This is a genomic window from Arthrobacter oryzae (assembly GCF_031454875.1).
In the GTDB taxonomy this organism is placed as follows: Bacteria; Actinomycetota; Actinomycetes; order Actinomycetales; family Micrococcaceae; genus Arthrobacter; species Arthrobacter oryzae_D.
This window is the reverse complement of record NZ_JAVDRQ010000001.1, coordinates 512368-685232: the sequence shown is the minus strand read 5'-3', so window position 1 is coordinate 685232 and position 172865 is coordinate 512368. Positions and strand designations below refer to the sequence as shown.

At 66.9% G+C, this 172865-nt stretch carries 158 protein-coding genes and 1 pseudogene (1 of these 159 running past the window's edge); 69 read left to right on the top strand and 90 right to left on the bottom strand.

Going from position 1 to position 172865, the window contains the following annotated elements; all coding sequences use genetic code 11:
- Nucleotides 1-635 (bottom strand): annotated as a pseudogene (locus J2805_RS03215) (urocanate hydratase); the annotation flags it as partial.
- A 220-nt stretch (nucleotides 636-855) separates the two neighbouring features.
- A complete protein-coding gene (locus J2805_RS03210) occupies nucleotides 856-1683 on the bottom strand; it encodes an IclR family transcriptional regulator (RefSeq protein ID WP_309969022.1) in 828 nt (275 codons plus the stop codon).
- A 228-nt stretch (nucleotides 1684-1911) separates the two neighbouring features.
- On the opposite strand from J2805_RS03210, the gene J2805_RS03205 reads away from it, so the two are divergent.
- The gene (locus J2805_RS03205; protein ID WP_309969019.1) at nucleotides 1912-2829 is read left to right on the top strand and encodes an SDR family oxidoreductase; all 918 of its coding nucleotides are present in this window, start codon (nucleotides 1912-1914) and stop codon (nucleotides 2827-2829) included.
- A 55-nt stretch (nucleotides 2830-2884) separates the two neighbouring features.
- On the opposite strand, the gene J2805_RS03200 is transcribed toward J2805_RS03205, so the two are convergent.
- A complete protein-coding gene (locus J2805_RS03200) occupies nucleotides 2885-4540 on the bottom strand; it encodes an HNH endonuclease signature motif containing protein (protein WP_309969016.1) in 1656 nt (551 codons plus the stop codon).
- A 217-nt stretch (nucleotides 4541-4757) separates the two neighbouring features.
- Here J2805_RS03200 and J2805_RS03195 point away from each other — a divergent pair, with 217 nt between their 5' ends.
- On the top strand, nucleotides 4758-6263 hold the full coding sequence (locus J2805_RS03195) for an amino acid permease (RefSeq protein WP_309969013.1): 1506 nt from the start codon (nucleotides 4758-4760) through the stop codon (nucleotides 6261-6263).
- Between the two features lie 28 nt (nucleotides 6264-6291).
- Here the strand turns inward: J2805_RS03195 and J2805_RS03190 are convergent, their stop codons facing one another.
- Nucleotides 6292-7017, bottom strand: a complete 726-nt coding sequence (locus tag J2805_RS03190) for a hypothetical protein (RefSeq protein WP_309969010.1) — start codon at nucleotides 7015-7017, stop codon at nucleotides 6292-6294.
- Between the two features lie 331 nt (nucleotides 7018-7348).
- On the opposite strand from J2805_RS03190, the gene J2805_RS03185 reads away from it, so the two are divergent.
- Together J2805_RS03185 and J2805_RS03180 are read left to right on the top strand one after the other, a co-directional pair.
- Complete coding sequence (locus tag J2805_RS03185; RefSeq protein WP_309969008.1) at nucleotides 7349-7627, top strand: hypothetical protein; 279 nt, start codon at nucleotides 7349-7351, stop codon at nucleotides 7625-7627.
- A gap of 38 nt (nucleotides 7628-7665) precedes the next feature.
- Nucleotides 7666-8301: a LysE family translocator gene (locus J2805_RS03180; RefSeq protein WP_309969006.1), complete on the top strand. Its 636-nt coding sequence runs from the start codon at nucleotides 7666-7668 to the stop codon at nucleotides 8299-8301.
- Between the two features lie 13 nt (nucleotides 8302-8314).
- On the opposite strand, the gene J2805_RS03175 is transcribed toward J2805_RS03180, so the two are convergent.
- Both J2805_RS03175 and J2805_RS03170 read right to left on the bottom strand, forming a co-directional pair.
- Complete coding sequence (locus tag J2805_RS03175; protein WP_309969003.1) at nucleotides 8315-8800, bottom strand: hypothetical protein; 486 nt, start codon at nucleotides 8798-8800, stop codon at nucleotides 8315-8317.
- A gap of 76 nt (nucleotides 8801-8876) precedes the next feature.
- A complete protein-coding gene (locus J2805_RS03170) occupies nucleotides 8877-9626 on the bottom strand; it encodes a 3-hydroxybutyrate dehydrogenase (RefSeq protein WP_309969000.1) in 750 nt (249 codons plus the stop codon).
- A 245-nt stretch (nucleotides 9627-9871) separates the two neighbouring features.
- On the opposite strand from J2805_RS03170, the gene J2805_RS03165 reads away from it, so the two are divergent.
- Nucleotides 9872-10768, top strand: coding sequence for a LysR family transcriptional regulator (locus J2805_RS03165; protein WP_309968996.1), 897 nt, complete (start codon nucleotides 9872-9874; stop codon nucleotides 10766-10768).
- 247 nt (nucleotides 10769-11015) lie between these two features.
- Nucleotides 11016-11738: a GAF and ANTAR domain-containing protein gene (locus J2805_RS03160; protein WP_309968993.1), complete on the top strand. Its 723-nt coding sequence runs from the start codon at nucleotides 11016-11018 to the stop codon at nucleotides 11736-11738.
- A gap of 220 nt (nucleotides 11739-11958) precedes the next feature.
- On the opposite strand, the gene J2805_RS03155 is transcribed toward J2805_RS03160, so the two are convergent.
- Genes J2805_RS03155 through J2805_RS03145 form a run of 3 tightly spaced genes read right to left on the bottom strand, consistent with a single transcriptional unit; the run spans nucleotide 11959 to nucleotide 15989 of the window.
- Nucleotides 11959-12924, bottom strand: coding sequence for a spermidine synthase (locus J2805_RS03155; protein WP_309968989.1), 966 nt, complete (start codon nucleotides 12922-12924; stop codon nucleotides 11959-11961).
- 33 nt (nucleotides 12925-12957) lie between these two features.
- The gene (gene rfaE2, locus J2805_RS03150) at nucleotides 12958-14526 is read right to left on the bottom strand and encodes a D-glycero-beta-D-manno-heptose 1-phosphate adenylyltransferase (RefSeq protein ID WP_309968986.1); all 1569 of its coding nucleotides are present in this window, start codon (nucleotides 14524-14526) and stop codon (nucleotides 12958-12960) included.
- Nucleotides 14523-15989, bottom strand: coding sequence for an aldehyde dehydrogenase family protein (locus J2805_RS03145; RefSeq protein WP_309968983.1), 1467 nt, complete (start codon nucleotides 15987-15989; stop codon nucleotides 14523-14525). The genes rfaE2 and J2805_RS03145 overlap by 4 nt, the downstream gene beginning before the upstream one ends.
- 269 nt (nucleotides 15990-16258) lie before the next feature.
- Here J2805_RS03145 and J2805_RS03140 point away from each other — a divergent pair, with 269 nt between their 5' ends.
- Nucleotides 16259-17473 carry a glycosyltransferase family 9 protein gene (locus J2805_RS03140; protein WP_309968980.1) on the top strand — a complete coding sequence of 405 codons (1215 nt, stop codon included), beginning with the start codon at nucleotides 16259-16261 and terminating at the stop codon, nucleotides 17471-17473.
- Here J2805_RS03140 and J2805_RS03135 read toward each other — a convergent pair.
- The 7 genes from J2805_RS03135 to J2805_RS03105 form a co-directional block, all read right to left on the bottom strand.
- Nucleotides 17427-18164 carry an SDR family oxidoreductase gene (locus J2805_RS03135; protein ID WP_309968977.1) on the bottom strand — a complete coding sequence of 246 codons (738 nt, stop codon included), beginning with the start codon at nucleotides 18162-18164 and terminating at the stop codon, nucleotides 17427-17429. The two genes, J2805_RS03140 and J2805_RS03135, sit on opposite strands and share 47 nt — an antisense overlap.
- Before the next feature lie 32 nt (nucleotides 18165-18196).
- A complete protein-coding gene (locus J2805_RS03130; protein WP_309968974.1) occupies nucleotides 18197-19585 on the bottom strand; it encodes a PfkB family carbohydrate kinase in 1389 nt (462 codons plus the stop codon).
- Nucleotides 19582-20205 carry a D-sedoheptulose-7-phosphate isomerase gene (locus J2805_RS03125; RefSeq protein ID WP_309968970.1) on the bottom strand — a complete coding sequence of 208 codons (624 nt, stop codon included), beginning with the start codon at nucleotides 20203-20205 and terminating at the stop codon, nucleotides 19582-19584. The genes J2805_RS03130 and J2805_RS03125 overlap by 4 nt, the downstream gene beginning before the upstream one ends.
- Before the next feature lie 116 nt (nucleotides 20206-20321).
- A complete protein-coding gene (locus J2805_RS03120; RefSeq protein ID WP_309968967.1) occupies nucleotides 20322-21578 on the bottom strand; it encodes a glycosyltransferase in 1257 nt (418 codons plus the stop codon).
- Nucleotides 21575-22591 (bottom strand): glycosyltransferase, encoded by a 1017-nt coding sequence (locus J2805_RS03115; RefSeq protein ID WP_309968963.1) that lies wholly within the window; start codon nucleotides 22589-22591, stop codon nucleotides 21575-21577. Before J2805_RS03115 ends, J2805_RS03120 begins: the two co-directional genes overlap by 4 nt.
- On the bottom strand, nucleotides 22591-23664 hold the full coding sequence (locus tag J2805_RS03110) for a glycosyltransferase family 9 protein (RefSeq protein ID WP_309968960.1): 1074 nt from the start codon (nucleotides 23662-23664) through the stop codon (nucleotides 22591-22593). Before J2805_RS03110 ends, J2805_RS03115 begins: the two co-directional genes overlap by 1 nt.
- Nucleotides 23661-24215: a D-glycero-alpha-D-manno-heptose-1,7-bisphosphate 7-phosphatase gene (locus J2805_RS03105; RefSeq protein ID WP_309968958.1), complete on the bottom strand. Its 555-nt coding sequence runs from the start codon at nucleotides 24213-24215 to the stop codon at nucleotides 23661-23663. The genes J2805_RS03110 and J2805_RS03105 overlap by 4 nt, the downstream gene beginning before the upstream one ends.
- Before the next feature lie 115 nt (nucleotides 24216-24330).
- Here J2805_RS03105 and J2805_RS03100 point away from each other — a divergent pair, with 115 nt between their 5' ends.
- Nucleotides 24331-25272 (top strand): glycosyltransferase family 9 protein, encoded by a 942-nt coding sequence (locus J2805_RS03100; protein WP_309968956.1) that lies wholly within the window; start codon nucleotides 24331-24333, stop codon nucleotides 25270-25272.
- On the opposite strand, the gene J2805_RS03095 is transcribed toward J2805_RS03100, so the two are convergent.
- The gene (locus J2805_RS03095; protein WP_309968953.1) at nucleotides 25230-26030 is read right to left on the bottom strand and encodes a sigma-70 family RNA polymerase sigma factor; all 801 of its coding nucleotides are present in this window, start codon (nucleotides 26028-26030) and stop codon (nucleotides 25230-25232) included. The genes J2805_RS03100 and J2805_RS03095 overlap by 43 nt on opposite strands.
- Nucleotides 26031-26224: 194 nt before the next feature.
- On the opposite strand from J2805_RS03095, the gene J2805_RS03090 reads away from it, so the two are divergent.
- From J2805_RS03090 to J2805_RS03060, 7 genes are all read left to right on the top strand, one after another.
- Nucleotides 26225-27274, top strand: coding sequence for an NAD-dependent epimerase/dehydratase family protein (locus J2805_RS03090; protein ID WP_309968950.1), 1050 nt, complete (start codon nucleotides 26225-26227; stop codon nucleotides 27272-27274).
- A gap of 130 nt (nucleotides 27275-27404) precedes the next feature.
- The gene (locus tag J2805_RS03085) at nucleotides 27405-28355 is read left to right on the top strand and encodes a hypothetical protein (protein ID WP_309968947.1); all 951 of its coding nucleotides are present in this window, start codon (nucleotides 27405-27407) and stop codon (nucleotides 28353-28355) included.
- Nucleotides 28352-28774, top strand: a complete 423-nt coding sequence (locus J2805_RS03080; RefSeq protein WP_309968944.1) for a phage holin family protein — start codon at nucleotides 28352-28354, stop codon at nucleotides 28772-28774. Before J2805_RS03085 ends, J2805_RS03080 begins: the two co-directional genes overlap by 4 nt.
- Before the next feature lie 15 nt (nucleotides 28775-28789).
- Nucleotides 28790-29422: a DUF3618 domain-containing protein gene (locus J2805_RS03075; RefSeq protein WP_309968941.1), complete on the top strand. Its 633-nt coding sequence runs from the start codon at nucleotides 28790-28792 to the stop codon at nucleotides 29420-29422.
- A gap of 76 nt (nucleotides 29423-29498) precedes the next feature.
- Entirely contained in the window at nucleotides 29499-30638 is a 1140-nt protein-coding gene (locus J2805_RS03070) for a YihY/virulence factor BrkB family protein (RefSeq protein ID WP_309968938.1), read from the top strand.
- 110 nt (nucleotides 30639-30748) lie between these two features.
- Complete coding sequence (locus J2805_RS03065) at nucleotides 30749-31603, top strand: universal stress protein (RefSeq protein ID WP_309968935.1); 855 nt, start codon at nucleotides 30749-30751, stop codon at nucleotides 31601-31603.
- 73 nt (nucleotides 31604-31676) lie between these two features.
- Nucleotides 31677-32678, top strand: a complete 1002-nt coding sequence (locus J2805_RS03060; RefSeq protein WP_309968932.1) for a zinc-dependent alcohol dehydrogenase family protein — start codon at nucleotides 31677-31679, stop codon at nucleotides 32676-32678.
- Between the two features lie 21 nt (nucleotides 32679-32699).
- On the opposite strand, the gene J2805_RS03055 is transcribed toward J2805_RS03060, so the two are convergent.
- From J2805_RS03055 to J2805_RS03030, 6 genes are all read right to left on the bottom strand, one after another.
- Complete coding sequence (locus J2805_RS03055; RefSeq protein ID WP_309968929.1) at nucleotides 32700-33491, bottom strand: glycosyltransferase family 2 protein; 792 nt, start codon at nucleotides 33489-33491, stop codon at nucleotides 32700-32702.
- Nucleotides 33488-34897, bottom strand: coding sequence for a bifunctional PIG-L family deacetylase/class I SAM-dependent methyltransferase (locus J2805_RS03050; protein ID WP_309968926.1), 1410 nt, complete (start codon nucleotides 34895-34897; stop codon nucleotides 33488-33490). The genes J2805_RS03055 and J2805_RS03050 overlap by 4 nt, the downstream gene beginning before the upstream one ends.
- Entirely contained in the window at nucleotides 34891-35934 is a 1044-nt protein-coding gene (locus tag J2805_RS03045) for an acyl-CoA dehydrogenase family protein (RefSeq protein WP_309969126.1), read from the bottom strand. The genes J2805_RS03050 and J2805_RS03045 overlap by 7 nt, the downstream gene beginning before the upstream one ends.
- Before the next feature lie 131 nt (nucleotides 35935-36065).
- On the bottom strand, nucleotides 36066-36545 hold the full coding sequence (locus J2805_RS03040; RefSeq protein WP_309968923.1) for a Dps family protein: 480 nt from the start codon (nucleotides 36543-36545) through the stop codon (nucleotides 36066-36068).
- A 147-nt stretch (nucleotides 36546-36692) separates the two neighbouring features.
- Entirely contained in the window at nucleotides 36693-37370 is a 678-nt protein-coding gene (locus tag J2805_RS03035) for an O-methyltransferase (RefSeq protein WP_309968920.1), read from the bottom strand.
- An 87-nt stretch (nucleotides 37371-37457) separates the two neighbouring features.
- Nucleotides 37458-37811 carry a thiamine-binding protein gene (locus J2805_RS03030; RefSeq protein WP_309968917.1) on the bottom strand — a complete coding sequence of 118 codons (354 nt, stop codon included), beginning with the start codon at nucleotides 37809-37811 and terminating at the stop codon, nucleotides 37458-37460.
- Between the two features lie 112 nt (nucleotides 37812-37923).
- Between J2805_RS03030 and J2805_RS03025 the strand changes: the two genes are divergently transcribed.
- Nucleotides 37924-38559: a TetR/AcrR family transcriptional regulator gene (locus J2805_RS03025; RefSeq protein WP_309968914.1), complete on the top strand. Its 636-nt coding sequence runs from the start codon at nucleotides 37924-37926 to the stop codon at nucleotides 38557-38559.
- Here the strand turns inward: J2805_RS03025 and J2805_RS03020 are convergent.
- From J2805_RS03020 to J2805_RS02990, 7 genes are all read right to left on the bottom strand, one after another.
- Nucleotides 38542-38880, bottom strand: coding sequence for a hypothetical protein (locus tag J2805_RS03020; RefSeq protein WP_309968912.1), 339 nt, complete (start codon nucleotides 38878-38880; stop codon nucleotides 38542-38544). The genes J2805_RS03025 and J2805_RS03020 overlap by 18 nt on opposite strands.
- 13 nt (nucleotides 38881-38893) lie before the next feature.
- A complete protein-coding gene (locus J2805_RS03015; protein WP_309968909.1) occupies nucleotides 38894-39649 on the bottom strand; it encodes a GAF and ANTAR domain-containing protein in 756 nt (251 codons plus the stop codon).
- Between the two features lie 133 nt (nucleotides 39650-39782).
- Complete coding sequence (locus J2805_RS03010; RefSeq protein ID WP_309968907.1) at nucleotides 39783-40097, bottom strand: hypothetical protein; 315 nt, start codon at nucleotides 40095-40097, stop codon at nucleotides 39783-39785.
- Between the two features lie 67 nt (nucleotides 40098-40164).
- Entirely contained in the window at nucleotides 40165-40476 is a 312-nt protein-coding gene (locus J2805_RS03005; protein WP_309968903.1) for an AzlD domain-containing protein, read from the bottom strand.
- Complete coding sequence (locus tag J2805_RS03000) at nucleotides 40473-41237, bottom strand: AzlC family ABC transporter permease (protein WP_309968901.1); 765 nt, start codon at nucleotides 41235-41237, stop codon at nucleotides 40473-40475. The genes J2805_RS03005 and J2805_RS03000 overlap by 4 nt, the downstream gene beginning before the upstream one ends.
- The gene (locus tag J2805_RS02995) at nucleotides 41234-41713 is read right to left on the bottom strand and encodes a DoxX family protein (protein WP_309968898.1); all 480 of its coding nucleotides are present in this window, start codon (nucleotides 41711-41713) and stop codon (nucleotides 41234-41236) included. The genes J2805_RS03000 and J2805_RS02995 overlap by 4 nt, the downstream gene beginning before the upstream one ends.
- Before the next feature lie 45 nt (nucleotides 41714-41758).
- The gene (locus J2805_RS02990; RefSeq protein WP_309968895.1) at nucleotides 41759-42658 is read right to left on the bottom strand and encodes a glycerophosphodiester phosphodiesterase; all 900 of its coding nucleotides are present in this window, start codon (nucleotides 42656-42658) and stop codon (nucleotides 41759-41761) included.
- A gap of 50 nt (nucleotides 42659-42708) precedes the next feature.
- On the opposite strand from J2805_RS02990, the gene J2805_RS02985 reads away from it, so the two are divergent.
- A complete protein-coding gene (locus J2805_RS02985; protein ID WP_309968892.1) occupies nucleotides 42709-44049 on the top strand; it encodes a DUF445 domain-containing protein in 1341 nt (446 codons plus the stop codon).
- A 101-nt stretch (nucleotides 44050-44150) separates the two neighbouring features.
- Here J2805_RS02985 and J2805_RS02980 read toward each other — a convergent pair whose 3' ends face one another.
- The 3 genes from J2805_RS02980 to J2805_RS02970 all read right to left on the bottom strand — a co-directional run bounded on the left by J2805_RS02980 (nucleotide 44151) and on the right by J2805_RS02970 (nucleotide 46529).
- Nucleotides 44151-44900 carry a LamB/YcsF family protein gene (locus J2805_RS02980; RefSeq protein WP_309968889.1) on the bottom strand — a complete coding sequence of 250 codons (750 nt, stop codon included), beginning with the start codon at nucleotides 44898-44900 and terminating at the stop codon, nucleotides 44151-44153.
- Nucleotides 44884-45756 (bottom strand): hypothetical protein, encoded by an 873-nt coding sequence (locus J2805_RS02975; protein ID WP_309968886.1) that lies wholly within the window; start codon nucleotides 45754-45756, stop codon nucleotides 44884-44886. Before J2805_RS02975 ends, J2805_RS02980 begins: the two co-directional genes overlap by 17 nt.
- A gap of 182 nt (nucleotides 45757-45938) precedes the next feature.
- A complete protein-coding gene (locus tag J2805_RS02970) occupies nucleotides 45939-46529 on the bottom strand; it encodes a hypothetical protein (protein WP_309968883.1) in 591 nt (196 codons plus the stop codon).
- 75 nt (nucleotides 46530-46604) lie between these two features.
- Between J2805_RS02970 and J2805_RS02965 the strand changes: the two genes are divergently transcribed.
- On the top strand, nucleotides 46605-47921 hold the full coding sequence (locus tag J2805_RS02965) for an MFS transporter (protein ID WP_309968881.1): 1317 nt from the start codon (nucleotides 46605-46607) through the stop codon (nucleotides 47919-47921).
- Nucleotides 47922-47980: 59 nt separating this feature from the next.
- Here the strand turns inward: J2805_RS02965 and J2805_RS02960 are convergent, their stop codons facing one another.
- The 5 genes from J2805_RS02960 to J2805_RS02940 all read right to left on the bottom strand — a co-directional run bounded on the left by J2805_RS02960 (nucleotide 47981) and on the right by J2805_RS02940 (nucleotide 54472).
- On the bottom strand, nucleotides 47981-50341 hold the full coding sequence (locus J2805_RS02960) for a glycoside hydrolase family 65 protein (RefSeq protein WP_309968878.1): 2361 nt from the start codon (nucleotides 50339-50341) through the stop codon (nucleotides 47981-47983).
- A 53-nt stretch (nucleotides 50342-50394) separates the two neighbouring features.
- Nucleotides 50395-51174 carry an HAD family hydrolase gene (locus J2805_RS02955; RefSeq protein ID WP_309968876.1) on the bottom strand — a complete coding sequence of 260 codons (780 nt, stop codon included), beginning with the start codon at nucleotides 51172-51174 and terminating at the stop codon, nucleotides 50395-50397.
- A gap of 181 nt (nucleotides 51175-51355) precedes the next feature.
- Complete coding sequence (locus J2805_RS02950) at nucleotides 51356-52366, bottom strand: LacI family DNA-binding transcriptional regulator (RefSeq protein ID WP_309968873.1); 1011 nt, start codon at nucleotides 52364-52366, stop codon at nucleotides 51356-51358.
- A gap of 199 nt (nucleotides 52367-52565) precedes the next feature.
- Nucleotides 52566-53183, bottom strand: a complete 618-nt coding sequence (locus tag J2805_RS02945) for an alpha/beta hydrolase (RefSeq protein WP_309968871.1) — start codon at nucleotides 53181-53183, stop codon at nucleotides 52566-52568.
- A gap of 68 nt (nucleotides 53184-53251) precedes the next feature.
- Nucleotides 53252-54472: a beta-ketoacyl-[acyl-carrier-protein] synthase family protein gene (locus tag J2805_RS02940; RefSeq protein WP_309968868.1), complete on the bottom strand. Its 1221-nt coding sequence runs from the start codon at nucleotides 54470-54472 to the stop codon at nucleotides 53252-53254.
- Between the two features lie 388 nt (nucleotides 54473-54860).
- Here J2805_RS02940 and J2805_RS02935 point away from each other — a divergent pair, with 388 nt between their 5' ends.
- The 7 genes from J2805_RS02935 to J2805_RS02905 all read left to right on the top strand — a co-directional run bounded on the left by J2805_RS02935 (nucleotide 54861) and on the right by J2805_RS02905 (nucleotide 60758).
- Entirely contained in the window at nucleotides 54861-55118 is a 258-nt protein-coding gene (locus J2805_RS02935) for a DUF6458 family protein (protein WP_214956179.1), read from the top strand.
- A gap of 280 nt (nucleotides 55119-55398) precedes the next feature.
- The gene (locus tag J2805_RS02930; protein WP_309968865.1) at nucleotides 55399-56208 is read left to right on the top strand and encodes a DeoR/GlpR family DNA-binding transcription regulator; all 810 of its coding nucleotides are present in this window, start codon (nucleotides 55399-55401) and stop codon (nucleotides 56206-56208) included.
- Nucleotides 56205-57203 carry a 1-phosphofructokinase family hexose kinase gene (locus J2805_RS02925; protein WP_309968862.1) on the top strand — a complete coding sequence of 333 codons (999 nt, stop codon included), beginning with the start codon at nucleotides 56205-56207 and terminating at the stop codon, nucleotides 57201-57203. Before J2805_RS02930 ends, J2805_RS02925 begins: the two co-directional genes overlap by 4 nt.
- A gap of 2 nt (nucleotides 57204-57205) precedes the next feature.
- On the top strand, nucleotides 57206-59263 hold the full coding sequence (locus J2805_RS02920; RefSeq protein WP_309968858.1) for a PTS fructose transporter subunit IIABC: 2058 nt from the start codon (nucleotides 57206-57208) through the stop codon (nucleotides 59261-59263).
- A 54-nt stretch (nucleotides 59264-59317) separates the two neighbouring features.
- Nucleotides 59318-59596 carry an HPr family phosphocarrier protein gene (locus J2805_RS02915; RefSeq protein WP_028270626.1) on the top strand — a complete coding sequence of 93 codons (279 nt, stop codon included), beginning with the start codon at nucleotides 59318-59320 and terminating at the stop codon, nucleotides 59594-59596.
- Between the two features lie 260 nt (nucleotides 59597-59856).
- Nucleotides 59857-60489 carry an SRPBCC family protein gene (locus J2805_RS02910; protein ID WP_309968855.1) on the top strand — a complete coding sequence of 211 codons (633 nt, stop codon included), beginning with the start codon at nucleotides 59857-59859 and terminating at the stop codon, nucleotides 60487-60489.
- Nucleotides 60490-60491: 2 nt separating this feature from the next.
- A complete protein-coding gene (locus J2805_RS02905) occupies nucleotides 60492-60758 on the top strand; it encodes a DUF7218 family protein (RefSeq protein ID WP_309968852.1) in 267 nt (88 codons plus the stop codon).
- Between the two features lie 206 nt (nucleotides 60759-60964).
- Here the strand turns inward: J2805_RS02905 and ku are convergent, their stop codons facing one another.
- Entirely contained in the window at nucleotides 60965-61972 is a 1008-nt protein-coding gene (gene ku, locus J2805_RS02900) for a non-homologous end joining protein Ku (protein ID WP_309968849.1), read from the bottom strand.
- A 40-nt stretch (nucleotides 61973-62012) separates the two neighbouring features.
- Between ku and J2805_RS02895 the strand changes: the two genes are divergently transcribed.
- Nucleotides 62013-64586, top strand: coding sequence for an ATP-dependent DNA ligase (locus J2805_RS02895; protein WP_309968845.1), 2574 nt, complete (start codon nucleotides 62013-62015; stop codon nucleotides 64584-64586).
- 129 nt (nucleotides 64587-64715) lie between these two features.
- Here J2805_RS02895 and J2805_RS02890 read toward each other — a convergent pair whose 3' ends face one another.
- Both J2805_RS02890 and J2805_RS02885 read right to left on the bottom strand, forming a co-directional pair.
- On the bottom strand, nucleotides 64716-64970 hold the full coding sequence (locus J2805_RS02890) for a hypothetical protein (protein ID WP_309968842.1): 255 nt from the start codon (nucleotides 64968-64970) through the stop codon (nucleotides 64716-64718).
- A gap of 74 nt (nucleotides 64971-65044) precedes the next feature.
- Nucleotides 65045-65266, bottom strand: a complete 222-nt coding sequence (locus J2805_RS02885; RefSeq protein ID WP_309968840.1) for a hypothetical protein — start codon at nucleotides 65264-65266, stop codon at nucleotides 65045-65047.
- Between the two features lie 593 nt (nucleotides 65267-65859).
- On the opposite strand from J2805_RS02885, the gene J2805_RS02880 reads away from it, so the two are divergent.
- Both J2805_RS02880 and J2805_RS02875 read left to right on the top strand, forming a co-directional pair.
- A complete protein-coding gene (locus tag J2805_RS02880) occupies nucleotides 65860-67437 on the top strand; it encodes an MFS transporter (RefSeq protein WP_309968836.1) in 1578 nt (525 codons plus the stop codon).
- A 166-nt stretch (nucleotides 67438-67603) separates the two neighbouring features.
- Nucleotides 67604-68704, top strand: a complete 1101-nt coding sequence (locus J2805_RS02875) for an FUSC family protein (RefSeq protein ID WP_309968834.1) — start codon at nucleotides 67604-67606, stop codon at nucleotides 68702-68704.
- Here J2805_RS02875 and J2805_RS02870 read toward each other — a convergent pair.
- The 16 genes from J2805_RS02870 to J2805_RS02795 all read right to left on the bottom strand — a co-directional run bounded on the left by J2805_RS02870 (nucleotide 68670) and on the right by J2805_RS02795 (nucleotide 86470).
- Complete coding sequence (locus J2805_RS02870; RefSeq protein WP_309968831.1) at nucleotides 68670-69446, bottom strand: SDR family NAD(P)-dependent oxidoreductase; 777 nt, start codon at nucleotides 69444-69446, stop codon at nucleotides 68670-68672. The genes J2805_RS02875 and J2805_RS02870 overlap by 35 nt on opposite strands.
- A 61-nt stretch (nucleotides 69447-69507) precedes the next feature.
- Entirely contained in the window at nucleotides 69508-71367 is a 1860-nt protein-coding gene (locus J2805_RS02865) for an IucA/IucC family protein (RefSeq protein ID WP_309968828.1), read from the bottom strand.
- Complete coding sequence (locus J2805_RS02860) at nucleotides 71364-71927, bottom strand: GNAT family N-acetyltransferase (protein ID WP_309968825.1); 564 nt, start codon at nucleotides 71925-71927, stop codon at nucleotides 71364-71366. The genes J2805_RS02865 and J2805_RS02860 overlap by 4 nt, the downstream gene beginning before the upstream one ends.
- Nucleotides 71924-73366 carry a lysine N(6)-hydroxylase/L-ornithine N(5)-oxygenase family protein gene (locus J2805_RS02855; RefSeq protein ID WP_309968822.1) on the bottom strand — a complete coding sequence of 481 codons (1443 nt, stop codon included), beginning with the start codon at nucleotides 73364-73366 and terminating at the stop codon, nucleotides 71924-71926. The genes J2805_RS02860 and J2805_RS02855 overlap by 4 nt, the downstream gene beginning before the upstream one ends.
- A complete protein-coding gene (locus J2805_RS02850) occupies nucleotides 73363-74946 on the bottom strand; it encodes a pyridoxal phosphate-dependent decarboxylase family protein (protein WP_309969122.1) in 1584 nt (527 codons plus the stop codon). The genes J2805_RS02855 and J2805_RS02850 overlap by 4 nt, the downstream gene beginning before the upstream one ends.
- Nucleotides 74947-75133: 187 nt before the next feature.
- A complete protein-coding gene (locus tag J2805_RS02845; protein ID WP_309968819.1) occupies nucleotides 75134-75565 on the bottom strand; it encodes an ATP-binding protein in 432 nt (143 codons plus the stop codon).
- Complete coding sequence (locus J2805_RS02840; RefSeq protein WP_309968817.1) at nucleotides 75565-75894, bottom strand: STAS domain-containing protein; 330 nt, start codon at nucleotides 75892-75894, stop codon at nucleotides 75565-75567. The genes J2805_RS02845 and J2805_RS02840 overlap by 1 nt, the downstream gene beginning before the upstream one ends.
- Nucleotides 75891-77861: a glycosyltransferase gene (locus J2805_RS02835; protein WP_309968814.1), complete on the bottom strand. Its 1971-nt coding sequence runs from the start codon at nucleotides 77859-77861 to the stop codon at nucleotides 75891-75893. Before J2805_RS02835 ends, J2805_RS02840 begins: the two co-directional genes overlap by 4 nt.
- 173 nt (nucleotides 77862-78034) lie before the next feature.
- Complete coding sequence (locus tag J2805_RS02830; RefSeq protein WP_309968811.1) at nucleotides 78035-78718, bottom strand: hypothetical protein; 684 nt, start codon at nucleotides 78716-78718, stop codon at nucleotides 78035-78037.
- Between the two features lie 391 nt (nucleotides 78719-79109).
- Nucleotides 79110-79466 (bottom strand): GNAT family N-acetyltransferase, encoded by a 357-nt coding sequence (locus J2805_RS02825; protein WP_309968809.1) that lies wholly within the window; start codon nucleotides 79464-79466, stop codon nucleotides 79110-79112.
- Complete coding sequence (locus J2805_RS02820; protein WP_309968806.1) at nucleotides 79463-80818, bottom strand: acyltransferase family protein; 1356 nt, start codon at nucleotides 80816-80818, stop codon at nucleotides 79463-79465. The genes J2805_RS02825 and J2805_RS02820 overlap by 4 nt, the downstream gene beginning before the upstream one ends.
- 94 nt (nucleotides 80819-80912) lie before the next feature.
- A complete protein-coding gene (locus J2805_RS02815) occupies nucleotides 80913-81305 on the bottom strand; it encodes a DUF1304 domain-containing protein (protein WP_309968803.1) in 393 nt (130 codons plus the stop codon).
- Between the two features lie 89 nt (nucleotides 81306-81394).
- On the bottom strand, nucleotides 81395-82279 hold the full coding sequence (locus J2805_RS02810; RefSeq protein WP_309968800.1) for a class II fructose-bisphosphate aldolase: 885 nt from the start codon (nucleotides 82277-82279) through the stop codon (nucleotides 81395-81397).
- Nucleotides 82279-83745, bottom strand: coding sequence for a GntP family transporter (locus J2805_RS02805; protein WP_309968797.1), 1467 nt, complete (start codon nucleotides 83743-83745; stop codon nucleotides 82279-82281). Before J2805_RS02805 ends, J2805_RS02810 begins: the two co-directional genes overlap by 1 nt.
- Nucleotides 83746-83970: 225 nt before the next feature.
- The gene (locus J2805_RS02800) at nucleotides 83971-84873 is read right to left on the bottom strand and encodes an NAD(P)-dependent oxidoreductase (RefSeq protein ID WP_309968794.1); all 903 of its coding nucleotides are present in this window, start codon (nucleotides 84871-84873) and stop codon (nucleotides 83971-83973) included.
- Between the two features lie 64 nt (nucleotides 84874-84937).
- Nucleotides 84938-86470, bottom strand: a complete 1533-nt coding sequence (locus J2805_RS02795) for a four-carbon acid sugar kinase family protein (RefSeq protein WP_309968792.1) — start codon at nucleotides 86468-86470, stop codon at nucleotides 84938-84940.
- 151 nt (nucleotides 86471-86621) lie between these two features.
- Here J2805_RS02795 and J2805_RS02790 point away from each other — a divergent pair, with 151 nt between their 5' ends.
- Nucleotides 86622-87332 (top strand): FadR/GntR family transcriptional regulator, encoded by a 711-nt coding sequence (locus J2805_RS02790; protein WP_309968789.1) that lies wholly within the window; start codon nucleotides 86622-86624, stop codon nucleotides 87330-87332.
- A 67-nt stretch (nucleotides 87333-87399) separates the two neighbouring features.
- Here J2805_RS02790 and J2805_RS02785 read toward each other — a convergent pair whose 3' ends face one another.
- Complete coding sequence (locus tag J2805_RS02785; RefSeq protein WP_309968786.1) at nucleotides 87400-87657, bottom strand: metal-sensitive transcriptional regulator; 258 nt, start codon at nucleotides 87655-87657, stop codon at nucleotides 87400-87402.
- Between the two features lie 178 nt (nucleotides 87658-87835).
- On the opposite strand from J2805_RS02785, the gene J2805_RS02780 reads away from it, so the two are divergent.
- Both J2805_RS02780 and J2805_RS02775 read left to right on the top strand, forming a co-directional pair.
- Nucleotides 87836-88690 (top strand): SGNH/GDSL hydrolase family protein, encoded by an 855-nt coding sequence (locus tag J2805_RS02780; RefSeq protein WP_309969119.1) that lies wholly within the window; start codon nucleotides 87836-87838, stop codon nucleotides 88688-88690.
- Between the two features lie 158 nt (nucleotides 88691-88848).
- Nucleotides 88849-89058 carry a dodecin gene (locus J2805_RS02775; protein WP_309968783.1) on the top strand — a complete coding sequence of 70 codons (210 nt, stop codon included), beginning with the start codon at nucleotides 88849-88851 and terminating at the stop codon, nucleotides 89056-89058.
- Nucleotides 89059-89137: 79 nt separating this feature from the next.
- On the opposite strand, the gene J2805_RS02770 is transcribed toward J2805_RS02775, so the two are convergent.
- The 6 genes from J2805_RS02770 to J2805_RS02745 form a co-directional block, all read right to left on the bottom strand.
- Entirely contained in the window at nucleotides 89138-89335 is a 198-nt protein-coding gene (locus J2805_RS02770) for a hypothetical protein (protein ID WP_309968780.1), read from the bottom strand.
- Nucleotides 89336-89490: 155 nt separating this feature from the next.
- Nucleotides 89491-91212 carry a serine/threonine-protein kinase gene (locus J2805_RS02765; RefSeq protein WP_309968777.1) on the bottom strand — a complete coding sequence of 574 codons (1722 nt, stop codon included), beginning with the start codon at nucleotides 91210-91212 and terminating at the stop codon, nucleotides 89491-89493.
- Nucleotides 91209-93686, bottom strand: a complete 2478-nt coding sequence (locus tag J2805_RS02760) for a transglutaminase-like domain-containing protein (protein WP_309968774.1) — start codon at nucleotides 93684-93686, stop codon at nucleotides 91209-91211. The genes J2805_RS02765 and J2805_RS02760 overlap by 4 nt, the downstream gene beginning before the upstream one ends.
- Nucleotides 93683-94885 (bottom strand): DUF58 domain-containing protein, encoded by a 1203-nt coding sequence (locus tag J2805_RS02755; RefSeq protein WP_309968771.1) that lies wholly within the window; start codon nucleotides 94883-94885, stop codon nucleotides 93683-93685. Before J2805_RS02755 ends, J2805_RS02760 begins: the two co-directional genes overlap by 4 nt.
- The gene (locus J2805_RS02750) at nucleotides 94879-100938 is read right to left on the bottom strand and encodes an Ig-like domain-containing protein (RefSeq protein WP_309968768.1); all 6060 of its coding nucleotides are present in this window, start codon (nucleotides 100936-100938) and stop codon (nucleotides 94879-94881) included. The genes J2805_RS02755 and J2805_RS02750 overlap by 7 nt, the downstream gene beginning before the upstream one ends.
- A 53-nt stretch (nucleotides 100939-100991) precedes the next feature.
- Entirely contained in the window at nucleotides 100992-101897 is a 906-nt protein-coding gene (locus J2805_RS02745; RefSeq protein WP_309968765.1) for a helix-turn-helix transcriptional regulator, read from the bottom strand.
- 176 nt (nucleotides 101898-102073) lie between these two features.
- On the opposite strand from J2805_RS02745, the gene J2805_RS02740 reads away from it, so the two are divergent.
- The 8 genes from J2805_RS02740 (at nucleotide 102074) to J2805_RS02705 (ending at nucleotide 109539) form a co-directional block, all read left to right on the top strand.
- Nucleotides 102074-102919, top strand: a complete 846-nt coding sequence (locus tag J2805_RS02740) for an aldo/keto reductase (RefSeq protein ID WP_309968760.1) — start codon at nucleotides 102074-102076, stop codon at nucleotides 102917-102919.
- 84 nt (nucleotides 102920-103003) lie between these two features.
- The gene (locus J2805_RS02735) at nucleotides 103004-103975 is read left to right on the top strand and encodes an aldo/keto reductase (RefSeq protein WP_309968757.1); all 972 of its coding nucleotides are present in this window, start codon (nucleotides 103004-103006) and stop codon (nucleotides 103973-103975) included.
- Nucleotides 103972-104097: a hypothetical protein gene (locus J2805_RS02730; RefSeq protein ID WP_309968752.1), complete on the top strand. Its 126-nt coding sequence runs from the start codon at nucleotides 103972-103974 to the stop codon at nucleotides 104095-104097. Before J2805_RS02735 ends, J2805_RS02730 begins: the two co-directional genes overlap by 4 nt.
- 54 nt (nucleotides 104098-104151) lie before the next feature.
- Nucleotides 104152-104982, top strand: coding sequence for an aldo/keto reductase (locus J2805_RS02725; protein WP_309968751.1), 831 nt, complete (start codon nucleotides 104152-104154; stop codon nucleotides 104980-104982).
- A 134-nt stretch (nucleotides 104983-105116) separates the two neighbouring features.
- The gene (locus J2805_RS02720; protein ID WP_309968746.1) at nucleotides 105117-105380 is read left to right on the top strand and encodes a GlsB/YeaQ/YmgE family stress response membrane protein; all 264 of its coding nucleotides are present in this window, start codon (nucleotides 105117-105119) and stop codon (nucleotides 105378-105380) included.
- A 150-nt stretch (nucleotides 105381-105530) separates the two neighbouring features.
- Nucleotides 105531-106049: a hypothetical protein gene (locus J2805_RS02715; RefSeq protein WP_309968744.1), complete on the top strand. Its 519-nt coding sequence runs from the start codon at nucleotides 105531-105533 to the stop codon at nucleotides 106047-106049.
- 261 nt (nucleotides 106050-106310) lie between these two features.
- On the top strand, nucleotides 106311-108470 hold the full coding sequence (locus J2805_RS02710) for an amylo-alpha-1,6-glucosidase (protein ID WP_309968741.1): 2160 nt from the start codon (nucleotides 106311-106313) through the stop codon (nucleotides 108468-108470).
- 13 nt (nucleotides 108471-108483) lie between these two features.
- The gene (locus J2805_RS02705) at nucleotides 108484-109539 is read left to right on the top strand and encodes a glycosyltransferase family 4 protein (RefSeq protein ID WP_309968738.1); all 1056 of its coding nucleotides are present in this window, start codon (nucleotides 108484-108486) and stop codon (nucleotides 109537-109539) included.
- Here the strand turns inward: J2805_RS02705 and J2805_RS02700 are convergent.
- Nucleotides 109536-110423 (bottom strand): putative protein N(5)-glutamine methyltransferase, encoded by an 888-nt coding sequence (locus J2805_RS02700; protein ID WP_309969117.1) that lies wholly within the window; start codon nucleotides 110421-110423, stop codon nucleotides 109536-109538. The two genes, J2805_RS02705 and J2805_RS02700, sit on opposite strands and share 4 nt — an antisense overlap.
- A 437-nt stretch (nucleotides 110424-110860) precedes the next feature.
- On the opposite strand from J2805_RS02700, the gene J2805_RS02695 reads away from it, so the two are divergent.
- Nucleotides 110861-113761 (top strand): alpha-amylase family glycosyl hydrolase, encoded by a 2901-nt coding sequence (locus J2805_RS02695; RefSeq protein WP_309969114.1) that lies wholly within the window; start codon nucleotides 110861-110863, stop codon nucleotides 113759-113761.
- A gap of 71 nt (nucleotides 113762-113832) precedes the next feature.
- On the opposite strand, the gene pdxA is transcribed toward J2805_RS02695, so the two are convergent.
- Nucleotides 113833-116298, bottom strand: a complete 2466-nt coding sequence (gene pdxA / locus J2805_RS02690; RefSeq protein WP_309968735.1) for a 4-hydroxythreonine-4-phosphate dehydrogenase PdxA — start codon at nucleotides 116296-116298, stop codon at nucleotides 113833-113835.
- A gap of 204 nt (nucleotides 116299-116502) precedes the next feature.
- On the opposite strand from pdxA, the gene J2805_RS02685 reads away from it, so the two are divergent.
- The 10 genes from J2805_RS02685 to J2805_RS02640 all read left to right on the top strand — a co-directional run bounded on the left by J2805_RS02685 (nucleotide 116503) and on the right by J2805_RS02640 (nucleotide 126527).
- A complete protein-coding gene (locus J2805_RS02685) occupies nucleotides 116503-118077 on the top strand; it encodes an ABC transporter substrate-binding protein (protein WP_309968732.1) in 1575 nt (524 codons plus the stop codon).
- Between the two features lie 3 nt (nucleotides 118078-118080).
- Complete coding sequence (locus tag J2805_RS02680) at nucleotides 118081-119016, top strand: ABC transporter permease (protein WP_309968729.1); 936 nt, start codon at nucleotides 118081-118083, stop codon at nucleotides 119014-119016.
- Nucleotides 119013-119954 (top strand): ABC transporter permease, encoded by a 942-nt coding sequence (locus tag J2805_RS02675; protein ID WP_309968726.1) that lies wholly within the window; start codon nucleotides 119013-119015, stop codon nucleotides 119952-119954. The genes J2805_RS02680 and J2805_RS02675 overlap by 4 nt, the downstream gene beginning before the upstream one ends.
- A gap of 1 nt (nucleotide 119955) precedes the next feature.
- Entirely contained in the window at nucleotides 119956-120888 is a 933-nt protein-coding gene (locus tag J2805_RS02670) for an ABC transporter ATP-binding protein (protein ID WP_309968721.1), read from the top strand.
- Nucleotides 120881-121714 carry an ATP-binding cassette domain-containing protein gene (locus J2805_RS02665; protein WP_309968718.1) on the top strand — a complete coding sequence of 278 codons (834 nt, stop codon included), beginning with the start codon at nucleotides 120881-120883 and terminating at the stop codon, nucleotides 121712-121714. Before J2805_RS02670 ends, J2805_RS02665 begins: the two co-directional genes overlap by 8 nt.
- Nucleotides 121715-121772: 58 nt before the next feature.
- Nucleotides 121773-122762: an aldo/keto reductase gene (locus J2805_RS02660; RefSeq protein ID WP_309968715.1), complete on the top strand. Its 990-nt coding sequence runs from the start codon at nucleotides 121773-121775 to the stop codon at nucleotides 122760-122762.
- Between the two features lie 64 nt (nucleotides 122763-122826).
- Nucleotides 122827-123603: an HpcH/HpaI aldolase family protein gene (locus J2805_RS02655; protein WP_309968712.1), complete on the top strand. Its 777-nt coding sequence runs from the start codon at nucleotides 122827-122829 to the stop codon at nucleotides 123601-123603.
- A 3-nt stretch (nucleotides 123604-123606) separates the two neighbouring features.
- Nucleotides 123607-124896, top strand: coding sequence for a sialidase family protein (locus J2805_RS02650; protein WP_309968709.1), 1290 nt, complete (start codon nucleotides 123607-123609; stop codon nucleotides 124894-124896).
- Nucleotides 124893-125603 carry an SDR family NAD(P)-dependent oxidoreductase gene (locus J2805_RS02645; protein WP_309968706.1) on the top strand — a complete coding sequence of 237 codons (711 nt, stop codon included), beginning with the start codon at nucleotides 124893-124895 and terminating at the stop codon, nucleotides 125601-125603. The genes J2805_RS02650 and J2805_RS02645 overlap by 4 nt, the downstream gene beginning before the upstream one ends.
- Nucleotides 125604-125714: 111 nt before the next feature.
- Nucleotides 125715-126527: a DeoR/GlpR family DNA-binding transcription regulator gene (locus J2805_RS02640; protein ID WP_309968703.1), complete on the top strand. Its 813-nt coding sequence runs from the start codon at nucleotides 125715-125717 to the stop codon at nucleotides 126525-126527.
- Between the two features lie 65 nt (nucleotides 126528-126592).
- On the opposite strand, the gene J2805_RS02635 is transcribed toward J2805_RS02640, so the two are convergent.
- Together J2805_RS02635 and J2805_RS02630 are read right to left on the bottom strand one after the other, a co-directional pair.
- Nucleotides 126593-127636: an NAD(P)-dependent alcohol dehydrogenase gene (locus tag J2805_RS02635; protein ID WP_309968700.1), complete on the bottom strand. Its 1044-nt coding sequence runs from the start codon at nucleotides 127634-127636 to the stop codon at nucleotides 126593-126595.
- Between the two features lie 132 nt (nucleotides 127637-127768).
- A complete protein-coding gene (locus J2805_RS02630; RefSeq protein ID WP_309968697.1) occupies nucleotides 127769-128275 on the bottom strand; it encodes a carboxymuconolactone decarboxylase family protein in 507 nt (168 codons plus the stop codon).
- Between the two features lie 233 nt (nucleotides 128276-128508).
- On the opposite strand from J2805_RS02630, the gene J2805_RS02625 reads away from it, so the two are divergent.
- Both J2805_RS02625 and J2805_RS02620 read left to right on the top strand, forming a co-directional pair.
- Nucleotides 128509-128901 (top strand): (R)-mandelonitrile lyase, encoded by a 393-nt coding sequence (locus tag J2805_RS02625; RefSeq protein WP_309968694.1) that lies wholly within the window; start codon nucleotides 128509-128511, stop codon nucleotides 128899-128901.
- A 118-nt stretch (nucleotides 128902-129019) separates the two neighbouring features.
- Nucleotides 129020-130837 (top strand): HNH endonuclease signature motif containing protein, encoded by a 1818-nt coding sequence (locus J2805_RS02620; protein ID WP_309968690.1) that lies wholly within the window; start codon nucleotides 129020-129022, stop codon nucleotides 130835-130837.
- Between the two features lie 94 nt (nucleotides 130838-130931).
- On the opposite strand, the gene J2805_RS02615 is transcribed toward J2805_RS02620, so the two are convergent.
- The 6 genes from J2805_RS02615 to J2805_RS02590 all read right to left on the bottom strand — a co-directional run bounded on the left by J2805_RS02615 (nucleotide 130932) and on the right by J2805_RS02590 (nucleotide 138779).
- Entirely contained in the window at nucleotides 130932-132266 is a 1335-nt protein-coding gene (locus J2805_RS02615; RefSeq protein WP_309969112.1) for an aspartate aminotransferase family protein, read from the bottom strand.
- 180 nt (nucleotides 132267-132446) lie between these two features.
- Nucleotides 132447-132806, bottom strand: coding sequence for a VOC family protein (locus tag J2805_RS02610; RefSeq protein ID WP_309968686.1), 360 nt, complete (start codon nucleotides 132804-132806; stop codon nucleotides 132447-132449).
- A 157-nt stretch (nucleotides 132807-132963) separates the two neighbouring features.
- Nucleotides 132964-134607, bottom strand: a complete 1644-nt coding sequence (locus J2805_RS02605; RefSeq protein ID WP_309968684.1) for an amidohydrolase — start codon at nucleotides 134605-134607, stop codon at nucleotides 132964-132966.
- Entirely contained in the window at nucleotides 134597-136054 is a 1458-nt protein-coding gene (locus tag J2805_RS02600) for an APC family permease (RefSeq protein WP_309968681.1), read from the bottom strand. The genes J2805_RS02605 and J2805_RS02600 overlap by 11 nt, the downstream gene beginning before the upstream one ends.
- Before the next feature lie 194 nt (nucleotides 136055-136248).
- Nucleotides 136249-137682 (bottom strand): amino acid permease, encoded by a 1434-nt coding sequence (locus tag J2805_RS02595; RefSeq protein WP_309968679.1) that lies wholly within the window; start codon nucleotides 137680-137682, stop codon nucleotides 136249-136251.
- A gap of 179 nt (nucleotides 137683-137861) precedes the next feature.
- Nucleotides 137862-138779 carry a LysR family transcriptional regulator gene (locus tag J2805_RS02590; RefSeq protein WP_309968677.1) on the bottom strand — a complete coding sequence of 306 codons (918 nt, stop codon included), beginning with the start codon at nucleotides 138777-138779 and terminating at the stop codon, nucleotides 137862-137864.
- A gap of 95 nt (nucleotides 138780-138874) precedes the next feature.
- Here J2805_RS02590 and J2805_RS02585 point away from each other — a divergent pair, with 95 nt between their 5' ends.
- From J2805_RS02585 to J2805_RS02555, 7 genes are all read left to right on the top strand, one after another.
- The gene (locus J2805_RS02585; RefSeq protein WP_309968674.1) at nucleotides 138875-140080 is read left to right on the top strand and encodes an NAD(P)/FAD-dependent oxidoreductase; all 1206 of its coding nucleotides are present in this window, start codon (nucleotides 138875-138877) and stop codon (nucleotides 140078-140080) included.
- Nucleotides 140081-140148: 68 nt separating this feature from the next.
- A complete protein-coding gene (hglS, locus tag J2805_RS02580; protein WP_309968671.1) occupies nucleotides 140149-141567 on the top strand; it encodes a 2-oxoadipate dioxygenase/decarboxylase in 1419 nt (472 codons plus the stop codon).
- Between the two features lie 22 nt (nucleotides 141568-141589).
- On the top strand, nucleotides 141590-143128 hold the full coding sequence (gene amaB / locus J2805_RS02575; protein ID WP_309968668.1) for an L-piperidine-6-carboxylate dehydrogenase: 1539 nt from the start codon (nucleotides 141590-141592) through the stop codon (nucleotides 143126-143128).
- Between the two features lie 85 nt (nucleotides 143129-143213).
- Nucleotides 143214-144563: an FAD-binding oxidoreductase gene (locus J2805_RS02570; protein WP_309968665.1), complete on the top strand. Its 1350-nt coding sequence runs from the start codon at nucleotides 143214-143216 to the stop codon at nucleotides 144561-144563.
- A gap of 33 nt (nucleotides 144564-144596) precedes the next feature.
- Nucleotides 144597-145517: a LysR family transcriptional regulator gene (locus J2805_RS02565; RefSeq protein WP_309968662.1), complete on the top strand. Its 921-nt coding sequence runs from the start codon at nucleotides 144597-144599 to the stop codon at nucleotides 145515-145517.
- Between the two features lie 77 nt (nucleotides 145518-145594).
- Complete coding sequence (locus J2805_RS02560) at nucleotides 145595-146767, top strand: Glu/Leu/Phe/Val family dehydrogenase (protein WP_309968659.1); 1173 nt, start codon at nucleotides 145595-145597, stop codon at nucleotides 146765-146767.
- 55 nt (nucleotides 146768-146822) lie between these two features.
- On the top strand, nucleotides 146823-147431 hold the full coding sequence (locus J2805_RS02555; protein ID WP_309968657.1) for a TetR/AcrR family transcriptional regulator: 609 nt from the start codon (nucleotides 146823-146825) through the stop codon (nucleotides 147429-147431).
- Nucleotides 147432-147502: 71 nt separating this feature from the next.
- Here J2805_RS02555 and J2805_RS02550 read toward each other — a convergent pair whose 3' ends face one another.
- The 12 genes from J2805_RS02550 to J2805_RS02495 form a co-directional block, all read right to left on the bottom strand.
- Nucleotides 147503-149038: an FAD-dependent oxidoreductase gene (locus J2805_RS02550; RefSeq protein WP_309968654.1), complete on the bottom strand. Its 1536-nt coding sequence runs from the start codon at nucleotides 149036-149038 to the stop codon at nucleotides 147503-147505.
- A gap of 42 nt (nucleotides 149039-149080) precedes the next feature.
- The gene (locus J2805_RS02545; RefSeq protein ID WP_309968652.1) at nucleotides 149081-149665 is read right to left on the bottom strand and encodes an HhH-GPD-type base excision DNA repair protein; all 585 of its coding nucleotides are present in this window, start codon (nucleotides 149663-149665) and stop codon (nucleotides 149081-149083) included.
- Nucleotides 149666-149720: 55 nt separating this feature from the next.
- Complete coding sequence (locus J2805_RS02540; protein WP_309968648.1) at nucleotides 149721-150800, bottom strand: HoxN/HupN/NixA family nickel/cobalt transporter; 1080 nt, start codon at nucleotides 150798-150800, stop codon at nucleotides 149721-149723.
- Nucleotides 150800-151702: an urease accessory protein UreD gene (locus J2805_RS02535; RefSeq protein ID WP_396134190.1), complete on the bottom strand. Its 903-nt coding sequence runs from the start codon at nucleotides 151700-151702 to the stop codon at nucleotides 150800-150802. Before J2805_RS02535 ends, J2805_RS02540 begins: the two co-directional genes overlap by 1 nt.
- Nucleotides 151699-152316, bottom strand: a complete 618-nt coding sequence (gene ureG, locus J2805_RS02530) for an urease accessory protein UreG (RefSeq protein ID WP_309968642.1) — start codon at nucleotides 152314-152316, stop codon at nucleotides 151699-151701. The genes J2805_RS02535 and ureG overlap by 4 nt, the downstream gene beginning before the upstream one ends.
- Before the next feature lie 12 nt (nucleotides 152317-152328).
- Nucleotides 152329-153000: an urease accessory protein UreF gene (locus tag J2805_RS02525; protein ID WP_309969109.1), complete on the bottom strand. Its 672-nt coding sequence runs from the start codon at nucleotides 152998-153000 to the stop codon at nucleotides 152329-152331.
- Between the two features lie 91 nt (nucleotides 153001-153091).
- Nucleotides 153092-153577 (bottom strand): urease accessory protein UreE, encoded by a 486-nt coding sequence (gene ureE, locus J2805_RS02520; RefSeq protein ID WP_309968639.1) that lies wholly within the window; start codon nucleotides 153575-153577, stop codon nucleotides 153092-153094.
- A gap of 24 nt (nucleotides 153578-153601) precedes the next feature.
- Nucleotides 153602-155359: an urease subunit alpha gene (gene ureC, locus J2805_RS02515; RefSeq protein WP_309968636.1), complete on the bottom strand. Its 1758-nt coding sequence runs from the start codon at nucleotides 155357-155359 to the stop codon at nucleotides 153602-153604.
- Complete coding sequence (locus tag J2805_RS02510; protein WP_309968633.1) at nucleotides 155356-155703, bottom strand: urease subunit beta; 348 nt, start codon at nucleotides 155701-155703, stop codon at nucleotides 155356-155358. Before J2805_RS02510 ends, ureC begins: the two co-directional genes overlap by 4 nt.
- Before the next feature lie 9 nt (nucleotides 155704-155712).
- Nucleotides 155713-156015 (bottom strand): urease subunit gamma, encoded by a 303-nt coding sequence (locus J2805_RS02505; RefSeq protein WP_307048333.1) that lies wholly within the window; start codon nucleotides 156013-156015, stop codon nucleotides 155713-155715.
- Between the two features lie 197 nt (nucleotides 156016-156212).
- Entirely contained in the window at nucleotides 156213-156515 is a 303-nt protein-coding gene (locus J2805_RS02500; protein ID WP_309968627.1) for a DUF4193 domain-containing protein, read from the bottom strand.
- A gap of 203 nt (nucleotides 156516-156718) precedes the next feature.
- Complete coding sequence (locus J2805_RS02495; protein WP_309968625.1) at nucleotides 156719-157756, bottom strand: LacI family DNA-binding transcriptional regulator; 1038 nt, start codon at nucleotides 157754-157756, stop codon at nucleotides 156719-156721.
- 229 nt (nucleotides 157757-157985) lie between these two features.
- Between J2805_RS02495 and J2805_RS02490 the strand changes: the two genes are divergently transcribed.
- The 7 genes from J2805_RS02490 to J2805_RS02460 all read left to right on the top strand — a co-directional run bounded on the left by J2805_RS02490 (nucleotide 157986) and on the right by J2805_RS02460 (nucleotide 166062).
- Nucleotides 157986-159311, top strand: coding sequence for an extracellular solute-binding protein (locus J2805_RS02490; RefSeq protein ID WP_309968622.1), 1326 nt, complete (start codon nucleotides 157986-157988; stop codon nucleotides 159309-159311).
- Nucleotides 159308-160273: a carbohydrate ABC transporter permease gene (locus J2805_RS02485; protein WP_396134189.1), complete on the top strand. Its 966-nt coding sequence runs from the start codon at nucleotides 159308-159310 to the stop codon at nucleotides 160271-160273. The genes J2805_RS02490 and J2805_RS02485 overlap by 4 nt, the downstream gene beginning before the upstream one ends.
- Nucleotides 160274-160275: 2 nt before the next feature.
- On the top strand, nucleotides 160276-161172 hold the full coding sequence (locus J2805_RS02480) for a carbohydrate ABC transporter permease (protein WP_309968619.1): 897 nt from the start codon (nucleotides 160276-160278) through the stop codon (nucleotides 161170-161172).
- A gap of 22 nt (nucleotides 161173-161194) precedes the next feature.
- A complete protein-coding gene (locus J2805_RS02475; protein ID WP_309968616.1) occupies nucleotides 161195-162433 on the top strand; it encodes a Gfo/Idh/MocA family protein in 1239 nt (412 codons plus the stop codon).
- Nucleotides 162430-163128 carry a ThuA domain-containing protein gene (locus J2805_RS02470; RefSeq protein WP_309968614.1) on the top strand — a complete coding sequence of 233 codons (699 nt, stop codon included), beginning with the start codon at nucleotides 162430-162432 and terminating at the stop codon, nucleotides 163126-163128. Before J2805_RS02475 ends, J2805_RS02470 begins: the two co-directional genes overlap by 4 nt.
- A 143-nt stretch (nucleotides 163129-163271) precedes the next feature.
- On the top strand, nucleotides 163272-164363 hold the full coding sequence (locus J2805_RS02465; RefSeq protein WP_309969103.1) for a Gfo/Idh/MocA family protein: 1092 nt from the start codon (nucleotides 163272-163274) through the stop codon (nucleotides 164361-164363).
- Nucleotides 164364-164619: 256 nt separating this feature from the next.
- Nucleotides 164620-166062: an HNH endonuclease signature motif containing protein gene (locus tag J2805_RS02460; protein ID WP_396134188.1), complete on the top strand. Its 1443-nt coding sequence runs from the start codon at nucleotides 164620-164622 to the stop codon at nucleotides 166060-166062.
- Nucleotides 166063-166118: 56 nt separating this feature from the next.
- Here the strand turns inward: J2805_RS02460 and J2805_RS02455 are convergent, their stop codons facing one another.
- Nucleotides 166119-166754 carry a DedA family protein gene (locus J2805_RS02455; RefSeq protein ID WP_309968608.1) on the bottom strand — a complete coding sequence of 212 codons (636 nt, stop codon included), beginning with the start codon at nucleotides 166752-166754 and terminating at the stop codon, nucleotides 166119-166121.
- Between the two features lie 105 nt (nucleotides 166755-166859).
- Here J2805_RS02455 and J2805_RS02450 point away from each other — a divergent pair, with 105 nt between their 5' ends.
- Nucleotides 166860-167003 carry a hypothetical protein gene (locus J2805_RS02450; RefSeq protein ID WP_309968605.1) on the top strand — a complete coding sequence of 48 codons (144 nt, stop codon included), beginning with the start codon at nucleotides 166860-166862 and terminating at the stop codon, nucleotides 167001-167003.
- A gap of 234 nt (nucleotides 167004-167237) precedes the next feature.
- Here the strand turns inward: J2805_RS02450 and J2805_RS02445 are convergent, their stop codons facing one another.
- The gene (locus tag J2805_RS02445) at nucleotides 167238-168242 is read right to left on the bottom strand and encodes a LacI family DNA-binding transcriptional regulator (RefSeq protein ID WP_309968602.1); all 1005 of its coding nucleotides are present in this window, start codon (nucleotides 168240-168242) and stop codon (nucleotides 167238-167240) included.
- Between the two features lie 190 nt (nucleotides 168243-168432).
- Between J2805_RS02445 and J2805_RS02440 the strand changes: the two genes are divergently transcribed.
- Entirely contained in the window at nucleotides 168433-169434 is a 1002-nt protein-coding gene (locus J2805_RS02440) for a family 43 glycosylhydrolase (protein ID WP_309968599.1), read from the top strand.
- Nucleotides 169435-169476: 42 nt separating this feature from the next.
- Here J2805_RS02440 and arfA read toward each other — a convergent pair whose 3' ends face one another.
- Nucleotides 169477-171012, bottom strand: a complete 1536-nt coding sequence (gene arfA / locus J2805_RS02435) for an arabinosylfuranosidase ArfA (RefSeq protein ID WP_309968596.1) — start codon at nucleotides 171010-171012, stop codon at nucleotides 169477-169479.
- A gap of 143 nt (nucleotides 171013-171155) precedes the next feature.
- On the opposite strand from arfA, the gene J2805_RS02430 reads away from it, so the two are divergent.
- A complete protein-coding gene (locus J2805_RS02430; RefSeq protein WP_309968593.1) occupies nucleotides 171156-172283 on the top strand; it encodes a S1C family serine protease in 1128 nt (375 codons plus the stop codon).
- A gap of 73 nt (nucleotides 172284-172356) precedes the next feature.
- Here J2805_RS02430 and araA read toward each other — a convergent pair whose 3' ends face one another.
- Nucleotides 172357-172865: the 3' portion of an L-arabinose isomerase gene (araA, locus tag J2805_RS02425; protein WP_309968590.1), read on the bottom strand. 1012 nt of this gene lie beyond the right edge of the window; the window shows 509 of its 1521 coding nt (coding positions 1013-1521); the start codon falls outside the window, past its right edge — the gene reads right to left on this strand; it ends in the stop codon at nucleotides 172357-172359.

Below are 172865 nucleotides of genomic sequence, written 5' to 3'. Positions count from 1 at the left end.
CCGGCGCGGCGGCGCAGGCGGGTCTCGTCGACGTCGACAATCAGGCAGGCGCCGTCGTTCAGGGTGACGGCGAGCGGCTGGGCGCCGCCCATGCCGCCGCAGCCGCCAGTGAGGGTCAGGGTGCCGGCGAGGGTGCCGTTTTCGTCCCCGGTGAGCTTGCGGGCGATCGCGGCAAAGGTCTCGAAGGTGCCCTGCAGGATGCCCTGGGTGCCGATGTAGATCCAGGAGCCGGCGGTCATCTGGCCGTACATCATCAGGCCCTCGGCCTCGAGGCGGCGGAATTCGGGCCAGTTGGCCCAGTCGCCGACGAGGTTGGAGTTGGCCAGCAGCACCCGCGGCGCCCATTCGTTGGTGCGGAAGACACCGACAGGCTTGCCGGACTGGACCAGCAGGGTCTCGTCCTTTTCCATGGTCTCCAGCGTGCGGGTGATGGCGTCGAACGCTGCCCAGGACCGGACGGCGCGGCCGGTGCCGCCGTAGACCACCAGGTCATCGGGGCGCTCGGCCACCTCCGGGTCCAGGTTGTTCATCAGCATGCGCAGCGGGGCTTCAGTCTGCCAGGACTTGGCAGTGAGCTCGGTGCCGCGGGCTGCTTTGACCGGGCGGGCACCGGTGGTGAAATCGGCGGGTGCCATGAGGGGCTCCTTCGTGTGCTTGACGGTTCGTCCGGCGTTTGCCGGTTAATGGAAGTTCTGTATCCACTAAAGCCTGTCCGCGGGGCAGGAAACAGGCCTTTCGGAAGGGTGCTGTCCGGGATTCCAGACGCGCTCCCACTCCCCCAACTGGCTCGCAGATAACGTCGTGAAACGCCGTTTGGCGACGTTAACTGTCAGTCAGTTGGGAGGACTGAGGGGCTTACTGGGTGGGGCGGCCGTGGATCCGCACGGAGAGTTCGTCCGCCGCTTTCCGGACGCGGGCGGCGAGGGCGGGCCACTGGTCCGCCGGGAGTTTGTCTTCGAGGAAGGTCACGGCGACGGCCGCCGTCGGCCATCCCACGTGGTCCGTCACTGCGGCGGCAATCGAGCCGAAGCCCGGGGTCACTTCGCCGTGTTCGGTGGCGTAACCGCGCTGCCGGACCTGGTCCAGGTGCGAGGACAGCGCCGAGTACTTCATGATGGCGCCTTCCACCTCGTGCCGGGCCGTGAAAGCGGCGGCATTCGGGTACAGCGCCCGGACCTGCGACTTCGGCAAGGCTGCCAGAATGGCCCTGCCACTGGCGGTGAGATGACTGGGCAGCCGGACGCCGACGTCGGTCACCAGGGAGGGCCGGTTTTTGGCGCGCTCCTCCACGATATACAGCACGTCGCGGCCATGGAGCACAGCCAGGTGCGCACTTTCACCGATGACGTCCACGAGCGAGGCGAGCATCGGCCGGCCAAGCCTGGACAGCGGCTCCTGCCGCGAATATGCGGAGCTGAGCTCGAAGGCGCTGATGCCGAGCCCGTACCGCTGCTCCTCATGCAGGTGCATGACGAAACCGTTCGCCTCCATGACCCCCAGCAAGTGGTAGACGCTTGAGCGCGGCAGTCCCAGCGCAGTGGCAATGTTCGACGCCGCCATGGGACCGCGCTTGGAGGCCAGCAGTTTGAGGATTCGCAGTGTGTTCTCGGCCGCCGGGACTTTCGACGTCGCCTTTACTGCCGTCTTTGACGCCGCCCGTGCGGGCGTCTCGCCGTCCGCCATATTTCCTCCATCGTTCGCGGCCGGACCCTTCGACTGATGATGGGCAGGTGTCCGGTATCCCGTACTTAAGCGTGCGCCCTGCCGAGTCCCCCGGCGAGGCCATCGAACCACACCGATGTCCGGGATACCAGACATTGCCGCACGGAGGGCGCGGCCGATGCTTCGATGGAGGTCACGAGCCGTTGCCGCCGCTGTGGCGGCTAAAGCACCAGGGCGGAGAACGCAGCTATGACCAAACCACTGTCAGGAAAGGTCGCCCTGGTGGCCGGGGCCACCCGCGGAGCAGGTCGCGGTACCGCCGTCGCACTCGGCGAAGCCGGTGCCACCGTGTATTGCACGGGCCGGAGCACGCGGGGACTACGGTCCGACTACGGCGGGCCGGAGACCATCGAGGACACCGCCGCGCAGGTCGATGCGGCCGGCGGGACGGGTATTGCCGTGGCCGTGGACCACCTGGAACCGGAGGCGGTGGAGTCGCTCGTGCAGCGGATCGACGACGAGCAAGGACGCTTGGACATTCTGGTGAACGACATTTGGGGCGGGGAAAGCCTCATCGAATGGGAAACCCCGATATGGACGCACAACCTGGCTTCCGGCCTGCGGATGCTGCACACCGCCGTCGATACGCACCTCATCACCAGCCATTTCGCCTTGCCGCTGCTAATCCGGAACCCCGGCGGCATGGTGGTGGAAATGACTGACGGCACCCGGGATTACAACGCCGGGCACTACCGGGTCTCTGCGTTCTACGACCTGGTGAAAAACTCAGTCCTGCGGCTCGCCTTCAGCCAGGCCGAGGAGCTGAAGCCGTTCGGCTGCACCGCAGTGGCGCTGACCCCTGGCTGGATGCGCTCTGAAATGATGCTTGAGCATTTCGGCGTCAACGAAGCGACTTGGCGGGAAGCTGAGCCGACGCAGCCCCATTTCGCTGCCATCTCGGAGAGCCCGCGCTTTGTGGGCCGCGCCGTTGCCGCGCTGGCCGCTGACCGGGACGTGCACCGCCGCACCGGCGGCTCCTTCTCCTCCGGCGGCCTGGCGCAGGAGTACGGTTTCACGGACACCGACGGCTCGCGGCCCGACTGCTGGCGCTACCTGGTGGAGGTCATGGATGCCGGGCATCCAGCGGACGCCACCGGCTACCGCTGAGGCTCCGGGGTTGGGGCTGTCCGGGCGGGGCGCTGCGGGCGGGCGCTGCGCAATCCTAGACGTCTGCGCAGGCCTCGGAGCTCAGCCAGAGCCACAAGTCCGCAAATGGGTCTTCGGGCAGGGCGTCGTCGTGAACTTGGCGTGGCAACTCCCAGTCCGGCAACGGATCTTCGGGCAGCAGGTTGTCGAGCTGTTCGGGCCTGCCGGTGCCGCCGTTGTCCGTCGTGGCCATGGCCGAGAGCTGGCTTGGCCAGTGTGGTGGTTCCCAGTCGGGTTGTTCGCTGGGATATTGGCGTCCGGTGGGTGAGGTCCAGCCGGGCGGGTCGTTAACGCTGGCACCGGCGGGTGTCCAGGCGGTGGAGTGTTTGAGCCGGTGGTGTTTGGGGCATGGTTGTCCGAGGTTGCTGATCCCGGTGGTCCCGCCGTGCGCCCAGGCAAGGAGGTGATCGGCGTCGTTGTCCAGGGAATGGTTGCTGCAGCCAGGGAAGGGGCACTTCCCGTCCCTGAGTCGCAACCATTGCCGCAGCGGCCGGGATATCCGGTAGCTGGTCCGGCCGATCTCCAGCGGCGCACCATCGCGCGGGTCAATCAGCACCCGCAGGAACGATGACGCCCCGTCCGCGACGAGGGCACGCGCCACGGACGGCGGTACCGGGCCGTACCCGTCCAGCATGGCCGGTTCCTCGGTCAGGCCCAGCAGCGAGAACACCGGAACCGTGACCAGGACCTGCGCCACGGGCGAGGGAACATCACCCAACGGCACCCGACCGCCTTGGGCGCCCCCGGCCCGGTGCAAGTCCATGGCGTTGCCGTCCGGCGCGCGGTCGACGTTGTTGCCGCCGCAAACACCGCCGGCAGCACTGTTCGGTGGGCCCGCGGGGGTTCGTTCACGGCCGGCGGTGAGGAGCCAGGTCGCGGTGACGTCGGCGCGGAGTTGGGTCAGGGTCCTGGCCTCATCCGGGCCCTGAAGGGACCGCGCGGCACTGGTGCTACGGTCCCAGATCCCCGCGGCGGTAGCGGCCGGGAGGTAGGCAGAGAGCCAGGCCATGCCGTCACGGTCCGGGATGTACTCCACCCGCCGGTCCGCGACACCGCGGGCATGGCGTGTTTCGATGCTGACCGGGTGGTGCCGTTCCCGCCAGGTACGGGCTTTGGCCCGGAACCGGGCCGGGGCAAGGTCCCCGGCAGGGCAGCCGCGTGCCGGGGCGGGCGCGGCCGGGTCCAGGAAATGCGCCTCCAAAGCCGCAGCGCCGGCCCGGTCGAGGTTAGCGGTTTCGTCCACCATGACCCGGGCGTGCTGCCACGAAATGGTCCCGGCCCCCAGCGCGGACAACGTCAGCGGAAGCGTGCGGGTGAGCGCGTGCGCTTCGGCGAGGAAGGCACTGGCGGTGCGTTCGCTGACCGTCAGGACACACGCGACCTCGGCCGTTATGGCCATCTCCTGGGCAGTCCGTTCCTGCGCAGACACAGCCGGCGCCGCCATCGCCCTAGCCGCATCGGCGTATCCGGCGGCAAGGTGCACCTTCAGGGCAGCCATCTCCGCTTCAACACGGGACGCTTCGGCCAGCCCGTCCAGGCACGCATCCGCAAGGTCCCGCAGAACATCAGCACCCTCCGGACCATCATCAGAATCACGCCGGAGCACACCACCCAGCACAGCAACGGAAGCCTCGACAGCCCCCAACGCCCCCACCACGGCTCTGCTTTCCATACCCACAGCATCCCAGCAGGCACTGACATTAATGATCCCCCGCAGAGTCACCCCCCAGGGCCACAACTGCCCGCTCGCGCCCACACCCCAGGGGCCACAACTGCGAGCCACACATTCTGAAATCGAAGACACCAAGAGCCGGTGAGTCTGATCACAGCTGCCCCGAACATGGTCTGCTGGATAGCGATCCCCCTCCCAATGACGAGAAGGTATTCGCATGCAACAAGCCCAGACAGATGCCAAAACGGGGGCGCCCGAAAACAGCACCAGCACCGGCGGCACGGTCCGCGCCGCCGCGGGCGCCGCCGTCGACACCGTTCTGAACCGCGGGCTCAACGTCCGCCACATCCGCTTCATGGCCTTGGGGTCGGCCATCGGCACGGGGCTTTTCTACGGTTCGGCCTCGGCCATCCAAAAGGCCGGCCCGGCGGTTCTCCTCGCGTACATGATCGGCGGCGCCGCCGTGTTCATGGTGATGCGGGCACTGGGCGAAATGGCCGTCCGTCACCCGGTTTCCGGTTCCTTCGGCCAGTACGCGAGCCGCTACCTCGGCCCGCTGGCCGGGTTCGTGACCGGCTGGACGTACGTGTTCGAGATGGCAATCGTGGCCATCGCAGACGTCACGGCCTTCAGTATCTATATGGGATTCTGGTTTCCGGAAGTGGAACGTTGGATCTGGGTCCTGGCCATCATCTTCTTCCTGGCGGCCCTGAACCTGCTCAGCGTCAAGGTTTTCGGCGAGCTGGAGTTCTGGTTCTCGCTGATCAAAGTCGTGGCAATCATCGCCATGATCGCCGGCGGTGCCGCCATCATCATCTTCGGTTTCCAGGCGGGCGGGGCAACAGTTGCGCCGGGTATCGGCAACCTGGTGGAGCATGGGGGCATGTTCCCCAACGGCTTCGAGGGGCTCCTGGCATCGTTCGCCGTCGTGATGTTCGCCTTCGGCGGGATCGAGACCATCGGCGTCACGGCAGGTGAAGCGGCCGATCCCAAGAAGGTCATTCCCAAGGCAGTCAACACCGTGCCCGTGCGCGTGCTCCTGTTCTACGTCCTGACCCTGGCCGTGCTGATGAGCCTCTTCCCCTGGAACGAGGTGGGCACCAACGGCAGCCCGTTCGTCCAGATCTTCAGCGGCCTGGGCATCCCCGCGGCACCGCACATCCTCAACGCCGTGGTGATTACGGCCGCCCTGTCCGCCATCAACAGCGACATCTTCGGCGCCGGCCGCATCCTCTTTGGCCTCGCGAGGCAGGGCCACGCCCCCGCCAGCTTTGGCAAGGTCTCCCGCCATGGTGTGCCGTGGATGACCGTGGTGATGATGGCCGTCGTCCTGTTGGTGGGCGTGGTCCTGAACGCTGTCATGCCGAAGGACGTGTTCCTGCTGATCGCCTCGATCGCGACCTTCGCCACCGTCTGGGTGTGGGTAATGATCCTGGCGTCCCATGTGGCAATGAAGCGGGAGATTGCCCGCAAGGGCCTGCCGGCGTCGGAGTTCCCGTCCCCCTGGTGGCCGGCGGCCTCCATCCTGACCATCGCATTCATGGCCATGGTGATCGTCATCCTGGGCGCGTTTGAGGACTCCCGGGTCGCCCTCTACGTGGGCGCCGTCTGGCTGGGCGTGCTGGTGGTGGCGTACCGGGTGTGGGTCCGTGGCCACGGCCGTTCCCGCGCCGAACTGGTGGATGAGACAGCGTCGATCCCCGTGGTGGAAGCCCGCCGCTGACAGGTCCCTGCCGCGAATATCTGAGGTGTCACCCGGTCGGGAGCCAATCGACGTGCGAATCGTAGTCATAAACGCGGCACACCCGCCGGTCGGTCTGGGCGGGCCCGTCCGGGGGCTGCGTGGTGACAGTGAGTTCGACGTCGTACGACTCCAGGCCAGGACCCGCCGTTGACCGCTGCGGGAGTCCGCCGTACTCCACGGCAACGAGCGAGTAGGGGCGCGGCACCACAGTTCCGCTGACGATCCCGGAGTTGGACGCGTCCCTCTGCAGGCGGCGGCTGCAGCTGTCCGTCACGCGCTGTACGGTCTGCGCATCCGGGACGGCACCGGCCGGTTCGCTCGCCGCCGGCGGCCCGGACGACGGCGGCGAGGAGGGTACCGGAGCAGACAGCGCCGGAGTGGACGGCGCCGGAGCGGATGACGGCGCAGCGGCCGACGGCGGCCGGCCCGCCGGCGATTGGTCCCCGGCCGGCGGGGCGACCGCCCCGGAGGTGGTCCCGGCAGAGTCCCCCGTGGCGGGCGCCGTAGACGGCGCCAGGGCCGTGGGCGCCTCAGCAGTTGGCTCAGGGTCAGCGGGCACCGGGTCAGCGGGCGCCTGCGCAGCCGGCGGCGTCAGCCGGGCTGAACCTCCCGCCGTCGTCCACGCCCCGCTGGGGATCTGGGCAAGGCCAACCACGATGGCGACCATGGCGATGGTGGTCGCGGCAACTCCCACCTGCCCGGGCGCCTGCCTGCCGGTTGAATTTTTGAGCACAGCCGCCCCTAACGACGTCGCGGGCCGTAGTCCCCGAGCCTAGGACCGCGGCGGCGTGCCCGCACGGGTGCGCGGTACCTGTCTTTGCAGCCAGTCACTCAGGCCGACGTGGGGATTTCACCTGCTCCCGCTTTACAAAAACGGGCCAAGTAGTCCGCCAAAAATTTCGAGTGTCGGACGGTACAGAAGGGGTAGTAGTTACGCATGTGACGCGTGGGGTTTAGCTCCTAGGGTGGTCAGCAGGCGCACCGGAGTATTTTGAACCGTTTGTCGCAGCCCCCGGGCCGCCTGCGAGTCCTGCTGGTCCAGGTACTGCAAAGGAGTGGTTTTGATGAAGGATCTTCGAGCCTCCCGGCCCGCTCACCCCCGCGACAGGCGCCGCCTGATCTGCTGGCTCAACGAGGCGGCCGAGAAAATGCGCACCGCCACAGTGCCCTACAAGATCGGGGACGTTGTCCTCGGCGATGACCCCTTCAATGGCCGCCGGCTTGGCGTGGTGGCGGTCATTCGCGGCTCGTCGCTTGGCCTGCGGACAGCAGCCGACGCCCACCCCGATCTCGTCCCCGAGTTCGTCTTTTACGACTACCGCCAGGTGAGGCGGCCGGACTAGCACCCGGTTTTGCCGGCCCGGCGGGGCTAGAATCAGGCATGGTTCCACTGAGCAACCTTCTGACCTTTGCGCTGGCAGCCGCTGTCCTGATTGCCGTACCCGGACCGAGCGTCCTCTTCGTGATCGGGCGCAGCCTGGCCCTGGGCCGCAAGGGCGGCCTGCTGAGCGTCCTGGGTAACGCGCTCGGAATGATTCCCCAGATCGTTGCGGTGGCGCTCGGTGTCGGGGTTGCCCTGGCACAATCCGTCCTGCTCTTCACCATCGTGAAGTTCGCCGGTGCCACCTACCTCGTGTTCCTCGGCGTCCAGGCCATCAGGCACCGAGGACGGAGTACGACGGCGGCCGATCCGTCGCGTTCCGCCTCGACTTTCCGGGTTCTCCGGGAAGGCTTCATTGTGGGTGCCACCAACCCGAAATCGCTGGTCTTTTTCGTAGCGGTGCTGCCGCAGTTCGTGGAATACACTGCCGGCGCCATCCCGCTGCAGCTGGCTGTCCTGGGCGCGGTGTTCCTTCTGATCGCCCTGGTCTCGGACAGCATCTGGGCCATAGCAGCAGGCACCGCCCGCCAGTGGTTCGCCCGCTCTCCCAGGCGCATCTCCACGCTCAGCACCACCGGCGGAGCCATGATGATTGCCCTGGGCGGCTCCCTCGCTTTGACCGGCACCAGGAACTAGGCGGAGGGGCGGCTCAGCCGTCGGTTTTCAGCAGGTCGTCCATGTCGAACAGCCCTTCAATGGCGGCCGCCGTGTCCGTCAACGGCGCGTCGGTTCTGCCGCCGCAGTTCTCGGCCGACTTGGAGTACCGCTCTTTGCCGCCGTCCCGGATGATGATCCTCGAGGCGGAGCCTCCGGCGCAGCCGGGCTTCGGTGCGGCAATATCCTGGGTACGCTGAGGCAGGGTGCCCGCCATCCCAATAACCTTGGCCCAGGTTTCGGCCGGCATCGCGGCTGTTTCCTGGCGCAGCACGTCACCATAGGAATCCACCGTGATGCTGGCTTCCGTCTCTGAAGCCTGGATGATGTAGCTGCGATGGTACCGAGGCGGGACGGAATTGTCCCGGAAGCTGTACTCCACAGTGGTCTCCGCAGGGTCCAGTTCGAGAGTGGGTGTACAGGCAGCGACCAGTCCAATACAGACTGCGGCCATGACAGTGAACGCGATGCGGCGACGCATGAATCCCCCTTTGGCGGCCGAACGTGCCACTAGCTTAGCGGGAGTGCACCCATGGCCCCGACCGTCCCAAAACGGGTTAGCGCGCCGACCAGCCACCGTCCATGGTGTAGCTGGCGCCGGTGACCATGCCGGCGTCGTTCGAGGCGAGCCAGGTGACCAGCGAGGCGACTTCCTCCGGCTCCACTAGGCGCTTGATGGCGGATTCCGTGAGCATGATCCTGGCCAGGACCTCGGACTCGGGGATGCCGTGGACTTTGGCCTGGTCAGCGATTTGCGCCTCCACCAGCGGCGTGCGGACGTAGCCGGGGTTGATGCAGTTGGACGTAACCCCGTGTTCCCCGCCCTCAAGTGCCGTCACCTTGCTCAGCCCTTCCAGGCCGTGCTTGGCGGATACGTACGCGCTCTTGAACGGGGACGCACGGATTCCGTGCACTGAGGAGAGGTTGATGATGCGGCCGAACCCGTTGGCATACATGTGGGGCAGGGCCGCCCGGACCAGCAGGAACGGCGCCTCCAGCATCAGGGTGAGGATGCGGCGGAAATCCGCGGGGTCGAAGTCCTGGATGGGGCTGATGCGCTGGATCCCGGCGTTATTGACCAGGATGTCGCAGTCCAGGCTGAGGGTTCCCAGGGCGTCGACATCCAGCAGGTCCACGGCCCAGGCGGTGCCGCCGACTTCATCGGCAAGGGCGGTGGCGCCGGCTTCGTCAACATCCGCCACCACCACCTTGGCGCCCCTTGCCGCCAAGGCACGGACGCTCGCTGCGCCAATTCCGCTGGCGCCGCCGGTTACGAGGGCCTTGCGGCCGTTCAGAGTGTTTTCCATAATTCCAGCCCTACATTCCAGAAATTCGAAGTCCGGCAACAAGTCCAGCGAAAATCAGTCCAGCAACATCAGAGGCTCAACACTGCCACCACGGTGACGGCGCACCCACGCTCATCTTGGTTCTCCTTAGTGTCCTCGTCGACACGTGCTGTGATCCACAGCACTATGGGTTCAGATGAGTATTGCTGCACAAACTCTGCGATTCAATGGCTAAAACGGCACCCCTTGTGTGCAGAATTGCAGATATGGATACCAATCCCGATGACCTGCTGGTCCTGCTGGCCGTCTCCCGGTCAGCCAAATTCACGACGGCGGCGCAGGCGCTCGGCCTGAACCACACCACGGTTTCGCGCCGGATAGCAGCGCTGGAGAAAACCCTGGGCGGGCGGGTCCTCTCCCGGGCGGCCGGCGGCTGGGAACTCACGGAACTCGGTGCGGAGGCCGTGCAGGTGGCCGAACAGGTGGAAAGCGCGGTGCGCAGCCTGGGCCAGCCGGGCAAGGCACCGGACCCCATCACGGGCGTCGTCCGCATGACGGCGACTGACGGCTTCAGCGCCTATGTCGCTGCGCCCGCCGTCGCCCGGCTGCGGCGCAAGCACCCCGGGCTCAGCGTGGAGATCGTGACCGTGACCCGGCGGGCCCTGCAGCAGCGCTCCGGCCTGGACATCGAGGTAGTTGTGGGCGAGCCCCAAGTGCACCGCGCGGAGGCATTCAAACTGGGCGAGTACGTGCTGGGCATGTACGCCTCACGGACCTATCTGGCGGAAAACGGGACACCGGCAACGGTGGAGGAACTGACGGAACATCCGCTGGTGTATTTCGTGGACTCCATGCTCCAGGTGGACGACCTTGACGCTCCCCGCCGTCTGGTCCCCGCCATGAAGGACGGCCTGACTTCCACCAACGTGTTTGTCCATGTGGAGGCGACACGGGCCGGTGCGGGAGTCGGCTTCCTGCCCTGTTTCATGGGCGACCAGCACGGCGATCTGGTCCGACTGCTTCCCGAGGCCTTCTCCGAGCGGCTCCCCTACTGGATGGTGCTGCGGCCGGACTCGATGCGGCGGCCGGCGGTGGCCGCCGTCGTACAGGCCCTGCGGGACCAGGCGGTGGAATACCGGGAGGCGCTCCTGGGCCGGCGCTGAACCGTGCGCGGGCCGGTGCTGACCCTGCGGGGGCCGGTGCTGACCCTGCGGGGGCCGGGTGGTATAGCCGGGGGGTATATATTCGGCAGGCCATACGGCGTAGTGTCAGAGGTAGGAGATGTCGGAGAGCCTTCGCGGTGTGAGTGCGTCGAATCTGTGTGCGTCCACCATCTTGGCTGCGGGCGATCGAGAGTCCACGGCCCCCGCCCGGTCCCTAGGACCCGGCTTTTGAAGGATCGAGACCGTCATGGTTCCCGGCACCGGCCAGGCTCCAAACTCGGAGCAGCTGCAGGACCTTCTGCTTGAAAGCCCTGGTTTCACGGAGTTCCTGTTGGGACTGACCACCATATCCGCCTCCCGCCTTGGCGGCCAGGAACCGATGCTGTGCGCCATCACAGTGGAACGGAACGGCAGCCCGGCCACTGTGGCGAGCAGCGAGCCGGAGGCCCTGCGGATGGATGAGAAGCAGTACGACGTCGACGACGGCCCGTGCCTGACAGCCCTCCGGCTGCAGCACACTGTCGTGGTCCCGGACCTCGGAAGGGACAGCCGCTGGCATCGTTATGCCGCCGCAGTTTCCGGGGAGGGGATCCGTTCCGTCCTGGCAGTTCCCATTGGGACCGACCCGGGGGCGGCCGCGGCACTGAACTGCTACGCACGCGGGCTCGATGCGTTCGACGCGGGCACCATCGCGGCTATCGAAGAGCACGCAGATTCCATTTCGCGCATCCTGCGGCTGGCATTACGTGTGCATCCGCCGGAAATCTACCCCGAAGACCTCCGCTCAGCCCTCAAATCGAGGGCGGTCATCGACGCTGCCGTTGCGCTGATCATGGTCCAGAACCGCTGCAGCCACGATCAGGCGATGGAGCTCCTGCACCTGGCGGCTCGCGCCACCGACTCGAAGCTGCACACCATAGCCACGGATATCCTGTCCGGTGCCGAGCTTCCCGGCAAGGGTGTCCGGTAAGAGTGAAGAAGCCCCTGCGCGAGTCCTGGGGACTCAAGCGCGGGGGCTCCTTTGCCCTCCGGTCTTGGGGGAAAGCGGAGAGCTTCCACAAACTTACAGCCAGTGCGGGGCGCGAACGGACAAATGCGGCCCTGAGCGCACATTCTTGAGGCAACTTTGTTCTGCCGGGACTTTTGTTGCGGTGGCCTTGAGCCATTATTGCGGGAACGGCCGCGATGCCCTAGTCCGTTGAACTGTGTTCCGGGGCCGGGGCCGGAGCGTGGGCATGGTCCTGGGCCGGGGCATGGGCATGGTCCTCCGCCGGATCGTGGCGGACGGGCGCGCCCGCCGCAAAAGCCCGTACCTTGGCGTCATCCCAGATGTGGGCGGGAACGCCTCCGCCCAGGAGCCTGCGAGCCAGCCGGGGGTCGTCATCGAACGGCTGGTCGCTACCGGCCATCACCATGTTCCCGTAGCGCCGGCCCTTGAGCATGGCGGGGTCGGCGATGATGATTGTGTGTTCGAACGTGGCCGCGATGCCGGCCGCGTCCTCGCGGGCATTTTTCAGGTCCGGGGCATCACCGGAATTCACCACGTAGATGCCGCCCGGCACCAGCACTCGCTTGGCATGCTCATTGAATTCAGCGGTGGTCAGCGGCCGGGGCGTCAGCGCACCGGCAAACACATCGCGGATGATCAGGTCGCGGGTCTGCGGGGTCAGCGACTCCGTTACCTCACGCGCTTCCCCCACGCGCAGCCGCAGCAGCGGGGCCTTGGGCAGGTCGAACCAGCCGCGGACGTACTCGGCGAGCTTGCCGTCAAGTTCCACCACCACCTGGCGCGCCTCCGGGTAGGCGGTGTGGAAGTAGCGGGCCAGCGAGCATGCTCCGCCGCCAAGATGCAGGGCGCGGAGCTTGGGCCTGGTCTGTGGGGGCCACCGCGATTCCACCAGCGCAGCGATCCACCGCATGTACTCGAAGTCGAGGAAGAGCGGGTCCGCCAAATCGATGTGCGAGCTCATCACGCCGTTGATGCGCAGGAGCCAGCCGTTGGAATTGTCCTGGTCCGCGATCAGCTCGCAGTCCCCGGTATCGATGTAATAGACGCCCTCAACCGGCCCGTCAGGGCGGGTTCCCTTCGGCACTTCCACCACTCCCGGCGTCGAACGTTCGGCGTTCCTGCCGGCTGCCCGGCCTTTGCGTCCCACTTAGCCAGCCACCGCATTGCTCATGCCTCAACCCTAGTTGACCGGCGCCTCGCCGACTTCTGCGCCTTCACCGTTCCGGATCCGTTGGACGACGGCGGTGGTGGACAGGTCCGGCACATAGTCCAGGATGGTCACCGTGCCGCCGAAGCGTTCCACCGCCTCCGTTTCGGCCAGCATTTCCGGGGTATAGTCCCCGCCCTTCGCATAGATCTCCGGCCGGAGCTTCTCGATCAGCGGGATCGGCGTGGGCGTATCGAACACGGTCACGTAGTCCACGCAGCTCAGCGCTGCGATCACGCCGGCGCGGTCGGCCACCGAGTTGATGGGCCGGTCCGGGCCTTTCAGCCGGCGCACTGACGCATCACTGTTCAGCGCCACCACCAGGATGTCCCCGAGTTGCTTGGCCTGGTTGAGGTACCGGGTGTGGCCGCGGTGCAGCACGTCAAAGCAGCCGTTGGTGAGCACAATCCGGCGTCCCTCGGCGCGGTCGGCCTGGATGTGGCGGGCGAGTTCGTCGGCGCTGAGGGCGGTATCGGCGAAACTTGCCAGGTGCCGGGTGAGGTCGGCGGTGCTGCAGACGGATGTTCCGGGGTGGTGGACCACGACGTCGGCCGCTGCCTGGGCCAGGTCCACGCTGGTGCTGAGCGGCAGCGTGGCGGCGCGGGCCAGCGTCAGGGCCGCCACGAACGTATCTCCGGCGCCGGAGGCCTGTTTCTCCGTGGCCGGCCTGGCCCAGGTCCGGTGCGAATCGCCCGTCCCGGGCAACAGCAGCGTGCCGTCCCGGTCCAGGGTAACCACCACGGCGCGTGCCCCGGTGGCGTCGATGAGCTCGTCCCGGCGGGCGGCCATGACGGCCGGGCGGTCGCTTCCGGACGTGAGCTGAATGCCGAGGAGCCTGGCCGCTTCCGCCGCGTTCGGCGTGGCCAGGTCCGGCCGCATCCCGGCCCAGGGGCGGGGATCGTGGGCGTCCACCACGGCAAGCTGCGAGGCGTCCCTCGAGCTGAGCATCTCAAGGAGGGCGCTCCGGACCGGACCTTGCAGGGCGCCCGTTCCGTAGTCGCACACCACCACGGCGTCCTGGCCCCGGACTGCTGCCGGTAAGGACAAGGCGAGCGCCGCGAGCGCGTCGGACGGGACCTTGCCGGTCACGTCGTCGAACCTCAGCAGGACCTGGCCCGCGCTGCTGATGCGGATCTTTGAAGTGGTGACCATGTCGGGATGCTCATGCAGGTGGCTGGTGTTCACGCCGGCGGCGCGGAGCTGCCGCCGCAGCTCCATCCCGGCGTCGTCGCAGCCCACCAGGCCTGCGACGCGCACCTTTGCCCCCAATGCCGCCAGGTTCATGGCGGTGTTGGCCGCCCCGCCCGGCGCGAACATGCGCCGGGTGATGTCAACCACCGGGGCGGGAGCCTCGCGGCACAGACGGTCGATGGATCCGCTCCACCAGCCGTCCAGCATGACATCCCCAATGACCGTCACAGAAGGGGCGACGGCGGCAAGTCGGGCAGGCAGCCAGTCCGCCAGTCCGCGCTGTTCGGTGAGTCGGCGCTGTTCGGTGAGTCCGCGCTGATCAGCGGGTCCGCGCTCTTCATCCCCGCTCACCACGCCTCCCGCCGCTCCACAGCGTCCGCCTCCACAACATCAGCCGCCGCAGCGGCCACCGCGGTACTGGCCGGCGGCGGGGCCGCCAGGTGCACCACCTTGACCCGGGTGAATTCATCCAGCAGCTCGGGCCCGTAGCCGAAGCCGTGCCCGCTATCCCCGCGCGGCTGCGCGGCCCCACCGGGGGCGCCGCCGAACACCTCGTTAATTTTCACTGTGCCCACGGGCAGCGCGGCGATGGCCTGCTGTGCGTGGGCGATCCGGCCGGTCAGCACGGTTGCGGCCAGGCCGTAGCGGCCACCCGCCGCCAGCCTGAGCCCTTCATCGAAGCTGTCCACCACCTGAACCGGCGCCACGGGGCCGAACGTCTCCTCAGTCATGATGTCCATGTCCGCCGTGCAATCGAGCAGGACGGTGGCCGGGTAATACGCCCCCGGCCCGGCCGGCACCGATCCGCCTTCGACGGCACGCGCCCCGGATTCCAGGGCGTCGGCAACCTGCCGGTGGACCATCTCGCGCATGCGGACATCCACCAGCGGTGCCAGGTTTCCGTCAAGGTTGCGGCGCCGAGCCTGGCTTTCCAGCGCCGCGCAGAACGGCCCGGCGATGGCCCGGTGCACATAAATGCGCTCCACGGCGGTGCAGATCTGGCCGCTGTTGCTGAACGCTCCCACAGCCGCCTGCTCCGCCGCCCACACGGGGTCGACGTCGTCGTCCACCACCAGCGGATCGTTGCCGCCGTTCTCACGGATGACGTGCGCCCCCGTCAGGTTGGAGGCCCTGGCAATCCTGGCCCCTGCCGCACTGGAGCCGACGTGTGCCACGACATCCACCCCGGTCTGTTCGGTCAGCAGGGCGCCAACGCCGGAACCGCCGGTCAGCGAAATCAGCACATCAGGCGGGAAAGCAGCGCCCAAGATTTCCCCGAGCATCGCACCCAGGTGCGGACACCGCTCGCTGGGCTTGTGGACCACCGTGTTTCCGGTGACCAGGGCGGCGCCGATGAGGCCGCAGGCCACGGCCACGGGATCGTTCCACGGCGTCAGCACCACCGCAACCCCGCGGGGCTCGGCAATGGTGTAGTCAGACGCCAGCGGGTTGCCCCTCAGGCTGTGCCCCCGGTGCACCGGACCGAGCTCGGCATACTGCTCGAGGGTGGAAACTCCCGCGGCGATCCCGGCAAGGGCCTCGTCCACGGGGCGTCCGGTCTCACGGTTGTTCATCCGGGCAAGCTCCGGTGCCGCTTCTGCAAGGGCTCGGGCGGCAACGCGGAGGCTGGCCCCCCGCTCCGCCGGCAGCGTTGCGGCCCACCCCTGAAGGGCTGCACGAGCGGCATTGACCGCCTTCCGGACGTGGAGGGGCACAGCTTCCGGCAAGGCGCCTACGTCCTCCCCTGTTTGGGGATCACGTATGACTATCATTTCCCGCGCGTGGTTGTGGATGCGCTGGACGATCGCGGACATGGGACTCCTTCCGAAAGACGGCCGCGCCCCTTCCGGCGATTGCCGGGTTCCGGCGATTGCCGGGTATCAGCGGTTGCCGGGTGATCAGGGGCGTGGACGCTGAGGCCTCCTGTGACCAGTTCCGTACCCCGGTTCACGTCCAGTTACACCTGCCCTCGCCTCCTGATTTTTCGCCGTCCACATCCCGGCACCGGCCGTAGCCACGAACCGCCGATCCGAACTATGGTGGCGGCACGGCAGGGACGGATACACCGGCAGAAAGTGGCGGAATGAGACCGGAAACTGGAACGGACAGGCATCCCGTGGCGCACCAGGCCGAGTTCGGCGGCGTGGAAGTGGTGGGCACGGGAGTGGGCCCGGTCCTGGAAAAATTCCGGGACGTGGCCCGAATCGCTGTGCTCCGCGGCGGAGGCCTGGGTGACCTGCTGTTTGCCCTTCCCGCTGTTGCCGCGTTGAAGGCCGCCTACCCGGGGTCCACTGTCACGGTGCTCGGGACGCCGATCCATGCTGCGTTGGGGGAGGGCGTCGCAGGCCCGGTGGACAGCGTCTTCGTGCTGCCATTTGCCGAAGGAGTCCGTCCCGGCCCGGAGGACCGGGACGCGACAAACAACTTCTTCGCCGCGATGAAGCGGGAGAAGTTCGACCTGGCGCTCCAGCTGCACGGCGGAGGACGATACTCGAATCCGTTCCTCCTCCGGTTGGGCGCCCGCCACTCGGTGGGAACACGGACGCCGGACGCCGCTCCGTTGGAACGCACGCTGCCCTACGCCTACTACCAGCACGAGCCGCTGCGGGCCCTGGAAGTGGCCGGGCTCGCAGGGGCGCCCCCGGTTGGGCTGGAGGCACAGCTGCGGCCCCTGGACAAGTTCAGCGCAGGGGCCGACGCGCTGCTCCGGGACGGAACCGGGGCGACCGGATCCGCTGGCGCCCCGGCCGGCGTCATGGTGGTCCATCCCGGGGCAACGGATCCGCGCCGGCGCTGGCCGGCCGCCCGTTTCGCCGAGGTGGCCGCGGCCTGCGCCGCAGCTGGCTGCACGGTGCTCGTGGTGGGCGACGCCAGCGAGCGCCAACTTGCAGCGGACGTGGTGCAGGCCTCGGGCTCGGACAATGTCAGGTCCATCGCCGGCGAAGCCGATCTCGGCACCTTGGCCGCGCTGCTCGCGCGGTGTGACGTCATGGTGGCCAACGACAGCGGTCCCCGGCACCTGGCCCAGGCCCTGGGAACGCCCACAGTGGGGATTTACTGGGCAGGGAACGTCCTCAACGCAGGACCCCTGGGCCGCAGCCTGCACCGGCTGCACATCTCCTGGCTGACCCGCTGCCCGGAGTGCGGGGCGGATATCACCCAGGTGGGCTGGACCGCCCCGCGATGCGGCCATGACAGCTCGCTGGTGTCCGGGATCCGCCCGGAGGACGTTTATGCGGACGTTCAGCTGCTCAGGGCCATGAACCCTCGTCCTCGTGGCAGATCAGCATCTCCCTGATCTCACAGCCCCGTGGCTGGGACAGGGCGAACAGGATTGCCTGGGCGACGTTGGCGGGGTCGTTCAGCCTGGAGTCGTCCTGCGGCTTGTACTGCTCCGCCCGGTCGTCGAAGAACCTGGTCTTCATGCCGCCCGGGATCATGGTGGTTACCCCGATTTCCCCTCCCGTTTCAGCGGCAAGAGCATGGCTGAAGCCCACCACACCAAACTTTGAGGCGCAGTATGCTGTCGCCTCGGGCAGGGCTCGTTTACCCAGGGTTGATGCCACGGTGACCACCCTTCCCCGGGATGACTTGAGGTACGGCAGTGCCGCGCGCACCACGGCCACAGTGCCGAACAGGTTCACGAAGACCACCTTCTCCCAGTCCTCGGCCGGAACGTCCTCCAGCTTGCCGCAGCGGTCGATCCCGGCGGCCGTCACCACGGCGTCCAGGCCGCCCAGCGTTTCGGCGGCTTCCTGCACCGCCGCGGTGACGGCTCGCCGGTCCGCGACGTCCACTTCGATGGCTTTTGCCGCCGAGACGTTCCGGATGTCCCGGTCCAGGACCACGGGCGTGCCGCCCGCCTGCAGCACTGCGTCGACGACGGCGGCGCCGAGGCCGGAGGCTCCCCCGGTCACCAGCACCCGCCCGGGACCAATCGCTTCACGGGAGGTCGTGCGGGAGGTTTCGCGGAAGGTCTCTTCAGTCATGGTGTTCCTCTCATTGGGGATTCGGTTGGAGCTCAGCTCACGCGGGACAGTGCGTCCGCGAGTCCGGTGGTGGAGCGCGACGGGTGGTAGGGAACCGTGGTGCAGCGTCCGCCCCAGCTCTCCACCAGCGCCGTTTCAGGCAGTTCGGTGACGTCGTAGTCGCCGCCCTTCACCCAGAGGTCCGGCCGCAAGGTAGCCAGGCAGGCCTCAGGTGTGTCCTCGTCGAACACGAGCACGGCATCCACGAACTCGAGTGCCAGCAGCAGTTCGGCCCTGTCCTCCTGGTTGAGGATGGGCCGGTCCGGGCCCTTCACCCGCCGTACGGATGCGTCCGAGTTCAGGCAGACGATCAGGCAGTCGCCGAGGCTGCGCGCTGCGGCCAGGGCACGGGTGTGGCCGGCATGCAGGAGGTCGAAGCAGCCTCCCGTGGCCACGACGATCCCGCCCGCCTCATGCACGTTGCGGGCCAGGGCCAGCGCGTCGGTGTTGCGCCCGTGCACCCTGACCGGTTTCGGCTCCCCCGCCAGCGCGGCAACGCCGCCGTGACGCAGGAAGGAGGCTGCCTCCCGTACCGCCAGCACCGCCGCGACGTCCAGGGTATGGCCTTCCAGGAGGTGCACGGCAAGGCTGGCGGCCAACCTGTCTCCGGCCCCGCAGGGATCCGTCACCGTGGTTTTCGGCGCCGGTACGGGCAGGGCCGGCTGACCGCCGTCGTAGACGAGCAATGCGCCCTGGCCGCCCATGGTGACCATCACCGCTTTGCTCCGCCAGCGGAGCCGGAGCGCCTCGGCCACCGCCCCAACGTCATCGGCATCGCTGCCGGCCCCGCTTCCGGCTGGCCTAAGGCCTGCACCCGCCAGGCTTCGGGCTTCCGCCAGGTTGGGCGTCACCACAGCGACGCCGGGAACAGGTTCGGCCCCCGCCCGGTGGGGGTCCCAGATGATCGGAATGCGTTCGGCCAGGCCGGCCAGTACCGTCCTGAGCTCCTGGTTTGCGGTGAGGCCCCTGCCGTAGTCGGCCACCACGATCACCGCTGCCCGCTCCAGCGCGTGCAGCATTGCCGGTGTGACGGGAGGTACGGGCGGACGGGCGCACGATTCGTCGAACCGGACCACCGGGTGGCCCTCCGCCCGTACGCGGGTCTTGACGGGCGTCGGAGCCCCGGAGGAGCCGGCAACAACAGTGATGCCTTCGAGCGCGCGCTCGAGGTGCAACGCCGCTTCGTCGTCGGCGAGTACGGTCACAAGGGTCACGTTGTGCCCGTCGCCGGCGAGCATCCTCGCCACCAGTCCGGCGCCTCCGGCCCGCCGCTGCACCTTGGACACGTCCACCACCGGCACCGGGGCATCCGGGCAGAGCCGGGTGGCCTCGCCGTCGACGTCGACGTCCAGCAGTACATCTCCCACTACAACGATCCTCACGGCCTGCTCCCTGGAAACGGTCCGCCCTGGCCCCGGCGGCCCACCTCCGCGTCGAAGGCCCGGCACACGGCGTGGAGCGCAATGAGGTGGCCCTCCTGGGCGTTGGCGGAAAGGGCTTGGATGGTCACGGCCTCGTCGCAGCGGGAGGCGAGGGGATTTGGCGCGGGACCGGTGAGCGCCCACGTGGTGATGTTGAGCCGGGCTGCCGCCTCCACGGCGCGGAGAAGGTTAGGACTCTTTCCGCTCGTGGACAGCAGCATCAGCACGTCCCCGGAGCGCCCGTGGGCGCGAACCTGCCGGGCAAAGAGCTCCTCGAACCCGTAGTCGTTCGCTATCGCCGTTACTGCGGAGGTCTCGGCGTGCAGGGAGATGGCCGAGAACGGCACCCGTTCGCCGTCGAACCGGCCCACAAGTTCGGCCGTCAGGTGCTGGGCTTCGGCGGCGGAACCGCCGTTGCCGGCGGCGAGCAGCCGCTGCCCCCGCAGGAGCCGGCTTGCCAGCTCCTCACCCCAGGCGGCCAGGTGATACGCCTGGCTGCGCAGCGATTCCAGCGCTGGAATCACGTTGTCCAGGTGCCGCTGGACAACGTGGACCGAATCCGGGCTCGTGGATCCTTCCACAGCATTTGCGGGCCCCCTGCCTGCTGTTTGTCCCCGGTCTGCCGTTTGTCCCGGCGGTCGGGGTATGGGCGGCAATACGGGTGGGAGCTCCTGCTCGCGGAGCGGCCATTCGGTAGTCACAGCGCTGCTCCTTCCGCTGGCTGCATCCGACCGGACGTGGCACGGTCCGCCAGTGCCTGCCGGTAGGCCTTCTCCGTTTCGGCGGCCACCCGGTCCCACGAGTAGCGCGAGGACGCCCGGCGCTGCCCTGCCCGCCCGAGTTCGGAACGGAGCTCCGGATTGGCGAGGAGTTCGGCAAGGGCCCCGGCGATGGCGGCCGGATCCCGGGGCGGCACATGCAGGCCGGTTGCCCGGTCCACCACGGTGTCCGTGAGTCCGCCGACGGCGGCCGCAACCACCGGAACGCCGCAGGCCATCGCTTCCAGGGGCACTATGCCGAACGGCTCATACCAGGGCGTACACACCACGGCGTCCGCGCTCCGCAGGATGCCGGGCATGTCCTCCCGCGGCACCTGCCCCCGGAGGGTCACCTGGTGCTCCACCCCGAGTTCCCTGGCCAGCTCCGTGAGCCGGCGGGCCTCGGGATCCGCTTCCAGCGCGGCTGCCCCGCCCCCGCCGCCCACAATCAGGAGTTCGACGTCGTCGAACCCCGCCTCACGGAGCAGCGGCAGCGCCCTGATCACGAGGTCCACGCCCTTCCGGGGAACCAGCCGGCCCACGGAGAGGATGCGGTGGGCCCGCCCCCGCGGCTCTGCGGCGCCGGTACCCCCGAAGAGCTCCAGGTCCACCCCGCACGGGGCGATGGAAATCTTGGCCGTGTCGATTCCCATCGCCTTGAGCTCGAACACCTCATCCGAACAGGTGGCAATGATGCGGTCAGCAGCGCGGCCCACGGAGGGCTCCAGCCAGCGCCGCTGCGGCGGGCTGGTGTCGTCGCTGCCCTGGTGGCGGCGCTTGACGGTGCCCAGCGCATGGAAGGTCTGCACCACGGGCACGGCTTCGCCGCCGCTGCGGCGGGCCGCGTCCAGCGCGGCCAGGCCGGACATCCAAAAATGGGCGTGCACGAGGTCCGGAGGCCTGGCACCCCAGTCCTCCGCGATGCCCTCGGCGAGCCGGTCCATGTAGGGCAGCAGCTCGTCCTTGGGGACGTGGCGTGCCGGGCCCGCTTCAACGTGCACCACGTCCAACAGGGGCTGGATGGCCACGCGCGGAGGAAGCGCTGCGTCATCCTTCCGGGTATAGACGGTGACGTGGTGTCCCCTTCGGGCCAGGGCTATGGACAGGGCGGCGACGTGCACGTTCTGTCCGCCCGCGTCCACGCCGCCCAACGCCGCCAAGGGGCTGGCATGTTCCGAAACCATGGATATTCTCACTGGAGCTTCCTTTCGTGCGCGGGGATAAGCACCCGGGATTTCCTGAACCGCCGCGAGGCGATCTCGTCGAGAAGGGCGTCCCAGGCGCCGAGGAACGGGCCCAGGCTGTAGCGTTCCAGGGCCGCCTGACGGGCCGCCCGCCCCCGTTCCCTGGCCTCGTCCGGCTCCTGGACCAGGAGCTCGGCCTGGCGGACCAGTTCCCCGACGTCCGTCGAGATCGCACCGGCCTCCGGCGGCACCGCGCGGGCGGCCTCGGTGGTGGCAAGCGCCACCACCGGCATGCCAAGGTGCATGGCCTCGAGCAGCGCCAGCCCCAGGGAAGTCCACCGGAGGGGATGGACATACACGCGGCAGCGGGCCAGTTCCCGGTGCAGCGCATCCGTGGCAAGGTCGCCGCGGACGGTCAGGTGCGACGCCTGCAACCCGGTGTACCGGGGCAGGTCCTCTCCGCCCATGCCAAACACCTGCAGCGGCGCGGCGGCGGCGAACCGCGCAAGCAGGTCCGTGCCGGTGACCCTCCCCCGCCGGACGGGCTCATTGACCACCACGGCCAGCTTCGGAAGTTCGCCGGTATAGAGATGCCCCGGGTCCGGCACGCCGTGCTCAATGACTACAGTGGGGGTTGAGCCGGTGTCCCAGAAGAGGGCGTTGAAGTGCGTTACATGGACCACGGGTATGGCGTGCTGGTCCGCGAGCGGATGCAGGGTGAAGGGAACGTCGCCTTTGGGCGTGTTGTGTTCGAGGTAGACCGCCGGGAGCCCCGCCCCCGGCTGCCGGCCGAGCGCCCGGGCAACCTCCGCGAGCTCCTCCGGCCGCTGCAGGACGACGGCGTCGATGCTGTCCGCAGCGAGCCGGCTGAGGTCAACCTCGCGCACGGACTCGGGCCAGTTCCTGCCCCCGCGGCCCAGCCCCCAGGGCCCGCGGCCCGGAAGGACCGGCAGGAGATACTCGTGGGGTCCGCGGACGAACGAGTCCGTCCACGAACCATGGACATGCCACAGCAGGATCCTCATTAGTGCCTCACTTTCCGCCGGGTGGACAGCGAGGACACTCCGCTGAGGAGCCGTTCCACGGCGTCCACCACCTGTTCGGGCGAAACCGACGCGAGGCACGGATGGCCAGGCACCGGACACTCGCGCGCCCGGCTCAGCTTGCAGGGCGCGTTCTGGTCGCCCAGCAGTTCAAGCCGCACGCCGTAGGGAGCCCATCTGACCGCCGGAACCACGGGGGAAAACAGGCAGGCAACCGGCGTGCCGACAGCGGCGGCCAGGTGGGCCGGACCGGTGTTTCCTGTCACCAGGGCGCTTGCCCCGGCAATGACGCCCGCCAGGGTCCGCAGGTCCGTCCGTCCGCCAAGGTCCAATCCTGACGGGCCTGCCACCGTGGCTGTCAGGGTGGTCTCCGATGGACCGCCCGTCACCACCACACGGTGTCCGGCGCCCTCGAGGAGTTCCACAGCCGCAGCGTGGTGCAGCGGCGGCCACGCCCGGGACGGCGCCGAGGATCCCGGGTGCACCACCACGTACGGTCCCTCCCCCACGAGATCACGGGCATCGGGGTAGTCCCGGATCCGGAGCCTGCCGTCGTCGCCAGGCGGGAGGGTGAATCCGGCGGCCCGGGCGATCCCCAGCGCGCGCTCAGCCTCCGGCTGGTCCTCGGAAAAGTCCTCTCCCGGCCGGAGCCGGACATCCAGCAAGGCGCCGGCGTAGTCCACGGAGGCCCCGGTGATGCGCTGCACCCCGGCCAGCCGCAGCAGCAGCGCCAGCGGCAGGGGCGATTGGTGGAAAGACGTCAGGATGACCGCCTCGGTAATCCTGGAATTGCGGATGAAGGTGACCAGCCGGTCCACCGTCTCGGACGTGACCGCCGGAGCAGGGTTGACGATCCACGGGCAGGCCCAGGTGTAGACCTCGGACACGCCCGGCAGGAGGGAGCCCGCTGCGGCGCCCTGCGGGCCGCACAGCAGCACGACGTCGTTCGGCGCACCGCCGTTGGTCCGCCGCCCGTTGGCGATGGCCCGTAAGGCAGGCCCGGCCAGCAGGACGTCCCCCACGCTGTCCAGCCTGGCCGCAAGCACCCGTGTCATTGACGGCTCCCCACCGGTGCCAGGCCGAGCAGGAGCGACACCGCGCCGGAGAGGTCCACCGCCACCTCCCGGGCAGCCGCCACCTCTTCGGGCCGGGTCAGCGGCGTGGGTACGAGTATCCCCCGCGCCCCGGCGGCCTCGGCGGCTTCCATGTCGCTGCCGATGTCACCGATGTAGGCGGCTTCGGCGGCCGCGATCCCGAGCCGGCGGCAGGCGCTGAGGATCATACCGGGCGCAGGCTTACGGCAACCGCAGCCGTCCTCCGTGCCGTGGGGGCAGACTTCCCAGATATCAAAGGGACCCAGGAGGTCATCGACGCGGTCATTGACCCGGTCCACCTGGCCGCGTGACAGCAAACCGCGGGCCACTCCCGACTGGTTGCTCACCACGCCGGTGGCGATGCCCCGCCCGCGCAGCTCCGCCAGGACCCGCCGGGCGTCGGGCATCGGTGCCACCAGCCCCGGGTCGCCGTTGTAGGGCACATCCCGGATAAGGGTGCCGTCCCGGTCGAAGAGCACGGCTTTGGGTAATGGAACGCTGGAACTTCCCATACCCACCCTGTTCCCCCCGAACGGGCCGCTCAAACAGCTTTGTTGGCCGCTTCCCGGATTAGACTCCGGAACCAGGAGGTCCACAAGGGGCCGGAACGACAGAAGGGTTTCACCTATGGGGTCCACTGGGCTGTCCGTCCAGCAGCCAACGCTGCTGGTCCTGCGGGCCCTCAAACTCGGCGACCTGCTGGTGGCGGTCCCGGCCCTCCACGCGCTCCGCAGGGCCTTTCCCGGCCACCGCCTGGTCTACGCCGGACCGGCGTGGCTGGCGGACGTCCTGTCGCTGGTGGGAGGCTTTGAGCTGCTCCCTGCCAACGGGCTCGATGCGCCGCTGGCCGTAGCGCCGGGCACCGTGGATATTGCGGTCAACTTCCACGGCCGCGGGCCTGAAAGCACGTCACTGCTGGAAGCCGTTGCTGCGCAGCGGCTGATCACGCACGGCACCGCCGGCGGAGGGCCGCCGTGGGTGGAGCAGATGCACGAACGGGAACGGTGGACGCGGCTCCTCCACTGGCATGGCATCGAGGCGGACCCTCTCGAGGTGCAGCTGGCCCGGCCCCAGTCATCCAGCCTCCTGCCGGCGGCGGCTGTGGTGCATGTCGGGGCAGCTTACGGCAGCCGGCTGTGGCCGGAAACGCGATTCGCAGCCGTCGCGGCAGCCCTGGACGAGGCCGGCCATGAGGTGGTGTTCACCGGTAGTGCCGACGAACGCGAACGGGCCCTCCGCGTGGCCCGCCGGGCAGGCCTGCCCGACACAGCTGTGCTGGCAGGCTCGCAGCCCCTGGCAGAGTTCGCTGCGCTGGTTGCCGAAGCCGCTGTGGTGGTTTCGGCGGACACCGGGGCAGCGCACCTTGCCGCCGCCTACGCCCGGCCGTCCGTTGTCCTTTTCGGTCCCGCGCCGCCCGAGCAGTGGGGGCCGCCGCCGGGACCGCACATGGTCCTGACCCGGCCGAAACTGCGCCGCGGGGACGTGTTCGCTGCAGAGCCGGATCCGGCGTTGCTGGGGGTTGGCGTTCAGGATGTGCTCGCAGCCCTCCGCGAGCTCGGAGTGCTCTGATCGTTGCCTTCCTGCAGGAGGCGTTGGAGCCGCACCAGGACACGTGAGAGACGCCGTGAAACCTGCATCTGCGAAACACCGAACCGGCGGCCAAGCTCAGCCTGGCTTTCCTCGCAGAAATAGCGCCGGTACAACAGCTCCTGGTCCTCCGAGCTGAGCTCCCGGATGGCCTGGTTAAGGCAGATCAGTTCCTCGAGCCTGTCCAGCGGATCGTCATCCCTGGCGACGAGGGTATCGGCAAGCGGCGGGCTGTCAGGCCGGGCATCAACGGCGTCCAGGGAGGCGGGATGCATGCTGGCAGCGGCGGCCATCGCCTCGCGAACCGCGTCCGGCGAGACGTCCAGTTCCACAGCCAGCTCAGCGGCAGTCGGCGGATGGCCCAAGGCCTGGGCGAGCACCGGTTCAGACCGCAGAACCTCCGAACGCAGATCCTGCAGATGGCGCGGCGGCCGGACCATCCAGCACCTGTCCCGCAGGTACCTCTTGAGTTCTCCGGTGATGGTGGGCGCCGCGTAGGCCGGGAAGCTGGATCCGCGGCCGGCGTCGAAGCCTCTCGCGGCCTTGACCAGGCCCAGGTAGGCGACCTGGTTCAGGTCCGCCCTATCCCGCCCGAGCGCCTGAAACCGCGCCGCCAGCGCCTCGGCCAGATCGAGGTAATCAAGTACCAGTTGGTTTTCAAAGGCTTGCCGGATCTGGCCCGGATGCCTGTTCTGTTGTGCCAGTTGCAGAGTCTGTGGCAATTGCTGGGATTCCGACATTGTGGCTCGTTCCTCTGACGTTGGAGCGACCGGAAAGCCTGTGGCAAGACTTGTAGCAGTAGGAAACCATAAGCTTGCTTATTAAACAATGACCGGTAGCGTTAAAGCCCAAAGCGGACGCGCCGGCCGCCCAAATGCCAACCCTGAACCGCGGGGCCGGCCGCGCTTCCGGCCTCGCGGAAGGATGGTCCGGCATGCGGATAGCAATCGTCGGCGCAAGTGGAAATGCGGGCGCTGCCCTCCTCCGGCGCCTCCAACAACAGCGGGAGCGGCACCCGGATTCGCTAGAACTCGTGGGAATCTCCAGGCGCCTGCCGGACCGGTCCGCGGCGCCTTACGGCGGCGTCGAATGGCACGCACTGGACATTACCGACGACGACGGCGGCCCGCTGCGCGCTGCGCTTGCCGGCGTGGATGCCGTGGTGCACCTGGCCTGGATTCTGCAGCCAAACCACGACCTGGCGGCACTTCACCGGACCAACGTCACGGGAACCGCCAATGTCCTTCGGGCCGCCAGGGAAGCAGGCGTGGGCCAGGTGGTGTGCGCCTCGTCAGTGGGTGCCTACAGCAGCTCAGCCAAGGAACCCCGGAGGACCGAGGAATGGCCGGCCACCGGCATCCCTGCGTCGCACTACAGCAGGCACAAGGCTGAACAGGAAGACCTCCTGGACCGGTTCGAAGCGGAGAACCCGGCCATCGCCGTCGCGCGGTTGCGGCCTGCACTCATTTTCCAAAGCTCTGCCGGGAGCGAGATCGGCCGGTACTTCCTGGGGCGGCTGATCCCCAGGCTGCTCCCGGGGCAGATCAGGCTCCCCCTCCTGCCGATCCCCGCGGAGCTGGTCTTCCAGGCCGTGCATGCGGACGACGCAGCCGACGCCTACTGGAGGATCCTTGACCGCCGGGCCGCCGGCCCGTTCAACGTAGCCGCCGAACCGGTGGTCACACCGATGGAGCTGGCCAGGCTAATCCACGCGAGGCGCTGGCTCCCCATTCCGCTGCGGTTTCTCCGCGCGGCTGTCGACCTGAGCTGGAGGCTCCGCCTGCAACCCACGGATGCGGGCTGGATTGCCATGGCCGAAGGTGCACCCATCATGGACACCGGACGTGCCCGCGAAGTGCTCGGCTGGGAGCCACGCGTTTCGTCTCTCGATGCCATCAGGCAAGTGCTGGAGGGGCTGGGAAGCGGAAGGGGCAACACCGGATCCCCTCCGCTCAAGCCGCGCAGCAGGCGCCAAAAAAGGTGAAAAAACGGCCCGGGCCAAACTAATACAGCAAGGGTACTTACTATCTGATAGTAATCATGCTTACTATTTTAAGGCCAGTAATTGCTGGTTCTTGATCAGCAGCCGACCTTCTTGGAAAGAGAGCGCGAAGATGACAGAGAACCAATGGCCGCAGGACGGGAGCTACGGCACCGCTGGGGTCACACAGCACACTGCCGTCCCGACTGACGCCGCTTACCCGACAACCACAGGCACAACCTCGAAGTCGGAGACGGCCAAACAAGAGGCCGGCGACGTCGCCCACCAGGCTGCCGGGTCCGCGCAGCACGTGGCCGAAACCGCCAAGGCGGAGGCCGCCAACGTCGCCGGTGAAGTCAAGGCCAATGCCAAGGATCTGCTCTACCAGGCGAAGACGGACCTCACGGACCAGGCCGGGGCACAGCAGCAAAAGGTAGCCCACGGGCTTCATTCCATTTCCGGCGAACTGCGCACCATGGCCGACGCGTCCGACCAGCAGGGTGTGGCCAGTGACCTGATCCGCCAGGCAGCCGAGCGGTCCGCGTCCGTGGCATCGTGGCTGGAAGGCAGGGATCCGGGCTCACTGCTCAACGAGGTGAAGTCATTCGCACGGCAACGCCCGGGGACGTTCCTGCTGCTGGCTGCCGGCGCAGGCGTCCTGGCCGGCCGGCTGACACGCAGCCTGGCCGCCGGGGTGCCGGAAAGCCAGGCCGGTACAGGTTCCGTTGGCCGTTATGCCGCACCTGCCCCGATTTCCAGCGTGCCCGGTACCTACGTGCCCGACACGGGTACGGCGGTTCCGCCGCCGCCGGTGCAGATGCCGGCCCCGAATGTCAGCACGGCGGGCATGGCCGGTGCCGGCACTGGCGCAGCCGCCTACGCCGGTACGGGAACAGGTACGGACGCCTACACGGGCGTGGCGGACACCTATCCGCCCAACCCGCTGGCGGACGAAGGAACGCCGCAGGACCAGTGGGCTGACGATCCCCTGGCCGGTGACCGCGTTGCGGAATCCCCGCTCTCCGCAGACCGCGCGGAAGACGACCCGTACCGTGACGATCCCCTCCGTGGCGGTCAGCGATGAGCAGCCAGTTTCCGGATACACCCCCCACGGAGGCGCACGCGAAGGCGGACACGACCTCCCTCGGTGACCTGCTCGGGGACGTCACCCGTGACCTCTCCACGCTGATGCGCCAGGAAGTGGAACTGGCCAAGGCCGAACTGAAGCAGTCGGCCAGCCGGGCCGGAAAGGGCAGCGGCATGCTCGCCGGCGCCGGCGTGGCCGGCCACTTCGTGCTCCTGTTCCTGTCCCTGGCGCTCTGGTGGGCGCTGGGAACAGTGATGGGACTGGGCTGGTCCGCCGTCGTCCTCGCCGTGATCTGGGGCATCGTCGCCGCCGTGCTGGCCGCCCTGGGCCGCAAGCAGCTCAACGCGATCAAGGGCATGCCACAGACCACCGAGACGCTCCAGGAAATCCCGCCCACCCTCAAACCCAGCCACTAGAGCAAGGCAGACACGATGACTGAAAACCCGGACGCCATCCGCGCCGACATCGAAGCAACCCGTGCACGGCTCGGCACCAACGTCGACGCCGTGGCAGACAAAGTCACCCCGTCCAACATCGTTCACCGGCAAAGTGACAAGGTCAAAGAATCCGTCAAGGACGCCGTGTTCGGCGTAAAGGAGAAAGTCATGGGAGCAGCTGAACACACCACCGACCGGGTCCACTCAGCGGCCCACGCCGGCCCTGCCGGAGCAGACACAGGCGTCGGCACGCGTCTCTCCGACGCCGGCGCCGCCATCGGTGAGGCACCGCACCAGGTCAAGGCCAAAACCCAGGGCAACCCGCTCGCCGCCGGACTGATCGCGTTCGGCGCCGGCATGCTGCTCTCCTCGCTGATCCCCGCCAGTGAAAAGGAACGCGAAGCCGCCGAAGCCCTGAAGGTCAAGGCCGAACCGCTCACCACCGAGCTGACCGAAGCCGCCAAGGACATGGCCGAAGGCCTGAAGGCACCCGCGCAGGACGCCATGGAAAACGTCAAGGCCACCGCCGCGGAAGCCACCGACCACGTCAAGGCCGAAGGCCAGACCGCCGTCGACGACGTGAAATACCGCGCCGCGGACGCCAAGGACAACGTCCAGCAGGCGTAACTACGCCGATATCCATCAGGCCTGCCCCGCCCCTGCGGCGGGGCAGGCCTGACCGGCAGAAGTGAGGAAATTTCCCATGGCCAAGAACCCCGCCAACGCAGCCAACGCCAACGCCGACGCTGAAACCGATGAAAGCAGCACCGCAAAGGCGCGGACTGCACCGGCCCCGGACGATTCCCGCAAACCGGACAGCCCCACCGACGTCTCCAAGCCGTCCTGGAAGTACATCACCAAGAAGACCTTCCGGGAATTCACCAAGGACCAATGCGCCGACCTCGCGGCGGCCCTGACCTACTACGGCGTCCTGTCCATGTTCCCGGCGCTCCTGGCCCTCGTTTCGTTGCTCGGTATCTTCGGGCAGGCGGAGAAGACCACGGAGGCAATGCTGGAAATCGCCCAAGGCGTTGCTCCCGGCGCAGCGCTGGACGTGATCAAGCAGCCCATCCAGGAGCTGACCAGCTCATCTGCCGCCGGCTTCACCCTGATCCTCGGTATCCTGACCGCCCTCTGGTCCGCCTCCGGCTACGTCGGAGCTTTCGGCCGGGCCATGAACCGTATTTACGAAGTCGATGAGGGCCGCCCCTTCATCAAGCTGCGCGGTGCCATGCTGGCGGTAACCGTGACCACCGTGATCATCGTGGCGCTGACGGCGGCCATGCTGGTGCTCAGCGGCCCTGTGGCCGAGGCGGTCGGGAATGCCATGGGCCTGGGCGGGGTCTTCCTGACGGCGTGGAACATCCTCAAATGGCCCGTGGTGGTGCTGCTGGTCATCGCGGTGATCGCCATCCTCTACTACGCCACGCCCAATGTTAAGCAGCCTAAATTCCGGTGGATGAGCCTTGGCTCCTTCATCGCCCTGATGATCTTCGTACTTGCCTCCCTGGGCTTCGGTTTCTACGTGGCCAACTTCGGCAACTACAACAAGACCTACGGCGCGATCGGCGGCGTCATTGTGATGCTGCTGTGGCTCTGGATCCTGAACATGTCGCTGCTCTTCGGCGCCGAATTCGACGCCGAAATGGAGCGCGGCCGCCAGCTCCAGGCCGGCATCGAGGCGGAGGAAACCATCCAGCTGCCCCCGCGCGACACCAAACAGAGCGACAAACTGCAGGTCCGCGAGGAAGAGGACATCCGCCGGGGCCGCGACCTGCGTGAACGCCACGACCGCGAGCGCCGCGACCGGGAGAGCTCGGAACAGGAGCGCCGGGAACGGTAGCCCAGGAACCAAGGACCGCCGGGCTAGGGACCAAAGCCCCTAGCGCAAACCACCTTCCCGGTCTCTACTGAGGGGACATTGCTCCGGCAGCGCCTAGGAGGGGAGGTTCCATGCCGGCTACAGCAGGGAAACCGGACGGCCCGGTAGCGGTGGGCTACGACGGGTCCGAGCCGTCCGAACTGGCAGTCCGCTGGGCCGCCGGATACGCCGCCGCCACGAAACGGAAGCTCAAGGTCATCCACGCCTGGGTATGGCCTGTCTTCACCAAGAACCTTGGCCCTGTCAAAGGGGTTTCAGGCAGCGGCCTGCGCCACGCCGCCGAAGCCACCCTGGCGGAAGGCCTGGACCTCGCCCGGTCGGTCGCGGCCGAACTCCGCGCCGAGCTGGACGTCGAAGGCGTCATCGAACCTGGTCTTCCCAGCCAGGTCCTCCGTCCCGCGGCAGAAGGAGCGAGTATCCTCGCCGTCGGCCACCGCGGCGTGGGCCGGCTGCTGGGCCAGCTGGTGGGTTCGGCCTGCCTTGACCTGGCCGTCCACGCGCCCTGCCCGCTGATGGTGGTCCGCTACCCGAGCCGTCCGGGCCAGCCCATAGCTGCCGGAATCGACGAAAAGCCCCGGAACCGGATAGTGGTGGCGGACGCGGCCCGCATGGCAGCAGAGTTGAACGTCCCGCTGCAGCTGATCCACGTGGCCTGGGAGCACGGCCACGGAGCGCACGGCCGCCACGGACCCCTCCGCGGCAAGGAGCTGCTGGACCAGGCAGTGGAACAGGCTCAGGAGCTTGCCCCCGATGTCCCGGTGGAGGGCATCCTGCTGGAGAGCCACCCGGTCCCGAAGGAACTCCTCGCAGCAGCCGCCCAAGCCGACGTCCTGGTGCTCGGGGCGCACCACCGGGAGGGCCACCCGGGAAGCACGGTGTCGTCTGCTTTGGAGCGGGCACTGTGCAATGTGCTGATCACGCGGTGATGAGCGTTCAGGGATAACGGCTTGTTTCCCGGGCCCGCCAGCCAGGCCGGGGAAGCAGAACAGGAAGTGTGCCGTGCGTGCTTGGTGGGTGGGCAAACCGGGCCCCGTGGCGGGGCATCCGCTGATGTTCGGTGAACGCCCAGATCCCGCCCCCGGACCGGGCGAGGTACTGATTTCCGTGCGTGTCTGCGGTGTGTGCCGCACGGACCTCCATCTGGCCGAAGGCGACCTCCCGCCCCGCCGGCCCGGGATCATCCCGGGCCATGAAGTGGTGGGGGAAGTACTGGAGCTTGGCGACGGTGCCGCCAGGTTCCGGACCGGGGAACGTGTGGGCGTGGCCTGGCTGGGCGGCACCTGCGGGCGCTGCCGCTTCTGCCGGCGGTCGGCGGAAAACCTGTGCCTGTCCCCCACCTTCACCGGCTGGGACCGGGACGGCGGCTACGCGGACAGGGTTACGGTGCATGAGGACTATGCCTACCGGATACCGGAGGCCTTTTCGGACGAGCAGGCCGCGCCGCTGCTTTGCGCGGGCATCATCGGCTACCGGGCGCTGAGCCGGGCCGAGGTTCCGGAGGGTGGCCGCCTCGGCATCTACGGCTTCGGCGGCTCCGCGCACCTGGCCGCCCAGGTGGCTGTGCACCGCGGGGCCAGCGTGTACGTCATGACCCGCTCGAAGCAGGCCCGTCGCCTGGCACTGGAACTCGGGGCGGTTTTCGCCGGGGATGCCGACGACGAACCTCCCGTGCCGCTGGATTCGGCCATCCTGTTCGCGCCGGCGGGCTGGCTGGTGCCGCAGGCGCTGCGCGCCCTGGACCGCGGGGGCACGCTGGCCGTGGCGGGAATCCATCTGAGCGACATTCCACCCTTGCATTACGGGTCCGAACTGTTCCAGGAACGCCAGCTGCGCAGCGTCACCGCAAATACCAGGGCCGACGGCGAAGAGTTCCTTCGCGTCGCAGCTGACATTCCGCTCCGCCCCACCACCGCGTCCTATCGGCTGGAGGCAGCGGGCCAGGCCCTGCAGGACCTCGCGGAGGACCGCATCACCGGAGCGGCGGTTTTGCACGTCTCCTGATATGGCTAGCCCGTGACATGACTAGCCCGGCGGCTGGAGCCGGGCCGGCGCGGGAAGTTCACGTCCAAGTGCCCGAAGGTACGCCGCGAAGCCCTGCGGCGCGCGGGCATGCGTTCGCCCGGACGTAAGGACCCGGATGGTGTCCGTAGCCACCACGGCGAAGGCGCGACGACGCAGCCGTTCCACCAGGGCACGGTCTTCGTGCACATGCAGTCGGGGAAATCCGCCGGCGGCGAGGTAGGCGGACCCGCGGACGCCGAAGTTGGCCCCGTAGATGTGCGGGTGGTCCTCCAGGAAGGGGTGCCGCTCCAGCCAGCGGCGCAGAATCACCGGGTCCATGCCGGCGGGATCCGGTTCCACGGAACCCAGGACGGCGTCGGCGCCGGCGTCGGCCAGCTCCACCTGGCGCAGCAGCCAGTTCTCCGGAACGGCAGAGTCGGCGTCGGTATTGGCCAGCCAGGTGCGGGCCGCCTCGGAATCCGCAGAGGCCAGCGCGGCCCTGACCCCGGCCGCCCGGCTCGACCCGGTGCTGCGCAGCCGGACGTCCACAGCCACAAAACGCGCGTCGGCCGCGACGTACGCCGCAGTGATGTCCGCAGAACGGTCTGTGCAGCTGTCCAGGACCACGGTGATTGTGGCCCGGACTTCCGGACGTTCTCCCTGCAGTGCGTCGGCCGCGGCCCGCAGCGACGCCAACGCCCGGCCGATGTGCTGGTCCTCGTTGTGCGCCGGCATCACCACCGCCACCCGGCTGATGTCCTGACTGGCGGAAAGAGGGTCCGCCGCCGGGCACTCCTGTGCTGGCTCGGTCATCCCGGGGCGCCTCCGGATTCACGGCCGGGATTCCTGGCCGCAGCGGAGCCCTCTTCCGGGGCCACGAGCACTTCCAGGACGAAGTCCTTCTCCCGGTAGATACCTTTGGTGTGCCAGCCAAGCTGCCGGCGTGCCAGGGCATGGACAGTGTCGCCGTCGAGCTCCCAGCCTGCAATGGGATGCCGCCAGTGGCAAAGGACCAGCGTTCCCCCGGGATTCATGGCGGCCTGCACGCGGGTGAACAGTTCGGCCAGTTCGGCCGGCGTCAGGTAGTACCCAACCTCCGAAACGGCGACCAGGTCAAAGGTCCCGCCGGGCCACTGCTGCGGAACCGTGAGGTGCAGTGTCCGCGCGGACGCATGGCCGGACAACCGTTCCGCGGCCTGGGCCAGGGCGGCGCTGCTCGCGTCAACCGCCACGAATTCGCGGCAGCGGGCTGCGAGTTCCACGCTGAGCGTTCCGATGGAACAGCCGATTTCGAGGCCGGCGCCGTAGTCACCCTCCGGCAGGACGGCGAGGGTGAGCGCCCGTTTGCGGCGTTCATACCAGCTGCCGGTGTAGTTCCAGGGGTCGGTACTCCTGCCGTGCACGGCGTCGAAGATCCGCTCGGCGTCACCCGCGCTGTTGGTCCCGCCGGCTGGTCCGTGCCAGGCGAACGTTTCCCAAGGCCGGGAAAAGTGCTCCAGGAAGGCCGCGGAAAGGAGCGCCCCGTCACCGGGCTGCCGGGACAGCGGCTGTGTCTGCGAGGTGTGGGCATCCATGGCCGCTGCCTTGGCCCGCTGCTCGTCGGGCGTCAGCGGCACCCGCACCCAGGACTGCCAGGCGGAGTCGGCGGGCGATGCCCACAGCCAGTACCAGATGGGGTATTCCAGCAGCCCGTGGCCGCCTTCCGCCGCCACTTCTGCCGCCACTGAACCCAGGGCGTCGTGGTCCGCGTGGCCGTCGGCGCGGTAGGGCGCCACGATGGCCACCCGGTCCGCGGGACGGCCCGACGCTGCGATCGCTTCCCGCAGGGCAGCGGTGATGCGGTGACGGTCGGCTGCAACCTTCCCGTCCGTAAGGTGCAGGAACCGCCAGGAAGCGGCCGGGACCAATTCGGACACGGCAGCGCCGAACTCACCGAGCCGGACGGCGGCGAGCTGTTCCGGCGTCGTGGTCCGCGACCCCGGGTGCGATGCCTCCCCTGCCGTGCAGAGCAGCACGTCGACTGCCGCGCCGGCGGCGTGCAGCCGGGACAGGAAGCCGCCGGCGCCCAGGGTTTCATCGTCCGGATGCGCCGCCAGCATGATGAAAGTCATGGCTGCGAGCTCGCCCGCATCGAGGGCAAGCTCGGGGAGCACCGCAAGGCCGCTGGCCTCCCACTCAGACTCGGCGGTGCCGGCGTCCGTATGCGAGAAGGTCACCATGAGCGGTCCCCTTTCAGTGTGAGGGCACCGAGCTGTGCGTCGTCCCGCATGGCGTGGTGCTGGCGGATGTACAGCGACAGGTCCGCCATGCGCTTTCCATACGCCTCGTTGAAGGCCAGCGGGCCCGGCCCCAGATTCTGCGCCGCCAGCGACTGGACGCGTTCGACGGCGGCGGCAACAGTTCCGCGGACGCGCAGGGCTTCGCTCCATGCGCCGGAGCCGGACAGTTCGCCGGCGTCGATCCGCTCCGCAGTGCGCGCCAGGTACGCGGACAGGGAGGTGATGATCCGGTCCGTTTCGCCCAGGTGGGCCAGCGCGATCTGGTCAGGCTCACGTCCCTTGTCCGCTGCGGCGGCCAGGGCGGCGGTGAAGTCGCGTGCCACGGCAACGGCTCCGCCGAACCAGCACGCCGCTACGCCCATGCCGCCCCAGGCGAAACCCGGACGCTGGAAGTACCAGCCCGTTCCGCCGACCGGAAGGGCGCTGACACCGTCAAAGTGCACGGTGCCGCTGGGGATTTCGCGCAGGCCCCGGCTGGTCCATTGCGGGGTCTCGCAGGAGACCCCGGAGGCGTGCAGGTTGACGGCGAAGGCCGCCCTGCCGTCGGCGAGATGGGCGGTGAGGACGGCACCGTCCAGTTGGGCAGCCAGCGAGCACCATGGTTTGGAACCGTTCAGGACATAGGTCCCGCTGCCGTTCGCCGCTGCCTCTAGCCGCAGCCCAGGGCCCTCGGCGGCAAACACACCCCAGGCACCGCCGGCAGCTCCCGGTATGGCTTCAGGCGCCTCGCTGGATATCTTGCTGCCTTCGCGGTTTAGGGCACCGGCCTGGGCCAGGATGGCGACGGCGTCAAGGTGCGGTTCCAGCACCCTGCCGGCCGCCACGTCCACAGCGGTCACGGATGCCAGCAGTTCCCACAGCCGGGCCGTGCTTCCCTCGCCCGGCCGGGGTGCCGTCCGCCCTGCGTCGCGCGCCAGCGCCAGCAGGGCCGGAACATCTCCTACGGCTTCGCGTACCGAACCAAGCAGCGGTGCCATGGCGTCGAGCTGCTCCGGTGCGGAACTGATGCGCACCGCGCGCGGACCCGCATCAACTCCGCCCGGGCCCGTCAAGGCGCCGTCCGAACCACCGTTCCTGCCGGAATCCATTCCCCGGGCCGCGACGGGTTTCAGTCTTCGTCCGGGGTGGTGACGGAGGCCGCCGGGGTCATCGTTTCGGCGTTCACCATCCAGGCCAACTGCTCCAGGCGGGCAATTCCGGCGTGCAGGAGGTCGGCGCTGGTGGGGTCTTCCTCGTCAACCTCGTCATGGACGTCACGCATGGTCTTCACGGTGCGCTCCAGCCGGGCCGTTATCAGCTTGACTGCGTCCTTGGTGGAGGTAAGCCCCTCGGGGAACTGTTCCAGCCGGGTGTCCGAGGAAACCGTGGCGCTGCGCCCGTCGGGCAGCGCGTGCAGGGCACGCATGCGCTCGGCCGTCTCGTCCGCGAAGAGCCGGACGCTGGTGACGATTTCGTCGAGCTGGAGGTGGAGGTCCCGGAAGTTGGTTCCCACGATGTTCCAGTGCGCCTGTTTGCCCTGGACGTGAAGTTCGATCAGGTCGGTGAGGACCATCTGGAGATTGGTGGCAAGGGTCGGTGATGCCTTCATTTCTTCCTCCACTGCAGGCGTTACGGGACGGGGTCGTCCAGCATTAGCTCATTCTAAGCATACTTAGCATCTCTGCGGAGCCGGCTTCTCCTACGGCGAAAACTGCCGGCGTTCCTGCCTGTGGTTTGCCTGCGCTTTGCTTGCGCGTCAGCGCACCACGGCCAACGCGAAGCCGTCCCAGCCCTTCGATCCCACCGTCTGCATGACCGTGGCGTCAAGGCGCGGATCCTCCCCCATCATTTCCAGGGCACTGATGATTCCCGGGGCATTGATCTCGTCCATGGACGGATCGAGCAACGCGCCCTCCCACACCACGTTGTCCATCACGATGGCGGTGCCCGGCCGGCCCAGCCTTACGGCCCAGTCGAGGTATTGGGGGTCGTTTTCCTTGTCCGCATCGATGAACACAAAATCGAAGGGTCCCCGGCCGTCATCCAGCAGCTGCGGGAGGGTGTCCAGCGCGGCACCCACCCGGATGTCCACTTTGTTGCCAACGCCCGCGGCGTCCACGTTGGCGCGAGCCACCCGGGCATGTTTGGGGAGGTATTCGCACGTGACGAGCTCGCCGTCGTCGGGCAGTCCCTCGGCCATCCAGATGGTGCTGAAACCGGCCAGCGTGCCGATCTCCAACACCCGCCGGGCGCCCGAGAGCTGCACCAGCAGCTTGAGCAGCTTCCCGGCGTTGGGCGCCACTTCGATGGGCGGCATGCCGGCCTCGACGGCGGACGCTACGGCCCGCTTGAGCGGGCTGCCGGGGCGGACCACGACGTCGGACAGGTACTCCTCGACAGCTACCCACTGCGGTTCTGGCTTGTGCTCAATCATGGGGCCAGTCTGGCAGTTGCCGCTCCACCCTGGGAAGGGTCACGGACGTGTCCGGCGGTTGCTCCCGCGGCGCGGCAGCGGGCTGCGCTAGCCGGGAACGTTGGTGATGGCGTTTTCCAGCCGCTCCACCTTGCCGGTGAGTTCACCGGTATACCCCGGGCGGATGTCAGCCTTGATGACCAGCGAAACGCGGCTGCCGAAGCGGCCCACAGCCTCGGCGGCCTGTTTGACCACGGCGAAAACCTCATCCCACTCACCCTCGATGGTGGTGAACATGGAATCCGTGTGATTGGGCAGGCCGGAGTCCCGGACGATTTTGACGGCGGCAGCGACGGCGTCGTGAACCGAAGCGTCAGCGGACGCACTGCCTGCCGTGGCGGCAGAATCGGCTGCCAGGTGAGCGGGCTGGCCGGAGGGTGCAACTGAGAATGCGAGCAACATGGACCCAGTCTGCCACAGCGGAATTCCTCGAGACGTTCGTCATATACGGGTACATTCGCCGCTACCAAGGAGTAACCCGAGAGCTCAGCCGCTGCGTTGCTAACCTTGAAAAATGAACCTCGCAGTGGAACGCAAGCCCCTCCGTGCGGATGCTGCGCGCAACGTGGACAAGATCATCACCGCTGCCCGCAAGTGCTTCCGTGAGTACGGCCCGGAAGTGCCGCTGCAGACCATCGCGGTCACGGCCGGCGTCGGGCCCGCCACCCTCTTCCGGAACTTCGCGGACAAGGAGCAGCTGGTCCTCGCCGCGCTCAACCGCCAGCTGCGCCTGCGCGTGGACCCGGTGATCGACGATGCCCTGGCCGGTGCCGATGCGGCCGCCGGACTGTTCCGCGTTATCGACGCCCTGATGGCGGCCGCGAGCGAGGATGCCAACCTGCTCGGCGCAGTAGCGGGCCGCCGCGGCCTGCTGACCGGAATCACCGGCAGCCTCTTTGAGTCCGTGGCCGTCCTGCTGGGCCGCGGCCAGGGCCAGGGGACCCTGCGCACCGACATCTCCATGACGGACGTGATCCGCCTGCTGGCCATGCTCATTGGCGTGGTGGACACCATGGAACCCGGGTCGGACGCGTGGCGGCGGCCCGTGGCGCTGGTGGAGGACGCCATCCGCGCCGAGCGGCCGCACCGGCCTTTGCCTGCCCAGTCGCCGCTGCCCGGGACGGCGTTCGATTCAGTCGTCCTGCCCTGATTCCTCCTCCGGCCGGTCGGTGTCTTCATGCGGCCGGTCGTCGTGCAGCCGGCCGGCGTCCTCTGAGCCCCGGCTGTAAGGCGCCCTGCCGTCCGGCGCGTTGATCTCGTCCAGCCGCTCATTCAGGGCGTGGGCCAGGATGTCCCGCTGGAGTGCCGGCAGCGCAATGGCACCGTGGATATACGCCTCGACTTCAAACTGTCCTGCGATGCCGCCGATGCTGAAATACCTCAGCCACAGCTTTTCAATGCCCAGATCGGCATTCCGGAGCATTTCTTCGAAGCGAAGCCGCTGCTCATCCTCGTCTTTGCCCAGGGCCAAAACGCACCCCCGCTCACCGGGGTAGCTGGGTGGAAGACACCAGCTCGGCAGAGACGTCGCGCAACGACTTCCTTGCACGCCGTGACTCCATCAGGAGGTCCTGCATGGCTGTGTCCTCATCCAAGCCGTACCGGGCCATCAGGATTCCCTTCGCCACCGCGATGATTTCGCGGTGCGCCAAAGCATCCCGAAGGTCCTCGCTAAGGGTCCGGGCACTCCCGCGGGCCTGCACATTGATCAGGAATATGGTGGCCTGGGCCGCAAAAAGCTCCAGCAGGCGGACTGTGGTGTGGTCGAAGCTGTTCTCAGCGCGGGCATACAGCTTCACCGCGCCCAGGGCGGACTCTCCGGCGAGCAACGGTGCGCTGACTGAGGAGCGCAGCCCCAGCTCGGCCGCAGCGCGGGCCCACTCCGGCCAGCGCGGATCTTGCGTCGCATCAGTGACCAGCACCGGTTCGCCGCTGGCCCAGGCCTGGAGGCAGGGCCCCTGGCCAAGGTCGTACTGGCGGGCATCGGCAAGCTCCACCAGGGGGTTCGAGGCATTTGCCGTGTGCTTGCGGCCGTCAGCGTCGATCAGCGTGACTCCGGCCCCCGCTGCGCCCGGCACCGCCATTCCGGCCGCCGCGGTAATCAGTTCCAGGGCCTTGGACACTGTTTCGTCCGTTAGCAGAAGCTCGGATGCGCGGGCAAAGATGGCCGCCAGCTCATCGGCCAGGGGAAGTTTCACCGCCATGGCTGCACCGGTTCCACTGCTATTGCCGCCCTTCACGCGTCGACTGGACCTGCACTCAGCATATCCGCAGGGGACTCAGGTCACCCGTCGAAGTGGGTGTTCCGGGCATCGTTTCGAAGTTGACGCACAGCAACTCCTCGGCTGCTTCCCTCAGTGCTAACTGGCCCGGCTATCCTGCCGGCTTCTCGCGGGAATTCCGTGCAGCGCCTCCGGCCGGAGGAGCCTCATCAGGATCCCCGCCCTGCCGGGCCGCACTGTCCGACTCATCCTTGGCGGCTGATTCCTTCAGGTGGGCCTGCACATGGGCCTCGTGCAGCTGATCCGCTTCCTGCAGGTGCTGTTGAAGTTTTTCCTCGGCGTCCCTACGGCGACGGGACACCTCCCGCATCTCACGGGTGGACTCGGATCCGGCCGAGGGCAGATAGGTCCTGGTTTGGGGTTCATTGGTGGCAGCAGAAACCGCGGGCGCTTGTTCTTCGCTCATAGTCGAATCCTCCCACAGCAGGATGAACGCCACTAGGGCCTAACGGCCGCCGTCGCCATCTGCCCGCTCAGCTCCAGCCCAGCAGCCGCAGCCCGGCCGCCGCTCCCGCCCCGGCCAGGACCACCACCAGGAAGGGCGCCCGGAGCCATAGGGCGATTCCTGCCGCGGCGAGGGCCCCCATCCGCGCGTCAAATGCAAGGGCCTGACCGGACGCCACCGCATTCACGATGGTGAGCGAGGCCAGCAGGCCGATGGTCATGGTGCCGGCGATCCGGGACATCCGGGGGTTCCGGAGCAGGCTCGCCGGGACCAGGTAGCCCAGGAGCTTCCAGCCGTAGCCAAGGAGGCAGGCGAGCAACAGCCACATCCAAAGGTTCATTTTGCGTCACCCCCCGAACGGGGATAGCTGCGACGGGGATGGCGCGCGTGATGGTGTTCGGCGTACGGATCCACATCGGGCTCCAGGCCTTCGTCGCTGCGGCCGTGGCTGAGCCAGCCGATCGCGGCCGCCACCACCGCGGCGATCAGGATGGGAACGCCGCCGGGCACGAACGGCACGGCCAGGACGGTGGCCAGGGCACACACCACGGCGATGGCCACCGGTTCGCGGCCTTTGAGCCGTGGCCACAGCAGGCCGAGGAAGGCCGCCACCGCGGCGCCGTCGAGCCCCCACTGCTTGGGGTCTCCCAAGGCGCTGCCGGCAAGCGCCCCGACGGCGGTGAACACGTTCCAGAGCACGAAGATGCCGATTCCGGCGGTCCAGAATCCCCGTTTCTGCTCGTCGGGATCCGTCTGCCCGGTGCTGGTGGCGATTGATTCGTCGATGGTGACGTGGGCCGCGGCAAACTTGCGCCACCCGCGCGGCTGCAGCAGTGCGTTAAGCTGCATGCCGTAGATGCCGTTGCGCATGCCCAGAAGCGTGGCCGCGCCCATCGCAGCGACCCCGGACCCGCCGCCGGCCACCACGCCGATGAAAGCGAACTGCGAGCCGCCGCTGAAAAGAAGCAGGCTCAGGGCCATGGTCTGCCAGAAATCAAGCCCGGATGTGACCCCGAGCGCCCCGAACGAGATCCCGTACAGCCCGGTGGCGATGCTGATCGAAACGCCTACACGTACGGCCGGGGACTGCAGCAGTTTCATGGCCACAGGCCGGCAACACGTCGGCCGGCAGGCCATGTCAGGGCCGGTTTCCGCAGGCTCCAGGCCCACAGGATCAGCGGGACCTGCAGCGGGAGCCGTGCGGTGTGCACCTTCCGCTGCCCGGGCGTTCCGGCCGGGCCGTAGGCGCGGCGCAGGGCGTCGGCATGGCCGGCAAGGAACACCATGAACATTGCGGTGACGCCGGCCGCGGCGGCTTTGCGGGTGGCCGGGAACAGGAGCCCGAAGGCGGCGCCCGCCTCGAGCAGGCCGCTGAGCGCCACCCATTCATCGCGTGTCATCACGGCGAACGGCCCGTTGGGCCGGTCGCCGGAGTCGTCACGGCACAGGAAATCGGGAACCACCTGGTGGAAGAACGCGGGCTCGCGGAAGTGCTTCATGGCGCTCGTCAGCAGGAGGGCGCTCAGGGCAGCTGCCGAGAGGGTCTGGGTGGCCCGGCCGGACCAGGTGAAAGGCATGGATCCATGCAACCACAGCCCCGGACTCCCCCGGTAACCGCCGGTTCAGCTGACGGGGTGGCTGCTTTCCGAGAACTGGGCCAGAACCTGCGCCGGCCGGTTGGTGGTGATTTCGTGGATCCCCAGTTCCTGGCATAACTGCACATCCTGTTCCGAATCCACGGTCCACACCCTGAACCTGCGGCCGGAGTCCATCCATCGTTGGACAGCCCGGGCGTGCCGGCGAACATAGTCGATGCCGGGTCCGGCCAGCCTGACTTCGCAATCATTCAGGATCCGTTCGCCTTCCACCTGTGCCGCCCGCATAACGTTTGCCACGGCCCCGCCCGTAATGACCCCCAGTCCCAGTTCCTCGCGGACTTCGTCCACGGTGATGTCGTCCACCAACTGGCAGACGAACTCGGCGGGAACGGCCCTGAGCAGGTGCTTCACGGCGTCCGGGCTGAAGCTCATGAAGGACACACTGACGTTGTCCACCTTCGAGGTCCGCGGATCCCAGCCTTCAGCGGCCAGCACCTCAAGCACCCGGTCCTCGAGCTGCAGCAGGTAGGGGCTGGGGTGCTTGAGTTCAATGGCGAGCCCGATGTCCCTGCCCGCTTCACGAAGGATGTCCAACAGGTCCGGCAACGTCAACAGCTGGTCGAACCTCCCGCCGTACTCCAGCGGAATCCGGGCGCCCTTCCACGAGGAAAAGTCCAGCAGCCGCAGCTCATCCAGGGTCCGGTCAGCCACCGGGCCGGTGCCGTCAGAGGTGCGGTCCAGGTTCGCGTCATGGAGCAGGACTACGTGCTGGTCCCGGCTGAGGTGGACGTCGCATTCCACGCCGTCTGCGCCCTCCGCGATGGCCTGAAGGTAAGCGGCCCGGGTGTGCTCGGCGAACGCGGCACTGGAACCGCGGTGGGCGTAGACCAGCGGCCGGACGGAGGCGGACTCGTCGGTAGTCATGGTGACACGTTAGCGGACACCCGCCACTGATGCGGGGCTAGGCTGGGCACATGCAGGTGAACAGTGAACAAACCACCCGTCCCGCGGCAACGCGCCCGCCGCATGGCGGCTCGCGCGCCACCGGAGCCGCCGTCGTCGATCCTGGCCTTGGCGGGGACGCCGAAAAGGCTGCTGCGCTGCGCAAAATGAAACGCCTGGCGCTGGGACTGCTGATCATTATGGCGGTTATTTTCGTCTTCGCCTTCGCCTGGCAGAAACAGTACCCGTGGCTGGAATACGTCCGTGCGGCGGCGGAAGGCGGCATGGTGGGTGCCTTGGCGGACTGGTTCGCCGTAACGGCCCTCTTCAAATACCCAATGGGCATCAAGATCCCGCACACGGCCATCATCCCGCGCCGCAAGGACCAGATCGGCGCGTCGCTGGGCGAGTTCGTGGAGACCAATTTCCTGTCGGAACAGGTGGTAAAGGAAAAGCTGGCGTCCGTGGACATCGCACGGAAAGTGGGCGCCTGGCTGTCCGGTCCCGGCGGCCCCGAGCGCGTAGCCAAGGAAGGTGCCGCCGTGATCCGCGGCGCGTTCAAGGTACTGAACGACGACGACGTCCAGGCGGTGATCGAGAGCATGGTCCGCAAGCACCTCCTCACTCCGCCGTGGGGGCCGCCGGTGGGCAGGCTCGCCGAGCGGATCTTCGCCGACGGGCATCACCACACGCTGGTGGACCTGCTGGTGGACAGGACCGTCGATTGGGTCAGGGACAACCACGAGACAGTCAGCAGGCTGGTTTCGGACCGGTCCCCGCAGTGGGTCCCGCAATTCGTGGACGGGCTGGTGGGAGACAAGGTCTACGTGGAGATCCTCAAGTTCACCAAGGCCGTACAGGCTGATCCGCAGCACCAGGTCCGGCAGTCCATCGACAAGTACCTGACCGACCTGGCCCAGGACCTGCAGCACGATCCGGTGATGATCGCCCGGGCCGAGGGCATCAAGGCACAGGTGTTGGGCGACCCCGAGGTCCGCGAACTGGCATCCCGCACCTGGGGAACCATCAAGGCGGCGCTGCTCGGCGCCGTCGACGATCCGCACAGCGAGCTGACCGTCAAGTTCAAGGCGGCCGTGCATGACTTCGGGACCCGGCTGGTTGTGGACGCCGAGCTGGCGGGCAAGGTCAATGCGTGGATCGGTGACGCTGCCGGCTACCTCGTGAAGACGTACCGCTCGGACATCGCCGGCGTCATCACGGACACCGTGGCCCGCTGGGATGCCGAGGAGACGTCACAGAAAATTGAGCTGCAGGTGGGCAAGGACCTGCAGTTCATCCGGATCAACGGCACGGTGGTGGGCGCCCTGGCCGGCCTGGCCATTTTTGCCGTGGCGCATCTGGTCTTCGGCTGACCCCCGAGCGCGAACGGGCACTTGAGCACCCTCACCCCCAGCGCGAACGGACACTTGAGCACCTTCAAAGAGGGCCTCAAGTGTCCGTTCGCGCTTAAGGGCTAGGCGAAGGATTCCAGTTCCACGCCTGCTGCGTCCAGCGCCTTGCGGACGGCCGTTGCCGTCTCCACGGCGTCGGGGGTGCCGCCGTTGAGACACAGCGAATGCGGCTGGAGCCTGATCACGGTGCCGTTCACCGCTTCTACTTCACCGTGGATGGCGAGCCGGACAGCGCGTTCGGCAACCTCCCTGGCGTCCCGCAGCAGCGCACCGTCCTCGGAGCGGGGTACCAGTGTTCCGTCCGGCAGGTACGCGCGGTCCGCGAACGCCTCGTGGAACACGGGGTGGCCGGCCTCCGCGGCGAGGGCCAGCAGCGCGGACCCCTCCTGGCCCAGGATGGGCAATCCCGGATCGTAGGCCTGGACGGCGGCGATCACGGCGGAGGCCTGTTCGGCGTCGTGCACCGTGCGGTCGTACAACGCGCCGTGCGCCTTGACGAAGTCCACGGATGCTCCGACGGCATGCGCCACGCCGTCGAGCGCGCCGAGCTGGTACAGCACGGCCCCGAAGAGGTCGTCGAAGGTCATGTCGATGTACCGCAGGCCAAAGCCCGGGAGGTCCGGGTACCCCACGTGGGCACCCACCCGGACGTCCAGTTCGAAGGCCGCCCGGCAGGTGTCCAGCATTGTGACGGGGTCCCCGGCGTGCAGGCCGCAGGCCACGCTCGCGCTGGTGATGAGCGGGAACATGGCGGCATCGTCCCCCATGGTCCAGGAGCCGAAGGACTCCCCCAGGTCAGCGTTCAGATCCAAGGAATCCGCCTTTCATGGTTGAGTCTCCACCGGGGGTGGTGTTGCCGGAGGCATTGGTGCCGGAGGTGCCGGTGCCGAGGGTGTTGTCGGCGGTTTTGGGGCCGGGGGTCAGTTCGCCTGGAATGGTGTCCGGCATGGGGCCAAAGGCCTCCTTGGCGCTGGCCACGACGGCACGCCCCATCACGCGGTTGCCCACGCCGCCCACAACTGCTCCGACGCCGAACGGCAGCGCGCGGCCCAGGAGTGCGGTTCCCTGCCGCTGCAGCAGGTTGCGGAGGAACGCCCGCTGGATGCGGTCCCGCACCGACCCGAATCCCGGGAATGACGTCTTGCGGGCGAACGCGGAACCCCAGGCGTCTGCGGGGCCCTTGCTCCTGCCCGCCGCCTGTCCGCTGAGGCTTCCGAGCAGGGCAGTTCCTTCCTCGCCCAGCATGATGGCCATGACCAGCGTGCTCGCCTTTTCGGGATCAACCATGCGGATGCCGTGCAGCTCGGCCAGGGACGTGGCGTAGAGCGCAGTGGCTTCGAGGAAGCCGACGGTGGCTGCCGCGGAAAGGCCCAGCGCGGCCACCGTGCCAACGCCCGGGATGACGGCCGTGCCGCCCACGAGTGCGCCGCCGCCGGTGACGGCCAGCAGGTAGTCGCGCTCCAGCTTTTCCGCCAACTGCGCTGCCGTTGCCCGCGGGTGCCTTCGCTGGAGCCGCCGGATGTTGGCGAGAACCAGCGGGCGCTGGACTTCGACGGCGCGCAGCAGCATGCTGTGCAGTCCTGGCTTTGGCTTGCCTTGGGAGTCGAACACCGCCTTGTGGGCGGTTTTTTGGGCAATCTTCATTGCCGGGTTCTTCCTCATGGCCATCGTCACCTTTCTTGGAACGGGAACAAGCCGCCGGTGTAATCATGGCTGGCAATCATGGTCAGCAACCATGGTTACAGCCGGACAGGGACAGCTCGCGGCTGCCTCTCACCCTTAACACTAGGCCACGCCGCCTTGGCGGCCCGGCAGGGCCAGTTGGCGGATCTCCGGCCGGGCTTGTACCGCTACATCACCCAGGATTCGGCTAGGGCAATATACGCGGACGACGACGGGCCCCGGGGCCCGGGGTACACCGTCGGCGAACCGGGCCATTCGACGCCGAACTCCGACAGGCGGCCGCCGCTGCAGGGAAGGTACACGTTGTTCAGGGCGGCGCTGCCGTCGCCGAGTTGGAAATCCGGCGCCGAGAACTGGCGGCGGTCCAGGACGCCGCTGATCTCCAGCTCCGCCTTGCGCCCCACGGCACGGAAGCCTCGCTCGATGTCCAGTTCGACGTCGAACTCGTCCTGGGTGTGGGTGATTTCGGTCAGGGGAAACCGTGCGGCCTCCGGAAAGTAACGGGTCAGTTCATTGGCCAGGGTCTCGGCGAAGTAGCCGTTGGTGCCGTAGCTTCGCCAGCCCTGCCGGGTGGCGACCAGCAGGGCGTTTCCGGTGCCCCACTTGGACCACTCGGCCATCCAGAAGGAGGCGAAGCAGCTGGCGGGCTCGCCGGGGATGTGGGCGCCGTCGCGGTTTACCGGATGCAGCGCCAGCCCAGGGTTGTTCCCGATGAATGCCATGCTGCGGCGCCAGGTGCCCGCCGGACTGTTCCCCATAAAGCAGAGCCTAGCCCGGCGGCGGCCAACCTCCGCGGCGGCGCGGCCGGGGCGAAGCGGGCCTAGACTGGCCCTATGCCCGCCCCCAGAGCCCTCCGGCCCTTCGTGCACCGTGAGTACCGCGTGCTGATCGCGGCACTGGCCGTTTCCATTTTCGGCTCCGGCATGTGGGCCGTTGCCATGGTCTACCAGGTGATCCATTTGGGCGGCGGCCCGTTGGAGCTGTCCCTGGTGGCCACCGCCGGCAGCGTGGGACTGGTGGCGTTCGTCCTGGCAGGCGGGATCGCCGCCGACCGCGTGCCCCAGCGGCTGCTGATCATCGCGGTGGAAGGCACAAACCTCGCCGTGATCGCCGCCGTCAGCGGGCTGGCAATGGCCGGCGTGCTGCAGCTATGGCACCTGGTGGTTGGCGCTTTTGTCCTCGGCGTTGGCGCGGCGTTCTTCTTCCCGGCTTATTCGGCCATCCTGCCCAGGATCCTGCCGCCGGAGGACCTGCTGGCGGCCAACGGCATGGAGGGGACCATGCGGCCCATCCTGCAGCAGGCCGCCGGTCCAGCCGTGGCCGGAGTCCTGGTGGCAGCCCTGTCCCCCTCGCACGCCGTCACGGGGGTTGCAGGGTGCCACCTTCTCGCCTTCATCATCCTCAATTTCCTGGGACGGCACGCCTTGGACGCCCCCGGCGCCGACGGCGGACCCGCAGCGGAACGGGCCAGGACGTCCTTCTTCCACGACCTCCGGGAAGGCGTCAGCTACACCGTGCGGACGCCGTGGCTGCTGTGGACGCTCCTTTGGGCCTGCATCTCGGTGCTGTTCCTGATCGGGCCCATCGAGGTGCTGTTGCCGTTCGTTGTCCGCGACCAGCTGGACGGCGATTCCCGCATGTTCGGTTTCCTGCTGGCTGTGATGGGCGTGGGCGGAGCGGGTGCTTCCCTGGCGACGGCGTCGTTCCCGCTGCCACGCCGCTACCTCACCGTGATGATGGTTTCGTGGGGTGCAGGAAGCCTGCCGCTCGCGGCCATCGGGATCATGGACAGCTTCTGGCTGGTTGCGGCAGCCCTGTTCATCTTTGGTGCCACCGGAGGCACCGGAATGGTCATCTGGGGAACCCTCCTGCAGCGCCGTGTCCCCCCGCACCTGCTGGGCCGCGTCTCCAGCCTGGACTTCTTCGTGTCCCTGGCGCTGATGCCCATCTCCATGGCCCTGGCGGGACCCGCGGCGGCTGTGGTGCCCACCTGGGTCATCTTCCTGGTGGCCGGCGGCGTCTGCCCGATCATGGCCGTGGTCGCCATGATCGTTGCCCGAATGCCGTCCGATGAGCTCGCGCATCCGCTGGACAGCAGCTTGAAGACGCCGGCGCCGGAAGACAGCCAGAGGTCCGTGGACAGCCCCTAGCCGGGGCCGTCCACGGATCTGCCCGCCGTCGGCATTGAGCCCGCAAGGGCTGTCCACTCTTAGTGTTGGGCGCGGACCACCGGGATGGACGCCGTCGGAAGGCCGCTCGGGAAAACGGTGGGTTCCGGAACGTCGACGGCGGCCAGCGGCACCCGGGCCACGTCGCTGCCCACGGTGAGCAGCTCGCCGCGGACGTTGACGTCCAGGGGTGCGCCTTCCCGGACGCTGAGTCCGATGAACCCGGGCTCCAGTTCAACGGACAGCAGGCGGCCCTGCACCTTGAGGTGGAAGGACAGGCCCTCCCATTCAGCCGGCAGCCTCGGGTCGAAATACGGAACGTCGCCCTGGTCGCGGAGGCCGGCGAAGCCGCTGACCAGCGAACTCCAAACACCGCCGGTGGAGGCGATGTGCACGCCGTCGATGGTGTTGCCGTGGGTGTCGTCCAGGTCAATGAAGAGCGCGTGCGTGAAGTGGTCCAGCGCGGCGTTTTCATAACCCACCTCGGCGGCCATGATTCCCTGGACGCAGGCGGACAGGGTGGAGTCGCCGGTGGTGATCGGGTCGTAGAAGTCGAAAGCGCGCCGCTTTTCCTCGGCCGTGAAGTCCTGCCACTGCAGGAACATCGCGAGCACGCTGTCGGCCTGCTTCAGCACCTGGTGCCGGTAGATCACCAGCGGGTGGAAGTTCAGCAGCAGCGGGTACTTGGACCGGGGCGTGCTCCAGTCCCACGGCTCCAGGGTCATGAAGTCGTTGTCCTGCGAGTACACCTGGAGGTCTTCGTCGTAGGGCAGCTGCATCCGGTTGGCGGCCTGTTCCCAGAGCTGGCGTTCGGCGTCGTCGATTTCCGGGTGGTCAAGCGCCGCCGCCGCGCGCAGGTTAAAGCGCGCCATGACGTTGGTGTACAGGTTGTCGTTGACCACTGCCGTGTACTCGTCCGGACCCGTGACGCCGTGGATGTGGAACAGGCCGTCCTTGCCGAAGAAACCGAGGGACACCCACATCCGGGCGGTTTCGATCAGCAGCTCCGAACCCATGCCGTGCTTGAAGTCCGCATCCCCGCTGGCCCAGATGTACCTGTTGGTAGCGAAGGCGATCGCGGCAGCGATATGGAATTGCGCGGTGCCGGCGGCGTAATAGGCGCTGGCCTCAAGCCCGTTGATGGTCCGCCACGGGAACAAGGCGCCGTCCACGCTGAGCTCCTTGGCCCGGACTTTGGCGTCCGGCAGCATCTCGTGCCGGAACTCCAGGACCTGGCGCGCGTTGTCCGGGTTGGTGTAGGTCATGTACGGCAGCAGGTACACCTCCTGGTCCCAGAAGTAGTGCCCCTCGTAGCCGGAGCCGCTAACGCCCTTGGCCGGAATGCCGGCAACGTCAGCCCGGGCCGTGGCTTGGGCCAGCTGGAAGAGGTTCCAGCGGATGGCCTGCTGCAGTTCGGGCTGTCCGCCCACCACGATGTCCGAAGTGGCCCAGTAGTCCCGGTAGTGCGCCTCGCTTTCGGCGAAGATCGCGCTCACGGGCTGCAGGGCGTTCTCCGCTGCTTCGGACGGGTCCTGGGCGGTTCCGCCGTCCACGGCTCCCTCCCGGAAAGCCCGCGCCACGGCGTAGCTGGCGCTCTTCTCGAGGCGGAACGGCTGGTCTGCGCTGACGGCCAGCACGTACCGCACGGTGCTGTCGTCCTGGTCCACCTGGGTCTCGAACGGCTGGACCTCCGCCGAGGTCCAGTGGTCCACGGCCAGGCCAACGCGCTGCCGGGACTCCGCAGCTTCCCAGGACAGGCGCAGTGAGCCGTCGCCGCCGTCGAGCCTGACCGGCAGCAGGACGCGGCCGGCGTGCCGTCCGGCGCGGCGCGGATCATGGGTGGAGTGGTCCTCCACCGGCTGGTCCTGGCGGTTGATCACCGAGGACGTGACATCCGCGTAGACGTCCCGGTCCGACGCGACTTCGAGGCTGATCCCCAGGGTTCCGCGGGACTGGTAGCCCACGGCCCGGCGCTCCGTGGTGGTCACGGTGGCGCCGGAACGGCACTGCCAAGTGATCCGGCATTCGTAGATCCCGGTGGCGAAGTCCACGGACCGGCGGTAGTCCAGCACCGTTGATTCACTGAGGCTCAGCGTTTCGCCGTCGATGATCACCGTGAAGTTGTTGACGTCCGGGATGTAGAGGATCCGCTGGCCCGTGCGGGCGAAGCCGAAGGCATTCTCTGCGTGCTTGATGTCCCAGGTTTCGTGGAAGCCGTTGATGAAACTGCCGGGCAGGTCTGCGTCCGCGGCGGCCCAGTGGGCGCCGCGGATGCCGAGATGGCCGTTGCCCAGGCTGAAGAGCGTCTCCAGCGTCCCGGCGTTTCCGGGAAGGTGGACGGTCTCCACGAGCTGCCAGGGATCGTTGGGAAAACGGGCGCGGTCAGAGGTGATGAGTGCCATGGCTGTTGGGGTTCCTTTTGGCGTTGTGCAGGTTCGGGGGGTGGTTGGCCGGGTTAGAGGAGTTCGTTCAGGTCGTCGACCACCAGCGTGGCGCCGGCGTCCAGCAGCGTCTGGCGGCCGGCTCCCCTGTCCACGCCGATCACCGAATGGAAGCTTCCGGCACTTCCGGCCTGGACGCCGGATACAGCGTCCTCAACCACCACGCACTCTTCGCTGGGCAGGTCCAGCAGTTGCGCCGCATACTCGTACGTCGCGGGGCTGGGCTTGCCGGGCAGGCCCGCGGCAGCGGCCACTACGCCGTCCACAACCACCGGGAAGTGCTCGGCCAGTCCCGCTGCCAGCAGAACTGCCGGGGCGTTGCGGGAGGAGGAGACGACGGCGACCTTGAGCCCCAGCGCCTGCGCGGCTGCCAGGAAGCGCACCGAGCCTTCGTAGGGTGCCACGCCGCCGGATTCGACGATGTCGTTGAAGACCTTGTTCTTGCGGTTGCCCAGCCCATGGACTGTGTCGTTCGCGGGGTCGTCATCCGCGGGGCCCTCGGGCAGCACGATGCTGCGAGAGGCAAGGAAGTCCCGGACGCCGTCGAACCGCGGCTTGCCGTCGATGTGGTCGAAGTAGTCGCTTTCGCGGTAGCCGTCCGCCCCGGGAACATCCTGCAGGTAGCCGTCGAAGAGCTCCTGCCAGGCGCGCTCGTGCACAATCGCCGTGGGCGTGAGCACGCCGTCGAGGTCGAAAAGGATGGCGGAAGCGCCGGTCCAGCCGCGGCTGCTGCTGGCGGCGCTGTCGGCGGGGGTGCCGTTGCTGTTGGCGGTGCTGTTGGAAAGCTCAGTCATGCGGTACTCGATGTCCTTTCAGACGGCGTGCAGGGGACGTGCATGGATACTGCGGGGTTTGGTGCAGGGTTTGGTGCGGGGCGAACGGCCCGGCATCGGCCCGAGCGTGCAGTCGGGCATCGGCGCCCGGGACCAGCATCTGCTTTGCGCTTGCGCTCAGCGTTTCGCTTCGCGTCGTCGGTTAGCGTTTTCGTCGCGTGGTCTTGCGTTCAATCAGCTTGGTATCCAGCACGTGGCTGGCGGGGGCGGACAGCGGCCCGGAACGTTGAAGTCCCTCAATCAGGAGGTTGGCTGCAAAGGCGCCCTGATCGGCTACCGGCTGGGCCATTGTGCTCAGGCCCAGGAACCAGCTCATCTGATGATCGTCTATTCCTATGATGGACACGTTTTTTGGCGCTGACAAACCGAGGTCGCGCAAAGCCATCAGCGCGCCGAAGGCGGTTTCGTCGCAGCCGGCGAAGATCGCGGAGGGAATTCGGCGGTTTTCGATGAGCTCGGTCATGGCCCGGCGGCCGCCTTCGATGCTCGAGCCGGCGTCCATCACCAGGTCCGGGTCCACGGTCAGGTGGTGCTCGGCAAGTGCCCGCCGGAACCCGGACAGGCGTTCCGTGGCCGTGACCACTGAGCGTGCCCCCGGTTCGCGCCCGGACAGGATGGCCAGGTCCCAGTGGCCGAGCCCCAACAGGTGGTTGGTGGCTTTCCAGGCGGCGTCCTCGTTGTCGATGCCAACGTTGTCCCAAGGGACGTTGTGCATGCCGACGCTGGCAACGGCGAGTCCGGACGAGGCCAGGGCGTCGATTTCGTCGTCGCTGAGGGCGATATTGAGCAGCAGCACTCCGTCCACCCGCTGGGATAGGGCATCCAGGTCACCGAAGACCTTGCGGTGGACGCTGGGGGTGTTCCGCAGGCTGATCAGCACGGTGTCGAAACCGCTGTCCGCGAAGACCTCCTCGGCGGCCTCCACAGCCTGGGTGAAAAACCATGACGTGGCTGTGGGCGCGATGATGGCCACGGATCCGGTGGTTCCGCCGGCAAGCCGCGATGCAGCTGAGGATGCTTTGTAGCCGAGCTTCGTGGCGGCATCCGCCACTTTCAGCTGGGCCGTTTCAGAGACATTGGGGAGCCCGCGAAGCGCACGGGAAACGGTACAGATGGACAGTCCTGACAATGCGGCAACGTCCTGAATGGTCACGCGCGGCGCTTTAGCCATGCAACACGGGCTCAGCCCTTTCTTCTTCTGAAGTCCTGGGCCCGGGAACATGGCCGAAGAAGAGTGTAAGCGCTTACAAATTTAGCGCGCAACTGGTTTTTCTCTGCAGTGCGGATTCTTACGGAATTACTGCACGGGTGGCGCAGTTCGGGCTCAGTGCAGGACGCTCAGTTCAGCAGGCTCAGCGCAGCACGTAATGGCGCAGGAACGCGCCCACATCCACCATTTCGGCCTTGGAAATGGTGTGGCCCATTCCCGGGTAGGTCCGGGCCGTCAGTTGCGTGTTCCGCTCCAGCCATTCCTGGGTGTGCTCAACGGCGTCGTCATTGATGACAAGGTCGGCTTTGTCCCGGCCCCAGAAGAACGGCGGCTTGGTGTCGAACGATTCGCTCATGGCCAGCAGTTCGTTGTCCAGGACGAACCCGGAAAGGCCCACAACGGCCCTGAACTCATGCGGCCGCAGCCGCAGCAGCGTGCTGGCCATGGCCATGCCCTGGGAGAAGCCCAGCAGGCTGACGCTGCTGTGCCGCGCCTTGACCGAGTTAACCCAGTCGAACACCTTGTTGCTGACCGTGATGACGTCGGCGAAGTCGTGGGTCAGGAAGTAGTCCAGCAGGAACCAGCCGTAGTCGTCGCCGATCACCTTGGGCGCCCGCAGTGCCGCGCAAGTGAATTCAGGCGGCACCTGGCCGAACAAATCCGACATGCGGACCTCGTCCGTGCCGTAGCCGTGCATCATCACCAGTAGCGGCGTTCCGGCGCGCTGATTCTCCGGCTTTGACCATACGACTGTCTCCATCGCAACAGCCTAACTTTCCGCGACGCAACTCACGCGACGGGCCCCCGGCCGGCATGGTCAGTGCGGGCTCAGCCCGCCGTGATCACCAGCGAGGCGCTGTGTCCGCCGAACCCGAATGCGTTGGAAATGCCGGCCTTCGCCGCCAGTCCCCCGGTTGTCTCCGAAACGATGTTGAGATGGATGTCCGGGGCCGGGTTTTCAAGGTTGAGGGTCCCGGGGATCGAACCTGTGCGCAGCGCCTGGATGGTGACGATGGCGCCCAGTGCTCCCGCGCCGCCCAGCAGGTGTCCGGTGAGGGACTTGGTGGACGTCACAGGAACGGAATGCCCGACGACGGCGCCGATAGCCTCCGCTTCGAGCCGGTCCCCCACCGGGGTGGATGTGGCGTGCGCGTGGACAAAGCCGATGTCATCTCCGGTGAGGCCGGCTGCGGCAATTGCCTTTTCCAGGACGCGGCGCTGCATGGCGGGGTCCGCCGCCACGATGTCCACGGCGTCGGACGTTACCGCGCTCCCGGCAATAACCCCGAGGATTTCGGCCCCGCGGGAATGTGCATGGTCTTCGCGTTCCAGCACCACGATTCCGGCTCCCTCGGCCATGACAAAGCCGTCGCGGTCCCGGTCGAACGGGCGGGATGCGGCCTGCGGGCTCTCGTTGCGGGTGGAGAGGGCCCTGATCTGCGCAAACCCGCTGATGGTCAGGCCGTTGATGCAGGAGTCCACCCCGCCCGCGATCACCACATCGGCGGCACCGCTGCGGATCATGTCTGCCGCCTGGGAAATGGCTTCAGCCCCGGAGGCGCAGGCGCTGACCGGGGTCCGTGCGCCGCCGCGCGCGCCAACATCAATGGAGACCCAGGCCGAGGGGCCGTTGGTCATGATCCGTGTGAGGGTGTGTGGGGAAACCCGGCGGGGTCCCTTCCCGTCCAGGGTCCTGGTCTGCTCCAGCGTGGTATCGAGCCCTCCGTAGCCGGAACCGATCACCACGGCGAGCCGCTCCGGGTCAGTTTCCGGCCGGCCGGCATGTGCCCACGCTTCCCGGGCGGCAATGAGGGCAAGGTGGCCGCAACGGTCCATCCTCTTGTACTCCAGTGTGGACAGCAGCGACGGCACATCGGCGGTGACGCGTCCCGCCATCCGGACCGGCAGCCCGCCGGCCCAGTCGTCTTCGAGGGCAGAAATTCCGGAGCGACCCGCCAGCAGTGCCGCCCAGGTGTCGCCGGCAGTCGGGCCGACGGGTGTCACTGCTCCCAGGCCGGTGACAACAACCGTGGGGAATACTTCAGACATGGGTAACACCGCTCCTGGGATCCATTGACACTGCGCGCTGATTGCCGCGGACGCATCCCCGGCCGGCCGGGAATGCGTGCGCATTCCAGAGTACGCGGGGCAACCCGGTAGCCGCCGGGTGTGACGTCCGGAGCCGCAATGCGGGCACCGCCCGACGGCGGTCCATTAACAGCAGTTCGAAACCGCCGCCGTGACGGATGGGCAAACAGGTGTGCAATCAGGTGGGCATTTCCTGTTGGAATAACGACTGGGATACGACCCCGCCGCGCCCTGTCCGCTTCATTGAAACAGCGGGGGGCGGGCTGTAGCCTGTCGCTAGACAGCATGCTGATCAAGTTTGTGCCGCACGTCATTGCCCGCAAGTCCCCCGGACAGCTAGGAGCAAGTCATGAGAATCGGTTCCTCCATTTTCCTTATCGCCATCGGCGCCATCCTGGCGTGGGCCATCACCCCCGGCCTGATCCCCTATGTGGACCAGACCCTGATCGGTTACATCCTGATGGCCGTCGGCGTCATAGGCCTGATCGCCTCACTGGTCCTGGCCTCGCCCGGGCGCAGCCGCCGGGTGAGCGAAACCCGGTCGGTGGTGGACCCGAACACGGGAGAACGCATCGTCCGAAACGAGAGCCGGGACGGCGGCATCTAGCCGTGAGCCTCCGGCCGCCGCTCCCTACGGACACCGGCGAACCGCAACTGAACACCCGGAAGCCGGGCCAGACCATCACGGTCGGGCCCGGCTTCCGCCGTCCCACCCTAAACCCAGACAAAAACCCCACGCCCGCATCTGCGTTCATGTTGTTTTCATTGACAAACCAACACGAACAAAGATAAAGTCAAACAATTCAACATCATGTGATAACAGTCACGGAAGCTGGCGCCCAGCCAGCTTCAGAAATACCAGCAGTCTTTTACGCAACGGAGGGTAAGTGTTCGCCGAGGAGCGCCAACAGCTGATCGCTGGCCTAGTGGCCGAAAGCGGCCGCGCCAGCGTCACTGCCCTTGCGGAGCGCTTCAGCATCACTACGGAAACCGTCCGGCGCGACCTCGCTGCACTGGAGTCAGCCGGCACTGTGCGCCGGGTCCATGGCGGCGCGGTCGCCCCGGACCGGATCAGCACCACCGAGGAAAGCATCCTGGAACGGACCGTGCAGCGGCAGCCGGAAAAACTGCGCATTGCCGAGGCCGCCCTGGCTTTCATCCCGCAAAGCCCTGCCGGCAGCATCCTGGTGGATGCCGGTTCAACCACCGAAGCCCTGGCGGACCTGATCGCACTGCGCCTCTCCGACCCCTCCGCGGCCCCCGACTCCGGCTCGGAAAACGAACTCGTCGTCATTACGCACGCGATCCCCATCGCCGCGAAACTCGCCGGCGAGCCGGGCATCGCCCTCCATCTCCTGGGCGGCAGGGTCCGCGGACTCACCCAGGCCGCCGTTGGGCAGTCCACCGTGGAGGCGGCTCGCCGGATCCGTCCGGACATCGCCTTCATCGGCGCCAACGGAATCCACTCAGCCTTCGGGCTGAGCACGCCCGATCCTGAAGAAGCCGCCGTCAAGGCTGCCTTCGTCCAATCGGCACGCCGCATTGTGGTGCTGGCCGACTCGTCCAAACTGGATGCCGAAACGCTGGTCCAGTTCGCCTCGTTGAAAGATCTGGACACCTTGATAACAGACAGTGAACCCAGCCCGGAACTCGCAGCGGCGCTTGCTGACGCCGGCGTGGACGTGGTGATCGCGTGATCGTCACCCTCACCGCAAACCCGAGTCTCGACCGCACCGTTGCCCTGCCCTCCCCTTTGCTGCGCGGCGAAGTGCAGCGCGCAACCTCCGTCAGCCAGGAGTCGGGCGGGAAGGGCGTCAACGTCTCCCGCGCACTCGTGGCCTCCGGCCTGGAAACGGTGGCCGTCCTCCCGGGCGGCGACTCGGACCCCGTGCTGGCGGGACTCCGTGACAGCGGCGTCCCCTTCGCCGCCCTCGCCATCCACGAACCGCTGCGAACCAATGTGGCGCTGACAGAGCCGGACGGCGTAACCACCAAGATCAACGAACCCGGCCCGGTATTGAGCGAAGACCAGCAGGAGGCCCTGATCGGGCTGCTGCTGGAACGCTCCCGCGGTGCCAGCTGGGTTGTCCTCGCCGGCTCGCTCCCACCCGGGGTCCCGGCCGACTTCTATGCCACCGTCACCCGGCGGCTCCGCTCCAACAACGACGGCAACGGCGCACACCAGGCAGCTCCGCGCATCGCCGTCGACTCGTCCGGCGCGCCGCTGGCCGCCGCCCTCTCGGGCGACGCAGCAGGCATGCCGGACCTCCTCAAGCCCAACGCCGAAGAACTGGCTGAACTGGCTGCCGCAGCCGGTTTCGCTGCGGCGTCCACCGCTGACGAACTGGAAGCGGATCCGGAGGCTGCCGCGGCAGCCGCCGCCGCCGTCGTGCGTTCCGGTGTAGGTGCCGTGCTGGCAACGCTCGGTTCCAAGGGTGCGGTACTTGTGACGTCCGACGGCGCGTGGCTGGCCACGCATCCGCCGGTCAAGGCGGTCAGCACAGTCGGCGCGGGAGATTCGTCCCTCGCCGGCTACCTGCTCGCCTCCAGCCAGGGCGCCGCCCCGGCCGACTGCCTCCGTCAGGCCGTGGCACACGGTGCCGCCGCCGCTTCCCTGCCGGGCTCCACAGTTCCGGCGGTCCACCAAACCACCCCCGATGCCGTAACCATCACGGCCCTCCGGAAGGACTGACAGTGACTCAGCTCATTACTACTGATCTGGTCGAGCTAGACCAGAACCTGGGCAACTCGCCCGAGGACGTGATCCGCCATCTGGCCGGCAGGGTTGCCGCCACCGGCCGCGCCACCGAAGTGGAAGGCCTCTTCACGGACGCCTTTGCCCGCGAGCAGAAGACGGCCACCGGCGTTCCCGGCGGCATCGCCATTCCGCACTGCCGCTCCACAGCGGTAACGGTACCCACCCTGGCCATGGCCCGCCTCTCGCAGTCCGTGGACTTCGGCGCCAAGGACGGCCCGGCGGACCTGATCTTCTTTATCGCGGCACCCGAAGGCGCGGACCAGGAGCACCTGAAGCTCCTGTCCAAGCTGGCCCGCTCCCTGATCAAAAAGGACTTCACGGCCGCCCTCCGGGCAGCCACGTCCGAAGCCGAAATCGTTGAGCTCGTGGACGGCGCCCTCGCCGACAAGCCCGCGGCCGCACCGCAGCCCGCAGGAGCAGCCGCAGCAGCAGCAGCACCGTCCGCCGGTGCCGCCACCGGCGCCCGCTCCGGCGGACCCAAGCGGCTCGTCGCCGTCACGGCGTGCCCCACGGGCATCGCCCACACCTACATGGCCGCCGACTCGCTGGTGGCAGCCGCCAAGGAGGTCGGGGTGGACCTCCAAGTGGAAACCCAGGGTTCCTCCGGCGCCAAGCCGCTGGACCCGGCCGTGATCGCAGCCGCTGATGCCGTGATTTTCGCGGTTGACGTGGACGTCCGCGGCAAGGAGCGCTTTGCCGGCAAGCCGGTCATCAATGCACCGGTCAAACGCGGCATCGACGAGCCGGACAAGATGGTCCAGGAAGCCCTGGCCGCAGCCGACAACCCCCACGCCCGCCGCGTGCCGCACTTCGGCGCCGAAGAGCAGGCCGAGACCGAAGCCACCGAAAAGGGTGAGCACATCGGCCAGAAGCTCAAGAAAGCACTCCTCACGGGCGTCAGCTACATGATCCCGTTCGTGGCCGGCGGCGGCCTGCTGATCGCCCTGGGCTTCCTCATGGGCGGCTACCTGATCACCCAGTACGCGGACGCCATCGTGGTGGACAACAGCATCTTCAACCTGCCCACCGAATACCCTGAGAACGCGTGGGGCCCCTTCGGCGCGTACCTCGGCGCCGTCCTGTTCAAGATCGGCGCACTGTCGCTCGGCTTCCTGGTCCCGGCCCTCGCAGGCTACATCGCCTACGCCATCGCTGACCGGCCGGGCATCGCGCCGGGCTTCGTTGCCGGCGCCGTTGCCGGGTTCATGGGTGCAGGCTTCCTGGGCGGCATCGTCGGCGGTCTCCTCGCCGGCTACATCGCCCACGTCATCGGCAAGATCAGCGTTCCCCGCTGGCTGCGCGGCCTGATGCCCGTGGTGATCATCCCGCTGGTGGCCTCGCTGGTCGCCTCCGGCCTCATGTTCCTGATCCTGGGCGCCCCGATCGTCGCCATCACCGTGGGCCTGAACGGCTGGCTCTCCGGCCTCACCGGCGCCAGCGCCATCGCCCTCGGCATCATCCTTGGCCTCATGATGTGCTTCGACCTCGGCGGTCCGGTCAACAAGGTGGCCTACGCCTTCGCCGTCGCCGGCCTGGGAGCAGCAACGCTGGACAACCAGGCACCCTGGCAGATCATGGCAGCAGTCATGGCCTCCGGCATGGTTCCGCCGCTGGCCATGGCCCTCGCGTCCACGGTCCTCGACAAGAAGCGCTTCAGCCTGGCTGAGCGCGAGAACGGCAAGGCCGCGTGGCTGCTGGGGGCATCCTTCATCTCCGAAGGCGCCATCCCGTTCGCGGCTGCTGATCCGCTCCGCGTCATCCCGGCCAGCATGCTGGGCGGCGCAGTCACCGGCGCCATCTCGATGGCCGCTGGTGTCGGTTCGAAGGCGCCGCACGGCGGCATCTTCGTCTTCTTCGCCATCGACAACTTCCTGATGTTCGTTGTCTCGATCCTCGTCGGTACGGTCATCACTGCCCTGGCAGTCATCGCCCTCAAGCGCTGGGCCGTCCGCAAGTCCGTTGATACCGTGGAGCCGGTTCCAGTTACTGTCTGACCCGGTTCGGTATTTCCCAACCATCTGTCTCGACCTGATATTCAAGGAGCACAAATGTTCGAACGCACCGCCACCATCGCCAGCCGCGTCGGCCTGCATGCCCGCCCGGCCGCCATCTTTGCCGAGGCCGCCGGCGAGTACCCGCACGAAATCACCATTGCCCGCCAGGGCGAACCGGCCGACGAGGCCATGGACGCCGCCAGCATCCTGTCCCTCATGAGCCTGGGCGCATCACACGGCGACGTTGTGGTCCTGCGTGCCGAGGGCGACGGCGCCGACACCGCCCTGGACCACCTGGTCCAGATCCTGGAAACCGATCACGACGCCGAGTAGAGGCAGGACGGGCTAGTACAGTCCGCTTAGGTCAGCGTCCGGCGGCCGGCCCGCTGCGCCACGGTAAGTCCCGCTTTGCGGGCACGTGGCGCACGGGCCGGCTGCTGTATTTAAGCACCTGTTCACCTCCGGGAGTCACTAAGCAAACTTAGTAAGTTCCTTGTTTTTGCCGGGTGGCCCTACTAGCGTGGAAAACGAGGCGACACACCGTTCAACAGACCGCATTCGGAGCAGTTCCAGCACTGGAAGAGGATGAGACAGTGGCTACCCTGCAGGAAACCATCGAGGTGGATGTTCCCGTGTCCACCGCCTACAACCAATGGACGCAGTTCGAATCCTTCCCGGAGTTCATGCATGGTGTGGAGTCCGTTGAGCAGATCGACGAGACATCTCTTCATTTCCGCACGGATATTGCCGGAGTCCGGCGCGAGTACAACGCCCAGATCACCGACCAGCTGCCGGACCGCCGCATCGCCTGGGTCAGCACGGACAAGCCGCGGAACTCCGGCGAGGTTTCCTTCGAACCCCTCGGCCCGGACCAGACGCGTGTCACGGTGGCCCTGGAATGGGAACCCGAGGGATTGGTGGAGAAGGCCGGCTCCGCCGTTCACGCGGACAGCCACCAGATCAGTGCCGACCTGAAGCGGTTCAAGCAGTTCATCGAAGCGCGCGGCATCGAAACCGGTGCGTGGCGTTCCGCCGTGGACCACGGCGAAGTTGAAGAAACCGATGAAGAGGCCGGCTTCGCGGCCGGCGCACCGTCGCCGCACGCCCAGCAGTCCCCCGCCCAGGCATCCCACGCGCAGCCGCCGCATGCGCCCACACCTTCGCCGCAGCGTCCGGCAGGGGTGGACCCTTTTATTGACGACGCTGAACCATCGGATCCGAGCTGATCATGCCTGAGAAGAAGAATCCCAGCGTCAAGGACCCCAAACTGTACGAGGAACTACGGGAGGACGGCGCCTCAAAGGAGAAGGCAGCGCGCGTTTCCAACGCCGCGGCCAAGAAGGGCCGCTCTGCCGTGGGCCGCAAAGGCGGCAAGGCAGGCGATTACGAGGATTGGACCGTGGCGCAGCTCAAGTCCCGCGCCAAGGAAATCGGCCTCACCGGATACTCCTCCAAAAAGAAAAGTGAGCTGATTTCGGCTCTGAGAAACCACTGACCGCGGACGCAATGGGTTCCTGTACCGGCCGGTGCCGCGCCCCCCGCACAATTCCACGCCACTCCCGTGAAATGCCCGAGGGTGCGCGCGGCCGCCGTTGGGGTGCTGCTGCCACGACGGGCGCCGCGGCGGGGACAGCAGCCGTGGCAGCAGCGGGTCCCCTGGCAGCGACAGGCCCCGTTGCCGGGTCAGGAGCCGTTGCCGGGTCAGGCCCCTTTGCGCCGGCTCTTGGCCGGTTCCTTGGCGGCAGGCTCCTTTGCGGCGGCCTTTGGTGCCGCCTTGCTGGCCGTCTTGGCCGCAGTTGCCTTGCTGCCCGTCCCTTTCGCGGCAGTGGACCGGGCCGGGGCGGCCTTGGCCCGCGATGCCTTCGCGGGCGCCTCGCTGCCCGCGGCGTCCTCGGAGTCGTCCGCGTCCTTGGCCGCGCCGCCACCCCGCTTCTTTTCAAGGCTTCGTTTGAGGGCTTCCATCAGGTCGATCACTTCGCCGCTTCCGGCCTCGGCGGCCTCGGCGCCAAACGTCTGTTCCGTGTCCAGGGACTCGCCCTGCTCGATCTTTGCGTCGATGAGTTTGCGGAGCTGCACCTGGTAATCGTCAGTGAACTGGCCCGGATCGAAGTCGCCGGCCATGGAATCCACCAGCGCCGCGGACATCTCGCGCTCCTGGGCGGAAATGCGGACCGACGTCTCGAGGGCGGGAAAGGCCGCTTCCCGGACTTCGTCCGACCACAGCAGGGACTGCAGCACCAGAACGTCGTCCCGGATCCGCAGTGCCCCGAGCCGGGTCTTCTCCCGGAGGGCGAACTGGACCACGGCCACGCGGTCCGTATCCTCCAGTGCCCGGCGGAGGAGGACGTACGCCTTGGGCGACTTGGAGTCGGGTTCGAGGTAGTAGCTCTTCTCGAACATCATTGGATCAAGCTGCTCGGACGGGACGAACTGCACCACTTCGATCTCGTGGCTGTTCTCCGCAGGGATGGACTTGAGCTCATCCTTGGTGAGGACCACCGTGCGGCCGTCTTCTTCGTAGGCTTTCTCGATGTCCGAGTAGTCCACTATTTCGCCGCACACCTCGCAGCGGCGCTGGTAGCGGATGCGCCCGCCGTCGGCATTGTGGACCTGGTGCAGTCCGATGTCGTGGTCCTCGGTGGCGCTGTAGACCTTCACTGGCACGTTGACCAGCCCAAATGCGATAGCGCCTTTCCAGATGGCTCTCATGGATCAAGTGAACATCAGAGTTGCCCGGAGGTGAAGACCTTTGGCCGGCAGTAGGGAACGTGTCCGGGTCCAGGGCCGCGAACTGGTGGTCACCAACCTGGACAAGGTTATGTATCCGGAGACGGGCACCACCAAGGCGGACGTCCTTGCGTACTACGCCGCCGTGGCTCCGGTCCTGATCCCCGCCGCGGTCAACAGGCCGGCCACCCGCAAGCGCTGGGTGAACGGCGTGGGCACGGCGGAGGCGCCAGGCCAGATGTTTTTCCAGAAGAACCTGGACGAGTCCACGCCGGGCTGGATTCCGCGTGCCTCCATCCGCCATAAGGAGCGCAGCAACCAGTACCCGCTGGTCAATGATGCGGCAACCCTCACCTGGCTGGCCCAGATGGGTTCGCTGGAAATCCACGTCCCGCAGTGGCGCGTCGACCCGCACGGAAATCCCATGTTCCCGGACCGGCTGGTGCTGGACCTGGATCCCGGGGAGGGTGCCGGCCTGGCGGAATGTGTGGAGGTGGCCAAGCTGGCCCGGAGCATCCTCCAGGACGTGGGCCTGGATCCCGTTCCCGTGACCAGCGGGAGCAAGGGCATCCACCTCTACGCCGGCCTTGACGGCACGCAGAGCTCGGACCGGATCTCCGACTTCGCGCACGAACTTGCCCGCGCCCTGGAAGCGGACCACCCGGACCTGGCCGTCAGCGATATGAAGAAGACGCTGCGCACGGGCAAGGTGCTGGTGGACTGGAGCCAGAACAATTCCGCCAAGACCACCATCGTGCCCTACTCGCTCCGGGGCCGGCTGAAGCCCACGGTGGCTGCCCCGCGGACCTGGCGCGAGCTGGCCTCTCCTGCCCTGAAGCAACTGGACTACCGGGAGGTCATGCGGCGGGTGAAGGACGGCAAGGATCCCTTCGCTGCGGTGTCCGCCCACGGCGGCCACGTCCAAGGACCATCCGACGACGGCGGAGGAGCCGGCAGCGGCAAGTCCGGGTCGGGCAGCAGAACGCCCGGCGGCGGGGCGGCCGACGGCGGCCGCACGGATCCCCGGCTGGAGAAGTACCGGTCCATGCGGGACCCGGAAGGGACCCCCGAACCGTTCAGCGCGGACCGGCACCGGGCCGACCCCAACGCCGGCACCATCAGGGAGCGGTTCGTGATCCAGGAGCACCACGCCAGCCGGCTGCACTACGACTTCCGGCTGGAGCGCGACGGCGTGCTGGTGTCCTGGGCGCTTCCGAAGGGTGTGCCCACGAGCGGGGCGCAGAACCACCTGGCCGTCCAGACGGAGGACCACCCCATGGACTACCTCGACTTCGAGGGCACCATCCCCAAGGGCCAATACGGCGCCGGATCCGTCACCGTCTGGGACCACGGCTACTACGAATGCGACAAGTGGATTGCAGGCAAGGAAGTCATCGCCACGCTGACCGGGGCGGAGGGCGGCGGCCTGGGCGGAACCAGGAGGTTTGCGCTGATCAGGACCAGCCGGGACAGCGACCCCGCAAAGGGGCCCGAACAGGCCCAATGGCTTATTCACCTGATGGACCGCAAAGGGCACGGAGCTCCGGCAGCCAAGGAGCAGGACCGGCCGCAGCAGGCTTCCGCTGCGGCAGCGCCTCCGTCCCGGGATTCCGCCCGGGATTCCGCGCATGAGGTTTCACGTGATTTCACCCCCATGCTCGCCGGCGCCGGAACCACGGCAGACCTTCGGGGCCTGGACTGGCAGTTCGAACTGAAATGGGATGGTATCCGGGCGATCATCATCGGCGACGGGGACAGGATCCGGCTGATCAGCCGCAACGGAAACGACGTGTCCGCAAGCTACCCGGAACTGACGGGCCGGAAGTGCTGGCCGGAGCAGGATTTCATCGCCGATGGCGAGATCGTCGCCGTCGGGCCTTCCGGCCGGCCCGATTTCGGGCTGCTGCAAACGCGGATGAAGCTGACCAAGCCAGCCGAAATCGCCAAGGCGCGGGCCGCCACGCCGGTCCGGCTGATGGTGTTCGACCTGCTGTCCGACGCCGGCGAGGACCTCCGGAGGATGCAGCTGCGGAAGCGTCGGGCGCGCCTGGAGGCACTGCGCTGGCCGGCAGGCTGTCCGGTGCACCTGTCCGAGGTGCTCGACCACGAGGTGGAGGACCTGCTGGCGAGTGCCAAGGAACTGGGACTTGAAGGGATCATGGCCAAGCGCATTGACGGCCGGTATGTCAGCGGCGAGCGCACCAAGTCCTGGTTGAAGCTGAAGTTTGAACGCACGCAGGAAGTGGTGGTGGGCGGCTGGCGCCCCGGAAAGGGGTCAAGGGGCAGCTCCGTGGGGTCGTTGCTGGTGGGCATTCCCGAAGGCGACGAGCTGCGGTACGTGGGACGCGTGGGTAGCGGCTTCAGTGACCGTGAGCTGGCGGAACTGCGGCTGCAGATGGATTCCCTGTCCAGGAAAACCTCCCCCTTCACCGACGTACCTGCCGCCGATGCCTCCGACGCGCACTGGGTGACGCCCGGGCTGGTGGGCGAGGTGACGTTCGGGGACTGGACCGGGGCCGGGAAACTCCGGCATCCGGTGTGGCGGGGCTGGCGCCTGGACAAGAATGCGGACGAGGTTGTGGCGGAGCCCGGCTGACACCACCGCCACGAAAAGCACCACGGCCACGAAAAAGCCGGGCGGCACCCTGTGGGTGCCACCCGGCGACGGATTCGTTGTACGACGCAGATTCGTCCTGTGACGGATTCGTCCTGTGACGGATTCGTCCTAGGAGGAGTGCGGCATTTGCGGCCTGCCGGTCCGGTGGACCGCGGTCACTGCTGCCTCATGGCCCATCCGTCCGTGGGCGGTGCCGCGTTCTTTGGGATGGCGGCGTTTGCCGTTGCCGTCCGGCCACTGCCTGCCGCCGTTGGCCAGGCCAGCGGGTGCTGTCAGCTCAGGCGCTGGCACCTCGTCCATGGACTCCGCCAGATGCGTGGCCAGTTCCGGCTCGAGCCGTCCCCCAGGATTTTTCTCAGCCATTGTGCTCTTCCTTTCCGCGTTGAAATGAAGTGTCCACCAATACTAGGTCTGCAGGAACTGCTTGTCTGCAGAGGCTACCAGCGGACTTTCTTCTGGGCAGGGCCTTGCTTGCCGCTTGCCTGTGTGGGTTTGTGGCCGTGTGAAACGCTCTGCGATCCGGCGCCACCGCGGGACTTGCTGGCCAGCATTTCCCGCTGGGCGTCGGTCAGCCGGGACTTGATGCCCTGGCCATCCGGCGCTTCTGCCTGAGTGCCTGATTCGCCGGCGGTGTTTTTACTGTTGTCTTTGGTGGTCATGGAAGGTCTCCTTGTGGTGCGGATTCGGTGGTGGCGATAAGTCGCGGACGCACACGCTGGAAGATCGCGACGGAGAAATCACGACGACGGGAGCCGTCTGAGGGGATCAACGCGGAGGTACGCCTCGACTAGCCGGAGTTTGTGGTGAGTGCGGCGGGCAGGACCGACAAGCAGGTGCCGCTGATGGCCGCCGAGCAGTCCAAGGACGGCCTATCCAAAGATCAGTGTTCCCATGGCTCAACCTTAGACAGTGATCCGGCCCGTTGGAAACCCCCGTTTCGGATGGATTGCCGAGCTCCGCGGACGCGGCCCGCGGCGGTCCGGTGACTGCCGGATCCCGGCGGTTTTGGGCGGTTTTGCCACCTGTCAGCCGAAAAGCTTTAGTGACGATGCCGGGCGTCGCCGGATTCCCAGTGCTGGCGCGGTGAAACGGCGCAAAACAAATTCCGGTTTTACCTCAAATACGGGCCTTAAATGCGTGATCATACGCCACTGAACTCGGAAACTCCATGGAAATCGCGTAAAATCGAAAGCCTGCCCGGAGCGGGGCAGCTACAAGTCGCAAGCAAATGACCTCCACAGGAGCAGCCCAAATGCCCAAAGACCGAAGCATGACCGACTCTTCAGCAGGCGTGGATAACGCCCGCGGGACCGACAGTATTGCGCACTCCAGCGCCAAGAAGCCGAGGCTTTTGCCTCGCCGCAGGCTCAAAGTCTCCGATATCAACGTCGTCAACAAGCCGATGCTCAAGAAGGCACTCGGCGGAACCATCGTGGGTAACACCATGGAGTGGTACGACGTCGGCGTGTTCGGCTACCTGATCACCACCATGGGACCGGTGTTCCTGCCTGAGGCCGATAAGTCCGTGCAGACCCTGTTCCTGCTGGGAACCTTTGCCGCCACCTTTATCGCCCGTCCCCTGGGCGGAGTCATCTTCGGCTGGCTCGGCGACAAGGTCGGCCGCCAGAAGGTCCTTGCCGCGACGCTGATGCTGATGGCCGCGAGCACTTTCGCCGTCGGCCTGCTGCCCGGCTATGCGCAGATCGGAATGTGGGCAGCGGCCCTGCTGGTGCTGCTCAAGCTGGTCCAGGGTTTCTCCACCGGTGGCGAGTACGCCGGTGCCACCACCTTTGTGAGCGAATACGCCCCGGACAAGCGCCGCGGCTTCTTCGCCAGCTTCCTGGACATGGGCAGCTACCTCGGCTTCGCGCTCGGTGCCGCCCTCGTCTCCGTGTTGCAGCTGACCCTTGGCCAGGGCGCCATGGAGGAGTGGGGCTGGAGGATCCCGTTCCTGGTGGCCGGACCGCTCGGCCTGATCGCGGTCTACTTCCGTAGCAAGATCGAGGAATCCCCGCAGTTCCAGGCCACCCTGGATGCCCAGGAAGAGCTCGCCAAGGACTCCACTGCCTCAGACGCCGCCGCGGCCAAGGGCCCGGTCGGCATCGTGAAGGCGTACTGGCGTTCACTCATCGTCGCCATCATCCTGGTTGCCGCCGCGAACACCGCCGGCTACGCGCTGACCTCCTACATGCCGACGTACCTCACGGAGTCCAAGGGCTACGACGAAGTGCACGGCACTCTGCTGACCATCCCCGTGCTGGTCGTCATGAGCCTCTGCATCCCGCTGACCGGCAAGCTCTCGGACCGGATCGGCCGACGCCCTGTGCTGTGGATCGGCGCCATCAGCACAGTCGTGCTGGCTACGCCTGCGTTCCTCCTGATCGGGATCGGCAGCGTCTGGTCGACGCTGGCTGGCTTGGCCCTCGTTGCCTTCCCCGTCACGTTCTACGTGGCAAACCTGGCCTCGGCGCTCCCGGCACAGTTCCCGACTGCCAGCCGTTACGGTGCCATGGGCATCGCCTACAACTTCTCGGTGGCAATCTTCGGCGGAACCACGCCGTTCATCGTGGCAGCACTGATCACGGCCACGGGCAACGACATGATGCCCGCGTACTACCTGATGGCCACCTCAGCCGTCGGCGCCGTCGCGATCTACTTCCTGAAGGAATCGGCCAACCGTCCCCTGCCGGGCTCCATGCCCAGCGTGGACACCAAGGCTGAAGCCCAGGAGCTTGTGGCCACCCAGGACGAGAACCCGCTGATCGACCTGAATGACATGCCTTTCGAGGATCAGGCCCCGGAGCCCGAAAAGGTTCCGGCCAAGGTCTGACCGGCCTTGTAGTCCAGAGTCCCGCCCGGTGAGGCCTGCTTTGCACGATGTTCCTCTGTGACAGCGTGCAAAGCAGGCCTCTCGCGCGTCTGGCAGACTTTTTGACGGCAGTTCACGCAAAAGGGTCCACGTCGGAAGAGTCCCCGCAAAGGAAACGGAGGTACGCATGAGTAGCGCTCTCTTGCGGCATCTCCGCGCCCTGCACAGGCTGGGGCCGGCAAACAACGATCACTTATCAGCGCTTCGCGTCGCCGTGAGCGTCGCCGTCCCGTCTCTGGCCCTCCTTTTCCTGGGCCGCCCGGAGCTGATCATTTACGCCGTCTTCGGCGCCCTGACCGGGATGTACGGTCGGTCCGAGCCCCACCAGCTACGCCTCGTCCACCAGGCACAGGCCGCGCTGGTCCTGCTCAGCGGGGTGGGCGTGGGCATCTTCCTGTCCGTCAACCACCTCCATTCGTGGTGGCTGGTGGGCGTGGAAGCCGCGCTGGCCGGCGTCGGGTCGGTGTTCTCGGACAAGGTGAACCTAAAGCCCAACGGCCCGTTCTTCGGCATCCTGGCCCTGGGAGCGTGCGCATCCGTCCCCACCACTGTTCCCTGGTTCGCTGCGCTGCTGATCGCCGCTGCTTCCGCCGCGTTTTCACTGGTGATAGGGTTTGGCGGCTGGATCCGCGGCCGCGCGTGGCAGCCTGGTGCGGTTCGTTCCGCGACGCCCCTGCGCGGACCCCGCAGGCAGGCTGCCATCATCCATGCGGCACGATACGTCATGGCTGTTGGAGCCGCCGGCGCCATCGGCGTGCTGAGCGGCAGCGGCCACCCGCACTGGGCCATGGCGGCGGCCGCCGTTCCCCTCGCCGGGGCCGACTTGCCCAGCAGCGTGCACCGCGGGCTCCACCGCATCATGGGGACTTTCCTCGGGCTGGTGCTGGTCGCCGTCGTGCTTCTTCCGGTCCCGTGGGCTCCGATGCAGGCTTTCCCGGGGGCGGAAGCCGCCGTGCTGGCGTTGCTGGTGATCGTCTTCCAGTTCACCACCGAACTGTTCATGACCCGGCATTATGGCCTGGCCATGGTGTCCTTCACTCCCGTGATCCTGCTGATGACCCAGCTTGCCGCTCCGGCGGATCCGTACGTCCTCATCACGGAACGTGCCGTGGAAACGGTCGTCGGAGCGGTTATCGGGATTTTGGTTATTGTGCTGGTCAGGCCGCGGAGCCAGGCTCACCGAGCACGCAAGGCTATTTGGCGGGCCGCTTCGCGGGACCCGAGGTAAACCGCGCGGGCAGCATGCGGGAAACGCCGGCTACTATCTTGTACCGCTTCGTGGGGACGGACACCGCCCGGCCGCGGTCATTGTCCTCCAGGCCCTCCCGGACCACCCGGTCGGCGTGCAGCCAGAGCCAGCGCGGGGCCACGGTTTTGTCCATGCCCATGCGGTCGTGGAATTCGGTGTGGGTGAAGCCCGGGCATACTGCCGTTACTTTGATACCGCTCCCGGCGTAGGCCAGATTGGCCCAGCGGCTGAAGGTCACCTGCCAGGCCTTCGCCGCCGAGTAGGTCCCCCGGTTGGCGAAGGCGGCGACGCTTGCCACATTGATGATCCTGCCTGAACGGCGCGCCAGCATGCCTTCCAGCGCTGCATGGCACAGTTCCATGGGAGTCTGGACATGGAGCCGGAGGTGCCGTTTTTCCTCCTCCAGGCTGTTTTTGTCGAAGGGCTGGAGCAGCCCGATACCGGCGTTGTTGACCAGGATTTCCACCGGCCGGGCGGCATCGGAGAGGCGTTCGACGACGGCGGCCACCCCGGCATCGTCCGTCAGGTCCGCGGAAAGCACCTCAGCTGTGATGCTGTAGTTGTTCTCCAGTTCATGAGCGGCTGCCCGCAGCCGCTCCTTGTCACGGGCGACCAGCACCACGTGGTGGCCCTGCTCAGCGAGCTGGCGGGCGAACTCGGCGCCAAGGCCTGCGGTGGCGCCGGTTATGAGGGCCGTGGGTCCGGGAACTTGTTCCGTCATGGCAAGATCCTAGCCCTGCGGGCCCGTCCGCGCTGCTGGCGGGCCCGCAGGAGGAACTACCTTAGGCGAACTTCGCCAGCGGATTCTCCAGCCGCCCGGCCATCTGCAGGCCTCCGGACGGGTCGGTGAGGTCCAGCATCTGCTGGTTGTTGCGCAGCTGCAGCCTGTTCAGGCAGGAGAACTGGAAATCCGGCGCGAACAGGTCGTGGCGGGCAAACTGGTCAGCGAGTTCCGGATGTTCCGCGTGGTAGCCGTGAATGGCTGCGGCTGCGATGCGCCAGAACTCGTCGCCGGTGAGCACACCGTCCTCTTCGAGGAGGGCGCCGAGGAACCGGAAGATGCAGTCGAACACATCGGTGAAGATGGCCAGGACCTTCTCGCCGTCGGGAATGTCGGCCTTGATCCGGGACACTTCTTCGGGCAGGTCGAGCCTGTCCCCCATCACCACGATTTCCTCGGCGATGTCCTTCATGACCGCCCGGACCGGCACGCCGTTTTCCAGGACCAGGATGACGTTCTCGCCGTGCGGCATGAACGCGAGCTCGTAGCGGTACAGGCAGTGCACCAGCGGGACGAGGTACGCCTCGAAATACCGGCGCAACCACTCCCCCGCTTGCAGCCCGGAGTGTTCGATCAGAGCCGACACCATGGGTTTGCCTGCCGCGTCGACGTGCAGGAGCGAGGCCATGGTGGCCAGTTGCTGTCCGTCCTCGAGCAGCGGCAGTGGGCTTTCCCTCCACAGGGCGGACAGCATCTTGCGGTACGGCGAGCCCTTCGCGGAGGCCTCCTCGTAGTACCCGTTGTGGTAGCCGATGGCAGCCACTTCGCGGATCATGGCCATCCCCCGGCTTTGCAGCGCCTCGTCACCGACGATCAGCTCCTGCAGCCAGTCATTGATAGCCGGCGTGGCCTTCATGTATTGCGGCGACAGCCCGCGCATGAAGCCCATGTTCAGGACGGACATGGCGGTCTTGACGTAGGCCTTTTCCGGTGCGGCCGTGTTGAAGAAGGTCCGGATGGACTGCTGGGCCTGGTAGCTGTCCGCCCCGATGCCGAGGTGGACAATGTGCTGCTGGGCGATTTCCGCGGCAAAAGTCACCGTCAGCTTGTTCTCCCACTGCCACGGGTGCACCGGCATCAGGAAATACCGGGCCGGGTCCAGGCCAAGCGCGCCGAGTTCGGCGTCGAAGTAGGCCAGGGTCCCGGCCCCCAGTTCGGTGTCAAGGTGGGCGGCGTAGTCCAGCCCGTCACTGGAGGTGAACACAGCCTTAGTCCGGTGGACCGCGATCCATTCCAGCTGCACCGGGGCACCGGTTTCCGGCGCAAAGGCACGGTAGTCGGTGATGCCGAAGCCCAGCCGGCCGTTATTGGCCACGAAGCAGGGGTGGCCCTCGGTCATGCTGCGTTCAATGGTCTGGAAGTCCGTGGCGACATCGGCCCCGCCGGTTACGCCGGCAGCCAGTTCAGCGGACGACGGCTGGCCCATCCACTGCTTGTACGCGTGGCTGGAGAGCGTACTGCTGATCTCCTCGAGGTAGACCGGGAGCATCTCCTCCCGGATTCCCAGGGCGTCACGGAATTCGGTGATGAAACGGAGCGCGTCCAGGGGCGCGTCCTGGCCATCGCGGCTGCATCTGATCGAAGCAGCATCGACGGACCAGTGGTCAAGCTGCAGGACCTTGGCGGAGAACCGGTATTCAACCGACGCGTCGTCGCTCAGGACCCGGTAATCATCGGAATGGCCCGCGCTCCCGGCCGGCTCCCCGGCACTGATCCGTTCAGGGCTGAGGATCCGTTCGTGGGAGAACTCGGCGAGCGCCTTCCGGACGAGGTGTCGGTTGGCAACAGACCAGCGTTCCGGAGTCAGGTGGGTTGCGGCGTTGCCTGCGGTCAGGACGGATTCAAGTTCAGCAGTGGTCATAGCGTTGCTCCCTGGTGGATCGGGGATGAATGTAGGGCGGCGCGGGCCGAGTGGAAGGACTCACGGGTGCAGAAGCTCAGGAGCGCCTGCTTGTCCGAAAGGGTTACTTCGCCGGCGGGCTGGAAGCCGAGCCGCGCGTTCAGGACATGGATTTTGTGGTTCCGGGCGTCGGGCTCAACCACGACGCGCTCCACCTTGTCCTTGGCGAAGAGCCTGTCCAGGACGGCTTCCATCGCGGCGGCGGTGTAGCCGGTGCGCGGCGGACCGGCCGGCGGGGCGACGAGCAGGTGCATCCCGATATCCCCCGGCTGGACGGCGTAGACGCCCGCCAGCGGCGAGAGGACCGGAAGGTATTCCTCCATGAGGAAGGCGGGGACGCCGTCGTCGAGCCCCAGCAGGGCATGGTGATGCCCCGTTGCCTGGATCTTGGAGTATTCCTCCACAACGTCCTCCACCGTGGCAGACTGCATCCCCCAGAAGGCGGCGTATGGCTGGGACACCCAGCCGTGGAGGAGCTGCGCGTCAGCCTCCGGGTCGAAGCAACGGAAGGTGAACCTCATGCGTGCACCCCCGCTGATTCAGCGATGTCAGTTTGGCGGACGCCGGTTTCGCGGACGTCCCTTTCGCGGACGCCGGCCGGGAACTCCGGCTGCGCCTGCACGCCGAACTGCTGGAACGCGATGCTGCGTTCCACGGGATAGACCTCACGGCCGGTGATCTCGCGCAGGATGCAGGAGTTGCGGTAGGCCGCCATCCCAAGGTCCGGCGTAACGAAGCCGTGCGTGTGGAGCTCTGCGTTCTGGACGAAGATCTCGCCGGGTTCGACGCCGGTGCTGTAGTTGCGTTCGACGGCGAACCTGCCGGTACTGTCCCGTGCGATCCGGTCCTGCACGCCGGCGAGGAATTCCGGTTCGCGGTAGCCGTAGCCGGTGGCAAGCACCACGGCTTCGGTGTCCAGCGAGTAGTCAGCGCCCTGTTCCTCGTGCCGCAGCTGCAAGGTGTGCGAACCGGCTGCCGGGTCCCATGAGGCATCAGTGAGCGCTGAGTGCGTCAGCAGCCGGGTATCCACGATTCCGGAGAGGCTCTTGGTGTACAGGAGGTCGTAGATGGCATCGATGAGCTCGGAGTTGATGCCCTTGTACAGGTTCTTCTGGCTCTTGATGAGGCCGTCGCGCTGTTCCTGCGGAAGCCCGTGGAAGTAGTCCACGTACTCCGGCGAGGTCATTTCCAGGGTGAGCTTGGTGTATTCCAGCGGGAAGAACCGGCCGGACCGGGTGACCCAGTTGAGCTGGTACCCGTGGACGTCGATCTCCTGCAGCAGCTCGTAATAGATCTCTGCCGCGCTCTGGCCGCTGCCCACGATGGTGACGCTCCGCTGCTTCTGCAGCTCACTCTTCCTCGACAGGTAGTCGGCGTTGTGGAGGACAAGTCCCCCTCTGCCGTTGGCCGCCGAGTCGAATATTCCGTCACAGGCCGCCGGAACATACGGTGACGTTCCGGTGCCCAGCACCAGCCGCCGCGCGCGCAGCACCTCGGGCCCCGCGGGACCCTCCACGGACAGTGTGTACACGCCGTCGTCGTACGTGATCTCCCGGACGTCCGTGCCGAACCGCACCGAATCGAGCTGGCCTGCCACCCACTGGCAGTACTGGTTGTACTCAGCGCGCAGCGGGTAGAAGTTTTCCCGGATGTAGAAGCGGTAGAGCCGGCCGGTTTGCTTGAGGAAGTTCAGGAATGAATACGGGGAGGTAGGATCCGCCAGCGTCACAAGGTCGGCCATAAAGGGGACCTGCAGGTGGGCGGGCTCCAGCATCATTCCGGGGTGCCAGTCGAACGACTCGCGGCGTTCCAGGAACACCGCGTCCACTCCCTCCACGGGCGCGGTCAGCGCGGCGAGCCCCAGGTTGAAGGGCCCGACGCCGATTCCGGCAAGGTCGTAGATCCGGCCTTTGGCCGTGCCGGTTGCGGCGGAGTTCGCTGAAGTCGACCCGGCGCTCATGCTGCGGCCTCCTGTCCGGCGAGCAGGGCTGCGCCGGTGGTGCGGAGCAGGCTGATGATCGCGTTGATGTCTTCGGGTGTGGCCTCGGCATTCAGCAGGGTGAACTTCAGGTAGTGCCGTCCGGCCACCTTGGTGCCGGCCACCACAGCCTCTCCCGAGGCGAAGACTGCTGCCCTGATGGCGGGGTTGAGGGTGTCCGCCGCATCCTCGTCCAGGCGGGTCCCGTCGGCCAGGACCGGGCGGTAGCGGAACACCAGCGTGCTGAGCTGCGGTTCGGCAGCCAGCTCAAAGTCGGGGTCGGCGTTCAGCGCCTGCCCGGTGCGAGCTGCAAGGTCGATCGCTTCGTCGAGCAGGGCCCCCACCGCGTCCGCTCCCATAATCCGCAGGGTGAGCCAGAGCTTGAGCGCGTCAAAGCGGCGTGTGGTCTGAATGCTCTTGTCCACCTGGTTGGGGATGTCCGCCAGCGCAGCGCTCTCCGGGTTCAGGTAGTCCGCGTAGTAGGTCACATGCCGCAGCATGGACCTGTCCCGCACCAGCAGGGCGCTGGAGCTGACGGGCTGGAAGAACGTCTTGTGGTAGTCCACCGTGACCGAGTCGGCCAGCCGGATGCCCTCCAGGCGGTGCCCATAGCGGTTGGAGACCATCAGTCCGCCTCCGTAGGCGGCGTCCACGTGGAACCATGCGCCGTAGGCCTTGGCGAGCGCGGCCAGCTCGGCAAGCGGATCCACGGCGCCGAAGTCGGTTGTCCCGGCGGTTCCCACCACGGCCATCGGGACCAGCCCGGAACTGGCGGTCTCCGCGAGCGCCGCGGCCAGGGCGGCGGGGTCCATGCGGTGGTCAGGCCCGTACGCAACCGGCACGACGGCGTCGTATCCCAGCCCCAGCATCGACGCGGACTTGCGGATGCTGAAGTGGCTGTCCTCGGAAGCGAAAATCCGCAGTTTGTCCAACAGGCCGGGCAGCCGCAGGGTCTCATTGCCGGGAAGCTTCCGCAGCCCGGCGACGGCGTGGTTGCGAGCAATGAGCAGCGCCTGGAAGTTGGACTGGCTGCCGCCGGAGGTGAAGACGCCGTCCGCCGCGTCACCGAGGGACAGCCGCTCCGCTGTCCAATCGATGAGCCGGCGCTCGATCATGGTGGCGCCGGCACTCTGGTCCCAGGTATCCATGGACGAATTCACGGCGGAGAGGATGCTCTCCCCCACCAGCGCCGGGATGACCACGGGGCAGTTCAGGTGGGCGGCGTACTTCGCGTCGTGGAAGTAGACGGCGTCCTGCAGGTAGACCTCTTCGAGTTCCGCCAGTGCCGCTGCGGTGTCCGGCAGCGGCCGGTCCAGGTCGACGGCGCCTACGCGTGCTTTGAGTTCCTCGGGCCCGACGCCGGTAAACGGCCTGGTTGTCCGCTCCAGCTTGGTGGCCACGGCATTGACGCCCTGGAGCACCTGCGCCACATAGCGGGGCGCGTTGCGGGAGTTGAACAGATGGTTTGTGGCAGCGAGGGCGAGCTCCACCCGGGAGCCGAAATCATGCCCGGCAGTCGGGGCAGGCAGGTCCAGGATCTCATCATCCACACGGGGCAACAGCGTCACAGGTTTTCCTTAGGTAGGCGGTTGGGGGCGCGCTAAAGTAGCAAGGCAAGCCTTACTTAGGGGAACCTTTTAGTCAAACTTTTGTGAGCTAATTGATAAATCCGCGGAATTCCAATGTTTTTGCTGCTTAAGGGAACGTCATTGACTGTCGCGTGGGCCTTGGTTGAGGCAGAATATGCGGCTACTGGGGGGCGGCGGCCGCCGACTTGCGCCGGCAGAGCAGGGTCCACCGGTTCCCGTCGTCCTCCTTGGCGTAGGAAAACTGGTCCAGGGCCACTTTGGCAAGGGCCAGCCCGCGTCCGCTCGCGGACAGGTCATCCGGCAGTTCGGCGGCGGACAGGTCTATGCCGGCCGGCCTGGCGTTGTCCGTGAATTCTGCATAGAGCCGCTCCGGCGCACACTCCACGGCCAGGACCAGGCGCACCGGGTCGGTGCCCGCCGGGCGCGAATGCTCAATAATGTTGGAGGCCACTTCTATCAGGGCGGTTTCGAACCGGATTCGGTCCATGAGGTCGATGCCGGGTTCACCTTCCCACAGCTCCTGGAGCAGGTCATGGATGAGCTCCAGGCTCTCCGGAACTGCTGCTGCGCGCAGGCTGAACTCGCGGCCCATCAATAGGCCCCGTCCACGGAGGCGACCGGCTGCAGCACCTTGTTCAGGTTGGTCATTTCCAGGACCGCGGTGATCTGGGCCGTGGGGTTGGCGAGGCGAAGGTCGCCGCCGGCCTGCCGCGTCTTTTTCAGGCCCGTAATCAGGGCACCCAGGCCGGACGAGTCAATGAAGTCGGTACCGGCCAGGTCGACCACCAGCCGGACCGTGCCATCGCTGATCAGCGCGTCGATGTTGGCACCGAGGTGCGGCGCCGAGACCATGTTGAGCCGCCCGACAGGACGGATCACGCCCACTCCATTGGCCAGGGTCTCATTGTTGAATTCGATCACAGACTTCCTTCTTTCTTTTTGTTGCTGTCCAGCCAGGCATCGTAGCCGGGGTAGCGAACGGCCTGAATGAGCACGCTGAAGATCAGCAGGTCAAAGGTAATCCACGCAAAGTTGACGGAGCTGCCCAGGATGTCGCCCTGGCCCAGCAGCAGCCGGACGACACCCACCAGGGCGGCCAGGACCAGGAGGGCCATGGCGATCAGCTGGGGCCGGACCAGGTGCCAGGGCAGCCGTTTGCGTGCCTGGAGCGTCTTGGGCGTGACCCGGAAATCAAGATCCCGGCCCAGGAACACGTTCCCGAACGCGGAGGTGACGGACTTGATCCACGTGGGGAACAGGGCCAGCGAATACTGCTGGCCGCGCCACGTCTTCACCCCCCTGCCCACCACGAGGAAGAGGACCTGGTTGATCAGCAGGAAGGGGATGAGCCGGAGGAAGAACTCATTGCTCAGCGACTGAACGGGCAGGATTCCCAGCGTGAGGTAGATGACCGGGGCGGCGATATAGGCCACTGCGGCGAAACCGGCGAGATAGCTCCACATGGTGGCCAGGTACATCAGCCGCTGGGCCAGGCTCAGCCCTTTTTGCAGCAGCGGGTTCTCCCGGAACATGACCTGCATGGTGCCCTGCGCCCACCGGAGCCGCTGGGTCAGCATCGAATCCAGGTCCTCCGGGGCCAGTCCGTCAGCCAGCTTCTCGTGATGGTAGGCCGATTCCCAGCCGAGCGAATGCAGCCGCATGCAGGTGGCCATGTCCTCGGTGACAGAGATGGTGGCCAGGGGCATGACGGCCTGCGCCTCGCCGGCTTTCTCGGCGTTGACGGAATCGATCAGCACCCGGACGGTTTCCACCGCTCCCAGCGGGGACCAGTCCCGTTGCGACAGCCTGTCCAGGGCGACGTCGTCCACGACGGCGAGTGAACCGTCCACGTCGATGGTCCGGGACAGCCCCTCGATGGAGTTCAGCTCCGCGTGCAGTGCCGCGAAATCCTCCGCCACCAGGTTCCGCGCGACGGTATCCACCCGCGCCTGGAAGCGGTAGGTCACATCGGCAATGGCCTGCCCCTCGCTGAGCTCACGCCGGACCTGCCGGAGGTCCGCCGCTACCGTGGACAGCGCCGCGGCGAGCCGTTCCTGCCCGGGGCCAAGCTGGCGCCTCGCTTTGGCCACCACCTTGTCCGCCGTCCGCAGTGCCTTGTTCAGCGCAAGCTCGGTTTCCGAGACGTAGCGCATGACGCCCAGCTGCATCAGGGCTTCCCGGCGGATGATCGCATTCGAACCGCAGAAGAAGGCAGCGTTCCAGCCGTCCTTGCCCTGCTGGATGGGTCCGTAGAACAGCGGCGCCTGGCTGCCCAGCGGATCGTGGGGCGGGACATTAACGAACACCTGGGGCGTTTGCACCAGTGCCATCCTGCGGTCGTTGAAATAGCCCAGCGTGTGGTCGAGGATCCTGGGATCCGGTATCTGGTCGGCGTCCAGGATCAGCATGAATTCGCCGTCGGTGGCGAGCAGCGCGTTGTTGAGGTTGCCGGCCTTGGCGTGGCGCGGCCGGTTGGCCCAGTCCTCCGAGCGGGTGATCCAGCCGATGCCTTCCGCTTCGGCGATGGCCCGCAGTTCGGCCCGGTTACCGTCGTCGAGGATCCAGGTCCGGTGCGGGTACTCGATATTTTTGGCGGCCCGCGCCGTTCCCATCACGAGGTCCAGCGGCTCGTTGTAGGTGGTGATGAACACGTCCACAGTCAGGCCGGCAGGCGGTGGCGGCGGAGTGTCCCGTTGCCGGTACCGCCACATGGTGACGCCGAACAGCAGGGAATCCAGCAGGGAGTACGTCTCGGCAAGGACGAGCGGTAGGGCGATCCACCAGGCTTCCCAGTTGATGGACACCATCCAGCGCCAAATGATGTAGTTCAGGCCCAGGATTGCCGTGGCCAGGACAATCAGCCGGATGGCAAGCTGCCGCGATGTCATAACCCGGCTGCCCCCTGGATCCTCGTCGGTTCGGCCAGCCGCCCGATAGGGATCCGGCTCCGGGTTGAGACCAATGGAGCGGACCAGACGGACTGTCCTGAATCAGTCCAACCTTATCCGCCCGCCGTGAAAACGGCTAAGGCGAAATTGGTCCGACGAAACGGGTCCAATCCTCAGCTCGCGGCGACTTCCTCCTGCGACGGGCCTTCAGGTTCGGTGAGGTGCCGCTGGTGGAGCTCCTCCGCTGCCAGTTCGTACCAGGTGTGGGCACCAAACGACGGGTTGCGGGTATCCAAATGCCGGTACAGGGCATCGGCCAACCTGCTGAGGGCACTGTCTGACATGGCCCGGACTGTTGCGGCGGGGTCCATGTTCCCTTCAAGGTATTCGGACAGCTCCAGGCCGTTGATGGTGCGCTGCTCCCCCGCGGCGGCCAGGACTCCGTCGGGGTCGGGCACGGAAGCGGCTTCACCGTCCAGGAGGGCGTTGATCTCCCCGTCCAGGGCAGCCTCTTCGCCTCCTGCCAGTCCCGCGTGCTGAAGGCAAATGGGCAATTCCGCGGGCTCTGCAAGGCTGAGGCGGAATGCCTCGGAGTCGCCGGCCCCGGCCTCGGAATTGCCGTTGGTTTCAGCCGCCCGAGCGGCAATGTGGCGCAGGTACATCAGGACTTCCGGGTCCAGGTGTGATGCATTGTGGAGGTCTACAGTGATGTCCTGTTCCGGCGAGAGCCGGCGCCCCCGGCGCATGATGTGCAGCAGAACAGGGTAGTTGGCCTGCGTCAGGCAGCCGCTGACTTCGAGGATTACCCGTCCGGGATCAATGTCCACACGGACCAGCACACGCAGTTTATGGTTCAAGGCTTCTCCTATAGAGACTTCCAAGAGCCAGCTTCATAACTCACCTAAACCTTACGAAATTGTTGCTCACGCCACAAGCCGATAGTTGGGCCCGGGTGAGTCGGCCCGGATTCATCGGCGCAGGTTCATCGGCGCAGGCCAGGCTTGGGCGTGCAGAATGAACGAAGTCACGCCGGCGCGTCCGCGGCCCCTTACCCAAGTGACTCGCAGTTAACGTCGTCAAAACCCGTTTTAGGAGCGTTATCTGCGAGTCAGTTGGGCCAGAGGCCCAAGGACATGGCGGAAAACCTGGTGGGATCATTCGCTGCCGACGGATCGGCAACGCACTTCGACGACTGGTTCGACGAGAGGGCCTGTTCGGCGGCCAACGCATGACCGCCAAGCCCGGCGCCTAGGAAGCGGTAATTTCGTCCGTGGGCGGCTGGTCCGGCCAGTCGATGAACTGCTCGTAGGCGTCGTGCTTCTTCAGGTAGGCGTAAATGAAGGGGCAATGCGGGATGATCCGCTTCCCTGAAGACACCACATCGTCCAGGGCGAAATGCGCCAGCACCTTTGCCAGCCCCTGTCCCTTGAAATCCTCTGCGGTGTCCGTGTGGATGAAGTCCACGTGCCCCGGTCTGTCCATGAAGCGAGACTGAACCGCCAGCTTGTCGCCCACGTGCAGTTCGTAGCGGTGGAGGGCATCGTTGCGGATGGTGGTGACGTCCGGGCTGAACGTGTCTTCAGTGGATACCGTGTTCTCCGTCATGGTTCGACATTGGCACTTAAAGGCGGCGGTGGCAATGGTCCTTTGGTCCCGCCCGCCGCGGCCACCGGGATGCGGCCCAGAAGGAGTACAGCCAAGGCAAAGCATGCCGCGCCTCCTCCCAGCAGCCCAAGCGTCAGCCCGTTGAACGCGGCGTCAGCCACCGGGATGAAGACAACGACGACGGCGGTCACCACAGCGGCGGCGGGCCGGCGGCGGGAGTGGGCTGACGCCGTCGGCCGTTCCTCCAGTCGCCCGAAGACGGCCAGCACGGGCACCAGGAGCACCACGATGCCGAACAGGACCAGCGGCCGTGACCACCACCATCCGGCGGTCCCCGCCGCCGGTTTGGGGAAGCCGGTGAGCAGGAGGAGCCCGGACATGGCGGCCAGCAGCGGCAGGTGCCACAGATAGACGGTCATGGCCCGCCGTCCGGCCAGCCCCACCACCGCCCGGACCCACTTGGCCGCGGCCACACCGGTGAGGACAGGGCGGGCGAGCTGCAGCGCCGCGCCCTGGGCCACACCGAGAATCAGCAGGCACAAATTGGGCGGGTTCAGGTTTACCAGCATGTTGCCCCGGTACAGCCCGAGGCCCGTGACGAGCGCCAGCAGGAGGTTGCTTGCGATGATGATGCCCACCAGCGTGGAGGCACTGGGTTTGTGTGCCGGGGCGTCGGCGAGGATGAAGCCCAGCTGCTGGACGGCGCACCACAGGAAGATGATGTTGGCATAGGCCAGGATGGGCAGGCCTCCGCGGAGGCAGTCCACCGCCACCACCATCGCAGTGAGTCCGGCCAGTGCAAGCCATGGGGAACGGTCATGGAGCGATGCCAGCAATGGGATGTTCAGCTGGGCTGCCAGATACGCGGCGAGGAACCAGAGGGGCATCCCGGCACCGGTGACGATCAGCTCCACTACCTGGGGTTCCACGCCGAACAGCCGTGCCGCCCAGAGCCCGGCGAACATCACAGCCAGTAAGGCGGCGGCCGGGCGGATGAGGCGCAGGAGCCTGGCCTGGGCGAACTCGAAGCCCGTGCCGCCCCGCGCCCTGAGCCGCCGCCAGGATTGCAGCCCGGTGATGCCGCCGGCCACGAAGAAGAGCGGCATCACCATGAAGATCCAGATGATCGGCTCGAACCACTCCTGCCGGGCGAGCGTATTTTCGGTGCTCACCGTCCCGTCTGCGTGGAGCACGGGGCTGACCATCATGGTGTGTCCCACCACCACCAGGGCAAGGCAGAAGAAGCGGGCGAGGTCGATCACCAGGTCGCGTTCCGGGGCGGGCGGGTCCTGCACTTCGCCTGCCTGCCCTGACCATGCCGGATGCGGCGGCTGCTGCTGCGGAACACCCATTGCGCTCCCTACGGACGCGGATCGATTCTCTGCGTACCTTCCATTGTCCGCCGGGTGTCCGCCAAGGGCCAGAACGGCGCGGCACCGCCGGCGATCAGCTGAGCAAGAGCCCCAGGAGGCCGAGCACGACGGCGAGCAGCGGCGTCGTGCCTTGCGTGGCGGCCGCACGGAGGTACTTCCGTCCGGTCAGTGCCAGGACGGCGGCAGCGAGCAGCATGGAACCGCAACACGTGAAGATGAGGGTCCAGCCGACCATCGGCTGGCCGAGGAGGACCGCGCCGGCACCGATCAGCGCGCCGAGGGCCAGGAAGAGATTGTAGAAGCCCTGGTTGTAGGCAAGCGGTCGGGTGGTCTCGGCGTCGGCCTGCGAGGCGACGCCGAAGCGCTTCCAGGTGGCCGGCCGGGTCCAGGTGAGGGACTCCATCGTGAAGATGTAGACATGCAGCAGGGCAGCGATGAACGCGAAAACGAGGGAGGCCGGGATCATGGCTCGATCCTAGCCTCCCCCGCCCGGAGTCTTTGTCCATTCATCGCGGGATTATGCCCCTCGAAGTCGCGTTATGTGGGCAAAAACTCCTACTTCGTGAGGGTGGACAGGGCTCCGGCGGCGAAGCCCTTGGCCGAGGCGTTCCACGTCGCGAGCAGTCCCTGGAGGTTCTCACCGTCGGCACGGTACGAAGGCGTCTGGTCCTCCAAGGTGGCCAGCACGCCGGTGCGGAGTTCGGTGTTGAAGTTCACCTTGCCCACGTTCATGGCGGCGGCCTTGACCAGTTCCTCGGCCGGAATGCCGGAGGCGCCGTGAAGGACCAGCGGGATGTGGGTGCGCACTGCGATGTCCTGCAGCACGTCCCAGCGCAGCTGCGGCTCCCCCTTGTACTTGCCGTGCACGTTGCCCACGGCCACGGCCAGGAGCTGCGCACCGGTGCGGGAGACGAAGTCCTCCACCTGGGCGGAGTCGGTCAGCCCGGCGGCGCCTGCGCCCGCTTCGACGACGGCGGACCCGGGCGCGTCCACGCCGAACGCACGGTCCTCGTCGCCGGCCAGGCCGCCCAGTTCCGCTTCAATCACGACGTCGGCGTGGCCTTGCGCTGCCAGCACGGCGCGCCCTTCGCGGACCAGCGCGATGTTTTCCTCGTACGGCAGCGACGATCCGTCCACCAGGACCGAATCCGCTCCCGCCGCGACGGCGTCGGCTATCACCCGGAGGTCCGAGGCGTGGTCCAGCTGCACGGCGATGGAAACACCGGCAGAGTCCGCCAGCCCGCGGAGCGCCGAAATGAGCCGCAGGCCGTTAGGGGTGGCGGCCGTCTTGGGAGCCACCAGCAGGATGGCGCCGCGGCCCGCCTCCTCCGCCGCCTCCACCACGGCCAGGGCGGTGGTGAAGTCGTAGCAGGTGAAGGCCGGGACGGCTGCACCCTGCTGGAGGGCGGAAACTACCAGGTGGTCGAGTCGGGCACGCATCAGGCGCTCAGGCCTCCCACCAGGATCCAGGCGACGAAGGTCAGGGCGAAACCCGCCAGGCCCAGGATGGTGGTGAGGACGGTCCAGGTTCGGAGGCCGTCGGACACCGTGAGCCCGTAGTACCGGACCACGGTCCAGAAGCCGGCATCGGTCACATGCGACAGGCCGAGCGAGCCGAAGCCGATGGCGATGACCAGCACGGCGATCTGGGCGGGTGTGTAGCCGCCTTCAGCCACGGCCGAGGTCAGGAGGCCGGTGGTGGTGACGATGGCGACGGTGGCCGAACCCTGCGCTGCACGCAGGGCGAGGGAGATGACAAAGCCGAGCACGATGACCGGCAGCCCAAGGTGGTCCAGGGTCTGGGACAGTGCGGCACCGATTCCGGAGGTCCGCAGGACCTCGCCGAAGACACCACCGGCGGCCACAACCATCAGGATCGAGGCGATGGGAGGCAGGGCGCCCTCAAAGATCTCGCCGGTCTCGCGCAGGGACCAGTTGCGGCGGACGGCCAACAGGAAGAAGGACAGGCCAACTGCCACCAGCAGGGCGAAGAACGGGTTGCCGATGAAGGCGGCGAGGCCGTACCAGGAGTTGTCCTTGGGAATGGTGAGCGTGCCGAGGGTACCGATGAGGATCTGGACGATGGGCGCGGCGATCAGGAAGATGATCAGCGCAGGGCGCGGCGGGGCGATGGCGGCGGCGCCGGGGCCGTCGTGGCCGACCTTCACGAGGGAGTCGGATCCGAACTCTTCCACCTGGGCCTTGACGGACGGGAGAAGCTCATAATCCTTGCGGTTCATGATGCTGGCAACCCAGTAGGACAGGAAACCGAGCGGGATGCAGATCAGCAGCGAGATGAGCGTGATGAGGCCGATGTCTGCGCCGAACACACCGGCGCCTGCGACGATGCCCGGGTGGGGCGGCACGGCGACGTGGATGGAGAGCATGATGCCCGCCATGGGCAGGCCGAACTTGACCGGGTGGACGTTGGCGATCTTTGCGAAGGCGTAGACGATGGGGACCAGCACGATGATGCCCACCTCGAAGAAGACCGGGATGGCCACCAGGAAGCCGACGGCGGTGAGGGCTACCGCCACCCGCTTGGCGCCGAGCTTTTCGGTGAAGTGGGAGGCCAGTGACTGGACGCCGCCGGAGACTTCGATCATCCGGCCGAGCACTGCGCCCAGCGCAATCAGCAGGGCCACCTTGCCCATGGTGCCGCCCACACCGTTGGCCACAACGGTGAAAACATCCTTGAGCGGGATCTGCGAGGCCACGGCCACCAGGATGCTCACTGTCAGCAGGGCCACGAAGGCCTGGATCTTGAAGCGGATGATCATCACCAGCAGGATGGCGATGCCAATGGCAGCAATGGTGAGGAGCAGTGGGGTGCCAAGTTCTACTGCCGGTTTGATGGCGGGGGTGTCAGCCGCCCGCACTATCAGGGGGTTCATCAGGTGGTTCATGACGGTGTCTCCTTTGACGAGCCAGTCTTCCAGAAGACGGGCAATCAGGCGCTAACTATTTCTGTTGGGGACGCTCTTGAAGGGGAACGCTGGGGAGGTACGACGACGGCGGAGGGGGGACCGCCGTCGTCGGGCTTTAGTTGTCCTGAGTTTTTGTCCGGATAAAGGCGCCAAAAGGCGTCCGAAGTCGCGTTATCCGGACAAGAACTCCTGAGGGGCGGGTGGTTAGGCGGTCCGCTTGGTGGGGGCGACAACCTTGATGACGGCGGAGTCGTCGGCTGCGGCGAGGCCCTGTGCCTGGCCCAGGAGGTACAGCTGCTCGGCCGCGGCGGCAACGGGAGCCGCGAGCCCGGCTGCGCGGGTGGCCTTGCCCACGATGCCCATGTCCTTGACGAAGATGTCCAGCCGGGACAGGACCTCGGCGCCTTCCTCTGTGTAGGCCTCGAGGATACGGGGGCCGCGGTTGGAGAGCATGAACGATCCGGCCGCGCCGGCTTCGAGGGCCTTGAGGGTCTTTTCCTGGTCCAGGCCGAGGGCGTCGGCCAGGGCCAGGGCCTCGGCGGCGGCGGCGATGTGGACGCCGCACAGGAGCTGGTTGACGGTCTTGAGGGCCTGGCCGTCGCCGGGCTTGTCGCCCACCACGGTGAGGGTGGAGGCGAGGAGCTCCAGCGCCGGAGCCGCCTTTTCGCGGGCTTCCGGCGAAGCGCCAACGACGATCAGCAGGTCGCCTTCGCCGGCGCGCTTGGGGCCGCCGGACAGCGGTGCGTCCACGAGCTCGACGCCGTATTCGGCGAGCTTGGCCACGGTGGCCGGGATGGCTTCGGTGCCGACTGTGCTGCCCAGGATCACGACGGCGCCCGGCTCCAGCACGGAGGCCACGCCGTTCTCGCCGAAGAGGACGTCGTTGAGCTGTTCACCGTTGCGGACTGCCAGGAGCACGGCGTCGGCTCCCTTGGCAGCTTCGCGGGCGGTGGCGAAGGTTCGGATGCCGGCCTCTTCAGCGAGCTTCAGGCGCGGCTCGGCGATGTCGAAGCCGTGGACGGTGAGCTGGCTGGCCAGGCGGGTGGCCATGGGCAGTCCCATGGCGCCGAGGCCCAGGACGGTGACGGTGTAGGTGCTGGTGGTCATGATGTTCTCCTGTGAAATTTGGGCCCACGCCGGCGAGGGCCCCGGCCCGGGGAGCCGGTGCGGACTAGAAGGTGTTGCTGAGCTTGCGGGTGACCTCGGCGAGGGACTGGTCATCGCCCACGTTGCCGGCGAACACGATGTACGGGATGCCCTTGGCGGGGCCGTCCACCGGCTCCCACAGCGAGACGATGCCCGGGAGCATGGGGCCGCGGACAATCGCGTGCCGGATTTCCAGGCCGTGCGCGGCGACGTCAGAGGACGTAATGCCGCCCTTGGCGATCACGAAGCGCGGCGGGAAGGTCTTGAGCGTGCGGTTCACGACGGCGACGACGGCAGCGGATACGGTACGGGCTATCCGCAGGCTTTCGGCGGCGTCGTCGGTCCTGATCAGGAGGCGGCTGGTGTGCAGGATGACGTCGCCTTCGCGAAGGGCGCTGACGACGTCGGCCACTACCGTGCCGATGTAGCCATCCGCTGCGTTTTCAGCAGCTGTGTCGGTCTCGGCCAGGAGACGTTCGACGTCGATCTCGATGATGCGTGCGGCGCTGTGCTGTTCGGTGAGGGCCTTGAGTTGGCGGGTGGTCACACCGACGTGCGAGCCGACCACGATCAGGCCCCCGGCGGTGGAGGGAGTGTTGCCGGCGTAGGCCTCGTCCGAGGTAAGCGCTGTGCGGATTTCCTGGCCGATGCGGCCGCGAACGAAGGGCGGGCCCACGCGGTAGAGGAGCTTCTTGCCGCGGTGTTCTGCTTCTTCCAAGCCAAGCGCCAAGGCGCGGAAGTCGTTTTCGGTGACGATGTCCGCCACGATCGGGGTGGAGTCGGTGGCGGATTCGATGGCATCCGCGATGGCCTTGGCAGAGATGGCGGGGTCTCCTGCGGCGGCGCCGGCACGGATGGTGTTGAGGTCCAGGACAATCACGGAGCCAGCGGCGAACCGGCCCTGTGACTTTTCCTCCACATACTTGGCCATCTCGGAGTTGGCGAAGCCGAAGCTTGCGTCCTTGGCGAATTCAGTCTCGGCCACGGGAGTGAGTTTGCCGGTGTCCGCTCCGGTGCCGCGCATGTAGTGCACTCCGCCGATGGTGACGCGGCCGGCGTCGGGGAATGCCGGAACGATCACGACGCCGTCGGTGACCTCGCCGGTCGCCGCGGCAATGGTGGCGGCAATAACGTCAGGTTCCAGCGGGTAGTGGCCGCGAAGGGTGGAATCGCTCCGGCTGACGAACCCCAGGCGGAGCATGGAATCGGCGCCTTCTCCCCCGGTTGCCCCGGCGGCGGCCAGGGCGTTGCGGACGATTTCCTCGTTGCGGGCGGCGGCCTCTGCCGGGTCCAGGCTGCGGGTGTTGGTCAGCACGTAGACGGCGGGCTTGGTCTTGTTTTCCCGGATGTGGGCGAAGGCCCAGGTGAAGTCGGCGACGTCCCAGCGGGTGAGAACCGGCAGGTCCGCAACGGACTGCGTGCCGGTGGGGTCGTCGTCGAGCACTACGAGCACTCGGGGCGAGGCTGCCGACGACGCCGCGACAGCGTTGGCAACCAGCTCAGCGGGAATCTCGACCTCTGCCGGGAAGGCGGCCAGTACATCTGCTTCAAAGGGCACTTTGCACTCCGTTGTGTATGAAATCTCTACTGCGGTTAGGTATTTGTAAGATGTCTGACATCTAACATTTGAATGCTAGTGTGGCACAAGGCACAGGGACGCGCAAGTAGACTTGTCGGACAAATCGTCGCTCAGCGCGGAACGGGGAAAATTGGCACGGAAATCACTGGTCGGCGTGGTGGCCGATGAACTTCTGGACCGGATCATTGCCGGCGAGTTCCCGCCCGGAGCCAGCGTCCCCGGCGAGCTTGAACTCAGCGCGAAACACGAAGTCAGCCGCATGACCGTGCGTGAGGCGATGAAGACCCTGGAAGCGCAGCGCATCCTGAGCGTGGAGCGGGGACGGGGCACCTTCGTCAATCCGCTCAACCGCTGGGCCTCGCTGGAGGCAGTCCTCCGCGCCGCTTCGGAGGGCAAGAATGACGCGTCCGCGGCCATCCAGCTCATTGAGCTCCGCCGGATGCTGGAGACCGGGGCCTGTGAACTGGCGGCCGGACGCATCAGCGACGCCGAGATTCAGACCCTCTACGGCTATGTGGCGGCCATGCGCAGGGCTCACCAGTCGGACGATCTGCCCGCATTCGTGGAAGCGGACCTCGCCTTCCATGACGTAATCCTGCGAGCCTCCGAGAACGTCTTTGTGGCCGTCCTGTTCGAACCGCTGCACCGGGTACTGGAGAAGCGCCGGACGCAGACGTCCAAGTTCCCGGACATCCAGGAGCACGCCATCGGACACCACCAGGCAATTGCAGAGGCTCTTGAATCACGCGACGCCGTGCGCTCCCGCGGGGCCATGGACGCCCACATGCAGCAGACCCTGGACGACCTGAAGACGTACGTCCTGGAGGCGAAGAGCGCCTGACCCGTGCGGGCCGGGCTCACGCCGGCCCGCCCGGGTCAGGCTCACGCCGGCCTGCTGCCGGTGCCTGCTAGGCGAGGGAGAGGAAGAGCTTCTCCAGTTCAGCCTTGTCCAGGCTGGGGTCCTCCTGCTGCATGCACTGCTGCAGGCCGGTGGCAATGATGGAGAATCCGGCCCGGTCCAGGGCACTGGAAACTGCGGCCAGCTGCGTGACCACGCTCTTGCAGTCGCGGCCCTCCTCGAGCATCCGCGTCACAGCCGCGAGCTGCCCCTGCGCACGGCGCAGCCGGTTGATGACAGGCTTCATCTCGGCGGGATCGAGTTCCATTGCTTCCTCCGTGGCTTCAGGACTCCCTTCATCATATACCCCCCTTGGTATTTCCTTAGGCCTCCCGGGAGGCAATGCAGCATCACGAACAGCGGCAGCTGGGTCCGCCGAATTGCGCCCTTCGGCCCTGTTTTCCGCCGAAACAGCGGGCCACCATGGGAAGGTGAGCACGTTCAGCATTCCCGGACCTGCGCGGACTCCGTCCGTGGCACACACCCCTGTGCCTCATCCGTGGAACCGCTTCGTGGCACTGGGGGATTCATTCACCGAGGGCTACGGTGATCCGGAGCCGCGGAGCCCCGGCGGTGTCCGGGGCTGGGCTGACCGGGTCGCGGAAGAGCTGAGCGTGGGCCACCGGGGTTTCGCCTACGCCAACCTGGCGGTCAGGGGCCGGCTGCTCCAGCAGATTCTTGATGACCAGGTGGGTCCGGCACTTGAGCTCAGGCCGGACCTGGTCACCCTCTCCGCGGGCGGCAACGACCTCGTGTTCCGGGGCGGCGATCCGGACAAGCTGGCCGAGAAACTGGACCCGGCAATAGCACTGCTCAGTGCAACCGGCGCAACGGTGGTGCTCTTTGCCGGACCGGACTGGGGGACCATCCCGGTGTTCAACCACATCCGCGGCAAGGTGGCCATTTTCAACGAAAATCTCCGCACCATCGCAGCCAGGCACGACGGCGTGGTGGCCGACCTGTGGAGCCTGCGCCAGCTGACCGGTCCGGAAATGTGGGATCCGGACCGCCTGCACTTCTCCCCTTTGGGCCACCACACCATCGCGGCCATGGTGCTGGAGACACTGAACGTCCCACACACCCTGCAGCCCCTGCAACCCAAGGTCCTGCCGACCGGCAGCTGGAGGCAGGCCAGAAGCAGTGACCTGGTGTGGGCCAGGGATTACCTGTTCCCGTGGGTGCTGCGCCGGGTGCGGCAGCGCCCCGCCGGCCCCGGCCTGACGGCAAAACGCCCGGAACCGGGCCCGGTGTTCGGGCCGGGGATGCCGCACGGACCGCTTCCGACCGGTCCCGACCGCTGAGTGCTGAGACGTCCCGACCGCTGAGCGCTGACGCACGGTTCCCCGCGACCCGGATGTCCGATGGCCGCGGCGAAACCCTAGGCGTTCCGCCCACCGTCCGCTAATCTGCAGGGACGGCCCGCAGTTCCGGGTGTCAATGGAGATTATGAGGAGCGAAGTTGTCGAATCACACCTACAGCATTTCTGAAATTGTCGGAACTTCCAATGAGGGCGTGGACGACGCCGTCCGCAACGGGATCGCCGAGGCCGCGAAGACCCTCCGCAACCTGGATTGGTTCGAGGTCAAGGAAATCCGCGGGCACCTGGAAGACGGCAAGGTGGCCGACTGGCAGGTGACCATCAAACTGGGCTTCCGCCTGGAGCGCTGATTTGGGCAGCGCTGCACTGCAACACACCGCTGATTACAGCGCGGCAGCGCGGCAGCGCCAATCACGGCACGGCAGCGCCTCAGCGGGAGGTAACGCCCGCTGTCTCGCGGCGCCATACGGTGGGCGAGCCGTTGTAGGACGGGAAAATGTGTCCTTCAAAGAACGTCTGTCCGTCATGCGGTGCGTCGTCAGGAGCCCACAGCCCGGACACCGGGCAGTGGGTTCCTGTGGCGCCGGCGGTGGCCACGCGCTCTCGGAGCAGTGCGATGCGCTTCATCGTTGAATCCCATCCTTGGTAGTGAAAAAGGTCTATCCCAAGGCTAGGAAACCGCGCGCACTCCCCCAATGGGCGTTCATCCAGAATCAGTGCCGCACATCAGGCAAGTGCACAGTTACGGCGGTGAGCGGTCGCCGCGGTGATGGGCCGACGGGTCAGGGAACGCAGGCCTTAGCCGGTTCAGGGGTGGCTTGGCCGTTGCTGCGGCGGATCACCACTTCGAGGCAGGTCTGCTCGTCCGGGCTGGCGGCCAGCACCGCCCGGGCTTCGCTTGAACTGCTGTACTCGCCCGTCTTCAGCACGGACACCGCCCGCCACATGTACACGTCGCCCTCGGCTGGGGCGGGGTTTTCCCAGGTGAAGGTCACGCTTGCGCCTGCCTTCGTTCCCGCCAGCTTGGCCGGCGCCGGAACTGCGCTACCCGGGGCGACCGGGTCCAGCGGTCCGTCAAGAACAGCCGCGGTCTCCGGCGCACTGGGAGGCGTGGGGACGCCATTGACAACCACCACCCCGATCACGGCGGCCGCAACCAGGACCCCTCCGGCGGCCGGCAGCAGCCACCTGGGCAGGCGTGCAGGCCCGGACTCTTCATCGGAGTCGGGCACCGGCTCGGACTCCGGTTCAGCGGGCCGAAGTTGCGTATCCTCCACCGGCAAAGGGGTGAAGGGCGCCGGCCGGTCCCATCCCGTCCCGGCGGCGGTCACCGGACCGGCAGCAGGAACAGCCGACGGCGGCGGCGCCGCGGGCAGGGCCATCGGCGCAGCGGGAAGGACCGGCGCCGGCGAAGCGGGCGGGGCGGTAGCAGTACTTGCGTCGTTCCGGCGGGCAACCGTGGTGTCCCCGCCCGTTCCCGGAAGACCGGGTCGTTTCGGCCAGGAGCCTGGTGTGGCCCGGGGCGCCGTGGCGGAGCCGGTGGGTGCGGCCAGCGGCTCGATCGAGACCACACCGCGAATACGGGTTGCGTCCTCGGCGGAGTCGTCGCCCGGGTGTTCGGCGTCCTGGCCGTCGTCGAGCACTTCAAACCGTGTCACGGCCAGGCTGAGTTCCGCCTGGACGCGCTGCAGCGCGAGGGCAAAAGAGTGGGCGGACGGGTACCTGGAGCCGGGCTGCTTGGCCATGGCAGTGGCCAAAATCTGCTGCAGCGACTGCGGAACGTCGATCCGGCCGAGGTCCGGCAAGGGCATGGATGCGATCCGGGACATCAGTTCCCGCGGCGACTTGTTGCCTCCCGGAACCGCGAACGGAGAACGGCCGGCCAGCAGGGTGTACACCGTGGCCCCCAGTGCCCACACGTCCACCTTCACGCCGTCGGAGTCGGAGCGCTGGAAGGCCTCCGGAGGGGACCAAGGGATGGACATCCCGCCGTCGTCGTCTGCCGCTGCATCGGTGGTGCCGGAGATCCCGAAGTCGGTCAGCGCGGGACGGTTATAGTCCGTCACCAGGATGTTGGCAGGCTTGATGTCGCGGTGGGCGATGCCGGCCCGGTGGGCGGTTTCGACGGCGGAGGCAACCTGGATGCCCACGGCGAGGGCGTCGTCCACGCTGAAGCGCTGGCGCCGAAGCCGGACGTCCAGGTTGGGTTTGGAGCAGTACTCCATGGCCAGGTAGGAGTGCCCGGAAGCCGTGACGTTCGCTTCGTAGATCGTGACGATGAACGGGTGCGTGGAAAGCTGCGCCATCAGGTTTGCCTCGGACTCGAACCGGCGCCGCGCGCCGTCGGTCTTCAGGTCGGAGAGCAGGACTTTGACGGCCACCTTGCGGCGCGGCCTGTCCTGTTCATAGAGGTACACATCGGCGAAACCGCCGGATCCCAGGTGCTGCACATACTGGTAGCCCTCGATGGCCGGCGGCGCGGCGGGCCCGCGTCTGCTGCTCATGTCAGTTCCTCCCGAGTTGATCCTGCGTCAGGCACTTCCGTTGGCGGCGATTTCCGCGGCCGAGGCACGGCTGCCGCCAGTCGGATCCACACTGGGCTTGCCAGTATCCGAAGCTGCGAGCCCAAGCCGGCTTCCGCCAGGGAACGGAGGGAGAACCTGGCCCGCTGCCGCCGCCAGAAGCCCACCGAGCCCGTTATCTGTTTCAGTGAAGAGTCCACATCCGCCCAGAATGCGCGGATGTCCTCGTCGGTGGGATCCCCCGCCGCGAACACGGCCTGGTCCGCGCGGCGGGCCAGGAGCACGGTGGCGGAGCCGCTGTCGGGGAACGCATCCGCAAGGTTTGCGGCGTTTTCCCGCCTGGTGGCACCGGGGGCCACGCGAGTGCCCAGGTCTGTTGCCGTACTCATGACCTCGCTCCAGCCGCCGCTGATGCGGTCGGCTGCAGTGCCCGCGGAGGCGCGGCGCTTGCGGCGCCGCAGCTTTAGCCAGGCAATGAGCGCCAGCGGAAGGAGGAGGACGGCCACAGGAATCAGCCCGACGCCGACCGCCATGAGGATAGGTCCGAGGAAGGCCCAGAAGCCCTGCTGCTTTTGTTCGGCGTCCTGCGCGTCGGGGGCGGAGTCCGGGGGCAGTTCGGCCGGCGGCTGCGGCGGCGGGGGCGGCTGCAGGACCTGGGGCTGGGGCTTGGACTTGGGTTGCGGGTCAGGAGGGATGGGCACATTGTCCTCGGAGGGCGTCGGGTTGAAGGGCACCCAGCCCGCTCCTTCGAATGCCACTTCAACCCATGCATGGACGTCGTCGCCGGTAATATCCACCGTGCCGGATTCCTGTGGTTCCTTCGGGTCCGGGTAGAAGCCCATCACCACACGCGCGGGGATGCCCAGTTCGCGGGCCATGAGGGCCATAGCCACCGCATACTGCTCATCGTCGCCAACCATCTGCTTGGCGCTGAGCATGGCGGAAATGCGTTGGGCACCGTGCCCGGACAGGCTCCGTGCCTCACCGTCCAGTCCATGGCTGAATGCGCCCTGCTTGGACAGCGCTGCTTCCAGCTTGCGGACCCGCTCAATGGGCAGCGATGAATCGCCCACGAATTCATTGGCCTTTGCCGCCACGATCTGCGGCACGCTTTCGGCCGGAGGAAGGGGAACCGCGGCAAAGTCTGCCTGTTCCAGCTCGGACTCAGCGGGGAGCACGGGGTAGGCAACGTCCATGCTGTAGCTGTCCCCGGCCTGGAGCCTGGCGGTGGTAATGGCAGTTTCCGTGGCGGCGCTGAAGAAGAGCGAGTCTTCAAGTTGCCTGGACCTGGCGCCGCCGAAGCTGACGCCCAGCAGGTTCCCGCTCGAAGGCAGCCAGACCCCCTTGTAGGCTTCCACGGTGACTCCCACCGCTGTGCCTGCTTCCTGTCCGGCACCGTTGCGGGCCTGCGTGCCGGCAGCACCGATGGCGTCCGCGTTACTGATGGGAGAGAAGTTACTGGAGCCGCTCCCGTACACGTCGAACACCACGCCATCGTAGGAGTCCAGCGTTGCCACCCGGATCCGGGCGCCCTCGGGAAGGCCGGTAACGGCGAGCAGCTTGCTGTCCTTCTGGTTCTTTACATAATCCCGAAAACTGGCCAGCGGACTGGAATAGTCCCGAAGGTCCAGTGGGGGAACCACTACGTCACGCAGGATCTGGCGGGTGGTGGCAGCCGCCAGTGTCGGGGAAGCGGCCAGCGCCACGGCACCCGCTATGGCAAGGAGCCCCACCTGGAAGAGCACCCGGCGCAGCCTGGCCGCGCCAGTCAGCACCGACGGTGACGCCTGGCCGCGGACGACGGCTGCCGGTGCGGCCGCTGCACGACGGCGGTATGCCAGCCACGCCACCGAGACGGCCACGAACAGCATGCCTCGGACTGAAGCCAGGGTGGAGTCGTGCGTGCCCATCGCCGTTGCCAGCAGGATCAGTCCTGCCGCCGGAAGTACCGACCATGCAGGCCTGCGCAGCCGCCAGGCCATGGTTCCGGCAAGGAGGGCGGCCACGTAGGTGCCGAGGAACGGGACCACCAGCAGGCCGTTCCCCACACCCACCGGCGGGGCGCTGGTGAGGAGCTGCTTCCAGGCGAGGACCACGCCGGCAATGATGGTCCGCAGCGATTCAGGTGACGGCAGCACGCCGGCGATGGCCTGGCCCGGGGCGGCGAGGCTGCTTCCGAACAGCAGGTAGGCCAGGACAGCCAATGCCAGGGTTAGCAGTATCCCCAATCTGTGCCGTGCCGAAAGCTGGGCGATTGCCAGGCCCAGGACAATCCCGCCGAAGCCCGCGAGCAGGAAGCGCCAATCGCCGGCAAAGGTGGAGTAAAAGCCGAGCATCCCGGCCGCCAGCAGTGCGCCGAGCGCGGCCGTGTCCAGCCACACAGTGCGTGATCGGAAGGCTGGACGTGTGCGCGGAGCGCGGCCCGTGGAGCGGTCCGCGCCGGCACCCGGCCTCATGCCACGGCTTTCACGAGCAGGCGGGGAAGTTCGGTGAGCTCGCCGAGCGTCAGGACCGTCAGGTCGCCGATGGCCCGGCGGTCCAGCGCCGCACCCGCCTGGCACCTGATGGCAAAGCAGCGCACGCCGGGAGGAGCGGACGCCGCCGCTGTCCTGAGCTGCCCTGAAGTAACGGACGTGCCCACTACCAGGAACATGACGGAGGCGTTGGGGACGGCATCGCCGGTCAGCCGGGCCACATCGGTGGCCGTGATGCGTGACTCCGCGCCCACCAGGCGGGTCATGCCATCCAGCAGCACGCGGGCAGTGTCGGTGCGGAGCCGTCCGTCCTGGGTCAGGACGCTGACCTCGCGCTGCTCACGAATGGCCTGCTTTCCGATGGACGCCGCAGCGGAAATGGCCAGTTCCAGGTCTTCGCCGGCAGCATATTCGTCAAGGTTGGTGGAGAGGGCCATCGCCAGGTGGGACCGCCGCGTCTCCTCGAACTGGCGCACCATGAGCTTCCCGGTGCGGGCGGTGGTTTTCCAGTGGATATGGCGCCGGTCATCGCCCGGAACGTAGTCGCGCAGGGCGTGGAAAGACACATCGGCGTTGGTGAGGTTGATGGTGGGCAGGCCTTCGAGGTCGCGGATGAGCCCGTCGGCGGAACCGGCCAGGGACACCGTGCGCGGGTGGACGAAGAGATCCACGGCGTCGGTGAGGGTGACCTGGCGGCTCAGCAGCCGGAGCGGGTCCGCGCGGACGGACCGGACCGGACCCACCTGGATCACCGAGCGGACGGCTGTGGGGATGGTGAAGAGGTCCTCATGGATGTCCTCCGGCTTGAGCCGCGGGACGGCGAAGGAGGCAGTGCCGGCGCCCACCGGAAGTTCGATGGCAGCCGGGAGCAACGGGCGTGCCGAGGTGTTGGACACCGTGATGCTGCCAACTGCCATTTCCCCCACTTCCACCCGGGTCTTGGCGAGGTCCATGGCCACTCCGTAGGACGTTCGGCCCACCACGAAGACGGCAGCCAGGAGGACCAGCGCCAGCGCAGCTGCGGCGGCGGCGATGGTTTCCTCCCAGCCCAGGACGGCACCGGTGATCCCGAAGCCCAGTCCGGCGGCCAATACCTGCCAGCCCAGTACAGTGACCAGTTCAAGGGCTGCGGGCCGGGCGGCCAGAAGCGTACGGCCAAGGCCTGCGGCGGCGGTCAGCACGGCGGAACTCCCGAGTCGACAGGACCGTCGCTGGGACGAATCCAAAGATTGTTGATGGCCTTGTACCAAATGGTGCTGGTAGTGCCCGTGTCCTGGCCGGTGTTTCCGTCATAGATCCTGTACGGGGCACCGTTCGTCACGCATTGGAGCTGCACCCTGGTTCCCTCCGCCACGAACTGGCCGCCGCCCGCGGCGCAGTTCGCGGGCGTGTCGGACGCCGTGGTCTGGTTCGTTGGCCATTCGCAGGTCCCGGGGCTCTTGGTACCGTTCTGCACGGTCATGTACTTCGCGGGGGCGGTCGAGCCGGAGGCGCTGGCGGAGGTCCGCTGCCCCAGGTCGTCCACAGTGGTCACAGTGATGCTGACAGACTGGTCATAGCCGTTACCTGCCGTGACTGAACCCCCGCCTGCGCCCAGGCTCGCTGATTGTCCGTCCGAAGTCTGGTACTCCAGCCGGACGATGGCGCGACCGTTGTTGGCCACCGCTCCGACGTCGAAGCGGACTGTCGTGGTGACGGTGACGGGGTTGATGCTGGCCGCGAAGGGCTTGCCGTACGGTGCCACCTGGTTGGAGTTGGTGACCGGGCCTTCGAAGGTGGCACCGTCCATGCTGTTCACTGCGCGCACGCCAATGGTGTAGTTGCCGTTGTTCGGCACCCCGCTCCGCACCACCTTGTCAGCCGGGAGGGCCAGGAACCCGCCGCCGTTGACCTGATATTGGTATGTGGGCGTGGCCCCGTTTCCGGCGGCCGGCTGGAAGGCCAGCTGCACGGCGTTGTCCAGCGGGCTTGCCTGCACTGCGGGAACGGCTCCCGGGGCGCCGAAGGCGCGCTTGGGATCCGACGGCGGGCTGGCCGCAGAGCTGCCGGCTTTGTTCTTGGCCACCACCGTGAACGTATAGTCCGTAGCGGAGTTGCCCACTGTCATGGCAACGCTTAGCTGGCTGCCCGAGACGGTGCTGCTGGTGACGGCGGCGCCGCCCTGCAATGCAGTCACCGTGTAGGTGTCGATGGGGGCGCCGTTCTCCGCCGCAGCCGGCCAGCTGACGGCCATGATGGATTGCGATCCGCCGGAGCTGGACCGCGTGGTGCCGGGCTTTCCCGGGGCCCCAGGCAGGCCAGCAGGGATTTCGCTGGCCGAATACGCGCTCCAGTCAGACGGTTCCGGTGCCTTGTTGGAAGCCTGGACCCGGACCTGGTAGGGAGTGCCGTTTTCGAGTCCTGTCCACCGGTACGAGGTGCCGGCGATGTTGCTGGTCCGGACGTTGCCGCCCGGAGGCGCAGGCGAGATCTCCAGGTTGTAGTTTTCAACCGGCGAGCCGGGGCTGTTGGGCGCGGCCCAGTTGACGGTGAGTTCCTTGTCCCCGAACACCAACGTGGGTTCGGCCGGCGCGTCCGGTTTGGCGTCAGGGCGGGCAGGCGCGGAAGCCGGCGACGCCGGGGAGTCCCCTACCTCGTTGGTGGCGATCACCGTAAAGGTGTATTCAACGTTGTTGGTCAGGCCGTTGAGCGTGCAGGTGGTTGCCGGGCACTGCTGGGAGAAACCGCTGCTTCCGGAGACCTTGTAGCCGGTGATGGGCGAACCGTTGCTGGCCGGCGGGGACCAGTTCAGGACTACGGTCCGGTCCCGCACTTCGCTCACCGTGGGCGTGGCCGGCGCGTCGGGCCTGTCCTTGACGGTGAGCCGCACGCGGCCGTCCACTTCCCGTTCAGCGTCCTGGGTTTTGTCCTGGACCCGGTAACGAACCACCAGTGTCCCCACGAAATTATCGGCAGGGGTCACGTTTATGGCCTCCCCGTCCACACTGGCCGTGCCGGTGCCCGTTTCGACGACGGCACTGAGGATTTTCAGGGGCGTTTCCGGGAACGGGTTGCTGTCGTTGTCCAGGACGTTCACGCGCTCAGGCTCGCCGGCCCGTGCATTGGCCACCACGTCGTCGTTCACGCCGGCAAGGGGACGCTTGGACGCCACAACCTGGACGTTGACGGTGCCGCTGACCGGCGTGCTGCGGCCGTCAGTGACGCTGACGGCCACGGGAAGGCTGGCGCCCTGGGGGGCGCCGTCGGCTGTCGCCTTGAGTGTGCTTCCGTCAAGGGAAACCTTGAGGCCTGCCGGAGCGGAGCCGGACAGGGCAAAGGCCAGCTTGTCTTTGTCCGCCTCGTCCACGTCGCTCGCCACCTGGCGGAGGTCAAGGACCGCTTCCTCACCGGCCGCTGTTTCCAGGCTCCCGCCGGCGAACACGGGCGGGTGGTTGCGGGCAGGATCCGGGAGGACACGGATGCCGATAGTCAGCACGGCCATCCTGCCGTCGGGATCGTCAATGCTTGCGCCGTCCGTGACTTCGAAAGTGACGGCTGCCGGTCCGGAATAGTCGTCCGCGGAGGTGAACAGCAGTGTTGTCCCGTCCTTGACCAGCGGCGCACCGTTGGAGGCAACTGCCTGGACCTTCGCATCCTGCGTGAGCCGGGGAGTTTTGCCCGCACGCACCACTACCAGTTGTTGCAGGTCCATGGTGAGCTGCTGCCCGCTGACGACTTCCAGCGGGGCGCTGCTCTTCAGGGCCGGGCGCTGGTCCTTCATCCCGGGGAGCATGATGAAAGCCGTGGAGGACAGGTTGTCCACGTCCGTGACGGTGTACGGGATGATCTGGGATTCGTCGGTGAGCGTTACGGAGACAGTTCCGGCGTCCGTAACGCGGGCCGAAGGAGCGGGCTGCGGAAAACTGATGGCGAGTTCGCTGGCCACCCCGTCGGCATCCTCGTCGTTTTTGAGGACGGGCACGTCCACGGCCGTCTTGCCCAGGGTCTCGGCAAAGGTCACGCGGTCATCCCGGGCGACCGGTGGCAGTTGCGGCGCGTCGTTGCTAACCACCACTTTCAGCGTTCCGACGGCGGAGCCTCCGCGTCCGTCACTGATGCCGTAGTGGACATTCACGGTCCCCGGAACGGCCGGTGCGGTGAGCTGGACCCGGCCGTCCTTGACTCCTGCCGCCAGTTCCGGCGCGGCTTCCAGACCGTTGCCGACGAGGACGACGGTATCGCCGTCGGGGTCGGCGTCGTTGGAGAGAACGTCCGCTGCGATATGGCGTCCGGGAAGCACGGTGATGGTGTCCTCAGCCGCAACCGGGTTCTGGTTGGCTCCGGGTGCCGGGGCGATGCCCACCACCACGGACGCGGTGGAACGTGCCCCGAAACGGTCCTCCACCACATAGGAGAAGATGTCCTGGCCGGAGGCATTCTGCGAGGCGGTGTACTCGATCCAGCTGGCGCCCACCGCGGCCGTGCCCTTGCCCGGGGCCTGCTCCAGCCCGATCAGGGTGACGGAGTCCCCGTCCGGATCGATTCCGTCCAGCGGAATACTGATTCGGGAGGTTTTGCCGGCTATGACGCGGGCGGTGACCTTCTGCGGCAGCGGGCGGGAGTTCTGCTCGGCGCCGCCGCCCCTGATGTGGATGGTGACCTGGGCGGAGTCCTCCTGACCGTCCGGCCCCGCCACGGCATAGATCGCGTGGACGGTAGTGGCTTTGGGGCCGGCCTTGAACCGCAAGAGGTCACCGGAAACTGCCAGCAGGCCGTCAGCGGGATCCACGCTTTGGATCAGGACCGGGTTCAGCCGGAGCTTTGAGCCGTTGGGGTGGCTGTCGTTGGCCAGCACGCTGATGGTGGCTACGTCGTTGGCGCGTACGGTGACCTCATCCGGCGTGGCTTCCGGGGGCTGCAGCTTGCTCGGTGCGGGGACGGGCACCACAGTCACTTCGCCGGTGGCGCTGGCCGCTCCGTTGGAGGCCGTGTACGTGAAGCTCGTGGGGGCGGTAAGGCCCCGGACGTCCGTGATCCGCAGGATGTGGTGGTCCAGCACGGCCACGTTGATTGCGGTGTTCTTCGGCTGGCTGACGGACTGAATGACCAGGACGCCACCGGCGGGATCCGAGTCGTTCGCCAGGGCGTCAATGAACACTTCGCCGCCAACAGGCAGCAGGGCAAGGTCCGCAACGGCCACCGGGGGCTCGGCGCTTGCGCCGGCCGGGCTGATCTCAATCCGGATGAGTCCGGCGGAGCTGGCGGGACCGTTGGTGACAAGGTACGTCAGGTAATAGGTGCCGGGGTTGGCGGCCCGGAAGCCGAACGTTCCGGACTGGTAGTCGGGGGTGACGGTGAGGTCCGGCGGGCTGTCCACCCGGGTCAGGCGCAGGCCGCTGCCGGTAGGGTCCAGGTCATTTGCCAGCGGGGACACCACCAGGTCCTGCCCTGCGATGCCGGCCGCGTGGTCGGCGTTGGCCTTGGGCGGGAGACTGCCCTTGGCGCGGACGTCAACGATCAGTTTGCCCTCGGTCTGGGCCCGGCCGTCGGACACCACCAGGGCCACTTCCTTCTTTCCCAGGCTGGTGCCCACGTCCTGGAAGGTGAGTTGGCCGTCCGGGCGGATCCGGACCTGGTCCCCTTCGCTGGATGTGGTGGCTGCCATGAGGAGGAGGTCGTCGCCGTCTGGGTCTATCCAGTCGGTGAGCATGTTCTGGCTGATGCTCTTTCCCTGCTCCAGCAGGATGGTGGGCACGCGCTTCTGGGTGGGGCCTTCATTGCCGGCCCTGTCCTTGACGGTCAGGGTGACCCTTGCGGTTGCCGTCCCGCCCCGGCCGTCATTGGCCTGGTACTGGAACGACGCCGTTCCGCTGGCGTCCGCGGGGACGGTCACCTGCATGCCGGTGCCGTTGTAGACGTTCTGCAGGGTTCCGACGGCGGGCGCCTCGCCTTGCAGCCGGGCGGTGAGGACGTCGCCGTCGGGGTCGGAGTCGTTGTCCAGCAGCGGCAGCAGGGTGGTGCGGCCGGGGCGGACGCCGAACTGATCGTCCACCGCCGCGGGCGGACGGTTTTCCTTGGTGCGGTCCGGCAGGGTGTCCACCGGGTTGCTTTCTGCAGCGTCCTCGTCCTGGTCGTCCGATTTGTCCGGCGGTGGGATGACGTCGTCCCAGTTGGAGACGAGGCGCATATTTTCGGTCACAAGCCACACGTCCCCGGAGTAAACGTCGTTGAGGACCACCACGTTGCGGTTGACCCGGAAGACAAAATCGGCACGGGCGCCGGTAGAGGGGATGTCCTGGCGGGTGTTGTCACTGGCGTTGTCGCAGTCCCGCAGGTATTTTCCTGAACCGGCCCACGCCGCGTAGAGGCAGGAGCCCAGGCGCACCGGCGCAGCCGGCGTTCCCGCGGCCCCAAGGTCCGTGACTGTGGCTGGGGAGCCGTCCAGCGGCTGTTTGACCAGGGCCTCGGCGGTGGCCACGGCCACGAAGGAAGCGCCGGGACCGCTCTGCTGGAGTTTGGCACCGGCGGGATCTGCCAGTTGCACCCTCTTCCCGCCGGGCAGGTGGAGGGAACCGGTGGCGGGATCCAGCACGACGGGTTTGTCCCCCACTGCGGCGATCTGGGCGTTTTCGATGTTCCGGAGGTCTGCGTTCTGCTCGACTTCCTGGGATGCGACGGCACCGTTGGCGTCCGGCTTCAGTGTGATGATCTCGCCCTTGGCGGGGTTGGCGGCATAAACCGTGTCATCAGGGCCCACGGTGGCCGCCAGGCCCTTGGCGTCCGTGAGGACCGGCTCGGCGGAGGCGGCGTCGAAGGATCCCAGCGCGCTGCTGTTTGTCAGCCAGAGTGCGCCCTTGTCCGGACTGGCCAGGGCGATGGATTTCTGTCCGAAGCTCACGTCCACGGGTGATGGCAGGGCTTGCGGCTGCCCGAGGGCAACGTCAGTGACGCTGACCGGGCTGAGCGAGGATTTGCTCCGGTCCGAGAGGAGTACGGTGCCGGCGTTCTGCAGCACGTCGAAATCAGGGCTCGCGGCAAGCAGGCCGCCGTCGAGGAGCTTGGACTGGTAGTTGAGGTGGCCCACCAGGTTCTTGCTGGCGTTGGTCACCCAGACGCCGCCGTCGTTCAGGTCAACCTGCGTGACCGTAAATCCCGGATAGATGACCGCCGCTGCGGCAACCGCAGCCAGTGTCGAAAATGTGGTTGCCGAGGCCAGGACACGCCTCTTCCGTTCCACCCATGAACGAACGCCCATAGCTCCCCCATTCCATAGGTAGCTGCATCCTATCGGAGGGCTGGCTGCAGGGCCTATTCGTCAGGAGTGAGTGCTTCGCTGCCGGTCACAAACACAGGCGCGGTCCCCGGCGCCCCTTCGGTTTCCCCGGCGCCGAAGCTGCCCAGCAGCGTCAGGGAATCGGCCGACGCCGAACCGGGCTTTGCGGAGAACACCCGGAGGACCTGGTCCGGGTCGTCAGGCAGCACCAGGTTTTCAAAGTTCAGTTCCAGGTCCCCGACCACCGGGTGATGGAGCCGGAGGCTGCCGGCTGACGGCGCTGCCACCCTGTGCCCGGCCCACCATTGGCGGAAGTGTTCGCTGTGCACGGCGAGTTCTCCCACCAGTTGATTGGCCTGGGCATCATTGGGGTGCCGGCCCACGTCCACGCGCAGGGCACCGACGGCTTCGGCCGCTACTGTCTTCCAGTCCCGGAACAGGTCCCGGGCGCGCGGCTCGAGCATCAGCCAGCGCGTCAGGTTCCGCTCCCCCGCCGGCATGGCAGGGAAATCGGCAAACAACAGGAAGGCCAGGCGGTTGCCGGCCAGGACATCGCTCCTGCGGCCCAGGACCAGCGCGGGGACATCCCCTACGGCACCCAGCAGCTGGCGCAGCGCCGGACGGACACCCTGGGCCGGGATGGGCGGCCGCTGTGATTCGGCGCAGTGCTCCAGGAGGTCCATCATGTGCGCCTGCTCGCTGGAGTCCAGGCGCAGCGCCCGCGCCACGGAATCGAGCACGGCCCTGGACGGATGGATGTTGCGGCCCTGTTCCAGGCGCGTGTAGTAGTCCGTGCTCACGTCAGCCAGCCGGGCGATCTCCTCGCGGCGCAGCCCGGGAACCCGCCGCGCGCCGGCTGTGCCGGGCAGCCCGGCATCCTCCGGCTTCAGCCGTGACCTCATGGCTTTGAGGAATTTCCCAAACTCGGCGCTCTGACCCATGCCTTCCATTGTGCACGGCGGGGAAGCCCGCTTTCTACAACGAAGGTAGGACTGTCAGTCCTAGGAAAAAGACGAACAGGCATCCCTGCTGACAGGGCATCGCAAAGTGCATAGGCTCGATGCATAGCCTCCATGAAAGCGGTTTCCCGCGAGCCCTACGACCGGAAGAACTGACGATGTCCCAGACGAACCAGACCACCATCCCGCAACTGACCCTCAACAACGGCGTCCAGATCCCGCAACTCGGCTTTGGAGTCTTCCAGGTGCCGCCGGAAGAAACGCAGCGCATCGTCGAGGACGCGCTGGAGGCCGGTTACCGCCACATCGACACCGCTGCTGCCTACCGCAACGAGGCCGGCGTGGGCGCTGCCATCGCCGCCTCCGGCATTCCGCGCGAGGAAATCTTCATCACCACCAAGCTCCGAAACGGCGAACAGGGCGGCGCCCACGAGGCGTTCCAGAACAGCCGCAAAGCACTCGGCGTCGAGTTCGTGGACCTTTACCTGATCCACTGGCCGGTGCCGTCCCAAGGGCTCTACACCGAAGCATGGAAAGCGATGGAGAAGCTGTACGCCAACAGCCAGATCCGCGCCATCGGCGTCTCCAACTTCCTTCCGGAGCATCTGGACACGCTCCTCCCGGCAGCGGATGTGGTCCCTGCCGTAAACCAGTTCGAAATCCACCCCACGTTCCAGCAGCAGGAACTGGCGGCCAAATGCCGGGACCTCGGCATCGCCGTTGAGGCCTACAGCCCGCTGGGCCAAGGCGCTGACCTGAACGCCGCCGCCGTCAAAGCGCTGGCCGGCAAATACGGCGCCACGCCGGCCCAGGTGGTACTGGCCTGGCACCTGGCCCAAGGCACCATCGTCATCCCCAAGTCCGCCGATTCGAACCGCATGCGGGAGAACCTGGGTGCCGTCGGCGTCGGACTTTCGCCCGCAGAACTGACCGAAATCACCGCGCTGGAGTCCGGTGCGCGGGCGGGTGCCGACCCCGCCGTCGCCGCCTTCAGCCAGATGTAACCGGCCCCTGGTGGTTGGGCCTGTCGAAACCGATCTCGACAGGCTCGATCACCGGACAGGCCCGATCACCGAAAGGATCACAGCATGCAGTACACCCACCTTGGCCGTTCCGGGCTGAAAGTATCCCGCCTGTGCCTGGGCACCATGAACTTCGGACCCCAGACCGAAGAAGCGGCCGCGCACTCCATCATGGACTCCGCCCTTGGGGCCGGCATCAACTTCTTTGACACCGCCAATGTCTACGGCGGCACCGGGCACCGCGGCTGGACCGAAGAGATCATCGGCCGCTGGTTCGCCCAGGGCGGCGAGCGCCGAGAACGGACCGTCCTTGCCACCAAGCTCTACGGCACCATGACGGACCGCCCCAACGAGTCCAAGCTCTCGGCATTGAACATCCGCCGCGCTTTGGACGCCAGCCTCAAGCGCCTGCAGACGGACTACATCGACGTCTACCAGTTCCACCACATCGACCGCGACACTCCATGGGACGAGATCTGGCAGGCCGTCGAGGTTGCAGTCCAGCAGGGCAAGATCCTGTACTCCGGCAGCAGCAACTTTGCCGGCTGGCACATCGCCCAGGCCCAGGAAGCTGCCCGCCGCCGGAACTACACCGGGCTGGTCAGCGAGCAGTCCATCTACAACCTTTTCCGCCGCGAGGTGGAACTGGAAGTCATCCCGGCCGCGCAGCAGTACGGCCTGGGCCTCATCCCGTGGTCGCCGCTGCAGGGCGGACTCCTGGGCGGCGTGCTGAAAAAACAGGAACAGGGCGTTCGCCGCGCCGAGGGCCGCGCACTGGAAACCCTGAAGAAGCACCGGGACCAGATCCGGCAGTACGAGGACTTCGCGGACGACCTGGGCCACGAACCCGGCGACGTTGCCCTCGCCTGGCTGCTGCACCGGCCGGCCGTCACGGCACCCATCGTGGGGCCGCGCACGCAGGAACAGCTCGACGCCGCCATCCGGGCCCTGGATGTGACGCTCGACGACGATGCGCTCAAGCGCCTGGACGACATCTTTCCCGGCCACCGCACAGCCCCGGAAGACTACGCCTGGTGACTCCCGGCGGAACTGCTGCGGCGCCGTCGGACATCCTGTTCACCGGCGGAACCGGCGTGATCAGCGCGGCGGTGGCGGAACACGCCGTCGCGCCGGGGCACGGGCCAAAACGAACCGTTTGAAGACTGTTGCGGCGGCATCTGTGCAAACCGGCGCCGATAGGAAAGACTCTGTAAATGGCACTTTCACCAGTGATTGAGCTCAATGACGGACACCGGATTCCCCAGATCGGGCTGGGGACCTGGCCGTTGGACGACCAACAGGTGGCTGCCGCCGTCGTTCAGGCCGTGGAAGCCGGTTACCGCCACATCGACACTGCGGTGAAGTACGGCAACGAAGCGGGTGTGGGTAACGGCGTCCGCTCCAGCGGCCTGGACAGGTCCGAGCTGTTCATCACCACAAAACTGGACGGCGAGTACCAAGGGCAGGACAGGGCGGTTGCCGGGCTGGACGGCTCGCTTGAACGCCTCGGGCTGGACTACGTGGACCTGCTTCTGATCCACTGGCCGCTCCCCCGGCGGGACGAATTCATTTCAACGTGGAAAACCTTTGAACGGCTGCAGGCGGATGGCAAAGTGCGGTCAATCGGCGTTTCCAACTTCAAGCCGGCGCACCTGGAAAGACTGATGGACGCCTGCGATATTGTGCCCGCCGTCAACCAGATCCAAGTCAGCCCCACCATCACCCGGATTGTGGATATCGCCTACAACCGGCGGCACGGAATCGTCACCGAGTCATACAGTCCGCTGGGCGCGGGCAGCGACCTCCTGAACGCCCCGGTACTGGGAAGGATCGCCCAAAAACACGGCAAGACCCCTGGCCAGATCGTGCTCCGGTGGCACGTTGAACAGGGCCTCGTGGCCATCCCAAAGTCCGCCAATCCACAACGCATGAAAGAGAACCTGGGCATCTTCGGCTTTGCCTTGGACACGGACGACATCAATGCGATCGCCACGCTGGATGGAGGTGACGAGTCCGGAGTTAATTCTGACGTCCAAGGCCACTGAAAGTTGGGGTTCCCCCGAAGTTCTTAGGTGCTCCGACTGGAAGATTAATACTAAGCATGATTAGTATTGGGTAGAAGGATGAAGCGTGTCCGGGATCCGGGCACCTCCTCAATGAAAGAAGAAGGAACGATAAAATGGGTTTTTTCGCATTTCTGATTCTGGGCCTCATCGCCGGAGCAATCGCTAAGGCAATCCTCCCCGGCCGGCAGGGCGGCGGCATCATCATGACGCTCATCCTGGGCGTCGTCGGCGCCCTCCTGGGCGGATGGATTGGCAGCCTGCTCTTCAACGTAAACATCAACGAGTTCTTCTCGCTGTCCACATGGCTCCTGGCCATTGGCGGTGCGATCATCGTCCTGCTCGTTTACGGCATGGTCACTAAGCGCACAGCCCGCTAAAGCGGAGTCTGGCCTGGAAAACGGCCCCGGGATTCTTTTCCTGGGGCCGTTTTTTCATCCAGGGCCCACTATTCTGTGGCCATTTGTTGGTGGGCAACCCCTAAACGGTCCGCCCGAGTACGGAACCTTCTCACAGAGCAGGAGTACAACATGAAAGCAAAACTTCTTTTTGGCACCGGGATGGCTGCGGGGTTCGTCCTGGGGTCCAGGTCCGGCCGCGCCGCCTACGAGAAAATCAAGGCAAGGGCTGCCGCCCTCTGGGACAGCAAGCCAGTCCAGGACAAAGTGGCTGCAGCAACCGAAGCAGTCAAGGAAAAGGCACCTGAAGTCACGGACCAGCTGTCTGAGGCGGCCCGCCGCGCAGGGACAGTCATCAGCTCTGCCGTGCATCGGGACCACGCCGCCGGCACGGGCAAGAACAGCGCCAAGGACAGCCCGGCGAAACCCGGTGATCCGGGCAGCGAGAGCGCGCTTCCGGCGGGCGATTACGTCCCCTCGCACAGCACGCACCCGGAGACCGTCAATCTTGGCACCACGGACGCCGGCACCCCGGATGTCACCAGCGACCCGGCGCTGAACGATACGACCGGCCAGGACTGGTCCGACGAAGGCGGAGCCACGCCCGCCGGGGCGGCCACGAACACGAACCCAGAGCGGACTTCGAGCTAGCTCACGGGTCCTTCCTTAACAGCACGGGCTTAACAGCACGGGGTCCTCCCGGTCCGGACGCATTGTTGTCCGGCCCGGGAGGACCCCGTTTTTCTGTGCCCGGGCCCGCGGATCCTTGCCCGAAGTCGGGCGGAATTTTAGAATGTGGGTGGCTAAGCAGTCAGCCATTGAATCCTCGGTCCGGAGTGAATTCATGAGTTTTCGACGCCTGGCCCCACTTGCTGCAGTGATGCCGGCTCGGCCCCTTGGTCGGCGGCTGCCATGAACGGCTGGAATCTGGAAACCACGGGCTCGATCGGCCACAACGCCGTGACCATCGTTGAAGGATCCTCGTTCTTTATTTCGGCCGGCAATGGCGACCTGGACCCCGCCCTGGCGCACGGCGCCTACTACCAGGACACCCGGATCCTCTCGCGCTGGAACCTGATGGTCAACAACCACGTGGTGGAAGAACTCATGGCGGTGAACCCGGAACCCTACCGGGCAGTGTTCACCGGCCGTGCGCCCCAGCCGGACGGAGCGGCCGACCGTCCCATGGTGATTGAGCGTGACCGGCAGGTGGGCGACGGAGTCCGCGAGACGCTGACCGTGCGCAACTACTCCAGCGCTCCCGCGTCCTGCAGCATCAAACTGGCGGTGGAGGCAGACTTTGCGGACCTGTTCGAGGTCAAGGCCGGCCGGAAGACCCGGCAGTTGCGTCCCTCGCACCGGCCGGAAGGCCACCGGCTGATCATCAGCGGCCGCCATAATGGCAGGTTGCTTGGCGTGACGGTCAGCGCGCCGGGAGGGGACGTGAACCGGCACGGCGTGATGTTCAAGGTCACGGTGCCGGCGAAAGGATCCTGGACCGCCACCATTGTGGTCACACCCAGCTCCGACGGCAGCGAACCGCCGGGCAAGTTCTCCGCCAGCGTCCCGCACCACGAGTCGGTTCCCGCCCTGCGCCACCGGCGCTGGGGGGCCGCTGCGCCCCGGATCAGCATGGACAATCCGGCTCTCGAAAGGATCCTGCGCCTGAGCCAGCAGGATCTGGGTTCGCTGCGGATCCCGGACCCGGCGCATCCGGACCGCACCGTGATTGCCGCAGGAGCACCGTGGTTCATGGCCCTGTTCGGACGCGACTCCCTTCTGACCTCCCTGATGGCGCTTCCCGTGGATCCCACCATCGCGCTGGGCACTCTGCAGACGCTCGCCGAACATCAGGGCCAAACAATCAACAAGCTCACAGAGGAGCAGCCCGGGCGGATTCTCCATGAGGTGCGCCTTGGCGCAGGCGGCGCCCTGTCGCTTGGAGGGGACGGGATCTATTACGGGACGGCGGATGCTACTCCGCTGTTCGTCAGGCTCCTTGGGGAAGTCAGCCGCTGGGGACTGGAGCCGCGGGCCGTGCAGGAACTCCTGCCCAGCGCGGACCGTGCGCTCGACTGGATCACCACCTACGGGGACCGTGACGGAGACTGCTTTGTGGAGTACGAGCGTGCCACCCGGCACGGCCTCCTCAACCAGGGCTGGAAAGACTCCTACGACGGCATCAACTTCGCGGACGGCACCCTCGCAGAACCGCCCATCGCCCTGTGCGAGGTCCAGGGTTATGTCTACAGCGCCTACGTGGCCCGGGCGCTGCTGGCCCTGGACTCGGGAGACGCCACCCTTGCCCGAACCTGGGGCGACCGGGCTGCCGCACTCAAGGAGGAGTTCAACCGGCGGTTCTGGCTGCCTCAGCGCGGCTACTTCGCAGTGGCCCTGGACAAGGACAAACGGCCCGTGGATGCCTGCGCTTCGAACATGGGGCACTGCCTGTGGTCGGGCATCGTGGATGATGACAAGGCGCACCTCGTGGCGCGGCGCCTGATGGAGCCGGACATGTTCACCGGCTGGGGCGTCCGTACGCTGGCTTCAACCATGGGCGCTTATAACCCGGTGAGTTATCACAACGGCTCGGTCTGGCCGCATGATAACGCCCTGATTGCGGCCGGCCTGATGCGCTACGGTTTCGTCGAAGAGTCCCAGCGCGTGGCCATGGCCATCTTCGACGCCGCGGAGGCTTTCGGCGGCAGGCTTCCGGAGCTTTTCTGCGGTTTCCCGCGCGAGCCGGCCCGGGCCCCGGTTGCCTACCCGTCATCGTGCTCACCGCAGGCCTGGGCCTCGGCGACGCCCATCCACCTCATCCGGGTCCTGCTGGGCTTTGATCCCTCCGCTTCCACCGGCCGGCTCTGGCTGAGCCCGGCCTTCCCGGATGGATTCGGCTACCTGCGGACGGAACAGGTGCCGTTTGCCGGTTCCCGGCTGACCATCGAGGTCTCGGGAAACAACGCACACGTGACGGGATTGCCGCCGTCGATTGAGCTGCATCTGGGGACGCAGGAACCCCTGGCGGACCTCATCCGGGTCCACCATGACCCCGGCCGGAAGGCTGGCTGATGTAGGAGGCACAATGCGCATCGGTATCCTGGCACCACCCTGGATTCCTGTACCCCCGCCCTGCTACGGCGGGACGGAATCGGTGGTCCACACGCTTGCCGTGGGGCTCGCGGAGGCGGGGCACGATGTTGTGCTCGCCGCTTCGGGCGACAGCACCTGTCCCGTTCCGAGGGTTCCGCGCCTCTCGAATTCGTCCGAAGTCTGCATGGACTCGGGAAGACAGGAGATCCTGCATGTCCTCCGTGCCTACGAAGCCATGCAGGATGTGGACATCGTCCATGACCACACGCTGCTGGGCCCGCTGTGCCAGGGGATGGTGCCGAATGTTCCCCGCGTCACCACCCTGCACGGGCCTTTCGACAACGAGCTCACCCGGATTTACCGCGCCATGACCCGGGAAGCCTCCCTGGTGGCCATTTCGCACCACCAGGCCTCAACCGCCCGGGGCGTGAAGATCGACGCCGTCATCCACCACGGGATCGATGTCCGGTCCGTCCGGTACAGCCCGGCGCACAACGGCGGTGCCTGCTTCCTGGGCCGTATGCACCCGAACAAGGGCGTCCTCCAGGCCGTCATGGTGGCACGCCAGGCGGGGATTCCGCTGCGGATCGCTGCGAAGATGCGCGAGCCATTTGAAATGGACTACTTCCACGACGTCATCGAACCGCTGCTGGGCACGGATATCGAGTACCTCGGCGAGCTGGGCACGGCGGAAAAATACCAACTGCTGGGCGAATCCGTCGCGCTGCTGAATCCGATCCAGTGGCCGGAACCGTTCGGGATGGTGATGATCGAGGCACTGGCCGCCGGAACTCCGGTAGTGGCCACGCGGCGGGGTTCGGCTCCGGAAATCATCAGCGACGGCGAAACAGGGTTCCTCGCGGATAGCCTCCAAGGCCTCGCCGAGGCACTCAAGGGCTGCATGTGGCTGCGGCGCAGTGACTGCAGGCGGGCGGCGGAGCAGCACTTCAGTTCAGGGCGTATGGTCCGGGAGTACATCCGGTTCTACTCGGGTTTGCTGGCGGGATCCCCGCGGGCAGCGGAAGAGGGGGCAGCAGCCGGGTTCTAACGTGCAGTGCCGATCGCAACAGTGGCGTCCAGTTGCGGGTCGCTGGCCAGCCGGACCGCCAGTCCGGCCTGCCGCATCAGCCCGATAGTCTGCCGGGCCTGCCCCCGGCTCGTCTCGATCAGCACGCGCCCGCCGGGAGCAAGCCAGTGCGGCGCCCCGGCAATAACCCTTCTCTGGATGTCCAGACCGTCCGTACCGCCGTCCAGGGACATCCGCGGCTCGTGCGTGCGGGCCTCGGGGGGCATGGTCCCGATCGCCGCCGTGGGAACGTAAGGCGCATTGGCCACCAGAATTCCGATGCGGCCGCGCAGACCGTCCGGCAGCGGATCGAAGAGGTCGCCCCCATGGACCCTGCCGCCGGCCGGCTCAAGGTTCCGCCTGGCACAACGTACGGCCGCGGGGTCCAAATCCGAAGCATGCAGTTCAATGCCGGGCACGCGTGCTGCCAAGGCAGCCCCCACGGCCCCGGACCCGCAGCACAGGTCCACGACGACGGGTCGGCCGGCGGGTACGCCGGTGGCACGCCCGCCGTGGGAAGCCCCGCGGTCGGAACCGCCGTGGGAAGCCCCGCGGTCGGAACCGCCGTCGGAAGCCGCGCGGAGCAGCAGTTCCGCCTGCCGGACCAGGAACTCGGTCCGGCGCCGGGGCACGAACACACCCGTTGCTACGCCGATGCGAAGCCCGCAGAATTCAGCCCAGCCAAGGATGTGTTCGAGGGGAAGCCCGGTGATGCGCCGTCCGATCATCGCTTCAAGCTCCGCGGCCGAGGCTGCCGCATCGGCGAGCAGGCGGGCCTCGTCTTCGGCAAACACGCAGCCGGCAGCCCGAAGACGGCGGACGGCGTGGTCCGGACCGTCCGCCGATGCCGTGCGGCCGGTCCGCAACGAGCTTTCTGATGGCAAGAGCAGGCTCCCTCAGCAGCGGGCGGTGGAATTCATGCTACCCAACCGGGGACGGTACCAAGCAACCTTGGGATTTGCTGGAAAATGTCGGTGCAAGCGCTTACAGTGTGAGTTGGCTCTCAGTAGCCGGTCTCCCGCATCGTCCTTCACAGCAGCAGTGTCGCTTACCGGAAGGTTTCCTTATCGTGTTTTCCCGCAGTGCAATCCACCAGAATCCACCTTGCAACCGTCCATCCTGCAAGCCTCCGGCCAGACGTGCCGCCGCGGCGGTCGCGGCGGTCGCGGCGGTCACGGCACTAGTTGCCGCAGCCGCCCTGGCTTCACCGGCCCACGCGACGCCGGAGCCGAAAGGCCACGGCGCGCCGTCGGCCGCCCACTCGCTCCGCGCACCGGTGACGGACGAGAACTTCTACTTCGTGATGGCGGACCGTTTCAGTAACGGAAGCAGCGCGAACGACGACGGCGGGCTCGGCTCCGATCCGATGGTCTCCGGCTTCGACCCGACCAAAAAGGGCTTCTACAATGGCGGTGACCTCAAAGGGCTCCTGGACAAGATCGACTACATCCAGGGCCTGGGCACCACGTCCATCTGGCTGACGCCGAGCTTCAAGAACAAAGCGGTCCAGCCGGAGGACAAGTCGGCCGGCTACCACGGCTACTGGGTCACGGACTTCACCCAGATCGATCCCCACCTGGGGACCAACGAGGAACTGAAGGCCCTGATCGACGAGGCCCACTCGCGCGGGATGAAGGTGTACTTCGACATCATCACCAACCACACCGCGGACGTGATCGGCTACGGGGAAGACCCCCAGGACGCCCGGAAGCCCTACGTTTCGAAGGACGCCACGCCTTACAAGACGGCGGCCGGCGCGGAGTTCGACGACCGGGACTACGCCGGCAAGGACACGTTCCCTGCACTGGATCCGAAAGAGTCGTTCCCGTACGAACCCTTCCTGGCCGAGGGCGAAGAAAACCTCAAGGTGCCCGGATGGCTGAACGATCCCAGGCTGTACCACAACCGCGGCGACACCACCTTCCAGGGCGAGGACTCCTTCTACGGCGACTTCTTCGGCCTGGACGATCTCTTCACGGAGCACCCGAAAGTGGTCGACGGCATGGCGGACGTGTACGAGACATGGATCGGCGACTTCGGCGTTGACGGCTTCCGGATCGACACCATGAAGCATGTGAACGACGAATTCTGGCAGGAGTTCGGCCCCAGGGTGCTGGACTTCGCCAAGGAACAGGGCAAGGACGAGTTCTTTATGTTCGGCGAGGTCTTTGACACCTCCAAGAGCTTCACCTCCCAGTTCACCACCCGCAACAAAATGCAGGCCGTGCTGGACTTCCCGTTCCAGGACGCCGCCAGGAACTTCGCCTCACGCAGCCAGGGCGCCGCGAACCTGGAGGCATTCTTCGCCGCGGATGACTGGTACACCGACGCCGACTCCAACGTCTACCAACTGCCCACGTTCCTGGGCAACCACGACATGGGCCGGATCGGCAGCTTCATTGCCGCGGACAATCCGGAGGCTGATGACGCTGAACGCGTTGCCCGCGACCAACTGGCCCACGAACTGATGTACTTCTCGCGCGGCAACCCCGTGGTGTATTACGGCGACGAGCAGGGCTTCACCGGCCCGGGCGGCGACCAGGATGCGCGTCAGACCCTCTTCGCCAGCCAGGTCCCCGAATACCTCGACGATGACCTGCTGGGCACCGACGCCACGCATGCCACGGACAGCTTCGACACCGGCCACCCCCTCTACGGCAAGATCAGCGAGCTTGCCGCTCTGACTGCCCAGCATCCTGCCCTGCGCGACGGCGCCCACCAGAACCGGTACGCCTCGGACGGTACCGGAATCTACGCGTTCTCCCGCACTGATGCGAAGGACCAGCGCGAATACGTGGTGGCCGTGAACAACAGCAAAACGGCACAGACGGCAGCGGTTCCCACCTACATCGCCAAGCGCACCTACAGCCGGATCTATGGAGATGCCGGCGGTTCGGCGGCTGAGGCCAAGACGGCCGACGACGGGAAGCTCACCGTCACCGTCCCGTCGCTTTCCGCGGTGGTCTACGAATCGTCAGGCCGGATCCCGCACTCCAAGGCGGCCCCCGCCGTCGTGCTTCAGGAGCCTGCAACGGCGGCAGGCGACAACGGCAGGAGCGGACGAATCAAAGTAGCAGCCGACGTCGACGGTTCCTCGTTCTACGAGGTCACCTTCCAGGCCCGGACGGCGGGCGGAGGGTGGGAGCCGATCGGCACGGACGACACCGCCCCGTACCAGGTGTTCCACGACGTCACGGGGCTGAAGCCCGGCACGGCCGTGGAATACCGCGCCGTGGTCCTCGACAACGGCGGGCACACCTCGGCGAGCGCTGCCCGGACCGGCGCCGTCCCCTCCCCTGTCCTGGCGATGCAGAAACCGGCCGAGGGCAGCAGCGTGGACGGCAAGGTGGAAGTCAGCGCCACCGCCAGCCCGGAGAAGTCCGACTACACGGTCAGTTTCGAACGGAGCGTCGACGGCGGCGACTGGACTGCCATCGGTTCGGACAGTTCATCGCCGGCTTACACCGTCTTCGACGATCTGGGCGCGCTGGGCCTTGCCGACGGCACACCGGTCCGCTACCGAGCAGCCATGTCCGTTCCCGGCGCGGAGAACGTGCTCAGTGATATCCGGACCGTGGTGGCCGGTGAGATCCCGCAGCCGGATTCGGTCACGGTGGCCGGGAGCCTTAACTCCGAGCTGGGCTGCCCTGGCGACTGGCAACCGGCCTGCGAAGCCGCGTTCATGACCCTCGACCCGGCGGACAAGGTCTGGCGACTCACCGCGCCGAACTTGCCGGCCGGAACGTACGAGTTCAAGGCTGCGATCAACGGCGACTGGAAGGAGAACTACGGGGCAGGCGGCGCCTTCAACGGTGGAAACATCGTGCTGGAGCATCCGGGCGGTGCCGTCACGTTCCGGTACGACCACGCCACGCACCTGCTCAGCCCGGTCTACGCCTCGCAGCAGCCCGGCGCGGTGGCTGCGGCCGGCAGCATGAATACGGAGCTGGGCTGCGCTGAGGACTGGATGCCGGCGTGCGACCAGGCCCAACTGGTGCTGGACCCCGCCGACCTGGTCTGGAAGCTGTCCGTTCCTAACCTTCCGGCCGGTACCTATGAGTTCAAGGCCGCCCTGGACCGGTCCTGGAACGTGAGCTACGGTGCCGGCGGGTCGCCGAACGGCGCCAACATCGGCCTTGCGCACGACGGCGGGGCACTCACCCTCCGGTACGACCACTTCACCCACGTGATGACGGCGGGATAAGAGCGGACAGGGTGCTCCGCACCCGGTCCCGAGCCCGGCGCTCCTGCTTGGGAGCGCCGGGCTCGGGGTTCCTACTTCCGGAGCGCCGGGCTCGGTGACATCTCCGCGGCCTGGCGGAGTGCCTCGATCATGCTGCGGACGTCCACGATGCCCTTGCCGGCGATGTCGAAGGCGGTGCCGTGGTCCACCGAGGTGCGGATGACCGGCAGGCCCACAGTGATGTTGACGCCGGCCTCGATGCCGAGGACCTTGATCGGCCCGTGGCCCTGGTCGTGGTACATCGCCACAATCAGGTCGTAGTCGCCGCGGCCGGCCAGGAAGAACGCGGTGTCGGCCGGCAGCGGGCCGCGCGCGTCGACGCCGTCGGCCTGCAGCTTTTCGATGGCCGGGGTGATCTTCTCGGCTTCCTCGCCGTACCCGAACAGGCCGTTCTCCCCGGCATGCGGGTTGATGGCGCAGACGCCGATCTTGGGGTTCGCGATGCCCGCGCGCTGCATGGCTTCATAGCCGCGGCGGACCGTCCGTTCCACCAGGCCGGGCTCGATCCTGTTGATGGCATCGATCAGGCCGATGTGGGTGGTGACGTGAATGACCTTGACCTTGGGCGTGGACAGCATCATGGACACTTCTTCGATGCCCATGAAGTGCGCCAGCAGTTCGGTGTGGCCCGGGTAGATGTGCCCGGCCTTGTGCAGGGCGGCCTTGTTCAGCGGCGCCGTGCAGATCCCCTGGACCTCGCCCTTCATGCCGAGCTCGCAGGCGATGCGGATGTAGTGGTAGGCGGCGTTGCCGGCCTCGGCGGATTCCTGGCCCCAGGGCAGGTCCCTGGACAGCAGCTTGGGATCGATCACGTTGATGCGGCCCGGCTCAAAGACGGCCTCCTGCACCGTCCGGACCTCCACGATGTTGGGGGTGGCGCCGAGGGCCTTGGCGCCCAGTTCCAGCCGGTACACGTCGCCGATGACCACCGGGCGGCAGTCGCGGTAGGCGTTTTCCGCCAGCAGCGCGCCAACAGTCACTTCGGGACCGACGCCGGCGCCGTCGCCCATGGTGACGGCGATGAAGGGGCGGTGGTCCTGTTCGGTTTCGTTCACTACGGCTGAATTCATTACTGCTCCAGATTTCTCGGAAGGGCGGTCAAGTGTTTGTTGGGTGGAAAGGCCGGCAGCGGGTGAAGCCCTCCGGCTTCGGATCTTTTGATGAAGTTGGGTCAGTGCGTGCCGGTCACCGAAACTGCCGGGTTTGGTGCCCACCAGCGTGCCGTCGTCGGCCAGGCTGACGACGGCTCCGTGCTGAACGGCGTCGAGCGGTTCGAGGGCGGTGATGCCGAGCGCGTCGAGTACTTCCCGGGCGGTTTCGCCGCCGGTAAGGATGAGGTCGGGCTTGAGGTCCGGGCCAGCCCCGTGGAGGGTGCCGGAGACAAAGCGGGCCAGGTTGTGGACGATCACGCCGGCCTCGCCCGGATCCACCCGGTCTGCCGCAACCGTCAGGGCAACTGCTGCGCCGGCCGAGAGCGCCTCCCTGGCGCGCTGGGCCTGCGGCTGCTGCGTTGCCGGGCGGGCCAGTTCCTCCGGCCGGAGCCCGAACAGCATGTAACCCGCGGCTTCGAGGTCCCGCAGTTGGTTCCGGGCCGTGCCGGAGGCGGAACCAACGACGGCGAGGACGGGCCCCGGATTCCGGCGGAGCACCGCTGCCGGTGTACCGGCGTCTGCGTCGCCTTGCAGCCCGGGCGCACCGCGCTTGGCGGGTTGCGCGTTCCGCGCAGGCCGCGTCCCGATGCTGCACGCCAGGAGTTCGGCTGTCCCGCCCGTCCCCACGAGGACGATCCGCCGGCCGCCGGCCGTGAAGTCCAGCCGCACCATTGCGTCAACAACGGCGGCCAGGTCGGCCTCGGTCTCTCCGTCTGCCACCACCACGGCCGGGTCCGCCCCGGACAGGATCCGGTCCAGATGCGCGGGCAGCTTTCCGGACCTCACTGCGTGCAGGTCCAGGAGATCAGCAGCCCGGCCTTCCGCCTGCTGCAGCGCGTCCCTGATGCTGGCCGGCGGTGCGGCTGTTTCGGCGGCCCAGAGTCCGGTCCGGTCCAGCGGAGTGCCGCCCACCAGGGGCTTACCCCCTACGACGGTCCTGCCCAGTTGGGGCAGCGCGCCGGCAACCACCACATGCATCCCCAGCCCTGTCAGCGCGCCTATTTCTGGGCCCACATTGCCCCGCCAGAGCGAGTCGATCTTTTTGAAAAGCACCCGTGCCGACGCTGCGGCGGCGCCCCCGAACACCCCGGCCACGGCTTCCGCCGCTGCCTCACCGGAAAGGTTCCGGGAGTGGGTGTCAACAACCACGACGTCGGCCGGCTGCGCTGCTGGGCCTGGAAGTCCGGTCGGGACGTCGGCCGGCGGTGCTGCCTGGCCGGGAAGTTCAGTCTGCCCCTGCGGCCCGGGGGCAAGGAGGACCTGCGTGGTGAGACCCTGACGGGCGAAGCACTGCCCTACTTCAGCGGCACCGGAAAAGTCATCGGCCTGAATAAGCACTGCTGTCACGTTCTCCTCCTCCCTTGGAATGTATGAACGGCTGGAATGTATGAACGGCCGGAACGGCATACGTCCGATAGCCACCATCATGACACTATTGCGCGAAATGCGCCATAGGTGTTGCGCGAAACGCGCAACAGTGGCAGAGTGATCCATGTAACACGGCACAGGCCATCCGGCCGCCAGCCGTCCCGTTCAACCGAGAGGTCAACGATGACCGTTCTTCCTCAAGGAAGTGAGATTTCACGGCGCCGCCTCCTGCAGTTCGGCGCAGCCGCCGGTTTTCTCCTGGGCACAGGCGGCCTCGCCGGATGTGCCGGCCCCACGGGGCTGCCGGGTCCAAGCACTTTGACCCTGGCCCTCAACAGGTCCCTGGTCAGCCTGGACAACAAGCTCAACCAGTTTGACGCTGCCGTCACCGTCCAGCGCGCTGTCCGCCAGGGCCTCACGGCCATCGGCCCGGAGACCAAGCCGGTACTGGTCCTTGCGGACCGGTTCGAAATGACGTCCCCCACCGCGTGGACCGTCCGGCTGCGCGAAGGCGTCCGCTACTCCGACGGCACGCCGCTCCTGATCGAGGACATCGCCACAGCTTTGAAGATGTACCAGCAGGTGCAGGGCTCCTTTGTGGCCGGGTTCTTCCCGGAATTCCCCACCGTGGTCCCTGTCGACGACCGGACCTTCCGGATGGAGTCCAAGAACCCCATCCCCATCCTCGACTCACTCATGAGCATGATCCTGATAACTCCGGCCGCCCGGAACAAACCGGAGGAACTGCAGGAAGGCGTCGGCACCGGCCCGTACGTGGTCACCAAATTCAACCGCGGAGCCGGCACCTACAGCCTCCAGCGGAACGAGAACTACTGGGGCCCCGCGCCCGAGGTGGAGAACGTGGAAGTCCGGTTCCTTCCCGAGGAATCCAGCCGCGTCATCGCCCTGCGCAGCGGCGAGGTGGACATCATCGACTCCATCACGCCCGACTCGAGGGAGCAGCTCGCCGGACTTCCCGGCGTCGAACTCAAAGAAGCGTCCAGCCTCAGGCTGAACCAGATCTTCTACAACTTCCGCAAGCCCGCCGGCCACCCATTGGCGGACCCCCGGGTCCGCGAGGCCCTCAGCTGGGCCATCGACGGCGAGGCCCTGGTCAAGGACGTCCTGGTGGACTCCGTCAGCCAGGCTGATGGCGTTACGCCCTCGAGCCTGACCGGGTACCACAAGACAGGGACGTACACCTACGATCCGGAAAAGGCCAAGGCACGGCTCGCAGAACTGGGCGTCAAGGACCTGACGCTGAAGATCATCTGGGAAACCGGCGAGTTCGCCGGCGACACCTCCATCATGGAGGCCCTGGTGGAGATGTTCGGCGCCATCGGCGTGAGCACCCAGCTCCAGCAGTTCGAACCCGGCGGCAACATCCTCGCCTGGCGCCAGGGCAAGCAAGGCGACTGGGACCTGCTGGGCAACGGCTTCAGCAGCCCCACCGGCCTGGCCATCACCATGATGCAGGGCATGTATGCCGGTACTGCGGAAAAGGAGAAGACCCGGGACACCTACCAGGGTTACGTCGTCCCGGACGTGCAGGCCAAGATCCAGGCGGCGTCCTCCGAAGTGGATCCCGTACGCCGGCAGGAGCTGATGGCAGTGGCGCAGCAGGCCATCTGGGACACCTGGCCGTGCGCGTGGGCCTTCGTGCCGAAGTCCGTGCTGGCCCACCGGGAGCGGGTGTCCGGCGTCAGCCTGGCCCCCACCAACTCCTACCCGCTTGTTGACGTCCGGCTGGAGGCCTGAGCCATGACCAATTACATCCTGAAGCGCCTTGGACAGGGCCTGCTGACCGTCTTCCTGACGGTTTCCACCGTGTTCATCCTGATCCGGATGGCCCCCGGCGATCCGGCGGTCTCCTATGCAGGCCCGCTGGCCACCACAGAACAGCTCGCCAAGGTGCGGGAACAGTTCGGCCTGGACCGCCCGGTCCTGGAGCAGTACTGGATCTTCCTGCAGCAGCTGTTCACCGGCAACCTGGGGACGTCCTATTCGTTCCAGGCCCCCGCCATCCAGGTAGTGGCCGAACGGATGCCGTACACGCTCACGCTGGCCACCGCGTCCATCCTGCTCACCGCCGTCGTGGCCATCCCGCTGGGCGTCTGGATGTCGCGCCGGCCGGACACCGGCAGGGAACTCGGCGTCAACGTGCTGACCATCGCCGGCCAGTCCATGCCCGACTTCTGGACCGGCATCATGCTCCTCACCGGTTTCGCCGTCCTCATCCCCATCTTCCCGGCCTCCGGCTTCGCCACCTGGGGCGGCCTGGTGCTGCCCACCATCACCATCGCCATCCTGCAGATCGCCCTGATCTCCCGAATGGTCCGGCGCGAAATGACCACCAACTTCGCAGCCCCCTACCTGACCGTGGCCCGGTCCCGGGGTGTCCGGAACTCGGTGCTGACCTGGCGCTACGCCATGGGCAACTCGGCCATCCCGGTATTCACGGCCCTCGGCACGCGCTTCGCCGCCATGCTCAACGGCGTGGTGGTGGTGGAGGTAGTGTTCGCCTGGCCCGGCGTCGGCTCCCTGATTGTGCGGGCACTGGAAACCCGGGACTACCCCCTCATCCAGGCGACGGTCCTCCTCACAGCCCTTCTCGCGGTGGCGGTCCAGCTGGTCATAGACCTCGCCTACCCGCTACTTGATCCCCGCGTTCGTCTTGGAAAGGCGGCAACAGCATGAGCCTCAGCGACACCGCAACGCCCACAGGTTCTTCCGGAAACGCAGCGCAGCCCGCACGGCAGCCGAGCCCCAGTGCCGTCACCAAGGCGGACATCGCCAACGCCGGCGCCACCCGCCGCCGGAACGCCGCCAAGTGGAAGCTCATCGCGGGCACGGTCTGCACCCTGCTCGTCATCATCCCCATCCTGCTGGCCCAGGTGCTGCCCCTGCCGGACGCCAACTTCCAGGACCTCGCTGCCCGGCGCCTGCCGCCGTTCACCGACGGGCACCTGTTCGGCACCGACCAACTGGGCCGCGACCTCCTCTCCCGCGTCCTGCACGGCGGCCAGGTCTCCCTCACCATCGGCCTCCTTGCAGTGCTCGTCTCCGGCGCCATCGGCATCATCCTCGGCGCAGCCGCCGGCTACTTCGGCGGCTGGGTGGACACGGTTGTCTCACGCCTCCTCGAAGCGCAGATGTCCCTGCCGCTGCTGATGATGCTGCTCCTGGTGGTGGCACTGTTCGGCCCTTCGATTCCGGTGATCACGTTCGTCATCGCCATCGCCCAATGGCCCGAAGTGGCCCGCCTGACCCGGTCCATGGTGCTGGTAGAACGCGAAAAGCCATACGTCTCCGCGGCCCGGATCCTGGGCCTGCACCGCATCCAGATCCTGATCCAGCACATCATCCCGAACGTCATCAAGCAGGCCACGCTGGTGGTCCTGCTCCTCCTGGCCCAGGCGGTACTGCTCGAGTCAGCCCTCAGCTTCCTCGGCGCCGGCCCGCAACGTCCGTTCGCCACCTGGGGCCGCATCATCTCGGACGGCCAGGACTACATCACCACCTCGTGGTGGATGGTCACCCTGCCCGGCCTGGTGATCGTGCTCATGGTGGTTGGCGTGAACCTGCTGGGTGACGGCCTCCGCGACCGCCCCCGCCGCAAGAAGAAGGGTGCCTGACATGAGCGCACAACCCCTGACCAGCAACAACCGGGAGCAGGCCCTCCTGGAGGTCCGCGACTTCCAGGTTGAACTGATCACCGACGCCGGCATCATCCGCGCGGTGGACTCCGTCAGCTTCAGCATCCACCGGGGCGAGACCGTCACCATCATCGGTGAGTCCGGCTCCGGAAAATCGACGACGGCGATGGGCATCCTCCGGCTCCTGCCCGAGGACCTTGCGGTGCTCTCCGGCACCGTGCTGATCGACGGCGTCGACGTCACCGCCGATCCCAAGGCCATCAACAAGGTCCGCGGCAAGGCCCTGGCGCTGATCCCGCAGGATCCCATGACGGCCCTGAGCCCGGTCCACTCGATCGGGAACCAGCTCTTCGAAGCCATCCGGATCGCGGGTGCCGCCCCGGGCCAGGACAAGGTTGCCGTCCGTGCCCGCGCCATCCGGCTGCTCGAGCAGGTGCACATTCCCACGCCGGAGGTGCAGCTGAAGAAGTACCCGCACCAGCTGTCCGGCGGCATGCTGCAACGTGTGCTGATTGCCATCGCACTGGCCAGCGAACCCCAGCTGCTCGTGGCGGACGAACCGACGTCCGCGCTGGACGTCACCGTGCAGGGCGGCATCCTGGACCTGCTGCTGGAACTGCAGGAGCAGCGCGGCATCGGCATCCTGATGATCACCCACGACCTCGGCGTCGCCCGGCTGATCTCGGACCGCATCCACGTGATGAAGGACGGCTCGTTCGTCGAGTCCGGCGACGTCCAGCAAATCGTGGACCACCCGGCCACCGAGTACACCCGGGCCCTGCTGGCCGCGGTGCCTGTCCTCGGGCCGTGGGATGAAACCCCGGGCGCAACCCAGGGCGCCTACCCGGCCGCCCCTGCCTACCCGGCCGCCACCAACCCCGCCCTGACCCAGACCGGAGCAAGCCATGACTAAGCCGTTCCTCGCCGTCGAAAACCTCGTGGTGGACTACCACGTGCCGGGCGGCACCTTCCGGGCAGTGGATGACGTGTCCTTCACCGTGGACAAAGGCAAGACGATCGCCGTCGTCGGTGAATCCGGCTGCGGCAAGTCCACCATCGCCAAGGCACTGATGCGGCTGGTTACGCCAACCAGCGGGCGCATCGATCTGGACGGAACGGACCTGGCCACGCTCAGCGAGGCCAGGCTGCGGCCGTTGCGTTCCAAGTTCCAGATGGTGTTCCAGGACCCGTACGGCTCCCTGGACCCGCACATGACCGCGCAGGAGATCGTGGCTGAGCCGCTGAAGCTGCAGGGCGTCCGGTCCAAGGCGGAACGGCACAAGGCTGCGGCGAAGCTGATCGACCAGGTGGGCCTGCCCGCCCGGTCCCTGGACAAGCATCCGTCCGAGTTCTCCGGCGGCCAGCGCCAGCGGATCGGAATTGCCCGGGCACTGGCGTCCAAACCCGAACTGCTGGTCTGCGACGAGGCCACCAGCGCCCTGGACGTGTCCGTCCAGGCCCAGGTGCTGCGGCTGCTGAAATCCATCCAGGACGAAACGGGCATCACGTACGTGTTCATCTCGCACAACCTGGGCGTGGTGCAGGAAATCAGCGATACGGTCATGGTGATGCAGCGCGGCAAGCTGGTTGAACACGGCACCACCGCGTCCGTCCTCACCGCGCCCAAGGAGGACTACACCCGCAAACTCCGCCGCGCCGCGCTGGACCCCGCCACCATGCAGGGCCTCAAGCCGCGGCATCTGGTCCGGTCGCTGGCCTTGGCCAATCAGCCGGGCTGAACCGGCCCGATCCCGGATCCGTACCCGCAACCCCACTGCAACCACGAGGAATCAACGCATGAGCAAACAGCCCGAAGGCGCCCAGGTGGACGGCCTGAAACTTCCCATCTCCAGGCTGGTCCTGGGAACCATGACGTTCGGCGATACCGTCGATGAGGCCACCGCTGGGCGGATGGTGGAGGAAGCGCTCGACGCCGGCATCACCACCATCGACACCGCCAATGCCTACGTCGGTGGAACCACCGAGGAAATGCTCTCCCGCCTCCTCAAGGAGCGGCGCGGCGAGATTGTTTTGGCCTCCAAGGCGGGCATGCCGCACGCGGACCACGGCGACAACTCGCCGCTGTCCCCGGCCGGGCTGCGCAACAGCGTGGAGGGCAGCCTCCGCCGGCTCGGCGTGGACAGCATTGACCTGTTCTACCTGCACCAGCCTGACCGGGCCACACCCCTGCAGGACACCCTGCGCACGGTGGCGGAGCTCGCCGAAGAGGGCAAGATCGGTGCCCTGGGCGTGTCCAACTTTGCGGCCTGGCAGATCGCCGACGTCATCCACGTGGCCCGCGAGGTCGGCGCACCGCGGCCGGTGGTGGCGCAGCAGCTGTACAACCTGGTAGCCCGGCGCGTCGAGGAGGAATACCTCGAATTCGCCGCCACGCACAACGTCCACACCATGGTCTACAACCCCCTGGGCGGCGGGCTGCTCACCGGCCGGCACAGCTTCGAATCCAAGCCGTCCGAAGGCCGCTTCGGCGACTCCAAGCTTGCTGCAATGTACACCCAGCGCTACTGGGACAAGCAGCTGTTCGAAGCCATCGATGCACTGGCAGGCATCGCGGAAAGCGCCGGAATCACCCTGGCGGAACTGTCCCTCCGCTGGCTCGCGTACCGCGACGGCGTGGGCTCGATGCTGCTCGGCGGTTCCATGGTGGAACAGCTCCGCGCCAACATCGCCGCGGTGGCCAAGGGTCCGTTGCCGGCTGACGTGTCCGAGGCCTGCGACGCCGTGGGCGCCGGACTCCGTGGCCCCATGCCCGCCTACAACCGCTGACGCCTCCCCGGCTGATCCCGGCACCGTTCCAAGTACACCCACTGACTGAAGGTAGAAGATACAGATGACATCGGACCTGGCCCTCGAATTCGCCCGCAAAATCCGTGCCCGCGAACAGGCCGTCGGCTACTGGGCCGTCCTTGACGCACCCGTGGCCACTGAACGCATCGGCCGGTTGGGCTACGACTACGTGGCACTCGACGCGCAGCACGGCCTGCTCGGCTACTCGGGCGTGCTCAACGGACTCATGGCCATCGACGCCGGGCACACCGCCGTCGGCATGGTGCGCGTGGAGGACAACAACCTGACCGCCATCGGCAAGGCACTGGATGCCGGCGCCGTCGGCGTGATCGTGCCGCTGGTGAACACCGCCGCCGACGCCGCCGCCGCTGTTGCCGCGGCCAAGTACCCGCCGATGGGCGGCCGCTCGTACGGGCCCATGCGCTCGGCGCTGCGGATCGGACCCGTTCCGGCAGAGGCGAACGCCGCCACACTGGTGTTCGCGATGATCGAGACGCCGGACGGCCTGGCGAACGTCAAGGAGATCTGCGCGACGCCGGGACTCGACGGCATCTACGTGGGCCCCTCCGACCTCGCCATCGCCGTCGGCGGCGCCTTCCCCGGTGACCCCGCCATCGAGGCCGAATTCAACGCGGCACTCGAGACCGTCGCGGATGCTGCCGCAGCCGCGGGCATTGCCGCGGGCATCCACACCGCATCCGGCGAGATCGCCGCCCAGCGGCTCCACCAGGGCTACACCTTCACCACTGTGGCCTCCGACCTGACCCACCTTGAAATTGCGGCCAAGGCCCACCTGGCCGCTGCCAAGGCGGAGGGCTGAGACATGCAGACAACCCACGGCACCGAATACAGCACCATCACCCCGGACGGCACCGTAAAGCACGCCGACGGAGCGGACTTCGCCTACCTCCCCGCCCCCACGGTGCAGAGCCACGCTGCGAACCTGCTGACCCTCCCGGACGGGCGCCTCGGCTGCGTCTGGTTCGGCGGTACCCAGGAAGGCGTGCCGGACATCTCCATCTGGTTCTCCACCCTGGAGCCGGGAAGCACGCAGTGGTCCCCGGCGGAGCAGCTCTCCGACGACGGCACCCGCTCCGAACAGAACCCGATCCTGTTCACCGGACCGGGCCCTGCCGGTCAGGACAGCCGGCTGTGGCTGCTCTACACCGCGCAAAAGGCGGGCAACCAGGACACGGCGGAGGTCCGCCGTCGTATTTCCACGGACAGCGGGCGGACGTGGGGACCGGTGGAGACGCTGTTCGCAGCCAACGAAACCGGCGGCGTGTTCGTCCGGCAGCTGCCCGTTATCCTGCCGACCGGCCGGCTGATCATTCCGATTTTCCGCTGCATCACCACGCCCGGCGAAAAGTGGGTAGGCAACAGCGATGACAGCGCCGTGATGATTTCGGACGACGGCGGCGCCACCTGGAGCGAACATGTCCTGCCGGGCAGCCTGGGCTGCGTCCACATGAACGTCCAGCCGGTGGCTGACGGTTCCCTGCTGGCGCTGTTCCGCAGCCGCTGGGCGGATTCGATCTATGAATCCCGTTCCACCGACGACGGCACCACCTGGAGCGAGCCCGTCCCCACCGAACTGCCCAACAACAACTCCTCCATCCAGTTCACGGCCCTGGCCGACGGGCGGCTGGCGCTGGTTTACAACCACAGCCGTGCCGAGGAGAACACCGAACGGCGGCTTTCGCTCTACGACGAGATCGACGACGACGGCCTGGCTGAGGAACAGGGGCAACTCGCTGACGCACAAGTGGGACCGGCGCTGCCGGCGGGCGGCGCATTCCCCGGCGACAGCGCTGCCGGCGCGGAACGGAAGGCCTTCTGGGGCACCCCGCGCTCCCCCATGACGCTGGCCATCTCCGAGGACTCCGGCCGCAGCTGGCCCATCCGGCGCAACCTGGACGTGGGCGACGGCTACTGCCTGTCCAACAACTCCCGGGACGGCCTGAACCGCGAATACTCCTACCCGTCCATCCATCAGGGCCCGGACGGGGCGCTGAACATCGCCTACACCTACTTCCGGCAGGCCATCAAGTTCGTTCGCGTGGATCCGCAGTGGGTCTACCAGGGAACCACCACGCCCGGCGGGGACTCGTGAGCAACTCAGCTGAACCGTCGGCTGCACCGCGGGGTGGCCGGCACGCGATCGTGACCGGCTGCAGCTCGGGCATCGGCAAGGCCATCACGGAGCGGCTGCTGGCCGACGGCTGGACCGTCACCGGGCTGAGCCGCAGCGAACCGGCCCTGGGGCCCGGTTTTGCGTGGCTGCAGGCGGACCTGTCCGATCCTGCGTCGCTCACGGAGCGTATTGCCGGCGTCGGACCTGCCGACGCCCTGGTTCACGCAGCCGGGTACCAGCGGACCGCCGTCCTGGGTGAACTGGATCCGGAGGCGCTGGCCGGGATGTTCACGGTGCATGTGGCCGCCGCCAGTGCACTGGCGAACGCCGTAGTGCCGCACATGCCCGACGGCGGCCGAGTCCTGCTGATCGGCAGCCGGACGTCCACGGGATCGCCCGGCAAGAGCCAGTACGCAGCGACCAAGGCGGCCCTGCTGGGAATGGGCCGCACCTGGGCGCAGGAGCTGGCGCCGCGCGGCATCACGGTGAACGTCCTCTCGCCCGGGCCGACGGACACCCCCATGCTGGCCGATCCGGGGCGGGCAGCAACGCCGCCCAAGGTGCCGGCACTCGGAAAACTGGTGGACCCGGCAGACGTTGCTGCGCTGGCGGGCTTCCTCCTGGGCGATCACGGGAAATCGATCACCGGCCAGAACTACGTGATCTGCGGCGGCGCGTCCCTGTGAGACCCACCGCTGTGAACACACCGGGCTTCGGGCCGAATAGCATGAGGACAGCCTGACCGACCGCCAGGAAAAGCTGCGGTGGCACCAGCCGCCGCCGAAGGAGAGCCAGAGATGACCACCGCCAAAGCCAGGCGCGAAGAGATTTACCACCTCGCCGTGACCACCGGCCTCGCCTCCGTGGAGGAGCTCTCCCGCCATTTTGCCGTCACGGCCTCCACCATCCGGCGGGACCTGGCCCAGCTCAACGAGCAGGGGAAACTGGCACGCACGTACGGCGGTGCCGTGGCGCTCGGGGCGCACCCGGAGCCCTCGCTGCGGCAGCGCACCGGCGAAGCCTTTGAACAGAAGCAGGCCATCGCGGCGTGGGCGGCCGGCAAGGTGCAGGATGGCGAAATCGTCCTGCTCGACGGCGGCTCGACTGTGGGCGCCCTGGCCCACGCCCTGCGCGGCCGGGAAAACCTGTCCGTCACTACCCCCGGCATCAACACGCTCCAGGAGCTGGCAGACTCCCCCGGCATCCAGGTGGACTGCCTGGGCGGGCGGCTTCGCGGCGTCAGCCAGACATTCGTGGGGCCGCTTGCCGAGGCGGCTTTGGAGCGGATGAGTTTCGACCGCGTCTTCCTCGGGGCGGACGCGGTCACTGCCGACGACGGGCTGTGCGAGGCGGACCACGCGCAGACCCGGCTCAAGGAGCTGATGGCCCGCCGCGGGGACAACGTGTACGTCCTTGCCGATTCCACCAAGCTCGGCAAGCGGCCGTTCCATGCGTGGGCGCGGATTCCGCTCCCGTGGACTCTCGTGACGGACGCCGGGGCTGACCCGGGGCAGGTGGAACTCTTCCGTGGCACTGGCGTGGAGGTCCAGCTGGTGGATGTTAACTACGAAAGCAGTGCCCAGGACGAAAGCAGTGCCGCCCTCTCCTGAGGACGGCACTGCTTTGTTGGCTCGCGAGTTTTGTTGCCTGGTGACTTGGTTACTTGGTTCGTTGGTTAGACCAGGGTCGAGGTGTCGATGACGAAGCGGTAGCGGACGTCGGAGGCCAGAACGCGTTCGTAGGCGTCGTTGATCTTCTCGGCCGGGATGACCTCGACCTCGGCGCCCAGGTTGTGCTCGGCGCAGAAATCGAGCATTTCCTGGGTTTCGCGGATGCCGCCGATGGCCGATCCGGCGAAGGACCGGCGGCCCATGATCAGTGAGAAGACGTTCACCGGGAGCGGTTCCGCCGGGGCGCCCACGTTCACCAGGGCGCCGTCGAGGGTCAGCAGCTGCAGGTAGGAGCTGATGTCGATCTTGGCGCTGACGGTGTTGATGATCAGGTCGAAGCTGCCGGCCAGGTCGCTGAAGGTGTTCTCATCGCTGGTGGCGTAGTAGTGGTCCGCACCCAATTTCAGGCCGTCCTCCTGCTTCTTCAGCGACTGCGACAGCACGGTGACCTCGGCGCCCATGGCGTGGGCGATCTTGACGGCCATGTGGCCGAGCCCGCCGAGTCCGACGATGGCCACCTTCTTGCCGGGACCCGCGCCCCAGTGGCGCAGCGGCGAGTAGGTGGTGATGCCGGCGCAGAGCAGCGGCGCGGCGACGTCGAGCTCGATGCCCTCCGGGATCCGCACCACGAAGTCCTCAACGACGACAACGTGGGTGGAGTAGCCGCCCTGGGTGATGGTGCCGTCGCGATCCACGGCGCCGTAGGTGCCGGTCATTCCCTTAAGGCAGTACTGTTCCTCGCCCTTTTGGCAGTTGACGCACTCGCGGCAGGAGTTGACCATGCAGCCGACGCCGACGCGATCGCCGACGGCGTGTTTCGTCACTTCGGCGCCGACCTCGGTGACGATTCCGGCGATTTCGTGGCCCGGGGCCAGCGGGTACTGCTGGGGTCCCCAGTCGCCGCGGACGGTGTGGATGTCAGAGTGGCAGATGCCGGCGTACTTGATCTCGATCAGCACATCGTGCGGGCCGACGTCGCGGCGTTCGATGGTGGTGGGAATGAGGGCTCCGTCAGCGGACGGGGCGGCGTAGGCGTTAGCGGTAAGCAATTTCTCTCCTGTGTTGGGTGAGGGATTCATTTGGTTGGGTGAAAGTCTTAGGGGCGGATGAGCACTTTGAGTGCTGTGCGGTCGGCCATGGCCCGGTAGCCGGCGGGGACGTCGTCGAGGGCCACAGTCTGGTCAAACACCTTGCCGGGCTGGATTGTTCCCGCGAGGATGTCCGGCATGAGTTCTCCGATGTAGGCCCGGGCGGGGGCAACGCCGCCGGTCAGGGTGATGTTGTGTGGGTCTAAGGGTGCAGAGGCAGTGGCGGGCCGGGCCGGTCAGCCGGCGTGCGCCGTCGTCGTGGGTTTCCGCCGTGGTTGCCTGTTCGGCAAGGACTTCCTTGAGCGCCGTGGCGGCCGTCATGGCGTTCGGCCACCCTGCGTAGAAGGCCAGATGGGTGATGGCCTCCACCAGCTCGTCCGGCGTGAGGCCGTTGGAAAGTGCGAGGCGCAGGTGGGAGGGAAGCTGTCCAGTCCGGTAAAGGGCGGTGAGCGTCGCGACGGTGATGAGGCTGCGGTCCCTGGGTGAGAGCCCGGGCCGCGCCCAGACATCACCGAACAGCACGTCGTCAGTAAGCTGCGCCAGCTTGGGCGCGACATCGCCGATGAGCCGCTGGGCCGGTGAAGAGGTCTCTGTTGCCATGGTGGTGCTCCTTAGGTTTTCGGCGCTTATCCAGCAAACCGCGTCCTCTCCGCGCGGGGAAGGTTCTGCTGATACAGGTACTGACAGGGCCTCCCAGCCGCCGGTGGAGCCTCCTAGTGTTGAAGGCGTGCTTGCCGCGCCCACCGGCGTGCAGCTCAGCCCGTTGGGCGTGACATCCGGCGCCCTCCGGCGCACAAACCAGCCACGCCCAACCCAGCACCAGAGGAGAACAGTTGGAAATCCAGCCGAAGACGCCAAGCAACAAGGGACCGGCGGAGATGTTCCGCGGCGACGTCTGGTTCGACGTGATCGCCAAAGGCGAGGATCCCTCGCAGCTGCGCTTGAACATGGTCCGTTTCTCGCCCGGCGCCCACACCGCATGGCACTCACACGCGAACGGCCAGACCCTGCACGTAACCGAGGGCCGCGGCCTGGTTCAGTCCCGCGGCGGCGAGGTCATCGAGATCCGTCCCGGCGACACCATCTACACACCGCCGGGTGAAGAGCACTGGCATGGCGCCGCCCCGGGCCACTTCATGTGCCACCTGGCGATGTGGGAAGCCCTGGGCGAAGGCCAGGAAGGCCCGGAGACCAGCTGGGGCGAGCACATGGACAGCGCGGAGTAGGCTTTTTCGCTCTCCTTCGTGGGCAAGAGTCCCCCTATTCCGGGACCTGTGGCGACTGACGGGTTCCTCTGTCTGCAGCAGGGCCTAAATTGTCACACCGTCGCGGCAGACTTGGTTCATGGAAGCCGTGGGGGATCTTGCAGCAGGAGTGGCGTTGCGGTGGGCCACGCTGCCCGCTGCCGGTTCTGCTGTTCCACCGGCCGCCGTGCCATCGCCTGCGGCGCGCGTCCGGGGATTGCGCAGTATCCCTGCGGGGCTCCAGCATTTGCCTGTTCCAGGGCCCGACGGCGGGGCGTCCGGTGAGCTGTCCCGGTGCCTTGAGCTGCTGAAGGCTGTGGGTTCGACGGCGGTTGAGGACGCGGCGCTGCTCAGTTTCCGTGAGGCTGCGGACTTCGCCGCCAGCGTCGAGGAAGTTTCCCGGGCTGCCGAGTATTTGCAGATTGTTGCGGCCGGGGCGGTGAACCGGACCCGTCGTGAGGCGCAGGCGGCAGCGCGGTCAGCAGTAGTCGGCTCAGGATCAGCCGGTTCGGGTGCGGCCGTCGGGTGGGTCACGGGCTGGGGCACGGAAACGGCCGGGGATCATGAAGGGACCCGAACTCCGGCCGCTGCCGGACATGTGGTGCCCCCGGCGGTGAACCCCGCTGGACCGGATCCGGCCGATGACGGGTCCCGGAACGCGGCCGAGTTCCTCCGCACCAGTTTGCGGATCAGCATTGCCGAAGCCCGCCGCCGGATCGCCCTCTCGTCCGCGGTGTTGCCCCGGGCCGGGATCACCGGACACATCGAGCCTCCGGTCCGGCCCGAACTCGCCGCCGCCGTTGTGGCCGCCGCTGTGGGGTCCCGGGCCGCGACGATCATCACCCTGGCGTTGGACCGGGTCGGGCACCACGCCCCGGTAGAGACGCTGGCCCGGATGGAGCACCAGCTGACCCGGCAGGCGGTGGACAGTGATGCGGATCTGTTGTCCCGGGTCGCCCGGCACTGGATCGAGGGGATCGACCAGGACGGGTCCGAACCGTCCGAGGAAGAGCTCCGCCGCCGCCAGGGCGTGTTCCTGCGGCAGGCCCGCCGCGGGCTGCAGCACATCGAAATCTTCGCCACCCCGGACCAATGCGAGCCCCTTCTGACCGTGATGAACACCGCCACCAACCCCCGCACCCGGACCGGCGCTGCTGACGGCCGAGCCGAGGACACCGGCGACGGTGATGGCGGCACCGGTGACGCAGACACCAGCCCGAACACCAGCCCGGGCAGCGGCGAAGGGATCGGCGGCGCAGCTGGTGCCGCCCTGGACCTGCGGACCCGGCCGCAGCGGCTCCTCGACGGCCTGGTCGGCGCCTGCAAGGCAGGCCTGAGCACCAGCGGCCTTCCCACGTCAGGCGGCCTCCGCCCGCAGGTCATGGTCACCATCGACTACCGCGACCTCCTGGACCGGCTCGAACACACCACAGACCAAGAAAGCGAGACCACTCTCAGCCCCGGAAGCCCCAGAAACACAAGCACAGGCAGGCTCCCGGGCACGGGCTCGTTCACGTTCACCGGGCCGGTCAACGCCGCCACAGTCCGGAAGATCGCCTGCGACGCCGACATCATCCCCGTCCTGCTCGGCAGCGAAGGACCGATCCTGGATATCGGCCGCGCCACCCGGATCTTCCCGCCCCACATCCGCAAAGCCATCACCGCCCGCGACCAGGGCTGCGCATTCCCCGGCTGCACCATCCCCGCGCCCTGGTGCGAAGCCCACCACATCACCTACTGGTCACACGGCGGATCCACCAGCACCGAGAACGGCACGCTGCTGTGCTCCCATCACCACCACCTGATCCACAAGGAACAGTGGCACATCCAGGTCAAATCCGGGATCCCCTGGTTCATCCCGCCACCCCACATCGACCCCCGCCAAAAACCGAGACGAAACATGTACTTCAAAACGTGAATACCGGCTGACAATGGCGCTGCTGCGCACCAGACGAAACACGCAAGCGCAGCTCGCCGTGGCTACGGTCACACGTCATTCGCGGCCTTCCGCTCTAATCCAGGAATTCGTCGGCTGCGGCCAGTGCCTCGTCCAGGATCGCCAGGCCTGCGGTGGCGTCGGAGTCGCTTACGTTGAGTGGAGGGGCAACATTGACGCGGTTGCCCATGGTCAGCGGCAACAATCCCCGGTCCAGGCACACCTTAGTGAAGCCGACCATTGGCGCATTCGCCGTGCCAGTGGCTCCTGTCGGCACGAGCGGCTCTTTGGTCAGCCGGTCGCGGACAAGTTCCAGGGTCCAAAGGCCGCCTGTGCCGCGAACGTCCCCGATGGACTCGTGCTTAGCAGCAAGCTCCCTGAGCCCCGGACCCAGGATGTCCGTGCCGAGTCGGGCAGCTGCTGCGACAGTGTCCTCCTCGCGCATCGCGTTGATGGCGCCGACCGCTGCTGCGCAGGCGAGCGGGTGGCCGCTGTACGTCAGGCCCGCCGGGTAGGGGCGTTTGGTGAACATCTCGTAGATTGCGTCCCCAACCAGCACACCGCCCAGCGGCACATACCCGGAGTTCACGCCCTTCGCGAACGCCAGAAGGTCCGGTGCGACGCCATCGTGGTCGACGCCGAACCAGGCGCCTGTGCGGCCGAAACCGACCATTACCTCGTCCGCGATGTAGACGATGCCATGGCGGTCGCACAGCTCGCGGACCCCGCGCAGGTAGCCAGCCGGCGGCACGATGACGCCCGAGCTGCCGATCACAGATTCCAGGACCAGCCCCGCGATCGTCGACGGGCCTTCCAGGAGGATCACCTGCTCTAGATGGGCGAGCGCCCGCTCGCATTCTTCCTCCGGCGTCCTCGATCCGAACACCGAGCGGTACAGGAACGGACCGAAGAAATGGACAGCACCCGCCGCGCCGGTGTCCGAGGCCCAGCGGCGCGGGTCACCGGTGAGGTGGATCGACGTCGATGTCGAGCCATGGTAGGAGCGGTAGGCGGCGAGCACCTTCGGTCGTCCCGTGTAAAGCCGCGCCATCCGGACCGCATGCTCAATGGCCTCCGTTCCGCCGGTGGTAAACAGCACATGCCCGAGGCGCTCCGGCGAGACCTCTACAATCAGCCGCGCCGCTTCACCCCGGACATCGGACGCATGGGCGGGAGCGAGCGTGCACAAGCGGTCGGCCTGCTCCTTGATCGCGGCTACGATCCGCGGATGTTGGTGACCGAGGTTAGTGAACACCAGCTGTGAGCTGAAGTCCAGGTAGCGCCGTCCGCGGGCGTCGACCACGTAGCTCCCGGAGCCGCCGACGAAGGTCGGCACCTCCCGCGGCCCCTGAACAACCCAAGGGTGGAAGACCAGTTCGTCGGGATTCATGACCAACCTCCGTTGCCTCAGTGCCGGACAGTTCACCTGTGCTGATTCACCTTGGCACCGTCACCCGGCGGCGTCCATAGCACCACTACTTCCGACGACAGCTGAGGACCCAGCGTCCCGGAAACAGAGTTGTGCGCCGCTTTGCCGCCCCGCACGTCAGGAACGGAATACGCAGGGAGTCAGTGAACCCGTTCGAACCGCCTAGCTGAGGCAGAGGCAGAACGGGTGGCCGGCCGGGTCGAGGAACACGCGGAAGGTTGTGCCGGGCTGCGTCTCCGCTTTGCTGGCTCCCAGCTTGATGGCCTCCTTTTCGCCGTCGTCCAGGTCCTGCACCACCAGGTCCAGGTGCATCTGCTGTGGGTGGGACTGGCCGGGCCATGCGGGGGCCTGGTAGCCGTCCACCTGCTGGAACGAAATGCAGTTGCTGCCGTCATCGGGCCGGATCTCGACCCAGTCATCGTCATCCTTCACGTTCCAGCCGAGGAGGGCAGCATAAAAGGCCGCAAGGGCCCCGGCGTCGGGGCAGTCGATAACGAGGGTGGGGAAGCGCGCGATAGCCATACGGGCATGCTACCGCCGGAAAGTGAACCTGTCCCTAGAGTTCGTGGGCAAATAGTTTTGCAGGGTGTGGTTCGTCCCATTCTCCGGCTTGTCCATGCGTACAGACTAGGCACGCGGCGTCCGGCCCCAAGCCGACGCCGCGTGCCGGGCCCGGGTCCTACCGGACTGCTCCCACCGCCAGGTGCTGCACCCGCCCGTCCATGAACGTGGCCAGAACCTGCGCATCAGCCAGGTCATCCGGCGCAACCGACAGCGGGTCGACGTCGAACACCGTGAAGTCCGCGCGCTTGCCCACGCTGACGGACCCGGAAACCGCCCATTCCCCGGCAGCCTTGGCGGCATGCGAGGTGTACCCTTCGAGCGCCTGCAAGGCAGTGAGGGCCTGGCCCGGAACCACCGGCTGTTCGCCCTGATGGCCGGCCCGGCGTCGTAATTGCGCGTCCGCCAGGATGGGCAGCGGTTCGAACGGGGCGATCGGCCAGTCGGAGCCAAGCCCCAGGGTGGTTCCCGCCGCGCGGAGGTCCGCGCACCGCCAGGCGTTGTTCGCTCGTTCCGTCCCCAGCCGAACGGACCAGTTGTCCGTCTGGTCGGCGCGGGAGTAGTGGGTGCAGTGCGTCGGTTGCATGCTTGCCACCAGGCCCGCGCGGGAGAACCGTTCAATGAGGGCGTTCGGGACGGTTTCGAGGTGTTCGATCCGATGCACGGCGGCCGGTGCACCCGACCGCACCGCGGGAGGCAGGGACTCGAAAGCGTCCAGGACCGCGGCCACTCCGGCGTCCCCGATTGCGTGCGTGGCCGTGGGAATCCCGCGGCCGGCGAAGAAGCGCACCGCCGCCGCGTACTCCTCCGGGCGGGGCCAGAACGGGGCCACGGACTCCCCGTAGGCGTCGGGTTCGAACAGCCACGCGGTCCCGTTGTCCACCGTGCCGTCTACGAACAGCTTGACGCCGGCCACTTCCCAGCGCTTACCGCCCAGCCCGATCTGCCCCGCGAGCCGGTGCCAGTCCTCCTCGCCGCTGCCGGGCATGCACCACGGGGAGATCCGCAAGCGCAGCGGCAGGCCGCCCTCCATGTCGTTTTCGAGGGCGCGGAAGAGCTCCAGCGAGCCCTCCCCGCAGTCCATCACGTGCGCCCCGGTCAGCCCGGCCCGGGAGAATTGCGTGAAGAGTTCGGCCAGCCTCGCCTTCCGTTCCGCGAAGGGCTCGGCCGGCATTACGCGCGCCACGAGCTCAATTGCGGCGGCCTCCAGCAGGAGTCCGGTGGGCCTGCCGCTGCCGTCGCAGACCACTTCCGACGCCTGGTCGAACTTCCCCGGGCCGGTGACGCCCGCCAGTTCGAGGGCCCTTGTACTGGCCAGTGCGGAATGCCCGTCGAAAAGGCGGATGAGGCACGGCAGCCCGGAGACGACGTCGTCAATCAGCTCGCGGTGGGCGGCGGCGGAACCGAACACATTGGGGTCCAGGCCCCAGCCCCGCACCCAGTCCCCCGCGGGGATGGCTGCCGCTTCGGCGCGCAGCAATGCGCGCACCTCGGCAAGGTCTGCGGCGCCGGACAGGTCACGGCCGCGGGTCAGCTCCAGTCCGAAAACAGGATGGATATGGCAGTCCACCAGGCCGGGGGTCAGCACTGCGGCACCGAAGTCGATGACCTCCGCGGCGGGCCAGTTTTCGGCGTCGTCACGGCTTCCGACGGCGGCAATCACGCCGCCCTGGACCGCCACCGCCTGCGGAGCCGTGCTCCCGGGCAACCGGCCCTCCATCGTGTGGATGGTGTCGGCCAGGATGACTAAATCAGGATTCATGGGTTTCAAAGCTTCCAATCTGCGCGAAGATCGCGGGACGGTGGCGGCGCACCCAATGGGCGGCCAGCAGCCCGGCGATGAAGACGAGCGGCGTCACGAGGATGAGGATGGTGTTGGTCAGTGCGTCGGCAAAGGTGAGCAGCTCGATGTTCAGGCCAATCAGCAGCACCACGCCGAAGAGCAGGATGGCCGAGGCCAGGCTGAGCGGCACCATCAGTTTGTGCGTGGCTGCGGCGGGGTTCCGGCGCAGGTAGAGGAAGGCCGCGACCGAAACCAGGCCCTGGAGCCCTACGATGCCGAAGATCCCGGGGGTGTTCACCCAGATCAGGAGCTGCTGGTAGGGGTCGGCGTTGAGCAGGGCGCAGATGGTGATGACCACGGCGGCGAGGACTGTCTGCAGCTGGCCGGCGCGGTGCGGTGACTGGAACCTGGGGTGGGTCCGCCCAAGGAAGGCGGGCAGCACGCCGTCGCGGGCCAGCATGTAGACGTAGCGGTTGATCGCGTTGTGGAAGGCCAGCTGCGAGGCATAGACGCTGGTGACGATCAGGATGTACATCACCACTTCGGCCCACGGGCCCACATAGTGGTTGATGGTCTGGAAGAACATCCCGCCGGCCAGTTCCCCGGCGGCTTCCACTGCGCGGTCTTCGCCGTAGGCCTGGACCACCGTCCAGACGATGAAGGCATAGAAAACGGACATGAAGCCGACGGCGATGTACATGGCCCGCGGCACGGACCTGTCCGGGTTGCGGGCTTCTGAACGGTACAGCACGGTGGACTCGAAGCCCATGAAGGCGGCGAAGCAGATGCCCAGGATCGCCAGGACGCCCGGCCCGAACGCGTTCTCCGGGCTGAAGGAACCCACACTGATCCCGTGGGCTCCGCCGCTGCCGAGGATGCCCACTCCCATCACGGCCAGGATGCCCGTCTCGGCGACCAGGAGCACGCCGAGCACCTTCGCGCCGACGTCGATCCCCCGGTAGCCGAGGAACCAGACGGCTGCAACGGCGGCGAGCGCGATGGCCGGCCAGGGCACCTCGAGTCCGAAGAGCACCTTGAACATGTCGTGCGTCTGGACGGCGAAGAGACCGTAGACGCCGATCTGGAGGCAGTTGTAGGAGACGATCGCCAGGATGGCGGAGGCCAGCCCCACTGTCTTGCCCATGGCCAGTGAAATGTAGGTATAGAAGCCGCCGGATGCCTTGACGTGGCGGGTCATGGCCATGAAGCCGATGGCGAAGAGGGTGAGCACGATGCCGGCCAGGAGGTAGCCGGCCGGGGCGCCGATGCCGCCCACGCCGATGGCTACGGGCGCCACGCCTGCCATGACGGTGAGCGGGGCTGCGGCGGAGATGACGAGGAAGGCAATTCCGCCTGTTCCCAGGGCGTTGCGCTTGAGGGCGCCGTCAGCGGACGACGTCGGTGGTCTGGTTTGGGTATCCGGCACTAGTCCGTCCTTTCTTGGGAGCCCTGCTAAACGAAAGGCTTTCGTTTATTATGAATGCGTGTGGCGCAGAGCACAATAGATTTCCCAAAATGGACCGGCGGGCGCGCCCGGGCGACCGGGCAGGACGCACAGGGGCTGCGGTGCCGGCGGCATAAGCCACCGGCACCACAGCCCAGCGCCCGCCTGAAGCGCGGCTACACCTTGGCCTGCACATCCCCCGGCGCGGCACTTTCCGCCATGACCAGGCTCGGGCCGGGTGCTTCTGCTGCGGCCGGGTCCGGCATGTCCACCGAACCGCCGCGCTTCCGAACTGCGACGTAGATCCCCAGCACCACCGCCCAGGACAGGCAGCTCAGCGCCAGTGAAACCTGGGTGCCGGACGTCATGGCCATCTGAAGCAGCACGGCAGCGATCGCGGCCGCCGTGAGGATGGACAGTCCGGGGAAGAGCCACATCTTCACCGTCAGCTCCTCCTCCTTGGCGCGCCTCCGCAGGACAATCTGCGAAAGGGCAATCAGCAGATACACGAAGAGGATGATGGCGCCGGATGAATTCAGCAGGAAGAGGAACACTCCGTCGGGCGAAATCGCGGCGGCGATCACGCAGAGAAATCCGACCACCGAAGAAGCCAGGATTGCGACCATCGGCACGCCACCCCTGCTGACCCGGGTCAGCGCAGCCGGTGCTTCACGCCGGGCCGCCAGGACGAAGAGCATCCTTGACGAGGTGTAGAGGCCCGAGTTCAGGCAGGAAAGCACGGCGGTAAGCACCACGGCATTCATGACGGTGTCCGCAAAGGGAATCCCCATTACGGTGAAGGCCGTGACGAACGGGGACGCGCCGAGTTCGGTGGAGTTCCACGGGACGATGACGGCCAGGAGGAAAAGCGAACCGACATAGAAGATCGAAATCCGGACAACCACTGACTTCATGGCCTTGGTGACCGAGCGCACGGGATCTTCTGTTTCTGCCGCGGCGATGGTTGCAACTTCCGCGCCGACCATCGAGAAGACCACGACCACGATGGCCGAGAAGATTGCCTCCGGCCCGTGCGGCAGGAAGCCCTCGTGGGCAACGAGGTTACTGAAGTCCAAAGTCCGCTCCGGCCAGAAGCCGAGGACGAAGGCGCCTCCGAGGACCAGGAAGGCGATGATCGCGGCTACCTTGATGCCGGCAAACCAGAACTCGAATTCCCCAAAGGACGCGACGGAGAACAGGTTGGTACAGGTCATCAGCAGCATCAGGCCCAAGGAGAGCACCCATAGGGGAGCATCGATCCAGTAGGAGAGCACCTTCGCCCCGGCAACGGCCTCAAAGCCCACGACGATGACCCAGAAGTACCAGTAAAGCCAGCCAACCGAGAATCCCGCCCAGCCGCCCAGGGCCCGGCGTGCATAGTCGGCGAAGGAACCCGTTGAGGGGTTGGACGTAGCCATTTCGCCGAGCATCCGCATTACCAGAATCATAAGCAGGCCCGTGATTCCGTAACTGAGGAAGGCGCCCGGGCCGGCGTCGTTGATCACCACTCCCGAGCCGACGAAGAGGCCGGCCCCGATGACACCGCCGATGGCGATCATGGTGAGCTGCCGTGGTTTGAGGTTCCTGTGCAATTGACGTGCAGGATTCATGGATTTCCATCTCTCCGTCGTTGTGTCCGGCCGATGTCCGGCTTGCTTCCCCCGGTTGTTCTCCAACGACTATGGAGGAGCGGAACTGTGACCGGAAGCACTCGAGGGCGAGCGAAAGTAGCCCTGCCGCAAGGGACTCTTTCGCTCCCCGGCCCTGTCTGCTGCCCCGGAACAGCGCCTCAGCCGATCACCGCGCTTGAACTGAAGGCGTGCACCAGGGCGTCCCGGACCGCCCGGACACTGTCCCGTTCGAGGGCCGAGGAACGCACGATGGCCACGATGCTCCTGCTCGACTCGCCGGGCATGACCGCCGTCGGAGCGTCCGTTGGCCTCAGCCCCATCATGAGCGGCGTGGCCAGGGTGATCCCGATTCCCGATTCGGCGAGGGCGATGGAGACGGCCGTATCGGTCACGAGGTGCTGGACGTTCGGTTCGATGCCGGACCGTGCGCAGGCAAACCGGCAGGCCCGGCCAAAGTAGGTATCAACTGGTGGAAGGATCCAGTCGCTGTTGTTTGCGTAGTCCGCGAGCGCCGGCGGGTCTGCGAGGTATTCGCGCGCCGAGGGAGGCAGGACCATGAGGAACGGCTCCCGGTGCAGCGTCTGGGACACAACGCCGCGCAGGGGAGGCTGCGGCGCGTCAGCGTAGTTCAGCCCCAAAGCGATGTCGATGCGGGACTCCAGGATGGCCTGTGGCATGGTTTCGACGTCGACTTCCACGGCCTGGATGGCCACATTCGGCGACGAGTTCCGCAGGTGGCCGATGGCCGGCTGCATCGCTGAAACGGCTGCCGAGCCGAAAACACCCACTGCCACAACCGCTCGCTGCTCGGACTGCGGACCACTGAGGGCTGCCGCGGCCCGGCGTTCGTCTTCGAGGAGCACGGCGGCATGGCGGAGCAGGGTCTTGCCCGCATCCGTCAATGCCACCCGGCGCCCATCACGGGCAAACAACGGCCGCGGAACGCTGCCCTGCAGCGCCGCCATCTGCTGGGACACCGCGCCCGGAGTGAATCCCAAGGCTTCCGCTGCCGACGTCATGGTCCCCAGTTCGGCGACCACCTTGAACGTCTTGAGTTGTTCGAATGTCCATTTCATATAGCAAATCTATATGGAACCATGAAAATGTATCGATAGACCTAAACGGCCGGTGGCTCCAAGCTTGTTTGCAAGACAGGCTTTTGGAGGAAAACATGCAGATCAAGCTCGTGGACAACGTCGTCCCGCTGGCCAAGTCACCAACTGCGCCGCTTCCCGCGGAGGCGGCAGTGGTGATTCTCGGCGGCGGGATCATGGGGGCCAGCATCGCCTTTCACCTGGCGGAGGCGGGCGTCGGGAACATTGTCATCATCGAACGCAATTCGCTCGGTTCCGGGTCCTCAGCCAAGCCGTTGGGAGGAGTCCGTGCCACCTTCTCCGACCCGGGGAACATCAGCCTGGGGCAGCGCAGTTTGGAGGCCTATGAGCGTTTCGGCGAGAAATTCCGCGCTGACATCGGCCTCCGGCAGGTGGGCTACCTCTTCCTGTGCCGCACCGAGGCTGAGCTGTTCGAGGTGGAGGCAAGCACCCACATCCAGAACTCGCTGGGCGGTTCCAGCCGGATGGTTTCCCCCGAGGAAGCCCATCGCATCAATCCCTTCCTGGACCCGAGAGCCCTCCTGGGCGCCTCCCATTCTCCGCGCGACGGCTTTGCCGAGCCCTCCAAGGTGGTCCGCGCCTATGCCCAGGCGGCCATGGAGCTGGGCGTCACCATCTGTGAGGACACCGAGGTCCTGGAGATCGACGCCGGCAGCGGTTCGGTGCGGGCGGTCCATACCAACCGCGGTCCAGTCCGGACCAGCACTGTCATCTGCGCTGCCGGCGCCTGGTCCACCAGGCTTGGCGCCATGGCGGGCGTCCACCTGCCGATTGAGCCGGTCAGGCGGCAGATCGGGATGACGCCCCAGTGCATGGTGCCTTACCCCACCGTTCCGTTCACCCTGGACCTGTCCACCACGATGTACTTCCACAACTACCTCAACGGGATGCTGCTGGGTATCTCCAACCAGGACCAGGAACCGGGCTTCTGCCGTGAGTTCGACTACCAGTGGCTGCCAGCCTTCAACCGTGCCGCAGAAACCGTGGCCCCCTCCCTTGCCCGGCAGGAGCTGGAGGTCGGCTGGGCCGGACTGTACGAGAACACGCCGGACCACAACGCCATGATCGGTTCCTCCGACACCGTAGAAGGCTTCCTGTACGCCACGGGTTTCTCGGGGCACGGGTTCCTGCAGGGCCCGGCAGTCGGCGAGCTCGTCAGGGACATTTACCTGGGCCGCGAGTCCTTTATGGATCCTGAACAGTTCAGTGCCGCCCGCTTCGCCGGCGAGCTCTCCCGGGTGAAGGAAGTCCACATCATCTGAACCGCGGAACCGGCAACCTCCGCGCCATGATCCCCGCGCCAACATCCAAAGGATTGAAAGGAAGACCCATGCCAACAACAACGAAGCTGCAACTGTGGGAACTGAGGGCGGAATTCGCCCTGCGCCTTGCCACCCTGTACGGCAACGAAGTCCCTGCCTACAACACGCTGGTGGACGTCTCACGGGAGGTGAACGAGGACTTCATCCGCAGGAACGGGCAGGACGCAGAACGCCTGGGCAGCGTCCAGCGCGTCACCGCCGAGCGCCATGGCGCCATCCGCGTGGGCTCACACCGCGAGCTTGCCCAGGTGGCGCGGATATTCGCCGCCTTTGGCATGCACCCGGTGGGCTTCTATGACCTCCGGGACGCTTCCAAGAGCTCGGTACCGGTGGTCTCCACAGCCTTCCGCCCCATCGACCCCGAGGAGCTGGCAAGGAACCCGTTCCGCGTCTTCACGTCCATGCTGGCCCATGATGACCGGCGCTTCTTCGACGAGGAAACGCAGCAGCACCTCGAAACCTTTATCGGCGCGCGGACTCTGTTCTCCGACGAACTGCTCGAGCTTGCCGACCGGACCGCCCGGGAAGGCGAACTCGACCAGCACGACGCCGAACGGCTCCTGGAGCTGGCCACCTCAGCATTCAAGCTGTCCGCCGCACCCGTTGACCACGACTGGTACTTCAAGCTGGAGGGCATCTCAGCGGTAGCGGCCGACATCGGCGGCGTCCCCTCGACCCACATCAACCACCTCACCCCCCGCGTACTGGACATCGATGACCTGTACGCCAGGATGGAAGCCCGCGGCATCACGATGATCGACGAGATCCAAGGCCCGCCCAACTGGGAAGGGCCGGACATCCTGCTCCGGCAGACCTCCTTCCGCGCCCTCGCTGAAGAAAGGTCCTTCCGCTACGCCGATGGCGAGGTTCGCCCCGGGTCGCTCCGGGTCCGCTTCGGGGAAGTGGAACAGCGCGGAATCGCCCTCACCGAAACCGGCCGGAACCTCTACGACCGCATGGTGGCCGAGGTGGATTCCTGGCTGGCCGCGAGCCCGGCCGGGACGCCGCGCGCCGAGATTGCCGAGCAGGTCTGGCGCAGGAACCTGCCGAGCACTGAACAGGAACTGGCGCTCCAGGGCCTCGCCCACTTCACCTACCGCGTGGCCGATCCTGCCCCGGCCCCCCGGACCGGATCCGCATCCCTGCGGAACCTCGTGGAAACCGGAGTCCTGGTTCCCGAGCCCATAGTCTACGAGGATTTCCTGCCGCGTTCGGCAGCCGGGATCTTCCAGTCAAACCTCACTGACGACGGCTGCCGCGACGACGGTCAGATCGGCACCCCGTACGACATCGACCGGCTGTCCGACGTCCTGGGCCGCAGGATCTTCGATCCCAACGAACTGTACTCCGCGCAGCGTTCCGCATCCCTGGCGGAGGCGCAACGCATCCTCGGTATCACCATCACCGACATCCAGTCCAACCTGTAAATCCAACCCGAAAGAAGGAACCATGACCACCATTGCTCCCGCCCTGCCGGCGACGTCCGAGATCGCCGCTGAAGTCCACAAGAGCCTGCAGGCCATCGGGGTGGACCCGGCCCTGCTCGCCGGTCCGCGCGAAACCCGGACGCCCATCACCGGTGACGTCATCCTCACCACCAGGGTCCACACCGACGAGGACATCGAGGCAGCTGTCTCCACTGCTGCCGAGGCGTTCAAAACATGGCGAAACGTTCCCGCCCCGGTCCGCGGCGCCGTCGTCAAGCGCTGGGGACAGCTGCTGACCGAGCACAAGGAGGACGTCGCCGCGCTGATCACCGCCGAGGTGGGCAAGATCCGCTCCGAAGCCCTGGGCGAGGTGCAGGAGATGATTGACATCGCCGACCTGGCCGTTGGCCAGTCCCGCCAGCTGTACGGCAAAACCATGCCTTCCGAGCGCCCCGGGCACCGGCTGGCCGAAACGTGGCACCCGCTCGGCGTCGTCGGAATCATCTCGGCGTTCAACTTCCCCGTGGCTGTCTTCGCCTGGAACGCGGCCCTGGCACTGGTGGCCGGCGACACCCTGGTCTGGAAGCCGGCGGACGCCACCCGCCTCTCCGCCCTCGCCGTCGACACCCTCCTTGCCCGTGCCGTCAAGGACGTCGGGGCACCGGCCGGTATCCACCACCTGCTGCTGACCGACCGCACCGGAGGGCAGAAGCTGGTCGAGGACCCGCGTATCGCCCTCGTTTCCGCAACCGGCTCCGTCCGCATGGGCCAGGAGATCGCCCCCACCATCGCCCGGCGGTTCGGCCGTGCGCTGCTGGAACTCGGCGGCAACAACGGCGCCATCGTCGCCCCCTCCGCCGACCTGGACCTGGCCCTTCGCGGCATCGTCTTTGCCGCCGCAGGCACCGCAGGGCAGCGCTGCACCTCACTGCGCCGCCTCTTTGTGCACACCTCGATCGCCGACACCCTCGTTCCCCGGATCGTGGAGGCCTACCGCACGCTGAACATCGGCAGCCCCACCCAGGAGGGAACGCTCGTAGGACCCCTGATCAACGCCGGAAGTTTCAAGGCGCAGCAGGATGCCCTGGCCCAGGCCGTCGCCGAAGGCGGCGAAGTGGTGCAGGGCGGCAACCGCGTCCTGGCGGACGAGCACCCGGAGGCCTTCTACGTGGAACCGGCCGTCGTGCGCATGCCCGCCCAGACCGCCGTCGTGCATGACGAAACCTTCGCCCCGATCCTGTACGTCATGACGTACGAAAACCTGGACGAGGTCATCGAGGTCCACAATGCCGTTCCGCAGGGCCTGTCCTCGGCGATCTTCACCCAGGACCAGACCGAAGCCGAGCTGTTCCTCTCGGCCGGCGGTTCAGACTGCGGCATTGCCAATGTGAACATCGGCACCTCGGGCGCGGAAATTGGCGGCGCGTTCGGAGGTGAAAAGGAAACCGGCGGCGGCCGCGAATCGGGCTCCGACTCGTGGAAGGCCTACATGCGGCAGGCCACCAACACCATCAACTTCTCCGGGCAGCTGCCGCTCGCCCAGGGCGTCACGTTCATCTAGCCAAGCATGCACGCGGCAGCCGCCCCCGGGGCGGCTGCCGCGCGCACCGCATCCTGCCACCCCATCCCCAGTAAGGACACCACCAGTGACAACCGTCCAGGAACTCCGCCGCCAGCTCGGGCAGCGGGTGCTGACCGATCCCGCAGACCTGGCCCGCTACAGCGCGGATGCCTCACGCGCCATCCCCGACGGCCTGCCCGCGGGGGTATTGGCAGCCCGTTCCACGGAAGACGTCGTTGCGGGGATTAAATGGGCCGCCCGGCACCAGGTTCCCGTGTCCGTACGGGGCGCCGGGACGGGCTTGGCCGGAGGAGCCGTGGCCTATAAGGGCGGGCTGGTGATTTCCCTTGCCCGGATGGATGCGATCCTCAGCATCGATCCGGACAACCGCCTCGCCCAGGTCCAAGCAGGTGTGGTCACGGCGGACCTCGATGCCGCTGCCGCGGAGTACGGCCTGATGTACGCGCCGGATCCGGCGAGCTACCGGCAGTCCACGATCGGCGGCAACATCGCCACCAACGCGGGAGGCCTGCGGTGTGTGAAGTATGGGGTCACCTCTGACAGCGTGGCCGGCCTGGCAGTGGTCCTGGCCAACGGAGATGTAATCTCCACCGGCGCAAAGACACGGAAGAACGTGGCAGGCTACGACCTGACCAGCCTCTTTGTCGGCTCCGAAGGGACGCTGGGGATCGTGACCGGAGCTACCCTGCGGCTGCATCCCCGCCCAGAGGGGAAAGCCGTGACGTTCCGGGCAACATTTCCTTCCGCGGCATCAGCCGGCAAAGCCGTCACGGCCATCATGGGCAGTTCAGTGGTTCCTGACGTCATGGAACTGATGGACCGTGCCAGCGTCAGGATCGTCGAACAGTTCCACCCGACGGGCCTGTCAACCGGTGGAGCCGCCATCCTGGTGGGCCAGTTCATTTCCCCTACGTCGGAAGCGGACGCCGCCGTCGCGGCCCGGCTGTGCACCCGGGCGGGTGCCACCGGCGTCGAGCAGGCAGACGGCGACGTTCTCGTGGAAGCCCGCCGGGTGTCCGGCAAAGCGCTCGACGCACGGGGGCTCCGCGCTTCGTGCGACGTTGCCGTCCCCATCTCGCGGCTGGCCGAGATGTTCATTGCGCTGGAACAGATCGGTTCAGCCAACAACGTGGAGATTCCCACTTTCGCCCATGCCGGGGATGGCAACCTGCATCCCTCCGTGGTCATCGGGGACGAAACCCCCGAGGCCTATGCAGAGGCAGAGCGCATCCTTGACCTGATCACGGACCAGGCCATCCTGCTTGGCGGCACCATCAGCGGAGAGCACGGCATCGGCTCCCTCAAGGTGGGATCGCTCAGCAAGCAACTTGAGCCGGCAACACTGGCCGCTCACCGCCTCGTCAAAACCGCTTTCGACCCCCTGGGGATCCTCACCCCGGGCCGGGCAGTTTGAACGGCGGCGCCGTTCCAGCGACAGGAGGCAACCATGCTGAACCCCCTGCATTTGCGGACCTTCATCGTCGTGCTACGGACCGGATCGTTTGCTGAGGCCGCCCGATCACTTGGCTACACCGGCTCGGCCGTCTCCCAGCAAATATCCAGTCTGGAGCGGTCCGTCAAGATGTCCCTCTTCGAACGTGACGCCCACGGCATACGGCCCACACCGTCGGCCGGGTTCCTCGCCGAACGTGCCCAAAATGTCCTGGCAACCTTAGCCTCCTTCGAAGAAGAGGTAAGGGCCATGTCCGAAGGGAATTTTGGCCAGGTCCGGCTCGGCAGCTTTCCCACCGCCAGCCAGCAGCTTCTTCCGCTGTCCCTCTCAACATTCGCGCGGACGCACCGCGAGGTGGGCATCGACCTTGATGAGGGCGAACCGGACACCCTTATTCCACTGCTGCTGGACCGTGACCTCGACCTGGCCATCGTCTACCACTACGACCTGGTGCCCCAAACCTGGCCGAAGGCCCTGAAAGCAGAGCCGCTCCTTCATGAGGACCTGGTCCTGCTCCTGCCGCCCGGTCACCGGTTCGCCGATTCGGAGATCGTCCTCGCCGATCTGGGAAAGGAAACGTGGGTGGCTACCGGGGAGCGGACGTCGGGCGCCCGCTCGCTCCGCAGGGCTTGTGCAGCGGCAGGGTTTGAGCCCAACGTGCACTGCCGAAGCGATGACTACGACGTCATCAGGAGGTTTGTCAGCTCCGGATTGGGCGTGGCGCTGGTCCCCGCGCTGGGGCATGTGCCCGGCACGATCGCGACGGCGACTATCGCCGACCTTCCCGTGCGGCGGCATGTGGTTGCCCTCCATGCGCCCAGCACGGTCAACCCCGCCGTGGAGGGGTCGGTGGCAGCCCTCAAGGCTGCCAGCGTGGAGGCCGCGGGGCGCCTCCCCGGAGTCCGCATTGCCTGACCCCGCCTGAGATTTTGCCTGAAATTTTGCCTGAAATAAACCAACCACCAACCATCCAGAAAATGGAGCACGCGGAAATGACTGACAGCACCTTTGCACTCTTTGACCAGTGGGGACCCGAGAAGATCGTGGTCGTCTCCGACAGGAAGACCGGCATGCGCGGCGTCCTCGTCATCGACAACACCGCACGGGGAACCGGCAAGGGCGGCACCCGGATGAGGCCCGGCCTCACTGTGCAGGAGGTCGCCCGTCTCGCCCGGACCATGACCTGGAAGTGGGCTGCTGTGGACCTGTTCCACGGCGGCGCCAAGGCCGGCATCCTCGGAGATCCGGCCGATCCGAACAAGGAAGCCATCCTCCGGGCCTTCGCCAGGACCCTGTCCAACGAAGTCCCGTCGGAATACGTCTTCGGCCTGGACATGGGCCTCACGGAAGAAGACGCGGCCATCTTCCTCGACGAGCTTGGCGACCGGGGAGCCTCCACCGGACTGCCGCGCGCATTGGGCGGGCTCCCCTACGACCAGCTCGGCGTGACCGGCTACGGTGTCGCTGAGGCGGCTGACGCTGCGGCGCAGAACCGCGGGATCAGCCTCCAGGGCGCTCGGGTTTCGATCCAGGGCTTTGGCGCGGTAGGCCAGGCGGCCGCAACCCGCCTCAGCGAGCTGGGCGCCGTCGTCGTTGCCGTCTCTACCGCCGACGGGGCGGTTCATGACCCCAACGGCCTGGACATCCCGAAAGTGGTGGAACTCCGCGCCGCCACCGGGGACGCGTGCGTGCGCCACTACGGTGCCGTACTTCCGGCGGAGGCAGCCTTGCACGTGGACGCCGACGTCCTCATCCCGGCCGCCCGGGAAGACACCATCGACGACGTCGTGGCAGCCAGCACCAACGCCAAACTCATCGTGGAGGGCGCCAACCTTCCCACGTCTCCCACGTCGCGGCGGATCCTGCACCAGCGTGGAATCACTGTGGTGCCCGATTTCATTGCCAATGCCGGGGGCATCGTGGCGGCGGCCCATTCCATGGCCGCACGCTACTCCCCCTTCGTGGTGGACCCCGAGCACATTTTCACGATGATCTCAGCCAAACTGAGGGCGAACACCGGCGCAGTCCTGGACGAAAGCAGGCGCGCGGGCATCACTCCGCACGAGGCCGCTTACGGGTTGGCAGAGCAACGGGTCGTTGAGGCCATGAAACTGCGCCGCCAGGTTCCCAAGCGCGCCACGGAGACCATCGACGTCCTCGTCTGAGCAGGCGCCCCGACTAGGCTGGGATGACGTTTAAAAGCTGCAGTCAGGAGAACCCATGGGGCGCCCGCTCCTCCCGTTGATATCCGTGGAGGCCCTCACCACGGCCGCACTCGAGCTGGTGGATGAGGGCGGGGACTTCAGCTTCCCTAAGCTGGCGAAGAAGATCGGCGTCAGCCAGTCCTCCATTTACAACCATGTCAAGGGCAGGGACGAGATCCTGGAGCTCCTGCGCCACCGGATCATCACCGAAGAGCCGTACGCGCCGGTGGACCACAGTGATTGGGAAGCCGCCCTGCGGGTCCTGATCCGCGCCTACCGGGACGCGTTTATGCGCCACCCGCGGCTGGCGCCGCTCCTGGTCCTGCAAACGATCACTGATCCTGACGTCATCGGGCTGTACGAGGACTTGGCACTGGCCCTCGAGGCAGCAGGATTCCGCGGCCGGGACGTCGTGGCGGCCATCTCCACCATCGACAGCTTTGCCCTGGGCGCGGCGCTGGACCTGGCGGCTCCGGAAGTTGTCTGGGACCCGCCGGCGGAGGGCTACCCCACACTCAAGCGGGCCCTCGGTAATGCCGGGCCGTCGGAGGAACGGGGCGGGCACGCCTTCGACTTCGGCCTGGACGTGATCATCGGCGGGCTTCGGGCGAAGCTGGCCGGGTAGGGCTGGTCGGGCAGGGCCCTTCAAAGCGCCCGTTCAGGGTTTGTTTCCGCTGCCCCGGGCAGGCGGGCTGCTCAGCTGAGGTCGGCCGGTAACGTGCCGGCAGCGAGGTTGCGGGTGGCGGGGCCCTGGATGACGGTACCGTCTGTGCTGAACCGGGACCCATGGCACGGGCAGTCCCAGGTCACGTCCGCCGGGTTGAACTCCACGGTGCAGCCCAGGTGGGTGCAGACGGCCGATACGGCGCTGACGTTCCCCGTTGGCCCGACGTAGACGGCGGTCTTCGCCCCGTCCACGTCCACCACGTTCCCTGCACCCCGAACAAGGTCCGACCTGCTCGGAACGGCGCCGCTCGACGCGGGGGCAGTTTCGGTGACGTCCTCCGTAACGGCCGGGGCGGCGTCAGTGGCAGCTGCGTCCGGCGTGATTTCAGAGACTCGCGTGCTGTCAAACACTGCCGCCCACGGGTTGGGCCGGCCGCACAGCGTGTCCCGGAGGATCAGTGCCGCTGCCGTGCCGTTGGTCAGGCCCCATTTGCGCAGTCCTGTGATCACGTGAATATGGCGGGACTCCGGAGACATCTGCCCGACATACGGCAGCCCGTCAGCAGGCATGGCGTCCTGGGTGGACCAGCGGTAGGCGATCTCGTCGACGCCCAGGCGGTCACGGGCAAACCCGCTGAGCCGCCGGTACCGCTCGGCGGAATCGGTGCGCTCCGACGCGGGGTGGCCTTCCCCGCCGGCCAGTACGTAACTGGTGCCATCGAGGTCGATGGTCAGGATGGAGCGCATCGGCTGGTCCGCGCTGAGGAACGTGGAATCCAAAGGAGGAAGAGCCGTGCGTCCGGCCACGATATAGGAGCGGTGCAGGTAGCACCGCTCATCAAAGATTCCCTTGTCCTCAATGGGCATATTCGTCGCCACGATGATCTCCCGGGCCCGGACCGAGCCCCGCTCCGTGTCCACCACTGCCGGGGAACCGTCCCGGAACCCCGTGGCGGGCGACTCCTCGAAGATAAAACTGCCCTCCCCGTCGACGGCGCGTGCCAGGCCCTGCACGTACCTGAGCGCGTGGATCTGTGCCTGGTCATCGAAGCGGACCGCGCCCTTAACCTCGAAGGGCAGGGGGACGTCGGTGGTGAATGACGCAGGAAGCCCGAGGCTGGCTGCCAGCGCAGCTTCTTCCCGGACCAGATCGAGCGTGGCTTCTGATTCGGCGTACGTGTAGTTGGATACCCGACGGAAGCCGCAGTCGATGCCTTCTTCGGCAACCGTGGCGGCCACGTGCTGAATTGCGGCTTGGTTGGCTTCTCCGTACATGCGGGCCGTCCCTGCACCGTGCCGGCCGGCAAGTTCCGTGTAGGCCAGCCGGTGCAGGGAGGTGACCTTGCCGGTGGTGTTCCCCGTGACTCCGGTGCCAACGCGGGCCGCTTCCAGCACGGCCACGGTCTGGCCTGCGCGTTTGAGGGCCAGCGCAGCGGTCAGGCCCGCGATGCCGCCACCGATCACGGCTACATCGACCTCAACGTCCGCGTCGAGGGCTGCGTAGCCCGTGGATGCGCTGGTGGCCGCCCAGAGGGAGGCGAACTTGCCTGCTGGCTGCTCACTCACGGTATCCGCCTTCCATCCAGTAGTGCTTGACTTTGCCGGCTGTCAGTCCCCGGCGGTCTTCGCAGCCTTGGCAGCGGCCTTGGCGGCCTGCTTGCTGGCTCGCACCTTGCTCAGCGATTCCGGATCCACAATGTCGGCGACGGAAAGGAAGGCGTCCTCCTGGCCGTAGTGCCCGGCGGCCTCGCGCCAGCCTTCCGCTTGGAGGCCGCATTGCTTCCCCAGAAGCGCCAGGAAGATCTTCGCCTTTTGCTCGCCGAATCCCGGCAGGGCCTTGAGCCGGCGCAGCACCTCCCGGCCGTCGGGGTTGCCCTGCGTCCAGATAGCCGTGGCGTCCCCGTTCCAGTCGCTGTGCACCGTCTCGGCCAGGGCCTGGACTCGTCCGGCCATTGATCCGGGGAAGCGGTGCACGGCGGGCCGCTCCTTGAACATTTCGACAAAGCCCTGGGGGTCGTACCCGGCGATCGCCGCGGGGTCCATGGATCCGATGCGCGTCCGGATCTTTTCAGGGCCGGCAAAGGCCGACTCCATGGTCACCTGCTGGTCAAGCAGCATTCCGGTGAGCAGCGCAAACGCGTCGTCGCTGAGTAGTTTGTCGGCAGCGGGGTCTCCCGTGATGTGCAGTTCCATGCGTCCTATCCTCCCATCCGCCTGGGCCGGCGTCATGGGGATGCCTGGGTTGCGGCTAGGCGGGTTGTGAACGCCCCTTCAGCCGGCCCCACAGGGCAACGGCACCCCACACTGCCAGCAGTACAGCGACGAGGAGCAGGCCGGCGTCGCCCAGGTCCACCGCACCGAGCCAGGTGGTCAGGGGGTCCTCCAGGCCAAAGGCCGTGTTGAAGAATCCGCCCAGGGTTATGGCCGAAACGAACAGGGCGGACACAGCCGAGATGCCGGTGATCAGGGTGTTGAAGCCGAGCTTCCGTTGCGGATTGTGGATGGCTGATCGGTACATGCGCATCATGGCGACGCCGTTCGTGGTGTCGAAGAGCGTCATGGCCGCGGTGAATGCCAGCGGGAGCGCCAGGAGGACCAGCGGGGAGACTCCGGCGAGGGAGGCCGCCGTCGTCATCACCAAAAGCCCGATGGTGGTGGCGGTATCGAAACCCAGCCCGAACAGGAAGCCGATTACGTAGATGTTCCGCGGCCGCTGGACCCGGGCCAGCGGTTTGGCCAGCAGTCGCGCAACGAATCCTGTCGCTTCCAGGTCCCCGTCCCGCAGTTCGCCGCCGCCCTGCACGTTGCGGTACGCACGTGCGGCGCGGAGGAATGCCGAGCCGTTGAACAGGCCCATGGCCAGCAGGAACAGCCCGGAGACACCGCTGCCGATCAGGCCCAGCACCAGGTTCCCGGTGGTGCCGTCCTCCATGAACTGGCCCACCATGGCTGCGCCGCCCACCACCAGGACCCCGGCCAGGATCACCACCGAGCTGTGTCCCAGGCTGAACGCGAAGCCGACGCTCACGGGGTCCTTCCGCTGCGCCACGAACTTCCGCGTCGAGTTGTCGATCGCGGCGATGTGGTCCCAGTCGTAGCTGTGTTTGATGCCCGCCAGGTAGGCGGTGAGCACCAGGCCCAGGGCCAGCGGCTGTCCCGCCGCCGTTTCGGCCCCAAGGCTTCCGCCCCGCAGGCTTCCGGATAGGAGAAGCACGACGGCGGCAATATGCAGCGCGGCCACCGCACCATACGCGAAAAGCATCCGGGTCCGGAGCGGCAGCTGCTCACGCTCCCGGTACATGGTGGCGAACTGGGCCAGGGTGGTCATCAGTACTTCCTCAGGTTCAGGGGCTCCTGCCCGTGCCAGCGTTCACGCAGGAGGGCAGTACACGCACCCAGCAGCCGGTTGAGTTCCTCCGTGGAGTCGGACAGCGACCGCAGCACCAGGCCGGTTGTTCCGCCGATGGATGCGGTCAGAGACACGCCGGTGCAGGCGTCGTGTCCGGCGGTAAGTGCATGGAACTCGTCGGCGAGGCCCTGGTCCACACGGGGATCCACCACCACCAGCGACCCCAGGTGGCTGCGGCCTTCCATGAACCCCATTCCGGTGACGTCGTTGAGGGGCGGCCGGATCAGCAGGTTGTCCAGGGCGAGCAGCTCGGTGCCACCGGAGGTTTCCACGTGGATCTCGGTGCGGAGCCGCAGTTCCTCGTACCGGAAGGACGCCCCGTCCGGGGACCACCCCGGCGTGACCACTTCCGCCATCACCAGGCCCGACGACGGGCGGACGGTGATGTGCGTATTCTGCCGGTAGCTGGCCTCCCGGTAGGCGATCAGCTGGTCCGGAGCAAGCTCCAGCTGCGCCCCCTCCCCCAGCCGCAGGGTCATCCGCTGCTCGGCAAACGACCCCGGCGTCCGGTAGATCTTCGTGGCGGACTGCGTAGTCAGCAGCAACCTGGCACCCTCACCAACCTCCACGTCAAGGACATAAAGATCGGCCCCGAGATAGGCCCCGCCCGGGTTGACCAGCACAAAACAGACCTGCCCGGAATCATCCAGGTAATGCGGGCGCAGAACCCGCAAGGCGCCGCGGTGGTACTGGTGGGCAGCCACGGACCTGCCCCCGCGCATCTCGACCCGCAACTCAAGCTCCCCTATCGCCGGTGATTGAGCTTGTCGAAATCCCTGGGTCTCGACAAGCTCGACCACCGGGGCCGCCGTCGTGCTCATTGGGCCAGGTCGAGCATCAGGACGTCGCGCCGCACCCATTCGATGACGGCGTCGAGGCCTTCGTCGGTCTTCAGGTTGGTGAAGCAGAACGGCTTGCTGCCCCTGAACTCGCGTGAGTCCCGCTCCATCACGGCGAGGTCCGCTCCGACGTGCGGGGCGAGGTCGGTTTTGTTGATGATGAAGAGGTCGGACTTGATCATGCCCTGGCCGGCCTTGCGCGGGATCTTCTCGCCCTGCGCCACGTCGATGATGTAGATCGAGAAATCGACCAGCTCGGGGCTGAACGTGGCGGAGAGGTTGTCGCCGCCGGATTCCACGAAAATCACCTGCAGGTCCGGGTGGCGTTTCTTCAGCTCCTCGATGGCAGCGGTGTTCATCGAGGTGTCTTCGCGGATGGCGGTGTGCGGGCAGCCGCCGGTTTCGACGCCGATGATCCGGTCCTCGGGCAGGATGCCGTTGGCGGCCAGGATCTTGGCGTCCTCGATCGTGTAGATGTCGTTGGTGATGGCGGCCATGGAGATCTCACGGCTCATGTGCCGGGTGAGCCGCTCCACGAGCTGGGTCTTACCGGCGCCGACCGGTCCGCCGATGCCGATCTTGATGGGTTCAGCCATTCTGTCCTCCTGCTAGCTCATGAACATGCGGGCACGTTGACGCTCGTGCCGCATCTGCGAAATTTCCAGTCCGGGGCTGACGGCCCCGAAGTCGTCCGGCGCCAGGCGGGCGATCCGTTCGACGGCGGCAGCGACGTCGTCGGCCGCTTTCCGCAGCAGCCGCTGGCCGGCGTTCTGGCCGAGCGGAATGGCGCGGACCGCGTTCTGGGTCAGCGAGGTGACCGCGGCGAAAAGGTACGCGGCGAGCGCTTCGGGGAGCGGCACTGCCAGGGAGCGGGCGACGACGGCGAACGCCAGCGGCTGGTGGCCGGCGGCACGGCCGGTGGTCACCAGCTGCCGGTAAACGTTCAGTTCCGGGGAAGGGAAGACCTCGGAGCCGATCTCCAGCAGCCTGGTGCCCATCTTGATGCTCGCCTCCCGCAGCTGCCGCGGCAGGAGCTGCGCCGTGAGCAGCGCATCCAGCTCGGCAACGTCCCAGCCCTCATACAGAAACCGGATGGCAAGCCCGTCGGAGTAGCTGAGCTGCTGCCCCACAAACGCGGAAAGCCACACCCCGAAAGACCCCTCGTCGTGAACCAGCCCGCGCTCAATGTACGTCTCAAACCCGAGCGAGTGGGCAAACGCCCCGGTAGGAAGAGCTGAGTCGGTCAGCTGCTGCAGGGCCAGCTGGTAGGACCCGGCAATTGAGCCCGACTCCACGGTGATTGAGCCCGTCTCCCCGGTGATTGAGCCCGTCGAAATCCGGTCTCGACAGGCTCGACCACCGGGCTCGGGGTCAGTGCGAGTGTTCGGCATGGCGGAAGGGGACGGGCATGACGCGTTCCTGGCGGTCGTAAGGCACTCCGACGTGTTTAAGGTAGTCCTCCACGGTGTGGTCGTACTGGCACACCATGACTTCGGCGCCGTACTCGGAGGCGGCATCGAAGAACTGGGCCTGCAGGTGCCGGTTCCCCAGCGAGTGCGCCACCACCCCCATTTCGTGGATGGTCCGCGGCGCCACCACCAGGACGTCTGTGGGGAGCACGGACACCACGATCATGTTGGTTTCGGCCACGTGCAGGATGTCGCCGTCGCGGAGGTCCCCGGAACCGGACGGCAGCCGGATGCCGAGCTCCTTGCCGTGGTCCGTGGTGACGCGCTGGATGCGCTTGACCAGCTGGGCGCTGGGCAGCACCACCTTCTCCGTATGCAGCCCGGCGAAGGCCGCGGTCTCAGCGGCGGGAAGGTCGTGCAGGTTGCCGAGGACTTTCTCGATGATCACGTGGGGCTCCGGGGGGTCGGGAACTTAGAAGAGGAAGTAACGCTGTGCCATGGGCAGCACGTCCGCCGGTTCGCAGGTGACGTCCTCGCCGTCCACGGTCACCTTGTACGTTTCCGGGTCCACCTGGATGTCCGGTGTGGCGTCGTTGTACTTGAGGTCGGCCTTGGTCAGCGAACGGATCCCGGAGACCGGCCGGATGACCTTCTGCAGGCCCAGCTCTTCCGGCACCCCGGCGTCGATGGCGGCCTGGGACAGGAACGTGATGGAGGATTGCTGCACGGCCTTGCCGAATGCGGCAAACATGGGCCGCATGGTCCGCGGCTGCGGGGTGGGGATGGAGGCGTTGGCGTCGCCCATCAGCGCGTAGGCGATCTGCCCGCCCTTGAGCACCAGTTCCGGCTTGACCCCGAAGAACGCCGGGTCCCAGAGCACCAGGTCCGCGAACTTGCCTTCCTCGACGGAGCCAATGGAGCCGGCCATGCCCTGCGCGATGGCGGCGTTGATGGTGTATTTCGCCACGTACCGCTTGATCCGGAAGTTGTCGCTCTCGGAGCCCAGACCGGCAGCCGAACCATGCTCGCCGGCCGCGCTATCTCCCCGGGGGTCCTTGAGGACGCCCCGCTGCTTCTTCATCTTGTCCGCCACCTGCCAGGTGCGGGTGATCACCTCGCCCACCCGGCCCATGGCCTGCGAGTCGGAGGAAGTAATCGAGAAGATACCCATGTCCTGCAGTACGTCCTCGGCGGCGATGGTCTCGGCGCGGATGCGGGAATCGGCGAATGCAACGTCCTCCGGGATGTCCGGGTTGAGGTGGTGGCACACCATGAGCATGTCCAGGTGCTCTTCGATGGTGTTGCGTGTGTACGGCAGCGTGGGGTTGGTGGAGGCGGGCAGGACGTTGGGAAGCCCGGCAATCCTGATGATGTCCGGGGCGTGGCCGCCGCCGGCGCCCTCGGTGTGGAAAGTGTGGATGACCCGGCCGCCGATGGCGCGGATGGTGTCCTCCACGAAGCCGCACTCGTTGAGGGTGTCCGTGTGGATGGCCACCTGGACGTCGTATTCGTCCGCCACCTCCAGGGAGTTGTCGATCGAGGACGTGGTGGAGCCCCAGTCCTCGTGGATCTTGAGCCCGATGGCACCGGCCCGGATCTGCTCGGCGAGCGGTTCGACGGCGGAGGCGTGCCCCTTGCCGAACAGGCCGATGTTGATGGGCATCCCTTCGGTGGCCTGCAGCATCCGCTGGATGTGCCATTTGCCGGGGGTGACGGTGGTGGCCTTGGTGCCTTCGGCGGGCCCGGTTCCGCCCCCCACCATGGTGGTCACGCCGCTGGCGAGGGCGGTGGGTACCTGGTCCGGCGAGATGAAGTGGATGTGGGTGTCCACGCCGCCGGCGGTGAGGATCTTCCGCTCTCCGGCGATGATTTCGGTGCTCGCGCCGATGACGATGTCCACGCCGTCGCTGATCTGCGGGTTGCCGGCTTTGCCGATCCTGAAGATGTGGCCGTCCCTGAGCGCAACGTCGGCCTTGTAGATGCCGGTGTAGTCAAGGATGACGGCGTTGGTGATCACGGTGTCCGGAACATCCTCATCCCGCAGGACCTGGCCGTTCTGGCCCATTCCGTCGCGGATCACCTTGCCGCCGCCGAACACCACTTCCTCGCCGTAGACGGTGAGGTCCTTCTCGATCTCGAGGAACAGTTCGGTGTCCGCGAGGCGGATGGCATCACCGGTCGTGGGGCCGTACAGGTCCGCGTACTGCCTGCGCGTCAGCTCGAAACTCATTTGGCCTCCCCCTTCGCTTCCTGCCGGGCCCTGCCGGCGTCGAGCGCGCCATTGACGGCATTACTCAGGCCAAAGACTTCGCGGCGGCCTGCCACCTCGATCAGCCGGACAGTCTTGCTGTCCCCCGGCTCGAACCGGGCCGCGGTGCCGGCCGGAATGTCCAGCCGGCGGCCGTACGCCGCCTCGCGGTCAAACACAAGGGCAGCGTTCGCTTCGGCGAAGTGGTAGTGCGAACCCACCTGAACGGGCCGGTCACCGGTGTTGACAACGACGACGTCGATTGCCTCGCGGCCGGCATTGACAACCACAGGAGCGGTGCCGAGAACGTACTCGCCCGGAATCATGGCCCGCCCCTATCGGATCGGATCGTGGACGGTGACGAGCTTGGTGCCGTCCGGGAACGTGGCCTCGATCTGGACGTCGTGGATCATTTCGGGCACGCCTTCCATCACGTCGTCGCGGCTCAGCAGCGTGGTGCCGTAGCTCATAAGTTCAGCGACAGTGCGGCCGTCCCGGGCGCCCTCGATCAGTTCGTAGCTGATGATGGCTACGGATTCAGGGAAATTCAGCTTCAGCCCGCGGGCCTGGCGGCGCCGGGCAAGGTCCGCGGCGACCACGATCATGAGCTTTTCCTGCTCACGGGGCATCAGATGCATCAGAAAATCCCTTCAACAGCCCGGCTCGGTCCTATGTTTATAAACCCGAAGGACCAGGCTTTGCCAGACCTGCCGGAGCGCTCCTGCCAGAGCACCTACCACTATGGTTCGTGACCACAGTAGGCCGGTCAGGTTTCCGTGAGATTTCCGGGGCCCGTCTCCCGGTTCAGGGACGGGCCGGGACCGTGTGGCGGCGTTTAGCCTTCACATTCAACGCAATAGGCGTGGCCGTTCTTTTCGCGGGCGATCTGGGACCGGTGCCGGACCAGGAAACAGGAGTAGCAGGTGAATTCGTCCTGCGCCTGCGGGATTACCTGGACTACGAGTTCCTCGGCGACGAATTCCCCGCCGGGGACCATGCCATCGTCCAGTGCGTCAGCCTCGTCCAGCTCTCGGACAACGCTGCGTGCGTCAGGGGCGTTCGCGGACTGGAGCGCTTCCAGGGAGTTGTCCTGGGATTCCTTGACGTCGGATCGTACTTCGTCGTAATCGGTTGCCACTTAGGGGGTTCTCTTTTCTAATGTTCTTGTCTGACGGCAATGCAACATACACCATTGCGCCCTTATTCCCTGCCAGTAAGACAGACTGCGTCGGAGATACGCGGGGGACCCGTCAAGTTTAGAGTGCATTCCTGCAAGTTAAGTACAGGCGCCCGAAGTCCGGGTAGCGGGAGCCCAGGCGGCTGAACCCCACGGAGGGAAAATCAGGCAGCGGGCGCCGCCGTCGAGTCCCGGACCACCAGCTCGGTTGCCAGCTCAACATGCGTTGATTCCAGGTTTTCGCCGTTGGCCAGCCGCAGGATGGATCGGAGGGCCGTACGCCCCATTTCCTGAAGGGGCTGCGCCACGGACGTCAGGCGGGGAACGGACTGTTCGGTGATGTCCGTCCCGTCGAAACCCACCAGGCTCAGCTGTTCGGGGACGTGGATTCCCTGCAGGCGGGCCTCGTCCAGGACGCCGAGCGCTATCGCATCGTTGCCGGCGAAGATTGCGGTGGGCCGGTCTGCGAGCGCGAACAGCTGGCGCGCACCGGCGACGCCAAAGGGGCGCTGGAAGTGGCCTGCCACGATGTAGTCGGGATTCGCCGGGATGCCGGCGGCACGCAAGGCTGCCAGGTAGCCATGCAGCCGGGCGACACTGCATTCTGCGGCCTCCGGGCCGCCCAGGAACGCAATTTTCCGGTGTCCCAGGGAGATCAGGTGCTCGGCGGCGGCCTTGCCCCCGGCCCAGTTGGTTGCACCGACGCTGACGAACCCGGAACGGGGCGGATTGAGGGGGTCAATGACCACCACGGGGATGTTCCGGCGCCGGAAGGATTCCAGCTGGCCGGGCGTGACCTCGGATGTCACCAGGATGAGTCCCTTGCGGCCGGCGTCAAAAAGCCGCTGGGACCATTGCTCGTGGTCCGTGTTCTGCAGCTTGTCCGGAGTCACGCTGCTCAGGACCACTTCCGCGCCCTCCTCTGCGGCGCAGCCGACAATCCCTGACATCACTTCAAGGGAGTAGGAACTGTCCAGCCCGTCAAAGACCAGGTCCACCAGCGCCGGTCCGGTGGACCGGACCCTACGCTGCATGGGCGACTCGTAACCCAGCTTCGTTAAGGCCTTCTGGACACGGGCCCGGGTGGCCTCCGCAACATCGTCGCGGCCATTGATGACCTTGGAGACGGTGGGCGTGGACACGCCAGCCAGCGCCGCGACGTCGGCCAGGTTCAACTTGGACTTCGGTGTCTTTGCAGGCATTCCACAAACTTTCTCGAAAAATTTCGGTAGCTGAAGTCTGCACCAACCGGCCTGCCGCCGTCAAGATTTGCCCAAAAACCCTTGACGCTGGGCCCCAAACGGGACTAGCTTCTATTTCAGTCAACGAATTAGTTGCGAAATATTTCGAAAACGTTCCGAGTCCCTGCTGCCGCCCGTCGGCACCCCAACCAGCGCCGCAAAGCCGCGGCACTTTTCAATGGAGATCAGAATGGAACCACGCCTTTCCTCACGCAGGTCATTCCTTGCCCTTGCAGCCCTCACTCCCCTGGCAGCCTGGACGGTGACGGCCTGCGGCACCTCGGGCCCGGGCACTGCCCCCGCCGGCGGCGCCACCTTCTGGTCCCTGACCGGAGAACCCAACGAGTCCATCCGGAAAAAGAGTCTGGACGCGTTCAATGCGGCCAATCCGGACTCCAAGATCGTGGCCACCGCCTTCCAGAACGACGCGTACAAGACCAAGATCAAGACCGCCATCGGTGCGGGCCAGGCTCCCACCATCATTTACGGCTGGGGCGGCGGAACGCTGAAAACCTACGCGCAGGCGGGCCAGGTGGAGGACCTCACCGGCTGGTTCGACGCGAATCCGGACGTAAAGGCCAGGCTCTTCCCGTCCTCCTTCGGCGCAGCAACCGTTGACGGCAAGATCTACGCCCTGCCCACCCAGACGGTGGCCCCGATCGTCTTCTACTACAACAAGGAACTCTTCGCGAAGGCCAACGCCCAGCCGCCCAAGACCTGGGACGAGCTGATGGCCCTGACCAGGACCTTCAATGACATGGGCGTTGCGCCGCTGTCGCTCGGGGGCCAGTCGCGCTGGACGTCCATGATGTGGCTGGAATACCTGCTGGACAGGATCGGCGGCCCGGAAGTCTTCCGGGCGATCTTCGACGGCAAGGCCAAGGCCTGGTCCGATCCGGCAGTGCTGGAAACCTGTGCCAAGATCCAGGAACTGGTATCCGCCAACGGCTTCATCAAGGGCTTCTCCTCCATCACGGCGGACAGCAACGCCGACCAGGCACTGCTGTTCACCGGCAAGGCAGCCATGATGCTGCACGGGGCCTGGACCTACGGAGGCATGAAGCACGACGGCGGCACGTTCGTGAAGGACGGCAAGCTCGGCTGGTTCGACTTCCCCACCATCAGCGGCGGCAAGGGCGATCCATTGAACACTGTGGGCAACCCCGCCCAGTACCTGTCCATCTCCGCGAAGGCCAGCGACGCGGAAAAGGATGCGGCAAAGAAGTTCTTCAAGGACGGCCTGCTGACCACGGACGAGATCACCGCCTACATCTCTTCCGGCGCGGTGCCTATTGTCCAGGGCATCGAGGACAAGCTCGCCTCCAGCGAGGACAAGGACTTCCTGAAGTACGTGTACACGCTGAGCAAGAACGCGCCCAGCCTGCAGCAGTCCTGGGACCAGGCCCTGAGCCCCACTGCCGCCGAGGCGCTGCTGAGCAACATCGACCAGCTGTTCCTCAAGTCCATCACTCCGGCACAGTTCGCCGAGAACATGAATGCGACGCTTGGGAAATGAGCGCCGGAGCACTCACAGCGCATGAATCTGTAGCGCCGGCCGGGACAGGGCGGGAACCTGCGGCCCGGGACCGCGCCGCCCGTGCCGGCAGCGCCCGCGGGGGATCCCTGGGCTGGATGGTCCTGCCCGCGCTGCTGTTTTTCGCGGTTTTCGCCGTCCTACCGCTCCTGGGCGTGGTTGCCCTAAGCTTCACCAACTGGGACGGCATCGGGGCCATCAGCGTGGCCGGTATGGACAACTGGCTCGCCGTCCTGGCCGATCCCGTGATGTACAACGCGGTCTGGCTGACCTTCGTGATCATGGTGGTCTCCTGGCTGGTCCAGACGCCCATCAGCCTTCTGCTGGGCACTTTCACTGCCGGCAGCCAGAAGTACCGGGCAGTACTGGCCGTGCTCTACTTCCTGCCGCTGCTGCTCTCCTCCGCGGCCATCGCGATCGCCTACAAGGCGTTGCTGGACCCCAACTTCGGACTGGCGGAAGGCCTCGGGCTGCCGTTCCTGGCCCAGGACTGGCTCGGCCAGCCCCAGCTGGTGCTGTTCCTGGTGATTTTCGTGATCGCATGGCAGTTCGTTCCGTTCCACACCCTGATCTACCAGGGTGGTGTCCGGCAGATCCCCAAGTCGCTCTACGAGGCTGCCGAGATCGACGGCGCGGGCCGGGTGAAGCAGTTCTTCTACATCACGGTGCCGCAGCTGAAATACACCATCATCACGTCCTCCACCCTCATGGTGGTGGGCTCGCTGACCTACTTCGACCTCATCTTCGTGCTCACCGCCGGCGGGCCGGGCAACTCCACCAGGATCCTTGCTTTGGACATGTACCTGACCGGGTTCCGGGCCAACCTGATGGGGCCCGCCAGCGTCATCGCCGTCATCCTGGTGGCCGTGGGACTCGGCCTTGCCCTGCTGCTGCAGCGGCTGGGCGGCAAGAACTCCGGCGGCAGCCAGCTGGAAGGACTCTAAACATGAGCGTCACCCTCACCAAAGCAGCACCCGCGGCCCGCACGTCCGCGGAACCGGCGCCCAACCGGGGCCTCGTCCGCCGCATCCGGAAACTGAACCTTCCGGGCGGAGTGGGCGGCTGGCTCTGGCTGGCCGTCATCATCATCCCCATCTATTACATCGTCATCACCAGCTTCAAGAGCCAGGCAGGATACTTCAGCGAGAACCCGCTGGCACCGCCGTCGAACCCCACGCTGGACAACTACCGGATGGTGCTGGAGGCCGACTTTGCACGGTACTTCCTGAACAGCTCGCTGGTGACGGCCGGAGCCGTCCTGCCCACGGTGCTGTTTTCGTTCATGGCGGCGTTCGCGATTGTCCGCGGCCGCGGCCGGTTCCTGAAGCTGGTCAACGGCCTGTTCCTTATGGGCCTGGCCATTCCGCTGCAGGCCACCATCATTCCGGTGTACCTGCTTATCATCCGGCTGAACCTCTACGACAGCCTCCTGGCCCTGATCCTGCCGTCCATCGCGTTCGGCATCCCGCTCACGGTGCTGATCCTGGCCAACTTCATCCGGGACGTGCCGGATGAGCTCTTCGAGTCCATGCGGCTGGACGGCTGCAACGAATGGCAGACCATGTGGCGGCTCGCGCTGCCGCTGGTGAAGCCTGCCATCGTGACCGTGGCCATCTACAACGGCCTGGGCGTGTGGAACGGTTTCCTGCTCCCGCTGATCCTCACCCAGAGCCCGGAACTGCGCGTGCTGCCGCTGGCGCTCTGGACCTTCCAGGGCCAATACAGCGTGAACATCCCCGCGGTGCTGGCCTCCGTGGTCCTCACCACCCTGCCCATCCTGGTCCTGTACGTCGTGGGCCGCCGGCAATTGCTGAGCGGACTCACCGCAGGCTTCAGCAAGTAGCCCGTCAATGGAGAACATACCCATGAGCACGCCGCAAAACCTTTCTCCCGAAAGCAACGTCCCGCCGCTACGTGTAGGCATGGTGGGCCACGCCTTTATGGGCGCCGCCCACTCGCACGCCTGGCGGACGGCGCCGCGTTTCTTCGACCTTCCGCTGAATCCCGAGTTGAGCGTGCTCGCCGGCCGGGACAGTGCCCGGGTGGCGGCCGCCGCGCAGCGCCTGGGCTGGGCCGAAACCGAAACGGACTGGCGTGCACTGGTGGAACGGGACGACGTGGACCTCGTGGACATCTGCACCCCCGGCGACACTCACGCGGAGATCGCCATCGCCGCACTGCAGGCCGGAAAGCACGTCCTCTGCGAAAAGCCGCTGGCCAACAGCGTTGCGGAGGCCGAAAAGATGGCGGAGGTGGCCGCCGAGGCCGCCACCCGCGGTGTCTTTGCGATGTGCGGCTATTCCTACCGGCGCACCCCGGCCCTTGCCCTGGCCCGGTCCATGGTGCGCGACGGCAAATTGGGAACCATCCGCCAGGTGCGCGCGCAGTACCTGCAGGACTGGCTGTCAGATGAGAATGCCCCGCTGACGTGGCGGATGGACAAGGCAAAATCGGGGTCCGGCGCCCTCGGCGACATCGGCGCGCACAGCATCGATGCCGCCCAGTTCGTCACCGGACAGCGCATCACTGGAGTCTCGGCCATCATGGAGACCTTCACGAAGGAACGTCCCGTGGGCGGCGAGTTCGTGGGCCTCGGCGGGAGCGGCGCGGTGGGTGCCGACGTCGAGCGCGGACCGGTGACCGTTGATGATGCGGTGATCTTCAGCGCACGGTTCGACGGCGGGCCCATCGGCGTGTTCGAGGCAAGCCGGGCTGCGCTTGGCCGGAAGAATGCCATGCGCCTGGAAGTGAACGGCTCCCGCGGGTCCATCGCCTTCGATTTCGAGGACATGAACTACCTGAATTATTACGACGGCGGCAGCGGCGCCGACCCGGAGTCGCTCGGGTTCCGTCGGATCAACGTCACGGAGGCCCACCACCCGTACACCGGCAACTGGTGGCCGGTGGGCCACGGGCTCGGCTACGAGCACGGCTTCACGCACCAGGTGGTGGACCTCGTGACGGCCATTGGGGCCGGAACCCAGCCCACGCCGTCGTTCTCCGACGCCCTTCAGGTGCAGCGGGTGCTGGCGGCAGTGGAGCACAGCGCAGACAAGGATTCCCGCTGGACTTCAGTGGACGGACGAGAAGGAACATTACAATGACTGCTACAAAAAACGCTTTGGTTGTGCGGGGCGGCTGGGACGGACACCAGCCGGTCGAAGCCACGGACCTGTTTATCCCGTTCCTCCGGGAAGAGGGCTTCACCGTGCGCGTGGAAGAGTCGACGGCGGTGTACGCGGACGCCGCGTACATGGCCGGCGTGGACCTGATCGTGCAGTGCAACACCATGACCACCATTGAGAAGGCCGAGTTTGAGGGGCTCCGCTCCGCGATCGAGGCCGGCACCGGAATGGCGGGATGGCATGGGGGCATCGCCGATTCGTACCGGAACAACTCCGACTACCTGCACCTGATCGGCGGGCAGTTCGCCTGCCATCCGGTCAAGGATCATGGTGAGCTGCATGGGGACGCCACGGACAATTACCGCACGTACACCGTGAACATGCTTCCCGCCGCGGCGGAGCATCCGGTCACGGCGGGCATCGGCGACTTCGAACTCTCCACCGAGCAGTACTGGGTACTGTCCGATGACTACATCGACGTGCTGGCCACCACCACGCTGCCCGCCCGGGAAAAGGACGCGTGGCACCGGGACGTGGTGTCGCCGGCGGTGTGGACGCGGTCGTGGGGCGAGGGCCGAATCTTCGTGGCCACGCCCGGACACAGCGTGGAGATCCTCAAGGACAACAATGTCCGCACCATCATCGAAAGGGGCATGCTGTGGGCCAGCCGCTAGGAAACGCAGAAGCTGATTCATCCTTGCAGTCACCGGCGGTTGAGTCACTGGCAGTGGGGTCACCCGCAGTGGCGTCACCCGCAGTGCAGTCACCGGCGGTTGAGTCACTGGCAGTGGGGTCACCCGCAGTGGCGTCACCCGCAGTGCAGTCACCGCTGAGGGTCGGCGTGGTGGGCTGCGGCAACATCATTGCCGCCTACCTGGCCACGTTCCCGCGGCTGGCGACCGTCCGGCTGGTGGCTGTGGCGGACCTCGATTCCTCCCGCGCGGAGGCCGTGGCTGCCGAGCACCCGGGCGTGCGGGCGCTGGGCGTGGACCAGCTGCTCGCGGACCCGGAGGTGGACCTTGTCCTGAACCTGACCATCCCGGCAGCCCACGCGGACATTGCCCTGCGTGCCATCGCCGCCGGGAAGGCCGTTTACGGCGAAAAGCCGCTGGCCGCCACGGCCGAAGAGGCTCGCAAGGTGCTTGAGGCCGCAGCGGCGGCGGGCGTCGTCGTCGGCTGCGCGCCGGACACGGTCCTGGGGACGGGCATCCAGACCGCCCGCAAGGCGATCGACGACGGCCGGATCGGCGCGCCGATTTCTGCGACAGCCACCATGGTGACGCCCGGGCATGAGCGATGGCATCCGCACCCTGACTTCTATTACCTGCCCGGCGGCGGCCCGCTGCTGGACATGGGTCCCTACTACGTCTCGGCGCTGGTCACGCTGCTGGGACCGGTGGCCTCCGTGATCGGCGCAGCGAGCCACACCCGCGGCAGCCGGACCATCGGCACCGGGCCGCGCGCCGGCGAGGCTGTTCCGGTCAGCACGGACACCCATGTCACGGGGGTGCTGGTGCATGAGTCCGGCGCGCTTTCGACGCTGGTGATGAGCTTCGACGCGGTGGCCACGCAGTCCGCCAACCTGGAGATCCACGGCGAAACCGGATCGCTGATCGTGCCCGATCCGAACCACTTCGACGGCGAGGTCAAGCTCCGGAGCCTGGACGGCGAAGGCTGGGAGGTGCTTCCCGTCTCGGCCGGCTACGTGGATTCCGCCCGCGGCTACGGGCTCCACGACCTTGCCGTGACCCCCGCCGGCCACGAGCCGCGGGCCGGTGGGGAGCTGGCGTTCCATGTGCTCGAGGTGATGGAATCCGTGCTCGAATCAGCGGCCCTGGGGCAGGCTGTGAAAGTGGCCAGCCGCTGCGAACGGCCGGAAGCGGTGCCGCTGACCGACCTCGGTGGTTAGCGGCCCCGGCGGTTAGCGGCTTCGGACGGCATCTCCCCGGCGAGGCACCGTCGAATCCGCCAGGCGCCGTCGAATCCGCCAGCGGCCGTCGTATCCGCCAGGTGACCAGGACGGCCACCGCCACTGCGGCGACAACGTCGGCGGCGGCACGTCCGGCGGTGGGGGCCTGGGCACCCCTGACGCCTGCGTTTTTGTCAGAGCCTGCTGACATGCTGTGGGTATGGATAGCTGTGCGGTTGCGGAGACGTTGGAGGTTATGGCGGCCTCCCTTTCTGCCTTGGCTGCATTCGCCAGTCGCGCGGCCGGAAACATGGCCCCGACTGGTGCTGACCCTCTTTGCGACGAAGCGGACGCGTGCCTGGATGGCCTGGCTGAGGTGGGCAGTCTGGAAGGCCGGATGGCGGCGCTGAAGGTGCATTTTGCCGCCGGATACGCCCACGCTGCCGCAGCTATGGCGGCCCCGGCCCGTTCCCCGCAGGAGTGCACCGCCCAGGACATGGCGGTAACGGCAGAGGTGGCCTGTGCCCTGACTGTAAGTGAACGATCGGCAGCCGCACTCCTGGCGGAGTCAGCCACCCTGACCGCAGAGTTGCCGCTGACGCTCGCCGCACTGCAGGCAGGGACCATTTCATGGCAGCACGCGCGGGCGATGTGCGATGAAACATCCGGTCTGGACCCCGCAGCGGCAGCCGCCCTCGAGGCTCATTTCCTGGACCCCGAAGCACCCTTTGCTGCTCGTGGCTGCCCGGCCGGGGAGCTGGTGCCGGGCAGGTTCCGGGCTAAAGCGCGCAGCTGGCGTGAACGGCACCATCCAGTGAGCATCGAAGCCCGCCACCGCAAGGGTGTGAAGGAGCGTCGGCTGGAAGTTGTCCCGGACCGGGACGGCATGGCGTGGCTCTCCGCCTACGTGACTGCCGATGTGGCGGCGGGTGTCTGGTCCCGTGCCACGGACGCGGCGCGCGCCCTGCAGGGGCCGGCCGAAGCACGGACCCTGACCCAGTTGCGTGCGGACGTCGCCACGTCCTGGCTGCTCGGAGGGGTAGCGGAAGGAACCCCTTCACCCAAAGCACAGGTCCTGGTTACCGTTCCGGTGTTGTCGCTTATGGGGGTCGTGACGGAACCGGCTGTGCTGGACGGCTACGGACCCATACCTGCCAGTATGGCTCGCCAGCTTGTCGCGGACGGTGCCACATCGTTCCTGCGCGCCCTGACAGATCCGCGCAGCGGAGCGCCGCTGGAGATAGGACGCACCAGCTACCCGGTTCCGAAAGCGATGCGCCAATGGTTGCGGCTTCGGGATGGCCGCTGTCCTTTCCCCGGCTGCAACAACCACTCCCTGGACAACGAAGCGGACCACCTCCTGGCGTGGTCGAACGGAGGTGGCACCGGAATCTCGAACCTTGGCCAGCCATGCCGCAAACACCACCGCCTGAAACACAGTTCACGCTGGAAACCTGTTGGCGCCACCATGGATCAACCGCCCGGCTGGACCTCACCCTCGGGACGCTCATATCCCAGCGAACAACAGGACTGGGAACCACCACGCTGGCCCGACCGCCCCGGCCACACGGGCGAAGATCCGGAACGGGAACCGCCTAACGGGCCCGACGCACTTGCCGGTGCCGCCGGTCCCGGTGACACCGAGCCACCATTACCGGTAGATCCCTTCCCCGACTGGGCACTAGTCATCGCGGCCTAGGATCACCCGTGCCTCTGCTGCCCGGTCACCCTTGGTGAGTAGTCTCCGCCCCGGGGTCACCTTTGTGGACGCGCGCTGCTGTCTGCAGCCGTCGCCTGCCGGTGCCGTCGTATCCGCCAGGTGACGAGGACGGCCACCGCCACTACGGCGACAACCACGGCGGCGGCACTTCCGGCGGTGCGGGCCACCTCGTCGTAGAGGTTCCCGGCCAGGTACCCGAGGGTAACGAAGAGGCTCCCCCAGAGCACGCCGCCGGTGATGTTCCAGAGTGCGAAGCGCCGGTAGGGCATACCGCTGAGTCCGGCCAGTGCCGGCATCACAGCACGGAAGAAGGCGGTGAAGCGGCCCAGGAAGATGGCAGGGCCGCCCCGACGCCTGAGGAACTCCCGGGCCTTCTCGAGCTGGGGGCGCTTCCGGTCAAAGATCTTTCGGGTAATCAGCCGGGGGCCCAGGTGTTTTCCGATTTCATAGCCCACCGTGTCGCCCAGGATAGCGGCGGAAACCACCACCGCGATCATGACGGCCAGCGGGATGCCGCCCTTGCCCGCGATTACGCCGGCCACCACGGCCGCGGTTTCGCCGGGGATGACGAAGCCGATAAAGAACGCGTCCTCGGCAAAAACCAGGGCGAACACAACACAGGCCACCAGCAGCGGGCTGGCGTTGAGAAGTCCATCGAAAAAGGCCTGCATCAGGATCAGTGTGGCAGGCCTGCCGGGCCCGGGCCAGCGCGCTTATCCGAGGGGCGTACTGCCAGGGCCTCCCTTACCGGTGCGAGAGCTTCTAGCCTTGATCTCATGGACAGCAGCAGCCCCCGCACCATCCTTGACCTCATCAGAGCCGGCGCCTCGGCACTCGCAGGCAACGTCGCCGACCGTGCGTACATTGCACTCGCCGCGCCGCAGGATTCCCTGGAAAAGGCCGCGGCCGAGGAATCCTGAAACGGCGGCTGACACGAGCGGTTCATTACTCGGCGATTGCCATTCCTTGCCCCTCGGCCGGTTCCGGCGCAGCCGTAATCCGGCCGGACCGCGCACCTTTTACATCTGCATGTCGGCCAGTTCGAAGATTTCAAGCCTGAACTTACCGTTGCCATTGGACAGGAACGGGTTCCGGCTCCGATTCCCGCCACGGCCGTGCCGGGGTCCCAGACTTAGAGCGGGAAGTCCCGGATCTTAGGGTGCGGAGTCCCGGACTTTCAGTTCGAAGCCGGCCTCGACATGGAGTCCCGCAGGCGATGCCTCGACGCCTTCGATCCGGTCGATGAGCAGCTGGATGGATCGTTCGGCAATTTCCTCCATCCCGGGAGACACCGTGGTGAGTGACGGCGCCGCGAAGCGGGCCTCGTCGATGTTGTCAAAGCCCGCCACGGCAACGTCATCCGGCACGTTAATGCCGCGGACCAGGAGTTCGTGCATGGCGCCGAGTGCGATGACGTCATTGAGGCCAAAAACGGCATCGAACCGGATTCCACTATCAAGCAGGCTGCCGACGCCGGAGGCGCCGCCGTCGCGGCGCCAGTCGCAGGGCACCACGAGGGCGGGATCCAGCTGCGCCCCGGCGGCCTCCAGCGCCTTCCGGTGGCCGTTCAGGCGCAGGCCGGGGCTGTCCGTTGTGTCGCCTGCCGACGCGCCCAGGACGGCAATCCGGCGCCGGCCGCCTGCCAGGAGATGGGCGGTGATCGCTTCCGCGGCCTCGGCATTCTTCATGGTCACCAGGTCGAAGCGCGGATCAGCGATATGCTCCCCGAGCATCACGATCGGCTTGCTGCCCTGATTCGCGGCAACAGTCTCGACGTCGAGGGCCAGCGGATTGAACAGCAGCCCGTCCGTGAGCTGGCGGAAGGGTCCCTGGAGCGCGCTCAGTTCGTGAACGCCGTCCGCTCCGGACTGCTCCACGAGGACGCGATAGCCCCGGCTGGCCGCAACGGTCATCAGCCGGGACGCAAGCTCCCCATAGTACGGAATGGACAGGTCGGACAGCACCAGTCCGAGCATCCGGGTTTTGCCGGAGCGCAGGCTGCGGGCAGTCAGGTTGGCCTCGTACCCCAGCTCAGCGATGGCATCGAGCACCTTCTGCTTGGTGGCGGGCCGGATGAACTCGTAGTCGTTGAGCACATTGGACACCGTCTTCAGCGAGACGCCGGCAGCGCGCGCAACATCGTTCATGGTCACAGCCACAGGTGATTCCCTTCCCCGTTAACACTTTCAGCTACATCGTTGCAGACCGGCCTTGGTTTTACCTTTTCCGCAGAATATACAACGTTATAGAATCGACTCGGCCGCACCACTCGAGCCTGCCTCTACCGGCTTCCGCCAGCCGGTCCGCTTCCGCCAGCCCGCCGCACCAGCCAGTAAACAAGGAACTGCCATGCCGCTTGCATCCTCTCCCCTCTTCCGCTGCCCGGTGTTCGACGGCGCCGCCGATCCCACGGTCATCCACCGCCGCGGCACGGGCGAGTGGTGGATGTTCTACACGGCCCGCCGCGCCACGCTCACCACCGATGGCGTGGACTGGATCACCGGCACCAGGATCGGGATCGCCGTGTCCTCGGACGCAGGAGCCAGCTGGCAGTACCGCGGGGTGGTGGAGGGCCTCGATCCGGAGGACTCCCCCGGCCTGAACACCCACTGGGCGCCCGAGGTGGTGTGGCATGACGGCAGATATCACATGTTCCTGACCTGGGGTGCCGGCGCCCCGCGCACTTGGGCCGAGCAGACCCGGCGCCGGCTGGTGCACTTCACCAGCACCGACCTGGAGCAGTGGGAGTCCGGCGGACGGGTGGAGGTGGGCTCCGAGAACGTCATCGACGCTGCTTTCGCCGTGGTGGCGGACGGCCGTCCGCGACTCTGGTTCAAGGACGAAGTGGACGGCTCCACCACCTGGTCGGCAGTCTGGGAAGAGTCGGCCGGGGAAGAGCCGGACGACGGCGGCAGCTGGCGCGCCGAGGGGCAGGTGATCGGGCTGCCCGCCCACGAAGGTCCCAACGTGTTCCGGCTGGGCGGCTGGTACTGGATGGTGGTTGACGAGTGGCGCGGCCAGGCCGTGCACCGCTCAGCCGACGGCCTCGCCTGGAACCGGCAGGAAACCAACAACGGCCTTGTCCTGGACGCCCCCGGCTCCGGGGCTGACGACGCCACGTACGGCAGGCATGCAGACGTGGTCACCCAGGGCGACCATGCCTATATCTTCTATTTCACCCATCCCGAGTGGCAGGACACCGAGATGGCCAACGGCTTGGAGGACCCGGCCCAGGCGGTCCGTGAACAGCGCACCAGCATCCATGCGGCGCGGCTGCACGTGGAAGGGGACGTCCTGGTCTGCCTTCGCGACCTGGACGCCCCCGTCCACCTGGATCCGGCGCGCCTCTGATTTCGGAGACACGCCCTAACCGGGACCTGGCTTCCCTATCGCCTAGTGTCCGGCCGCGTCGACCGACAGGCGGATCATGCTCCAGGACACCGCGGGAAGCTCGGCGGTGAGTCGGCCGCCGTCGGCCCTGACACTGACGTTCTCGCCGGGCAGCACCGAGGTGGAGTCATCCGCCGTCGCCTGCCAGTACGGATCCTTGTTCGTGTAGGTGACGGCCTCCACAACCTTGGCGTTCCCAAGTCCTGCGACGGCGGCGTCCAGCGTCAGGACCTCCGTGGCCGAGCGGTTCACGGCAAACACCACGGCCTCGCCGGCGTCCGCGTCGAACGTGGCGACGGCGGACAGCGCGGCGAAGTCCGCCGTCTTGCCTCCGCTGAGCAGCGGGGATTCGACGGCGAGCTGCAGCACCGTGCCCTTGGCGTGCTGTGACGTCAGGGCGAACGGGTGGAAGGTGGTCTGCTTCCAGGCGCGCCCGCCGGGTTCAGTCATGATCGGAGCGATGACGTTCACCAGCTGCGCCAGGCTGGCGGAGTGCACGCGGTCGGTGTTGCGGAGCAGCGTGATGAGCAGGTCGCCGACCACCACAGCATCCGCCACGGTGTAGCGGTCCTCCAGCAGTACCGGGGCCACCGGCCAGTCCTTGCCGGTGGGCGCCTTGGATTCGTCGCGGCTCATGTGCCAGACGTTCCATTCGTCGAAGGAGATGTTCACCTGCTTTGTGGACTTTTTGACCGATTTCACGTGGTCGATGTGCGCCACGATGTCCTTGATGAAGGCCTCCATCCGGTGGCCGGATGACAGGTGTTCCTGCAGGTCGCCGAAATCCTCGAAATACTGGTGCGCAGAGATCAGGTCTACGAGGTCATAGGTTTCCGTCAGCACAACCCGCTCCCACTCGCCGAAACTGTCCATGGTGGGGGCGGAGCTTCCGCAGGCCACCAGCTCCAGGTCCGGCTCCACCATCCGCATGGCGCGGGCGGTGTCTGCCGCCAGGCGGCCATACTCCGTGGCGTTCTTGTGCCCGATCTGCCAGAAGCCGTCCATCTCGTTGCCGAGGCACCACATTTTGATGCCGTAGCCGTCGTTGGCCCCGTTGGCCCGGCGCTGGTCCGAGAAGGCCGTCCCGCCGTCGATGTTGCAGTATTCCAGCAGGTCCAAGGCTTCCTGGGTCCCCCGGGTGCCCAGGTTCACGGCCATCATCGGCTCGACGCCTGCCTTGACGGACCACTTGGCGAACTCGTCCACCCCCACATGATTGGGGTCGGTGGAGTGCCAGGCCAGGTCGAGGCGCGCCGGGCGCTGGTCCACCGGCCCTACGCCGTCCTCCCACCGGTAGCCGGAGACAAAATTGCCGCCCGGGTAGCGCACAGTGGACACCCCCAGTTCGCGGGTGAGTTCCAGGACGTCGGTCCGGAAGCCGTCAGCGTCAGCCTTGGGGTGGCCCGGCTCGAAGATGCCGGTGTAGACGCAGCGGCCAAGATGCTCCACGAACGCACCAAAGGTGCGGCGGCGAACCGGGCCCACGGTGAAGGCCGGGTCCAGGGTGATCTTGGCAGTGGCGTGTTTGGAAGTGCCCACGTAAACATCCTCGTTTCTGGTTTCTACAACGTTATAGAAACCATTGTTGATGCTGACGGCGCCGCAGTCAAGGGAAGATGCCACTGGCCGGGCTCAGGCACCCGGGCTTACTTTTTTAACAGGGGCCGTGAGAGGAGACTTCCATGCAGTCACAGCCAGCCAAATCCGTGCGCCTGGCCCGCCATCGAGTGGCCGGCGCGGGCGCTGTCGCCGCCGTCGCCGTCGCCGTCGCCGTCGCCGTCGTCATTCTGGTGTCCGCCTGCACGGCGGGTCCGCAGCCCACTCCGCCGTCCGCCACTTCCGCCACGGCGGGCAGCCCGGCGCAGACCTCACAACCGGGAACAGCCCAACCGGGGACACCGATGACGGCCGCCGACATCCCCTCGATCGTGGAGAACGTCCAGCCGTCCGTGGTCACGGTCCTGACCGACGACGGCGTGGGCAGCGGCGTGGTGTTCGCCGCGGACGGACTGATCCTCACCAACGAGCACGTGGTCAGGGGAAACACGGACGTGGAGGTCGCGTTCGCCGACGGCCAGCGGGTCGCCGGAACGGTCAAGGCCGCGGATGCCATCTCGGACCTGGCCCTCGTTGAGGCGAAGCGCACAGGGCTTCCCGCAGCCAGGTTCCAGACCGACCTGCCCCGGGTGGGCGAACTGGCAATCGTGATCGGCTCGCCGCTGGGCTTCGAAAACACCGCCACGGCGGGCATCATCTCAGGACTGCACCGCGAAATCCCCGGCTCGGCAGCCAGCAGCCAGTCGCTGGTGGACCTGATTCAGACCGATGCGGCGATCAGCCCGGGGAACTCCGGCGGCGCGGTGGTCAATTCCCGGGGCGAGGTGATCGGCATCAGCGAGGCGTACATCCCGCCGCAGTCCGGCGCGGTGGCCCTGGGATTCGCGATTCCGGCCGCGACGGCGGTCCGGGTGGCTGAACAGCTGCGTGAGGACGGTACCGCGGACCACGCCTTCATCGGCCTCCGCCCGGGCAGGATCACTACCCAGATCGCCGAACAGCTGGGGCTCCAGGACACGCGCGGCGCACTGGTTCTCTCGGTGGTCGACGGCGGTCCAGCGGACGACGCCGGCCTCCGGCCCGGGGACGTCCTCATCGCCCTCGACGGCAAGGAACTGTCCTCGCCTGAGGACCTGCTGGCCGAGCTCCGGGGCAAAACGCCGGACCAGACGGTGAACGTCGGCTACCGCCGCGGCACCGAATCCGCGGAAACCAAAGTCACCCTCGCTGCCCGCCCGGCCGCGGAGGGCTGAGCGGGCAGCGAGAGTGACCGGGCGGCCGGCCGTCGCCGAATGGGTCGCTGCTGTGGGTTTTTGGCCCGGCAGGCTAAAGCCCGCCGGCCAGCTTGTAGTACGCGGCGTTCCAGTTCAGTTCCTTCTTGAACTGTTTGATGGTGGTGCCTTCGTCGATGGCCAGCAGCTCGGTCCGTGCAATCTCGGCGAAGTCCTCGAACACGTCCATGCCCACCGCGGTGGAAAGGACCGTGTGGTGGGCCGCCCCGGCGGTCAGCCAGGCAGCGGCGGAGGTGGCGAAGTCGGGCTTCGGAGACCACAGCGCGCGGGCCACGGGCAGGTTGGGCAGCGGTTCGTCCAGGTCCACCACGTCAACCGCGTTTGCCACGAGGCGGAAGCGGTCCCGCATGTCGGACAGGGCCACCACCACTCCGGGGCCGGCGTCGGTGTCGAACACCATGCGCACGGGGTCTTCCTTGCCGCCGATGCCCAGCGGGTGGATCTCGACGCGCGGTTTCGTGGCCGTCAGCGAGGGGCAGACTTCCAGCATGTGCGCACCCAGGATCTTCTCCTGGCCCGGGGTGAGGTGGTACGTATAGTCCT

What these genes read in the sequence shown, in the direction of transcription:
- ureC (WP_309968636.1), bottom strand. Translation starts at nt 155,359, where the DNA reads ATGAGTTTCGAGCTGACGCGCAGGCAGTACGCGGACCTGTACGGCCCC.
- J2805_RS02880 (WP_309968836.1), top strand. Translation starts at nt 65,860, where the DNA reads ATGCCCAAAGACCGAAGCATGACCGACTCTTCAGCAGGCGTGGATAAC.
- J2805_RS02860 (WP_309968825.1), bottom strand. Translation starts at nt 71,927, where the DNA reads ATGAGGTTCACCTTCCGTTGCTTCGACCCGGAGGCTGACGCGCAGCTC.
- J2805_RS03140 (WP_309968980.1), top strand. Translation starts at nt 16,259, where the DNA reads ATGAGACCGGAAACTGGAACGGACAGGCATCCCGTGGCGCACCAGGCC.
- J2805_RS02675 (WP_309968726.1), top strand. Translation starts at nt 119,013, where the DNA reads ATGAGCCTCAGCGACACCGCAACGCCCACAGGTTCTTCCGGAAACGCA.
- J2805_RS02890 (WP_309968842.1), bottom strand. Translation starts at nt 64,970, where the DNA reads ATGGCTGAGAAAAATCCTGGGGGACGGCTCGAGCCGGAACTGGCCACG.
- J2805_RS02985 (WP_309968892.1), top strand. Translation starts at nt 42,709, where the DNA reads ATGCAGGTGAACAGTGAACAAACCACCCGTCCCGCGGCAACGCGCCCG.
- J2805_RS03040 (WP_309968923.1), bottom strand. Translation starts at nt 36,545, where the DNA reads ATGAAGGCATCACCGACCCTTGCCACCAATCTCCAGATGGTCCTCACC.
- J2805_RS02975 (WP_309968886.1), bottom strand. Translation starts at nt 45,756, where the DNA reads ATGGCCATGAGGAAGAACCCGGCAATGAAGATTGCCCAAAAAACCGCC.
- ku (WP_309968849.1), bottom strand. Translation starts at nt 61,972, where the DNA reads ATGAGAGCCATCTGGAAAGGCGCTATCGCATTTGGGCTGGTCAACGTG.
- J2805_RS02710 (WP_309968741.1), top strand. Translation starts at nt 106,311, where the DNA reads ATGAACGGCTGGAATCTGGAAACCACGGGCTCGATCGGCCACAACGCC.
- J2805_RS02655 (WP_309968712.1), top strand. Translation starts at nt 122,827, where the DNA reads ATGACATCGGACCTGGCCCTCGAATTCGCCCGCAAAATCCGTGCCCGC.
- ureG (WP_309968642.1), bottom strand. Translation starts at nt 152,316, where the DNA reads ATGGCTGAACCCATCAAGATCGGCATCGGCGGACCGGTCGGCGCCGGT.
- J2805_RS02870 (WP_309968831.1), bottom strand. Translation starts at nt 69,446, where the DNA reads ATGACGGAACAAGTTCCCGGACCCACGGCCCTCATAACCGGCGCCACC.
- J2805_RS02760 (WP_309968774.1), bottom strand. Translation starts at nt 93,686, where the DNA reads ATGAGGCCGGGTGCCGGCGCGGACCGCTCCACGGGCCGCGCTCCGCGC.
- J2805_RS03185 (WP_309969008.1), top strand. Translation starts at nt 7,349, where the DNA reads ATGAAGGATCTTCGAGCCTCCCGGCCCGCTCACCCCCGCGACAGGCGC.
- J2805_RS02725 (WP_309968751.1), top strand. Translation starts at nt 104,152, where the DNA reads ATGGCACTTTCACCAGTGATTGAGCTCAATGACGGACACCGGATTCCC.
- J2805_RS03055 (WP_309968929.1), bottom strand. Translation starts at nt 33,491, where the DNA reads ATGACCGAGCCAGCACAGGAGTGCCCGGCGGCGGACCCTCTTTCCGCC.
- J2805_RS03085 (WP_309968947.1), top strand. Translation starts at nt 27,405, where the DNA reads ATGACAGAGAACCAATGGCCGCAGGACGGGAGCTACGGCACCGCTGGG.
- J2805_RS03115 (WP_309968963.1), bottom strand. Translation starts at nt 22,591, where the DNA reads ATGAGGATCCTGCTGTGGCATGTCCATGGTTCGTGGACGGACTCGTTC.
- J2805_RS02715 (WP_309968744.1), top strand. Translation starts at nt 105,531, where the DNA reads ATGAAAGCAAAACTTCTTTTTGGCACCGGGATGGCTGCGGGGTTCGTC.
- J2805_RS02685 (WP_309968732.1), top strand. Translation starts at nt 116,503, where the DNA reads ATGACCGTTCTTCCTCAAGGAAGTGAGATTTCACGGCGCCGCCTCCTG.
- J2805_RS02475 (WP_309968616.1), top strand. Translation starts at nt 161,195, where the DNA reads ATGAGCACGCCGCAAAACCTTTCTCCCGAAAGCAACGTCCCGCCGCTA.
- J2805_RS03100 (WP_309968956.1), top strand. Translation starts at nt 24,331, where the DNA reads ATGGGGTCCACTGGGCTGTCCGTCCAGCAGCCAACGCTGCTGGTCCTG.
- J2805_RS02960 (WP_309968878.1), bottom strand. Translation starts at nt 50,341, where the DNA reads ATGGCACTCATCACCTCTGACCGCGCCCGTTTTCCCAACGATCCCTGG.
- J2805_RS02705 (WP_309968738.1), top strand. Translation starts at nt 108,484, where the DNA reads ATGCGCATCGGTATCCTGGCACCACCCTGGATTCCTGTACCCCCGCCC.
- J2805_RS02670 (WP_309968721.1), top strand. Translation starts at nt 119,956, where the DNA reads ATGAGCGCACAACCCCTGACCAGCAACAACCGGGAGCAGGCCCTCCTG.
- J2805_RS02555 (WP_309968657.1), top strand. Translation starts at nt 146,823, where the DNA reads ATGGGGCGCCCGCTCCTCCCGTTGATATCCGTGGAGGCCCTCACCACG.
- J2805_RS02630 (WP_309968697.1), bottom strand. Translation starts at nt 128,275, where the DNA reads ATGGCAACAGAGACCTCTTCACCGGCCCAGCGGCTCATCGGCGATGTC.
- J2805_RS02440 (WP_309968599.1), top strand. Translation starts at nt 168,433, where the DNA reads ATGCCGCTTGCATCCTCTCCCCTCTTCCGCTGCCCGGTGTTCGACGGC.
- J2805_RS02735 (WP_309968757.1), top strand. Translation starts at nt 103,004, where the DNA reads ATGCAGTACACCCACCTTGGCCGTTCCGGGCTGAAAGTATCCCGCCTG.
- J2805_RS03065 (WP_309968935.1), top strand. Translation starts at nt 30,749, where the DNA reads ATGCCGGCTACAGCAGGGAAACCGGACGGCCCGGTAGCGGTGGGCTAC.
- J2805_RS03165 (WP_309968996.1), top strand. Translation starts at nt 9,872, where the DNA reads ATGGATACCAATCCCGATGACCTGCTGGTCCTGCTGGCCGTCTCCCGG.
- J2805_RS02785 (WP_309968786.1), bottom strand. Translation starts at nt 87,657, where the DNA reads ATGGAACTCGATCCCGCCGAGATGAAGCCTGTCATCAACCGGCTGCGC.
- J2805_RS03105 (WP_309968958.1), bottom strand. Translation starts at nt 24,215, where the DNA reads ATGGGAAGTTCCAGCGTTCCATTACCCAAAGCCGTGCTCTTCGACCGG.
- J2805_RS02955 (WP_309968876.1), bottom strand. Translation starts at nt 51,174, where the DNA reads ATGACTGAGCTTTCCAACAGCACCGCCAACAGCAACGGCACCCCCGCC.
- J2805_RS02490 (WP_309968622.1), top strand. Translation starts at nt 157,986, where the DNA reads ATGGAACCACGCCTTTCCTCACGCAGGTCATTCCTTGCCCTTGCAGCC.
- J2805_RS02965 (WP_309968881.1), top strand. Translation starts at nt 46,605, where the DNA reads ATGCCCGCCCCCAGAGCCCTCCGGCCCTTCGTGCACCGTGAGTACCGC.
- J2805_RS03045 (WP_309969126.1), bottom strand. Translation starts at nt 35,934, where the DNA reads ATGGCACCGCTGCTTGGTTCGGTACGCGAAGCCGTAGGAGATGTTCCG.
- J2805_RS02750 (WP_309968768.1), bottom strand. Translation starts at nt 100,938, where the DNA reads ATGGGCGTTCGTTCATGGGTGGAACGGAAGAGGCGTGTCCTGGCCTCG.
- J2805_RS03205 (WP_309969019.1), top strand. Translation starts at nt 1,912, where the DNA reads ATGACCAAACCACTGTCAGGAAAGGTCGCCCTGGTGGCCGGGGCCACC.
- J2805_RS02745 (WP_309968765.1), bottom strand. Translation starts at nt 101,897, where the DNA reads ATGGGTCAGAGCGCCGAGTTTGGGAAATTCCTCAAAGCCATGAGGTCA.
- J2805_RS02820 (WP_309968806.1), bottom strand. Translation starts at nt 80,818, where the DNA reads ATGGGTGTTCCGCAGCAGCAGCCGCCGCATCCGGCATGGTCAGGGCAG.
- J2805_RS03075 (WP_309968941.1), top strand. Translation starts at nt 28,790, where the DNA reads ATGACTGAAAACCCGGACGCCATCCGCGCCGACATCGAAGCAACCCGT.
- J2805_RS02605 (WP_309968684.1), bottom strand. Translation starts at nt 134,607, where the DNA reads ATGAATCCTGATTTAGTCATCCTGGCCGACACCATCCACACGATGGAG.
- J2805_RS02510 (WP_309968633.1), bottom strand. Translation starts at nt 155,703, where the DNA reads ATGATTCCGGGCGAGTACGTTCTCGGCACCGCTCCTGTGGTTGTCAAT.
- J2805_RS03080 (WP_309968944.1), top strand. Translation starts at nt 28,352, where the DNA reads ATGAGCAGCCAGTTTCCGGATACACCCCCCACGGAGGCGCACGCGAAG.
- J2805_RS02915 (WP_028270626.1), top strand. Translation starts at nt 59,318, where the DNA reads ATGTTCGAACGCACCGCCACCATCGCCAGCCGCGTCGGCCTGCATGCC.
- J2805_RS02545 (WP_309968652.1), bottom strand. Translation starts at nt 149,665, where the DNA reads ATGGAACTGCACATCACGGGAGACCCCGCTGCCGACAAACTACTCAGC.
- J2805_RS02740 (WP_309968760.1), top strand. Translation starts at nt 102,074, where the DNA reads ATGTCCCAGACGAACCAGACCACCATCCCGCAACTGACCCTCAACAAC.
- J2805_RS02805 (WP_309968797.1), bottom strand. Translation starts at nt 83,745, where the DNA reads ATGAACCACCTGATGAACCCCCTGATAGTGCGGGCGGCTGACACCCCC.
- J2805_RS02990 (WP_309968895.1), bottom strand. Translation starts at nt 42,658, where the DNA reads ATGACTACCGACGAGTCCGCCTCCGTCCGGCCGCTGGTCTACGCCCAC.
- J2805_RS02935 (WP_214956179.1), top strand. Translation starts at nt 54,861, where the DNA reads ATGAGAATCGGTTCCTCCATTTTCCTTATCGCCATCGGCGCCATCCTG.
- J2805_RS02765 (WP_309968777.1), bottom strand. Translation starts at nt 91,212, where the DNA reads ATGAGCAGCAGACGCGGGCCCGCCGCGCCGCCGGCCATCGAGGGCTAC.
- J2805_RS02680 (WP_309968729.1), top strand. Translation starts at nt 118,081, where the DNA reads ATGACCAATTACATCCTGAAGCGCCTTGGACAGGGCCTGCTGACCGTC.
- J2805_RS02455 (WP_309968608.1), bottom strand. Translation starts at nt 166,754, where the DNA reads ATGCAGGCCTTTTTCGATGGACTTCTCAACGCCAGCCCGCTGCTGGTG.
- J2805_RS02665 (WP_309968718.1), top strand. Translation starts at nt 120,881, where the DNA reads ATGACTAAGCCGTTCCTCGCCGTCGAAAACCTCGTGGTGGACTACCAC.
- J2805_RS02865 (WP_309968828.1), bottom strand. Translation starts at nt 71,367, where the DNA reads ATGACCACTGCTGAACTTGAATCCGTCCTGACCGCAGGCAACGCCGCA.
- J2805_RS02505 (WP_307048333.1), bottom strand. Translation starts at nt 156,015, where the DNA reads ATGCATCTGATGCCCCGTGAGCAGGAAAAGCTCATGATCGTGGTCGCC.
- J2805_RS03050 (WP_309968926.1), bottom strand. Translation starts at nt 34,897, where the DNA reads ATGGTGACCTTCTCGCATACGGACGCCGGCACCGCCGAGTCTGAGTGG.
- J2805_RS02815 (WP_309968803.1), bottom strand. Translation starts at nt 81,305, where the DNA reads ATGATCCCGGCCTCCCTCGTTTTCGCGTTCATCGCTGCCCTGCTGCAT.
- J2805_RS03160 (WP_309968993.1), top strand. Translation starts at nt 11,016, where the DNA reads ATGGTTCCCGGCACCGGCCAGGCTCCAAACTCGGAGCAGCTGCAGGAC.
- J2805_RS02485 (WP_396134189.1), top strand. Translation starts at nt 159,308, where the DNA reads ATGAGCGCCGGAGCACTCACAGCGCATGAATCTGTAGCGCCGGCCGGG.
- J2805_RS02970 (WP_309968883.1), bottom strand. Translation starts at nt 46,529, where the DNA reads ATGGGGAACAGTCCGGCGGGCACCTGGCGCCGCAGCATGGCATTCATC.
- J2805_RS02620 (WP_309968690.1), top strand. Translation starts at nt 129,020, where the DNA reads ATGGAAGCCGTGGGGGATCTTGCAGCAGGAGTGGCGTTGCGGTGGGCC.
- J2805_RS02835 (WP_309968814.1), bottom strand. Translation starts at nt 77,861, where the DNA reads ATGACATCGCGGCAGCTTGCCATCCGGCTGATTGTCCTGGCCACGGCA.
- J2805_RS03005 (WP_309968903.1), bottom strand. Translation starts at nt 40,476, where the DNA reads ATGAACCTTTGGATGTGGCTGTTGCTCGCCTGCCTCCTTGGCTACGGC.
- J2805_RS02480 (WP_309968619.1), top strand. Translation starts at nt 160,276, where the DNA reads ATGAGCGTCACCCTCACCAAAGCAGCACCCGCGGCCCGCACGTCCGCG.
- J2805_RS02495 (WP_309968625.1), bottom strand. Translation starts at nt 157,756, where the DNA reads ATGCCTGCAAAGACACCGAAGTCCAAGTTGAACCTGGCCGACGTCGCG.
- J2805_RS02695 (WP_309969114.1), top strand. Translation starts at nt 110,861, where the DNA reads ATGGCGGACCGTTTCAGTAACGGAAGCAGCGCGAACGACGACGGCGGG.
- J2805_RS03195 (WP_309969013.1), top strand. Translation starts at nt 4,758, where the DNA reads ATGCAACAAGCCCAGACAGATGCCAAAACGGGGGCGCCCGAAAACAGC.
- J2805_RS02585 (WP_309968674.1), top strand. Translation starts at nt 138,875, where the DNA reads ATGCAGATCAAGCTCGTGGACAACGTCGTCCCGCTGGCCAAGTCACCA.
- J2805_RS02770 (WP_309968780.1), bottom strand. Translation starts at nt 89,335, where the DNA reads ATGAAGCGCATCGCACTGCTCCGAGAGCGCGTGGCCACCGCCGGCGCC.
- J2805_RS03090 (WP_309968950.1), top strand. Translation starts at nt 26,225, where the DNA reads ATGCGGATAGCAATCGTCGGCGCAAGTGGAAATGCGGGCGCTGCCCTC.
- J2805_RS02430 (WP_309968593.1), top strand. Translation starts at nt 171,156, where the DNA reads ATGCAGTCACAGCCAGCCAAATCCGTGCGCCTGGCCCGCCATCGAGTG.
- J2805_RS02460 (WP_396134188.1), top strand. Translation starts at nt 164,620, where the DNA reads ATGGCGGCCTCCCTTTCTGCCTTGGCTGCATTCGCCAGTCGCGCGGCC.
- J2805_RS02885 (WP_309968840.1), bottom strand. Translation starts at nt 65,266, where the DNA reads ATGACCACCAAAGACAACAGTAAAAACACCGCCGGCGAATCAGGCACT.
- J2805_RS02660 (WP_309968715.1), top strand. Translation starts at nt 121,773, where the DNA reads ATGAGCAAACAGCCCGAAGGCGCCCAGGTGGACGGCCTGAAACTTCCC.
- J2805_RS03110 (WP_309968960.1), bottom strand. Translation starts at nt 23,664, where the DNA reads ATGACACGGGTGCTTGCGGCCAGGCTGGACAGCGTGGGGGACGTCCTG.
- J2805_RS02565 (WP_309968662.1), top strand. Translation starts at nt 144,597, where the DNA reads ATGCTGAACCCCCTGCATTTGCGGACCTTCATCGTCGTGCTACGGACC.
- J2805_RS03200 (WP_309969016.1), bottom strand. Translation starts at nt 4,540, where the DNA reads ATGGAAAGCAGAGCCGTGGTGGGGGCGTTGGGGGCTGTCGAGGCTTCC.
- J2805_RS02540 (WP_309968648.1), bottom strand. Translation starts at nt 150,800, where the DNA reads ATGACCACCCTGGCCCAGTTCGCCACCATGTACCGGGAGCGTGAGCAG.
- J2805_RS03030 (WP_309968917.1), bottom strand. Translation starts at nt 37,811, where the DNA reads ATGTTGCTCGCATTCTCAGTTGCACCCTCCGGCCAGCCCGCTCACCTG.
- J2805_RS02945 (WP_309968871.1), bottom strand. Translation starts at nt 53,183, where the DNA reads ATGGAGACAGTCGTATGGTCAAAGCCGGAGAATCAGCGCGCCGGAACG.
- J2805_RS03095 (WP_309968953.1), bottom strand. Translation starts at nt 26,030, where the DNA reads ATGTCGGAATCCCAGCAATTGCCACAGACTCTGCAACTGGCACAACAG.
- J2805_RS02940 (WP_309968868.1), bottom strand. Translation starts at nt 54,472, where the DNA reads ATGTCTGAAGTATTCCCCACGGTTGTTGTCACCGGCCTGGGAGCAGTG.
- J2805_RS02875 (WP_309968834.1), top strand. Translation starts at nt 67,604, where the DNA reads ATGAGTAGCGCTCTCTTGCGGCATCTCCGCGCCCTGCACAGGCTGGGG.
- J2805_RS02470 (WP_309968614.1), top strand. Translation starts at nt 162,430, where the DNA reads ATGACTGCTACAAAAAACGCTTTGGTTGTGCGGGGCGGCTGGGACGGA.
- J2805_RS03000 (WP_309968901.1), bottom strand. Translation starts at nt 41,237, where the DNA reads ATGAAACTGCTGCAGTCCCCGGCCGTACGTGTAGGCGTTTCGATCAGC.
- J2805_RS03135 (WP_309968977.1), bottom strand. Translation starts at nt 18,164, where the DNA reads ATGACTGAAGAGACCTTCCGCGAAACCTCCCGCACGACCTCCCGTGAA.
- J2805_RS02560 (WP_309968659.1), top strand. Translation starts at nt 145,595, where the DNA reads ATGACTGACAGCACCTTTGCACTCTTTGACCAGTGGGGACCCGAGAAG.
- J2805_RS02595 (WP_309968679.1), bottom strand. Translation starts at nt 137,682, where the DNA reads ATGAATCCTGCACGTCAATTGCACAGGAACCTCAAACCACGGCAGCTC.
- J2805_RS03010 (WP_309968907.1), bottom strand. Translation starts at nt 40,097, where the DNA reads ATGAGCGAAGAACAAGCGCCCGCGGTTTCTGCTGCCACCAATGAACCC.
- J2805_RS03180 (WP_309969006.1), top strand. Translation starts at nt 7,666, where the DNA reads ATGGTTCCACTGAGCAACCTTCTGACCTTTGCGCTGGCAGCCGCTGTC.
- J2805_RS02800 (WP_309968794.1), bottom strand. Translation starts at nt 84,873, where the DNA reads ATGACCACCAGCACCTACACCGTCACCGTCCTGGGCCTCGGCGCCATG.
- J2805_RS03175 (WP_309969003.1), bottom strand. Translation starts at nt 8,800, where the DNA reads ATGCGTCGCCGCATCGCGTTCACTGTCATGGCCGCAGTCTGTATTGGA.
- J2805_RS02905 (WP_309968852.1), top strand. Translation starts at nt 60,492, where the DNA reads ATGCCTGAGAAGAAGAATCCCAGCGTCAAGGACCCCAAACTGTACGAG.
- J2805_RS02590 (WP_309968677.1), bottom strand. Translation starts at nt 138,779, where the DNA reads ATGAAATGGACATTCGAACAACTCAAGACGTTCAAGGTGGTCGCCGAA.
- J2805_RS02640 (WP_309968703.1), top strand. Translation starts at nt 125,715, where the DNA reads ATGACCACCGCCAAAGCCAGGCGCGAAGAGATTTACCACCTCGCCGTG.
- amaB (WP_309968668.1), top strand. Translation starts at nt 141,590, where the DNA reads ATGACCACCATTGCTCCCGCCCTGCCGGCGACGTCCGAGATCGCCGCT.
- J2805_RS02610 (WP_309968686.1), bottom strand. Translation starts at nt 132,806, where the DNA reads ATGGCTATCGCGCGCTTCCCCACCCTCGTTATCGACTGCCCCGACGCC.
- J2805_RS02855 (WP_309968822.1), bottom strand. Translation starts at nt 73,366, where the DNA reads ATGAGCGCCGGGTCGACTTCAGCGAACTCCGCCGCAACCGGCACGGCC.
- J2805_RS02450 (WP_309968605.1), top strand. Translation starts at nt 166,860, where the DNA reads ATGGACAGCAGCAGCCCCCGCACCATCCTTGACCTCATCAGAGCCGGC.
- J2805_RS03025 (WP_309968914.1), top strand. Translation starts at nt 37,924, where the DNA reads ATGAACCTCGCAGTGGAACGCAAGCCCCTCCGTGCGGATGCTGCGCGC.
- J2805_RS02720 (WP_309968746.1), top strand. Translation starts at nt 105,117, where the DNA reads ATGGGTTTTTTCGCATTTCTGATTCTGGGCCTCATCGCCGGAGCAATC.
- J2805_RS02825 (WP_309968809.1), bottom strand. Translation starts at nt 79,466, where the DNA reads ATGACGGAGAACACGGTATCCACTGAAGACACGTTCAGCCCGGACGTC.
- J2805_RS02845 (WP_309968819.1), bottom strand. Translation starts at nt 75,565, where the DNA reads ATGGGCCGCGAGTTCAGCCTGCGCGCAGCAGCAGTTCCGGAGAGCCTG.
- J2805_RS03145 (WP_309968983.1), bottom strand. Translation starts at nt 15,989, where the DNA reads ATGTCCGCGATCGTCCAGCGCATCCACAACCACGCGCGGGAAATGATA.
- J2805_RS03210 (WP_309969022.1), bottom strand. Translation starts at nt 1,683, where the DNA reads ATGGCGGACGGCGAGACGCCCGCACGGGCGGCGTCAAAGACGGCAGTA.
- hglS (WP_309968671.1), top strand. Translation starts at nt 140,149, where the DNA reads ATGCCAACAACAACGAAGCTGCAACTGTGGGAACTGAGGGCGGAATTC.
- J2805_RS03035 (WP_309968920.1), bottom strand. Translation starts at nt 37,370, where the DNA reads ATGATTGAGCACAAGCCAGAACCGCAGTGGGTAGCTGTCGAGGAGTAC.
- J2805_RS02535 (WP_396134190.1), bottom strand. Translation starts at nt 151,702, where the DNA reads ATGAGCACGACGGCGGCCCCGGTGGTCGAGCTTGTCGAGACCCAGGGA.
- J2805_RS02810 (WP_309968800.1), bottom strand. Translation starts at nt 82,279, where the DNA reads ATGCGTGCCCGACTCGACCACCTGGTAGTTTCCGCCCTCCAGCAGGGT.
- J2805_RS03170 (WP_309969000.1), bottom strand. Translation starts at nt 9,626, where the DNA reads ATGGAAAACACTCTGAACGGCCGCAAGGCCCTCGTAACCGGCGGCGCC.
- J2805_RS02650 (WP_309968709.1), top strand. Translation starts at nt 123,607, where the DNA reads ATGCAGACAACCCACGGCACCGAATACAGCACCATCACCCCGGACGGC.
- J2805_RS02995 (WP_309968898.1), bottom strand. Translation starts at nt 41,713, where the DNA reads ATGCCTTTCACCTGGTCCGGCCGGGCCACCCAGACCCTCTCGGCAGCT.
- J2805_RS03070 (WP_309968938.1), top strand. Translation starts at nt 29,499, where the DNA reads ATGGCCAAGAACCCCGCCAACGCAGCCAACGCCAACGCCGACGCTGAA.